General features: G+C 59.3%; 209 protein-coding genes, 1 tRNA gene, 1 other RNA gene and 4 pseudogenes (1 of these 215 cut by a window edge). 124 read left to right on the forward strand and 91 right to left on the reverse strand.

Annotation, left to right across the window (positions count from 1 at the left end; genetic code table 11):
- Positions 1-333: 333 nt before the first annotated feature.
- Both rlmKL and QOM08_RS08885 read left to right on the forward strand, forming a co-directional pair.
- Positions 334-2,604: a bifunctional 23S rRNA (guanine(2069)-N(7))-methyltransferase RlmK/23S rRNA (guanine(2445)-N(2))-methyltransferase RlmL gene (gene rlmKL / locus QOM08_RS08880; RefSeq protein ID WP_316912832.1), complete on the forward strand. Its 2,271-nt coding sequence runs from the start codon at positions 334-336 to the stop codon at positions 2,602-2,604.
- 143 nt (positions 2,605-2,747) lie between these two features.
- A complete protein-coding gene (locus tag QOM08_RS08885) occupies positions 2,748-5,132 on the forward strand; it encodes a diguanylate cyclase (RefSeq protein WP_316912833.1) in 2,385 nt (794 codons plus the stop codon).
- A 125-nt stretch (positions 5,133-5,257) separates the two neighbouring features.
- Here QOM08_RS08885 and dacB read toward each other — a convergent pair whose 3' ends face one another.
- Positions 5,258-6,724 carry a D-alanyl-D-alanine carboxypeptidase/D-alanyl-D-alanine-endopeptidase gene (gene dacB / locus QOM08_RS08890; protein WP_076385650.1) on the reverse strand — a complete coding sequence of 489 codons (1,467 nt, stop codon included), beginning with the start codon at positions 6,722-6,724 and terminating at the stop codon, positions 5,258-5,260.
- Positions 6,725-6,955: 231 nt separating this feature from the next.
- On the opposite strand from dacB, the gene QOM08_RS08895 reads away from it, so the two are divergent.
- Positions 6,956-7,300, forward strand: coding sequence for a YggL family protein (locus tag QOM08_RS08895; protein WP_047227158.1), 345 nt, complete (start codon positions 6,956-6,958; stop codon positions 7,298-7,300).
- 158 nt (positions 7,301-7,458) lie between these two features.
- On the opposite strand, the gene QOM08_RS08900 is transcribed toward QOM08_RS08895, so the two are convergent.
- Entirely contained in the window at positions 7,459-8,649 is a 1,191-nt protein-coding gene (locus QOM08_RS08900) for a benzoate/H(+) symporter BenE family transporter (protein WP_316912834.1), read from the reverse strand.
- Positions 8,650-8,889: 240 nt separating this feature from the next.
- Between QOM08_RS08900 and QOM08_RS08905 the strand changes: the two genes are divergently transcribed.
- Entirely contained in the window at positions 8,890-9,654 is a 765-nt protein-coding gene (locus QOM08_RS08905; RefSeq protein ID WP_003183531.1) for a GntR family transcriptional regulator, read from the forward strand.
- A gap of 131 nt (positions 9,655-9,785) precedes the next feature.
- On the opposite strand, the gene guaD is transcribed toward QOM08_RS08905, so the two are convergent.
- The 4 genes from guaD to xdhA all read right to left on the reverse strand — a co-directional run bounded on the left by guaD (position 9,786) and on the right by xdhA (position 15,923).
- Complete coding sequence (gene guaD, locus QOM08_RS08910) at positions 9,786-11,090, reverse strand: guanine deaminase (protein WP_316912835.1); 1,305 nt, start codon at positions 11,088-11,090, stop codon at positions 9,786-9,788.
- A gap of 19 nt (positions 11,091-11,109) precedes the next feature.
- Positions 11,110-11,952: a xanthine dehydrogenase accessory protein XdhC gene (gene xdhC / locus QOM08_RS08915; protein WP_316912836.1), complete on the reverse strand. Its 843-nt coding sequence runs from the start codon at positions 11,950-11,952 to the stop codon at positions 11,110-11,112.
- Positions 11,953-12,076: 124 nt separating this feature from the next.
- Positions 12,077-14,476, reverse strand: coding sequence for a xanthine dehydrogenase molybdopterin binding subunit (gene xdhB, locus QOM08_RS08920; protein WP_316912837.1), 2,400 nt, complete (start codon positions 14,474-14,476; stop codon positions 12,077-12,079).
- Entirely contained in the window at positions 14,469-15,923 is a 1,455-nt protein-coding gene (gene xdhA, locus QOM08_RS08925; RefSeq protein WP_316912838.1) for a xanthine dehydrogenase small subunit, read from the reverse strand. The genes xdhB and xdhA overlap by 8 nt, the downstream gene beginning before the upstream one ends.
- 382 nt (positions 15,924-16,305) lie before the next feature.
- Here xdhA and QOM08_RS08930 point away from each other — a divergent pair, with 382 nt between their 5' ends.
- The 6 genes and pseudogenes from QOM08_RS08930 to QOM08_RS29055 all read left to right on the forward strand — a co-directional run.
- Positions 16,306-16,965 (forward strand): GntR family transcriptional regulator, encoded by a 660-nt coding sequence (locus QOM08_RS08930; RefSeq protein WP_047227164.1) that lies wholly within the window; start codon positions 16,306-16,308, stop codon positions 16,963-16,965.
- A 2-nt stretch (positions 16,966-16,967) separates the two neighbouring features.
- Positions 16,968-20,456, forward strand: coding sequence for a chromosome segregation protein SMC (gene smc, locus QOM08_RS08935; protein WP_316912839.1), 3,489 nt, complete (start codon positions 16,968-16,970; stop codon positions 20,454-20,456).
- A 258-nt stretch (positions 20,457-20,714) separates the two neighbouring features.
- Positions 20,715-21,560, forward strand: coding sequence for a cell division protein ZipA (zipA, locus tag QOM08_RS08940; RefSeq protein WP_047227166.1), 846 nt, complete (start codon positions 20,715-20,717; stop codon positions 21,558-21,560).
- 172 nt (positions 21,561-21,732) lie between these two features.
- Positions 21,733-24,090, forward strand: coding sequence for an NAD-dependent DNA ligase LigA (gene ligA, locus QOM08_RS08945; protein WP_316912840.1), 2,358 nt, complete (start codon positions 21,733-21,735; stop codon positions 24,088-24,090).
- Between the two features lie 874 nt (positions 24,091-24,964).
- Positions 24,965-25,228 carry a hypothetical protein gene (locus QOM08_RS08950; protein WP_316912841.1) on the forward strand — a complete coding sequence of 88 codons (264 nt, stop codon included), beginning with the start codon at positions 24,965-24,967 and terminating at the stop codon, positions 25,226-25,228.
- A 288-nt stretch (positions 25,229-25,516) separates the two neighbouring features.
- Positions 25,517-25,657: pseudogene (locus QOM08_RS29055) on the forward strand (hypothetical protein); the annotation flags it as partial.
- A gap of 452 nt (positions 25,658-26,109) precedes the next feature.
- Here QOM08_RS29055 and QOM08_RS08955 read toward each other — a convergent pair.
- Together QOM08_RS08955 and QOM08_RS08960 are read right to left on the reverse strand one after the other, a co-directional pair.
- On the reverse strand, positions 26,110-26,361 hold the full coding sequence (locus QOM08_RS08955) for a hypothetical protein (RefSeq protein ID WP_316912842.1): 252 nt from the start codon (positions 26,359-26,361) through the stop codon (positions 26,110-26,112).
- A gap of 486 nt (positions 26,362-26,847) precedes the next feature.
- Positions 26,848-30,891 carry a YncE family protein gene (locus QOM08_RS08960; RefSeq protein ID WP_316912843.1) on the reverse strand — a complete coding sequence of 1,348 codons (4,044 nt, stop codon included), beginning with the start codon at positions 30,889-30,891 and terminating at the stop codon, positions 26,848-26,850.
- A gap of 277 nt (positions 30,892-31,168) precedes the next feature.
- Between QOM08_RS08960 and QOM08_RS08965 the strand changes: the two genes are divergently transcribed.
- From QOM08_RS08965 to QOM08_RS08980, 4 genes are all read left to right on the forward strand, one after another.
- Positions 31,169-32,329 carry a putative zinc-binding metallopeptidase gene (locus QOM08_RS08965; protein WP_047227169.1) on the forward strand — a complete coding sequence of 387 codons (1,161 nt, stop codon included), beginning with the start codon at positions 31,169-31,171 and terminating at the stop codon, positions 32,327-32,329.
- Positions 32,330-32,476: 147 nt separating this feature from the next.
- Positions 32,477-32,573, forward strand: an RNA gene (ffs, locus tag QOM08_RS08970) — signal recognition particle sRNA small type.
- Between the two features lie 258 nt (positions 32,574-32,831).
- Positions 32,832-33,077, forward strand: a complete 246-nt coding sequence (locus QOM08_RS08975) for a type II toxin-antitoxin system ParD family antitoxin (protein WP_047227170.1) — start codon at positions 32,832-32,834, stop codon at positions 33,075-33,077.
- The gene (locus QOM08_RS08980) at positions 33,070-33,360 is read left to right on the forward strand and encodes a type II toxin-antitoxin system RelE/ParE family toxin (protein ID WP_316912844.1); all 291 of its coding nucleotides are present in this window, start codon (positions 33,070-33,072) and stop codon (positions 33,358-33,360) included. Before QOM08_RS08975 ends, QOM08_RS08980 begins: the two co-directional genes overlap by 8 nt.
- A 105-nt stretch (positions 33,361-33,465) precedes the next feature.
- On the opposite strand, the gene QOM08_RS08985 is transcribed toward QOM08_RS08980, so the two are convergent.
- A complete protein-coding gene (locus tag QOM08_RS08985) occupies positions 33,466-33,780 on the reverse strand; it encodes a helix-turn-helix domain-containing protein (protein WP_047227171.1) in 315 nt (104 codons plus the stop codon).
- Positions 33,781-34,118: 338 nt separating this feature from the next.
- On the opposite strand from QOM08_RS08985, the gene QOM08_RS08990 reads away from it, so the two are divergent.
- On the forward strand, positions 34,119-35,861 hold the full coding sequence (locus QOM08_RS08990; protein ID WP_160891995.1) for a putative bifunctional diguanylate cyclase/phosphodiesterase: 1,743 nt from the start codon (positions 34,119-34,121) through the stop codon (positions 35,859-35,861).
- Here QOM08_RS08990 and QOM08_RS08995 read toward each other — a convergent pair.
- Complete coding sequence (locus QOM08_RS08995; RefSeq protein ID WP_316912845.1) at positions 35,813-36,580, reverse strand: substrate-binding periplasmic protein; 768 nt, start codon at positions 36,578-36,580, stop codon at positions 35,813-35,815. The two genes, QOM08_RS08990 and QOM08_RS08995, sit on opposite strands and share 49 nt — an antisense overlap.
- A gap of 143 nt (positions 36,581-36,723) precedes the next feature.
- Between QOM08_RS08995 and dnaX the strand changes: the two genes are divergently transcribed.
- The 4 genes from dnaX to recR all read left to right on the forward strand — a co-directional run bounded on the left by dnaX (position 36,724) and on the right by recR (position 41,085).
- Complete coding sequence (dnaX, locus tag QOM08_RS09000; protein ID WP_274090250.1) at positions 36,724-38,784, forward strand: DNA polymerase III subunit gamma/tau; 2,061 nt, start codon at positions 36,724-36,726, stop codon at positions 38,782-38,784.
- Positions 38,785-38,848: 64 nt separating this feature from the next.
- Positions 38,849-39,187, forward strand: coding sequence for a YbaB/EbfC family nucleoid-associated protein (locus tag QOM08_RS09005; protein ID WP_003183512.1), 339 nt, complete (start codon positions 38,849-38,851; stop codon positions 39,185-39,187).
- Between the two features lie 194 nt (positions 39,188-39,381).
- Positions 39,382-40,416 (forward strand): NADP-dependent oxidoreductase, encoded by a 1,035-nt coding sequence (locus QOM08_RS09010; RefSeq protein WP_316912846.1) that lies wholly within the window; start codon positions 39,382-39,384, stop codon positions 40,414-40,416.
- A 66-nt stretch (positions 40,417-40,482) separates the two neighbouring features.
- Positions 40,483-41,085, forward strand: a complete 603-nt coding sequence (recR, locus tag QOM08_RS09015) for a recombination mediator RecR (protein ID WP_047227281.1) — start codon at positions 40,483-40,485, stop codon at positions 41,083-41,085.
- Between the two features lie 130 nt (positions 41,086-41,215).
- Here the strand turns inward: recR and QOM08_RS09020 are convergent, their stop codons facing one another.
- From QOM08_RS09020 to ccoN (QOM08_RS09115), 20 genes are all read right to left on the reverse strand, one after another.
- Positions 41,216-41,764, reverse strand: a complete 549-nt coding sequence (locus QOM08_RS09020) for an adenine phosphoribosyltransferase (RefSeq protein WP_041020481.1) — start codon at positions 41,762-41,764, stop codon at positions 41,216-41,218.
- A gap of 75 nt (positions 41,765-41,839) precedes the next feature.
- A complete protein-coding gene (gene fnr / locus QOM08_RS09025) occupies positions 41,840-42,574 on the reverse strand; it encodes a fumarate/nitrate reduction transcriptional regulator Fnr (RefSeq protein WP_047227176.1) in 735 nt (244 codons plus the stop codon).
- A gap of 93 nt (positions 42,575-42,667) precedes the next feature.
- Complete coding sequence (gene hemN / locus QOM08_RS09030) at positions 42,668-44,050, reverse strand: oxygen-independent coproporphyrinogen III oxidase (RefSeq protein WP_316912847.1); 1,383 nt, start codon at positions 44,048-44,050, stop codon at positions 42,668-42,670.
- A gap of 207 nt (positions 44,051-44,257) precedes the next feature.
- A complete protein-coding gene (locus tag QOM08_RS09035; RefSeq protein WP_316912848.1) occupies positions 44,258-44,941 on the reverse strand; it encodes a sulfite exporter TauE/SafE family protein in 684 nt (227 codons plus the stop codon).
- Entirely contained in the window at positions 44,934-45,152 is a 219-nt protein-coding gene (ccoS, locus tag QOM08_RS09040) for a cbb3-type cytochrome oxidase assembly protein CcoS (protein ID WP_047227179.1), read from the reverse strand. The genes QOM08_RS09035 and ccoS overlap by 8 nt, the downstream gene beginning before the upstream one ends.
- A 24-nt stretch (positions 45,153-45,176) precedes the next feature.
- Positions 45,177-47,627 (reverse strand): heavy metal translocating P-type ATPase, encoded by a 2,451-nt coding sequence (locus QOM08_RS09045; protein WP_188251214.1) that lies wholly within the window; start codon positions 47,625-47,627, stop codon positions 45,177-45,179.
- A 163-nt stretch (positions 47,628-47,790) separates the two neighbouring features.
- A complete protein-coding gene (locus QOM08_RS09050) occupies positions 47,791-48,330 on the reverse strand; it encodes a FixH family protein (protein ID WP_047227181.1) in 540 nt (179 codons plus the stop codon).
- A gap of 11 nt (positions 48,331-48,341) precedes the next feature.
- Entirely contained in the window at positions 48,342-49,757 is a 1,416-nt protein-coding gene (gene ccoG / locus QOM08_RS09055) for a cytochrome c oxidase accessory protein CcoG (RefSeq protein WP_047227182.1), read from the reverse strand.
- 488 nt (positions 49,758-50,245) lie between these two features.
- Positions 50,246-51,256: a hypothetical protein gene (locus tag QOM08_RS09060; RefSeq protein WP_316912849.1), complete on the reverse strand. Its 1,011-nt coding sequence runs from the start codon at positions 51,254-51,256 to the stop codon at positions 50,246-50,248.
- 6 nt (positions 51,257-51,262) lie between these two features.
- Entirely contained in the window at positions 51,263-55,666 is a 4,404-nt protein-coding gene (locus tag QOM08_RS09065; RefSeq protein WP_223194612.1) for an RHS repeat-associated core domain-containing protein, read from the reverse strand.
- Positions 55,667-55,756: 90 nt separating this feature from the next.
- Positions 55,757-56,167: a type II toxin-antitoxin system VapC family toxin gene (locus QOM08_RS09070; protein ID WP_188252457.1), complete on the reverse strand. Its 411-nt coding sequence runs from the start codon at positions 56,165-56,167 to the stop codon at positions 55,757-55,759.
- Positions 56,167-56,421, reverse strand: coding sequence for a type II toxin-antitoxin system Phd/YefM family antitoxin (locus QOM08_RS09075; protein ID WP_188252456.1), 255 nt, complete (start codon positions 56,419-56,421; stop codon positions 56,167-56,169). The genes QOM08_RS09070 and QOM08_RS09075 overlap by 1 nt, the downstream gene beginning before the upstream one ends.
- Before the next feature lie 147 nt (positions 56,422-56,568).
- Positions 56,569-57,552, reverse strand: coding sequence for a cytochrome-c oxidase, cbb3-type subunit III (ccoP, locus tag QOM08_RS09080; RefSeq protein WP_047227186.1), 984 nt, complete (start codon positions 57,550-57,552; stop codon positions 56,569-56,571).
- Positions 57,549-57,734, reverse strand: coding sequence for a CcoQ/FixQ family Cbb3-type cytochrome c oxidase assembly chaperone (locus QOM08_RS09085; RefSeq protein ID WP_003183474.1), 186 nt, complete (start codon positions 57,732-57,734; stop codon positions 57,549-57,551). Before QOM08_RS09085 ends, ccoP (QOM08_RS09080) begins: the two co-directional genes overlap by 4 nt.
- A 5-nt stretch (positions 57,735-57,739) precedes the next feature.
- Positions 57,740-58,348, reverse strand: a complete 609-nt coding sequence (ccoO, locus tag QOM08_RS09090; protein ID WP_014339380.1) for a cytochrome-c oxidase, cbb3-type subunit II — start codon at positions 58,346-58,348, stop codon at positions 57,740-57,742.
- On the reverse strand, positions 58,348-59,790 hold the full coding sequence (gene ccoN / locus QOM08_RS09095; protein WP_047227187.1) for a cytochrome-c oxidase, cbb3-type subunit I: 1,443 nt from the start codon (positions 59,788-59,790) through the stop codon (positions 58,348-58,350). The genes ccoO (QOM08_RS09090) and ccoN (QOM08_RS09095) overlap by 1 nt, the downstream gene beginning before the upstream one ends.
- A 481-nt stretch (positions 59,791-60,271) precedes the next feature.
- Positions 60,272-61,225, reverse strand: coding sequence for a cytochrome-c oxidase, cbb3-type subunit III (ccoP, locus tag QOM08_RS09100; protein WP_188252455.1), 954 nt, complete (start codon positions 61,223-61,225; stop codon positions 60,272-60,274).
- Positions 61,222-61,425: a cbb3-type cytochrome oxidase subunit 3 gene (locus QOM08_RS09105; protein WP_047227189.1), complete on the reverse strand. Its 204-nt coding sequence runs from the start codon at positions 61,423-61,425 to the stop codon at positions 61,222-61,224. The genes ccoP (QOM08_RS09100) and QOM08_RS09105 overlap by 4 nt, the downstream gene beginning before the upstream one ends.
- 4 nt (positions 61,426-61,429) lie before the next feature.
- Entirely contained in the window at positions 61,430-62,038 is a 609-nt protein-coding gene (ccoO, locus tag QOM08_RS09110) for a cytochrome-c oxidase, cbb3-type subunit II (protein ID WP_047227190.1), read from the reverse strand.
- Positions 62,039-62,048: 10 nt separating this feature from the next.
- Positions 62,049-63,473 (reverse strand): cytochrome-c oxidase, cbb3-type subunit I, encoded by a 1,425-nt coding sequence (gene ccoN / locus QOM08_RS09115; RefSeq protein ID WP_014339375.1) that lies wholly within the window; start codon positions 63,471-63,473, stop codon positions 62,049-62,051.
- A gap of 96 nt (positions 63,474-63,569) precedes the next feature.
- Between ccoN (QOM08_RS09115) and QOM08_RS09120 the strand changes: the two genes are divergently transcribed.
- Positions 63,570-64,256 carry an alpha/beta family hydrolase gene (locus tag QOM08_RS09120; RefSeq protein WP_316912850.1) on the forward strand — a complete coding sequence of 229 codons (687 nt, stop codon included), beginning with the start codon at positions 63,570-63,572 and terminating at the stop codon, positions 64,254-64,256.
- A 296-nt stretch (positions 64,257-64,552) separates the two neighbouring features.
- On the opposite strand, the gene QOM08_RS09125 is transcribed toward QOM08_RS09120, so the two are convergent.
- From QOM08_RS09125 to acnA, 3 genes are all read right to left on the reverse strand, one after another.
- Positions 64,553-66,118, reverse strand: a complete 1,566-nt coding sequence (locus tag QOM08_RS09125; protein WP_076385612.1) for a methyl-accepting chemotaxis protein — start codon at positions 66,116-66,118, stop codon at positions 64,553-64,555.
- Positions 66,119-66,194: 76 nt separating this feature from the next.
- Positions 66,195-66,983 carry a CPBP family intramembrane glutamic endopeptidase gene (locus QOM08_RS09130; RefSeq protein ID WP_288916380.1) on the reverse strand — a complete coding sequence of 263 codons (789 nt, stop codon included), beginning with the start codon at positions 66,981-66,983 and terminating at the stop codon, positions 66,195-66,197.
- Positions 66,984-67,108: 125 nt separating this feature from the next.
- Positions 67,109-69,850 carry an aconitate hydratase AcnA gene (gene acnA / locus QOM08_RS09135; RefSeq protein ID WP_316912851.1) on the reverse strand — a complete coding sequence of 914 codons (2,742 nt, stop codon included), beginning with the start codon at positions 69,848-69,850 and terminating at the stop codon, positions 67,109-67,111.
- 172 nt (positions 69,851-70,022) lie between these two features.
- Between acnA and rlmM the strand changes: the two genes are divergently transcribed.
- Positions 70,023-71,096: a 23S rRNA (cytidine(2498)-2'-O)-methyltransferase RlmM gene (rlmM, locus tag QOM08_RS09140; RefSeq protein ID WP_316912852.1), complete on the forward strand. Its 1,074-nt coding sequence runs from the start codon at positions 70,023-70,025 to the stop codon at positions 71,094-71,096.
- Between the two features lie 187 nt (positions 71,097-71,283).
- Complete coding sequence (tusA, locus tag QOM08_RS09145; RefSeq protein ID WP_047227197.1) at positions 71,284-71,535, forward strand: sulfurtransferase TusA; 252 nt, start codon at positions 71,284-71,286, stop codon at positions 71,533-71,535.
- On the opposite strand, the gene QOM08_RS09150 is transcribed toward tusA, so the two are convergent.
- Entirely contained in the window at positions 71,532-72,935 is a 1,404-nt protein-coding gene (locus tag QOM08_RS09150; protein WP_076386715.1) for an MATE family efflux transporter, read from the reverse strand. The genes tusA and QOM08_RS09150 overlap by 4 nt on opposite strands.
- A 293-nt stretch (positions 72,936-73,228) precedes the next feature.
- Here QOM08_RS09150 and pdxB point away from each other — a divergent pair, with 293 nt between their 5' ends.
- Positions 73,229-74,371 carry a 4-phosphoerythronate dehydrogenase PdxB gene (pdxB, locus tag QOM08_RS09155; protein ID WP_188252450.1) on the forward strand — a complete coding sequence of 381 codons (1,143 nt, stop codon included), beginning with the start codon at positions 73,229-73,231 and terminating at the stop codon, positions 74,369-74,371.
- Positions 74,372-74,511: 140 nt separating this feature from the next.
- On the opposite strand, the gene QOM08_RS09160 is transcribed toward pdxB, so the two are convergent.
- Positions 74,512-74,691 (reverse strand): PA1571 family protein, encoded by a 180-nt coding sequence (locus QOM08_RS09160; RefSeq protein ID WP_003199629.1) that lies wholly within the window; start codon positions 74,689-74,691, stop codon positions 74,512-74,514.
- A gap of 249 nt (positions 74,692-74,940) precedes the next feature.
- On the opposite strand from QOM08_RS09160, the gene QOM08_RS09165 reads away from it, so the two are divergent.
- Positions 74,941-76,719: an ABC transporter transmembrane domain-containing protein gene (locus tag QOM08_RS09165; protein WP_160892048.1), complete on the forward strand. Its 1,779-nt coding sequence runs from the start codon at positions 74,941-74,943 to the stop codon at positions 76,717-76,719.
- A 207-nt stretch (positions 76,720-76,926) separates the two neighbouring features.
- On the opposite strand, the gene QOM08_RS09170 is transcribed toward QOM08_RS09165, so the two are convergent.
- Positions 76,927-78,855 (reverse strand): transglycosylase SLT domain-containing protein, encoded by a 1,929-nt coding sequence (locus tag QOM08_RS09170; RefSeq protein WP_076385604.1) that lies wholly within the window; start codon positions 78,853-78,855, stop codon positions 76,927-76,929.
- Positions 78,856-79,069: 214 nt separating this feature from the next.
- Here QOM08_RS09170 and QOM08_RS09175 point away from each other — a divergent pair, with 214 nt between their 5' ends.
- The gene (locus QOM08_RS09175; RefSeq protein ID WP_316912853.1) at positions 79,070-80,989 is read left to right on the forward strand and encodes an ATP-binding cassette domain-containing protein; all 1,920 of its coding nucleotides are present in this window, start codon (positions 79,070-79,072) and stop codon (positions 80,987-80,989) included.
- A 169-nt stretch (positions 80,990-81,158) separates the two neighbouring features.
- Here the strand turns inward: QOM08_RS09175 and QOM08_RS09180 are convergent, their stop codons facing one another.
- Positions 81,159-81,599, reverse strand: a complete 441-nt coding sequence (locus QOM08_RS09180; RefSeq protein ID WP_047227202.1) for a universal stress protein — start codon at positions 81,597-81,599, stop codon at positions 81,159-81,161.
- A 108-nt stretch (positions 81,600-81,707) separates the two neighbouring features.
- Here QOM08_RS09180 and QOM08_RS09185 point away from each other — a divergent pair, with 108 nt between their 5' ends.
- The 7 genes from QOM08_RS09185 (at position 81,708) to QOM08_RS09215 (ending at position 90,174) form a co-directional block, all read left to right on the forward strand.
- The gene (locus tag QOM08_RS09185; protein ID WP_047227203.1) at positions 81,708-82,145 is read left to right on the forward strand and encodes a hypothetical protein; all 438 of its coding nucleotides are present in this window, start codon (positions 81,708-81,710) and stop codon (positions 82,143-82,145) included.
- 490 nt (positions 82,146-82,635) lie between these two features.
- Positions 82,636-84,783, forward strand: a complete 2,148-nt coding sequence (gene fadB, locus QOM08_RS09190; protein ID WP_047227204.1) for a fatty acid oxidation complex subunit alpha FadB — start codon at positions 82,636-82,638, stop codon at positions 84,781-84,783.
- Between the two features lie 30 nt (positions 84,784-84,813).
- The gene (gene fadA / locus QOM08_RS09195) at positions 84,814-85,989 is read left to right on the forward strand and encodes an acetyl-CoA C-acyltransferase FadA (RefSeq protein ID WP_025212747.1); all 1,176 of its coding nucleotides are present in this window, start codon (positions 84,814-84,816) and stop codon (positions 85,987-85,989) included.
- 108 nt (positions 85,990-86,097) lie between these two features.
- The gene (locus QOM08_RS09200) at positions 86,098-86,334 is read left to right on the forward strand and encodes a DUF1653 domain-containing protein (protein ID WP_047227205.1); all 237 of its coding nucleotides are present in this window, start codon (positions 86,098-86,100) and stop codon (positions 86,332-86,334) included.
- Between the two features lie 115 nt (positions 86,335-86,449).
- The gene (gene topA, locus QOM08_RS09205; protein WP_047227206.1) at positions 86,450-89,062 is read left to right on the forward strand and encodes a type I DNA topoisomerase; all 2,613 of its coding nucleotides are present in this window, start codon (positions 86,450-86,452) and stop codon (positions 89,060-89,062) included.
- Positions 89,063-89,309: 247 nt separating this feature from the next.
- Positions 89,310-89,834, forward strand: a complete 525-nt coding sequence (locus tag QOM08_RS09210) for a DUF6586 family protein (RefSeq protein WP_107322906.1) — start codon at positions 89,310-89,312, stop codon at positions 89,832-89,834.
- A 106-nt stretch (positions 89,835-89,940) separates the two neighbouring features.
- Positions 89,941-90,174 (forward strand): hypothetical protein, encoded by a 234-nt coding sequence (locus tag QOM08_RS09215; RefSeq protein ID WP_047227208.1) that lies wholly within the window; start codon positions 89,941-89,943, stop codon positions 90,172-90,174.
- Positions 90,175-90,245: 71 nt separating this feature from the next.
- Here the strand turns inward: QOM08_RS09215 and sulA are convergent, their stop codons facing one another.
- Positions 90,246-90,719, reverse strand: a complete 474-nt coding sequence (gene sulA, locus QOM08_RS09220; RefSeq protein WP_047227209.1) for an SOS-induced cell division inhibitor SulA — start codon at positions 90,717-90,719, stop codon at positions 90,246-90,248.
- A 10-nt stretch (positions 90,720-90,729) separates the two neighbouring features.
- On the reverse strand, positions 90,730-91,338 hold the full coding sequence (lexA, locus tag QOM08_RS09225) for a transcriptional repressor LexA (protein ID WP_047227210.1): 609 nt from the start codon (positions 91,336-91,338) through the stop codon (positions 90,730-90,732).
- A 240-nt stretch (positions 91,339-91,578) separates the two neighbouring features.
- Here lexA and QOM08_RS09230 point away from each other — a divergent pair, with 240 nt between their 5' ends.
- From QOM08_RS09230 to QOM08_RS09245, 4 genes are all read left to right on the forward strand, one after another.
- Positions 91,579-92,286: a TetR/AcrR family transcriptional regulator gene (locus tag QOM08_RS09230; protein WP_092403122.1), complete on the forward strand. Its 708-nt coding sequence runs from the start codon at positions 91,579-91,581 to the stop codon at positions 92,284-92,286.
- A gap of 183 nt (positions 92,287-92,469) precedes the next feature.
- Positions 92,470-93,468, forward strand: coding sequence for a beta-N-acetylhexosaminidase (gene nagZ, locus QOM08_RS09235; RefSeq protein ID WP_178129666.1), 999 nt, complete (start codon positions 92,470-92,472; stop codon positions 93,466-93,468).
- An 11-nt stretch (positions 93,469-93,479) separates the two neighbouring features.
- Entirely contained in the window at positions 93,480-94,220 is a 741-nt protein-coding gene (locus QOM08_RS09240; protein WP_047227213.1) for an S-methyl-5'-thioinosine phosphorylase, read from the forward strand.
- A gap of 119 nt (positions 94,221-94,339) precedes the next feature.
- Positions 94,340-97,633 carry a DEAD/DEAH box helicase gene (locus QOM08_RS09245; protein WP_316912854.1) on the forward strand — a complete coding sequence of 1,098 codons (3,294 nt, stop codon included), beginning with the start codon at positions 94,340-94,342 and terminating at the stop codon, positions 97,631-97,633.
- Between the two features lie 753 nt (positions 97,634-98,386).
- Here QOM08_RS09245 and QOM08_RS09250 read toward each other — a convergent pair.
- Genes QOM08_RS09250 through mfd form a run of 3 tightly spaced genes read right to left on the reverse strand, consistent with a single transcriptional unit; the run spans position 98,387 to position 105,118 of the window.
- Positions 98,387-101,080 (reverse strand): DEAD/DEAH box helicase, encoded by a 2,694-nt coding sequence (locus tag QOM08_RS09250; protein WP_316912855.1) that lies wholly within the window; start codon positions 101,078-101,080, stop codon positions 98,387-98,389.
- 11 nt (positions 101,081-101,091) lie between these two features.
- Positions 101,092-101,658: a CsiV family protein gene (locus QOM08_RS09255; protein ID WP_139050706.1), complete on the reverse strand. Its 567-nt coding sequence runs from the start codon at positions 101,656-101,658 to the stop codon at positions 101,092-101,094.
- A gap of 10 nt (positions 101,659-101,668) precedes the next feature.
- A complete protein-coding gene (gene mfd / locus QOM08_RS09260; RefSeq protein WP_316912856.1) occupies positions 101,669-105,118 on the reverse strand; it encodes a transcription-repair coupling factor in 3,450 nt (1,149 codons plus the stop codon).
- 168 nt (positions 105,119-105,286) lie between these two features.
- Here mfd and QOM08_RS09265 point away from each other — a divergent pair, with 168 nt between their 5' ends.
- On the forward strand, positions 105,287-106,750 hold the full coding sequence (locus QOM08_RS09265) for a glyceraldehyde-3-phosphate dehydrogenase (protein ID WP_047227217.1): 1,464 nt from the start codon (positions 105,287-105,289) through the stop codon (positions 106,748-106,750).
- A 154-nt stretch (positions 106,751-106,904) separates the two neighbouring features.
- On the opposite strand, the gene QOM08_RS09270 is transcribed toward QOM08_RS09265, so the two are convergent.
- Entirely contained in the window at positions 106,905-108,203 is a 1,299-nt protein-coding gene (locus QOM08_RS09270) for an MFS transporter (protein ID WP_047227218.1), read from the reverse strand.
- Between the two features lie 225 nt (positions 108,204-108,428).
- Here QOM08_RS09270 and QOM08_RS09275 point away from each other — a divergent pair, with 225 nt between their 5' ends.
- Both QOM08_RS09275 and sthA read left to right on the forward strand, forming a co-directional pair.
- Positions 108,429-109,427 carry an FAD:protein FMN transferase gene (locus QOM08_RS09275; RefSeq protein ID WP_316912857.1) on the forward strand — a complete coding sequence of 333 codons (999 nt, stop codon included), beginning with the start codon at positions 108,429-108,431 and terminating at the stop codon, positions 109,425-109,427.
- A gap of 210 nt (positions 109,428-109,637) precedes the next feature.
- Complete coding sequence (gene sthA, locus QOM08_RS09280) at positions 109,638-111,032, forward strand: Si-specific NAD(P)(+) transhydrogenase (protein WP_047227219.1); 1,395 nt, start codon at positions 109,638-109,640, stop codon at positions 111,030-111,032.
- A 42-nt stretch (positions 111,033-111,074) separates the two neighbouring features.
- On the opposite strand, the gene QOM08_RS09285 is transcribed toward sthA, so the two are convergent.
- Together QOM08_RS09285 and QOM08_RS09290 are read right to left on the reverse strand one after the other, a co-directional pair.
- Positions 111,075-111,797 (reverse strand): glycerophosphodiester phosphodiesterase, encoded by a 723-nt coding sequence (locus QOM08_RS09285; protein ID WP_047227220.1) that lies wholly within the window; start codon positions 111,795-111,797, stop codon positions 111,075-111,077.
- Positions 111,794-112,390 (reverse strand): PilZ domain-containing protein, encoded by a 597-nt coding sequence (locus QOM08_RS09290; protein ID WP_316912858.1) that lies wholly within the window; start codon positions 112,388-112,390, stop codon positions 111,794-111,796. The genes QOM08_RS09285 and QOM08_RS09290 overlap by 4 nt, the downstream gene beginning before the upstream one ends.
- 94 nt (positions 112,391-112,484) lie before the next feature.
- On the opposite strand from QOM08_RS09290, the gene QOM08_RS09295 reads away from it, so the two are divergent.
- The 3 genes from QOM08_RS09295 to QOM08_RS09305 all read left to right on the forward strand — a co-directional run bounded on the left by QOM08_RS09295 (position 112,485) and on the right by QOM08_RS09305 (position 115,734).
- Positions 112,485-113,735 (forward strand): lipoprotein-releasing ABC transporter permease subunit, encoded by a 1,251-nt coding sequence (locus QOM08_RS09295; RefSeq protein WP_047227222.1) that lies wholly within the window; start codon positions 112,485-112,487, stop codon positions 113,733-113,735.
- A 7-nt stretch (positions 113,736-113,742) separates the two neighbouring features.
- Positions 113,743-114,426: a lipoprotein-releasing ABC transporter ATP-binding protein LolD gene (gene lolD / locus QOM08_RS09300; RefSeq protein ID WP_162843734.1), complete on the forward strand. Its 684-nt coding sequence runs from the start codon at positions 113,743-113,745 to the stop codon at positions 114,424-114,426.
- 63 nt (positions 114,427-114,489) lie between these two features.
- Complete coding sequence (locus QOM08_RS09305) at positions 114,490-115,734, forward strand: lipoprotein-releasing ABC transporter permease subunit (protein WP_047227223.1); 1,245 nt, start codon at positions 114,490-114,492, stop codon at positions 115,732-115,734.
- Positions 115,735-115,918: 184 nt separating this feature from the next.
- Here QOM08_RS09305 and QOM08_RS09310 read toward each other — a convergent pair whose 3' ends face one another.
- Both QOM08_RS09310 and QOM08_RS09315 read right to left on the reverse strand, forming a co-directional pair.
- A complete protein-coding gene (locus QOM08_RS09310; RefSeq protein WP_316912859.1) occupies positions 115,919-117,271 on the reverse strand; it encodes a heavy metal sensor histidine kinase in 1,353 nt (450 codons plus the stop codon).
- Entirely contained in the window at positions 117,268-117,948 is a 681-nt protein-coding gene (locus QOM08_RS09315; RefSeq protein ID WP_047227225.1) for a heavy metal response regulator transcription factor, read from the reverse strand. Before QOM08_RS09315 ends, QOM08_RS09310 begins: the two co-directional genes overlap by 4 nt.
- A gap of 151 nt (positions 117,949-118,099) precedes the next feature.
- Between QOM08_RS09315 and QOM08_RS09320 the strand changes: the two genes are divergently transcribed.
- Positions 118,100-118,621, forward strand: a complete 522-nt coding sequence (locus tag QOM08_RS09320; RefSeq protein WP_288916199.1) for a cupredoxin family protein — start codon at positions 118,100-118,102, stop codon at positions 118,619-118,621.
- 61 nt (positions 118,622-118,682) lie between these two features.
- Positions 118,683-119,513, forward strand: a complete 831-nt coding sequence (gene queF / locus QOM08_RS09325; protein ID WP_139050702.1) for an NADPH-dependent 7-cyano-7-deazaguanine reductase QueF — start codon at positions 118,683-118,685, stop codon at positions 119,511-119,513.
- Positions 119,514-119,681: 168 nt separating this feature from the next.
- On the opposite strand, the gene QOM08_RS09330 is transcribed toward queF, so the two are convergent.
- Positions 119,682-119,945, reverse strand: coding sequence for a DUF4404 family protein (locus tag QOM08_RS09330; RefSeq protein WP_047227228.1), 264 nt, complete (start codon positions 119,943-119,945; stop codon positions 119,682-119,684).
- A 109-nt stretch (positions 119,946-120,054) separates the two neighbouring features.
- Complete coding sequence (locus tag QOM08_RS09335) at positions 120,055-120,675, reverse strand: hypothetical protein (RefSeq protein WP_047227229.1); 621 nt, start codon at positions 120,673-120,675, stop codon at positions 120,055-120,057.
- Positions 120,676-120,874: 199 nt separating this feature from the next.
- Between QOM08_RS09335 and QOM08_RS09340 the strand changes: the two genes are divergently transcribed.
- The 3 genes from QOM08_RS09340 to rssC all read left to right on the forward strand — a co-directional run bounded on the left by QOM08_RS09340 (position 120,875) and on the right by rssC (position 123,573).
- Positions 120,875-121,564: a VacJ family lipoprotein gene (locus tag QOM08_RS09340; RefSeq protein WP_310663052.1), complete on the forward strand. Its 690-nt coding sequence runs from the start codon at positions 120,875-120,877 to the stop codon at positions 121,562-121,564.
- A 345-nt stretch (positions 121,565-121,909) separates the two neighbouring features.
- Positions 121,910-123,091 (forward strand): two-component system response regulator RssB, encoded by a 1,182-nt coding sequence (gene rssB / locus QOM08_RS09345; RefSeq protein ID WP_316912860.1) that lies wholly within the window; start codon positions 121,910-121,912, stop codon positions 123,089-123,091.
- Entirely contained in the window at positions 123,091-123,573 is a 483-nt protein-coding gene (rssC, locus tag QOM08_RS09350; RefSeq protein ID WP_047227232.1) for an anti-sigma factor antagonist RssC, read from the forward strand. Before rssB ends, rssC begins: the two co-directional genes overlap by 1 nt.
- Before the next feature lie 211 nt (positions 123,574-123,784).
- Here the strand turns inward: rssC and tal are convergent, their stop codons facing one another.
- Both tal and dusA read right to left on the reverse strand, forming a co-directional pair.
- On the reverse strand, positions 123,785-124,711 hold the full coding sequence (gene tal, locus QOM08_RS09355) for a transaldolase (RefSeq protein WP_316912861.1): 927 nt from the start codon (positions 124,709-124,711) through the stop codon (positions 123,785-123,787).
- A 178-nt stretch (positions 124,712-124,889) separates the two neighbouring features.
- A complete protein-coding gene (dusA, locus tag QOM08_RS09360; RefSeq protein WP_316912862.1) occupies positions 124,890-125,909 on the reverse strand; it encodes a tRNA dihydrouridine(20/20a) synthase DusA in 1,020 nt (339 codons plus the stop codon).
- A gap of 102 nt (positions 125,910-126,011) precedes the next feature.
- On the opposite strand from dusA, the gene QOM08_RS09365 reads away from it, so the two are divergent.
- From QOM08_RS09365 to QOM08_RS29060, 3 genes are all read left to right on the forward strand, one after another.
- A complete protein-coding gene (locus QOM08_RS09365) occupies positions 126,012-127,118 on the forward strand; it encodes a site-specific integrase (RefSeq protein ID WP_316912863.1) in 1,107 nt (368 codons plus the stop codon).
- Between the two features lie 88 nt (positions 127,119-127,206).
- Entirely contained in the window at positions 127,207-128,364 is a 1,158-nt protein-coding gene (locus QOM08_RS09370) for a DUF262 domain-containing protein (RefSeq protein WP_316912864.1), read from the forward strand.
- Between the two features lies 1 nt (position 128,365).
- Positions 128,366-129,037 carry an MAE_28990/MAE_18760 family HEPN-like nuclease gene (locus QOM08_RS29060; RefSeq protein ID WP_410479128.1) on the forward strand — a complete coding sequence of 224 codons (672 nt, stop codon included), beginning with the start codon at positions 128,366-128,368 and terminating at the stop codon, positions 129,035-129,037.
- On the opposite strand, the gene QOM08_RS09375 is transcribed toward QOM08_RS29060, so the two are convergent.
- The 11 genes from QOM08_RS09375 to QOM08_RS09425 form a co-directional block, all read right to left on the reverse strand.
- Positions 128,973-130,046 carry a DNA cytosine methyltransferase gene (locus QOM08_RS09375; protein ID WP_316912865.1) on the reverse strand — a complete coding sequence of 358 codons (1,074 nt, stop codon included), beginning with the start codon at positions 130,044-130,046 and terminating at the stop codon, positions 128,973-128,975. The genes QOM08_RS29060 and QOM08_RS09375 overlap by 65 nt on opposite strands.
- Positions 130,047-130,213: 167 nt before the next feature.
- Positions 130,214-130,492, reverse strand: coding sequence for a pyocin activator PrtN family protein (locus tag QOM08_RS09380; RefSeq protein ID WP_316912866.1), 279 nt, complete (start codon positions 130,490-130,492; stop codon positions 130,214-130,216).
- Complete coding sequence (locus QOM08_RS09385; protein WP_316912867.1) at positions 130,489-131,031, reverse strand: phosphohydrolase; 543 nt, start codon at positions 131,029-131,031, stop codon at positions 130,489-130,491. The genes QOM08_RS09380 and QOM08_RS09385 overlap by 4 nt, the downstream gene beginning before the upstream one ends.
- On the reverse strand, positions 131,028-131,249 hold the full coding sequence (locus tag QOM08_RS09390) for a hypothetical protein (protein ID WP_316912868.1): 222 nt from the start codon (positions 131,247-131,249) through the stop codon (positions 131,028-131,030). Before QOM08_RS09390 ends, QOM08_RS09385 begins: the two co-directional genes overlap by 4 nt.
- Positions 131,246-131,674, reverse strand: a complete 429-nt coding sequence (locus tag QOM08_RS09395) for a hypothetical protein (protein WP_316912869.1) — start codon at positions 131,672-131,674, stop codon at positions 131,246-131,248. Before QOM08_RS09395 ends, QOM08_RS09390 begins: the two co-directional genes overlap by 4 nt.
- A gap of 44 nt (positions 131,675-131,718) precedes the next feature.
- Positions 131,719-132,048: a pyocin activator PrtN family protein gene (locus tag QOM08_RS09400; RefSeq protein ID WP_316912870.1), complete on the reverse strand. Its 330-nt coding sequence runs from the start codon at positions 132,046-132,048 to the stop codon at positions 131,719-131,721.
- Positions 132,041-132,220 carry a hypothetical protein gene (locus QOM08_RS09405; protein ID WP_135846618.1) on the reverse strand — a complete coding sequence of 60 codons (180 nt, stop codon included), beginning with the start codon at positions 132,218-132,220 and terminating at the stop codon, positions 132,041-132,043. The genes QOM08_RS09400 and QOM08_RS09405 overlap by 8 nt, the downstream gene beginning before the upstream one ends.
- Positions 132,207-132,491 carry a phage antirepressor KilAC domain-containing protein gene (locus QOM08_RS09410; RefSeq protein ID WP_316912871.1) on the reverse strand — a complete coding sequence of 95 codons (285 nt, stop codon included), beginning with the start codon at positions 132,489-132,491 and terminating at the stop codon, positions 132,207-132,209. Before QOM08_RS09410 ends, QOM08_RS09405 begins: the two co-directional genes overlap by 14 nt.
- Positions 132,492-132,501: 10 nt before the next feature.
- Positions 132,502-133,086, reverse strand: a complete 585-nt coding sequence (locus QOM08_RS09415) for a hypothetical protein (RefSeq protein ID WP_316912872.1) — start codon at positions 133,084-133,086, stop codon at positions 132,502-132,504.
- Complete coding sequence (locus QOM08_RS09420; protein ID WP_316912873.1) at positions 133,083-133,259, reverse strand: hypothetical protein; 177 nt, start codon at positions 133,257-133,259, stop codon at positions 133,083-133,085. Before QOM08_RS09420 ends, QOM08_RS09415 begins: the two co-directional genes overlap by 4 nt.
- A 76-nt stretch (positions 133,260-133,335) precedes the next feature.
- Positions 133,336-134,046, reverse strand: coding sequence for an XRE family transcriptional regulator (locus QOM08_RS09425; RefSeq protein WP_316912874.1), 711 nt, complete (start codon positions 134,044-134,046; stop codon positions 133,336-133,338).
- Positions 134,047-134,148: 102 nt separating this feature from the next.
- On the opposite strand from QOM08_RS09425, the gene QOM08_RS09430 reads away from it, so the two are divergent.
- The 35 genes from QOM08_RS09430 to QOM08_RS09600 all read left to right on the forward strand — a co-directional run bounded on the left by QOM08_RS09430 (position 134,149) and on the right by QOM08_RS09600 (position 162,204).
- Positions 134,149-134,373: a helix-turn-helix transcriptional regulator gene (locus QOM08_RS09430; protein WP_135846614.1), complete on the forward strand. Its 225-nt coding sequence runs from the start codon at positions 134,149-134,151 to the stop codon at positions 134,371-134,373.
- A gap of 328 nt (positions 134,374-134,701) precedes the next feature.
- Positions 134,702-135,220, forward strand: coding sequence for a phage regulatory CII family protein (locus QOM08_RS09435; RefSeq protein WP_014339658.1), 519 nt, complete (start codon positions 134,702-134,704; stop codon positions 135,218-135,220).
- Complete coding sequence (locus QOM08_RS09440) at positions 135,213-135,440, forward strand: TraR/DksA family transcriptional regulator (RefSeq protein WP_014339657.1); 228 nt, start codon at positions 135,213-135,215, stop codon at positions 135,438-135,440. The genes QOM08_RS09435 and QOM08_RS09440 overlap by 8 nt, the downstream gene beginning before the upstream one ends.
- Positions 135,430-137,649: a VapE domain-containing protein gene (locus QOM08_RS09445; protein WP_316912875.1), complete on the forward strand. Its 2,220-nt coding sequence runs from the start codon at positions 135,430-135,432 to the stop codon at positions 137,647-137,649. Before QOM08_RS09440 ends, QOM08_RS09445 begins: the two co-directional genes overlap by 11 nt.
- Complete coding sequence (locus QOM08_RS09450) at positions 137,642-138,001, forward strand: hypothetical protein (RefSeq protein WP_188251253.1); 360 nt, start codon at positions 137,642-137,644, stop codon at positions 137,999-138,001. Before QOM08_RS09445 ends, QOM08_RS09450 begins: the two co-directional genes overlap by 8 nt.
- 536 nt (positions 138,002-138,537) lie before the next feature.
- Entirely contained in the window at positions 138,538-138,879 is a 342-nt protein-coding gene (locus tag QOM08_RS09455) for a phage holin family protein (RefSeq protein WP_135846610.1), read from the forward strand.
- A gap of 112 nt (positions 138,880-138,991) precedes the next feature.
- Positions 138,992-139,516: a terminase small subunit gene (locus QOM08_RS09460; RefSeq protein WP_316912876.1), complete on the forward strand. Its 525-nt coding sequence runs from the start codon at positions 138,992-138,994 to the stop codon at positions 139,514-139,516.
- Positions 139,497-141,449: a phage terminase large subunit family protein gene (locus QOM08_RS09465; protein WP_316912877.1), complete on the forward strand. Its 1,953-nt coding sequence runs from the start codon at positions 139,497-139,499 to the stop codon at positions 141,447-141,449. Before QOM08_RS09460 ends, QOM08_RS09465 begins: the two co-directional genes overlap by 20 nt.
- Positions 141,450-141,460: 11 nt before the next feature.
- Positions 141,461-141,676, forward strand: coding sequence for a hypothetical protein (locus QOM08_RS09470; protein ID WP_072393786.1), 216 nt, complete (start codon positions 141,461-141,463; stop codon positions 141,674-141,676).
- Positions 141,677-141,678: 2 nt separating this feature from the next.
- Complete coding sequence (locus tag QOM08_RS09475) at positions 141,679-143,286, forward strand: phage portal protein (RefSeq protein WP_316912878.1); 1,608 nt, start codon at positions 141,679-141,681, stop codon at positions 143,284-143,286.
- A 2-nt stretch (positions 143,287-143,288) separates the two neighbouring features.
- Positions 143,289-144,509, forward strand: a complete 1,221-nt coding sequence (locus tag QOM08_RS09480; RefSeq protein WP_316912879.1) for a S49 family peptidase — start codon at positions 143,289-143,291, stop codon at positions 144,507-144,509.
- Positions 144,510-144,521: 12 nt separating this feature from the next.
- A complete protein-coding gene (locus QOM08_RS09485; protein ID WP_316912880.1) occupies positions 144,522-144,872 on the forward strand; it encodes a head decoration protein in 351 nt (116 codons plus the stop codon).
- A gap of 12 nt (positions 144,873-144,884) precedes the next feature.
- Positions 144,885-145,916 (forward strand): major capsid protein, encoded by a 1,032-nt coding sequence (locus QOM08_RS09490; RefSeq protein WP_305443027.1) that lies wholly within the window; start codon positions 144,885-144,887, stop codon positions 145,914-145,916.
- A 1-nt stretch (position 145,917) separates the two neighbouring features.
- A complete protein-coding gene (locus tag QOM08_RS09495) occupies positions 145,918-146,106 on the forward strand; it encodes a hypothetical protein (protein ID WP_316912881.1) in 189 nt (62 codons plus the stop codon).
- Positions 146,106-146,426: a hypothetical protein gene (locus QOM08_RS09500; RefSeq protein ID WP_316912882.1), complete on the forward strand. Its 321-nt coding sequence runs from the start codon at positions 146,106-146,108 to the stop codon at positions 146,424-146,426. Before QOM08_RS09495 ends, QOM08_RS09500 begins: the two co-directional genes overlap by 1 nt.
- A complete protein-coding gene (locus tag QOM08_RS09505; protein WP_188251247.1) occupies positions 146,423-147,085 on the forward strand; it encodes a hypothetical protein in 663 nt (220 codons plus the stop codon). Before QOM08_RS09500 ends, QOM08_RS09505 begins: the two co-directional genes overlap by 4 nt.
- Positions 147,078-147,608 carry a hypothetical protein gene (locus QOM08_RS09510; protein WP_316912883.1) on the forward strand — a complete coding sequence of 177 codons (531 nt, stop codon included), beginning with the start codon at positions 147,078-147,080 and terminating at the stop codon, positions 147,606-147,608. The genes QOM08_RS09505 and QOM08_RS09510 overlap by 8 nt, the downstream gene beginning before the upstream one ends.
- A complete protein-coding gene (locus QOM08_RS09515; protein WP_316912884.1) occupies positions 147,605-148,168 on the forward strand; it encodes a phage baseplate assembly protein V in 564 nt (187 codons plus the stop codon). The genes QOM08_RS09510 and QOM08_RS09515 overlap by 4 nt, the downstream gene beginning before the upstream one ends.
- A gap of 59 nt (positions 148,169-148,227) precedes the next feature.
- Positions 148,228-148,476, forward strand: a complete 249-nt coding sequence (locus QOM08_RS09520) for a hypothetical protein (RefSeq protein WP_316912885.1) — start codon at positions 148,228-148,230, stop codon at positions 148,474-148,476.
- A 4-nt stretch (positions 148,477-148,480) separates the two neighbouring features.
- Positions 148,481-148,807: a GPW/gp25 family protein gene (locus tag QOM08_RS09525; RefSeq protein WP_316912886.1), complete on the forward strand. Its 327-nt coding sequence runs from the start codon at positions 148,481-148,483 to the stop codon at positions 148,805-148,807.
- Positions 148,804-149,685, forward strand: a complete 882-nt coding sequence (locus QOM08_RS09530) for a baseplate J/gp47 family protein (protein ID WP_316912887.1) — start codon at positions 148,804-148,806, stop codon at positions 149,683-149,685. Before QOM08_RS09525 ends, QOM08_RS09530 begins: the two co-directional genes overlap by 4 nt.
- Positions 149,685-150,293: a phage tail protein I gene (locus QOM08_RS09535; RefSeq protein WP_316912888.1), complete on the forward strand. Its 609-nt coding sequence runs from the start codon at positions 149,685-149,687 to the stop codon at positions 150,291-150,293. Before QOM08_RS09530 ends, QOM08_RS09535 begins: the two co-directional genes overlap by 1 nt.
- Positions 150,286-151,947, forward strand: coding sequence for a phage tail protein (locus tag QOM08_RS09540; protein ID WP_316912889.1), 1,662 nt, complete (start codon positions 150,286-150,288; stop codon positions 151,945-151,947). Before QOM08_RS09535 ends, QOM08_RS09540 begins: the two co-directional genes overlap by 8 nt.
- A gap of 9 nt (positions 151,948-151,956) precedes the next feature.
- Positions 151,957-152,403: a phage tail assembly chaperone gene (locus tag QOM08_RS09545; protein WP_047227265.1), complete on the forward strand. Its 447-nt coding sequence runs from the start codon at positions 151,957-151,959 to the stop codon at positions 152,401-152,403.
- 86 nt (positions 152,404-152,489) lie between these two features.
- Positions 152,490-153,653 carry a phage tail sheath family protein gene (locus tag QOM08_RS09550; protein ID WP_316912890.1) on the forward strand — a complete coding sequence of 388 codons (1,164 nt, stop codon included), beginning with the start codon at positions 152,490-152,492 and terminating at the stop codon, positions 153,651-153,653.
- Between the two features lie 12 nt (positions 153,654-153,665).
- Complete coding sequence (locus tag QOM08_RS09555; RefSeq protein WP_047227267.1) at positions 153,666-154,175, forward strand: phage major tail tube protein; 510 nt, start codon at positions 153,666-153,668, stop codon at positions 154,173-154,175.
- Between the two features lie 65 nt (positions 154,176-154,240).
- Positions 154,241-154,567: a phage tail assembly protein gene (locus QOM08_RS09560; RefSeq protein WP_047227268.1), complete on the forward strand. Its 327-nt coding sequence runs from the start codon at positions 154,241-154,243 to the stop codon at positions 154,565-154,567.
- A gap of 100 nt (positions 154,568-154,667) precedes the next feature.
- Positions 154,668-157,247 (forward strand): phage tail tape measure protein, encoded by a 2,580-nt coding sequence (locus QOM08_RS09565; protein ID WP_316912891.1) that lies wholly within the window; start codon positions 154,668-154,670, stop codon positions 157,245-157,247.
- Positions 157,248-157,256: 9 nt separating this feature from the next.
- Positions 157,257-158,102 carry a phage tail protein gene (locus QOM08_RS09570; protein WP_316912892.1) on the forward strand — a complete coding sequence of 282 codons (846 nt, stop codon included), beginning with the start codon at positions 157,257-157,259 and terminating at the stop codon, positions 158,100-158,102.
- Positions 158,077-158,283 (forward strand): tail protein X, encoded by a 207-nt coding sequence (locus QOM08_RS09575; RefSeq protein WP_053124044.1) that lies wholly within the window; start codon positions 158,077-158,079, stop codon positions 158,281-158,283. The genes QOM08_RS09570 and QOM08_RS09575 overlap by 26 nt, the downstream gene beginning before the upstream one ends.
- A 63-nt stretch (positions 158,284-158,346) precedes the next feature.
- Positions 158,347-159,393, forward strand: a complete 1,047-nt coding sequence (locus QOM08_RS09580; protein ID WP_316912893.1) for a phage late control D family protein — start codon at positions 158,347-158,349, stop codon at positions 159,391-159,393.
- A 68-nt stretch (positions 159,394-159,461) separates the two neighbouring features.
- Positions 159,462-160,025: a glycoside hydrolase family 19 protein gene (locus tag QOM08_RS09585; protein ID WP_316912894.1), complete on the forward strand. Its 564-nt coding sequence runs from the start codon at positions 159,462-159,464 to the stop codon at positions 160,023-160,025.
- The gene (locus tag QOM08_RS09590; RefSeq protein ID WP_316912895.1) at positions 160,007-160,543 is read left to right on the forward strand and encodes a lysis system i-spanin subunit Rz; all 537 of its coding nucleotides are present in this window, start codon (positions 160,007-160,009) and stop codon (positions 160,541-160,543) included. Before QOM08_RS09585 ends, QOM08_RS09590 begins: the two co-directional genes overlap by 19 nt.
- Positions 160,544-161,134: 591 nt before the next feature.
- On the forward strand, positions 161,135-161,929 hold the full coding sequence (locus tag QOM08_RS09595) for a DNA adenine methylase (RefSeq protein ID WP_316912896.1): 795 nt from the start codon (positions 161,135-161,137) through the stop codon (positions 161,927-161,929).
- A gap of 83 nt (positions 161,930-162,012) precedes the next feature.
- Complete coding sequence (locus QOM08_RS09600) at positions 162,013-162,204, forward strand: hypothetical protein (RefSeq protein WP_316912897.1); 192 nt, start codon at positions 162,013-162,015, stop codon at positions 162,202-162,204.
- Here the strand turns inward: QOM08_RS09600 and QOM08_RS09605 are convergent.
- Positions 162,201-162,902 carry an SOS response-associated peptidase family protein gene (locus QOM08_RS09605; protein WP_316912898.1) on the reverse strand — a complete coding sequence of 234 codons (702 nt, stop codon included), beginning with the start codon at positions 162,900-162,902 and terminating at the stop codon, positions 162,201-162,203. The genes QOM08_RS09600 and QOM08_RS09605 overlap by 4 nt on opposite strands.
- A gap of 95 nt (positions 162,903-162,997) precedes the next feature.
- Between QOM08_RS09605 and QOM08_RS09610 the strand changes: the two genes are divergently transcribed.
- Entirely contained in the window at positions 162,998-163,423 is a 426-nt protein-coding gene (locus QOM08_RS09610; protein WP_041476085.1) for a LexA family protein, read from the forward strand.
- Positions 163,416-164,693, forward strand: coding sequence for a translesion error-prone DNA polymerase V subunit UmuC (gene umuC / locus QOM08_RS09615; RefSeq protein WP_316912899.1), 1,278 nt, complete (start codon positions 163,416-163,418; stop codon positions 164,691-164,693). The genes QOM08_RS09610 and umuC (QOM08_RS09615) overlap by 8 nt, the downstream gene beginning before the upstream one ends.
- A gap of 118 nt (positions 164,694-164,811) precedes the next feature.
- Here umuC (QOM08_RS09615) and QOM08_RS09620 read toward each other — a convergent pair whose 3' ends face one another.
- From QOM08_RS09620 to QOM08_RS09635, 4 genes are all read right to left on the reverse strand, one after another.
- Positions 164,812-166,569, reverse strand: a complete 1,758-nt coding sequence (locus tag QOM08_RS09620) for an NACHT domain-containing protein (RefSeq protein WP_316912900.1) — start codon at positions 166,567-166,569, stop codon at positions 164,812-164,814.
- 138 nt (positions 166,570-166,707) lie between these two features.
- A complete protein-coding gene (locus QOM08_RS09625; RefSeq protein WP_316912901.1) occupies positions 166,708-166,923 on the reverse strand; it encodes a hypothetical protein in 216 nt (71 codons plus the stop codon).
- 382 nt (positions 166,924-167,305) lie between these two features.
- Positions 167,306-168,388 carry a type I restriction endonuclease gene (locus QOM08_RS09630; RefSeq protein WP_188251491.1) on the reverse strand — a complete coding sequence of 361 codons (1,083 nt, stop codon included), beginning with the start codon at positions 168,386-168,388 and terminating at the stop codon, positions 167,306-167,308.
- Positions 168,389-169,217: 829 nt separating this feature from the next.
- Positions 169,218-170,477 (reverse strand): IS256 family transposase, encoded by a 1,260-nt coding sequence (locus QOM08_RS09635; protein WP_316912902.1) that lies wholly within the window; start codon positions 170,475-170,477, stop codon positions 169,218-169,220.
- Between the two features lie 35 nt (positions 170,478-170,512).
- Between QOM08_RS09635 and QOM08_RS09640 the strand changes: the two are divergent.
- Both QOM08_RS09640 and QOM08_RS09645 read left to right on the forward strand, forming a co-directional pair.
- Positions 170,513-170,971: pseudogene (locus QOM08_RS09640) on the forward strand (terminase); the annotation flags it as partial.
- Positions 170,968-171,972, forward strand: coding sequence for a phage portal protein (locus QOM08_RS09645; RefSeq protein ID WP_316912903.1), 1,005 nt, complete (start codon positions 170,968-170,970; stop codon positions 171,970-171,972). The pseudogene QOM08_RS09640 and the gene QOM08_RS09645, both read left to right, overlap by 4 nt.
- A gap of 68 nt (positions 171,973-172,040) precedes the next feature.
- Here the strand turns inward: QOM08_RS09645 and QOM08_RS09650 are convergent, their stop codons facing one another.
- Together QOM08_RS09650 and QOM08_RS09655 are read right to left on the reverse strand one after the other, a co-directional pair.
- A complete protein-coding gene (locus tag QOM08_RS09650) occupies positions 172,041-172,667 on the reverse strand; it encodes a HEPN domain-containing protein (protein ID WP_316912904.1) in 627 nt (208 codons plus the stop codon).
- 4 nt (positions 172,668-172,671) lie between these two features.
- Entirely contained in the window at positions 172,672-173,712 is a 1,041-nt protein-coding gene (locus tag QOM08_RS09655; RefSeq protein WP_316912905.1) for a ParA family protein, read from the reverse strand.
- 268 nt (positions 173,713-173,980) lie between these two features.
- On the opposite strand from QOM08_RS09655, the gene QOM08_RS09660 reads away from it, so the two are divergent.
- Entirely contained in the window at positions 173,981-174,406 is a 426-nt protein-coding gene (locus tag QOM08_RS09660) for a LexA family protein (RefSeq protein ID WP_003199779.1), read from the forward strand.
- A complete protein-coding gene (umuC, locus tag QOM08_RS09665; protein ID WP_316912906.1) occupies positions 174,399-175,676 on the forward strand; it encodes a translesion error-prone DNA polymerase V subunit UmuC in 1,278 nt (425 codons plus the stop codon). Before QOM08_RS09660 ends, umuC (QOM08_RS09665) begins: the two co-directional genes overlap by 8 nt.
- 50 nt (positions 175,677-175,726) lie before the next feature.
- Here umuC (QOM08_RS09665) and QOM08_RS09670 read toward each other — a convergent pair whose 3' ends face one another.
- The 7 genes from QOM08_RS09670 to xthA all read right to left on the reverse strand — a co-directional run bounded on the left by QOM08_RS09670 (position 175,727) and on the right by xthA (position 185,840).
- The gene (locus QOM08_RS09670) at positions 175,727-178,453 is read right to left on the reverse strand and encodes a hypothetical protein (RefSeq protein WP_316912907.1); all 2,727 of its coding nucleotides are present in this window, start codon (positions 178,451-178,453) and stop codon (positions 175,727-175,729) included.
- The gene (locus tag QOM08_RS09675; RefSeq protein ID WP_316912908.1) at positions 178,450-179,670 is read right to left on the reverse strand and encodes an SIR2 family protein; all 1,221 of its coding nucleotides are present in this window, start codon (positions 179,668-179,670) and stop codon (positions 178,450-178,452) included. Before QOM08_RS09675 ends, QOM08_RS09670 begins: the two co-directional genes overlap by 4 nt.
- An 897-nt stretch (positions 179,671-180,567) precedes the next feature.
- Positions 180,568-181,080: a hypothetical protein gene (locus QOM08_RS09680; protein WP_316912909.1), complete on the reverse strand. Its 513-nt coding sequence runs from the start codon at positions 181,078-181,080 to the stop codon at positions 180,568-180,570.
- 535 nt (positions 181,081-181,615) lie between these two features.
- Positions 181,616-182,497 (reverse strand): hypothetical protein, encoded by an 882-nt coding sequence (locus QOM08_RS09685; protein WP_316912910.1) that lies wholly within the window; start codon positions 182,495-182,497, stop codon positions 181,616-181,618.
- Positions 182,498-182,781: 284 nt separating this feature from the next.
- A complete protein-coding gene (locus tag QOM08_RS09690; protein ID WP_160892985.1) occupies positions 182,782-183,123 on the reverse strand; it encodes a DUF6124 family protein in 342 nt (113 codons plus the stop codon).
- Between the two features lie 354 nt (positions 183,124-183,477).
- A complete protein-coding gene (locus QOM08_RS09695; RefSeq protein ID WP_076385556.1) occupies positions 183,478-184,812 on the reverse strand; it encodes a substrate-binding domain-containing protein in 1,335 nt (444 codons plus the stop codon).
- Between the two features lie 215 nt (positions 184,813-185,027).
- The gene (xthA, locus tag QOM08_RS09700; protein WP_047229304.1) at positions 185,028-185,840 is read right to left on the reverse strand and encodes an exodeoxyribonuclease III; all 813 of its coding nucleotides are present in this window, start codon (positions 185,838-185,840) and stop codon (positions 185,028-185,030) included.
- A 176-nt stretch (positions 185,841-186,016) separates the two neighbouring features.
- Here xthA and QOM08_RS09705 point away from each other — a divergent pair, with 176 nt between their 5' ends.
- The 7 genes from QOM08_RS09705 to QOM08_RS09735 all read left to right on the forward strand — a co-directional run bounded on the left by QOM08_RS09705 (position 186,017) and on the right by QOM08_RS09735 (position 197,218).
- Complete coding sequence (locus tag QOM08_RS09705) at positions 186,017-186,667, forward strand: GNAT family N-acetyltransferase (RefSeq protein ID WP_047229305.1); 651 nt, start codon at positions 186,017-186,019, stop codon at positions 186,665-186,667.
- A gap of 66 nt (positions 186,668-186,733) precedes the next feature.
- Entirely contained in the window at positions 186,734-188,461 is a 1,728-nt protein-coding gene (locus QOM08_RS09710; RefSeq protein ID WP_047229306.1) for an autotransporter assembly complex protein TamA, read from the forward strand.
- Positions 188,458-192,144: a translocation/assembly module TamB domain-containing protein gene (locus QOM08_RS09715; RefSeq protein WP_316912911.1), complete on the forward strand. Its 3,687-nt coding sequence runs from the start codon at positions 188,458-188,460 to the stop codon at positions 192,142-192,144. Before QOM08_RS09710 ends, QOM08_RS09715 begins: the two co-directional genes overlap by 4 nt.
- A gap of 222 nt (positions 192,145-192,366) precedes the next feature.
- Entirely contained in the window at positions 192,367-192,840 is a 474-nt protein-coding gene (locus tag QOM08_RS09720) for a MarR family winged helix-turn-helix transcriptional regulator (RefSeq protein ID WP_139050687.1), read from the forward strand.
- Positions 192,837-194,306, forward strand: coding sequence for an efflux transporter outer membrane subunit (locus tag QOM08_RS09725; RefSeq protein WP_173407132.1), 1,470 nt, complete (start codon positions 192,837-192,839; stop codon positions 194,304-194,306). The genes QOM08_RS09720 and QOM08_RS09725 overlap by 4 nt, the downstream gene beginning before the upstream one ends.
- A gap of 15 nt (positions 194,307-194,321) precedes the next feature.
- Positions 194,322-195,524 carry an efflux RND transporter periplasmic adaptor subunit gene (locus QOM08_RS09730; RefSeq protein WP_316912912.1) on the forward strand — a complete coding sequence of 401 codons (1,203 nt, stop codon included), beginning with the start codon at positions 194,322-194,324 and terminating at the stop codon, positions 195,522-195,524.
- Positions 195,525-195,688: 164 nt separating this feature from the next.
- Positions 195,689-197,218, forward strand: coding sequence for a DHA2 family efflux MFS transporter permease subunit (locus QOM08_RS09735; protein ID WP_188251498.1), 1,530 nt, complete (start codon positions 195,689-195,691; stop codon positions 197,216-197,218).
- A 129-nt stretch (positions 197,219-197,347) separates the two neighbouring features.
- On the opposite strand, the gene QOM08_RS09740 is transcribed toward QOM08_RS09735, so the two are convergent.
- Together QOM08_RS09740 and QOM08_RS09745 are read right to left on the reverse strand one after the other, a co-directional pair.
- A complete protein-coding gene (locus QOM08_RS09740; RefSeq protein ID WP_188251499.1) occupies positions 197,348-198,097 on the reverse strand; it encodes a UDP-2,3-diacylglucosamine diphosphatase in 750 nt (249 codons plus the stop codon).
- Positions 198,094-198,597, reverse strand: a complete 504-nt coding sequence (locus tag QOM08_RS09745) for a peptidylprolyl isomerase (protein ID WP_047229369.1) — start codon at positions 198,595-198,597, stop codon at positions 198,094-198,096. Before QOM08_RS09745 ends, QOM08_RS09740 begins: the two co-directional genes overlap by 4 nt.
- A 249-nt stretch (positions 198,598-198,846) precedes the next feature.
- Between QOM08_RS09745 and QOM08_RS09750 the strand changes: the two genes are divergently transcribed.
- The 3 genes from QOM08_RS09750 (at position 198,847) to QOM08_RS09760 (ending at position 202,597) form a co-directional block, all read left to right on the forward strand.
- Entirely contained in the window at positions 198,847-200,544 is a 1,698-nt protein-coding gene (locus QOM08_RS09750; RefSeq protein ID WP_139050685.1) for a glutamine--tRNA ligase/YqeY domain fusion protein, read from the forward strand.
- Between the two features lie 21 nt (positions 200,545-200,565).
- The gene (cysS, locus tag QOM08_RS09755) at positions 200,566-201,948 is read left to right on the forward strand and encodes a cysteine--tRNA ligase (RefSeq protein WP_316912913.1); all 1,383 of its coding nucleotides are present in this window, start codon (positions 200,566-200,568) and stop codon (positions 201,946-201,948) included.
- A 193-nt stretch (positions 201,949-202,141) separates the two neighbouring features.
- Positions 202,142-202,597, forward strand: coding sequence for a DUF2214 family protein (locus tag QOM08_RS09760; RefSeq protein ID WP_305468038.1), 456 nt, complete (start codon positions 202,142-202,144; stop codon positions 202,595-202,597).
- A 202-nt stretch (positions 202,598-202,799) separates the two neighbouring features.
- Here the strand turns inward: QOM08_RS09760 and csrA are convergent, their stop codons facing one another.
- The gene (gene csrA, locus QOM08_RS09765; protein ID WP_003179932.1) at positions 202,800-202,994 is read right to left on the reverse strand and encodes a carbon storage regulator CsrA; all 195 of its coding nucleotides are present in this window, start codon (positions 202,992-202,994) and stop codon (positions 202,800-202,802) included.
- Between the two features lie 248 nt (positions 202,995-203,242).
- Here csrA and QOM08_RS09770 point away from each other — a divergent pair, with 248 nt between their 5' ends.
- Entirely contained in the window at positions 203,243-203,608 is a 366-nt protein-coding gene (locus tag QOM08_RS09770) for an SPOR domain-containing protein (protein ID WP_047229316.1), read from the forward strand.
- A 157-nt stretch (positions 203,609-203,765) separates the two neighbouring features.
- Here QOM08_RS09770 and QOM08_RS09775 read toward each other — a convergent pair whose 3' ends face one another.
- Together QOM08_RS09775 and QOM08_RS09780 are read right to left on the reverse strand one after the other, a co-directional pair.
- Positions 203,766-204,455 carry an endonuclease gene (locus QOM08_RS09775; protein WP_047229317.1) on the reverse strand — a complete coding sequence of 230 codons (690 nt, stop codon included), beginning with the start codon at positions 204,453-204,455 and terminating at the stop codon, positions 203,766-203,768.
- Between the two features lie 5 nt (positions 204,456-204,460).
- The gene (locus tag QOM08_RS09780; protein WP_076385536.1) at positions 204,461-204,760 is read right to left on the reverse strand and encodes a DUF1654 domain-containing protein; all 300 of its coding nucleotides are present in this window, start codon (positions 204,758-204,760) and stop codon (positions 204,461-204,463) included.
- A 133-nt stretch (positions 204,761-204,893) separates the two neighbouring features.
- On the opposite strand from QOM08_RS09780, the gene QOM08_RS09785 reads away from it, so the two are divergent.
- From QOM08_RS09785 to QOM08_RS09820, 8 genes are all read left to right on the forward strand, one after another.
- A complete protein-coding gene (locus tag QOM08_RS09785; protein WP_047229319.1) occupies positions 204,894-205,340 on the forward strand; it encodes a hypothetical protein in 447 nt (148 codons plus the stop codon).
- 168 nt (positions 205,341-205,508) lie between these two features.
- Positions 205,509-206,465, forward strand: coding sequence for a sugar ABC transporter substrate-binding protein (locus QOM08_RS09790; protein ID WP_160892971.1), 957 nt, complete (start codon positions 205,509-205,511; stop codon positions 206,463-206,465).
- A gap of 58 nt (positions 206,466-206,523) precedes the next feature.
- Positions 206,524-208,077: a sugar ABC transporter ATP-binding protein gene (locus QOM08_RS09795; RefSeq protein ID WP_047229321.1), complete on the forward strand. Its 1,554-nt coding sequence runs from the start codon at positions 206,524-206,526 to the stop codon at positions 208,075-208,077.
- Entirely contained in the window at positions 208,074-209,051 is a 978-nt protein-coding gene (locus QOM08_RS09800; protein WP_076385532.1) for an ABC transporter permease, read from the forward strand. Before QOM08_RS09795 ends, QOM08_RS09800 begins: the two co-directional genes overlap by 4 nt.
- A 3-nt stretch (positions 209,052-209,054) precedes the next feature.
- The gene (locus tag QOM08_RS09805) at positions 209,055-210,074 is read left to right on the forward strand and encodes a LacI family DNA-binding transcriptional regulator (protein ID WP_047229323.1); all 1,020 of its coding nucleotides are present in this window, start codon (positions 209,055-209,057) and stop codon (positions 210,072-210,074) included.
- Between the two features lie 23 nt (positions 210,075-210,097).
- Positions 210,098-211,012 carry a ribokinase gene (gene rbsK, locus QOM08_RS09810; protein WP_316912914.1) on the forward strand — a complete coding sequence of 305 codons (915 nt, stop codon included), beginning with the start codon at positions 210,098-210,100 and terminating at the stop codon, positions 211,010-211,012.
- Positions 211,009-211,413, forward strand: a complete 405-nt coding sequence (gene rbsD, locus QOM08_RS09815; protein WP_092399306.1) for a D-ribose pyranase — start codon at positions 211,009-211,011, stop codon at positions 211,411-211,413. Before rbsK ends, rbsD begins: the two co-directional genes overlap by 4 nt.
- 29 nt (positions 211,414-211,442) lie before the next feature.
- Entirely contained in the window at positions 211,443-212,471 is a 1,029-nt protein-coding gene (locus QOM08_RS09820) for a nucleoside hydrolase (protein WP_047229326.1), read from the forward strand.
- A 44-nt stretch (positions 212,472-212,515) separates the two neighbouring features.
- Here the strand turns inward: QOM08_RS09820 and QOM08_RS09825 are convergent, their stop codons facing one another.
- Entirely contained in the window at positions 212,516-212,713 is a 198-nt protein-coding gene (locus tag QOM08_RS09825) for a hypothetical protein (RefSeq protein ID WP_047229327.1), read from the reverse strand.
- Positions 212,714-212,844: 131 nt separating this feature from the next.
- On the opposite strand from QOM08_RS09825, the gene QOM08_RS09830 reads away from it, so the two are divergent.
- Together QOM08_RS09830 and QOM08_RS09835 are read left to right on the forward strand one after the other, a co-directional pair.
- Entirely contained in the window at positions 212,845-213,150 is a 306-nt protein-coding gene (locus tag QOM08_RS09830) for a hypothetical protein (RefSeq protein WP_139050680.1), read from the forward strand.
- 163 nt (positions 213,151-213,313) lie between these two features.
- Complete coding sequence (locus QOM08_RS09835) at positions 213,314-213,628, forward strand: I78 family peptidase inhibitor (protein WP_047229329.1); 315 nt, start codon at positions 213,314-213,316, stop codon at positions 213,626-213,628.
- A gap of 66 nt (positions 213,629-213,694) precedes the next feature.
- On the opposite strand, the gene QOM08_RS09840 is transcribed toward QOM08_RS09835, so the two are convergent.
- Positions 213,695-213,907 (reverse strand): cold-shock protein, encoded by a 213-nt coding sequence (locus QOM08_RS09840; RefSeq protein ID WP_047229330.1) that lies wholly within the window; start codon positions 213,905-213,907, stop codon positions 213,695-213,697.
- A gap of 289 nt (positions 213,908-214,196) precedes the next feature.
- Positions 214,197-214,499, reverse strand: coding sequence for a hypothetical protein (locus tag QOM08_RS09845; RefSeq protein ID WP_047229331.1), 303 nt, complete (start codon positions 214,497-214,499; stop codon positions 214,197-214,199).
- A 373-nt stretch (positions 214,500-214,872) separates the two neighbouring features.
- On the opposite strand from QOM08_RS09845, the gene thrS reads away from it, so the two are divergent.
- The 9 genes from thrS to QOM08_RS09890 all read left to right on the forward strand — a co-directional run bounded on the left by thrS (position 214,873) and on the right by QOM08_RS09890 (position 222,338).
- Positions 214,873-216,795, forward strand: coding sequence for a threonine--tRNA ligase (thrS, locus tag QOM08_RS09850; protein ID WP_003203626.1), 1,923 nt, complete (start codon positions 214,873-214,875; stop codon positions 216,793-216,795).
- Positions 216,795-217,346, forward strand: coding sequence for a translation initiation factor IF-3 (infC, locus tag QOM08_RS09855; RefSeq protein WP_169432615.1), 552 nt, complete (start codon positions 216,795-216,797; stop codon positions 217,344-217,346). The genes thrS and infC overlap by 1 nt, the downstream gene beginning before the upstream one ends.
- A gap of 60 nt (positions 217,347-217,406) precedes the next feature.
- Positions 217,407-217,601: a 50S ribosomal protein L35 gene (gene rpmI / locus QOM08_RS09860; protein ID WP_002553160.1), complete on the forward strand. Its 195-nt coding sequence runs from the start codon at positions 217,407-217,409 to the stop codon at positions 217,599-217,601.
- A gap of 30 nt (positions 217,602-217,631) precedes the next feature.
- Complete coding sequence (gene rplT / locus QOM08_RS09865; protein WP_002553161.1) at positions 217,632-217,988, forward strand: 50S ribosomal protein L20; 357 nt, start codon at positions 217,632-217,634, stop codon at positions 217,986-217,988.
- A gap of 109 nt (positions 217,989-218,097) precedes the next feature.
- The gene (pheS, locus tag QOM08_RS09870; protein ID WP_047229332.1) at positions 218,098-219,114 is read left to right on the forward strand and encodes a phenylalanine--tRNA ligase subunit alpha; all 1,017 of its coding nucleotides are present in this window, start codon (positions 218,098-218,100) and stop codon (positions 219,112-219,114) included.
- Between the two features lie 36 nt (positions 219,115-219,150).
- On the forward strand, positions 219,151-221,529 hold the full coding sequence (gene pheT, locus QOM08_RS09875; RefSeq protein ID WP_139050678.1) for a phenylalanine--tRNA ligase subunit beta: 2,379 nt from the start codon (positions 219,151-219,153) through the stop codon (positions 221,527-221,529).
- A 3-nt stretch (positions 221,530-221,532) separates the two neighbouring features.
- On the forward strand, positions 221,533-221,835 hold the full coding sequence (gene ihfA / locus QOM08_RS09880; RefSeq protein ID WP_002553164.1) for an integration host factor subunit alpha: 303 nt from the start codon (positions 221,533-221,535) through the stop codon (positions 221,833-221,835).
- Positions 221,816-222,172, forward strand: coding sequence for a MerR family transcriptional regulator (locus tag QOM08_RS09885; protein ID WP_003179985.1), 357 nt, complete (start codon positions 221,816-221,818; stop codon positions 222,170-222,172). Before ihfA ends, QOM08_RS09885 begins: the two co-directional genes overlap by 20 nt.
- An 89-nt stretch (positions 222,173-222,261) precedes the next feature.
- Positions 222,262-222,338, forward strand: a tRNA-Pro gene (locus tag QOM08_RS09890).
- Between the two features lie 78 nt (positions 222,339-222,416).
- Here the strand turns inward: QOM08_RS09890 and QOM08_RS09895 are convergent.
- Together QOM08_RS09895 and QOM08_RS09900 are read right to left on the reverse strand one after the other, a co-directional pair.
- Positions 222,417-222,655 (reverse strand): annotated as a pseudogene (locus QOM08_RS09895) (integrase); the annotation flags it as partial.
- A 424-nt stretch (positions 222,656-223,079) separates the two neighbouring features.
- Positions 223,080-223,358, reverse strand: coding sequence for a hypothetical protein (locus QOM08_RS09900; RefSeq protein ID WP_274091149.1), 279 nt, complete (start codon positions 223,356-223,358; stop codon positions 223,080-223,082).
- A gap of 334 nt (positions 223,359-223,692) precedes the next feature.
- Between QOM08_RS09900 and QOM08_RS09905 the strand changes: the two genes are divergently transcribed.
- Positions 223,693-223,971 carry a hypothetical protein gene (locus QOM08_RS09905; protein ID WP_139050676.1) on the forward strand — a complete coding sequence of 93 codons (279 nt, stop codon included), beginning with the start codon at positions 223,693-223,695 and terminating at the stop codon, positions 223,969-223,971.
- Positions 223,972-223,989: 18 nt separating this feature from the next.
- On the opposite strand, the gene QOM08_RS09910 is transcribed toward QOM08_RS09905, so the two are convergent.
- Together QOM08_RS09910 and QOM08_RS09915 are read right to left on the reverse strand one after the other, a co-directional pair.
- Positions 223,990-224,169, reverse strand: a complete 180-nt coding sequence (locus tag QOM08_RS09910; protein WP_139050675.1) for a hypothetical protein — start codon at positions 224,167-224,169, stop codon at positions 223,990-223,992.
- Positions 224,166-224,387, reverse strand: coding sequence for a hypothetical protein (locus QOM08_RS09915; protein WP_139050674.1), 222 nt, complete (start codon positions 224,385-224,387; stop codon positions 224,166-224,168). Before QOM08_RS09915 ends, QOM08_RS09910 begins: the two co-directional genes overlap by 4 nt.
- 169 nt (positions 224,388-224,556) lie before the next feature.
- Here QOM08_RS09915 and QOM08_RS09920 point away from each other — a divergent pair, with 169 nt between their 5' ends.
- Complete coding sequence (locus QOM08_RS09920; RefSeq protein ID WP_139050673.1) at positions 224,557-224,988, forward strand: hypothetical protein; 432 nt, start codon at positions 224,557-224,559, stop codon at positions 224,986-224,988.
- 139 nt (positions 224,989-225,127) lie between these two features.
- Positions 225,128-225,469 (forward strand): hypothetical protein, encoded by a 342-nt coding sequence (locus QOM08_RS09925; protein ID WP_139050672.1) that lies wholly within the window; start codon positions 225,128-225,130, stop codon positions 225,467-225,469.
- On the opposite strand, the pseudogene QOM08_RS09930 reads toward QOM08_RS09925, so the two are convergent.
- The 3 genes and pseudogenes from QOM08_RS09930 to QOM08_RS09940 all read right to left on the reverse strand — a co-directional run.
- Positions 225,468-225,726 (reverse strand): annotated as a pseudogene (locus tag QOM08_RS09930) (recombinase RecT); the annotation flags it as partial. The gene QOM08_RS09925 and the pseudogene QOM08_RS09930 overlap by 2 nt on opposite strands.
- 165 nt (positions 225,727-225,891) lie before the next feature.
- The gene (locus QOM08_RS09935) at positions 225,892-226,584 is read right to left on the reverse strand and encodes a response regulator (protein WP_316912915.1); all 693 of its coding nucleotides are present in this window, start codon (positions 226,582-226,584) and stop codon (positions 225,892-225,894) included.
- On the reverse strand, positions 226,559-228,893 hold the 3' portion of the coding sequence (locus QOM08_RS09940; RefSeq protein WP_316912916.1) for an ATP-binding protein. It continues 1,058 nt past the right edge of the window; 2,335 of the gene's 3,393 nt are visible here — the last part of the coding sequence; its start codon lies off the right edge, out of view — the gene reads right to left on this strand; the stop codon is at positions 226,559-226,561. Before QOM08_RS09940 ends, QOM08_RS09935 begins: the two co-directional genes overlap by 26 nt.

Here is a 228,893-nt window from a genome sequence, read left to right on the forward strand (position 1 = left end):
AAAGATGTTAGGGCGATAAGTAACATGATGTTCGTCACCCGCTTTCAGGCAAGACCCCTGTATGATCGGCCCTGCATCGAAGGGTGCAGCCCTCAGGCGAATGAGAATGTCCCCCCGTTGCACTCGGGTACTATTCGACGAAAGGGTCGAGTTTTCACAATTTGTTGCACAGAATTTTTTATCTGCCCTCGCCTCTAAGCTCTTTTAACCTGAGCGGCGAGGGCGGCACGGCACACTTTCGTGCCACACGGGTGCTCTTGAGAAAAGCACCTGATTGAACCCGGCCCGGCAATGCGTTGCCCGGTCCACTTAGCCAAAGGCTCTGGAAATCCCATGTCCGATCGTTTCGAACTCTTCCTCACTTGCCCCAAAGGTCTTGAAGGCCTGCTGATCGAGGAAGCCGTCGGGCTTGGCCTTGAAGAGGCGCGTGAGCACACCTCGGCCGTGCGCGGCATAGCCGACATGGAAACGGCTTATCGCCTGTGCCTGTGGTCGCGCCTGGCCAACCGCGTATTGCTGGTGCTTAAGCGCTTCCCGATGAAGGACGCCGAAGACTTGTATCACGGCGTGCTGGATGTGGATTGGCAAGACCACATGCTCGCCGATGGCACCCTGGCGGTGGAGTTCAGCGGCCATGGCTCGGGTATCGACAACACCCACTTCGGCGCCTTGAAGGTCAAGGACGCCATCGTCGACAAGCTGCGTACCCCGACAGGCGAGCGGCCATCCATCGACAAGCTCAACCCGGACCTGCGCATCCACCTGCGCCTGGACCGTGGCGAAGCGATCCTCTCCCTGGACCTTTCCGGCCACAGCCTGCACCAGCGCGGCTACCGCCTGCAGCAAGGTGCCGCGCCGTTGAAAGAAAACCTTGCCGCAGCCATCCTGATCCGCGCCGGCTGGCCGCGTATCGCCGCTGAAGGCGGGGCGCTGGCCGACCCGATGTGCGGCGTCGGCACGTTCCTGGTGGAAGCCGGGATGATCGCTGCCGACATGGCGCCGAACCTGCGCCGCCAGCAGTGGGGCTTCACCGCCTGGCTTGGTCATGTGCCGGCGCTGTGGAAGAAGCTCCACGAAGAAGCCACCGAGCGTGCCGCTGCCGGCCTGGCCAAGCCACCATTGTGGATTCGCGGCTACGAAGCCGACCCACGGCTGATCCAGCCGGGCCGCAACAACGTCGAGCGGGCGGGCCTGAGCGAGTGGATCAAGATTTATCAGGGGGAAGTCGCCACCTTCGAACCCCGCCCGGACCAGAACCAGAAAGGCCTGGTGATCTGCAACCCGCCGTACGGCGAGCGTCTGGGCGACGAAGCCAGCTTGCTCTATCTCTATCAGAACCTCGGCGAGCGCCTGCGCCAGGCCTGCCTGAACTGGGAGGCCGCAGTGTTCACCGGCGCGCCGGACCTGGGCAAGCGCATGGGCATTCGCAGTCACAAGCAGTATTCGTTCTGGAACGGCGCCTTGCCGTGCAAATTGCTGCTGATCAAGGTCCTGCCCGATCAGTTCGTCACCGGCGAGCGTCGTACCCCGGAACAGCGCCAGGCCGAGCGTGAGCTGGCTGAGTACGATCAGGCGCCGGAAGTACCGCAAGAGCGCCAGTACAACAAGAACGGTAACCCGATCAAGCCGGCTCCGGCTCCGGCTCCTGTGGTCGAGCAGGCCCGTTTGAGCGAAGGCGGGCAGATGTTCGCCAATCGCCTGCAAAAAAACCTCAAGCTGCTGAGTAAATGGGCCAAGCGTGAAGGCGTGGACTGCTACCGGGTCTACGATGCCGACATGCCGGAATACTCCATGGCCATCGACCTGTACCACGATTGGGTTCACGTCCAGGAATACGTCGCGCCAAAATCCATCGACCCGGAAAAGGCCTCGGCTCGGCTGTTCGACGCCCTGGCCGCCATCCCCCAGGCACTGAATATCGACAAGAGCCGCGTGGTGATCAAGCGTCGCGAACGTCAGAGCGGCACCAAGCAGTACGAGCGCCAGAGCACCCAGGGCAAGTTCACCGAGGTCAACGAAGGCGGCGTGAAGCTGCTGGTCAACCTCACCGACTACTTGGACACCGGGCTGTTTCTCGACCACCGGCCGATGCGCCTGCGGATCCAGAAAGAGGCGGCCGGCAAGCGCTTCCTCAATCTGTTCTGCTACACCGCGACCGCCAGTGTCCACGCCGCCAAGGGCGGTGCGCGCAGCACCACCAGTGTCGACCTGTCGAAAACCTACCTGGACTGGGCGCGGCGCAACCTGTCGCTCAATGGTTTTTCGGATAAGAATCGCCTGGAGCAGGGCGACGTGATGGCTTGGCTTGAAGCCAGTCGTGACGAATACGACCTGATCTTCATCGATCCGCCGACATTCTCCAATTCCAAGCGCATGGAAGGGGTGTTTGACGTGCAGCGCGACCACGTCCAACTGCTGGACCTGGCCATGGCCCGCCTGGCGCCGGGTGGTGTGCTGTACTTCTCCAACAACTTCCGCAAGTTCCAGCTCGAGGACAATCTGGCCGAGCGTTACGCGGTGGAGGAAATCACCGCCAAGACCATCGATCCGGATTTTGCCCGTAATGGCAAGATTCACCGTGCCTGGAAAATCATGGCCCGCTGACCTGTAGCCGATTGGATCCATGGAAGCCTTGAAACTCAAGGCTTTCAGGCGTTTTTGTGCTGGTCAAAATGATGGCTAATAGCTATAACTTAAGCCTGTGGACAGGGCAGTACCTACTGCCTGCCCCTTTCTGAGTTGTATTTATGGCATTGCATCAGGTACGCCCCAGAATCCTGGGTTTTATCAGCGAAGATGTGTCGGCCTGGCTGGTGGCTTCGCTGGTGCTGCTGGCCGGTGCGTTCCTGACCGGTTTGTTGACCTGGGCGATGGCCAATCTGTTTGACCAGCAATTGCGCCAGCGCTTTGAACTGCAAGCCGATGAACGCTTTAGCCGCATCGAGGAACGTTTTCAGGACCAGGAGCAACGTCTCGACAGCCTGAGGCGTTTCTTTGCCAACTCGGCCGGGGTTTCCGAGAGGGAATTCCATGGCTATGCCGAAGCGTTGCTGCGGCGCACCCAGGCGTTCGCCTGGGCGCCTCGGGTGCTGCGCGACGAACGATCATCGTTCGAACAACAAGCCCGCACCGAGGGGGGCGATACGTTTTCCATCCGTGAGCCTGACGACTCCGGTGGCTTGCGTCTGGCCGCCGAACGGGACGAATACGTGCCGGTGTTGTACCTCCAGAATCAACCTTCCTTCAAGGCTCCACGGGGCTTGGACCTGCTCGCCCATCCCTTGCGCCGTGCCACCCTTGAGCGCGCTCGCCACCGGGAGACCATAGTGGTATCGCAACCTTTGGACCTAGCGGGAGAGGCCGCCACCGCCACCCGCGGGGTGTTGCTGGTCGCGCCGGTCTCCAAGGCGTGGTCCAAGGAACCTTTCGGTTACGTCGTGGCTGCCGTCAGCATGCGCCAGTTAGTGGGTGATGGCCTGCCGGCGCCCGGTCAGGACAACCTTTCGATGCGGGTCATGGACCTGTCCACGGACGATCGGGAGGAAGTGCTGTTCGAGTCACTCGATCCACCGGGCGAAAGTGACTTGTCGGCGACCCGCCTGTTGCGCCTGGCCGATCGTGACTATCGGATAGAGTTGCGGCCCAGTCACATGTTCCTGTCCACCAACCCTTCCTCGGTGGCCAGCCTGGTGGTATTGGGGGTCTTGCTCAGCCTGCTCCTCAGTGCGCTGCTGTATGTGCTAGTCAGCCAGCGACAGCGGGCCCTGCAGTTGGTCGAGCTGCGGACCCGAGAGCTGCGCGAGCGTGAGCAGGAACTGCGGGGCACCCATGGCCAGTTGCGTGGTGTGCTGAATGCCGCGACCCAGGTTGCGATCATCGCCACGGATCTTCGCGGGGTGATCACCACGTTCAATGCGGGCGCCGAGCAGATGCTTGGCTACGACAGCGGCGAGGTTCTGCACTGCATGACCCTCGAAAGCCTTCACTTGCCGCGCGAGCTCCAGGCCCGGGCCGTACAACTTGCTGCGCGTTATGGCAAACCGATTCCCACGTGCCACGCAATGTTGGTCGAGGGCGGCGAACAGGGTGGCCAGCAGGCCCGGGAATGGACCCTGGTGCGCCGCGATGGCAGCCATCTGACCGTGAACATGCTGGCGACACCGATGCTCGATGATCAGGGGCTGTGGGTCGGGCATCTGGCGATCTGCATCGACATCACCGAACGCAAGCGCGTTCATGAGGCCTTGGCCGCCCGGGACCTGTTGCTGAAAAAACTCAGTGCCCACGTCCCTGGGGGCATCTACCAGTTCAAGATGGATTTCAATGGGCGTTTCAGCGTGATTTATGCCAGTGATGGCATTCGCGATATCTATGAGCTGGAGCCCGAGACACTGGTGCGCAACGCCGAATCGATTTTCTCGCGCATCCATCCGCTGGACAGTGCGCGCGTGCGCAGATCGATCCGCACTTCGGCCGACACCCTGAGCCCATGGCGCGAGGAGTATCGCCTGCAACTGCCGCAGCGTGGGTTGCGTTGGGTGCGCGGCGAGGCCACGCCTGAGGAGCTGCCAGGCGGTGGGGTGTTGTGGCACGGTTATATTTCCGACATTTCCGATCTCAAGCGGGTGGAGGAGGAACTGCGAGCCTTGTCAGTGACCGACGCCCTGACAGGTATTCGCAACCGGCGCTATTTCCAGGAGCGCCTGACCACGGAGATGGCGCGGGTGGAGCGGGGCACCGGCGAGTTGGCGGTCATCATGCTCGACATCGATCACTTCAAGCGCATCAACGATCAGCATGGCCATGCTGTGGGCGATCGGGTGTTGCAGGCGGTTTGCCAGCGCATCACCCAGCGGCTGCGACGGACCGACGTGTTCTGTCGGCTGGGCGGTGAAGAGTTCGTGGTGTTATGCCCGGACACCGACGGCGAAAGTGCCCACGCCTTGGCCACGGGGTTGTGGGAAGGGCTGCGCAGCGCGCCGATCGAGGACGTGGGCGTCATCACGGCCAGCTTCGGTATCGCCACCTGGCGGGTCGGGGAGGGGGCGGATGCGCTGCTGCTGCGGGCCGACTCGGGGGTGTACGCGGCCAAGCAGGCCGGACGGGATCGGGTTGAGGTGCAGTTGGGGTAGGCGTTCGCGCCGGTGATCGATGTGGGAGCGAGCCTGCTCGCGATAACGGTGTGCCATTCAACATCGCTGTTCACTGGCTGACGCATCGAGAGCAGGCTCGCTCCCACATTCAATTTGGTACGGGTTTAGAGCACCGAAGCCGTCTGCGGCAGTTTCGGCTGGCGGTACAGGTCCAGCAGCACCTGGTCCAGCACCGACGAAGCGCCCCATGGCCGCGGATCGTTGAGAATCGCCACGACGGCCCAGGTGTTGCCGTTGATGTCACGGCTGTAGCCCGCGATGGCGCGAACGGTGTTCAGGGTGCCGGTCTTGACGTGCGCTTCGCCGGCCATGGCGGTGGTCTTGAGACGTTTGCGCATGGTGCCGTCGGTGCCGGCGATGGGCATCGAACTGATGAATTCGGCGGAGTACGGGCTGCGCCACGCGGCTTGCAGCATTGCCGCCATTTCCCGGGCACTCACCCTTTCGGCGCGGGACAGGCCGGAGCCGTTTTCCATGACCAGGTGCGGCGCGGTGATGCCTTTCCTGGCCAGCCACTGGCGTACCACCCGCTGTGCCGCTTTGGCGTCGTCACCGTCGGCTTCGTTGCGGAACTCTGCGCCCAGGCTCAGGAATAATTGCTGGGCCATGGTGTTGTTACTGTATTTGTTGATGTCGCGAATGATCTCCGCCAGGTCCGGCGAGAACGCCCGGGCCAGCACCTTGGCGCTGCTCGGGGTCGCCGCCAGGCGATCCTTGCCCTGAATGCTGCCGCCCAGTTCCTTCCAGATCGCCCGCACCGCTCCGGCGGTGTAGGTGGGGTGGTCCAGCAGCGCCAGGTAAGTCTGGGAGCTGCAACCGTCACCGAGCTGGCCGCCGACGGTCACGGTCACGCTGCCGTCTGCCTGGGGCACCGGGTTGTAGCGCACGCCACCGGTGCATTGCTTGGAGTTGAGTGCCTTGACCTGGTTTTCGATGCGAATGCTGGCAATCGGCGGCTCCACCGACACCAGCACCCGGCCGGCGTCATTGCGGGCGACAAAACGCAGGGCCTTGAGGTTGACCAGCAAGGAGTCGGGCTTGACCAGGAACGGTTTGTTCTTGTCGTTGCCGTCGTCGTTGAATTCAGGCAACTGCGGTTTGATGAAGAAACCACGGTCCAGCACCAGGTCCCCGGTCACCTGTTGCACGCCGTTGGCCCGCAGGTCGCGCATCAGCAGCCAGAGTTTTTCCATGTTCAGCTTGGGGTCGCCGCCACCCTTGAGGTACAGGTTGCCGTTGAGAATCCCGCCGCTGAGGGTGCCGTCGGTGTAGAACTCGGTTTTCCACTGGTGATTGGGCCCCAGCATCTCCAGGGCGGCATAGGTGGTCACCAGCTTCATGGTGGAGGCCGGGTTCACCGAGACGTCGGCGTTGTACAGGGTCGGGGTGCCAGGGCCGTTGAGCGGGATCATCACCAGGGACAAGGCGTTGTTTTGCAGCTTGCTGTTCTTGAGGGCCTTTTGCACATTGGGCGTCAGGGCCGTGTTGATGGTGGCGGCGCTGGTGGATGCGGGCAGGGCCAGGGGAAGAAGAAGGCTGGCCAAAAGCAGTGGACGCAAAGATCTGATCATCTGAAATAAAACCCTACGGGCGAGGGGGAAAAAACGAGGGCATGAAAATGAACGCCCTCAACGTCATGAAAGTGTCGGCATTATGCCCCAAGGTGCAACGGCTTGTGCCGTGCCTGAGCCCTTCAGGGCGCTATTTTTTACCGACGGTAGGCCCACACACCCGATCAGGCGGGCAAACAGTGCACCAAACTGGTAGAGTGCCGGCCGTTATTACTTATGAGGATTGTTCCAATGGCGACTAACCGTTCCCAGCGTCTGCGCAAAAAACTGTGCGTGGATGAATTTCAAGAGCTGGGTTTCGAACTGAACCTGGATTTCAAAGAAGATCTGGCCGATGAGGCCGTTGACGCTTTCCTCGACGCTTTCCTGAAAGAAGCCATGGAAGCCAATGGCCTGGGCTATGTTGGCGGCGACGACTACGGTCTGGTTTGCCTGCAGAAGCGTGGCTCGGTGTCCGAAGAGCAGCGTGCGGCCGTTGAAGCCTGGCTCAAGGCGCGTCCTGAGCTGACCAGCGTTGAAGTCAGCCCGCTGATGGACGTCTGGTACCCGGAAAAGCCGATCAATCCGGTCGCTTGATGGTCTGAAACCGGCAGCCCGTTTGGGTGCCGGTTTTTTTGTGCCTGTCGGTTGGGGTTATCGTTCCCACGCTCCGCGTGGGAATGCCTCTAGGGACGCTCCGCGTCCAGTGACGCGGAGCGTCACGGGTGGCATGCCCACGCAGAGCGTGGGCACGATCAATCGTTACGCCAGTTCAGGATCACTAAGGTCAACACCCCCGCCACAATCCCCCAGAACGCCGAGCCGATGGAAAACAGCGTCAACCCCGATGCCGTGACCATGAAGGTGATCAGCGCCGCTTCCCGTTCCCGGGCTTCGCTCATGGCGATGCTCAAGCCATTGATGATTGAGCCGAACAGCGCCAGCGCCGCGATGGACAGTACCAACTCCTTGGGCAGCGCCGCGAACAACGCCGCCAGTGTCGCGCCGAACACCCCGGCAAGCCCATAGAAAACCCCGCACCAGACTGCTGCCGTATAGCGTTTGTTACGATCCTCATGGGCGTGGGGCCCAGTGCAGATGGCCGCACTGATGGCCGCCAGGTTAATGCCGTGGGAGCCGAACGGCGCCAGCAGCAGCGAGGCGATGCCGGTGCTGGTGATCAGCGGCGAGGCCGGTACGTTGTAACCGTCGGCCCGCAGCACCGCGATGCCAGGCATGTTTTGCGAAGTCATCGCCACCACGAACAATGGAATGCCGATGCTGATGGTGGCCGCCAGGGAGAAGTGCGGCGTGGTCCATACCGGTGTGGCCACTTCCAGGGTAAAGCTGCTGAAGTCCAGCAGCCCCATCAAGCCTGACAGAGCTGTACCGATCAGTAACGCCGCCAGCACCGCGTAGCGCGGCGACAGGCGCTTGACGATCAGGTAGGTGAAAAACATCCCCAGCACCAGACCGGTTCGATGCTGGGCGGCGACGAAAATCTCGCTGCCGATCTTGAACAGGATCCCCGCCAGCAACGCCGCCGCCAGTGAGGCCGGAATGCGCTTGACCAGGCGCTCGAAGCTGCCGGTCAGGCCACAGATCGTCACCAGCACCGCGCAGGTGATGTAGGCGCCGATGGCCTCGCCATAACTGACCCCGCCCAGGCTGGTGATCAGCAGCGCCGCGCCGGGTGTCGACCAGGCGATGGTGATCGGTGTGCGATACCGCAACGACAGGCCAATGGAGCACACGGCCATGCCGATGGAAATCGCCCAGATCCACGAAGAAATCTGCCCGCTGGTCAGCCCTGCCGCCTGTCCGGCCTGGAACATCAACACCAGCGAGCTGGTGTAGCCGGTCATCATGGCGATGAAACCGGCGACGATCGCCGATGGCGATGTATCGGCCAACGGACGAAGTGGCGTGGTCGTGACTTCGGTCATGGTGGGCGGTGGTCCTTGTTATAAATTGCAGGAGGGCGGGGGCCACAGGTTCGGGGTTTAAGCCTAAACTCAACCCCGTTGCCGATTGCAATACAGCCACGTCCGTAAACAGCCGTACAGTCGTGTTGCCATCAGAGGTTGTGTACAATCGACGTATTATTTACGTGATACTTGTCAGCGACCCGCTGAGGCGTATTACAGTCACGGTCAATTCGCCGCAGTTCTCCGACTCGAGTGCCCATGAACGAACAGTTGCAGCCCCTCAAGAAACAACCGCGAGCAGGCAAAGCCGGCCGCAGCGGAACCCAGGACGATATTGTCTATGCGCATATTTTCGAGGCCATCCTCGAACAGCGTCTGGCGCCCGGTACAAAGTTGAGCGAAGAGGCGTTGGGGGAGATTTTCGGGGTCAGTCGCACCATCATTCGCCGCGCGTTGTCGCGCTTGGCCCATGAAGGTGTGGTGCTGTTGCGACCCAATCGCGGCGCCGTGGTGGCCAGCCCGAGTGTTGAAGAGGCCCGCCAGGTATTCATGGCCCGGCGTCTGGTGGAGCGGGCAATCACCGAACTGGCCGTGCAGCACGCCACCGCCGAGCAGCTTGCCGAGCTGCGGCAGATGGTCAGCGACGAGCGCGACAGTTTTTCCCGTGGTGACCGTGGCGCTGGCATCCGCCTGTCAGGCGAGTTCCACCTCAAGCTGGCCGAGGCGGCGAAGAACGCCCCGCTGATCAGCTTCCAGCGCAGCCTGGTGTCGCAGACCTCGCTGATCATCGCCCAGTATGAAAGCGGCAACCGCTCCCACTGTTCCTACGACGAACACACCCAATTGATCGACGCCATCGAGGCCCGCGATGCCACCCTGGCCGTGGACCTGATGATGCACCACATGGACCACATCGACAGCAAGCTCAACCTCGACGAAGAAAGCGCGTCGGATGATTTGCATGCGGTGTTTTCGCATTTGTTGCAGAGCAAGAAGCCAGGGCGGTCGACGGCCAAGCTTTGATGGGTTGAATCAGACGTACCGAGTTGCCTTCATCGCGAGCAGGCTCGCTCCCACAAGGGTTATGTGACTGAGACAAATCCACTGTGGGAGCGAGCCTGCTCGCGATTGGCGGTCTGACAGGCGCTAGAAATCTAGCGCTGATGCACCAACCGGCCCGCCGCAAAGGTCTGCGCCACTGTCCGGTCATCCCCTAATGTCATCAACACAAACAACTTCTCGGCAATGTCCCGGGCCTGCTTGAGGCGATAGCTCAACAGCGGCGTGGCGTTGTAGTCCAACACCAGAAAGTCTGCATCGCTGCCTGGCTGTAAAGTCCCGATCCGGTCTTCCAGGCGCAAGGCCCGGGCGCCGCCAAGCGTGGCCAGGTACAGCGACTTGAACGGGCTCAGGCGGGCGCCCTGCAACTGCATCACCTTGTAGGCTTCGTTCAGGGTTTGCAGCAACGAAAAACTGGTGCCGCCCCCCACATCCGTACCCAACCCCACGTTCACTTTGTGCTTCTCGGCCATTGGCAGGTTGAACAGGCCGCTGCCGAGGAAAAAGTTCGAGGTCGGGCAGAACGCGATGGCCGAACCGGTCTCGGCCAGGCGCGCGCATTCGTCGTCACACAGGTGCACGCCGTGGGCGAACACCGAGCGTTCGCCGAGCAGTTGGTAGTGGTCGTAGACGTCCAGATAACCTTTGCGCTCGGGGAACAGTTCCTTGACCCATTGCACTTCCTGCAGGTTCTCACTGATGTGAGTCTGCATGTACAGGTCGGGATATTCCCCCAGCAACTGACCCGCCAGGGCCAGTTGTTCCGGCGTGCTGGTCGGCGCAAAACGCGGGGTCACGGCGTAATGCAGGCGGCCCTTGCCATGCCAGCGCTCGATCAGCGCTTTGCTTTGGGTGTAGCTGGATTCGGCGGTGTCGGTCAGGTAGTCCGGGGCGTTGCGATCCATCATCACTTTGCCGGCGATCATCCGCAGGTCGAGTTTCTCGGCCACCTCGAAAAACGCGTTCACCGATTGCGGGTGCACACTGCCGAACACCAGCGCGGTGGTGGTGCCGTTGCGCAGCAGTTCCTTGACGAAAATATCGGCGACGGCGTCGGCATGGGCCTTGTCGGCGAACTGACTTTCGCAAGGGAAGGTGTAGGTGTTGAGCCAGTCCAGCAATTGCTCGCCGTAAGCCCCGACCATGCCGGTCTGTGGCAGGTGGATGTGGGTGTCGATGAAGCCGGGAGTGATCAGCGCGTCCTGGTAATGAGTGATCTCGATGTCGGCCGCCAGGGTGGGCAGCAATTCGCTGGCGTGGCCGATGGCGCTGATCTGGCCGTTTTCCACCACCAGCAGGCCGTCTTCAAAATATTCATAGGACGCTTCAACGCCGACTTCGGCGGGGTCGGCAAGGCTGTGGAGCAGGGCGGCGCGGTAGGCTTTACGTGTCAGGGGCATGGGAATTCTCAACGATTGTTCAACGGTTCGCCTGGCTGCGGCGCGAGGCCGGCAGCAGCTTGGCAATCGGTTCGGCGCGCGTGGTGTGCTGGCCGAAATCCGCGTTATAGGTGGCGATGATTTCACCGGCGATGGAGATGGCGATTTCCACAGGCAACTTGCCTTTGACGTCGCCAATGCCCATCGGGCAGCGCATGCGCTGCAAGGCGCTGCTGTCGAAGCCGCGATCGCGCAGGCGATGTTCGAACTTGACCCGTTTGGTTTTCGAACCGATCAGGCCGAAGTAAGCGAAGTCGTTGCGCTTGAGGATCGCGGCGCTCAGTTCCAGGTCGAGCTGATGGTTGTGGGTCATGACGATGCAGTAGCTGCCGGCGGGCAGCTCGTCGATTTCATCCAGCGGCTCCTCGCTGACGATCTTGCGCACGCCGTGGGGCAAATGTTCAGGAAACTCCGCTTCCCGGGAGTCGATCCAGCGCACCTTGCAGGGTAGGCTCGCCAGCAGCGGCACCAGGGCGCGGCCGACGTGGCCGGCGCCGAATACGGCGATCTGCGCCTGGACCTGGCCCATGGGTTCGAACAAAAGCACGGTCACGCCGCCGCAGCACTGGCCCAGGCTGGCACCGAGGCTGAAGCGCTCCAGATGGGTGCTTTGCTGGCCGCTGGCGAGCATCTGCCGGGCGAGCGCCATGGCTTTGTATTCCAGGTGGCCGCCACCGATGGTGTCGAACGTCTGGCTGGCGCTGATCACCATCTTCGAACCGGCATTGCGCGGGGTCGAGCCGAGTTCTTCGATGATCGTCACCAGCACGCAGGGTTCACCGCGATCTTGCAGGTCGGCGAGGGCGCTGATCCAGTTGTACATATTCACCTCGACATCTCTGTTGTCTGTTCCGGCCTCATCGCGAGCAAGCTCGCTCCCACATTGGGTCGGTGTTCACAAATCCCCTGTGGGAGCGAGCTTGCTCGCGATTGGCCGCGCCGCGGTCTTAGAGCGAAGCCAACTCGGTTTCAGCTTCCCCAACCTTCGCCACCCTCAACCCACGCATCTGCTCACACCCCCACAACACCCGCTCCGGGGTCGCCGGTGCATCGATTTTCGGCTGGTGCTGGTAATTCCCCAGGCTCGCCACGGCATCCTTGATGGCGCACCACGCGGCGATGCCGAGCATGAACGGCGGTTCGCCCACGGCTTTGGAATGGAACACCGTGTCTTCCGGGTTCTTGCGGTTTTCCACCAGCTTGACCCGCAGATCCAGCGGCATGTCGGCCACCGCCGGAATCTTGTAGCTGGCCGGGCCGCAGGTCTGTAGCTTGCCTTTGTCGTTCCATACCAGCTCTTCCATGGTCAGCCAGCCCATGCCCTGGATGAAACCGCCCTCGACCTGGCCGATGTCGATGGCCGGGTTCAGCGAGGCGCCGACGTCGTGGAGGATGTCGGTGCGCAGCATCTTGTATTCGCCGGTCAGGGTGTCGACGATCACCTCGGCGCACGCCGCGCCATAGGCGTAGTAGTAGAACGGCCGGCCCCGGGCCTGGCTGCGGTCGTAATAGATTTTCGGGGTCTTGTAGAAACCGGTGCTCGACAGCGAGACCTGGGCGAAATACGCCTGCTGCACCAGCGCCTCGAACGTCAGGATGTGATCGCGCACCCGCACATGGCCGTTGTGGAACGCCACGTCTTCTTCGCTGACCTTGTACTGCCGCGCGGCGAACTCCACCAGGCGCTGCTTGATGGTTTCGGCGGCATTCTGCGCAGCCTTGCCATTGAGGTCGGCACCGCTGGAGGCAGCGGTGGGCGAGGTGTTCGGCACCTTGTCGGTGTTGGTCGCGGTGATCTGCACCCGGTCCATTTCCACCTGGAACACTTCGGCCACCACTTGCGCGACTTTGGTGTTCAAGCCCTGGCCCATTTCCGTGCCGCCATGGTTCAGGTGGATGCTGCCGTCGGTATAGACATGAATCAGCGCCCCGGCCTGGTTGAGGAAGCTGGCGGTGAAGGAAATACCAAATTTCACCGGGGTCAGCGCCAGGCCTTTTTTCAGGATCGGGCTATTGGCGTTGTAGCGGCGGATCGCTTCGCGGCGCTCGGCATACTGGCTGCTTTGCTCGAGTTCGGCGGTCATCTCCTCGAGCATGTTGTGCTCGACGGTCTGGTAGTAGTGGGTGACGTTACGCTCGGTCTTGCCGTAGTAGTTGGCCTTGCGCACCGCCAGCGGATCCAGCCCCAGATGCCGGGCGATGGCGTCCATCACCTCTTCGATGGCGACCATGCCTTGCGGCCCGCCGAAGCCACGGTAAGCGGTGTTCGACGCGGTATTGGTCTTGCAACGATGGCCGTTGATGGTTGCATCGCCCAGGTAGTAGGCGTTGTCGGCATGGAACATCGCCCGGTCGACAATCGAGGCCGACAGGTCTGGCGAGCAACCGCAGTTGCCGGCCAGCTCCAGGGCAATACCGTGCAGACGCCCGGTGCTGTCGAAGCCGACGTCGTATTCGATGTAGAAAGGGTGGCGCTTGCCGGTCATCAGCATGTCTTCGACCCGGGGCAGGCGCATCTTGGTTGGTTGGCCGGTGAGGTGGGCGATGACCGCGCACAGGCACGCCGGGCTGGCGGCCTGGGTTTCCTTGCCACCAAAGCCACCGCCCATGCGGCGCATGTCCACCACGACTTTGTTCATCGAAACGTCCAGCACTTCGGCCACCAGTTTCTGCACTTCGGTGGGGTTCTGTGTGGAGCAGTAGACGATCATGCCGCCGTCTTCGGTGGGCATCACCGAGGAAATCTGGGTTTCCAGGTAAAAGTGTTCCTGGCCGCCAATGTGCAGCGAGCCCTGGATACGGTGCTCGGCGCTGGCCAGTGCCGCCGCCGAATCTCCGCGCTGGTGGGTGTGGCTATCCAGCACGAAATGCCGCTTGCGCAGGGCCTCGACCACGTCCAGCACCGGTTCCAGATCTTCGTATTCGATGATGGCCGCCATCGCTGCCTTGCGCGCGGTTCCCAGGTCCCTGGCGGCAACCGCCAGCACCGGTTGGCCGACGAACTGCACGTCATCGATGGCCAATAGCGGGTCACCGGGCAGCAGCGGGCCGATGTCCTTGAGACCCGGCACGTCTGCATGGGTGATGGCGATGCGCACGCCTTCGAAGGCGTAGCAAGGCGCGGTATCGATGCGCAATATCCGGGCGTGGGCGCGGTCCGACAGGCGGGCGTAAACGTGCAACTGGTTCGGAAATTCCAGGCGATCATCGATGTACTGGGCTTCGCCGGACACATGCTTGGCGGCGCTGTCATGCTTGACGCTGCGGCCCACGCCAGTGGTCAGGTCGCGGGCGAACAGTTCGGCCAGCTCGGCTTGAGTCTTCTCTACGGCGTGATGGTTAGACATAAGCGGTCACCCGAGTCTCGATGTGCGGCGTTTGCAGTTCGATGAAGTATTTGCGCAGCAGGTTGCGGGCGCTGAGCAGGCGGTATTCCTTGCTGGCGCGGAAGTCCGACAGCGGTGTGAAGTCCTCGGCCAGGGCGGCGCAGGCACGTTCGACGGTGCTGTCGTTCCACGCGGCACCGATCAACGCGGCTTCACAATGCTTGGCGCGCTTGGGCGTCGCGGCCATGCCGCCGAAGGCCACCCGGGCGTCCTGGACCACGCCATGCTCGATACGCAGGTTGAACGCCGCGCACACGGCGGAAATGTCATCGTCCAGGCGCTTGGAGACCTTATAAGCGCGGAACGCCTGCTCAGCGCTGGCCCGGGGCACGATGATCTTCTCGATGAATTCGCTTTCCTGGCGGGCGGTGACCCGGTAATCGATGAAATAGTCTTCCAGCGCCAGGGTGCGACGGGTCTGGCCCTTGCACAAGACGATCTGCGCGCCGAGGGCGATCAGCAAGGGCGGCGAGTCGCCAATCGGCGAGGCGTTGCCGATGTTGCCGCCCAAGGTGCCCTGGTTGCGGATCTGCAACGAAGCGAAGCGCTGTAGCAGTTCGCCGAAGTCCGGGTATTCAGCCTGCAAGGCTTCGTAGCAGTCGGAGAGTGCGGTGGCGGCGCCAATCTCCAGGCGATCGTCGAAACGCTCGATACGCTTGAGCTCAGCGACGTTGCCCACGTAGATCATCACCGGCAGGGTGCGATGGAACTGGGTGACCTCCAGGGCTAGGTCCGTGCCACCGGCCAGCAGGCGCGCCTGGGGATACGCGTCGTAGAGGTCGGCCAGATCGGCCACGGTCAACGGCACCAGACAGCGTTTGTCGCCGCTGTTGAGTTCACCCGTGTCAGTCGGTGCGATGGCCTTGAGGCGAGCGATGGTCTCGGCTTCGCGGTCGTCGAACTGGTCCGTTTGCCTGGCGCAGCAGACCTGCTCGGCGGCCGCCAGAATCGGCCGGTAGCCGGTGCAGCGACATAGATTGCCGGCCAAGGCTTCGTGGGCTTTATGGGCGTCGGGCTGTTCGCTGTTCTTTTGCAGGGCGAACAGGGACATCACGAAGCCCGGTGTGCAGAAGCCGCATTGCGAACCGTGGCAATCGACCATCGCCTGTTGGACGCTGTGCAACTGGCCCTGGTGCTTGAGGTCTTCGACGCTGATCAGTTGCTTGCCATGCAGGGACGAGACGAAGGTCAGACACGAATTGAGGCTGCGATAACGAATGCGTTCACGGCCGTCCTCGTCGGTCTGCAACTCGCCCACCACCACGGTGCACGCACCACAGTCGCCGCTGGCGCAGCCTTCTTTGGTGCCGGATTTGCCGAGGTGTTCGCGCAAATAGTTGAGCACGGTCAGGTTCGGGTCCAGGGCGTGCTCGCTACGGAGTTCCTGGTTGAGTAAAAACTGGATCACGGAAGGCCTCGCAGACTCATTATTGTTGTATCGACTTGGGCTGAATTTAGCAGGTCTGACTTTGCGGTCAACGATTTTCTGACTTAAAGGTCAAGAAAATCCGCTTGGTCGATGAACAACGGTCTATAGACACTGTAGAACCCTGTGGGAGCCGAGCTTGCTCGCGATGACGGCGGTACATTCAGTATGGATGCATGCTGACAGACCGCTATCGCGAGCAAGCTCGGCTCCCACAGGTTCTTCCACAGATTCTGTTTCAGGATGAGGGCTCAAACTTTTTTGCTTGGATCGTGCCAAAAACCCGCTGCAGGCCCTGCGCCATGACGTATTGAGTGCGCTACACTGCGCCGCTTGTGCAAATCGAAGAGTTTGAAGGACAACCATGACGTTCAAGGCCCCGGACAGCCTCGCCGAGCAAATCGCCCATCACCTGGCCGAGCGCATCATTCGTGGTGAAATGAAGCCGGGCGAGCGCATCCAGGAGCAGAAGGTCACGCTGGCGCTCAACGTGAGTCGCGGTTCGGTCCGTGAGGCTTTGCTGATACTGGAGCGCCGGCATCTGATCGCGATCCTGCCGCGCCGTGGTGCACACGTCACCGAATTGAGCGAACACAAGGTGCGCAGCCTCTGTGCGCTGATGAGCGAGCTGTACATCCTGCTGGGCAATGCCGTGGCTCATGGCTGGCAGGAACAGGCCGACATGGCGCCGTTCATCGAGATCCAGCAGCGTCTTCAGGACGCCTTCGCGCGCCAGGACATCCGCACCTTCGTCGATGAAAGTTTCAGCGTGATGCGCGCCGCGTATCCCTTCGCCAACAACCCGTACTTGCAGGAAACCGTCGAGAACCTGCAACCGGCCATGAGCCGCGCCTACTTCCTGGCCCTGGAACAACGCAAGGCCGAGATGAGCGAATTCCTCGACCTGTTCCAGCGCCTGCTGACCGCCGTGCTGGCCCGTGATTTGCCGCAGATCCGCATCGTGCTGACGGCCTATGCCCAGCGCAGTTGCGATCTGGTGGTTTCTGCCCTGACGGCGGCCTGAACGTGCGGCTCAAGTGCATCAAACTGGCGGGGTTCAAATCCTTCGTCGACCCGACCACGGTGAACTTCCCCAGCAACATGGCGGCGGTGGTCGGGCCCAACGGTTGCGGCAAGTCGAACATCATCGACGCCGTACGCTGGGTGATGGGCGAGAGCTCGGCCAAGAACCTGCGCGGCGAGTCGATGACCGACGTCATCTTCAACGGCTCCACCAGTCGCAAACCGGTGAGCCAGGCGAGCATCGAGCTGGTGTTCGACAATTCCGACGGCACCCTGATTGGCGAGTACGCGGCCTACGCGGAAATCTCCATCCGCCGCAAAGTGACCCGCGACAGCCAGAACAGTTATTTCCTCAACGGCGCCAAGTGCCGACGTCGCGATATCACCGATATTTTCCTCGGCACCGGCCTCGGCCCGCGCAGCTATTCGATCATCGAGCAGGGCATGATCTCCAAGCTGATCGAGGCCAAGCCCGAAGACCTGCGCAACTTCATCGAAGAAGCCGCCGGCATCTCCAAGTACAAGGAGCGGCGCCGCGAGACCGAAAACCGCATCCGTCGCACCCACGAAAACCTGGCCCGCCTGACCGACCTGCGCGAAGAACTCGAACGCCAGCTCGAGCGCTTGCACCGCCAGGCCGAAGCCGCCAAGAAATATCAGGAATACAAAGGCGAAGAACGTCAGCTCAAGGCCCAGCTTTCAGCCCTGCGCTGGCAGGCGCTGAACGAGCAGGTCGGCCAGCGCGAGGCGATCATTGGCAATCAGGAAGTCAGCTTTGAAGCCCTGGTGGCCGAGCAGCGCAATGCCGACGCCGCCATTGAGCGCCTGCGTGACGGCCACCACGACCTGTCCGAACGCTTCAACCTGGTGCAAGGGCGCTTCTATTCGGTGGGTGGCGACATCGCCCGGGTCGAACAGAGCATCCAGCACGGTCAGCAACGGCTGCGCCAGCTGCAGGATGATTTGAAAGAGGCCGAGCGCGCGCGCCTGGAAACCGAATCCCACCTGGGCCACGACCGCACGTTGCTGCTGACCCTGGGCGAAGAACTGGACCGGCTCACGCCCGAGCAGGAACTCACCAGCGCCGCCGCCGAAGAGGCTGCCGCCGCCCTGGAAGAAGCCGAGCTGAGCATGCATGGCTGGCAAGAGCAGTGGGACAGTTTCAACCTGAGCTCTGCCGAGCCGCGGCGTCAGGCCGAAGTCCAGCAGTCGCGCATCCAGCAACTGGAAGCCAGCATGGAACGCCTAGCCGAGCGTCAGCGCCGTTTGGCCGAAGAGCGCGCCTTGCTCGCGGCGGACCCTGAAGACGCGGCGATTGTCGATCTGAGCGAACAACTGGCTGCCAGCGAAGCCACCCTTGAAGACTTGCAAGCCAGCGAAGATGCCCAGGTTGAACGGCTCGAGCAACTGCGCCAGGCCTTGCAACTGGCTCTGCAGAATCAGCAGCAGGCCCAGGGCGAATTGCAGCGCCTCAATGGCCGTCTGGCTTCGCTGGAGGCCTTGCAGCAAGCGGCGCTGGACCCCGGCACCGGCGCTGCCGAATGGCTGCGCGACCAGCATCTGGCCGAGCGTCCGCGACTGGCCGAAGGCCTGAAGGTCGATGCCGGTTGGGAACTGGCGGTGGAAACCGTGCTGGGCGCCGATCTGCAAGCGGTGCTGGTGGATGACTTCGCAGGCTTCAATCTGTCGGGCTTCACCCAGGGCGATCTGCGCCTGCTCAGCCCGGCTGGCGATGGCGTGCGGATGCCGGGCAGCTTGCTGGATAAAGTCGAGGCCCAGGTCGACCTGTCTCCCTGGTTGGGGCAGGTGAAACCGGTGGACAGCCTTGAACAGGCCTTGGCCCTGCGCGGACAACTGGCGGCCGGGGAAAGCCTGATCAGCCGGGATGGCTATTGGGTCGGTCGGCATTTCCTGCGGGTGTGCCGGGCCAGCGAAGCCGAGAGCGGCATGCTTGCCCGGGGCCAGGAAATCCAGCGCCTGAGCGCTAAGCGTGAAGAGCGCGAAGCGAGCGTCGAAGCCCTGGAAACCGAATTACAGAATCTGCGGGCGCAACAGCGCCAGCAGGAGAATGGTCGCGAACACTTGCGTCGGCTGTTGCAGGACGAAGCACGCCAGCAGGGCGAACTCAAAGCGCAGTTGTCCGCCGGCAAGGCCAAGGTTGAACAACTGGCCTTGCGCCGCACGCGCCTTGAGGAAGAAATCGCCGAGCTGGGCGAGCAACGGGCGCTGGAGCATGAGCAGATCGGTGAAGCGCGCCTGCAACTGCAGGAAGCCCTCGATGCCATGGCCGTGGACACCGAGCAGCGCGAGTTGCTGCTGGCTCAGCGCGACAGTCTGCGCGAACGCCTCGACCGGGTGCGCCAGGATGCCCGCCAGCATAAGGATCACGCCCATCAGTTGGCGGTGCGCCTGGGCTCGCTCAAGGCCCAGTACGATTCCACGCGCCAGGCGTTGGAGCGGCTGGAAATGCAGTCCGAACGCCTGACCGAAAAACGCGAGCAATTGAGCCTGAACCTGGAAGAGGGCGAAGCGCCGCTGGAAGAGTTGCGCCTCAAACTCGAAGAGTTGCTCGACAAGCGCATGAGCGTTGATGAAGAACTCAAGACTGCGCAAATTGCCCTGGAAGACGCCGACCGCGAACTGCGCGACGCCGAAAAGCGTCGTAGCCAGGCCGAACAGCAATCCCAGCTGATCCGCAGCCAGATGGAACAGCAACGCATGGAATGGCAGGCCCTGACGGTGCGCCGCAAAGCCTTGCAGGACCAATTGCTGGAAGACGGCTACGACCTCGACGGCGTGCTCGCCACGTTGCTGGCCGGGGCCAACGAGAAAGACGCCGAAGAAGAGCTGGAACGCATCGCCGCGCGCATTCAGCGTCTGGGCGCTATCAACCTGGCGGCCATCGACGAGTACCAGCAGCAGTCCGAGCGCAAGCGCTATCTGGATGCCCAGAACGACGATCTGGTGGAAGCGTTGCAGACCCTGGAAAACGTCATCCGCAAGATCGACAAGGAAACCCGTAATCGCTTCAAGGATACCTTTGATCAGATCAACGGCGGTTTGCAGGCACTTTTCCCGAAAGTTTTCGGTGGCGGCAGCGCTTACTTGGAACTGACGGGCGAAGATTTACTCGATACAGGGGTGACCATCATGGCGCGTCCCCCGGGCAAGAAGAACAGCACCATCCATTTGCTCTCCGGGGGTGAAAAAGCGCTGACGGCATTGGCCCTGGTTTTTGCCATTTTCAAATTGAACCCGGCGCCGTTCTGCATGCTCGATGAGGTGGACGCGCCGCTGGACGACGCCAACGTGGGGCGTTACGCGCGGCTGGTAAAAGAGATGTCTGAGACTGTGCAGTTCATCTACATCACCCACAACAAGATCGCCATGGAAATGGCCGACCAGTTGATGGGCGTGACCATGCATGAGCCGGGTTGCTCGCGTCTGGTGGCGGTGGATGTGGAGGAGGCGATGGCGATGGTGGACGCGTGAAACACTGCTTGTAGGGCATCTATTTAGGATGCTGTAGGATTTTTTTGAGGCTTGGGCTTGTCGTTCAATTCACAGAATGGCGCAAGCCTATGCGACAGACGGTGTAAAGTTATCTTTGGTCGTGCTAGTTTAATGTCAATTTTTCGTATGCGTGGGCAAAACGCCATTCAGAACATAGAGTTGGCGCCACGTTTTAAAGCGGTTTGCACATAGCTAAGCCCCTTATTTTTCAGCATTTTTATAGAGGCACGGGATTACATGGAAATCGGTCTGCGCGAGTGGCTGATCGTCATCGGCATTATTGTCATTGCCGGTATTCTTTTCGACGGCTGGCGCCGCATGCGCGGCGGCAAGGGGAAACTCAAGTTTCGCCTCGACCGCAGCCTGTCGAACCTGCCGGATGACGATGGCAATGCCGAGCTGTTGGGCCCGCCCCGGGTGCTGGATACCCATAAGGAGCCGCAACTGGATGAGCATGACCTGCCGTCGATGAGCGCACCAGTGCGCGAGCCACGGGAAACGGGTTCCAAGCGCGGCAAGCGCAACAGCGAACCGTCCCAGGGCGACCTGAACCTCAATCTCGACCTGGACGGCGGCCCGAGCTTCAGCAGCCGCGACGACGACTTCCCGGACGAGAACAAACCCGTGCGCGGCGACAAGGACCAGGCCCAGGCCGAGGAAGTGCTGGTGATCAGCGTGATCTGCCGCGACCCGGCCGGCTTCAAGGGCCCGGCGCTGTTGCAGAACATCCTGGAGAGCGGCCTGCGTTTTGGCGAGATGGACATTTTCCACCGCCATGAAAGCATGGCCGGCAACGGCGAGGTGCTGTTCTCCATGGCCAACGCGGTCAAGCCAGGCGTGTTCGACCTGGACGACATCGACCATTTCAGCACCCCGGCGGTGAGCTTCTTCCTCGGCCTGCCCGGCCCGCGTCATCCCAAGCAGGCCTTTGACGTGATGGTGGCCGCGGCGCGCAAGCTGTCCCAGGAACTCAACGGCGAGCTGAAGGACGACCAGCGCAGCGTGCTGACCGCCCAGACCATCGAACACTACCGCCAGCGCATCGTCGAATTCGAACGCCGGGCGCTGACCCAGAAGCGCTGAGCGATGACACAGGCTCTCCCTGGCCAGAGAGCTTCTTGCGGCAGGAGAGCTTTTGTGGCGAGGGAGCTTGCTGTGGCGAGGGAGCTTGCTCCCGCTGGGGTGCGAAGCACCCCCCATGTTTTGAGAAAATTGAGCAGCCTAGGCTGCTCTTTTGCTTTATGAGAGAACATCCATGACTGCCGTCCAAACCCGCATCCAACAGTTGCGTACCGAGCTGGATCAGCACAACTACCGCTACCACGTCCTCGACGAACCGAGCATCCCGGACGCCGAGTACGACCGCCTGTTCCATGAGCTCAAGGCCCTGGAAGAGCAGCATCCGGAGCTGGTGACCAGCGACTCCCCGACCCAGCGTGTCGGCAGTGTTGCACTGTCGGCCTTCAGCCAGGTCCGCCACGAAATCCCGATGCTCAGCCTGGGCAATGCCTTCGACGAAACCACCATGCGTGAATTCGACCGCCGGGTGACCGAAGGCCTCGACCTGCCCATGGGCGACTTGCTGGGCGGTGGCGCGGCGGTGGAGTACAGCTGTGAGCCGAAGCTCGACGGCCTGGCGGTCAGCCTGCTGTACCAGGACGGCCTGCTGGTGCGCGGCGCCACGCGCGGCGACGGCACCACCGGCGAAGACATCAGCGTTAACGTGCGCACGGTGCGCAACATCCCCCTCAAGTTGCAGGGCAGTGGCTGGCCGCCGGTGCTGGAAGTGCGCGGCGAGGTATACATGTCCAAGGCCGGCTTCGAGCGTCTCAACGCCACGCAACTGGAGGCGGGCGGCAAGACCTTCGCCAACCCGCGCAACGCGGCCGCGGGCAGCCTGCGCCAGCTGGATTCGAAGATCACCGCCAATCGTCCGCTGGAATTCTGCTGTTACGGCATCGGCCAGGTGACGGCGGACATTGCCGACACCCACATCGGCAATCTCAAGCAGCTCAGGGCCTGGGGTCTGCCCATCAGCCGCGAACTGAAACTGGCCCACGGCATCGACGAGTGCCTGGATTACTACCGTGACATCGGCGAGCGGCGTAACGCGCTGCCATACGAAATCGATGGCGTGGTGTTCAAGGTCAACAGCATCGCCTCCCAGCGCGAACTGGGTTTCCGCGCCCGGGAACCGCGCTGGGCCATCGCCCATAAATTCCCGGCCAGCGAAGAACTCACCGAACTGTTGGACGTCGAGTTCCAGGTCGGCCGCACCGGCGCCGTGACACCCGTGGCGCGGCTCAAGCCGGTCAAGGTAGCCGGTGTGACCGTGGCCAACGCCACGCTGCACAACATGGACGAAGTGGCGCGCCTGGGCCTGATGATCGGCGACACGGTGATTATCCGCCGCGCCGGTGATGTGATCCCGCAAGTGGTGCAAGTGGTCACCGAGCGTCGCCCGGAAAACGCCCGTCCCGTTGAAATCCCGCAACAGTGCCCGGTGTGTGGCTCCCATGTGGAGCGTACGCAGCTGGTCAAGCGCAGCAAGGGTCGTGAAACCATCAGCGAAGGCGCGGTGTACCGCTGCGTTGGTCGTCTGGCCTGTGGTGCGCAGCTCAAGCAGGCAATCATTCATTTCGTGTCGCGCCGGGCCATGGACATCGAAGGCCTGGGCGAGAAGAGCGTCGAACAGTTGGTGGACGAGGGGCTGGTGGGCTCGCCTGCGGATCTGTATGCCCTGACCTTCGAGCAAGTGGTCGACCTGGAAGGCTTCGCCGAACTGTCGAGCAAGAACCTGTTGGCGGCCATCGTCGACAGCAAGAAGCCGAGCCTGGCGCGCTTCATCTACGCCCTCGGCATCCCGGACGTGGGCGAGGAAACCGCCAAGGTCCTGGCCCGCTCCCTCGGCTCACTGGAGCGTGTGCAAGCGGCCTTGCCGCAAGTGCTCACGTACTTGCCGGACGTCGGCCTGGAAGTGGCCCACGAGATCCACAGCTTCTTCGAAGACTCGCACAACCGCCAGGTGATCGAGGGCTTGCTGCGCCATGGCCTGGATATCCAGGACCAGGGTGAACTGGGCGCCGAGTTCTCCGCCAGCACCACCCTGGGCGGTTTCCTGGACAAGCTGAACATTCCCTCGGTCGGGCCGGGCGGGGCGCAGAAGCTGGCGGACAAGTTCGGTTCGCTCGAAGCGGTGATGAACGCCGACTGGCTGGACATGCGCCAGGCCCTGCCGGAAAAACAGGCCAACGCCGTGCGCGAGTTCTTCGCCATCGCCGCCAACCGCCAACAAGCCGAAGCCGCCGAGAAGCAACTGCAGGCCTTCGGCATGCACTGGCAGAGCGAGAAAAAAGTCGTCGAAGGTTTGCCCGAAGCCGGGCACACCTGGGTGCTGACCGGATCGCTGGAGTTGATGAGCCGCGATGTCGCCAAGGACAAACTGGAAAGCCTGGGGGCCAAGGTGGCCGGTTCCGTGTCGGCGAAAACCCATTGCGTCGTCGCCGGGCCTGGGGCGGGGTCGAAGCTGACCAAGGCCAATGAGCTGGGGCTGAAAGTGCTGGATGAAGAAGCGTTTGTCGCGTTTCTCGGCCAGCATGGCATCACGGTCTAGTCAGGTCGCCAGGAAACTCGGATTCATTGTGGCGAGGGGATTTATCCCCGCTCGCAACAGTCGCAAACCGGCTGGCACAGCCTACCTATTGCATCCTGTGCCTGGTTTGAGAGCCGCTTCGCAGCCCAGCGGGGATAAATCCCCTCGCCACAGGGTTTTGTTGAGGTTGGCGAGCAGGCATTTGGTGTCGATGCTGTTAACGACGGTGAAGAGTTGACCGGGTGCAGGATCAGCCTCGAGTCGGGCGGTGCTTTGAACATGGTGATGCTGCTATGTGATGGAGCCACCAAGACCTGTCGCTAAACAGAAATGGCGGCGGCTACATACGTTTAGCGAGCTGGTCATAGGCACCCGGCAGAGCCGAAGGTTTCCCACATACAGCCGCCACAGCATCCTTGCAGTTAGACCTGCAACGAAGCATGGACCTCTTATACAACTACAATGATCCGGGTCGCTAAACCCGATCTCTGATTTGTCAGCGACCTGGAAACGATAAGGCCCGGGCCATAGGCTTATAAGCCGGCGATTCTGGCGCAGCTGTAGGCAGTGGCGTAAGGCGGCGTAGCCCGAGGGTGAAGGATGTGGTGGGGTGCAGTTTCGGCAAAATCGGGGCTATGAAAGCGAGTTTCCTCGCTCTCATAGGATGTATCTCTGGTAAATAAATGTGCCCCCTTATTTTCGAATGCATAAAAGCCATGACAAATCTACTGTTAAGTCTGACAGTAGATTCGGCACATTTTAAAAAATACAATTGGTACGACCTTGAGTTGATGAGGCAGACGGCGATCGCTCAGAAGTATCGATCAAGGCTAAAAAATCTTTCTCAAACAGAGAAAGCCTTCTTAAATAATTGACATCAAGAAGAGGTGTTAATATGCCAGCTCCACTGGAAATTGATATTAATATTGTAGGTGGGCCACACGCTTGGATCCCTCATGATTCTCCACACCGCGAGATTCTTATAGCTGCGCAGAACGGCGAAAATATTCTTGTTACAGTCAATGGAGAGATATATTTCGGAACCGTAACCGGTAAATATTACATAGATACCGCTGATCAGTCGTGGGTGCTATCTCTCTCTATGGTGCAAAGCGGAGTTCCGGCTGATATTGAAAGGATACAAAAGAAACTTGCTTAAATGCCATGGGCTCCAAGTTGTCGGCATGCGGCTTATTTATAGAATCATTCTCCAGCGTCGTAAAGGAGCGCGAGTCCGGAGATCTTGCGCTCCTGCTCCACCACCCGTACTCTCCTGCTGGGCGCTCACCATTCTGCGCCACTCCATTTTTCGCGTGCTTTCAAGCTCATAAAATTGGAGGTCGTTTCACTGAGCTATATGACAAAACTCGCCTTCTACGATCGGGAGATGAGCCAAGTTTGCATATTGCAGATGCCCTAGCGTTTTTCCGTTGCGAGATGATTTATCGATGTCGCCAAGGACAAGCTGGAGAGTCTGGGGACCAAGGTGGCCGGGCTGGGGGCGGGGTCGAAGCTGAGCAAGCCCAATGAGCTGGGGCTCAAGGTGTTGGATGAAGAAGCGTTTGTCGCGTTTCTCGGCCAGCACGGCACACGGTCTAGTCAAGTCGCCAGGAAACTCGGATCCATTGTGGCGAGGGGATTTATCCCCGCTCGACTGCGCAGCAGTCGCAAACCGGTTGGCACGGCCTACCCGTTGCATCGTGGCGCCTGGTTTGAGGGCCGCTTCGCAGCCCAGCGGGGATGGTCGAGGGCGCACTCGGCGGCTTCGTCGATTTTTTTAGTGGCGGCGGTTTTGTGTGGGGGGGGCGGATCGGTGTTCAGTGGGTTGGGGGTTGCTTTGAATATGGTGATGCTCCTATGGGGTGGAGCCACCAAGGCCTGTCGCTAGACAGAAAATGGTGGCGACTGCACGCAGGTTAGTGGTCATCCTTGCTCCATGAAAAATGACCTTGTAGTCGTGGGTTGTTGCTTCCTTCGTTTGCAGGTAGGCCGTGTTAATAGTTTGCCTGCGAAGTTAACGGGCAAAAATTTTCCTCGGATTTAGAAGCGGCTTAGGACGATTTGGAACATCCAGTCTGAATCATCCGGATCTTCATATGATCTAGAAGCAAAACCTCGTGCCGCTACCTTTCCAGAAAGTCTCTTGTCTCCCTGCATAAAGTCAATCACGTCACCAACTTGGGCGCCGAGCAGTAGTTCACGGTAATTTTCATCGGGCGGGATATAGATCTGCGCTTGGTCAGGATAATCAGAAACGTTAAAGTCAACTACAGTGCGAAATGGCTTGGCCATGAAAAGCTACCTCTTGCGATCGCTTTTAGTAGAGTTTCCCTGGCCTTAATCGGTGCTACCGAGTGCGAACAGCCTTTCTCAACCATCAAGGAGATACTGATTTTAAGGGGAAGATTCGGGGCTGCCTGCTGTCAGGTTTGACAGTAGACGAGTTCTTGTTTCTATGATTGTTAGTAGCGTCCCCAGTGCATGGAGCAAACAATAAAAACTCATCACCGCCCGGTCTATCAGTCGCTAAAGACCGTGCCTGGGCTTCTTCGATATCCCAGGTCGCTCCCAAAGGCCTGCGGCATGGGCACTTGTGGGAGCTTTCAAGATCATGAGGTTGGGCGGGTAGAGTGAGGGGAGCACAACCAGACTGTGTGAAAACCAATACTCACAAGCGAGAGAAAGCTGGTGCAGTCGTAGGTAATGGCGCAAGGCAGTGTAGCCGCGAAAATGAGTGCGCACCCTTCCCAGCTCGCGGCGACGTCTGATATCCGTATATTAGCCGGCCGCGAGCACCAAAAGCTTATTGCTACTGAAAAGGCTGACATAAACCCGTGTGCCGTTTGGGCTGACCGCAATTCCGGTGGGTTCCGCCTCTAACAAAGTGCTCGTCAATACCTCGTTCGTGGCGGTATCGATTACCCAAATCGTGCCGCTGGCATTCCCCACACCGCACACATAAGCGCGGGTATTGTCAGGGCTGACGGCCACTTCATTTGGGCTGTTGCCAACAGGGATGTTGACCAGCACTCTATGTGTCGCAGTTTCAATTACTGAGACTGTGTGGCTCTCAGTGTTGCAGATATAGGCGCGCCTACCGTCCGGGCTAATGGCAACCCCTTTTGGGTTATTCCCTACTTGAATATTTGTCAATATGCTATTGGTTGTCGTGTCAATCACCACGACAGTACTGTTTTGCTGGCTACAGACATATCCAAAGTTGCCCACTTGGCTGATGGCAATTCTACGGGGTAATGCTGGCATCGGAATGACCGCCGCTATTGTTGTCGTCGCCGCGTCAATCACCACGACAGCATTAACATGAGAACCCGACCCTCTGCAGGCATAAACGCGGGAGCTGTTCGAGTTGACCGCAATTCCGTATGACTCAGATACAACCACGGTGTCAATCATCCGATTCGCTATCATGTCAAACACAACAACGAGGTGATGTGTGGTAGCGCTGAAGTAACCGCGACTGCCGTCCGGACTGACAGCAATTTGCACTGGACGGAGTCCTGACCAAATAGGTACTTCCATCCTACCGGTTGCCGCATCAATCACCGAGACCGTTTGCTTTAGATCATAATTGCATACATATAGGTAGGCGCCGTCAGGGCGAACAGCTACTCCCATTGGGCTACTGACCGCAATACTGTCTATGAGCTCCAGTGCCGCAATAGTCACCGATGCCGTGGCGGACTGAGAGCCACTGGTGGCAATCAAGCTGTATACGTTTGGAATGGTATGGCCTTTCACGCCGCTGACTGTGGCGGTGCCGTCCGTGCCGGTTGTGAATTCACGCGGACCACTGGCGCCGTCGGCATAAGTGAAGCCGCTCGGAAGGGTCAGAGTGACTTTGCCGTTTGGGACGGGAGCGCCACCTTCGCGGCTGAGCAGCAGAATGATGTCCTTGAGTTGTCCCCCAGGTACAGTGCGATAGGGCTCATTGGTGAAGGAGGGGAACGCCAGGGGCACAGGGATGCCTACGCTCATATTGAATGCTTGAGACGGCCCGGTGATATTTCCATTGCGATCACGCAGGTAGGTCACGCGGACATCCGTACCCACGAATCGTTGGACGTCAGCCGAAGGAATCGGGAAGCGTAAGTAGTTATTGGAAATATCTCCCGTTGTATAGGGTTTGGCTGGAGAGCGGTATTCGGCAACGACACCGTTTTTATCTGTCCAGATCACCACGACTAGGTCGCCGACCAGCAGCGCATCGCCGGGAACACGAGTCCAGATTTGCGCTTGGGAGGGGTCGAGCACACCGCCCTCGGGTACACCCTCTACGCCGGGTGGAGGCAGTGTCTCGGGGAGGGCCTTGACGACATAGGTCCGCAATGGAAAGGCAACAGCCTCGCTCTGGTTGCTGCTGCGATCGAAAGTAACCTCCAGCACCACCTTGAGCTCAGAGCCATCGCGCAGCTTTTCTAGCTCGCTGCGCAACAGCGCTTTAGAGAGGCCGGCCGTTACTTCGCTCGAAATAACCGCTGAGCTGGTGTAAAGCGTAATCGTATAGTCCGAACCATTCTGCGCAGTACCTTCAACACGCAACCACACACGCTGTCCCGCCGCGATTAACGGCCACGGCGCGACAGTGACGCGGGCATCGCCGGTAAAGCTACCCAGATCGAGCACACTGCCAATGCCGCTTTGTGCCGCCTGCGGAATCAGCGGCATGCCAAGACTGGCCTCGGGTATGGCCTGCACCGCCAGATTAAGCGAAGCCGACGGCGGCGATTCACCGTCGCGAGTCACGGTATAGGTCACCGTCACCGGCTTGCCCAGGTTGAAGGCAATCACCGAAACCGGCATCGCAATTTCCCGATCAGGCGGCAGCACCTGCGCCGGAGTAGTGTAGGACCCACCTCCAGCAGTCCCCGCCCAGGTCACGCTGACTTGATCGCCCGGCTGCACCCCGTAATCCGGTATCACCACGGTCAGCTTGTCCTTGCCCGCCACCGGGTTTAATTGCTGAGTCGGTGCAGTACCGGTGGCTTCCTTGACGCTTGGCGCCGACAGGTTCATGGCTGCGCCAATGGTCAGCGAACGCACTCGCGAGTAGCGCGGCACTTCTGCGCCGCGCTTGAGGTAGTAGTCGACGTCCACCGTGCCGTTCAAGTTGTCGAGCACATAACGGTAAGCCACGGTGAACGGCACCGGGGCTCCCGCTGAGTTGGCATTGAGCGGCCGCTCGTCAACCGGCGCACTGATGCGCGAGCCTCTCCAGCGCAGCCCGATAATGTCATCGGGCACGGTGTCGGTGAAAGGAACAATGACATTGGCCCCCACATTGGGATTCACCTTCTCGGGGTCCAGCACATCGTTGCTGTCGGCCTCGATAACGTTGGGCTTTACCATTTCCGCTTGCCCGCTGCCCACGGACAGTTGCAGCTCCAAGGATTTACGTTGGCGATTGATCCAGTAATAAACCGTGAGCGAGCCGCCATCGAGTTTCTTGATTTCAACCTTGTTCACATTGCGCAGAACCGGTTGGCCATCCGCCTCCGAGCCGACGTAGGCGTTATCGTCGAAACTCGTTGGACTGTTGCTGGCGTCGAGGCCTTCAAACAGGATGTAGAGATGGTCGCCGGGCTGGCGACCTGGGTAATAGGGGATTGAGACGGTGTAGAAATTCAGGTCCGGGTCCAGGGCGCTGCCCGTTGCCTCGATAATGTCGGGTCTGGCCGGCTGCTGGATGTCGCCGACAACCGTCACGGAAGCATTGTTCGATGGACGATCTGTCTCGCCATTTCTGATCCGAACGTAGGACACCGACGCTCGGCCTTTGGCGATGGCGGCCACGTCTTCATTGGGGATCGAAAAGTCGTACTGGAACGGCACGTATTCGACGGTTTGATCAAGCGGCCCGACGATAACTTGCGAATCACCCTGTGCGGGGGTGCCGACCCAGGTCAGGCGCAGGGTATCGCCTTGAGCGTGATTGGCTGGATTGACGTACACCCGGCAAACGACGTCGGCGCCCGCCAGTTGTTCGAGGTCGATCACCCGAGTGGGGATGCCGTTGACCAGCACCAAGGGTGCATCAAGGCGGTTACCGTTCAGATCGACCACCACAGGGGTAGTGGCAGACCAGGGTGCACGTTCGTCGGGATAGTTGTTGCAGACATCCACCACCTGATAGGCAACGATGACCTCGCCGTCCTCTCCCTCCTCGATCTTCGTTCTGTCGACATGAATCGGGATATCGGTGTCCACCTCACCCGGCAGGACGGTGTGCTCCACCGTCGCCTTGCCCCAGGCCAGGTAAATGCGGTCGTTCTTGCGCATGTTTTCGTAGTGATGGATGGTGACCACCACCCCGGCGTCGGCTTCGATGGGGCCGACCCCGTTGTCGATAATCTCCTGGGGAAGGGTGTAGCGCAGGCCCGAATGCCCGGGTGTGGTCGGGTCAGCGTCATAGCCGCCGGGGCGATTAAGCTTGACCAGATACTTCTTCGGTGGCGAGTCCACGGGGGTTTGCGAGGGGCGTGTCACGCTGTAGAACACCGGGTTGGCATCGCCCTCGATGAGAAGGCCCGCGCTGAGAGGAATCCGCAACCGATCGGGGGGATTGTCATCAATGGTGGCGGTCCAGACCGGGTTTTGTGCGTTGTTCCAGTAGAAGGCAATCGCGTCCCCGTCGCCGTTGGGGAACCAGATATCGACGTAGCATTTCAACCCACCCTCGACCAGCCCGACCCCGATACCGCCGTCGTAGTCTTCGAAGGGAAGCGCTATGTTGGGGATGTACGGATCATCAAGGTTCAGTGGTTGGTTGTTGTCTGGCTCGGCAGGGTCGGATGACTTTTTCATGAAAATGCCCTTGCATCGGGTGTTCCGCCGCAGAGGGGGCGTGGCCTACAACCGGTGGGGTTATTAACGGGCGGATGGGGTGTTGCGTCTACTGTCAGGAATGACAGTTTGAAGGGGGGGAGCGGGACCGTTTATCGGTTAGTTAACAGAGCTGGCAAACTCAATGGGACGGCTGCAAGCTCCCTCGCCACGTTTTTATCGAGCGCCAGTGGCGCAGCATCCGGGAACGATCACGCACAGAGGGGGATCTAGTCTTGCAGGCCCCTGGGAGATCACCATGTACCGCTTCTTCGAGCAACTGAGTTCACGCATCGCCGCGCCCTTTACGGGCGATCGCTCGCGTAACAGCAAGATCTGGCCGTGTCGCTGCGGCCAGTCGCTGTTTTTTCGCAACAGCCAGTGCCTGGCCTGCCAGGCGGTGTTGGGCTATCAGCCCGAGCAAAGCCGCTTGTCGTCCCTGCAACCCGGCGAGCAGCCTGGCACCTGGACCCTGGATGCCGACCCACAAGCCGGGTTGTTTCGCCGTTGCGCCAACCTCGACACGCCGGCGGCCTGCAATTGGCTGCTGCCGGCCAATGGGCACGACACCTTGTGCATCGCCTGCAGCTTGAATCGCACCATTCCCGACCTGTCGATTCCGGAAAACCCCGAACGCTGGTGCAAGGTCGAAACCGCCAAGCGCCGGCTGGTGGCGCAATTGATCACCCTCGGTTTGCCTGTCATCCCAAAAACCGTCAGTGAAAGTGAGGGGCTGGCCTTCGATTTCATCGGCGTCGACCTCGATGGCACGCCTCCGACCACCGGCCACGCCAGCGGGCTGGTCACGCTCGACATCAAAGAGGCCGACGATGCCCACCGCGAGCATGTGCGCCAGCAGATGCGCGAGCCGTATCGCACTTTGCTCGGGCACTTTCGTCATGAGGTGGGGCACTACTACTGGGACCGGTTGATCGCCAACAGCCATTGGCTCGATGCATTTCGCGAGCAGTTTGGTGACGAGCGGGCCAGCTATTGCGATGCCCTGGAGCGTCACTATCAGCAAGGCGCGCCGCTGGACTGGCAAACCCACTACGTCAGCGCCTACGCCACCATGCATCCCTGGGAAGACTGGGCGGAAACCTGGGCGCATTACCTGCATATGATGGACGCGGTGGACACGGCCCTGGGTTTTGGTATGAGCGCCGGGGAAATGGATTTCGACTACCAGCCGTTCCCGCCCGAGACCTTGTTCGACCCCGAACATACGGGGGGCGTGGCCTTTCTTTCGTTCGTCAACGCCTGGATCGAACTGGCCGGCATGCTCAACGAACTGTCGCGCAGCATGGGCCAACCGGATTTCTACCCGTTCGTCGTACCCGCCGCGGTGATCACCAAGCTGCATTTCATCCATCTGGTGATTCAGGAGGAGGGCGGCCGGGCTGACGAGGTGCTGCTGTAACCGCCGACTTGTGGGAGCAAGCTTTGTTCTCACAGGCAAGTGCTTGAACATCTTCAGTTTTTTAATCCGGCGCGAACGGTTGTAACTTCTCGTCAGATAGGTACAATGGCGCGGCTCGCCGTCAGGCGGGCGTCGTTATGGTGACCCCATCGGTCCCCCCGCAACGATTACCCGTGAACCTGGTCAGATCCGGAAGGAAGCAGCCACAGCGGGAACATTGTGTGCCGGGGTGTGGCTGGTGGGGTTGCCTCCATAACGCCCAGGCCTTCGTTCGCAAGGTTTGTCGAATTTTCTTATCTACTTTGTTTGTTGATCGATTACCGGTCGATATTTTCTGCTGCCTGATGGAAAGCAAAGAGCTCCAGTGCGTTGCTGCGCAGTGGGGCTTTTTGACTGGAGGGGGCAAAGGATTTGCGTACGGGCCTTTGCAGTGCTCATTCTCGATATCGCACCAATAGTATGATAATTTTGCGTGAGTCGATCATTTTCCCGGAGGCTCATCATGGGTACCGTTCGAAAAACCATCACCGTCACCGACCAACAAGACGGCTGGATCAAGGCTCAGATCGAAGCGGGTCACTACACCAATGATAGCGAATACATTCGCGATCTGATTCGGCGCGAGCAGGAGCGTAGCGCTGAACTTGAGGCTATCCGGTCCGCCCTGAAAGAGGGTGAATCCAGTGGAAAACCTCAACCATTCGATCCCGATGCGTTCAAGAAGAGAATGCTGACAGCGCATGGCTGAATACCGCCTTACACCTGCCGCCGAGCGTGATCTTGAAATTGTCTGGACCTATACCGCCCAACGATGGGGCGTGGCGCAGGCCAATCGATACGTTGATACCATCATTGCGGCGTTTTCTGAACTGGCGCAGCAGCCTAAGATAGCTCCAGCCTGTGACCATGTTCGAACTGGTTATCGCCGACGTAGTGTCGAACGACACATGATTCACTTTCGGATCACGGCTTATGGGATTGCGGTGATTCGTGTCTTGCATGATCGGATGGATACACTTCGGAATTTGTGACAGTAGCCTTTCAATAGAGCCGGACAGCGAACAAGCAAAAAAGCCAAAGAGGAACCCGATCCGTCGCACACCGACAGCCCGGACTCCTCTTTTTTCATGCCTGCTTCAAGGCTTCGACAGTGCCTGGTCTACCGCCGCAATCAGCTTCCCCAGATCCTTCGCGGTGGCTCTGTGTATGACACCAAACAGGTACGCTCGCTGTTCGTCCTCATCGTCCATGTCGGCAAAAAATGCTTTGAGCTGCACATCCAGTTTGTCGGCAAGCAAGACCAAGGCTTCCATGCTCGGGGTGTAGGTGCCGGTTTCGAAGCGGCTGATGGTTTTGGGGTCAAAACCGGTTTTTTCGCCAAGTTCAGCCTGAGTAAGCCCCGCTACTTTGCGATAGCGTCTGATGGCCGGACCCAAACTTGAAATTTGCATCGCTTAATTCCCATTTAGAATCAAGAACTTAACGATAGATTTTTGCATTAGGCAACCGCATGATCCATCACCTTGCTTTGCAAAATGTGATGTGTTTCGTAGAATCGGCCTTTGGCACGGGCATTTGGTGACCTGCTTCAGAAGCCTGGATGTGCGAAAAAGGCGAGCCTTGCGTTTTCTTGTTGTACACAAGGCGACGCTTGGCGCCTTCAGGTAGCACCGCCACGGCCCGCGCTCCAGCGTATCTCAAGGTGTTTGAGCCTAGTTGATTTTTCGCCTGTCCTGGGGCGGTGCAACCGCGCGCGACAAATGAGCCTGACTCATGGATGACTGCTTCGATGGATAAGAAGTACCGCAGAGCCGTTGACGCCGCCGCGATTTTTTCTGAAACCGATCTGAGCGGGCGCATTACCTACGTCAACGACCAGTTCTGTAAGCTTTTTGGCTACCCGCGCGATGAGCTGTTGGGGGCTAACCATCGCCTGATCAACTCCGGCCAGCACCCGGACGAGTTCTTCAGCGCCATGTGGCGCACCATCGCCCTGGGGCAGGTCTGGAAGGGTGAGATCTGCAACCGGGCCAAGGACGGTACGCTGCATTGGGTCGATACCACTCTGGTGCCGGTGATCGACGATGCGACCGGTCAGATCGAGCGCTATCTGGCGATTCGTTTTGATGTCAGCGAGAAGCGTCAGTTGTTGCATTCGCTGCAATGGCGGGTCGGTCACGACGTGTTGACCGGGTTGCCCAACCGCACCTACCTGTCCGACCTGCTGGATCAGGCCCTGGAATTTTCCAGGGCGCAGAGCTTGCCCCTGGCGGTGTGCATGCTTGACCTGGATGGCTTCAAGGCTGTGAACGACGGCCACGGCCATGCCAGTGGTGACCAGTTGCTGGTGGAGGTCGCCCGGCGTCTGCGCAGCATCGTGCGGGGGGAGGATGTGGTGGCGCGGTTGGCCGGCGATGAGTTTGTGCTGGTACTGCGCCATGTATGCGGGCTTGAGGAATTGCATGCCGCGTTGAACCGGGTGCTGATTGCCGTCTCCATGCCGTATGCCATTGATGGCAAGGCCATCAAGGTTTTCGCCAGCATTGGCGTCACCCTGTTTCCCGGTGACAACGAAGACGCCGATACCTTGTTGCGCCACGCCGACCAGGCGATGTACGTGGCCAAGCAGAGCGGCCGCAATCGCTTTCATTTGTTCGACGTGTCCCGGGACCAGGAAGTGCGGGCCACTTACCAGACCGTCGAGCGGGTGCGGCAGGCCATGGCCGGCAACGAATTGCGCCTGCATTTTCAGCCCAAGGTCAACATGCGCCATGGCACGGTGGTGGGGCTCGAGGCGCTGCTGCGCTGGAAACACCCCCAACGGGGCCTGGTACCGCCCCGGGAGTTCCTGCCGCTGGTGGAGGAAACCGACCTGATCGTCGAGATCGGTGAGTGGGTCATGGAGCAGGTGCTGATTCAGTTGCAGCAATGGCAGCACGCGGGGCAAGTCTGGCCGGTGAGCATCAATATCTCGGCGCGGCATTTCCAGCGGGCAGATTTCGTCGAGCGGTTGCGGCAGGTGCTGCAACGGCACCCGGCGGTGTCGCCGCGCATGCTGGATCTGCAGATCGTTGAATCCTTGGCGGTGGAAAACCTTGCCCACGTCAGCGCCTGTCTCCAGGCGTGCCAGGCCTTGGGCGTGGGGTTTTCCCTGGGCGGTTTCGGCACGGGATACTGTTCGCTCAATGACCTCAAACACCTGCGCACGCAGACCATCAAGATCGACAAGACCTTTGTCCGCGACATACTCAATGACCGCGATGATCTGGCGCTGACCGAAGCGGTCATCGGTTTGGCCAGGGCGTTTGGGCGCCAGGTGGTGGCGGAGGGGCTGGACAGCCTGGAGCATGGTCAATTGCTGCTGCGCCTGGGCTGCGAAGTGGCCCAAGGCTATTTCATCGCCCGGCCCATGCCACCCGATCAGGTGCCTGGCTGGGTGAAAGGATTTGTTTCGCCGCCGCAATGGCAGCATCAGTCGGACGTTCAGGGCGAATCGGATCCGGCTTGCGGCGACTCTTTATGTCCGGTGTAGGACTGGATGATCGCGTCGATTTCCCCCGACGTTTTCATCTTCAATAAGGTGCGCAGAATGCGTTGGGCCGGAATGTTTTGATCATCGCGCACATAACAGCCCAGCCCGCGCTCCTGGAGAACCGCCACGGCACGCAGTTGCCGGTCTGGGGGATGTCGTTGATTGAACCAGTCCAGCGCCCATTGATTGCTCACCGCGTAGCGATAGCGCCCGGCCAGAAGCTTGGCCAGGACTTGTTCCTGGCTGCGTGCATCGTCACGTCGCAGATGCCCGCCGTCGAATAACGGCTGCAAGGTCGGGTAGGTATAGCTGAGGACGGTCCCGACCGGCTGGTGGGGCAGGGTGGCGGGCGTCACCACCTTGGGGGCGCTGGCCGTGCCCACCAGCACGTCGCGCTGGAAAAACAGCGGGACGCTCCACAGGTAATTGCCCCCCGTATCCTTTACCCACTCGGGGGTGACATAACACCGTACGTCGACTTCGCCGTGGTTCATGGCATTGTCCAGCCGGGCGCGGGCCAGCACATGAAACTGCGCCGGCATCCCCACCTGGGCCGCCAGGCGGGTCATTACGTCGGGGATGATACCCTGGATCGGGCGACCTTCTTCAGTCTGCACCATGGGCATGGCCCAGCTATCGGTAATGGCGAAACGCAACGGGATTTCGCCAGCAAAACACCCTGAACCCAATAACAGCAAAGCCCCCATGGCCGAACGCATAAACTCTCCTGATGGTGCAAAATCCTGTCGGCAACCAGGCCCCTGACCCAAGCTTAGACAGATTAGACGAGCACACCGGATGCAATTTCGCCCCTGCTCCGCTAGCATTAGCCGCTTCTGCTTTCCAGTGGCGATGGTTTTCGATGAGTTATCAGGTTCTTGCACGTAAATGGCGTCCGCGCTCGTTCCGCGAAATGGTCGGCCAGACCCATGTGCTCAAGGCCCTGATCAATGCCTTGGACAGCCAGCGGCTGCATCACGCCTACCTGTTCACCGGCACGCGCGGCGTCGGCAAGACGACCATCGCGCGGATCATCGCCAAGTGCCTGAACTGTGAGACCGGTATTACCTCGACGCCGTGTGGCGAGTGCTCGGTATGCCGGGAAATCGACGAAGGCCGTTTCGTCGACCTGATCGAGATCGACGCTGCCAGCCGCACCAAGGTCGAAGACACCCGTGAACTGCTCGACAACGTGCAGTACGCGCCAAGCCGTGGGCGCTTCAAGGTCTACCTGATCGACGAAGTGCACATGCTTTCCAGCCATTCCTTCAATGCGCTGCTCAAGACCCTTGAGGAGCCGCCGCCCTACGTCAAGTTCATCCTGGCGACCACCGACCCGCAGAAGCTTCCTGCAACGATTTTGTCCCGCTGCCTGCAGTTCTCCCTCAAGAACATGACCCCGGAGCGGGTGGTCGAGCATCTGACCCACGTGTTGGGTGTCGAGAATGTACCGTTCGAAGACGATGCGCTGTGGCTGCTGGGTCGCGCCGCCGATGGTTCGATGCGTGACGCCATGAGTCTGACCGACCAGGCCATTGCCTTTGGTGAAGGCAAGGTCATGGCCGCCGATGTGCGGGCCATGCTTGGCACCCTCGACCACGGCCAGGTCTACGACGTGTTGCATGCGCTGATCGACGGCGACGCCAAGGCGTTGCTCGAAGCGGTGCGTCACCTGGCCGAGCAGGGGCCGGACTGGAATGGCGTGCTATCGGAAATTCTCAACGTGTTGCACCGTGTCGCCATCGCCCAGGCTTTGCCCGAGGGTGTCGACAACGGTCATGGCGACCGCGATCGGGTGCTGGCACTGGCTCAGGCGCTGCCGGCCGAAGACGTGCAGTTCTACTACCAGATGGGGCTGATCGGTCGGCGCGACCTACCCCTGGCGCCGGATCCGCGCGGTGGTTTCGAAATGGTGCTGCTGCGGATGCTCGCGTTCCGGCCAGCCGACACGGACAACGCCCCGAGGCAACCGCTAAAGCCAGTGGGGATCAGCCAGGCCACAGCTGATTCCGCCAAGCCAGTGGCTGCCGCGCCCGTCGTTGCGCCGGCAGTGGCCTCTGCCCCGGCAGCGGTTGAGCAACCGGCCCCGGTGCCTGTCGTCGCGGCGCCTGAGCCCGAGCCTGTCGTCGAGGCGTTGCCGCAGCCGGTCGCTGAAGAAGTGGTCGACCTGCCCTGGAACGACCCGGTCGAGGCTCAGGTCGTCCAGCAGCCTGCCGTGGAACCGGTGCTGGAAACCGTCGCCGAGCAACCCGAGTTGCCACCGATGCCTATGCCCACGCCCGACAGCGTGGTACCCGACGCGCCCGAGTGGGTGGCTGCACCGGTGCCTGAGCCCACGGTGGCGGACGTTGATGTCGCCACGCCAGGCATGGACCTGGATGATGAGCCGCCACTGGACGAGGATTACATCGAGCCGGACATGGATTCGGCCTACAGCTATTTGGATGAACTGGCCAGCGAGCACGCCGCCGAGCCGGCCCCGGAGCCCGAGCCTGAACCGGCGGCGATGCCGGCTACCGGGCTGGCCCTGCAATGGCTGGAGCTGTTCCCGAAACTGCCGATTACCGGCATGACCGGCAGCATTGCCGCCAACTGCACGCTGATCTCCGTGGAGGGCGACCACTGGCTGCTGCACCTGGACCCGGCCCACAGCGCGCTGTTCAACGCCACGCAGCAGCGCCGTCTCAACGATGCACTGAACCAGTATCACCAGCGCACGCTGACGCTGAGCATCGAGCTGATCAAGCCTGAGCAGGAGACGCCGGCCCAGGCCGCGTCCCGCCGCCGTGCCGACCGTCAGCGCGAAGCCGAGGAGTCGATCCACGGTGATCCGTTCATCCAGCAAATGATGCAACAGTTCGGTGCCGTGGTCCGTCACGATACTATCGAACCTGTCGAGGCCCCGGTGACCCAGGGCTCATAACTGAAAGCGTCAGGCCGAACGGGCCGGGCGCGGTGTTTATCCAAGTACTTTCGAGGTGATTCCCATGATGAAAGGTGGCATGGCCGGCCTGATGAAGCAGGCGCAGCAGATGCAGGAAAAAATGGCCAAGATGCAGGAAGAACTGGCCAACGCCGAAGTCACCGGCAAGTCCGGCGGCGACATGGTGACCGTGGTCATGACCGGTCGCCATGACATCAAGCGCGTGAGCATCGACCCGAGCGTGGTCGAAGGCCTGAGCGAAGACGACAAGGAAATGCTCGAAGCCCTGTTCGCCGCCGCCGTCAATGACGCAGTGCGCAAGATCGAAGCCAACAGCCAGGACAAAATGTCCGGCATGACCGCTGGCATGCAACTGCCGCCGGGCATGAAACTGCCGTTCTGACTCGCCATCCCGATCGGGATGGGCTACATACAATGCCAGGCATCGCGCCTGGCATTTTTGTTTGTGTCACAAGGCGAGTGCGCTAGAAACTTCACTTGCTCACACCAGTACCCACTGAACAAACATCGAACGCCGCCCCGTCGGCAATGGTCTGCTTCCTATAGGTCCCACTCAACGATCAAGGAGACGCTTCCATGTCACAAGCATCGACCACCCACCAGCGCATCGTCCTCGCCTCCCGCCCCACAGGTGCTCCCACCCCGGACAACTTCCGTCTGGAGCAGGTGACGTTGCCGGAGCTGCAGGAGGGGCAGATCCTGCTCAAGACGCTGTTTCTCTCATTGGACCCTTACATGCGTGGGCGTATGAGTGATGCACCTTCCTATGCCGCGCCGGTGGAAATCGATGAGGTGATGACCGGTGGTGCTGTCAGCCGGGTCGAGCGTTCTACGCATCCGAAGTTTCAGGAGGGGGATCTGGTGGTGGGCGCTACGGGGTGGCAGAGCCACACTGTCAGCGATGGCCGCAATGTCATTCCGATCCCGTCCGGGCTGCCCAGCCCGTCGATGGCGCTGGGTGTGCTGGGCATGCCGGGCATGACCGCGTACATGGGCTTGATGGAGATCGGTCAGCCCAAGGCCGGGGAAACCCTGGTGGTCGCGGCAGCCTCGGGCGCAGTCGGCTCGGTGGTCGGCCAGGTGGCGAAGATCAAGGGCCTGCGGGTGGTCGGTGTGGCCGGCGGCCCCGAGAAATGCAAGTACGTGGTCGACGAGTTGGGGTTCGACGCCTGTGTCGATCACAAGCGCGATGACTTTGCCGAGGCACTGGCCCGGGCTTGCGACAAGGGCATCGACATCTATTACGAAAACGTCGGTGGCAAGGTGTTCGACGCCGTGGTGCCGCTGCTCAACGCCAAGGCGCGGATTCCCCTCTGTGGCCTGATCGCGTCCTACAACGAGCATGAAGCTCCCACTGGCCCGGATCGCTTGCCGCAATTGCAGCGCACCTTGCTGACCAAGCGCGTGCGGATCCAGGGGTTTATCGTGTTCGACGATTTCAGTGGTCGTCAGCCGGAGTTCATCAGCGCCATGGCGCCTTGGGTGCGTGACGGCAAGGTCAAGTTCCGCGAAGACGTGGTCGATGGCCTTGAGAATGCCCCACAGGCCTTTATCGGCCTGCTGGAAGGGCGCAACTTCGGCAAGCTGGTGGTGCGGGTGGCGCAGGATTGAGTATTTGACGCTAATCGGAGGCGCGGGTATAAACCGCGTCTCGTTGTTATGTCGGACATTTCCTCCATGAGCTTCAGCCCTTTGATTCGCCAACTGATCGACGCCCTGCGAACTTTGCCGGGTGTGGGTCAGAAAACTGCTCAGCGCATGGCGTTGCAATTGCTTGAGCGTGATCGCAGCGGCGGTTCGCGTCTGGCTCTGGCCCTGAGCCAGGCCATGGAAGGGGTAGGACATTGCCGCTTATGCCGCACCCTCACTGAAGACGACCTCTGCCCGCAATGCGCCGACCCGCGTCGGGACGACAGCCTGCTATGCGTCGTGGAAGGACCCATGGATGTGTACGCCGTGGAGCAGACCGGTTTTCGCGGCCGTTATTTCGTGCTCAAGGGGCATTTGTCTCCGCTCGACGGCCTGGGACCGGAAGCCATCGGCATTCCGCAACTGATGGCGCGGATCGAAGAGGCCGGGACTTTCACCGAAGTCATCCTCGCCACCAACCCGACGGTCGAAGGCGAAGCCACCGCCCACTACATCGCGCAATTGCTCAACAACAAGGGCCTGATCGCCTCACGCATCGCTCATGGCGTGCCGCTGGGCGGCGAGCTGGAACTGGTGGACGGCGGGACGCTGGCGCATTCGTTTGCCGGGCGCAAACCGATCGCTTTATAACTGCCACGAAGAACCCTGTGGGAGCGAGCCTGCTCGCGATAGCGGTGTGTCAGTCACCATCGATGTCGGCTGACACGCCGCTATCGCGAGCAGGCTCGCTCCCACAGGGTGTGTGTGCTATTGACGGGCGTTACCTTTCGCTCAACGAAAACTGCGTCAGGCAGAACGTCGGTATCCCCATGTCTTCCAGGCGCTGCGAGCCAAGCAACTCCGGCAGGTCGATGATCGCCGCGGCCTCGTGGACCTTGGCGCCCATGCGGCGGATCAGGTTGGCGGCGGCGATCAGCGTGCCGCCGGTGGCGATCAGGTCATCGAACATCACCACCGAATCACCCTCGCACAGGCTGTCGGCGTGAACTTCAAGGAAGGCTTCGCCGTATTCGGTCTGGTAACCCTCGGCCAGCACATCCGCCGGCAGCTTGCCTTGCTTGCGAAACAGCACCAGGGGCTTGTTCAACTGATAGGCCAGGATTGAGCCGATCAGGAAGCCTCGCGCATCCATCGCGCCGATGTGAGTGAACTCAGCCTCGACATAACGGTGGGCGAAGCTGTCCATCACCAGCCGCAGCGCGGTGGGGGACTGGAACAGTGGGGTAATGTCGCGAAAGATCACGCCCGGTTTGGGGAAATCGATTACGGGGCGGATCAGGGATTTGATATCGAAGGAGTCGAAGACCATCGTCTAGGTGTCCTGGCAGGCTGCAAACGCCGGAGTATAGCGCGGCAAGGCGAACCTGGGCCGCGCGCATGCTCATCAGCCGTCGATCGAGCCACCCGCCAGGGCGCAGAGCTGGATCGGGTCGAGAATATGGATCTCCTTGCCTTCGGCGGCGATCAACTCGTTCTGTTGGAAACGGGTGAATACCCGGGACACGGTTTCCACCGCCAGGCCCAGGTAGTTGCCGATTTCGTTACGCGACATGCTCAGGCGGAACTGGTTGGCCGAAAACCCGCGAGCGCGGAAACGTGCCGAGAGGTTGACCAGGAACGTGGCGATGCGTTCGTCGGCGGTTTTCTTCGAGAGCAGCAGCATCATTTGCTGATCGTCGCGGATTTCCCGGCTCATGACCCGCATCAACTGACGACGCAGTTGCGGCAGTTGCAAGGCCAGTTCGTCCAGGCGATCGAAGGGTATCTCGCACACCGAGGTGGTTTCCAGCGCCTGGGCCGAGACCGGATGGGTTTCGGTGTCCATGCCCGACAGACCCACCAGCTCGCTGGGCAGGTGGAAGCCGGTGAGCTGTTCTTCGCCGCCATCGCTCAGATTGAAGGTTTTCAAGGCGCCCGAGCGCACGGCATAGACGGAATCGAAGGTGTCGCCCTGGCGAAACAGGAATTCACCTTTTTTCAACGGTCGGCCCCGTTTAACGATGTCGTCCAGCGCGTCCATATCCTCCAGATTCAATGAAAGTGGCAGGCAGAGCGGAGCCAGGCTGCAATCCTTGCAATGGGCCTGGTTGTGGGCGCGCAGTTTGACTGGCTCGGACATTTCTTAAATCCTTGTGGGAAACACACATAAGCCGTAAGGGTAACTCAGCGCAGGTACTCCGGCCAGTGGGCTTTCATCGTCAAATTGTCGCGCTCAGATGACTCGGGAGAAGCGCTGTCGATTGTGTCCTTCCAGATAGGCATCAAAGACCATGCACACCGAGCGCACCAGCAGGCGCCCGGCGGGCAGTACCTTGATGTGGCTGCTGTCCAATTCGATCAGGCCGTCTTCGGCCATCCCCTGCAATTGCGGCCACAACGGTGCAAAGTAACCGCGAAAATCGATGTTGAACGTTTGTTCGATGTCGGTGAATAGCAGATTGAAATGGCAGATCAACTGCTGGATCACCGCGCGCCGCAGCCGATCGTCGGCATTGCACAGCAGCCCGCGACTGGTCGCCAGTTGACCGTCGGCCAGGGTGTTCTGGTAATGGCTCAGGTCACTGCTGTTCTGGCAGTACAAATCGCCGATCTGGCTGATGGCTGACACGCCAAGGCCGATCAGGTCGCAGTGACCATGGGTGGTATAGCCCTGGAAGTTGCGTTGCAGGGTGGCGTCTTCCTGGGCAATCGCCAGTTCGTCGTCGGGCAGGGCGAAGTGGTCCATGCCGATATAGCGATAACCCGCCGCGGTCAGTTGTTCGATGGTGCCTTGCAGCATCGCCAGTTTCTGCGCCGGGTTGGGCAGGTCCTGGCTGTTGATGCGGCGTTGGGGCATGAAGCGTTCCGGCAAGTGGGCGTAGTTGAACACCGAAAGCCGGTCCGGCTGCAGCTGGATGACTTCCTGGACCGTGCGGGCGAAATTCTCCGGGGTCTGTTTGGGCAGCCCGTAGATCAGGTCGATGTTGATCGAACGGAACTGCAAGGTCCGGGCGGCTTCGATCACCGCGCGGGTTTCTTCCAGGCTTTGCAGGCGGTTGACGGCGCGCTGCACGGCCGGGTCAAGGTCCTGCAGGCCGATGCTGACGCGGTTAAAACCCAGTTCCCGCAACAGGCCCATGGTGGACCAGTCGGCTTCCCGGGGATCGATTTCGATCCCGTAGTCGCCGGAATCGTCCTCCAGCAGGTTGAAGTGTTGGCGCAACCTGGCCATCAACTGGCGCAGTTCGTCATGGTTGAGGAACGTCGGGGTGCCGCCGCCCAGGTGCAACTGTTCTACGCGCTGGGCCGGGTCGAGGTGGCAGCCGATCAGCTGGATTTCCTGTTCCAGGCGTTGCAGATAGGCATGGGCGCGGCTGCGGTCCTTGGTGATGACTTTGTTGCAGGCGCAGTAGTAGCAAATGTTCGCGCAGAACGGCACATGCACATACAACGACAGTGGCCTCAAGGCTTTGCGGCTGTCGCGCAGGGCGTGGAGCAGGTCGAAGGTCCCCACCTGGCTGCCAAATTGCGCCGCGGTCGGATACGAGGTGTAGCGGGGCCCCGCCAGGTCGTAACGGTGGATCAGGTTTGAGTCCCAACGAATGGCGTCGAGCATGCGGGCGTTTCCCGGATAGGCTGGCATGGGCGAGAGTTTAAGAGGGAGGGCGCGGGGCGGTTTTGATTTGCGTCAACGGGGGGTGGAGTCTGGGCGAGGGCCAATCGCGAGCAAGCTCGCTCCCACAGGGATTTGCGGTGTTCATGAGGTTTGGGTCAGCCGCGATCCAGTGTGGGAGCGAGCCTGCTCGCGATGGCGGCGACTCGGTCAATGCCCCATGAGCCAATGCTGATGCGGCCCTGGCAGGGTCCAGATACCAAAGACAATCACCAACAGCCCGCCGGCCATGCGCACGCTGCGTTTGCGCAACAGGGCGGTGATGCGTTCGGCGGCCATGCCCGTGGCGAGCAACACCGGCCAGGTGCCGAGACCGAAGGCGAGCATCAGCAACGCGCTGTCCAGCGCATCGCCCTGGCTGGCCGACCAGAGCAGGGTGCTGTAGACCAACCCGCACGGCAGCCAGCCCCAGAGCGCGCCGAGCAGCAAGGCCCTGGGCAGGCTCGACACCGGCAGCAAGCGGTTGGCGACGGGCTGGATATGCCGCCACAGGCCACGACCGACGCCTTCGATGCGGGTCAGGCCGCTCCACCAGCCCGCCAGGTACAGGCCCATGGCGATCAACAGCAGGCCGGCCAACACGCGCATGACCATCGCCGCCGGACTATTGGCCACGGCCCAACCAGCCAGGCCGATCAGTAGCCCTGCGCTGGCGTAGCTCAGAATCCGCCCCAGGTTGTAGGCCAGCAGCAACCGAAAGCGCCGGCTGCGCTGTTCCTTGGGGATTGCCAGGGTCAGGGCGCCCATCAGGCCGCCGCACATCCCCAGGCAATGGCCGCCGCCCAATAAACCCAGGATGAGCGCCGAGACCAACAGTGGCGCCAGATCAAGCATGGGGCGGGGCCTTGTCGTCCGGTTTGCGGGGCTCGCCGCTGGCTTCGTCCACCGCTGCCTTGTGGTTCGGATCCTGATCGTCGAACAGAATGCTGTGGGCCGGACCGTCGAGGTCGTCGTACTGCCCGCTGTCCACGGCCCAGAAGAAGATGTAGACGGCAATGGCCACGATCAGCAGTGCGGCCGGGATCATCACGTAAAGAGCTGGCATGTCGGAACTCCATGCCCGCGCGGCTCAGGCCGGCAGCGGGCGGGTATCGGGCGAGGCATCGAAAACCTGCATCTTGGGCTGGCGAGTCAGCCTCAGCGCATTCAACACCACGGTCAGCGAACTGATGGACATGCCGATCGCGGCCCACACCGGCGTAATCCAGCCGAGGGCGGCGAACGGCAACATGAGGCCATTGTACAGTGCCGCCCACACCAGGTTCTCGATGATCACCCGCCGTGTGCGCCGGGCCAGGCTGAAGGCGTGGATCAGGGCGTCGAGACGGTTGGACAGCAGCACCGCATCGGCGCTGGTCTTGGCAAGATCGGTGGCCGAGCCCATGGCGACACTGATGTCCGCCGCCGCCAGCACCGGCACGTCGTTCACCCCGTCGCCGAGCATCAGCACCTTGCGGCCCTGCTGGTGCAACTGTTGCAACACGGCCAGTTTGTCGTCCGGGCGCAAACCGCCGCGGGCCTCATCGATGCCCAGTTCGGCGGCGACACTGGCAACCATGGGCGAACTGTCGCCCGACAGCAACAGTGTGCGCCAGCCCCGCGCTTTGCAGGCGGCCAGCAATGCCGGGGCGTCGGTACGCAAGCGGTCGTCGAGGACGAACCAGGCCAACGGACCGATGTCATCACCCAGCAGCAACCATTGTCCGGGCTCATCCGGCATCACCGGCACCGCCGCGCCACTGAGTTCGCAGACAAAACCGGGTTGGCCGATGCGCAGGCGCTGGTCACCCACCAGCCCTTCCAGGCCCAGCCCCGGGGTGCTTTGCACATGCTCGGCGGCCAGTGGCGCGCGGCCAAAGGCACGGGCGATGGGGTGTTCGGAGCGATTTTCCAGGGCCGCGGCCAGGCCCAGGCATTGATCACTGTCCAGGGCCGTCAGCGTTCGAATGGCGCGCAACGCCAGACGCCCTTCGGTGAGGGTGCCGGTCTTGTCGAAAATCACCGTGTCGATCTGGTTCAGGCCCTCCAGCACATGGCCGCGAGTCAGCAGCAGGCCAAGCTTGTGCAGCGTGCCGGTGGCGGCGGTAAGAGCGGTTGGCGTGGCCAGGGACAGTGCGCAAGGGCAGGTGGCGACCAGCATCGCCAGCACAATCCAGAAGGCGCGAGAGGCATCCAGTTGCCACCACAGCACACCGATGGCCGCCGCAGCGACCAGGGAGAACAGCAGGAACCATTGCGCGGCGCGGTCGGCGATTTCCGCCAGCCGTGGCTTTTCGGCCTGGGCTCGTTCCAGCAACCGGACGATGGCCGACAGCCGGGTGTCTTGCCCCAGTGCCAACACCTGGACCGTCAATGCGCCTTCTACGTTAAGGGTGCCGGCCGTCACCGTGTCGCCCACTTGGCGAGGTTGTGGCAGGTATTCGCCGGTCAGCAGCGATTCGTCGACACTGGACTGGCCGTCGAGGATTCTGCCGTCGGCCGGCAGAACCGCTCCGGGATGCACCAGGACCCGGTCACCGGTGCGCAATTCGCTGAGCAGGATGCGTTCACTCTGGCCGTTATCCTCCAGGCGCAGGCACGAGGCCGGCAGCAGATTGACCAGCTGAGCGGTGGCGGCAGCGGTGCGCTCCCGGGCACGGCGTTCCAGGTAGCGACCGGCCAGAAGGAACAACGCGAACATGCCCACGGCATCGAAATACAGCTCGCCCACCCCGGTGACGGACGTCCAGATCCCGGCCACGTAGGCACCGCCAATGGCCAGGGACACCGAAACGTCCATGGTCAGGTGTCGGGTGCGCAGGTCGCGCATCGCGCCCTTGAAGAACGGCGCGCAGCTATAAAACACGATAGGTGTGGTGAGGAACAGCGCGACCCAGCGCAGGATGGTGTGCATCTCCGGGCTCAGGTCGATGTTGAATTCCGGCCAGGTGGCCATGGTCGCCATCATCGCCTGGAACCAGAGCAAACCGGCTACGCCCAATTGGCGCAGGGCCAGGCGATTTTGCGCGGCCAGTTGTTCGCTGGCTTGGTCAGCCTGGTAGGGATGGGCGACGTAGCCGATCTGGCGCAGTTCGGCCAGCAAGGTGCTCAGCGGTAATTGAGCGTCGGCCCAGCTCACGTGCAGGCGGTGATTGGACAGGTTCAGCCGCGCCTCGGCCACGGCGGGCAGGCTGCGCAGTTGTTTTTCGATCAGCCAGCCGCAGGCGGCGCAACTGATGCCCTCGATCAGCAGCGTGGTTTCGGCCAGCTCGCCTTCATGGCGCACGAACGACTGCTGCACGTCCGGGCGGTCGTACAGCGCCAGCTCATCGGTCAACTGGACCGGCAGGGTTTCGGGGTTGGCCGACGCTTCGCTGCGATGCTGGTAATAACTTTCCAAACCACCGGCGACAATGGCCTCGGCCACCGCCTGGCAGCCCGGGCAGCACAGCTCACGGGTTTCACCCAGGACAACGGCGGTGAAGCGACTGCCTGGGGGGACGGGCAGGGCGCAGTGGTAGCAAGGCAGTGGGGTGGTCATGGTTGTCGCTATGAAGGCCTTTGTGGCGAGGGAGCTTGCTCCCGCTCGGCTGCGAAGCAGTCGTAATCCTGGAACTCAATATGCCTGAAAGGAGCGTCAGGCCAAAAGACAGGGCCGCTTCGCAGCCCAGCGGGAGCAAGCTCCCTCGCCACAGGAAAGCAGCTTATTTCTTCAGGTCTTCAGCGCCTTGCAGCGGTTCATCGCCGAGCAGGATGGCCTGGTCATGGTTGATCTGCTCTTCTTCGAACAGGCGCCAGGTCTTGTCGTTCTCCACACCCAGCAATTCGACAAAACGCCGGCCTTCGATCTTGTCCGTCAACTGACCGACATACCGTCCCGGCTCGCTGTCGTTGCGCGTCAGGACGATCTTGCGATCCTTCTCCGGCTGGGTGGGCGAGATCAGGCTCAGTTCCAGGGTCTGGGGCCGGCTGTCGCCGCTCAGGCGCAGGTTCACTTCGCCGGTGACGTCATCCAGTTGCACGTTGGCATGCAGTTGCAGGGTCTGGCCCAGCAGTTCGCGCTCCAGGGAGCGGTTGATGCCCTTGCCGGCTTCGTAGTAGTTGTCGTTGACCAGGTTGTCCGGGTTGTTCACGGCGATGGTCACCATGGTCAGACTCAGCGTCACCGAGCAGGCCAGGATCGCAATGATGATCCACGGCCAGAGATGCTTGTACCAGGGGCTGGTGGCGGTTGCTGCAGGCATGTTCAGTTCTCTCAACGAATTTGTGGGCCGATGAACCGGCTCTTGGCTTCAACATGAACGCTGTCGTCATCGGCATCCTTGAGGATGAACGTCACCTCGTTGGTGCTCGACGGCAGTTGGTCCGGTGCACTGGACAGTTCTACCGGCTGGGTGAAGATCTCACCGGCCGCGACCTTGATTTCCCGGCGTCCCTGGAGCTTGAGATCCGGCAGGCCGGAGGCCTCCAGCACGTACGTATGGTCGTGCTGGTCCTTGTTCATGATCTTGAGGCTGTAGACGTTCTCGATCCGGCCTTCGGCGTTCTCGCGGTACAGCACGCGGTCCTTGCTGACATCAAAACCGACCAGCGAACGCATGAAGAACGCGGTCACCAGCAGGCTGATCATTGCCAGCAGCACCAGGGCATAACCGATCAGGCGTGGGCGCAGTTTATGGGTTTTCTGCCCCGAGAGGTTATGTTCGGTGGTGTAACTGATCAGCCCGCGCGGATAATCCATCTTGTCCATGATGTTGTCGCAGGCGTCGATGCACGCCGCGCAGCCGATGCATTCAATCTGCAGGCCATCGCGAATGTCGATACCGGTGGGGCAGACCTGGACGCACATGGTGCAGTCGATGCAGTCCCCCAGGCCCAGGGCCTTGTAGTCAACGCCCTTCTTGCGCGGGCCACGGCTTTCGCCCCGACGCGGGTCGTAGGAAACGATCAGGGTGTCCTTGTCGAACATCACGCTCTGGAAACGGGCGTAAGGGCACATGTAGATGCACACCTGCTCGCGCAGCCAGCCGGCGTTGCCGTAGGTGGCGAGGGTGAAGAAGCCGACCCAGAAATACGACCAGCCATCGGCCTGGCCGGTAAAGAATTCGAACACCAGTTCGCGAATCGGCGTGAAATAACCGACGAAGGTCATGCCGGTCACAAAACCGATCAGCAGCCACAGGCTGTGCTTGGCCAACTTGCGCAGGAACTTGTTCCCGCTCATGGGCGCCTTGTCGAGCTTGATGCGTTGGTTGCGGTCGCCTTCGGTGACCTTCTCGCACCACATGAAAATCCAGGTCCACACGCTTTGCGGACAGGTGTAGCCGCACCAGACCCGACCGGCATAGACCGTAATGAAAAACAGGCCGAACGCGGCAATGATCAGCAGTCCGGACAGGAGGATGAAGTCCTGGGGCCAGAAGGTCGCACCGAAAATGAAGAATTTGCGTTCGGGCAGGTTCCACCAGACGGCCTGATGCCCGCCCCAGTTCAGCCAGACCGTACCGAAATACAGCAGGAACAACACGCCACCGCCGACCATCCGCAGGTTGCGGAACAGGCCGGTGAAGGCACGGGTGTAGATTTTTTCCCGAGAGGCATACAGGTCGACGCTTTGGTTCGCGTCCTTGGCAGGCGGGGTGACGTCATGTACCGGAATCTGGTTACTCATCAAAATGCATCCCACGGCAGTGGAAAAGTGCCGGGATCAGTACGTGCCGACCACGGTCAGAAAGGGTATTGCAGTGGTGCAATGATACGCCTGTAGGTCTAGCTCAAGGGTGCGACCTTTGGTCGCGTTGGGACTCTGCATAGAATGGTGTAGCGGATGTAACAAGTCATGACCCAGATCAATTGACTATAGACATTCCATGGCGTTGGCGAAAAAACCAAGGGCCTGCCGACTCGTTCGACAGCCCCTCCTGATTGTTTTGTGCCACTATTTTTGGCGGCTCCGCCGCCCAGCGGGAGTAAGTTCCCTCGCCACGGGGATTTGCGCTTAACCTGCGCCTGGTCATTTGTTCGCAAGCGCCAGATCGAACTGCTTGTTTCCCAATTTGATCTAGCCGCCAGGGTTTTCTTGAGCACAGCCGAATCCCGGCTCTGATTATTTTTGTGCGCTGCAAAGAGAAGCGTCAGGCGCACAAATGCATCAAGTTTCTACCGGCGGTACAAAATGTTGTAGAACGCGGTTTGCTCATCCTTGATCAAGGACAGATCGTGCCCCGTGAGAATTTTTTCGAACAGCGCTTTGTTGACTGCCATCCGACGCATGATGATCACTTCCAGCAATTGGCCGAACAGCGCTTCATCACGGACGTGTTTTTTCAGTTTTAGAATTTCGTGAGGCTTGTCTTTCAGGACGTGAAAGGCGTAATTCATCACAACCATATTGGAGACGAACAGGTTTGCCGTTGACTGAAGCGGATTGACCGCGTCGATCAAAGCATCAAATATTTTTTGCCTGTCCTGAGCATAGGTGGGCAAAAAAACGTCGGGGTACATAAGCTCGCTGTGACGATCATTGATCGCGCAGCGGTAATGGGTATCGTCGGGCTCGCTGAGTAATCTGACTGTGCTTGTTTGAAACGTTTTCAACGTACTCAGCAATTGATGCTCTTTCCTGCTGTCGGCCTTGATCGCTTTGTAAACCAGATCAATCACATCCAGAAAAGCCACGGACCCCAGCCCATCGGTCGCCATCATCAACTGATTGCCCTCGATGCTGAACCGACGATACGCCTCGTCATCGATGCTCAATTCGAAGAGGAGGAACCTAAGCATGTAGTTCCTGAGGCGCGCATCCGCATCCAGGGTGCTGTTCTTCAAGCTGATCAGTTGGATCAGGTAGAAGAAAATAAAATATTCCTTGTTGGTTCGTTGACGGTTGTCGATTTCAAGCAGGTAGCCAAAGCGCGACAGGACCAGGAGGAGGGCGTAGCAGTCGGGTTCCGTGAAGCCGTTCTTCAGCATGGCTTTTTCGAAAGCGCTGGTGGAAAACAAGTCCCGCCAGCGGCTAACGCTGAAGGGAGCGCCATTGTGTTTTTTCGCGACGACGTTCAGTAGCGAAGGCTCGTCTTCTTTGTAAAAAACAGCACCCAACGCCTTCGGATACGGCCGGACGTTCAGGAAGTTTTCAAGCTTGTATGAGAGAAGATCGAATATGTCCATCTGGCTTTATCCGCAGGTCTTCCATTTTCCGTTCGGGCCTTTCTTCTCGACACGAAATGACGTAATGGTTTTATTGAATTTATCCAATAATCGGAAACCGATGCCTCTGGCCTTGGGCTCATTCGTCTTGGACAGCACGCCATCTTTCAGGCCCGTCTCTTTATAGTCAACGGTAGAGATGTCCTTGTGGTTATTGAGCATGCTGACCCCTTCGTTATTGACGGTGGCCACTACCCGATACTTCTCATTACCTGGGTTGAATCCAGGGTTACTGTCCTGGTTGACCCAGACCGCTTTCTCTCCTCGGATATTCGGAACCAAGCCGCCTTTGCCTCCGTTGGCGGCCTTGGACGAGACGGTTTCGCTCTCGCCCATGTACCGGATAATCTCATTCTCTTTAAGCCCCAGCGGGTCGATCCAGGTAAATGGATTCGGTGCGTAGCGATAAAGATTCAGGCTTGCGGCCAGGCCCAAGGGGTCGGGCGTGGTAAAGCGGCCTATGTCGGGATCATAGAAGCGGAAGGTGTTGTAGTGCAGGCCTGTTTCCCGGTCCAGGTATTGCCCCTGAAAACGCAGGTTCTGTTCTTCGATGTAGTACGGCTCACGGACTTCATCAGTGGTATTGCCCCATACCTGGTAGTGAGCGTGCCATAGCGGATGGCCGTCACTTTCCGTCAAGGCCTGTGGCTGACCATTGGGGTCGTTGTGGTAATAGCGGATGCGTTGATGTTCACCGATGCCGTCGACCCGGGCCAAGGGCTCGTGACTGTCGCCAATATAGAGGTACAGGCTGGTCAGGCTATTTTTATGTTCCTTGAGTAATTGCAGGCCATCCCAGTCGAAACGCGTGCGGGCGATGAGACGCCCGTTGTCGTCATGTTCGGTTTTCTCAATCCTTCGGCCCAACGGGTCGTAGCGCATCCTGACGACGTTTCCACCGTCGGATTTCTGGGTTCGAACTTCAACCAGCCGGTGATCCGAGTCGTAACTGAAGCGCTGCAGGCCATGTCGCCCACTGCGCTTTTCAATCATTCGGCCAAAATCATCGTAGCGATAGTGCTTATCCTGATAGCGCTTGAGTTGGTTGTGCGTAACCCGCCCACCTGTACCAGGTGAACTGTCGAGGAGATTGGCGGCGGCATCGAAGGAAAATGTTTCATTCTGGCCTTGTCGAGTGCCCTGGCTTGCCAGGATGCGGCCGGTCACATCGTAGTGCAGCAATTGGCGTTGTTGACCTTTTGGCTGCCGTTCAAGGCGCGCCACCAGGTGGTCGCCAGGATCAAACTCAAAATGGGTTTGATCTGCGGCAGGCATCAACGACGGCTGGCTGGTATGCCGGCGTTGGCGGCTGCGTAAGCGCCCGCTACGGTCATATTCACTCCGTGTGCTGATTTGGCCTTGGGTGCGCAGCACCTCTCGATGCAGCCGGTCGCGTTCGAAGTCGCTGATGACGTGGCCGTCGAGGTTGATTTGGTGCAGATGACCACTGCCATAGTACAGGCGGCTGACCCAACGGCCGTCGGGTAGGTGGGTCTGGATCAGGTTGCCGAGTTCGTCGTAGTGATGCTTCAGAACGCCCGCTGAACTCTGCTCCTCAATCAGATAACCCAGCGCGTCATAAGCAAAGCCCAGTCGTTGTTCGTTGCCGTCGTTAGCGATGACGGTGGCTTCGATTAACTGATTCAACGGGCTATAGCTGTACCGGGACTGTCCATCAGGTGTGATTCGGGTGGTCAGCCGGCCAATGGCATCACGTTCGAGATGATGAACAATGGTCCTTTCACTGGGCTGATGATCACCTCGCGGCGCTGCGATGGTTTCGACTCGTTTTACGTTGTTGAGGACGTCGTACGTGTAGCCTTTGGCGCTGCCATCAAGGTTGCGCTGTTCGGCCAACCGATCCCCCGCATCCCAGGCAAACCGGTAGCTCTCGCCATTCTCATTGGTCAGCGCCTGCAGCCGCCCGTAGCTGTCGTACGCGAATTGCACCTGCCGGCCGTGGGCGTCGGTGCGTTGGCGGACCTGACCGCGACGGTTGTGCTGGTAGAGCGTGGTGTGCCCGGCCGGGTCGGTGTAGCCGGTCAACTGCCCGGCGAGGTCGCGCTGGTACTGTTCGGTGCGGCCATCCGGCAATTGGCTGCTGAGCAAACGGCCTTGGGCGTCGTAGCTGAACTGGGTGCGCTCGCCGAGGGCGTCGGTGATGGTCTGCAGGTAGCCGCGCTGGTCGTAGCTGAACCGTGTCGGGTAACCCGAGCAATCGATGTGCTCCACCAACTGCCCGAACGGATTCCAGCGCAGCTTTTTAAGCTTGCCGGTGGCGTCGATGATTTCGATGACCTGACCGTGGGCGTCATAGCGGTAGCGGGTGACGTGGCCCAGGGGATCGGTTTCGGCGGTGCAGTTGCCGCGTTGATCGTAGCGGTATTTCCAGCTGTGGCCGGCGGCGTCGGTGTCCACCAGCGGCAGCGCCCAGTGCTCGAGCCATAACGTCGAATCACTGCGGCCCAACGGATCGGTTTCGCCGATCAGGTTACCGGCCTCGTCATAGCTGTATTCATAGCGCCCGCCCTGTGGGTCGGTGGCGCTGAGCAGTTGGCGTTCGTCGTTCCACTCGAACAGCCAGGTCTGGCCGAGGTTGTCGCTGTATCGGGTGATCTGGTGTTGGCTGTTCCAGTGGCGCGTGCTGACGCGCTGCAAACCGTCGGTAATGCGGGTTACACCGGCCTTGAGGTCATAGTCGAACTGGTAGGTGTCGCCCTCGTCGGTCCAGTGGCGGACCACGCGCCATTCCTGGTCTTCGACCAAGGCCCATTCGTAGAAGCAACGCAGCCCGGTGGGCAGTTGGTGTTCCAGCATTCGCTGGCCGGCGTCGTAGCTGAAACGCCGTTGCACCTGGCCGGTGGCGTCGCGTACTTCGCTCAGGTTGTTCGCTGTGTCGTAGGCGTAGCTGACCAGCACTTCGCGCTGTTGGTCGGGGTAGAGGCGTTCTATCTGGGTGACGCGTTCGCGCTCGCGGATCAGCTCGACTTGCACCAGATCGAAGGTGTCGCGCAGGCGTATCAGCCGTCCGGCGGCGTCGTAGTCGAGGAAGATGCGATTGTCGTTGCGGTCACCGAGTTGGCTCAGGCGCAGCAGGGATGTGTGGCCCGGCGTGGGTTCGAACAGGCGATACACACCGTCGTCGCTTTCGATCAGCAACTGCCCGTTGAGATGACGTCGCACGGCCAGGCCTTCGCCAGCACTGAACACCGCGCCGCCCAACGGGATCGAACCCATGTCGATGGGCCGGGCCTGTTCGTCGGTGTAGAGCAGGGTCTCGCCGCCCTCGGGATGGGCCAGGATCTCCACCTGCACCTCGTAGACCACGCTCCAGCCCGCACCGAACATACCTTCGCGGCGCTCGTCGCGGCTGTTGTAGAAGCGTTGCCAGTCGATTGGCAGAACACCGGGCAAAACGAAGTCCAGCTCTTCATCGCGGCCCAGCACCTTGGCGCCGGTGGCGGCATGCACCGGGTTCGACGAACCCATGGCGGCGTTGGCCGCGGCGCCCATGGCGCTGCTGACCGCCATCGACGCCGCGCCACCGGCCAGCATGCACGGCAGTTTGCTGAAGAACTTGCCCTTGCCCCCCTTGAGCATCAGCAACGCGGTGACCGCCAGCCCCACGCCCGGGGTCTTGCCGCTGCGAATCTCACGCACCACCACTGAGCCGCCGCCGATGGTCACGTCCGGGGAAATCAACCCGGCCGAGACCACCGTCGCATCGCAGGTGCTGCGGTCGCCGCTGCGCACGGCGGGCTGGCCATTGATGGTGACTTTGTCCGAGCCTTCAGCCATGAACTGCGGCGGCATCGGTGGGTGCTTGGTGCAGATCACCAGGTCTTCCGGCCGAGTCTCTGTGCCGGGGGCGGGCGAGGCGACGGTGGGGCGCCACATCTGCGAGAAGAAGTTGCCGGCCATGTCCAGGTAACTGGGCTCGGCTTCTTCTTCCGGCTCGGGCATGTCCAGTTCGGTGCCGGCCGGCGCGACATGGGAAACAACCGCTCCGGCGGCGCGGGCCGAGGGGATGTTGTTGGTAAAGGTGTCCTTGGAGCCGGTGAGGATGTTGGCCTGCACCGTGGGCGGGAAGAGCGCGTTGCCGATGCCTTCGCAGATATTGCTCAGGCCTTCGTCGGCCCCGGTCTTGCTCATGGCAATGCCCACGACCGCCCCCACCACCGCACCGAGCAGGAAACAACCCAAGCCACCCGTGGCGACGGTGATGCCGGTGGCGGCCACCACCGCTGCCGTCGCCAGGGCGGTGATGGCGATGTTGGCCGCCACTTCCAGCACGCCGCCGAGAATGTCGGCCATCATGGAGGTGTGGTTCAGTGCATCGCCCAGGCGAGCGGCCCAGAGCGCGTCAGACATGCTGGGGGCTCATCGTTGCGCGCTGAAGTGTTTCGATGCCCATTGCGCCTATCTCCTTGGCGGTAATTGATGGTCCGTCGCGACGTTATATTAGCTTGACCATGGATTGAGCAAGGCCACGCCGCTGCTTTGAAAATCACTCACATTGCGGGTGACCACGGTCAGGCCATGGACCAGCGCCGTGGCGGCAATCAGTGCATCGCATTCATTGTTGCGATCCGGTACATGCAGGCGAGCGCAGCGCAGCGCGACGGTGCGGTCGACCGCCAGGATCCTGCCGGAAAATGCGGGCAGGACGTGGTTATCCAGCCACGCGCGCAGGCGGCTGCCTTGCACCGGATCCTTGCGTTCGAAGCGCATTACACCAGTTTCCAGCTCCAATACGGTGATTGCCGAGACGTACAGGTTGGGGGCGGACACGCTCCGTGCCCAGGCCTGTACGTTTTTATCTGCATGCGGCTTGCGCAGTTCCGAAATGACATTGGTGTCGAGTAGAAACATCAGGACAGGTCCAAAGGCCGGGGAGTGATGACGGCACGTTCGGTATCGAAATCGATATCCGGCGCGTCGGGCATGACCAGCAACTCGACAATGCTGGTGCCAATGCCGGTCAGTTTCTGGTACTGCTCAATGCTTAGCAGTACGTGGGCCGGCTTGCCACGGTCAGTGATGATGACTGGCCCCTGGCGGGCGGCTTTTTTGGCACCACTTGTGTCGTGGTTGAATTCGCGGCTGGAAATGGTCGTGATGGACATGGCAGTGCCCTCATAAACTACAATGTAGGCACGTTACTACTGGCGTGGGAGGCGAGCAAGTGAAACAGCTTCGCTCCTGGATACCCACCAATAAAAAGGCCCCGCCAACATGGGTTGGCGGGGCCTTTGGTACATCAGGCGTGTGCCTTACTGGGCATCGGCAGATGGCGCCGGTTCCCCATGAGACAGGCTGTAGACGTACGCAGCCAGCAGGTGGACCTTGTCGTTACCCTGCAGATCGGCCTGGGCAGGCATCTGGCCCTGGCGACCGTAACGGATGGTCTGCTGCAGCTGAGCGAAGCTCGAACCGTAGATGAAACCGGCCGGGTGCGTCAGGTCAGGTGCGCCCATGGCAGGCGTGCCCTTGCCGGCTGGACCGTGGCAGGCCACGCAGTTGGCTGCGAACAGCTTCTGGCCGTTGGCCGGGTCGGCTTTGGCGCCTTCCGGCAGTTTACGGCCGTGCAGACTGGTCACCACGTAGGCGGAGACGTCGGCAACACCTTGCTCGCCAACCACGGCAGCCCAGCCCGGCATCACGGCATGACGACCGCCCATGATGGTGGTCTTGATGGTTTCCGGCTCACCACCCCAGCGCCAGTCGGCGTCGGTCAGGTTCGGGAAGCCGTAGGCACCCTTGGCGTCGGAACCGTGGCAGACCGAGCAGTTGGAGGCGAACAGGCGGCCACCCATCTTCAGGGCTTGCGGGTCTTTGGCGACTTCTTCAATCGGCATGGAGGCGAACTTGGCGAAGATCGGGCCGAACTTGGCGTCCGAACGCGCCATTTCCTTTTCCCACTCGTGAACGCCGGTCCAGCCGGTCTGGCCATTGGCGAAAGGGGTCTGCTTTTCGGTGTCCAGATAGTTATACCCTGGCAGCAGGCCTTTCCAGTTGCCCAGGCCCGGGTAGAGCACCAGATAACCCAAGGCGAAGACAATGGTGCCCACGAACAACATGAACCACCATTTAGGCAGTGGGTTGTCGTACTCTTCGATGCCATCGAACGAGTGACCAACAGTCTCGTCCGTTTGTTCGGCGCGCTGGCCCTTACGGGTCGACAGCAGCAGCCAGGTCAGGGCGAAGATCGTACCCAGACTGAGGACTGTGACGTACAGACTCCAGAACGTAGTCATTCTTTGTTACTCCTAGAAGCTTGCTCGACGTGCTTGATGGCTTCGGGATCATCCGCGAACGGCAGCAAGGTCGCGTCGTCAAACTCCGACTTGCGCTTGGGGCTGAACACCCACAACGCCAGACCGATAAAGGCCACCATCACGACGACGGTGCCCAGGCCACGAATCATCCCGATATCCATCTAAATCACCGTTTGCTTTTGATGATGGTGCCCAGGCCTTGCAGATAGGCCACCAGCGCGTCCATTTCAGTCTTGCCCTTCACGGCATCCTTGGCACCGGCGATGTCTTCATCGGTGTAAGGCACGCCCAGGGTACGCAAGACTTCCATTTTCTTGGCGGTGTCTTTGCCGTCGAGCTTGTTTTCTACGAGGAACGGGTAAGCCGGCATTTTCGACTCAGGCACTACGTTGCGCGGGTTGTACAGGTGCGCACGCTGCCAGTCGTCGGAGTAGCGACCGCCCACACGGGCCAGGTCCGGGCCGGTACGCTTGGAACCCCACAGGAACGGGTGGTCCCAGACGCTTTCACCGGCAACCGAGTAGTGGCCATAGCGTTCGGTTTCGGCGCGAAACGGACGGATCATCTGCGAGTGGCAGCCGACACAGCCGTTGGCGATGTAGACGTCGCGACCTTCCAGTTCAAGGGCGGTGCGTGGCTTCATGCCTTCGACCGGCTTGTTGGTCACGTCCTGGAAAAACAGCGGAACGATCTGGGTCAGGCCGCCGATGCTGACGGCGATGACCATGAAGAAGGCCAGCAGGCCAATATTCTTCTCTACTGTTTCGTGCTTCATCAGTGAGCTCCAACTACGGCGATCTTGGCGGCGGCTTCAGCTTCAGCCGGGTCAGAGGCACGAACGGTGCGATACACGTTGTAGGCCATGAACAGCATGCCGCTGGCGAAGAACGCGCCGCCCAGGGCACGGACGATGAAACCAGGGTGGCTGGCTTGCAGCGCTTCAACGAACGAGTAGGTCAGGGTGCCGTCGTCGTTGATTGCACGCCACATCAGGCCCTGGGTGATGCCGTTGACCCACATCGAGGCGATGTAGAGCACGGTGCCGATGGTGGCGAGCCAGAAGTGAGTGTTGATCAGGCCGGTGCTGTGCATCTGCGCACGACCGAACAGTTTCGGGATCATGTGGTAGATCGCGCCGATGGAAATCATCGCAACCCAGCCCAAGGCCCCGGCGTGTACGTGACCGATGGTCCAGTCGGTGTAGTGGCTCAGGGAGTTGACGGTCTTGATGGCCATCATCGGGCCTTCGAAGGTCGACATGCCGTAGAACGCCAGGGAAACCACCAGGAACCGCAGGATCGGGTCGGTGCGCAGCTTATGCCAGGCGCCCGAGAGGGTCATCATGCCGTTGATCATGCCGCCCCAGCTTGGAGCCAGCAGGATGATCGACATCGCCATGCCCAGGGACTGTGCCCAGTCCGGCAGCGCGGTGTAGTGCAGGTGGTGCGGGCCGGCCCAGATGTACAGGGTGATCAGCGCCCAGAAGTGGACGATGGACAGGCGATAGGAATAGATCGGACGCTCGGCCTGTTTCGGCACGAAGTAATACATCATCCCCAGGAAGCCGGTGGTCAGGAAGAAGCCCACGGCGTTGTGGCCGTACCACCACTGGATCATCGCGTCGGTGGCGCCCGAGTAGGCCGAGTAGGACTTGAAGAAGCTGACCGGCAGGGACGCGTGGTTGACGATGTGCAGCATGGCGGTCACGACGATGAAGGCACCGTAGAACCAGTTACCGACATAGATGTGCTTGGTCTTGCGCTTGACGATAGTGCCGAAGAACACCAGACCGTAGGTCACCCAGACGATGGCCAGCAGAATAGCCAGGGGCCATTCCAGCTCTGCGTATTCCTTGGTGGTGGTGAAACCCATCGGCAAGGTCACGATCGCACCGACGATGACCGCTTGCCAACCCCAGAAGGTGAAGGCGGCGAGGCTGTCGGAAATCAGTCGCGTTTGGCAGGTTCGCTGCACGACGTAATAGGAAGTGGCAAACAACGCACAACCACCGAAGGCGAAGATCACCAGGTTGGTGTGCAGCGGGCGCAGGCGTCCAAACGTCGTCCATGGCAGATCGAAGTTCAACTCCGGCCAGACCAGTTGCGAGGCGATGAATACACCGAGCCCCATGCCAAGGATCCCCCAGACCACCGTCATGATGGCGAACTGGCGGACTACCTTATAGTTATAAGCAGTCGGACTGATTGCTGTGCTCATTCTAAGGTTCCACGGTTTGGGTGTTTTATTAGGATAAAAATCGGTCGCAAGTATGGAGAAAGCGGGGGGTCATTGCAACGCGCCATGACCTGGGTCAATGCTTTCCAAAGCAGATTCTGCGGCCTTTCCATGTGCTGAGTAGGGACAAAATTGGCCCTCGGTAAAATGTCGCAACGAAGGAAAGAGGCGAGGGGGGCAGGTCGGTTGTAACGGGGTGTGTTCGAGCACGGCGTTCGGGTGATGCCAGGTAACTGTCGCAACAGCCGGTATTCACCTGCCTTTGCGGCCTTTTTGTCGAACGATTGTCGAACGCATCGGGTCGGGTCGACCTGAAACCGGCAGTCGCCAGCGCACGCAGAGGCAAGCTTAGACTTGATTCCGGGGAACCGAAAGGAAGACGAAGGGAGGGTGCGACAATGCGTCGCGCAGGGGCACGAAACAGCCGCATCCAGATGGATGCGGCTGTTCGCGTGGTCAGGATTTATTCGCTTTTGCGTTCAGCTTGCAGACGCTCGGCGTCCGCCGCGTGGGACAGGCTGTAGACGTAAGCCGCGAGCAGTTGCACCTTGTCATTGCCGAGCAGCTCATTCTGCGCCGGCATATGGCCCTGGCGGCCATGACGGATGGTCTGTTGCAGTTGCGCCAGGCTGGTGCCGTAGATGAAGCCGGCCGGCAAGGTCAGGTCTGGCGCGCCCATGGCTTCGGTGCCTTTACCGTTGGCACCGTGGCAGGCAACGCAAGTGGTGTTGAACGCTTGCTGGCCTGCTTGCAGATCGGCGCCGCTGTCTGCCGGCAGCGGCAGGCCCGCCAGATCATGGCGCACATACGCGGCCACGTTCTTGACGCCGGCTTCGCCCAGCACTTCGCCCCAGGCCGGCATCGCGGCCATGCGACCGCCCATGATGGTGGCCTTGATGGTTTCGGCACTGCCGCCCCAGCGCCAGTGGCTGTCGGCCAGGTTCGGGAAGCCGAAGGCACCTTTGGCGTCCGAGCCGTGGCAGACCGAGCAGTTGGAGGCGAACAAGCGGCCACCCATCTTCAAGGCCTGTGGGTCCTTGGCGACTTCTTCCACCGGCATGGCGGCGAATTTGGCGAAGATCGGCCCGAACTTGGCGTCGGCCCTGGCCATTTCCTTTTCCCATTCATGGGCGCCGGTCCAGCCATTTTCGTAGCCGGGCAGGATGCCTTTCCAGTTGCCCAGGCCCGGGTAGAGAACCAGGTAGCCGACGGAAAACACCAAAGTGCCGGCGAACAACAGGAACCACCACTGCGGCAGCGGGTTGTCGTACTCCTCGATGCCGTCGAAGCTGTGGCCCATGGTCTGGTCGACGCTGCCCTTGGTCTCGCCCTTGCGGGTGCCGATCAGCAGCCAGGTCAGACCGATCAGGCTGCCGATGGTCAGTACGCTGATCCACGTACTCCAGAAGGTGGTCATGGCCGGGTGCTCCTTGTTGCAGGGTCTTGGGGGTTGGCGATGTCGGCGGATGGCTCGTCGGCGAACGGCAGCAGGCGCGCCTGAGCGAACTCCGAGTTGCGCTTGCTGCTGAATACCCACAGGGTCAGGCCGATGAAGGCCACGAACACCACGACCGTGCCCAGGCCGCGGATCATTCCAGTGCTCATTTCAAGAAACATAGGCTCACCTCTTGCTCTTGATGGCAGTGCCGAGCACTTGCAGGTAGGCCACCAGCGCGTCCATCTCGGTCTTGTCCTTGAGCGAGGCCACGCTGCCGGCGATGTCGTCGTCGGTGTACGGCACGCCCAGGGTGCGCATGGCGCGCAGCTTGCCTTCGGTGTGGCTGCTGTCCACCGTTTGGGTTACCAGCCACGGATAGGCCGGCATCTTCGACTCAGGCACGACGTTGCGCGGGTTGTACAGGTGGGCGCGATGCCAGTCATCGGAGTAGCGCGCGCCGACCCGGGCCAGGTCCGGCCCGGTGCGCTTGGAGCCCCACAGGAACGGGTGGTCCCAGACGCTTTCACCGGCCACCGAGTAGTGGCCGTAGCGCTCGGTCTCGGCGCGGAACGGACGGATCATCTGCGAATGGCAGCCGACGCAGCCTTCGCGGATATAGATGTCGCGACCTTCCAGTTGCAGCGCGGTGTAGGGCTTCATGCCGTCCACCGGTTTGTTGGTCACGTCCTGGAAGAACAGCGGCACGATCTGGGTCAGGCCGCCAATGCTCACGGCCAGAACCATCAGCAGCATCAGCAGGCCGACGTTTTTTTCGATTGTTTCGTGTTTCATGGCGGACTCCTCAAGCCATCTGCGCGGCAGCGGCGGCTTCGGCAGGCTGGTAGGCCCGCACGGTGCGCCAGGTGTTGTAGGCCATCAGCAGCATGCCGAGGAGGAAGATCGCCCCGCCCGCCAGCCGTACGACGAAGCCTGGGTGGCTGGCCACCAGGGTTTCAACGAAGGAGTAGGTCAGGGTGCCGTCCTCGTTCACCGCACGCCACATCAGGCCCTGGGCGATGCCGTTGACCCACATGGAGGCGATGTACAGCACGGTGCCGATGGTCGCGAGCCAGAAGTGCGCGTTGATCAGGCCGATGCTGTGCATCTGGGGGCGGCCGAAGACTTTCGGGATCATGTGATACAGCGCGCCGATGGAAATCATCGCCACCCAACCCAAGGCACCAGCGTGTACGTGGCCGATGGTCCAGTCGGTGTAGTGGGAGAGGGCGTTGACGGTCTTGATGGCCATCATCGGGCCTTCGAAGGTCGACATGCCGTAGAACGCCAGGGACACCACCAGGAACCGCAGGATCGGGTCGCTGCGCAATTTATGCCAGGCACCCGACAGGGTCATCATGCCGTTGATCATACCGCCCCAGCTCGGTGCCAGCAGGATCAGCGACATCACCATGCCCAGGGACTGTGCCCAGTCCGGCAGCGCGGTGTAGTGCAGGTGGTGCGGGCCGGCCCAGATGTACAGGGTGATCAGCGCCCAGAAGTGCACGATGGACAACCGATAGGAATACACCGGACGCTCGGCCTGCTTCGGCACGAAGTAATACATCATCCCCAAAAAGCCGGCGGTGAGGAAAAAGCCCACGGCGTTGTGGCCGTACCACCATTGCACCATCGCATCGGTGGCCCCGGCATACACCGAGTAGGATTTGGTGAAGCTCACCGGCAATTCCAGGTTGTTGACGATGTGCAGGATCGCCACGGTCAGGATGAACCCGCCGAAGAACCAGTTACCGACGTAGATGTGTTTGGTGTTGCGCTTGGCCACGGTGCCGAAGAACACGATGGCGTAGGCGACCCAGACGATGGTGATCAGAATGTCGATCGGCCATTCCAGTTCGGCGTATTCCTTGGAGCTGGTGTAGCCCAGCGGCAGGCTGATGGCCGCCAGCAGGATTACCAATTGCCAGCCCCAGAAGCAGAACGCGGCGATTTTCGGCGCGAACAGCTGTGTCTGACAGGTGCGTTGCACCGAGTAGAACGAACTGGCGAACAGGGCGCAGCCGCCGAAGGCGAAGATCACCGCGTTGGTATGCAACGGGCGCAGGCGGCCGAAGCTGGTCCACGGCAAATCGAAGTTGAGCTGTGGCCAGACCAATTGGGCCGCGAGAAAAACCCCGAGCCCCATGCCGACGATGCCCCACACCACCGTCATAATGGCGAATTGGCGGACCACCTTGTAGTTGTAGGCGGTACTGATAGATGTGTTCATGGTTCCCCATCCACGGTTCAGCCGAAGTGAGCGCTTGCGCAAGGCAGCGCGGCATTCTTCGCCTGGAGTTATAGGCAGACTAAAAGCGAGGCAAGCATGGACAAACAGCACAAGGCCAGTATTGACGGGGATCAATGGGCGCGATGTGTGGCCGAACACGGTTGGCTATGGACGGCGGCGCAAACGGGTGTCAGCGCCGAGCCACCGACCCTGATCCTGGCCCATGGCGCCGGCGCGCCGATGGACAGCGGGTTCATGAACGAAATGGCCGTGCGCCTTGCCGGGCATGGCATCAACGTGTTGCGCTTTGAGTTTCCTTACATGGCTCAACGACGCCTGGACGGCGGTAAACGTCCGCCGAACCCGGCTCCCAAGTTGCTGGAATGCTGGCGTGAGGTGTACGCCACGGTGCGGCCTTATGTCGCTGGGCGGTTGGCCATTGGCGGCAAGTCCATGGGCGGGCGCATGGCGAGTTTGCTGGCCGATGAGCTGAAAGCTGATGCCCTGGTGTGCCTGGGGTATCCCTTCTACGCGGTGGGCAAACCGGAGAAACCGCGGGTCGAGCACTTGGCAGCATTGAAGACCCGGACCTTGATCGTCCAGGGCGAGCGCGATGCCTTGGGTAACCGCGAGGCGGTGCAGGGTTACGTGCTGTCACCGAGTATCGAGGTGATGTGGCTGGAGGCGGGGGATCATGATCTGAAACCGCTGAAGGCCTCGGGGTTTAGTCATGAGCAGCATCTGGAGGCGGCGGCGGGCAGGGTGGCCGGGTTTCTTCAGTAGGTTCCTTGCCGACTATCAAGGCCTCATCGCGAGCAGGCTCGCTCCCACAATTGGAATGCCTTTGAATGAGCAACCTTGACCCCCCTGAGGGAGTAAGGCTGCTCCCACAATTGGAATGCCTTTGAATGAGCAACCTTGACCCTCTGTGGGAGTAAGGCTGCTCCCACAATTGGAATGCCTTTGAATGAGCAACCTTGACCCTCTGTGGGAGCGAGCCTGCTCGCGATAGCGGCCTGTCAGGCAACAAAAAACCCGGAAGCTTGCGCTGTCCGGGTTTTTCATGAGGCAGGCTTCTATCAGCGGTTGAACCGCTCCACCAGCGAATACTGCGTATTGGCGGTGCGGGTCAGTTCTTCGCTCAGTAGCGCCGAGCTGTGGGCCTGGCCCGAGGTCTGGTCGGCCAGTTCCGAGATGTTGCTGATATTGCGGCTGATCTCTTCGGCCACCGAACTCTGCTCTTCGGTAGCGGCAGCGATCTGGGTGGTCATGTCGGTGATGTTGGCCACCGCTTCACTGATGCCCACCAGCGCTGCGTCCGCCTCCATGACCCGAGCCACGCCTTCTTCAGCCTGGCGGTGGCCGGCATCCATGGTCTGCACGGCATTGGTGGCGGTTTGCTGGAGCTTGGCGATCAGGGCGTGGATCTGCCCGGTGGATTCACTGGTACGTTGCGCCAGTTGGCGCACTTCGTCCGCCACCACGGCAAAGCCGCGACCCATCTCTCCGGCGCGGGCCGCTTCGATGGCGGCGTTGAGGGCCAGCAGGTTGGTCTGGTCGGCAATGCCTTTGATCACGTCCACCACGCCACCAATCTCGTCGCTGTCCTTGGCCAGCTGGGTCACGGTCTGCCCGGTCTCGCCCACCACCACCGACAAACGCTCGATGGCTTCACGGGTTTCCCCGGCGATGTCGCGTCCACGACTGGTCAGGCGATTGGCTTCCTGGGTGGCGTCGGCGGTGCGTTGCACGTGGCTGGCGACTTCCTGGGTCGTCGCGGCCATCTCGTTGACGGCGGTGGCCACCTGTTCGGTCTCCACTCGCTGGCGTTCCAGCCCACTGGAGCTGTTATGGGCCAGCGAATTCGACTGCCGCGCCTGCTCGTTGAGGTGTTCGGCAGTGTCCTGCAACCGGGTCAGGCAGGTTTTCAGGCGAGCTTCCTGGCTGAGGATCGACATCTCCAGGCGCGCCTGGACGCCTCGACTGTCGGTGTACATCCGGGCGATCAACGGATCGGAGGTGGTTTGCTCGGCCAGACGCAGCAGGCGCTTGATCCCGCGCTGTTGCCATTGCAGGCCCATCAGGCCCAGGGGCACCGAGAGCACGGCAGCCAGGGCAAAGCCCCAGGAGGAATTGAGAAATGCGCCAACCACGAAGCTCAATTGGCTGACCAGGATAAACGGCAGCCAGTCCTGCAGGATCGGCAACCATTTGTCGCTGCGCGGGATCGCCGGCTTGCCCTGATTGATGCGTTGATAGAGCGCTTCGGCCCGGCTGATCTGCTCGGCGCTGGGCTTGACCCGCACCGACTCGTAGCCGATCACCTGGTTACCTTCGAACACGGGGGTGACATAGGCGTTGACCCAGTAATGGTCACCGCTCTTGCAGCGATTCTTGACGATGCCCATCCATGGCAAGCCTTGTTTGAGCGTGTTCCACATATGGGCGAACACGGCCGACGGCACATCGGGATGGCGTACCAGGTTGTGGGGCGAGCGGATCAGTTCCTCCTTGGAAAACCCGCTGATTTCAACGAACGCGTCGTTGCAATAGGTGATCACACCTTTGGCATCGGTAGTGGAAATCAGACGTTGTTGGGCCGGGAAGGTCCTTTCGCGTTGTGTGACGGGCTGGTTGTTACGCATGGTGTGTAGATCCGCAAGGCTTTGAAAGGTTGTCGGCGCCGTCAGGTTTTTATTGAAGTTATTTTTCCGGTCGGTATCACGCCAGCATCGGGTAGGTAAATAGGGCGAAATGAAGCAGATTGAGGCCAAAGTGGGCGGCAATCGCCGCGCCCAGCCCACCAAAGCGATAAGCCAGGCCATAACCGACCCCCGCCATGCCCGACAGCAACACCCATTGCCATCCCGCCCCGGCATGCACCAGGCCGAACAGCAGCGAGGCCAGGACCAATGCCAGATTGTCGCCATAGTTCAGATGTTTGAAGCGTCGGCTCAGGCCACCCTGAATGTAGCCACGAAACAGCGCTTCCTCCACCAACGTCACCAATAAAAGATTATTGAGTACCCATATCCAGGCCGACTCCGGCCACTTCGGTGCCCAATGGATCATTCCCAGCAGCATCGCCCCGCCCAGCGCCAGCACGGCGCTCAGGGTCAGCCCCAGGGCAGTGGCCTGTAGCGACAGGCGAAACGAGCGCCTGCCGACGATCCAGGGACACGCCAGCAGTAACCAGAAGCCGATCAGTGGCTTGTCCTGGTTCAGGTACATGGCAAACGGCACGGCATCGTCGGTAAAACGTTGCGGCGCGATTGCCCGGCCATTGAAAAAACCCGGCATCCAGTGCAAGGCCAACGCCAGGGCCATCACCACAAACAGGGCGTGGCCGAGAAACTGCCCGACCGGTGTCTGCTGCTGGCGCACCGCATACCCGGCGAACAGCAGCAGCGCGACCGAGATCGCAGCAGTCCAGGCCAGATGGCCGAAGGCCAGGGCCAAGGCATAGCCGATGGAAAGGAAGGCCAGGTATGGCCAGGGCAGGGCAGGCATATCACATCCTTTGAGACTGAAGAACCGTTTGTGGCGATGGTGATGGCAGGACCGGCAGGATTATAGGCAGACCCATACGAAAACACCGCCTATTAACAGGCGGTGTTTTCGTAAGACGCTTCTTTTTATTCTGAAATCAATTGCCGTAGGACGTAGTGCAAAATCCCCCCAGCCTTGAAATATTCCACTTCATTCAAGGTGTCGATCCGGCACAACACTTCAATCCGCTCCTGGCGGCCGTCCTCGCGGGTGATGATCAGTGGCAGGTTCATGCGTGGCGTCAGTTCGACGTCGCTCAGGCCCAGGATGTCCAGGGTTTCCTTGCCGGTGAGGTTCAGGCTCTTGCGATTCTGATCGAGCTTGAACTGCAACGGCAGCACGCCCATGCCCACCAGGTTGGAGCGATGGATGCGCTCGAAGCTCTCGGCGATCACCGCTTTGACCCCCAACAGATTGGTGCCCTTGGCGGCCCAGTCCCGACTCGAGCCGGTGCCATATTCCTGTCCGGCGATCACCACCAGAGGTGTGCCCATGGCCTGATACAACATGGCGGCGTCGTAGATCGGCATTTTCTCGCCACTGGGGATGTAGATCGTATTGCCGCCTTCTTCGCCGCCGAGCATTTCGTTGCGGATCCGGATATTGGCGAAGGTGCCGCGCATCATGACCTGATGGTTACCGCGCCTTGAACCGTAGGAGTTGAAGTCCCGGGGCTCCACGCCCTGTTCGCGCAGATAACGGCCGGCCGGGCTGTCGGTCTTGATATTGCCGGCCGGGGAGATGTGGTCGGTGGTCACCGAGTCGCCGAGCAAAGCCAGGATTCGTGCACCTTCGACATTGTTGATGGCCGGTGGCGGCCCACTGATGTTCTCGAAGAACGGCGGGTGCTGGATGTAGGTTGAGTCCGATTGCCAGACGTAAGTCGCGGCTTGCGGCACCTCGATAGCCTGCCATTGCTCATCACCGGCAAACACGGCGGCGTATTCCTTGTGGAACATGCTGGTGTCGACCTGGGTCACCGCGTTGGCGACTTCCTGGCTGCTGGGCCAGATATCGCGCAGGTACACCGGGTTGCCGTCGCGGTCGTTGCCCAGCGGTTCACTGCTGATGTCGATGCGCACCGTGCCGGCCAGGGCATAGGCGACCACCAGGGGCGGCGACGCCAGCCAGTTGGTTTTTACCAACGGGTGCACGCGGCCTTCGAAGTTACGATTACCCGACAGCACCGAGGCCACCGTCAGGTCGGCGCTCTGGATGGCTTTTTCGATCGGCTCGGGCAACGGCCCCGAGTTGCCGATACAGGTCGTGCAACCGTAACCCACCAGATCGAAACCCAGTTTGTCCAGGTACTCGGTCAGCCCGGCGGCCTTGTAGTAATCGGTGACCACCTTCGAACCTGGTGCCAGGGAACTCTTGACCCACGGCTTACGGGTCAGGCCTTTCTCCACGGCTTTTTTCGCCAGCAGCCCGGCGGCCATCATCACGCTGGGGTTGGAGGTGTTGGTGCAAGAGGTAATGGCCGCAATCACCACTGCGCCGTTTTTCAGGCGATGGGTCCGGCCCTCGAACTCGTATTCGCTTTCCCCCACCTGATCGGCGTTGCCTACCGCGACCCCACCGCCACCCTCGCTTTCCAGGCGGCCTTCTTCCTTGCTGGTGGGTTTGACGTTCAGGCCCAGGAAGTCGCTGAAAGCCTGGCCGACATTCGGCAGTGAGACCCGGTCTTGAGGACGCTTGGGCCCGGCGAGACTGGCCTCGACACTCCCCATGTCCAGTTCCAGCGTGTCGGTGAATACCGGTTCCTGGCCGGGCAGCCGCCACAGGCCCTGAGCCTTGCAGTAGGCTTCCACCAGCTTCACGGTTTCGGTCGGACGTCCGGACAGGCGCAGGTAGTCCAGGGTCACGTCGTCCACCGGGAAGAAACCGCAGGTGGCGCCGTATTCCGGGGCCATGTTGGCGATGGTGGCGCGGTCGGCCAACGGCAGGTCGGCAAGGCCGTCGCCATAGAACTCGACGAATTTGCCCACCACACCTTTCTTGCGCAGCATCTGGGTGACCGTCAGCACCAGGTCGGTGGCGGTGATGCCTTCGCGCAGCTTGCCGATGAGTTTGAAACCGATGACTTCTGGAATCAGCATCGACACCGGCTGGCCGAGCATGGCCGCTTCGGCCTCAATCCCGCCGACGCCCCAGCCCAGTACACCGAGGCCGTTGATCATGGTGGTGTGGGAATCGGTGCCCACCAGGGTGTCCGGGAACGCATAGGTCCGTCCATCTTCCTCTTTGGTCCACACGGTGCGGCCCAGGTATTCGAGGTTGACCTGGTGGCAAATGCCGGTGCCCGGCGGCACCACGCTAAAGTTGTCGAAGGCGCTCTGGCCCCAACGCAGGAAGGCGTAGCGCTCTCCGTTGCGCTGCATTTCGATGTCGACGTTCTGTTCGAACGCCTGGCTGCTGGCGAAATTGTCCACCATCACCGAGTGGTCGATCACCAGGTCCACGGGTGACAGCGGGTTGATCCGCTGCGGATCGCCACCGGCCTTTTCCATGGCGGCGCGCATGGCGGCCAGATCGACCACGGCCGGAACGCCGGTGAAGTCTTGCATCAGTACCCGAGCAGGACGGTATTGAATTTCCCGGTCGGAACGACGCTCCTTCAGCCAGCCGGCGAGGGCCTTGAGATCGGTGCCGGTGACCGTTTTTTCATCTTCCCAGCGCAGCAGGTTCTCCAGCAGCACTTTGAGGGACATGGGCAACCGGTCCAGGTCTCCCAGGCTTCGGGCGGCGTCGGGCAGGCTGAAATAGTGGTAAATCCTGGCGTCGACTTGCAGCGTTTTAAGGGTTTTCAGGCTATCGAGGGACGGCATTGAAATGACTCCTTTGAGTCCGCACGGCTACGGACTGACGGGACGGACAGAGCCTTTAACCTAGCCCTGTTTTGAGCGTATGACTAATCACTGGACTCTACGAGCGGGTTTGGGGTTCCGAACTCCGCTATCATGCGCCGGTTTTCGTGACAGGCTTTGCTACGGAGTTTCAATGAACACGCTTTTCATGCACTGCCGACCAGGCTTCGAAGGCGAGGTCTGTTCCGAGATCGCCGAACACGCCGCACGGCTGAACGTGGCCGGCTACGCCAAGGCCAAGCCGGCCAGCGCCTGCGCCGAATTTGTCTGTACCGAAGACGACGGCGCCGAGCGACTGATGCGCGGCCAGCGTTTCGCCGAGCTGATTTTTCCGCGCCAGTGGGCGCGCGGCAGCTTCATCGATCTGCCGGAAACCGACCGCATCAGTGTCATCCTGGCCCACATGAGCGCCTTCCCGACCTGCGGCAGCTTGTGGTTGGAGGTGGTGGACACCAATGACGGTAAGGAACTGTCGAACTTCTGCAAGAAATTCGAAGGGCCGCTGCGCAAGGCGCTGACCGGCGCCGGCAAACTGGTGGATGACCCGTACAAGCCACGCCTGCTGTTGACCTTCAAGAGCGGTCGCGAAGTCTTCCTGGGCCTGGCGCAGACCGATAATTCGGCCATGTGGCCGATGGGCATTCCACGCCTGAAATTTCCTCGGGAGGCGCCGAGCCGGTCCACCCTCAAGCTTGAAGAGGCCTGGCACCACTTTATTCCTCGGGATCAGTGGGACGAGCGCCTGCACAGCGACATGACCGGTGTGGACCTAGGCGCCGCGCCGGGCGGCTGGACCTGGCAACTGGTCAACCGCGGCATGCTGGTGACGGCCATCGACAACGGGCCGATGGCCGAAAGCCTGATGGACACGGGGCTGGTGCAGCACCTGATGGCGGACGGCTTTACGTTCAAACCCAAGCAGCCGGTGGACTGGATGGTCTGCGACATCGTCGAGAAGCCGGCGCGTAATGCGGCGATGCTGGAAGAGTGGATCGGCGAAGGGCACTGCCGCGAGGCGGTGGTCAACCTCAAGCTGCCGATGAAGCAGCGTTACGCCGAAGTGAAGCGCCTGCTCGAACGTATCGCCGACGGCTTCAAGGCCCGGGGCATCAAGGTCGAGATCGGCTGCAAGCAGCTGTACCACGACCGTGAGGAAGTGACGTGCCATCTGCGGCGGCTGGACGCCAAAAAGCCCAAGTCCCGCTAGCGCTTGAAAGGCAATGAAATCCCTGTGGGAGCGAGCCTGCTCGCGATATCGGTGCATCAGTGGACATCGATGTTGGGTGGCCCGACGCTATCGCGAGCAGGCTCGCTCCCACAGGGGGCGGTGTTAAGCCAGAGGTGACCTTACACCGACATTGCGCGACAATGCCCGCCAGTTTCAGGAGTAGAACATGAGTGAAATGAACGATACGCCGGTCGACGGCACGCTGGATGCCACCGGCCTCAATTGCCCGGAGCCGGTGATGATGCTGCACCAGCACATCCGCGACCTGATGCCCGGCGGGCTGTTGAAGGTGATTGCCACCGACCCCTCGACCCGTCGCGACATTCCCAAGTTCTGTGTGTTCCTCGACCACGAACTGGTGGCTCAGGACGAGGTCGATGGCACCTACCGCTACTGGATCCGCAAAAAGCTCGCTTAGTCCGCCGAACGGCTGATGCGGATCTGCTTGCGTGCGCTGCGTGCCAGGCGGATCGACAGCATCAGCGCCGCGCAGCTCAAGCCCACGATCAGGCCCTGCCACAACCCGCTCGGACCGCTGGCAGTGCCGAGCCAGTCGGTCAGGCCCAGGATGTAACCCACGGGCAGGCCAATGCCCCAGTAGGCGAACAGCGTCAGGATCATCGTCACCCGGGTGTCCTGGTAGCCGCGCAACGCGCCCGCCGCCGTGACCTGGATCGCGTCGGAAAACTGAAACAACGCCGCATAGACGATCAACATCGACGCCACTTCGATCACCACCGGATCGCCGGTATAGATCGCCGCGATGGGCCCGCGCAGCCAGAACATCAGGCTCGCCGACAGGCAGGCATACGCCAGCGCCGTACCCATGCCGACTCCGGCGGCGAAGCGCGCTTCGCGAGGCTGGCGCCGGCCCAGGGCCTGGCCGACCCGCACCGTCACAGCCATGCCTAACGAATAGGGAATCATGAACACCAGGGAGCTGAAGTTCAGGGCAATCTGGTGCCCGGCCACCACGGTGGCGCCGAGGCTGCCGATCAGCAGGGCAATCACCGCAAAAATGCTCGATTCGGCAAATACCGCGATGCCAATCGGCAGGCCGATACCCAGCAGGCGCTTGATGACGGTCCATTGTGGCCAGTCGAAGCGGTTGAATAACCGGCTCGACTGGTAGGCCGGCGCCCAGCGCGCCCAACCGGCCATGCCCAGGGCCATGAACCACATCACCAGGGCCGTGGCCCAGCCGCAACCGACGCCACCCATGGCGGGCAGACCCAGATGCCCGTAAATGAAGATGTAATTGAGCGGAATGTTCAGCGCTAGCCCGCACAAACCCAGGACCATCGCCGGGCGCGTTCGGCCCAGGCCGTCGCTGAAGCAGCGAAGTACGTGATACAGCGCCACCGCCGGCAGGCCGGTGGCGATGCCTTGCAGGTACTCCATGCAAGGACCGATCAGTTCGGGGTCCACGTTCATGATGTGCAGGATCGGTTCGGCGCCGAGCAGCGCCAGCGTGGCAATCAACCCCACCACCAGCGCCAGCCACAACGCCTGGCGCACCAGCGGACCAATCTCGTCGAACGTGCCGGCGCCGAAGCGCTGGGCGACTTTCGGCGTGGTGGCCAACAGTGTGCCGGTCATCAACAGGAACACCGGCACCCAGATCGAATTGCCCAGTGCCACCGCCGCCAGGTCCCGTGGTCCGACCCGGCCGGCCATCACCGCGTCGACAAAGCCCATGGCCGTGGTCGCCAGCTGCGCCACCATGATCGGCAATGCCAGGGCCAGCAGCGTCTTGAGCTCCAGGCGAACCCGGGCCGGGCGGGAGAGGGTGGTGGCGTGGTCGATCACAGGATTCACAGGCGAAACGTCCGAAAAAATAAGCGCGAGGCGGCGCATTCTACGCCTTGACACAGTGGTCAGGAAAAAACCTGTGTTGTGGATTTGTAATCGCTCGCTTAGCCATGCGAATGCTGTTGTGGCGAGGGAGCTTGCTCCCGCTGGACTGCGAAGCAGGCCTCGGCATTCTGACGACTGCTGCGCAGCCGAGCGGGAGCAAGCTCCCTCGCCACAACATCAATCACTGAAGTAATGGGCTGGCCCATCGACTCGAGGAACGCCTACACTGCCCATCCCGCCAAAGGAGCTCTGCCATGCTGATCGTCGCCGACGAAAATATTCCCCTGCTCGATGCGTTTTTCCAAGGGTTTGGCGAGATCCGCCGGGTTCCGGGCCGGGGGATTGACCGGTCAATGGTCGAGCAGGCCGATGTGTTGCTGGTGCGCTCCGTCACCCAGGTCAACCGCACGCTGCTGGAAGGCAGCAAGGTGAAGTTCGTCGGCACCTGCACCATCGGCACCGATCACCTGGATCTGGATTATTTCGCCGAGGCCGGTATTCGTTGGGCCAGCGCACCGGGTTGCAACGCCCGTGGCGTGGTGGACTACGTGCTGGGCAGCCTGATGACCCTGGCTGAAATCGAAGGCGCGGACCTCAAGCAACGCACCTTTGGCGTGGTCGGTGCCGGGCAGGTGGGCGGGCGGTTGGTTGAGGTGCTCAAGGGCCTGGGTTGGACGGTGAAAGTCTGCGATCCACCCCGTCAGGCTGCCGAAGGCGGCGACTACGTGAGTCTGGAACAGATCATCGAGCAGTGCGATGTGATCAGCCTGCACACACCGTTGACTCGCGACGGCGCGCAACCGACCTGGCACCTGTTCGATGAGCAGCGCCTGCGCCGGCTCCAGCCCGGTACCTGGCTGATCAACGCAGCCCGTGGACCGGTGATCGACAACACGGCGCTGCGCGAGGTGTTGCTGGAACGCGAAGACCTGCAAGCGGTGCTGGATGTCTGGGAGCATGAGCCGAGCGTGGATGCGGATCTGGCCGACCTGTGCGTGATCGCCACCCCGCACATTGCCGGCTACAGCCTCGATGGTCGCCAGCGTGGTACGGCGCAGATCTACGAATCCTTGTGCGCATTCCTCGAGCAACCGGTTGCGGTCCGGTTGAGCGATCTGCTGCCCCGGCCATGGCTGGGCGGCATCACGCTGGACGCTGACACTGATCCGGCCTGGGCGCTGGCGATGTTGTGCCGTGGCGTGTATGACCCACGTCGTGACGACGCGGATTTTCGTCGCAGCCTGGTGGGAACGGTCAGCGACCAACGCAGCGCTTTCGATGCCCTGCGCAAGCATTATCCGCCGCGTCGGGAGATCGACAGCTTGAAGGTTCGCATCGAGGGGCAGTCGCCGGCGTTGCAACAGATCGTGAGCGCTCTGGGCGCCACCAGTCTTTAATCGTGGATCGCTTTTGTGGCGAGGGAGCAAGCTCCCTCGCCACAAGAGCCAACCCACAAGCGCCAGGTCACAGGAGCCCGCAAAGGCTGCGGGCATAAAAAACCCGACATCATGGTCGGGTTCAATGAAGACGGGCTGTATCACTTTTGTTCGGCAGGCTTGACCAGTCGTTTTTCCAGCTCGCTGCAGGCTTTCTGGATCATGTCTTCGGTGATCGGTACTTCGCGCCCTTGGGCGTCGATGAACGAGCAGCCCAGAGACTGGTCCGGTTGCGTGCGGATCACTTGAATCTTGTCGTCGCTGCTGTGTTGCAAGGACATGGCCTGTCTCCTCATCAGGTTGTGTGCCTATTTTAGTGTCGCCAGGTGACCGAGCCATGACACTCCTTGTAGGTTCATGGCGACAGCTCCACTCAATCAGAAACACGGTCGCGTTTCCAGCCAGACTTTAGACCGATAACATCTAGCCTCTAGTCGCTACGGTCATATTTAACCTGACTCATTCTGATTCAACCAAGTTCCGCTGCGCTTCGGTGTCGCCGGGCGGTCCATTTCCTGCTGCATTATCGGATGCTTCTGATGCTCTCTTCCCAACAACGCCGTGCCATACGTCTGGCCAGTGGCTTCATTGCTCCTTATCGCAAGCAGGTTGCTGGCGCCTTATTGGCCCTTATCGTCACCGCCGCAATCACTTTGTCCATGGGGCAAGGCATCCGGTTGCTGGTGGACCAGGGCTTCATGACGCGCTCCCCGCACCTGCTCAACCAGTCCATTGGCCTGTTCATGGTGCTCGTGGTGGGATTGGCGATCGGCACTTTTTCCCGTTTCTACCTGGTGTCCTGGATTGGCGAACGAGTGGTGGCCGATATCCGCCGGCAGGTCTTCAACCATCTGGTGTACCTGCACCCGGGCTTTTACGAAAACAACCGCAGCTCGGAAATCCAGTCGCGCCTGACCGCCGATACGACCTTGTTGCAGTCAGTGATCGGCTCGTCGTTGTCGCTATTCTTGCGTAACGCCTTGATGGTGGTCGGCGGCATTGTGTTGTTGTTCATCACCAACCCCAAACTCACCAGTATCGTGGTGATCGCACTGCCGTTGGTCTTGGCGCCGATCCTGATATTCGGGCGGCGGGTGCGCAGCCTGTCGCGCCAGAGCCAGGACCGCATTGCCGATGTCGGTAGCTACGTCTCCGAGACCCTCGGCCAGATCAAAACCGTGCAGGCCTACAACCATCAGGTCCAGGATGAACGGCGCTTTGCCGTGACCGTGGAGCAGGCCTTCGACACCGCCCGCAAGCGCATCGCCCAGCGGGCCTGGCTGATCACACTGGTGATCGTGCTGGTGCTGGGGGCGGTGGGGGTGATGCTCTGGGTCGGGGGAATGGATGTGATCGCCGGACGGATTTCCGGGGGTGAGCTGGCGGCGTTTGTGTTCTACAGCCTGATCGTCGGCAGCGCTTTCGGCACCCTGAGCGAAGTCATCGGCGAGTTGCAGCGGGCGGCTGGTGCGGCTGAGCGCATTGCCGAATTGCTGCGCTCGGAAAACATCATCCAGCCGCCGGTTTCTGGCCTGGTGACTCTGCCTGAGCGGGTACGGGGTGATTTACGTCTTGAAGGCGTGCGCTTCTCTTATCCGTCCCGGCCGGACAGCTATGCGGTCGACGGCCTGGACCTGAGCGTCCAGGCTGGCGAGACCCTGGCCCTGGTCGGGCCGTCCGGTGCCGGGAAATCCACGGTGTATGACTTGCTCCTGCGCTTCTACGACCCGGCGCAAGGGCGGATTCTCATCGATGATGTGCCGCTGACCCAGCTCGATCCACTGGACCTGCGTCGCCATTTCGCCCTGGTTTCGCAGAATCCGGCGCTGTTTTTCGGCACGGTTGAAGAGAACATCCGCTACGGCAACCCCGAGGCGACGTCCGAGCAGGTGCGCGAAGCCGCGCAGATCGCCCATGCCCACGATTTCATCGAAAAAATGCCGGAGGGTTACCAGACCCACCTGGGTGACGGCGGTCTGGGGTTATCCGGCGGTCAACGCCAGCGTCTGGCCATCGCCCGAGCGCTGTTGGTGGATGCACCGATCCTGCTATTGGACGAAGCCACCAGCGCCCTCGACGCGCAAAGCGAACACTTGATCCAGCAAGCGCTGCCCAGCCTGATGAAAAATCGCACCACCCTGGTCATCGCCCACCGCCTGGCCACGGTGAAAAATGCCGACCGGATCGCGGTGATGGATCAGGGCAAAGTAGTCGCCGTGGGCACCCATCAGGAACTGGTGGCCAGTAACGCGTTGTATGCGCGATTGGCAGCGTTGCAGTTCAATCAGCAGGGTGATTCTGTTCCGTGAGCCTGCCGAGCCGAAACCAATGTGGGAGCGAGCCTGCTCGGGATAGGGGCAGATAGGCAACCATGAGGTCGACTGTCACACCGCTATCGCGAGCAGGCTCGCTCCCACAGGGTCTGCAACCGAGCAAAAAAATGCCCGCATCGAAAGATGCGGGCATTTTTTCAGCAACAACTTGCCGCTTGAAGCCTATGGCTTGCTCCTGCCCACTCACTGATCATCAAAATAGCGCTCATGCCAGTCCACCAGCGGTTGCGGCGAGTTGAGTTTCTGGCCGTAGATCACCGAGTACGACAACACGTTCTGTACGTATTGCCGGGTTTCGTCGAAGGGGATGCTTTCGACCCAGACATCGAAGCTCAGGTGGTCGGCACCGCGCAGCCACTGGCGCACCCGACCAGGGCCGGCGTTGTAGGCGGCGGAGGCCAGGACGCGGTTGCCGTTGAACTGGCTGTGAACCTGGCTCAGGTACGCCGCGCCCAGCTGGATGTTCTTGTCCGGGTTCAGCACTTGCTTGGGCGAGGCCAGCGGGATGTTGAACTTGCGTGCGGTTTCCTTGGCGGTGGCCGGCATCAACTGCATCAGGCCGCTGGCGCCGACACCGGAGCGCGCATCTTCCATGAAGGCACTTTCCTGTCGAGTGATGGCGAACACCCAGCTTGAATGCAGGCCGCGAACCTTGGCTTCACGCACCAGGGTGTCGCGGTAGGCCATTGGGAAGCGAATATCCAGGTCGTCCCAATACTTGGCCTGGCTGATGGTGCGGATCGCCGGGAAGTACCATTTCAGGTCGTAGGCCAGTTTCGCCTGGGCGACCATCTCGTCCCGGTTGAAGTGGCGAGTGACGTGATACCACTCGCGGCGACCGTCGACGATCTGACCCCGGGCATGAAACTCCAGGGCCCGACGAATACCCGGTGTGTTGCGCACTTTATTGATCAGCGCCTGGCTCATCACCAGCGGCTTGTTGTTGAGCGAATAGGGCGATTGAGAACGATCGGCGGCCAGGAAACCGTAGAAGTCCCGCTCACGGGCCAGATGCTTGTAAAGCGTCAGCGCCTCGGGATTCTGAGGCTGCGCCAGCTCCAGGCTGCGGGCCTGCCAGTAACGCCAGCGACTGGTGCTGGCCAGCGTCTCGGGCAGGCGGCGGGTCAACTCATAGGCGTCGTCCCAGCGGGCCAGGCGCAACAGCAGGCGCAAGCGCCATTCCGAGACGGTATCGTCGCGCAGTTCCGGGTCATATTTTGTCATCACGCCCAAGGCGCGACTGTCGAAACGCTTGGCCAGGGTCAGGCCAATTTCCCGGGCGATGGCGACTTTCTCAGGCTTGGAAAAATGCATGGTGCTGGCGTAGCCGTCCAACAGCGCCATGGCTTTCTCTGGATCCTGACGGGCCAGGCGCCGCAAGCCGAGGCTGACGATATCGGCCATCGGCTCATCGGCCGGGCGGAAACGCGATGGCTGATTGAGCAGTTCCGGTTTTTGCGCCACGTCTATCAGCAGTTGGCCGCGAGGGGCGAGGGTGCTCAGGCCGCTGATCAGGCTTTTAGCCAGTGGATAATTGCGGGCCTGGGCGGCCAGTTTGGCGCGCTCCCAGCGCTTCTGTTCAGTCAGTTGACCCTGGGTCGCCCACAGGCCGAACAGCGCATCACACGCGGCCGGTTGGGATTTGCCGGTGAGCCAAAGCTTTTCGGTGTTGGCGTAGCCTTCGGCCTTTAGGCCATGACTGAGCTGATACTGGGCGTTGAGGCAGTCCAGTTCGGTGAAGTTGAGCTTGGGGTCGTAGTACTTGACGAAGGTCGCCCAATCGCCACGGTCGGCCAGCCAGCGCAACCAGCGCAGCTTCATCCAGTTGGCCTGGGGCAGGTCGCCATGTTCGGCGAGAAATTTCTCGATTTCGGCATTACTGGCGCTCTTGAGGCGAGCGGTCAGTTCGTCGTAGGCCAGGTAGGGTTCCAGCGGATAGTCACGCAGGGCCTGGCTGTAGCGAAAATAGGGGCCGGAATCACCTTTGGCCAAGGCACGCTTGGCTTCATCGTAATACTGACGCTGGGTGGAGATATCCACCGCCTGGGCGGTTTGAACGGCAGTGGCACATACAAACAAGCAAGATAAAACACTGAAAAGGCGACTGCGCATGATACGTCCGGGCAGAAAAAAACATGACAAGCCCAAGGTTTGACCCAGGGTAACTGTCTGTAGCTTAGCCTTTTGCCAGCAATGGGCGAAAGCTTTGCGGGGTCATCCGCGCAAGTTCGCAACATTTGTTATGCAGAGTGCTTCGAGGGCGAAATTGGCGGACTTCTGAGGCCTCATCTCAGGTAGAATGCGCGCCCGGTTTTTGGAGAAGCTCATGACCCTGCTCAAATTCAGCGATGTGTCCCTTGCTTTCGGCGCTATGCCGTTGTTGGACAAGGTGTCCTGGCAGATCGCCCGTGGTGAGCGGGTGTGCATCATCGGCCGCAACGGCACTGGCAAGTCCAGCATGATGAAGCTGGTCAAGGGCGATCAGAAGCCCGATGACGGCTCGGTCTGGCGCGCACCAGGCCTGAAAATCGGCGAATTGCCCCAGGAACTGCCGGTGGCCGACGAGCGGACGGTGTTCGACGTGGTCGCCGAAGGCCTGGACGGTGTCGGCGCGCTGCTGGCCGAGTATCACCACCTGAGCCAGAACATCGTCACCGATGCCGACCTGGACAAGTTGATGCATGTGCAGCACGACCTCGAAGCCCGCGATGGCTGGCGCCTGCAGCAGTTGGTGGACAGCACCCTGAGCCGTCTGCAACTGCCGGCCGACAAGACCTTGGCCGAGCTGTCCGGTGGCTGGCGTCGCCGGGTGCTGCTGGCCCAGGCCCTGGTGTCCGAGCCGGACCTGCTGCTGCTCGACGAGCCCACCAACCACCTGGACATCGGCGCCATCGCCTGGCTTGAAGAAGCCCTGAAGGATTTCCAGGGCGCGGTGCTGTTCATCACGCACGACCGTTCTTTCCTGCAAAACCTGGCGACCCGTATCCTCGAACTGGATCGCGGCGGCCTGATCGACTGGAACGGCGACTACGCCAGCTTCCTGGTGCACAAGGAAGCGGCGCTGGCGGCGGAAGAAACCGCGAACGCGCTGTTCGACAAGAAGCTGGCCCAGGAAGAAGTCTGGATTCGCCAGGGTATCAAGGCCCGTCGCACCCGCAACGAAGGCCGTGTACGAGCGCTCAAGGCACTGCGCATGGAACGCAGTGAGCGTCGCGAGCGCACCGGCAAGGCCAATATTCAGCTGGATACCGCTGACAAGTCCGGCAAGCAGGTGATGGTTCTTGAGAACGTGAGTTTTGCGCACCCTGGCGGCCCGTTCCTGATCAAGGACTTTTCCATGGTGCTGCAGCGTGGTGACCGCATTGGTCTGCTGGGCGCCAACGGTACCGGCAAGACCACCTTGCTCAAGCTGATGCTCGGCGGTCTGGTACCGACCAATGGCAAGGTGGAGGAGGGCACGAAGATCAACGTCGCCTACTTCGACCAGTTGCGCCATCAGTTGGACCTTGAAAAAACCGTCATCGACAACGTTGCCGAAGGCCGCGATTTCATCGACATCGATGGCCAGAGCCGCCATGTGTTGAGCTATCTGGGCGACTTCCTGTTCAGCCCTCAACGTGCCCGTACTCCGGTCAAGGCGTTGTCCGGCGGTGAGCGTGCCCGTCTGCTGCTGGCCAAACTGTTCAGCAAGCCGGCGAACCTGCTGGTGCTCGACGAACCGACCAACGACCTGGACGTGGAAACCCTCGAGTTGCTGGAAGAGGTGCTGCTGACCTTCAACGGCACTGTGCTGATGGTCAGCCACGACCGGGCATTCCTCGACAACGTGGTGACCAGCACCCTGGTGTTCGAAGGCGAAGGCCTGGTGCGTGAATACGTCGGTGGTTATCAGGACTGGCTGCGCCAGGGCGGCTCGCCGCGCTTGCTGGGCGTGACTGAGAGCAAGTCCGGCAAGGCCGACCTGAATTCGGCGGTGGTCAAGGCCGAGCCTGCTCCGGTGGCTGCGGCACCGGCGGCGGCACCGGCAAAGAAGAAGCTCAGCTACAAGTTGCAGCGCGAGCTGGAAGCATTGCCGGGTGATATCGACGCGAAGGAACAGCAGATCGCAGCGGTGCAAGCCGAAATGGCTGACATCGGCTTCTACCAGCGTCCTGCGGCTGAAACCGCCAAGGTGATCGCGCATCTGGAGCAGCTGCAGGCCGAGCTGGATGCGCTGGTCGAGCGCTGGGCTGAACTGGACGCTTGATCCACTGTTGTAAAGAATCCCGGTGCTCAGAGATGAACGCCGGGATTTCTATTTGAAACGCTATTCCCCTGTGGGAGCGAGCTTGCTCGCGATAGCGGTGTATCAGTCGACTTCAATGTTGACTGTCAGGACGCTATCGCGAGCAAGCTCGCTCCCACAGGTTTAGGTTTTATGTGCGCTTGACCAGATGCACCGCGAGCACATCGCAAGGCGCGCCATGCAGCACGTCGTTGGCTGTAGAGCCCAACAGCAGTGCCAGGCCATGACGGCCATGGCTGCCCACGACGATCAGGTCGCAACCCTGTTCCTTGGCCAGGTGATGGATCTCCTGACGCGGCTGGCCGTAGGTCAGGTGGCTGTATTCCTTTTTCAGGGCGGGGTATTTCACGATCAGCCGGTCAAGGCGTTCCTTGGCTTGATCGAATTGTTGTTGTTGCAACTGGGAAAGGTCCATCGGCACATCACCACCGAAGGCCATGGCCATGGGTTCGACGATGTGAACCAGCGACAGTTTGGTGTCTCGACCTTCGCAAAGGGCCAGAGCACGCTTGACGACGGGATCACATTCTTCAGTGAGGTCGACGGCGACCAGGACGTGTTCGTAGTACATGGAAGGCACTCCAGAGAATTGCGATACGGTAAGTATGGCTGGTTTCAAGCGCATCGACGGCGACGTGGGTCAATCGTCATGGCTCATCAGAATTCGGGGAGTACGAATATGACGGTCTGGATAGTGGTGTCAATCCTGTTGGTGGTATTAAGCCCCCTGGCATGGTTGCGCCCGTCCCGTGTTCAGAGCGGTCGCATGGCGTTGCGCATGGAGGCACGGCGCCTTGGCCTGGCCATGCAACTGGCTCCGCAGGAGTGGCCTCATTGGCTCGGGCAGCAGGCGCCAAACCCCTGCGCCCAGTACCATCGGCCCCGACGGGGCAAGCAGCCGGCTATCTGGACCTACTGGCAAACAGCGCCGGGCGTATGGGTCAATCAGTGGCGCGAAGTCTGCCAGGATGAGTCGTTGCTCAATCATTTCGAAAAATTGCCCGCCAACGTCTACAAAATCGAGGCCGACGGGCAAATGATCGCCTTGTATTGGGGCGAGAAGGGCGAAGCCACTGTGTTGCAGGATATTTGCGCGGTGCTCAAGGCGCTGGCCTGAGGCATAAAAAAGCCCGACAGTCTCATCGGGCGGGTTGGCCAGGCAGGCCGGTAATCAAAACGCCTATCCGGACGTTCGTTCGTAACGTCCTTTGCTCAAAATCTTCAATCGCGCTCCCGACAGAGTAGTCGGTTGAATCCAGCGCGCTTGGAATTAGGGCGACTTTTCTAATTATTGATTCTATGAATGGCCATGTATGCAGCGCCGTGTTGCGGATCCGTGCGGTACGCAAATGACCGGGAAGTCGCGTTCAAGCCCCTGTTTAGGGCGATTGACAATTGTCGGAAATTCCGTGAAGGTGGCGTACCCAAATCAAACGGGCGTATGAATTGAGCGTTTGTATTTTCCGAACGTTCCTACAGAACCCCGACTATCGCGTTGACGGGTGTGCCTGGCGGATTGGCGTAGCATCGGCGGTAAACGTCAATGCCGAACCAGCAGTCAGCGTTCAACGTGTACTGTTCAGCTTCCATATCGTGGAGATCAGTTGATGATTTACGAAGGTAAAGCCATCACGGTTAAGGCTCTTGAAAGTGGCATCGTCGAACTGAAGTTCGATCTCAAGGGTGAGTCCGTCAACAAGTTCAACCGTCTAACCCTGAATGAACTGCGTCAGGCCGTGGACACTATCAAGGCAGATGCTTCGATCAAGGGTGTGATCGTCAGCAGCGGCAAGGACGTCTTCATCGTCGGCGCCGACATCACCGAATTCGTCGATAACTTCAAGCTGCCCGATGCCGAACTGATCGCTGGCAACCTCGAAGCGAACCGTATTTTCAGCGACTTCGAAGACCTCAACGTACCGACCGTCGCGGCCATCAACGGCATCGCCCTGGGTGGCGGCCTTGAGATGTGCCTGGCAGCGGATTACCGCGTCATGTCCAGCACGGCCAAGATCGGCCTGCCGGAAGTCAAGCTGGGCATCTACCCAGGCTTTGGCGGTACCGTGCGTCTGCCGCGCCTCATCGGTGCCGACAACGCTATCGAGTGGATTGCCGCCGGCAAGGAAAACCGTGCTGAAGACGCACTGAAAGTCGGCGCCGTGGATGCCGTGGTCGAGCCAGGCAAACTCCAGGAAGCGGCCCTCGAAACGATCAAGCGCGCCATCAGTGGCGAGTTCGACTACAAGGCCAAGCGCCAGCCGAAGCTGGAAAAGCTCAAGCTCAATGCCATCGAACAAATGATGGCTTTCGAAACCGCCAAGGGTTTCGTCGCAGGTCAAGCAGGCCCGAACTACCCGGCGCCGGTCGAAGCGATCAAGACCATCCAGAAAGCCGCGAACTTCGGTCGCGACAAGGCTCTGGAAGTCGAAGCCGCCGGCTTCGTCAAACTGGCCAAGACCTCGGCCGCACAAAGCCTGATCGGTCTGTTCCTCAATGACCAGGAACTGAAGAAAAAGGCCAAGGCCTACGACGAAATCGCCCGTGACGTGAAGCAGGCCGCCGTGCTCGGCGCCGGTATCATGGGTGGCGGTATCGCCTATCAGTCGGCGTCCAAAGGCACGCCGATCCTGATGAAAGACATCAACGAGCACGGTATCGAGCAAGGCCTGGCCGAGGCGGCCAAGCTGCTGGTTGGCCGCGTCGATAAAGGTCGCATGACCGCGGCGAAGATGGCCGAAGTGCTCAACGGCATTCGTCCGACCCTGTCCTACGGCGATTTCGGCCATGTCGACCTGGTGGTCGAAGCCGTTGTCGAGAACCCGAAGGTCAAGCAGGCGGTACTGGCTGAAGTCGAAGACAAGGTCAAAGAGGACACCATCCTCGCTTCGAACACCTCGACCATTTCCATCTCGCTGCTGGCCAAGGCCCTCAAGCGTCCGGAAAACTTCGTCGGCATGCACTTCTTCAACCCGGTGCACATGATGCCGCTGGTGGAAGTGATCCGTGGCGAGAAGTCCAGCGAACTAGCGATCGCCACCACCGTGGCCTACGCCAAGAAAATGGGCAAGAACCCGATCGTCGTCAACGACTGCCCGGGCTTTTTGGTCAACCGCGTTCTGTTCCCGTACTTCGGCGGTTTCGCCAAGCTGGTCAGCGCCGGTGTGGACTTTGTGCGCATCGACAAGATCATGGAAAAATTCGGCTGGCCAATGGGCCCTGCGTACCTGATGGACGTGGTCGGCATCGACACCGGCCACCATGGTCGTGACGTCATGGCTGAAGGCTTCCCGGACCGCATGAAAGACGACCGCCGGTCGGCCGTCGACGTGCTCTACGAAGCCAAGCGCCTGGGCCAGAAGAACGGCAAGGGCTTCTACGCCTACGAGACTGACAAGCGCGGCAAGCAGAAGAAAGTGGCCGATTCGTCGGTGCTGGAAGTGCTCAAGCCGATCGTCTACGAGCAGCGCGAAGTCACCGACGAGGACATCATCAACTGGATGATGATCCCGCTGTGCCTTGAAACCGTGCGTTGCCTGGAAGACGGCATTGTTGAAACCGCCGCCGAAGCCGACATGGGTCTGGTCTACGGTATCGGTTTCCCTCCATTCCGTGGCGGTGCGCTGCGCTACATCGATTCGATCGGTGTGGCCGAGTTCGTTGCCCTGGCAGACCAGTACGCTGATTTGGGCGCGCTGTACCACCCGACCGCGAAGCTGCGTGAAATGGCCAAGAACGGCCAGAGCTTCTTCGGTTAAGCGCCCAACGACTAGAGCGAGAGAACATTTATGAGCTTGAATCCTAGAGACGTCGTGATTGTCGACTTCGGTCGTACGCCGATGGGCCGCTCCAAGGGCGGCATGCACCGCAACACCCGCGCCGAAGACATGTCGGCGCACCTGATCAGCAAGCTGCTGGAACGTAACGTCAAGGTCGACCCCAACGAAGTCGAAGACGTAATCTGGGGCTGTGTGAACCAGACCCTGGAGCAGGGCTGGAACATCGCCCGCATGGCATCGCTGATGACCCAGATCCCTCACACCGCGGCCGGCCAGACCGTCAGCCGTCTGTGCGGTTCGTCCATGAGCGCGCTGCACACCGCTGCTCAGGCGATCATGACCGGCAACGGTGATGTGTTCGTCGTCGGCGGTGTCGAGCACATGGGCCACGTGAGCATGATGCACGGCGTCGATCCGAACCCGCACATGTCGCTGTACGCGGCAAAAGCCTCGGGCATGATGGGCCTGACCGCGGAAATGCTCGGCAAAATGCACGGCATCACCCGCGAACAGCAGGACGCCTTTGGCGTGCGCTCCCACCAGCTCGCCCACAAGGCGACCGTGGAAGGCAAGTTCAAGGACGAAATCATCCCGATGCAGGGCTATGACGAGAACGGTTTCCTGAAATTGTTCGACTACGACGAAACCATTCGTCCGGAAACCACCCTGGAAAGCCTGGCGGCCCTCAAGCCGGCCTTCAATCCAAAGGGCGGCACCGTGACAGCCGGTACTTCTTCGCAGATCACCGACGGTGCTTCGTGCATGATCGTGATGTCGGCCCAGCGTGCCCAGGACCTGGGCATCCAGCCGATGGCGGTGATTCGTTCGATGGCCGTGGCCGGTGTTGATCCGGCAATCATGGGCTATGGCCCAGTACCGGCGACGCAGAAAGCCTTGAAGCGTGCGGGTCTGAGTATTTCCGATATCGACTTCTTCGAGCTCAACGAAGCTTTCGCCGCACAGGCCCTGCCAGTGCTGAAAGATCTGAAAGTGCTCGACAAGATGAACGAGAAGGTTAACCTGCACGGCGGCGCGATCGCCCTGGGTCACCCGTTCGGTTGCTCCGGTGCGCGTATCTCCGGCACGCTGCTCAACGTCATGAAGCAGAACGGCGGCACCTTTGGGGTGTCCACTATGTGCATTGGCCTCGGCCAGGGCATCGCCACTGTCTTCGAACGCGTCTAAGCGTTACGTCGATGGAAGCCGGGGCCAAGTGCCCCGGTTTTTGTTTTTCCGGGTTTAGAAAAAAAGATTTTGTTTTTATTTAAAAAATATTTGAGCGAGGGCCGAAGCATGCCGATACAACCTGGGCTCTACCAACATTACAAAGGTCCGCAGTACCGCGTATTCAGCATCGCGCGGCATTCCGAGACCGAGGAAGAAGTGGTCTTCTATCAAGCCCTGTATGGCGATTACGGCTTTTGGGTGCGACCGTTGAGCATGTTCCAGGAGTCTGTCGAAGTTGACGGCGAGCAGGTGCCACGCTTTGCTTTGGTGCAGGCCGAAGAGAGCCTTTTTTCCAAGCCTTGAGGCCGATACCGGGGCAACCCTGCGCTTGACCTCACCTTGCAGCCACTATATATAGCGGTGCCGCGTCAGGCGCCAACCGCCTTTCACTTTTTAGAATTCAGGAATTTTCTGATCCATGGGCAAATCGCTGGTCATTGTGGAATCCCCGGCTAAGGCCAAGACCATCAACAAGTATCTGGGCAACCAATACGTGGTGAAGTCGAGTATCGGCCATATCCGAGACCTGCCCACCAGCGGTTCGGCTAGCGCCAGCAAGGAGCCAGCCGCCAAGCGCGGCAAGGCTGCTGCCGGTGAAGCGCCGGCGCTGTCGCCCAAGGACAAGGCGCGCAAGCAGCTGGTCTCGCGCATGGGGGTTGATCCGGAACACGGCTGGAAAGCCAAGTACGAGATCCTCCCGGGCAAGGAAAAGGTCATCGAAGAACTGCGTCGGCTCGCCAAGGATGCCGACACCATCTATCTGGCGACGGACTTGGACCGCGAAGGGGAAGCCATTGCCTGGCACCTGCGCGAAGCCATCGGTGGGGATGACAGCCGCTACAAGCGCGTGGTGTTCAACGAAATCACCAAGAAGGCCATCCAGGAGGCCTTCTCCCAGCCAGGCGAGCTGGACATCGATCGGGTCAACGCCCAACAGGCGCGGCGCTTCCTTGATCGCGTGGTGGGCTACATGGTCTCGCCTCTGCTGTGGGCCAAGATCGCCCGTGGCCTGTCGGCCGGGCGTGTGCAGTCGGTCGCCGTGAAGCTGGTGGTGGAGCGCGAGCGGGAGATCCGTGCGTTCATCCCTGAAGAATACTGGGAAGTCCACGCTGACCTCGGCACCGCCAAGGGCGCCACCGTGCGCTTCGACGTGGCCCGTGAGAAGGGTGAAGCCTTCAAGCCGCTCAACGAAGCCCAGGCCATGGCTGCGCTGGAGAAGCTCAAGGCTTCCAGCTACAGCATCGTCAAGCGTGAAGACAAGCCGACCAGCAGCAAGCCGTCGGCACCGTTCATCACCTCCACGTTGCAACAGGCAGCGAGCAACCGCCTGGGTTTCGGCGTGAAGAAAACCATGATGATGGCCCAGCGTTTGTACGAAGCGGGCTACATCACGTATATGCGTACCGACTCGACCAACCTCTCGGCCGATGCCGTGACAATGGCGCGCACTTATATAGAAAGCGAGTTCGGCAAGAAATACCTGCCGGAGACGCCGAACGTCTACAGCAGCAAGGAAGGCGCACAAGAGGCTCACGAAGCGATTCGTCCCTCCGATGCCAACACCGAGCCAAGCAAGCTGTCGGGCATGGAGCGCGATGCCGAGCGCCTCTACGAGCTGATCTGGCGCCAGTTCCTGGCCTGCCAGATGCTGCCGGCGCAATACCTGTCGACCACGGTCACCGTCGGTGCTGGCGACTTCGAGCTGCGCGCCAAGGGCCGCATCCTGAAGTTCGACGGCTACACCCGCGTCATGCCGCAAATCACCAAGCCGGGTGACGACGACGTCCTGCCTGACATGGCCCAGGGCGATGTGATGAAGTTGATCAAGCTTGATCCGACCCAGCACTTCACCAAACCGCCGGCCCGGTATTCGGAAGCCAGCCTGGTCAAGGAAATGGAAAAGCGTGGCATCGGTCGTCCTTCGACCTACGCAGCGATCATTTCCACTATCCAGGACCGCGGCTACGTGGCGCTGCACAACCGTCGGTTCTATTCGGAAAAGATGGGCGACATCGTTACCGAACGTTTGTCCGAGAGCTTCTCCAACCTGATGGACTACGGCTTCACCGCCGGCATGGAAGAGAACCTCGACGATGTGGCCCAGGGTGAGCGGGACTGGAAAAATGTCCTCGACGAGTTTTATGGCGACTTCAAGAAAAAACTCGAAGTAGCCGAAAGTGCCGAGAACGGCATGCGGGCCAACCAGCCCGTCATGACCGACATCCCATGCCTGACGTGTGGTCGTCCGATGCAGATCCGTACCGCCTCGACTGGCGTGTTCCTGGGTTGCTCGGGCTACAGTCTGCCTCCCAAGGAGCGCTGCAAGGCGACGGTCAACCTGGTGCCGGGCGACGAAATCGCCGCGGACGACGAGGGTGAATCGGAATCCCTGGTGCTGCGCGGCAAGCACCGCTGCCCGATCTGCAGCACAGCGATGGATGCCTACCTGTTGGATGAAAAGCGCAAGCTGCACATCTGCGGTAACAATCCCGATTGCGCCGGTTACGAGATCGAAGAGGGCACCTATCGCATCAAGGGCTATGAAGGTCCGAGCCTTGAGTGCGACAAGTGTGGCAGTGAGATGCAGCTCAAGACCGGCCGTTTCGGCAAGTTCTTCGGCTGCACCAATCCGACCTGCAAGAACACCCGCAAACTGCTCAAGAGCGGCGATGCGGCGCCGCCGAAGATGGACCCGGTGAAGATGCCTGAACTCAAGTGCGAGAAGGTCAACGACACCTACATCCTGCGCGACGGCGCGTCAGGCCTGTTCCTGGCGGCGAGCCAGTTCCCGAAAAACCGCGAGACCCGTGCGCCGCTGGTGCTGGAGATCGTGCCGCACAAGGACGAAATCGATCCGAAGTACCATTTCCTCTGCGAAGCTCCGCAGAAGGATCCGGAGGGTCGGCCGGCGGTGATTCGTTACAGCCGCAAGACCAAGGAGCAGTACGTGCAGACCGAAGTCGACGGCAAGCCAACCGGCTGGAAGGCGTACTACGACGGCGGCAAATGGAAGGTTGAAGACAAGCGCTGATCACCAAGGCTTGTCTGAAGAGGGGGGGCTTGCTTTAGGGCTCCCTGTGGCGAGGGAGCTTGCTCCCGCTGGACCAGTCCGATATTTCGGGCGCAGCCGTCCCAATAGCCTCAAGTAAACAAAAGGCCGCATGACAACCCGTAGGTTTTCATGCGGCCTCTTTGTTTTTGCCTTGCAGTGGCCTCGGTTGTTCCACGACACTGTCGCCCTTGCGTGAAGCTTTTACTTCGTTGGGGAGAATGCCGCCATGGCCCACGAACTCTACACCCGCACCAATCAGAAAATTTATTTTGCCGGCCTGTCGCTCGAAGCGCTCGCCAGGGCAGAGGATGGGCGTGCGATGAATTCCCCCGCGCTGACCCAGGCTGGGCGCGAATCAGCGCTGTTTCATCTGTACGGCGCGTTGTTGGGGCTTTGCCACGAAATTGCCGGTTTCTACCGTCTGCCGCAGGCAAATGCGCCCCGGGCCGAACTGTTGTTGACACAAGAAGTGTTGGAAACCGTCGCCATTCCGGAACTGGCCGAAATGGTCGAGCTGGCGCACAACCCGCAAACCTGGCTGGCGCAACTGTTGGCGGCACACGCGGCACTGTTTGAGCCGCCCCGCGCTCCTCGCAAGCCTAAGGGCGACGTGACCCAGCCTTTGATCATGGCGGTCAATCTGGACGAAGAAGAGCCCGAGCAGGCGTTGAGCCGAGAGGAGCTGGAAAGCTGGCGTCAGAACCTCAAGAGCTTGGCAATCCGCTTTCGCGAAGGGCTGAACGAGTGCTGAGTTTTCCCCCGATCCGTAATATTCGCCCATAACGCTTGGTCAAGATCCCGAGCGAAGCCTGGCCGATGACTATATAATCCTCGCCTTTCGTGGAGAACAGACTTTTATGCCAACGTCCTTTCTAGAAATTGTCGAACTTCCTGATGGCCGCATCGAGCTGCGCAGGGCCGAGGACGAGGGTTCTCTGGTTACCTTGAACTTCTCTGAGGACGCCAAAGCCTTCCTACAAGGCCAGCACGTCGAAGTCGCCAAGGCGATGTTGAGTGTGGGCGTGCAGATGGCAGGTCGTCTGGTTGAAGGCGAATTCAACAAGGAAGAGGGGCCGCGGGTTCTTCATTGATCCCGCCTGTCGGCTTTTTGGACGATAGTGTTCCTGGCCGGCTTCTCTGTCCTGGAGAAGCCCTGAGTTTTTTAGCCCAATCGAATATTCAGGCTTTGCGCGTCCCCGGTGCGCGCGGCGCTGATCAACTGTTGCCGTGCGGTCGTGGTCAACGGATTGAGCCAACTGACCACCGTATGGCTGCGGCCCAGGCGCAACGCTTCGCAGGTCAGTTGCTGGGCGCTTTGAGTGCCTCGCGGCTGTAGCAGCAGGATGCGCTCACGGTTCAGGCCCGCATCTCGCAGCCAGGCCTGGGTGACACTGGCCGGTGGTGCGATCAGCGTCAGCCAGCGAGCGTCCTGGTCCTGGCTCAGCTCGCGCAGGATCGGCGCCAGCAGGTTCAGGCAGTTCCCGGCGGCACCACGTAACGACAGTTCGCTGAAGGCCTCGGGCTCGGCGCCCCAAGGTGACTCGATCACCTCTTTGAGGGCGGGAACCAGCGGTTGGGCCATGAACGCCTCGAACAGCGGAAGTTGAGTGTGTTGTGGTGTGTGTGGGAACTGCATAAAGCCTCCTTTAGCGGCGAATAACGCCGACACTCAAGCCTTCGATGACCAGATCCTGATCTTTAAGATTGACTTCGATGGGGGCGAACTCGGGGTTCTCGGCAATCAGCCAGACCTTGCTGCCGTCGCGCTTGAAACGCTTGACGGTTACTTCATCACCGATTCGCGCCACCACGATCTGGCCGTTGCGGGCTTCGCGAGTGGTGTGGACCGCAAGAAGGTCGCCGTCGAAGATGCCGATGTCCTTCATGCTCATGCCGTGCACGCGAAGAAGGTAGTCAGCTCGTGGATGGAAGAACGATGGGTTGATGTTGCAGGATTCCTCGACATGCTGCTCGGCGAGGATCGGAGCACCTGCTGCTACCCGGCCGATGATCGGCAGGGTGGTTTCGTCGGCCTTGGCCTCGAAGCCGGGGATGCGAATGCCACGGGACGCGCCCGGGGTCATTTCGATAGCGCCCTTGCGAGCCAGCGCCTTGAGGTGCTCTTCAGCCGCGTTGGGCGACTTGAAGCCCAGTTCCTGGGCGATTTCCGCGCGGGTCGGCGGGTAGCCGTTGTCTTCGAGGCAGCGTTTGATGAAGGCTAGAATCTCTGCTTGGCGTGGCGTCAGCTTTAGCATATTGATCGCTCTGTCTTTTTATACAGTGACTGGGATTATATACAGTGGGCGCGGCTTGGCAATCCTCCTTTTCGCGCAGGCCGCCGGACGGTCGGTCGGGCCGCAAAAACGTCATGGGCTACAGCGGGCCGCAGGTGTGGTTAAATATCTGACCGAGCGTTCGCAAAACGTCCCGGCAGGCTTGACAACCCCAAGGCTGAAACGTATGTTTCAAACAAGTGTTTGTCAGGCGGAGTAGCCATGGCCCAGTCGGAAACCGTAGAACGCATTCTCGATGCTGCCGAGCAATTGTTCGCGGAAAAAGGTTTCGCTGAAACCTCATTGCGTCTGATCACCAGCAAGGCCGGGGTGAACCTGGCGGCGGTGAATTATCACTTCGGTTCGAAGAAAGCGCTGATCCAGGCCGTGTTCTCGCGTTTCCTCGGGCCTTTCTGTGTCAGCCTGGATCGTGAGCTGGAGCGGCGTCAGGCCAAGCCTGACGTCAAGCCAACCCTGGAAGAGCTGCTGGAGATCCTGGTCGAGCAAGCCCTTGTCGTGCAGCCACGCAGCGGTAACGACCTTTCCATTTTCATGCGCTTGCTGGGCCTGGCATTCAGCCAGAGCCAAGGCCACCTGCGGCGTTATCTGGAAGACATGTACGGCAAGGTTTTCCGCCGCTATATGCTTCTGGTCAATGAGGCCGCGCCGCGCATTCCGCCGATCGAGTTGTTCTGGCGCGTGCATTTCATGCTCGGCGCCGCTGCCTTCAGCATGTCCGGCATCAAGGCGCTGCGGGCCATCGCTGAAACCGATTTCGGTGTGAATACCTCGATTGAGCAAGTGATGCGTCTGATGGTGCCATTCCTGGCTGCAGGCATGCGCGCCGAAAGTGGCGTCACCGATGAGGCCATGGCTGCCGCGCAGTTGCGCCCGCGCAGCAAATCAGCCCCGGCGCTCGCCAAGGCCTGAGTGCACGGGTGGGCGCGGCTGCCTACATCCGCTAAGCTAGCGGCCCATGCCGACTCTCGTTTCGAACCCGCTTTATATTTCATTGCATAACCGTGACCTGCCGGGCCTGGAGCCCGGCGGCGCGGTCGTGCGTGCGCCGCTGTGCGGGTTCATTGTTATCAAGGAAATATTATGACTGCTGGCCTGCAAGGCTCGTTGATGGTGGACGTCGCCGGTACCTGGTTGACGGCTGAAGATCGCCACCTGTTGCGCCAGCCCGAAGTGGGTGGCCTGATCATTTTTGCTCGCAATATCGAGCATCCACGCCAGGTGCGCGAGCTGAGCGCCTCGATTCGCGCCATCCGTCCCGACCTGCTGCTGGCGGTCGATCAGGAAGGCGGGCGTGTGCAGCGTCTGCGTCAGGGGTTTGTGCGTTTGCCGGCAATGCGGGCGATTGCCGACAACCCGAATGCCGAATACCTGGCCGAGCAGTGCGGCTGGATCATGGCCACTGAAGTGCTGGCGGTCGGCCTCGATTTGAGTTTTGCCCCGGTGCTGGACCTCGATCATCAACGTAGCGCGGTGGTCGGCAGTCGTGCCTTCGAAGGCGACCCCGAGCGCGCAGCGCTGCTGGCAGGTGCCTTCATTCGGGGCATGAACGCTGCCGGTATGGCCGCCACTGGCAAGCATTTCCCCGGCCACGGCTGGGCCGAAGCCGATTCCCATGTGGCCATTCCCAACGATGAGCGCAGCCTTGAACAGATCCGCGCCCACGATCTCGTTCCGTTCGCCAAACTGAGCAAGCAACTGGCGGCCGTCATGCCGGCCCATGTCATTTATCCGCAGGTCGATGCCAATCCAGCCGGTTTTTCCCGGCGCTGGCTGCAGGACATTCTGCGTGGCGAATTGCAGTTCGATGGTGTGATCTTCAGCGATGATCTGTCGATGGCGGGTGCTCATGTGGTGGGTGATGCCGCCAGTCGTATCGAGGCGGCGTTGTCGGCCGGTTGCGACATGGGGCTGGTGTGCAACGACCGCGCCGCCGCCGAACTGGCCTTGAGCGCCGCCCAGCGGTTGAAGGTCAAACCATCGGCGCGCATCGCACGCATGCGCGGGCAGGCCTTCGCCTCCACCGAGTACCGCCAGGACCCACGCTGGCTGACGGCAATCGGCGCGCTGAAAGCCGCCCAACTGATCGATTAAGGACATTTGTCATGACCGTTTACGCAATTATCGGCGGCACTGGCCTGACCCAACTCGAAGGTCTGACCATTCGCCAGTCCCTGGCAGTAGAAACGCCCTATGGTGCGCCATCGGCCGAGGTGCAGATCGGTGACTACGCCGGGCGCGAAGTGCTGTTTCTGGCCCGTCACGGCCATCCTCATCGCTTTCCACCTCACCAAGTGAACTATCGCGCCAATCTCTGGGCCCTGAAGCAGGCCGGCGCCGAGGCGATCCTGGCGGTCAACGCCGTGGGCGGGATTCACGCTGCGATGGGGACCGGGCATTTCTGCGTGCCTCACCAATTGATCGATTACACCAGCGGCCGTCAGCACACCTATTTTGCCGATGACCTGGAGGCGGTTACCCACATTGATTTCAGCTACCCCTACAGCGAGGCGCTGCGCCAGCAACTGATCGCCGCCCTGGCCGCCGAAGGCTGTGGCTACAGCAGCCATGGCGTCTACGCCTGCACCCAGGGCCCGCGCCTGGAAACCGTGGCCGAAATCGCCCGCCTGGAGCGCGACGGTTGCGACATCGTCGGCATGACCGGCATGCCGGAAGCGGCGCTGGCCCGTGAGCTGGAGCTCGATTACGCCTGCCTGGCGCTGGTGGTGAATCCGGCGGCGGGCAAGTCCACGGCTGTGATCACCATGGCGGAAATCGAGCAGGCGCTGCATGACGGGATGGGGAAGGTGAAGTCGACGTTGGCGCGGGTATTGATGGCTGGCTAGCGGAACAGGCAGTGAAAACGGGCGCAAAGGTTTCCTGCTGTCAGCAAGGGCTATTCGTACAAAGCTCTCGGAAGGCTCCGATTTTCGGTTTTGTTATCCATCATTAAAGTCCTGCGCCCATGATTAGATCGATTGCAGAGCTTCTTGAGACAGAGTGGGCGGAGTCGTTCGATCAACGTACGCTCGCTCGTGGGTTCGACTACGCCGCGGGAGCGCGCGTCCGGCTAGTGCAAGTAGATGAGCGATTGGTTCACGCTGAATGCGAGGGGGCTAAGGCTAATGTCTACCAGCAGGTGATCAAACTCATTCGTTATCAGGGTTACGACGAGGTTCGTTACGAATGCTCGTGCCCGGTTGGCAGCGATTGCAAGCACTGTGTCGCGGTCATGTTCCATCTGGCGTGGAATGAGCAAGCCCTGCAAGGCGGCTGCGGCAGCGAACATCTGAGCCGCGATCTTGAAGCCTGGATTGAGCATATTCCTGCGCAAGGTTCCGATTCGACTGCCACCGGCAATAACTCCGATGTCCGGCTCTTTTACAAACTCAAGAGCACGGAAACCGGGAGATGGGCGCTGGAACTCTTCAAGGGCCGTCAGCTCAACGATGGTTCCCTACGGGATCTGAAAGCGTTTTACCAGCTTGCCGACATGCTGATTCGTTTGCCGAACTACATGTCTGACATTGACCAGCAGATCGGTCGGTTGCTGATCAGCAGTCAACACTTTCATGGGCAGATGAACAGCTATCCGCTGCAAGGACGCAATGGCGCCGATGTACTGGCGCTGGCATTGCAGTCTTCGCGCTTGTACTTCGAGCTGGACCCGCCGCAGCCGCTGAGCGCAGGGGTTCGGAAGCCGGCGCAGTTCTCTTGGGCTGAGCAACCCAACGGCAACTACAGGCCTCAGTGGCAAAGTGCCGATCAACCTCCGGGTAAGATTCTGCCGCTCGAGCCGCTTCATTATCTGGATGTGTCGCGCAGGGAGCTTGGCCGGCTGAGCTATGATATGGACGACAAACTGGCCTGCCATTTATGCCTCGCGCCAGAGGTGCCCGCTCGCCAGGCCGTGCTTTTCAGCCATCGGCTCAATGCTGTCGACCGCCCCGTCCCTGCACCAAAAAAACTGAGCGAGCGCATCATCGACGATGTTGAGCCGCGGGCGATGTTGAAGTTGGGAAGCGAACTCAACCTTCGGCACTGGAAATCGGTTCCCGAGCATCGTGCGGCGTTGACCTTCATTTACGACGGTCATGTTGCGGACGATAAAGAACCCGCGCAGGTATCGGTCCTGTCTGGGACCGAGACGTTGCGCATCCTGCGTAAGCCGGATGTCGAACAAGCCTTTCGCAACGTTTTGCGCAAGGCAGGCTTCAAAAAGGCCAGTCGCAAGAGCCTTGCACTGGCGGGTAGCGCGGGTGAGATGTTCCAGATGCCGGATGACGCCGCCTGGTTGGCGTTCATGGATAAAGGCCTGCCGCAATTGCGGGCCGCCCATTGGCAAGTCGATATCGAAGACGGCTTTCATTTCGATCTGCAACCGGTGGAGCAACTGTACGCCGACATCGAGGAATCTCCTGGCCAGGAGTGGTTCGATTTACAGTTGGGCGTTGTCGTCAATGGCAAGCGGCACAGCCTGCTGCCGATTTTGCTTCACCTGCTTCGCTCGAGCCCCGAAATGATGGACCCGGACAAGCTCGACCAGCGCCGTGATGATCAGTTGATGTTGATCGATCTCAACGGCGGAAAATTCATGGTGGGCCCCGGCGTGAAGGTCGCGTTGCCGTATGGGCGGGTCAAGCCGCTGATGGCGACCCTCGGCGAGTTGTACATGAAGGCACATCGGGGCGACTCGATACGTTTGAATGCCTTCGATGCGGCCAGGCTGAATGCGCTCGAAGGTCTCCCCCTGGCCTGGCAGGGTGGCGAGCGGTTGCGCGCTTTCGCAAAGCGATTGCACGAGTCAACTCATGTGCATGTCCCTGCGCCCGAGGGGCTCAAGGCTATGCTGCGACCCTATCAGCTCGAAGGGCTCAATTGGATGCAGACCCTGCGTGAGCTGGAAGTCGGCGGCATCCTGGGCGATGACATGGGCCTGGGTAAAACCTTGCAGACCCTGGCTCATCTGCTGTGCGAGAAGCAAGCCGGACGTCTGGATGTCCCGGCGCTCGCCGTCATGCCCACCAGCCTGATTCCCAACTGGCTCGACGAAGCGGCCCGCTTTGCACCGCAACTCAATGTCGTAGCGCTTCATGGCGCCGCCCGACAAAAAGACTTCGCCAGCCTGGCACAGTACGACCTGATATTGACGACTTATGCCTTGTTGCCACGGGATCTGGAGGTGTTAAAGCCCCAGGCCTGGAGTGTGCTGATTCTCGATGAAGCGCAGAACATCAAGAACCCCACCAGCAAGGCCGCCCATGCTGCCCGCGAACTCAACGCCCGACAGCGGCTGTGCCTGTCCGGCACGCCTCTGGAAAATCACTTGGGCGAACTCTGGTCGCTGTTTCATTTCCTGTTGCCGGGGTGGTTGGGGGACAGCAAAAGCTTTAACCGGGACTACCGGACCCCAATTGAAAAGCACGGCAACAGTGAGCGTATGCGGCATCTGACGGCCCGGATAAAACCCTTCTTGCTGCGGCGCAAAAAAGAGCAGGTCGCCACCGAGCTGCCACCCAAGACTGAAATCGTGCATTGGGTCGACCTCAGTGACGGGCAGCGGGATGTCTATGAAACCGTGCGCGTGGCCATGGACAAGAAGGTGCGCGACGAAATTGCCCGTAGTGGCGTGGGGCGTAGCCAGATCATCATCCTGGACGCGTTGCTCAAGCTGCGCCAGGTCTGCTGCGACCTGCGGTTGCTCAATACCACGCAGACCCCCAAGGCGCTGCGTTCCGGCAGCGGCAAGTTGGTCAGTTTGATGGAGATGCTTGAAGAGCTGCTCAGCGAAGGGCGCAAGATTCTGTTGTTTTCCCAGTTCACCTCAATGCTGGCCTTGATTGAGGAGGAGCTGCAAAAGCGCAGCCTTGACTATTCGTTGTTGACCGGCAGCACCACGGATCGGCGCACGCCGGTGAGGGATTTTCAAAGTGGCAAGGTGTCGCTGTTCCTGATCAGTCTCAAGGCTGGCGGTACGGGGCTCAATCTGACGGCTGCGGACACGGTGATTCACTTCGATCCGTGGTGGAACCCGGCGGTGGAAAATCAGGCGACCGACAGGGCTTATCGGATCGGTCAGAACAAGCCTGTGTTTGTTTACAAGCTGATCGCCCGGGGCACGGTGGAGGAGAAGATGCAGGCTCTTCAGCAGGATAAGGCCGCGTTGGCCGGCAGTGTGCTGGATGGCGGAATGACGGGTGGGTTGGCACTTGAGCAGAGCGATATCGAAGCGCTATTTGCGCCGTTGCCCAAAGCCTGATTTGCCGGCTCATTCAATACCTATGTCACCGGTTAGTCAGCTATCGCGAGCAAGCTCGCTCCCACAGGAGATTCGGGGTGCAGACCTATGCTGCGCTCACCTCAGGGCAATGTGGGAGCGAGCCTGCTCGCGATGACGGCGGCACAGCCAACCTCTTCAACATCTGAATCACCGCTATCGCGAGCAGGCTCGCTCCCACAGGAGGTTTTGTGGTTCAAACCTATCCAGCGCTCACCTCAGGACCATGTGGGAGCGAGCTTGCTCGCGATGGCGGCGGCACAGCCAACCTCTTCAACATCTGAACCACCGCTATCGCGAGCAAGCTCGCTCCCACAGGAGATTCGGGGTGCAGACCTATCCGGCGCTCACCTCAGGGCCATGTGGGAGCGAGCCTGCTCGCGATGACGGCGGCACAGCCAACCTCTTCAACATCTGAATCACCGCTATCGCGAGCAGGCTCGCTCCCACAGGAGGTTTTGTGGTTCAGACCTATCCAGCGCTCACCTCAGGGCCATGTGGGAGCGAGCCTGCTCGCGATGACGGCGGCACAGCCAACCTCTTCAACAACTGAACCACCGCTATCGCGAGCAAGCTCGCTCCCACAGGAGATTCGGGGTGCAGCCCTGTCCGGCGCTTACCTCAGGACCATGTGGGAGCGAGCCTGCTCGCGATGACGGCGGCACAGCCAAGATCTCCAACAACTGAATCACCGCTATCGCGAGCAAGCTCGGCTCCCACAGGGATTGCTGTGAATCAGCGTTTTTCCAGCTTGTCCGGCAACGGCGCGAATAGCGCCTCGATATCGTCGCTTTGCAGTTTCCAGTCTCCGGCCACGCGCCCGTCCAATACGCCGGCTGCGAGGTCGGATTTTTCCTTCTGCAGCAGCTGAATCTTTTCTTCCACCGTGCCTCGGGCAATCATTTTGTAGACGAACACCGGCTTCTCTTGGCCGATGCGATAGGCGCGGTCGGTCGCCTGGTTTTCGGTGGCGGGGTTCCACCATGGATCGTAGTGGATCACCGTGTCGGCCTCGGTGAGGTTCAGGCCTACGCCGCCGGCCTTCAGGCTGATCAGAAAGATCTGACGCTTGCCGCTCTGGAATTCCTTGACCGGCGTACGTCGGTCCCGGGTCTGGCCGGTCAGGATGGCGTAATCGACGCCGCGTTTCTTCAGTTCGTCTTCGATCAGCGCCAGCATTGAGGTGAACTGGGAAAACAGCAGCACCCGGCGACCTTCTTCAAACAGCTCTTCGAGCATCTCCATCAGGCTGTCGAGCTTGCCCGAGGTGCTGCCGCGGGCGGGCAGGGCGGCATCGTTGAGCAGGCGCAGGTCACAACAGACCTGGCGCAGCTTGAGCAGCGCCTCGAGAATGATGATCTGGCTGCGAGCCACGCCTTTGCGGGTGATCTCGTCGCGTACCTTCTTGTCCATGGCCAGGCGCATGGTTTCGTAGACGTCCCGCTGGGCATCGCTGAGCTCGACCCAATGAATGATCTCGGTCTTGGGTGGCAGTTCTGTCGCCACTTGCTCCTTGGTCCGGCGCAGCAGAAAAGGTTTTATCCGACCGTTGAGGTGCTGCAGTCGCACATCGCTGCCGCGCTTTTCAATCGGCACGCGGTAGTCGCGGTTGAAGCTCTTGACGTCCCCGAGCCATCCCGGCAGCAGGAAGTGGAACAACGACCACAATTCGCCCAGGTGGTTTTCCAGCGGCGTACCGGACAGGCACAGCCGCTGTCGGGCGTTGAGTTCGCGGGCGGCCTCGGCGGCTTTGCTGTTCGGGTTCTTGATGTACTGGGCTTCATCGAGGATCAGCACATGCAACGGCTGCTCCGCCAGGCGCTCGACATCTTTGGGCAATAGCGCATAGGTGGTGAGGACCAGGTCGTAATCGTTCAGCCGGTCAAAGTGCTTCTTGCGCCCGGCGCCGTACAAGGCCAGCACCTTGAGTTGCGGGGTGAAGTGGGCGGCCTCGTCGAGCCAGTTGGGGATCAGGCTGGTGGGCATGACCACCATGCAAGGGCGGTCGAGGCGCCCGGCGTTTTTTTCGCTGAGGATGTGCGCCAGGGTTTGCAGGGTTTTGCCCAGGCCCATGTCGTCCGCGAGGATGCCGCCGACTTCCAGTTGCCTGAGCGATTGCATCCAGCTTAAACCTTCGAGCTGATAAGGCCGCAGCGTGGCGTTCAGACCTTCTGGCGCCGTGCTGGTGTAGTCCTTGATGTCCCGCAGGCGCTGGGCCAGGCCACGAATGTGTTCGCCGCCTTCCCAGCGCAAGGGCATGTCTTGCAGCGGGTTCAGGCGCAGGGCATCCGCGCTGTTCAAGCGCAGTTTGGTGGTGCCCGGTTCTTGCAGGTAAAACTCGCCCAGGGTGGCCAGCACCGGTTTCAGCCGGCCATAGGGCAGGGCCACTTGCTGCGGGCCGAACTCGGAGTTCGGACGGTTAGGCAAATTGACCAGAATGAGTTCGTCATCGCGGCGCCTGGCCAGGCGTTCCGGGTTGAACAGCTCGATGTGCGAACGCATCAGGTTCAGCAGAATCGGCAGTAGGCTCAATCGTTCACCGTTGACGATGATCCCCAGTTCCAGATCGAACCAGTCCCGTTCCGGCGTTTCTTCGACCGTGGCGTACCATTCGTCCACCGCCGTCAGGTCGAAACCGAAATCCTCGTCGATCTGCAACTCCCAGCCCTGGCTACGCAGTTTCGGCAGATCGTTGAGGGTGAACGTCAGCCAGGCACTGTCGTTGACCATCTCGTACAGCTCACCGGCGCTTTCGGGCAGGGCCTTGCTTTGGCGGGTCGCGATCTTGAAACCGAGGATTCGAAGCTGTTCGCGGTAGGACTGCTCCACTTCTGTCTGGCGTTTTATCCGCAGCGTCTGTGTGTCCTGGCGAATCAGCACGTCAGTGTTGCGCTGGCCGCTGACGTATTCGTCCAGGTAGCTGAAAGACAGGGCGGCGCGGTGCTGGATGTAGCGCTGCATCTTGCCATTGCGCGGCTCGAAAGCGCTGAACTCGATGCTCGCCAGCCACAGCCGCGGCATGGGTTGGACGTTGTCCACCAGCACTTGCGGCGGGGCCTTGGGGCTGCGGTTTTCCAGCACGGCCTGGAGTTTCTCCAGCAACTGCGCGTCTTTCTCGGCGGCCGGGTAGGCCAGGGTTTCCTGGACTTGCAGCAGCACCGCCGCGCAGTGTTTGCAGTTGATGCGCACCGGGCAGGTACAGGCGGCTTCAAGCAGAATCAACGTGCCTTTGGCTGATTCTTTCAGGCGAATCGTCTGGCGGTAAACGTTACCCCCAGAGCCTTCACAACTGGCGGTGATGGTGCTGTCGCCAGCCTCGACGATCCTGACGCGGTTTTCCAGCGCGTAACGGCGCCCGCGCTCCAGGCTCTGTTCCTTGAATCGATTGACCCAGGAGGGTGCCAGGGGTTTGCTCAGGGGCGAGGGCATAGGCGCGCCGATCAGTCCGGAATGACGTCAGGCGCCTGCCGTGGCGCAGGCGCAGTCAGCGAGGTGATTTTGATCAGCAGGCCGAGGTGGCCGTTGTCGAGGAAATTCAACTGGCCATTTTTGGTATGGCTCTGCTGTTTGAGGCGTTCGCTGGAAGTGACCAGGCCATTGGTGTCGATCTGGTTGATCCAGAAGTCGGCGTCCACGTCGGTAAACCGCCCCAGTTTCAGTTCCAGGGTTCCTTCGATGGGGAACTGGCCGAACCGTTCTGCGCCATCACTGACGGCGATTCGGCTGCCCTGTTCGCCCAGGTTCTGCTGCCAGGCTTTGTGCATCAGCACTGTGTACTGGCCGCTGGCGTTGAGTTTTTCCACGATGTGACCCAATGCAGGCGTGCGCTGGCTGTTCGCGTCCAGGCGTTGCGCGCCCGCGTCCCAGTCCTCCGGTGCGGCGCGGCTGACAATCGCCGGTTCGGCGTTCTGGCGCATCAGGATCATTTCAACCTGATACAGGTCATCGGCAAACGCCAGGGGAGCGACCAGGGTCATCAACAAGGTCAGTGAGCGAAACAGGCGCATGGGGCGTCCTTCAAACAGGGGTCGGAGTGAGGCGCTCGAACAGCGCTTCTACGGTATTGAAACGCTCTTCCGGGCGTTCCATGGGCACCATGAACTTGAACATCGTGGCACCTTCAAACTTGTAGCGTTTGGGCTGGCCCTGGATCAGCTTGATCAGTACCAGCGGATCGACCGGCGTCTGGGCTTCGAACTCGATACGACCACCATTGGGGCCGCCGTCGACTTTCTTGATGCCCAGTTGCTCGGCCTTGAGCTTGAGCCAGGTGGTACGCACCAGGTTCTTGGTTGGCTCCGGCAGCAGGCCGAAGCGGTCGATCATCTCCACTTGCAGGTCCTTGAGGCCTTCTTCGTCAGTGGCCGAGGCGATGCGTTTGTAGAGGATCAGCCGTGCGTGGACATCCGGCAGGTAGTCTTCCGGGATCAGCGCCGGCACCCGCAGATTGATTTCCGGCCCGCCGCCCAACGGTTGGTCGAGGTTCGGTTGCTCACCCTTGCGGATCGACTTGACCGCCCGTTCGAGCATTTCCATGTACAGGGTGAAACCCACGGCCTGGATCTGGCCGCTCTGGCCGTCGCCCAGCAACTCGCCTGCACCGCGGATTTCCAGGTCGTTGGTGGCCAGCACGAAACCGGCACCCAGGTCCTGGGTGTTGGCGATGGCTTCCAGGCGCTTTTCCGCGTCCGGGGTGATCTGCTGGCGCGGTGGCGTCAACAGGTAGGCGTAGGCCTGGTGGTGACTGCGCCCGACCCGACCGCGCAACTGGTGCAACTGGGCCAGGCCGAATTTGTCGGCGCGCTCGATGATGATGGTGTTGGCGCTCGGCACATCGATGCCGGTCTCGATGATGGTCGAGGCGATCAGCACGTTGAAGCGCTTGTGGTAGAAATCGCTCATCACCTGTTCGAGTTCACGTTCGCGCATCTGCCCGTGGCCGATGCCGATGCGGGCTTCCGGCACCAGCTCGGCCAGGTCGGCGGCGCATTTCTCGATGGTCTTGACGTCGTTGTGCAGGTAATAGACCTGGCCGCCCCGCAGCAGCTCGCGCAGCAGGGCTTCCTTGATCGTGCTTTTATTCTGCTCCATGACGAAGGTGCGCACCGACAGGCGACGGGCCGGCGGCGTGGCGATGATCGACAGGTCACGCATGCCCGACACCGCCATGTTCAGCGTGCGCGGGATCGGCGTGGCCGTCAGGGTCAGGATGTCGACCTCGCTGCGCAGGGCCTTGAGCTGTTCTTTCTGGCGCACGCCAAAGCGGTGCTCTTCGTCGATGATCACCAGCCCCAGGTTTTTGATCTTCACATCGTCCTGCAGCAGTTTGTGCGTGCCGATGACGATGTCGATCTTGCCCTCGGCCAGATCGGCCACCGCCGCGTTCACTTCCTTGGTGGACTTGAAGCGGCTCATCACCTCCACGGTCACCGGCCAGTCGGCGAAGCGGTCGCGGAAACTGTTGTAGTGCTGCTGGGCAAGCAGGGTGGTCGGCACCAGGATTGCCACCTGCTTGCCGCCGTGCACGGCAATGAATGCGGCGCGCATCGCCACTTCGGTCTTGCCGAAACCGACATCGCCGCACACCAGCCGATCCATCGGTTTGGGCGCGAGCATGTCAGCGCGCACGGCCTCGATGGTGGTTTGCTGGTCGACGGTTTCCTCGAAGGGGAACCCGGCGCTGAAGGTCTCGTAGTCGGCTTTCGGGTCGGCGAAGGCATACCCCTCGCGGGCGGCGCGCCGGGCATAGATGTCCAGCAACTCGGCGGCCACGTCGCGCACCTGTTCGGCGGCCTTGCGCTTGGCTTTCTGCCAGGTTTCCGAACCCAGCCGATGCAGCGGCGCCAGGGCGTCGTCGCTACCGGTGTAGCGGGCGATCAGGTGCAGGTTAGCCACCGGCACGTAGAGCTTGGCACCCTCGGCGTATTCAAGGGTGAGGAACTCGGCGGCCTGGTTGTCGATTTCCAGGGTCGCCAGACCCAGGTAGCGGCCTACGCCGTGGTCGATGTGCACCACTGGCGCGCCTTCGCGCAGCTCGGTGAGGTTCTTGATGACCGCGTCGTTGGCGGCGTCGGCACGTTTCTCGCGACGCCGACGCTGCATGACGCGCTGGCCGAACAATGGGCTTTCGGCCACCAGCGCCAGGGCCGGGTCTTCCAGGACAAGGCCGTCGTTCAGCGGCGCGATAGTAATCGCCAGGCGGTCTTTGCCGGCGACGAAGTCTGGCCAGCTATCGACGGTTTTCGGCCTAAGTTTCAGGCGTTCAAGCAGTTCAAGCAGCACTTCACGACGACCGGCGGATTCGGCGGTGAACAGCACGCGGCCGGGGAAACCGTCGAGAAAACCGGCCAGGGCCGCCAGTGGCTGCGTGGCCTTGGCTTCGATCGCCAGGTCCGGCAAGGCCTTGGCCGGGAAGCGTTCGCGGCCGACGCCCGTTTCCACGTCCTGCTGGCTTGCCACCACGCGTGGCCAGTTCTTGAGCCGGGCGAAGCAGTCTTCCACCGGCAGGAACAGCTCGGCCGGTGGCAATAAAGGACGGGAAGGATCGACGCGGCGCTCTTCGTAGCGATTGCGCACATCGTTCCAGAAGTTTTCCGCCGCCTGCTCGATGCCGGGCAGGGAAAACACCTGAGTGTCCTGGGGCAGGTAATCGAACAGGGTGGAGGTTTCTTCGAAAAACAGCGGCAGGTAGTACTCGATACCGGCGGGAGTGATCCCGCTGCTCAGGTCCTGGAAGATCGGGCAGCGACGGAAATCCACATCGAAACGTTCGCGAAAGCGCGCCTTGAAGCGGGTCACGGCGTCTTTTTGCAGCGGGAATTCCTTGGCCGGCAGCAGGCGCACCGACTGTACTTTGTCGATGGAACGTTGGTTTTCCGGGTCGAAGGTGCGCAGGGTTTCGATTTCGTCATCGAACAGGTCGATGCGGTAAGGCAACTTGCTGCCCATCGGGAACAGATCGATCAGCGCGCCGCGTACCGCGAACTCGCCGTGCTCGTACACCGTGTCGACGCAACGATAGCCACTGGCTTCAAGACGGCTGCGCATTTGCTCGACGTCGAGCTTCTGGCCGATGTCCAGCACCAGGCTGCTGCCGAGCAAAAACTGGGTCGGTGCCAGACGATGTAGGGCCGTGGTGATCGGCACTACCAAAACGCCATGACTGAGCTCCGGCAATCGATAAAGGCTGGCGATTCGCTGGGAAATGATGTCCTGGTGGGGCGAAAACAGATCGTAGGGCAGGGTTTCCCAGTCCGGGAAATGCAGCACAGGCAAATCCGGGGCGAAGAAACTCAGTTCCTGTTCGAGCCGCTCGGCGCTTTGGCTGTCGGCGGTCAGCAGCAGGGTAAAGCGCTTTGCAGCGCTGGCAGCCTCGGCAATGGCCAGGCTCAGGGCGGCACCGGGCAGGTTGCCCCAGTGCTGTTTACCTGCCGCGGCAGGGAGAAGCGGGAGACGCAGAACGGGCACGGAAGGTTGAGCTCCAGCGTTGCGACAAAGTCGGCAATTGTAGCGGGGGAAGGGGGCAGCTGTCAGTCGCAGACTACCCTGGCGAACAGGAAAACCACGGTGCGACAGGCGCGCATTGCTCCGCCGAAGAGTCGGCGGCATAATGTAGCCCCTTTTTTCAGCCCCTACATGTGGAAGGTTCCCGTGACTCAGAAGCCCGACCAGTGTCTTGGTGAATGGATCGATCGTGAAGCACTCGCAGAAGCGATGATCCCTCTCATCGGTCAGCTCTACCGCAATAACAACGTGGTGAGCTCGATCTATGGCCGCAGCCTGATCAACCAGTCTGTCATCGCGATTCTCAAGGCTCACCGCTTTGCTCGCCACCGTTCTTCCGACGACAGCGAACTCTCCGTCCACGAAACATTCCCTCTGCTCAAGGCCATGAGCGAGCTCAAGCTCGGCGCGGCTTCGGTGGACCTGGGCAAGCTGGCGTTCAAATTCCGTAACGAAGGCAACGGCCGTAGCGCCGAGCAGTTCGTTCGCGAAGAGATGGCTGATGTGGTTGGCCAGCAAAACGTTTCGGCACGCAAAGGCACCGACGTCGTGCTCTACGGCTTCGGTCGTATCGGCCGTCTGCTGGCGCGCATCCTGATCGAGAAAACCGGTGGTGGCGATGGTTTGCGCCTGCGTGCCATCGTGGTGCGCAAAGGCGCGGAGAACGACCTGACCAAGCGCGCCAGCCTGCTGCGTCGCGATTCGGTCCATGGTTCGTTCAACGGCACCATTACCATCGACGAAGAAAACAACACCATCACGGCCAACGGTAACCTGATCCAGGTGATCTACGCGAAGAACCCGACCGAGGTGGATTACACCCAGTACGGCATCAAGGACGCACTGCTGGTGGACAACACCGGTGTATGGCGTGACGCCGATGGCCTGGGCCAGCACCTGGCATGCCCGGGTGTCGACCGCGTTGTTCTGACCGCACCTGGCAAGGGCAAGCTCAAGAACATCGTTCACGGCATCAACCACAACGAAATCACCGCTGACGACAAGATCGTCTCCGCCGCTTCGTGCACCACCAACGCCATCGTGCCGGTGCTCAAGGCTGTGAACGACAAGTTCGGCATCATCAACGGTCACGTTGAAACCGTTCACTCGTACACCAACGACCAGAACCTGATCGACAACTTCCACAAAGGCGACCGTCGTGGCCGCAGCGCCGCGCTGAACATGGTGATCACCGAGACCGGTGCCGCCACCGCTGCTGCCAAGGCTTTGCCTGAGCTGGCCGGCAAGCTGACCGGCAACGCGATCCGTGTACCGACGCCGAACGTGTCGATGGCCATCCTCAACCTGAACCTTGAGAAAGCCGCCACCCGTGAAGAGATGAACGAGTACCTGCGCTATATGGCGCTGCACTCCGACCTGCACAAGCAGATCGATTTCGTCAATTCCCAGGAAGTGGTGTCCACCGACTTCGTTGGCTCGCGCCATGCCGGTGTGGTCGACGCTGAAGCGACCATCGTTCAGGATAACCGCGTTGTGCTGTACGTCTGGTACGACAACGAGTTCGGTTATAGCTGCCAGGTCGTTCGCGTGATGGAAGACATGGCCGGTGTAAACCCGCCAGCATTCCCGCGCTAAGCTTTAGCCGCTTGTGAAAACGCCCCGACTTGTCGGGGCGTTTTTTTGTCTGGAGATTTTGTGTTGGCTGGGCCGGCCTCATCGCGAGCAAGCTCGCTCCCACAGGGTATACGCGGTCAACTGTGGGAGCGAGCTTGCTCGCGATAGCGATGTGTCAGGCGCCGCCGACGACTGAAGCTTGTGCAGTGCGCAGTTCATGCCGATTACCCTTGAACAACACCAAGGTAGCAATCAGCCCCAACACCGCCGCGCCACTGAGCCAGATCCCCGGCGCGGCCTTGTTGCCCAGCACATGAATCAGATAAGTACAGGCCGCTGGCGTAAACCCGCCGAAGGTCGCTGTTGCCAGGCTGTAGGCCAGGGAGAAACCGGTGGTGCGCACTTCCAGCGGCATGATTTCCGTCAAGGCGACTACCATGGCACCGTTGTACGATCCATACAGGAACGACAACCACAACTCCACGATCAGCAAATGGCTGAAGCTGGGGTTCGCCACCAGCCAGGACAGCGCCGGATATGCCGTGAGGATCGCCAGAATAGTCGCTCCCAGCAGCAAGGGCTTGCGTCCGATCTTGTCGGAAAATGCGCCCATCACCGGCAGCCAGAAGAAGTTCGACAGCCCGATGCATACCGTCACCAGCAACGCATCCAGGTCCGACAGGTTCAGTTCGGCTTTACCGAAGGTCGGCGTGTACGCCGTGATCAGGTAAAACGACACCGTGGTCATCACCACCAGCGCCATGCCCGCCAGGACGATGCCGAAGTTCTGACCGATGGAACGGATGATTTGCGACAGGGTAGGGCGATGTTTTCTCGCCTGGAATTCAGGTGTTTCTTCCAAGGAGCGACGGATCACGAATATCACCGGCACGATCATGCAACCCACCAGAAACGGCACGCGCCAGCCCCATTCGCCCATCTCCTGGGGACTCAGCCAGTGATTGAGGCCAACGCCCAGCAGGCCGGCAAACACGACGGCGGCCTGTTGACTGGCGGATTGCCAACTGACAAAGAAGCCCTTGCGCCCCGGCGTGGAAATTTCCGCCAGATACACCGATACGCCGCCCAGCTCAACACCGGCGGAAAAGCCCTGCAGCAATCGCCCCAGCAGCACCAGCAGCGGTGCCGCCACGCCGAGGGTGGTGTAACCCGGCACACAAGCGATCAGCACGGTGCCGGCGGCCATCATCGCCAAGGTGATGATCAAGCCTTTGCGGCGGCCGTGCCGGTCGATGTAGGCCCCGAGAAAAATCGCCCCCAGCGGGCGCATCAAGAATCCGGCGCCAAATGTGGCCAGGGACAGCATCAGCGAGGCGAAAGCACTGTCGGTCGGGAAGAACGTCTTGGCAATGGCCGTGGCGTAGAAGCCATAGACCATGAAGTCGAACATCTCCAGGAAGTTGCCGCTGACAACGCGAAAGATCGCCTTGCCGTTGCTGGTGTTGGAAGGCATGGGTAGGTACTCACTCTGACAATCTTGTATGAAAGCGCTGCACCCAATGTGGGAGCGAGCCCGCTCGCGATAGCGGTGTGTCAGTCACATCAATGTCGTTTGATCCGACGCTATCGCGAGCAGGCTCGCTCCCACAGTTTTTTGCATCTGGACTGAAGGGCGCTGAAGCCCATAATGGCCGGCGCGGTTTCGAGGGGGGATGAAGATTTGTTAACTGGACGGTGGATGGGGCTTGTGGTGCTGCTCGGCGTGTTGTCCGGTTGCGGCAACGGCAACACCCTGGAGCGCTTCGGCGGCCCGACCATGGGCAGCCACTATTCGATTCAATACGTCAGGCATTCCGCCGCACCTGGACCGAAAGCGGTGCGGGCCGAGGTGGAAAGCATCCTCGCCGAAGTGGATCGGCAGTTCTCGACCTATCGCAGCGATTCGGACATTGAACGGTTCAATACGTTGCCGGCCAATAGCTGCCAGATCATGCCTGGCCCTGTCCTGGAGTTGATCCGCGTGGGTGAGCAGTTGTCCTCCCAAAGCGACGGCTCTTTCGATCTGACGGTGGAGCCGCTGCTCAACCTGTGGGGTTTCGGTCCCCAGTCCCGAGCAGAGAAAGTACCGACCGCAGAAGCCCTGGCCCAGGTGCGCCAACGCGTCGGGCATGCTCATCTGCGCATCGACGGCGACCGCTTGTGCAAAGACGCCGCGGTGGAAGTCGATTTCAACAGTATCGCCGCCGGTTATGCCGTCGACCGCATCGCCAGCCGGCTCAAGGCCTTGGGCATCGACAGCTATCTGGCCGAGGTCACGGGCGAACTCAAGGCCGCCGGACGCAAACCCGATGGTGCCGCCTGGCGTATCGCCCTGGAAGAACCCCGGGACGACCGGCGGGTGGCTGAGCGCGTTATCGAGGTCAACGGCTACGGGGTTTCCACCTCGGGCGACTACCGTAAATATTTCGAACAGGGCGGCAGACGTTATTCCCACACCTTTGATGCGCGTACCGGTACGCCGGTCCTACACAACCTGGCGTCAGTCACGGTGATTCATCCTTCGGCGTTGATGGCCGATGGACTATCGACGCTGTTGCTGATTCTCGGTCCTGAACGGGGTTGGGACTATGCCGAAAAATACGGTGTCGGGGTATTTTTCGTATTGCGGGACAATGACCGTTTTATTGTTCGCACCAATGATGAGTTTGAACGGATCAGTCGCGGAAAAACCCAATGATGACAGCGTTGTGAAAGCATACCTGTGGCGAAATAGCGCAGGCAAAACTAGCCTACGACGCGACCAAGGGGTAATGTGCGCGGCGTTGACGCTTCTATAGACTGTGGCCGGGCTCATGAACCGGCCCCAAATTGTTCCTTCATGTCGCTGGCCGGCATGATTTAGCCGTGGAGCCAAATGTGGCGCCGCGGCCTGTTCTGAGGAGTACGCATGGCTGTCTACAACTACGACGTGGTGGTATTGGGTTCCGGCCCGGCGGGAGAGGGCGCGGCAATGAACGCCGCCAAGGCAGGGCGCAAGGTCGCGATGGTCGACAGCCGTCGGCAGGTCGGTGGCAACTGCACCCACTTGGGCACCATCCCGTCCAAGGCCTTGCGTCACTCGGTCCGGCAGATCATGCAGTTCAACACCAACCCGATGTTCCGCGCCATCGGCGAGCCGCGCTGGTTCTCCTTCCCGGACGTGCTCAAGAGCGCCGAGAAGGTGATCTCCAAGCAAGTCGCCTCGCGCACCGGTTACTACGCCCGCAACCGGGTCGACGTGTTCTTTGGCACCGGCAGCTTTGCCGACGAGCAGACCGTTGAAGTGGTCTGCGGCAATGGCGTGGTCGAAAAGCTGGTGGCCAAGCACATCATCATCGCCACCGGCTCGCGCCCGTATCGTCCGGCCGATATCGATTTCAACCACGCACGTATCTACGATAGCGACACGATCCTGAGCCTGGGCCACACCCCGCGTAAGCTGATTGTCTACGGTGCCGGGGTGATCGGTTGCGAATACGCCTCGATCTTCAGCGGCCTCGGTGTGCTGGTGGAGCTGGTGGATAACCGTGGCCAGTTGCTGAGCTTCCTGGACTCGGAAATCTCCCAGGCCCTGAGCTATCACTTCAGCAACAACAACATCACCGTGCGTCACAACGAGGACTACGACCGCGTCGAAGGCGTGGACAACGGCGTGATCCTGCACCTCAAGTCCGGCAAGAAGATCAAGGCCGACGCCTTGCTCTGGTGCAACGGCCGTACCGGCAACACCGACACCCTGGGCCTGGAAAACATCGGCGTGAAGGTCAACAGCCGTGGCCAGATCGAAGTTGACGAGAACTACCGCACCTGTGTGACGAACATCTACGGTGCCGGTGACGTGATCGGTTGGCCGAGCCTGGCCAGCGCCGCCCATGACCAGGGCCGTTCAGCGGCCGGCAGCATTGTCGACAACGGGAGCTGGCGCTTCGTCAACGACGTACCGACCGGCATCTACACCATTCCGGAGATCAGCTCGATCGGCAAGAACGAGCAGGAGCTGACCCAGGCCAAGGTGCCCTATGAAGTGGGCAAGGCCTTCTTCAAGAGCATGGCGCGGGCGCAGATCGCCGGAGAGCCGCAGGGCATGCTGAAGATCCTGTTCCACCGCGAGACGCTGGAAGTGCTGGGCGTGCACTGTTTCGGTTACCAGGCGTCGGAGATCGTTCACATCGGCCAGGCGATCATGAACCAGCCGGGCGAGCTGAACACGCTGAAATACTTCGTCAACACGACCTTCAACTACCCGACCATGGCCGAAGCCTATCGGGTAGCGGCCTATGACGGGCTCAACCGGCTTTTTTGAGCGGCTCCGGCCGGTGGCCTGAGCCGGCCGGGGAGACCGATTTCAGCAATTCTCGAGGGTGGCAGTGGCCAAACCGGGAAAGTCTGTAATCAGGCTGTCAACGCCGAAGTCGGCGAGCCTGCGCATCAGCGCGGGTTCGTTGACGGTCCACACTGATACATGCAACCCCTGCCGCTGGGCCTTGATCAGGCGTTCCGGCGTACACAGCGTCCAGTTGAGCGCCAGAATCTCGCAGCCGTAACTCTGGGCGACCTTCAGCGGGTCGAGCCAGGCGTATTCGGCCACCAGCCCGCGGGAGATGTCCGGGGTCAGGTCCAGGGCAGCCTTGAGCACTTCCCGGGAGCTGGAGGTGATGGTGATTTTGTCCAGCAACCCGAAACGCTGGGCCATTTCGCGGATCCCCAGCACGGTGGCGGCGGCGCGGGTGCGTGAGGCACTCTTGACCTCCAGTTGCCAATGCTCGAAATCACATTTTTCGAACAGCTCCTCCAGGCGCGGGATCGGGCACGGCTTGATCCAGCCCGGGCCACCCTTGCGCGCATCGTAGGTCACCAGCTCGGCGGCCGAATGCTCCACCACCTTGCCCCGGCGATCGGTGGTGCGCTTGAGGGTCGGGTCGTGGATCACCATCAACTCGCCGTCCATTGAAAGGTGCAGGTCCAGCTCGCATCGGCGCACGCCGTGCTTGAGGCACTCCTGGAAACCGGTCAGGGTATTTTCTGGTGCTTCGCCCTTGGCGCCGCGGTGGCCATAAATGAGGGTCACGGTTCTTCCTTATTGGTGCCGGATTCGTTCAGTTCCCGCGCCAGGCGTCGCTCTTGCGCCTGTTTCTGCAGGATGTAGCGGGCCAGCAACTGGCGCTGGGCGTCGGTGGGGCGTTCGAACTCGGTGCCCACGTCATAGCCGTCGCCCTTGGGGTCGCAATGAGTGACCCGGGCCCGGAGCAACAGCCCCAGGGCCTGGGGCATCAGCACCATCTTGATCGACAGGTGCGCGCCGACGGCAATGGGGGTGGGATATTGGAAGTCGATGCCGCCCTCGGAAATGATCACCGGCTGCGGTTCGCCGATTTCGCCGAGTGCCGTCAGGGCTATGACCTGGCTGAGCAGGTCGATGCGTTTGTGCATGACTTTCAGGTACGCGGCGATGCTACGCTCGCGCTCGCTGATCTGGCGCAGCAGGTGTTGCGATTCGAATTCGCTCAGGTGCAATTCGCTGAGCAGATTGAACAGTGGAGAAGCATCCTGCAACACTTCCTGGCCAGCAGCTTCAGGAATGGAGAGGGGCCGAATTTCCAGTGCGATCGTGTCCTCGATACGGTAGTATTCGCGGCGATCTTCTTCATCTAATGTCGACATGGCGAACCCATGGTAGCGGCGGTGGTCTGAGTGTAAAGCTGGTTTGTGACCCCCGCCACAAGGACGTTCCTTTTCCCTCCGAACAAGCCCCGACATGTTCAGACCTCTCTTCGTATTTATCGGCACGCGTTATACCCGTGCAAAACGTCGCAATCATTTCGTATCGTTCATTTCCCTGACTTCAATCATCGGGCTGGCCCTTGGCGTGGTCGTGATGATCGTCGTGCTGTCGGTGATGAACGGGTTCGACCATGAGATGCGCACTCGCGTGCTGGGCATGGTGCCCCACGCCACCCTCGAAACCGGCGAAGCCATCAGCGACTGGCCGAGCCTGGCCGCCAAGGTCAAGCAGAACCCGCAGGTGCTGGCGGTTGCGCCGTTCACCCAGATGCAGGGGCTGCTGACCCACAATGGCAAGGTTTCCAAGGTCTTGCTCAATGGCATTGACCCTGGGCTTGAGCGGCAGGTTTCGATCATCGACAACTTCATGAAGCAGGGCAAACTCGACGACCTGGCGCCAGGCAGCTTTGGCATCGTCATCGGTGACAAGGCCGCTGCCAAGCTCGGCGCCGCCATCGGCGACAAGCTGACCTTCGTGGCACCGGAAGTCACCGTGACCCCGGGCGGCATGTTCCCGCGCATGAAGCGCTTTACCGTGGTCGGCATTTTCCATGTCGGCGCCGGCGAGCTGGACGGTTACCTGGGCGTCACCAACCTTCAGGACCTGGCGCGCCTGCATCGCTGGAAGCCGGATCAGGTCCAGGGCCTGCGGCTGAAGTTCGACGATCTGTTCCAGGCACCACGCGTCGCGTGGACCATCGCCCAGCAGCTCGGCGAAGACCGCTACTACGCTCGCGACTGGACCCGCACCCACGGCAACCTGTACCAGGCGATCCGCATGGAAAAAGCCATGATCGGTCTGCTTTTGTTGCTGATCGTCGCGGTGGCGGCATTCAACATCATCTCCACTCTGGTGATGGTGGTGAACGACAAGAAAGGCGACATCGCCATCCTGCGCACCCTTGGCGCCACACCGGGGCAGATCATGCGGATCTTCATGGTCCAGGGCACGGTCATTGGCGTGATCGGTACGGTGGTCGGCGCCTTGGTCGGGATGTTTGCCGCGCTGAACGTCAGCGCCGCGATTGCCGCTCTCGAAGGCCTGATCGGGCACAAGTTTCTCAACGCCGACGTGTACTTCATCGACTACCTGCCGTCGCAGTTGCAGACAGACGATGTGTTGATGGTCTGCGGCGCCGCGTTGGTCCTGAGTTTCCTCGCCACCCTGTATCCAGCCTGGCGTGCCGCGCGCACCCAGCCTGCGGAGGCGTTACGTTATGAGTGAGTCGGGTATGAGTGAAAAAGCAATCTTGAGCTGCCGTAACCTGGGCAAATCCTACGAGGAGGGGCCGGAATCGGTGGTGGTGTTGTCGGGCTTGCAGCTGGAGCTGCATCCGGGCGAGCGTGTGGCGATTGTCGGTACGTCCGGGTCGGGCAAAAGTACCTTGCTCAATCTGTTGGGCGGCCTCGATACACCGACTGCCGGCAGTGTCTGGCTGGCCGGCGAAGAACTCTCGGCGCTGAACGAGAAGGCCCGTGGCCTGCTGCGTAACCGTTCCCTGGGCTTCGTTTACCAGTTCCACCATTTGCTGCCCGAGTTCACCGCGCTGGAGAACGTCTGCATGCCGCTGCTGATCGGTCGCACCGCGATCCCTGAAGCCCGCCAGCGGGCCACGGCGTTGCTGGAGCGGGTCGGGTTGGGCCATCGTCTTGAGCACAAGCCGGCGGAGTTGTCCGGTGGCGAGCGCCAGCGCGTGGCGATTGCTCGGGCCCTGGTCAACAAGCCGGGGCTGGTGATGCTCGACGAGCCGACCGGCAACCTCGACTCCCACACCGCCCAAGGCATTCAGGACCTGATGCTGGAACTCAGTACCTCGATGCGTACCGCGTTCCTGGTGGTGACCCACGACATGAACCTGGCCCGGCAGATGGACCGAGTCCTGCACTTGCAGGAAGGTTGCCTGACGCCCATTTGACCGACCGAAACCCGGCGCTTGCTGCAAGCGCCGGGTCTTTTATTTTCATACGGTGCCCCGCGAATGTTCAGACCGTTATCGATCTTCATCGGCACGCGCTATACCCGCGCCAAGCGCCGCAATCGCTTTGTTTCGTTCATTTCCATGACCTCGATGATCGGCCTCGCCCTGGGGGTGCTGGCGATGATCGTGGTGCTGTCGGTGATGAATGGCTTCCAGCGCGAAATGAGCTCGCGCATCCTGGGCATGGTGCCCCACGCCACCATCGTCGGCGTCAAGCCGATCGACGACTGGCAGCCGGTGGCTGCCGCGGCGCTGAAAAATCCTGAGGTGATCGCTGCCGTGCCGTTCACTGAAATGGAAGGCATGCTCAGCCATAAAGGCGCGATGCAACCGATCCAGATCAGCGGCATCGACCCGGCCCAGGAAGGCAAGGTATCCATCGTCGCCCAGCATATTGTCCAGGGGCGTCTCGATGCCTTGAAACCGGGCGAGTTTGGCGTAGTGATCGGCGAAATCACTGCTCGGCGCTTCCGTTTGAACGTCGGGGACAAACTGACCCTGATCGTGCCGGAAATCAGCACCGCGCCGGGTGGCATCACCCCGCGGATGCAGCGCTTGAATGTGGTCGGCGTGTTCAAGGTAGGCGCCGAGCTGGACGGCTCCATGGCGCTGATCCACGTGGCCGACGCCGCGCAAATGCAGCATTGGCAGCCCAACCAGGTGCAAAGCGTGCGCCTGGCGGTCAAGGACCTGTACGCAGCACCGCGAGTTTCCGGCGACATCGCCACGGGCCTCGGCGCGGACTACAAGGCCGACGACTGGACCCACACTCAGGGCAGCCTGTTCAGTGCCATGAAGATGGAAAAAACCATGATCGGCCTGCTGTTGTTGATGATCGTCGCGGTGGCGGCCTTCAACATCATCGCGACCCTGATCATGGTGGTGAACGATAAGGGCGCGGATATCGCGATCCTGCGCACCATCGGCGCCACGCCGCGGCAGATCATGGCGATTTTCATGGTTCAGGGTACGGTGATTGGCGTGGTCGGCACGCTGATCGGCGGCGTGCTGGGGGTGATTGCGGCGCTGAACGTCAGTGATTTAGTGGGTTGGGTGGAAAGGGTCACTGGCCAGCATATTTTCAGTTCCGACGTGTATTTCGTCAGCAACCTGCCCTCGGAGCTTCAACGCGGTGATGTGGTGCTGATCTGCTCGGCCGGGTTCATCCTGAGCTTCCTCGCCACGGTTTACCCGGCCTGGCGTGCGGCGAAGGTCGAGCCGGCACAGGCGTTGCGCTATTCCTGAATCAGCGCAAAACCTTGTGCCAAGGGCGACACTCTCTGTGGCGAGGGGATTTATCCCCGCTGGGCTGCGAAGCAGCCCCAATACAGTCAACTCAACCTGCCTGCTACACCCAGGTGCCAGGGTTTAGGGCCGCTTCGCGACCCAGCGGGGATAAATCCCCTCGCCACCAGGGTTTGCGTTGGGCTTAATCCCCCTTGGGCAACTCGATCAAAAACCGCGTCCAGCCATCGGCCGATTCGCAGCGGATCTGCCCGCCATGGGCGCGGACGATGGAGCGGGTGATGGCCAGCCCCAGCCCGGCGTGTTCACTGCTGCCTTCCTGGCGGGCCGGGTCGGCGCGATAGAAACGGTCGAACAAACGCGGCAGCAAGTGCGCTGAAATCCCGTCACCGCTGTTCTCCACGTTCACATGCACCAGCCCAACGCCCTCGACAATATGTACTCGTACTTCGCCACCGTCAGGCGTGAAGCGCAAAGCATTGTCCAGCAAATTGGACAGGGCCCGGCGCAGCATGCTGCGGTCTCCGTCGATGCGGCCGTTGCCTTCACGGCTCAAGCGGACGTGGGCGTCTTCGGCCAGCGGGGCGAAAAACTCCAGCAGCAGATCCACTTCCTGAGCCAGTTCCAGCGGTTCGCGGCTGGGTGCCAGCAAGCCGTGGTCAGCCTTGGCCAGATAAAGCATGTCGTTGACCAACTGCGCCATCCATTGCAGCTCTTCAAGATTGCTGTGCAGTGCTTCGCGATAATCCTCCAGCGAGCGTTCGCGGGTGAGGGTGACCTGGGTGTGGGTCAACAGGTTCGATAAAGGGGTGCGCAGTTCATGGGCGATGTCGGCAGAGAACGCCGAGAGCCGTTGAAACGCATCATCGAGACGTCGGAGCATGTCATTGATGCTGTGGGCCAGTTCCGCCAGTTCGGCGGGCATGTGTTCTTCCGGCAGTCGGGCATTAAGCGAGCGGGCCGAGACGCTGCCGGTGATGGCCCCCATACGCCGCAACGGTCGCAAGCCGCGGCGGGCGGCCCAGGCGCCGAGCAGGGCGGTAGCCAGGGCCGAGAGGCCGACCGTCAGCCAGATCAGGCGCTGCATGCGTTGCAGGAAGTGCTGGTGGTGGGTGATGTCCAGCAGCAGCGTCAGTTGCGGCGAGTCGGGGCGGTCGGGGTACAGCGGTGCATTCAATACCCGGTAGTCAGTGTCGGCATCGCTGAGAGTGGACAGGCCGGGACGCTCCGGCAACTGAGCCGGAATCCGCAGCGAACTGTCGTACCAGCGCACGCCATCGCTATCTTTGATGCGCAAGGCCAGGTCGGCCTGGCGACTGAGTTCATCTGCCAGACGGCTTTGGGTTTGTTCGGCATCCAGCCCCTGCAGGGCGCGACGCAGGCCGATCAGTTTGCCTTCGAGCAGTTGCTGATCCAGCTCGATGAAGTGCGCCTCGCTGCCACGGCTGAACAGCACGCCGGCAAACAGGGAGACCACGGCGGTGCAGGCGGCGAACAGCAGCGCCAGCCGGCTGCTCAGCGACCAACGCCCCCTCACAGGTTGCGCTCTTCAAGGACATACCCCATGCCCCGCACGGTGTGGATCAGCTTGCTGGGGAAATCGTCGTCGATCTTGATTCGCAGGCGCCGTATCGCGACTTCGATGACGTTGGTGTCGCTGTCGAAATTCATATCCCAGACCTGGGAAGCAATCAGGGATTTGGGCAGGACCTCGCCCTGGCGACGCAGGAGCATTTCCAGCAACGCGAACTCCTTGGCCGTGAGGTCGATGCGCTGGCCGCTGCGTTCGACGCGGCGGCGGATCAGGTCCAGGCGCAGGTCCGCCAGTCGCAAGCTGGTTTCCTGGGGCGTCGAACTACCACGGCGCAACAGGCTGCGGACTCGCGCCAGCAGTTCGGAAAAGGCAAAGGGTTTGACCAGGTAATCGTCGGCGCCCAACTCCAGGCCATGCACGCGATCCTGGACCGCATCCCGCGCGGTGAGAAACAGCACCGGCGTATCCAGGCCGGCCCCGCGCACGGCCTGCAAAATCTGCCAGCCATCGCGGCCGGGCAGCATCACATCGAGGATCAGCAAGGCATATTCACCGCTCAAGGCCAATTGCTGGCCGGTAATGCCATCGGCCACCAAGTCGGCGTTGAACCCGGCTTCGGTCAGGCCCTGGCGCAGGTATTGGCCGGTTTTGGTTTGGTCTTCGACGATCAGCAGTTTCATGGGCAGCTCAAGGCGTTGTTGGAACGAGGGCGTTATACCGCGTCGGACGTGGCCGTGGCTCTACCTGACAAAGTTGTAATCGAGCCGTAAGCCGATTGGCAGGTGTGCAGAGATAGAGTTCTCACACGCTGAATCTGACAGGAGTATGGACATGTTAATGGCAAACCGCTTGATCCTGACCGCCTTTGCACTGGTGCTCAGTACGCCCACGTGGGCTTCACCGGGCCATTTTGATTTCGGCCAGCCTGCCTCGGCGGCCAAGGCCAGTCGCAGTATCGATGTGGTGATGGGGGACATGACCTTCGACCCCGCTGCACTTGATATCAAGGCTGGCGAGACCGTTCGGTTCGTGCTGATCAATAAAGGTCAGTTGCTGCATGAGTTCAACCTGGGCAATGCCGCGATGCACGCCCAGCATCAGCAGGAAATGCTCAAGATGCAACAGAGCGGACAACTGACCCCGACCGCAATGAAGCAAGGGATGGCCCATGACTCCATGGGGCACGGGGAGGCCGGCATGCGCCATGAAGACCCCAACAGTGTGCTGGTGGAGCCGGGCAAAACCGCCGAGCTGACCTGGACCTTCAACAAGGCCATGCGGCTGGAGTTCGCCTGTAATGTGCCCGGCCACTACCAGGCCGGGATGAAAGGCAAGCTGACAGTCAGTCAGTAAGCACTCAAAGGCTGGGGCAAAGGCTGATAGAATTGGCTGATTCTTCAGTCAGGTTTCCGTCATGCATCCCGCAGCCGAACATTCGCCGCTGGGCAAATCCAGCGAATACATCGCCACGTACACGCCGTCACTGCTGTTTCCGATCCCGCGCACCGCGAAATGGGCGGAACTGGGCCTGACGGCCGAGACCCTGCCGTACAAGGGCGTGGATTTCTGGAACTGTTTCGAGCTGTCATGGCTGCTGCCGTCTGGCAAACCGGTGGTTGCCATTGGTGAATTCGCAATCGCGGCGGATTCACCAAACATCATCGAATCCAAATCCTTCAAGCTGTACCTCAACTCGCTGAACCAGACGCCCTTCGCTGATACCGCGAGCCTGGAAGCAACCCTGCGTCAGGACCTGTCGGCGGCCGCCGGTAAACCGGTGGGCGTGCGCATCCGCAGCCTGAAGGACGTGGAAAGTGAAGGGGTCGTGGCATTACCCGGCGTGTGCATCGATGACTTGGACATCACCGTCGACTCCTACGAGCATCCGCGCCCGGAGCTGCTGCGCTGCGATGATTCGCGCATCGTGGAGCAAAGCCTGCACAGCCATCTGCTCAAATCCAATTGCCCGGTGACGAGCCAGCCGGACTGGGGCAGCGTGGCGGTGCAATATCGCGGTGCGGCGCTGGACCCTGCCAGCCTGTTGGCCTACATCGTCAGCTTCCGCCAGCATTCGGATTTCCACGAACAGTGCGTGGAGCGGATCTTTCTCGACCTGCAACGCTTGCTCAAACCGGAAAAATTGACGGTGTATGCGCGCTATGTGCGGCGGGGTGGGCTGGACATCAACCCGTATCGCAGTACCGAAGAGGTACAGCTGCCGAACCATCGCCTGGTCCGGCAATAAATAATCCTGTGGGAGCGAGCCTGCTCGCGATGAGTCAGGCACATTCAGCATTGATGTTGGCTGAGCCACCTATCGCGAGCGGGCTCGCTCCCACAGGGGGTTGCATTTCATATCGTGAAAAATGAAAAGCCCCGCTATCAATAGCGGGGCTTTTTTGCATCTGGGGGTTCAGATTCCCATGTTGCCCAAGGCTTGTACGATATTGCGCAACGTCCCGGCAATAGTGGGGTGATCCAGTTCGAAGCGCTCGACGGCCAGGTTCACACCATCGACCAGGTCGGCATTCTGAAGCGAATTATCCAGTTCGATCTCGGCTTCGAGCTGAATCATCAGTTGATGCAGATTCTCGCGCTCCGGTTCGGAAAGCGGCGGGTTCTGTTCCAATTGCTCGCGCAGTTCATCAAGTTGTTTCTGCAATTCGCGGGCAGGCATTGGCGTACTCCCTTTATTGATAGGCACAGCCATGGACCGCGACGGTGCGTCAAAAGTCCGTGGCTTGCTTTAAGAGTAATCCACCCTCGTGCACCCTGCATGATCTCGGTCAGGGCTTTTCACCTTTGAGCCGACGCAGGCTGATATCCGCCAGGCAGGTGTCGAGTTCACCCAAGTGATCGATCACCGAATGCACCCCCAGGCCGAACAACTGCACGGTGGCCTTGGCGCGCTTGGTCTCCCGTTCCTGTTGGCTCAGGAGCTGCCATTCGTTCGGCGCCAGGCCACACAGCGAGCCGCAGGACGCCAGCCCGATGGTCCACAAGCCTGCATTGAGCCCCGACTGCAACAAGCGCGGCTCGCCGCTGACCAGCACGCAACCGTCCAATTGCTGGACGTTCAACGCCATCAAGGCCTGCCAACAGGCATGCGGGGCCGGCCACGGATAATTTGTTGCGGGAAGTTGCGGCGATTTGATCCACGCCGGTAACGAAGCAGCCAGGCTATGACTGATGGCAGGTGGCAGTTCGTCGAGCCAGGCGCAGGGAATCTCCTGAAGCTGCAAAAGGCGCAGGCTTTCGAGGGCGCCGGGGGTTGGCTGCGAATGCTCGGTGGGCACTGCGCCTGCCTGTCGCGCCCTTGCCCCGAAATCCACCAGACAACCGCTCAAGCCAAACAGTACGGCGGTCAGGCTGGGGGCGGGCAGGGGCAGGGTTTCGGCGCGGGGCATGGGAACGTCCTTGAAATATCCCGCAGCCTAACGTGCCTCAATGACAGTCCAATGACAGTGAAATGAAGGCGCCGGGTGCGGAAAAATCCTACGAGCAGCTTCTCTTTCAGTGCTGTCTATCCAAGCGTTCCGCTTTATACTAGCCCCCTTACCGCCTGGGCTCGGCGCCCTTGCCTGAATAATCCAAGGAGTTTTCCCTATGCGCTGGAGCCATTGTCTAGCTCAGCTGTGTTTGTCTGCCTGCGTCCTGCTGGCTCCCTTCGCCGCCCAGGCCGCAACGGAAGACGATCCTTGGGAAAGCATCAACCGCCCGATCTTTACCTTCAACGACACCGTTGATACCTACGCACTCAAGCCGCTGGCCCAGGGTTATCAGTACGTGACGCCGCAATTTCTCGAAGACGGAATCCACAACATGTTCCGCAACATCGGCGACGTGGGCAATCTGGCCAACAATGTCCTGCAGGCCAAACCGGCTGCAGCCGGGGTCGACACGGCCCGGTTGATCTTCAACACCACCTTCGGCCTGTTGGGGTTCTTCGACGTGGGCACCCATATGGGCCTGCAACGCAGCGATGAAGATTTCGGCCAGACCCTGGGTTATTGGGGAGTCGGCAGTGGCCCGTACGTGATGCTGCCGTTGTTGGGACCAAGCACCTTGCGTGACGCGCCGGCCAAGCTTGTCGATGACTACACGGCCCCTTATCGTTACATCGACAACGTCTCGGTGCGTAACTCGATCTTCGGTCTGAACATCGTCGATACCCGCGCCAGCCTGTTGTCCGCCGAAAAACTGGTGAGTGGCGACAAGTATGTGTTTATCCGCAACGCCTTCCTGCAGAACCGTGAATTCAAGGTCAAGGATGGCCAGGTCGAAGATGATTTTTAATTTCGCCCGGTAACCCCAGGAAGGCGGCCTCAGGGCCGCCTTCTTTGTTTTGAGGCACTGTTTAAGCAGGGATCGAACCTTCCATTGAGTTACGCTTCGCTCGGTTCTTATAACTCTCTGTACTTTGACAAACCAAGACGGCAAGCGGCTATCTGCATGAGCTTGAAACGCCCCGCGGATGGGAGTACCGTCTGCGCCTTAGAAGGGCACCTCTGATGTAACTGTGTGTAGGACAAGGGCCTACATCCGGTACGACAGAGAGGCTAGAAAGCGAATCCAGTAGTGAGCGCCAGGCCCAGTTGCCCAGCCCGCTACGCCAACCTAATTCTGGCGCCGTTTGCCCACATGCCAAAAACCAGTGCCACGCTGCTGATAATCGATGATGACGAAGTGGTGCGAGCCAGCCTCGCAGCCTACTTGGAAGACAGTGGTTTCAGCGTCCTGCAGGCCAGCAACGGTCAACAGGGTCTTCAGGTATTCGAGCAAGACAAGCCCGACCTGGTCATCTGCGACCTGCGCATGCCGCAGATGGGCGGACTCGAACTCATTCGCCAGGTCACCGAGATTTCCTCGCAGACCCCGGTCATCGTGGTTTCGGGTGCGGGCGTGATGAACGACGCGGTTGAGGCGTTGCGCCTGGGCGCGGCCGATTACCTGATCAAGCCCCTTGAAGACCTGGCGGTGCTCGAGCACTCGGTGCGTCGGGCCTTGGACCGTTCGCGCCTGTTGGTGGAGAACCAGCGTTATCGCGAGAAGCTGGAAACCGCCAACCGCGAGCTGGAAGCCAGCCTGAACCTGTTGCAGGAAGACCAGAACGCCGGCCGCCAGGTGCAGATGAACATGTTGCCGGTCAGTCCCTGGACCGTCGACGATTTCCGTTTTGCCCACCAGATCATCCCGTCTTTGTATCTGTCGGGGGATTTCGTCGACTATTTCCGGGTCGATGAACGTCGAGTGGCGTTCTATCTGGCGGACGTTTCCGGCCATGGCGCTTCGTCAGCGTTCGTCACGGTACTGTTGAAGTTCATGACCACGCGCCTGCTGTTCGAATCCAAGCGCAACGGCACGTTGCCTGAGTTCAAGCCATCAGAAGTCCTTGGTCATATCAACCGGGGCCTGATCAGTTGTAAGCTGGGCAAACACGTGACAATGGTCGGTGGGGTCATCGACGAGGAGACGGGTTTGTTGACCTATAGCATCGGCGGTCATCTGCCGTTGCCTGTGTTGTATACGCCTGACAGTGTTCGTTACCTGGAAGGGCGTGGTTTGCCGGTGGGCCTGTTCAATGAGGCCACTTACGAAGACCACGTACTGGAACTGCCACCGACCTTCAGTTTGACGCTGATGTCTGATGGCATTCTGGACCTTTTGTCAGAACCTACACTCAAAGAGAAAGAAGCGGCCTTGCCTGAACGGGTAAGCGCAGCGGGCGGCAGCCTGGAAGGCTTGCGTCAAGTGTTTGGATTAGCCACGCTAGGGGAGATGCCGGATGATATCGCCCTGTTAGTGTTGAGCAGGAATCTTTGATGAGTACCGGTAGAATCCAGTTCGCCGAGCAGGACGGCACCTTTGTCCTGAAGTTTGTCGGTGAAGTGCGCCTGACCCTCTGTTCGGCGCTGGATGCGACTATTGAGCGGATCTTCACCGCGTTGAACTTCAACGCCATCGTGATCGACCTGACCGAAACCCGCAGCATCGACAGCACCACCCTGGGCCTGCTGGCCAAGCTGTCGATCCTGTCGCGGCAAAAGGTCGGCCTGCTGCCGACCGTGGTCACCACCCACAACGACATCACCCGGTTGCTGCAATCCATGGGCTTTGACCAGGTATTCAATATCGTCGGCGATCCCGTGCCATGCCCGGAGTGCCTGGACGATCTGCCCGATCAGGATCAATCGGAAGAGGAAGTGCGGATCAAGGTGCTTGAGGCCCATAAGATCCTCATGGGGCTGAACGACTCCAATCGTGAAGCGTTCCATGACCTGGTGAGTGCGCTGGAGCGGCCCTGATTCATAGGTTTTGCGTAGACTGAGCGGGCCTCATCGCGAGCAGGCTCGCTCCCACAAGGTCTCGCATCGACCACGATCTCCGAATCTGCCCAAATCCCCCTGTGGGAGCGAGCCTGCTCGCGATGGCGGCCGGCCAGCCGCCACCTTCCCAAGCCTATAAAAAAGGGCGAACCCACCCAGGTTCGCCCTTCGTTATGACTTCGAAATCACCTCAAAGCTTGGCTTGCAGCAACGCCTCAAGCTTCTCCTGGTCCCGCGCGAACTGACGAATGCCTTCAGCCAGTTTCTCAGTCGCCATGGCGTCCTCGTTGGACAACCAGCGGAACTGCGCTTCATTGAGGCTCAAGCGCGCTTCGCCGGCTTGTCCAGGTGCCAGCTTGCGTTCCAGCTTGCCCTCGTCGACGGCCAGTTTCTCCAGCAGATCCGGGCTGACCGTCAAACGGTCGCAGCCGGCCAGTTGCTCGATCTGGTTGAGGTTGCGGAAGCTTGCGCCCATGACCACGGTCTTGTAGTCATTGGCCTTGTAGTAGTTGTAGATACGCGTCACCGACTGCACGCCCGGATCATCGGCACCGGTGTAGTCGTTGCCGTTGGCCTTCTTGTACCAGTCGTAGATGCGGCCGACAAAAGGCGAAATCAGGAACACGCCGGCATCGGCGCAAGCCGCAGCCTGGGCGAAGGAGAACAGCAGCGTCAGGTTGCACTGGATGCCTTCACGCTCCAGCTGCTCGGCGGCGCGAATACCTTCCCAGGTGGACGCGATCTTGATCAGCACGCGATCGCGGCCAACGCCGGCCTTTTCGTACAGGTCGATCAGGCGATGCGCACGTTTCAACATGGCCTCGGTGTCGAACGACAGACGCGCATCCACCTCAGTGGAAATACGCCCCGGAATCACCTTGAGAATCTCTTGCCCGACCGCCACGCCAAAACGGTCGCTGGCCAGGCCCACATCGCCCTTGCAATCGGCCACACAGGCGTTCAGCAGCTCGGCGTAGCCTTGAATGGCCGAGGCCTTGAGCAGCAGGGAAGGGTTGGTGGTGGCATCCACGGGTTTAACGCGGGCGATGGCTTCGAAGTCGCCGGTATCGGCCACTACGGTAGTGAATTGTTTGAGTTGTTCCAGCTTGGAAGTCATGAGCGTGCTCTGTCCTATGGGTCTGTTGACATTACCCGAGGGCCGGCAGCCACTCAAGGGCGTGAAGGGGGATCGATGGCCCCAGCGGCAACAACCTGAAAACGGATGTTTGAAAGGCCGGGGCGGGTATCGGTAGATACGATGCCAAAACAGGACTCAGGTTCAAAGCAAGTGACAGTTAGCGTCCTTCCAGCATGCCCGCCGCCTGATCCAGCAGCGCCAGCGGGTCTTTGGTTTTGTGGATGTCCACCGACAACAACTGCCGAAAACGGCGCGCCCCAGGAAACCCGGTACCCAACCCCAGTACATGGCGAGTGATGTGATGCATCGCCCCGCCGGCGTCCAGGTGCTTGGCGATATAGGGCCGCAACTGCGCCAACGCCTCGGCCCGACTGATGACAGGCGCGCTGCTGCCAAACAGTTGTTGATCCACCTCGGCCAGCAGATACGGGTTGTGATACGCCTCGCGCCCCAGCATCACACCGTCGAATGTCTGCAAATGCTCGTGGCAGGCTTCCAGCGTCTTGATCCCGCCGTTGAGCACAATCTCCAGCTCCGGGAAATCCTTCCTCAGCTGTGCCGCCACGTCATACCGCAGCGGCGGGATCTCACGGTTCTCCTTGGGCGACAGCCCCTCCAGAATCGCAATCCGCGCATGCACGGTAAAACTCGTACAACCGGCGTCACGCACCGTCCCGACGAACTCACACAACTGCTCGTAACTGTCCCGCCCGTTGATCCCGATCCGATGCTTGACCGTCACCGGAATCGACACAGCATCACGCATCGCCTTCACACAATCGGCCACCAGCTCAGGATGCCCCATCAGGCATGCACCAATCATGTTGTTCTGCACGCGATCGCTTGGGCAGCCGACGTTGAGATTGACCTCATCATAGCCATGCTCCTGAGCCATCCGCGCGCACGCGGCCAAGTCGGCCGGGACACTGCCGCCGAGTTGAAGCGCCAGGGGATGCTCGGCTTCATGGTGACGCAGGAAGCGCTCGTGATCGCCGTTGAGCAACGCGCCAGTGGTAACCATCTCGGTGTAGAGCAGGGCGTGCTTGGAGAGGATGCGTAGGAAGAACCTGCAGTGGGGGTCAGTCCAGTCCATCATCGGCGCAACGCTGAAGCGGCGGGACGGCTCTTTGCGGGATGATCCAGTATTTACGGGGACTTCAGGTTTCTCTACATTCATTGATACTGATCTTTTATACAGTGGTTTTTACCCATTTTTCCTTGTTTTTGGATAGCAGTTGCTACATTGTAGCAACCGGTCTCGGCAATGTAGCAACTGGATATGGGCACGATCACATCACGCAAGCGCAAGGACAATTCGACGGCCTACACGGCGCAGATACGGATTAATCGGGACGGGAAGACAGTTTATCAGGAAAGCCAAACCTTCGACCGGAAGCAGGTGGCTCAGGCGTGGATCAAGCGACGGGAGACGGAGCTGGCCGCGCCAGGTGCTATCGAACGTGCGAACCGGAAGGGGGTGACCATAAAGAAAATGATTGATCAGTACCTGGAGGAATACGAGAAAATCCGGCCGCTGGGGAAGACTAAGCGAGCAACCCTGACGGCGATCAAGGAGACGTGGCTGGGCGAGGTCGATGATTCAGCGCTGAATAGCCAGAAGCTGGTGGAGTTTGCTCATTGGCGGATGAGCAAAGAGGGGGGCGGTGTCCAGGCGCAGACGGTCGGGAATGATCTATCGCACCTTGGAGCGGTCCTTTCGGTCGCTAGGCCGGCCTGGGGGTATGAGATAGATCCGCTTGCCATGACTGATGCTCGAAAGGTGTTGCGTAAGCTCGGAATGGTCACCAAGAGCAAAGAGCGCAATCGCCGGCCTACTCTTGATGAGTTGGACAAGCTGATGAAACATTACTTTGAAATGCAGACTCGGGGTAATAACTTGATCCCCATGGCAAAAATAATCGCTTTTGCTCTCTTTTCGACACGCCGGCAGGAAGAAATCACGCGGATACGCTGGGAGGACATCGACGAATCTAGGCAGGCGGTGCTGGTTCGAGACATGAAGAACCCTGGTCAGAAAATAGGTAACGACGTCTGGTGTCACTTGCCGGACGAGGCATGGGCGATCCTGAATTCAATGCCCAAAGTGGAGAGGGAGATTTTCCCTTTCAACGGTAAATCGGTATCAGCCTCCTTCACCAGGGCTTGTCCGTTGCTGGGGATAGAAGACCTTCATTTTCATGACCTCCGGCATGAAGGGGTGAGTAGGTTGTTTGAGATGGACTGGGACATTCCTAGAGTGTCTAGCGTCTCGGGGCATAGAGATTGGAACTCGCTGCGTCGCTACACACATCTGCGAGGGCGAGGAGATCAGTACAAAAACTGGCGTTGGCTGCTGCGCCTAACGAGCGATCCCAGCCCTCTATGATCACAAAAAATTATTTTACTGCTAGTGTCGGTAGCGTTAGTCTGTGGCAAGATGCTATTAACTTCTCAGAATATCGAATGGAATTTCAATGTCTATCCCAATGGAAGATCTTAGAAAAGAATTGCAGGTTGCTCGCACGGATGAACATCGGCAGCAAGCGCTGGCGAAAATGGAAGATCTTCGTCTTCAGGCCGAGAACTCAATACGAAGTGCGCAAAAAAACATTGCCTATAGCACTCGCGAGTTTCCGATTGAAACAATTTTACAGAAATATCAAGACGGAAAAGAAACTGAGGAAAATGAGCTTTTCATCCCTGATTACCAACGTGACTACAAATGGGATGTAAAAACACTATCTCGCTTTATTGAAAGCATATTATTAGATTTCCCTATTCCATACATATACATAGCTAACGTTTCTGCAGAAGATCCGGAGTTGGATGGTCGCGTAGAAATTATTGACGGGTCGCAACGTATACGTGCCTTGGATTATTTTGTAACTAATCAAGTGTCGTTGCAAGACTTAAAGGAGCTGAAGGCTCTGGAGGGTTTCTATTTTGATGACCTGCCTGCTGGTCGTAAAAGACGATTTCTGCGTGAAACCTTGAGATTTGTAGAATTAAAAGGTGAGGTGAGTGAGTCTCACAGGAGGGATCTCTTCGAGCGTATAAATTCTGGTATGAAGAAGCTGGTAGGTGCTGAGACGAGGCACGGTTCAGAATTTGCCTCTTCTCCATTTTACAAGCAAATTATTGTGCCGTGTTCTGATGATGCACTTTTCTCGAAGCTTGCTCCTCTTTCTAACAAGAAAAAATCAAACGGAGATCACCTTGAGCTGGTGACGAGATACTTTGCGTATCTCAACGATCTAGCATCATATGATGGCAAGGTTCTGCAGTTTCTCGAGGAGTTTCTTGCTAAAAGCGTCGCGAGGGATGATAACGCTATCGCGGCTGACTTCGCCGAGTTCAATAAAACTATGCAGTTCATTGATACTCATTTTGCAATGGGATTTAGAAGAACTCCGACCAGTAAAACAACCCCTAGGGCGAGGTTTGAAGCTATAGCGGTGGGTGTGGCATTGGCTTTGCGAGAGTCGCCACATATAACGGCGCCTGCTACCCCAGTTAGCGAGTGGCTGTTTAGCGAAGAGTTTCAATCAGTGATAAGTGCGGATAGTGCAAACAATAAAAGTCAGCTTTTGGCGCGTATCGACTACGTGAAAAATAGAGTTATGGGGGGGTAGAATGTTAGAAGCTGTCAAGGATGAATTCAATAAGCGGTCGGAAGAAATTGATACGTTATACTCCCATATAATCGAATTGGATGGGGAGACAAATGAAAGGCTGAGAGAGTCGTCTGTTGGGCTTATCTCTATACTCGCATCTTCGTTATGTCTCATGTTGTATAATCAAGTGGAATCGACCGCCTTTTCTTGTGTGGAATCTATTTATGATAGTGTGCACGAAAGGCGCATTAGCTTTAATAGGCTGGTGCCAGGATTCAAGAAGAAAATTCTAAATGATTGTAAGCAATCGTACCATTCGGTAGAGAGCTTAATGTTAAGCTTTCATAACAATGACATATCGGAAGTGATCGCCCGCACTTCACTAAAGCTTGAAAAGGTTTTTAGCGGGAATGTCGATGCCAGGAAATTGCGAGAGGTGCTCGGGTATTATCATCTTGCAGTGTCTGGGCCGTCTCCTTTAAATCAAGGGGCTGAATTGCTAAATCTAAAAATCGCAAGGAATTCTCTTGCTCATGGCTCCGCATCGTTCGAAAAATACGGGCGGAGCTTGACCGTGTCAGATTTAGATGATCTGCGGAATAATATCAGAGAGTATATGTCACATGTTATTTCTCTGACGGAGTGTTACTTGGAGGCGGAAGCATATTTAGATCCCTCAAATGCTGCATAAATGTCTCCCCGATAACCTCACCTAACCGAACTGGCACAGCATTACCAATCATTGTTCCAATGGTGCGGGTAGAAATTTCTGTGCCCGGCTCGAAAAACTCATAGTCGTCAGGAAATGATTGCAATATCGCCATTTCTCGTAGAGATAACGCCCGATCCTGCTCGGGATGACCGAACCTGCCTGTGCCATATCCATAGCTCTGCGTTGTTATGGTGGGACTTGGTTTTTCCCATTGCATCCGACCGTATACGCTCGCGTAAGTAGACCCGGATGCCTTTGCATGACAGGCTGCGCGCAATGACTCGGGCCAATCTCTCCATGTTCCGCCAGGGATAGAGCATTTTATTCGCTGAAGGTTCATGGGGTTCAGTGAGGCAGCGTAATGTAGTGAGTCATCGGTATGTCTTTCTCCGGCTTCAAGCGGGGGGAGGTGGCCGATAGCTGATCTGACTGTATTGAATTGTTCGGGGGTTAATTTCGGCGGAGCGATCTTTATTTGCCCTAATCTGGATGCGACAAGAACCAAACGTTTTCTTAATTGATGTAGACCATATTCCGCGCAAGATACTACTCTGTAGTCTACCTTGTAACCTTCAAGTATTAGTGTTTTTACGAATTTCAGGTAAACGGAGTGGGTCCTAAGTTGCGGTACATTCTCCATGGTAACGAGTTCCGGCTTGCACTCTAGAATCAAGCGCTGGAACTCTCTAAGAAGCATCCACTTGTCATCGTCCGTTTTGCGGGTACTTGAATATTTCGAGAATGGTTGGCATGGAGCGCAGCCGGCAAGAAGTTTAAGATCTCCGTTTCCTAGCCATCCGTTTATCTCCGTGCTAGTAATCTCAGTGACAGATTTTCCAATAAATACAGAGTCAGCATTATTTTTTTCATAGGCGTATCTGCAAGCTTGATCAAAGTCGACGCCATAGGTGACATTAATCCCAGAGTTTTTAAGTCCTCGGGTTAATCCCCCGGCTCCGCAAAATAGATCGACAGCTGTAACGGTCATTCAGGTCACTCAGTGGTCAAAAGCAGGGACGTATGGTACAGATTTTTTCAGATGAAATCGATCTTGCTATCGGCAAAATCAGTGGTTTTACACGAAAGGTGAGCTAATTTGTGGGCGCCTCATCAGCAATTGCTAGGCCTGACGAGGCGCACAGGTGTGGCGCAACGTCACCAGCGTTTCACTGGGCGGCCCATCAGTTGGTCTTGCTCCTTTATAGCTCGTTCCCTTTGCTTGTCGATGTACGCAGCGAGGTCCTGAAGATGGACGCCTAAAGCGGCTTTTTGTGTATCTGCTCCCAGCCGGACTATAGGTATGTCAATCTCTCCCGTCAGCCGTTTATGCTTGAATTTTTCTACAGTGAGGTGCATGTAGTCCGCACAAATCCGATCAATGGGTATAACAGCCTGGCCGTTGTATTGGGCCATCAGAAGAAAAAGTGTGTTCACACCGCTCTCCTCCAGTGCTCAATAGCGAGCTGGTCCATCAGACGCTGGTGGTAGGTGAGCCGGGCTTCGGTGGGGGGCCATGGCCGGATGCGTTCGGCTGCAGGCTCAACGCCGGCAAGGCAATCCCAGGTGGCCGGATCGGGAGGCATCAGGTCGCGGCGTTCGGTGGCTAGGGCGATCAAGTCGGCTTGGCGCACGCTTGCGGGGAGGACGATTTCCAAGCCAAAGCGCTCGCAAACACGCCCCCTTATGACGTCCTCGAAGCCACGGTAATAAGGCATCCACTCCTTGAGTGGCCGGGTCATGTCGCCCAGGTACGCCTCGGTGGCATCATGGAGGAGGGCGGCAAGCTTGTGCTCGGTCGGCACCAGATCCGCAACCAAGCAACTATGCTGGGCCACGCTGTAGAACTCGCGGGTGTGGCCGTTGAAGCGGCACAGGTGAGCCAGCGAGTGAGCAATGTCCCGTGGGTCGATCATGTCGGCGTCCGGCTCGAACAGGTCGAAGCGTTTGCCGGTATGGGTCAGGATCCAGTTCATGCGGCCTCCTTGACCAAATCGGCAAGCAGCAGCGCGTTTTGGGTGTCCATGTGCAACTGGCGCAGGGCGTCGTAGCCGATCAGCTGTGATAGTTGCCGGTCGAACTCTTTGCGGAATCGAGTCACTTCGCGCAGTTCGGCGGTGGCTTTGGCGTGTTGCTGGTGCAGCACGCCGGCATCTTGAGGTGAGAGGCGTAACATCGGGCAATGACGGCTCATGCTGCGTCCTCCACTTTGACCTGATCCAGCAAAGCGGCCATGCCAAGTGCTTTTTCGCGCAGGTCGAGCGCCTGCTGTGCCTGTGCTTTCGAACTCATGGCGCGGAAAGTGTCAGAGGCTAGCCTGAGTTTTTCGGCGATCTGCATAAGCGTTTGGCGCTCTTGAGGGCCGAAGGCTTGGCTTTCACCCAGCTGTTTCGCGTGGGCAGCGAGGTGCTTGTGATCGGCGCGGATGAACTGGAGGGCTGCCTCCAGTTCGCGGATGGTTTTGGCGTTGGCGGCGCGTTCGTCGTTGGTGCCCTCTACGATACCTGCCATGTGACCTTCAACGCGGCCGTCAAGAAGGCCGCCTCGATAGCCCGTCCAGTAGATGAGACCGTAGCCTAGGATCAGGCCGATCAATGCGCAGATTTGAATTGCAGTCATGTGGTGTGCTCCAGGTAGTTTTGGGTGGCTGGTGGTGACAGCCTTTACGGTTGGGTTTCTTCAATTGCGTCGGCGTGGGTCTTCGCGTGGACTTCGTCGGCCTTGTACGCCTGGATGTCGATGAGTGCAGCGACGTGGCGGATGTGTGCGTACCTCAAGGCCTTACGACTACCGTCCAGGGTCGTAACTGGAAGCTGTATGCGTCCGCTGTTGATCTCCGCAGCAAATCGCTCAGCGTTGATGTTGCGGAAGTACTGCACGCGCAGCTTTTCGAGGGGGATAAGCACGTCGCCGAAGGTGCGATACAGCAGCTCGATGGTGGCCGTCTCTGGTGCCGGCATCAGGCGCAGCGGATTTTGAGGCTGGTTACTCATGAGGTTTTTGGCTTTCCATGTGTTTGTGTCGGGCTGGGTGGTTCCAGGCATTCAGGCAGTGGCGTTTGGTCAGCTCGCGCAGATGCTCCGGCACCTCAAGAAGCGCGGCGTTGCGCTCCTCTCGGGTGCGTAGGGCGATGATCTGGCGGGCGTATTCCCTAGGCCACGTCACGGTTGTCTGCCGGGATGGCAGGAAGGTCGAGGCCCAGTTGCTCCGCTAGCCATGGGATGCCGGCCTGCCGAACTCGTGTCGATTGGCTGTACTGCATGCCCAGTGTGTCGTGGTACCAGTTGCTGTCCTTGACCCGGAGGTATTCACGGTCGCGGACGGGGAACGCTGGCAGGTTGCGGTTGGTGAGCAGACCCTTCTCACGCATGAGCTTGATCAGGGCGGGCCGGGTCAGGCCAAAGTGCTTGGCGGTCTTTTCGAGATTGCGCTCCATGTCGGACCTCCTAAGCAGCGTGCGCGGCAGGTGTCGCCAGCGCAGCCAGGTGGTTGATGGATTCGCAAACCTGCTCGTACATCTCGGCGTCGTTGCCGTACAAGGTGAAGCACTTGGTACGCGGGCTTTTGACGCCGATGCTCATGACTACGGTGATGCCCGAGCGTGTACGTGTTCGGTGCACGGCGAGCCGGATCGGCAGTTCAAAGCCCATGTCCAGGTCGATAAACCCACCTGTGGAAACCAGTCTGTAAACCTGTTCCCGCTGCTGGCTACTGAAAGCGCCATACTCGCGTTCAGCATGGCGTTTCGGCTGGGGTTCGCCTGTCAGGTCAGAAGGGCCGTTGATGACCTCCTCAATGAAGTCGGCGAGCTTCAGGTGAGTTTTTTTGGTGTTGGGCACGGTCAGTGTGTGGCGCTCTGAGCCCAGCTCAACGGTGAAGGTGCTGTCGGTCTTGTTGCGTTCAACTTTGAGCCGAAACGCCAACACATCGCGTCGATACAGTCGCCGAAGGGTGTGATTGAAAGTCCCGCTCAGGTTCACCTGGGCGCTGAGCAAGGTCAGTGTGCGGTTGTCGATCAGAAATTTGCTCATGCTGCCCGACCTCCGTCGTTTGGATCGAAGGAAGTCAGTGCGGTACGGGCGTGTTGCTTGGGTTTAGACGGAATGAAGGTGCAGCCGTAGATGCGGGCCAGGCGCCTTACTTCGAAGATGCGGGATAGGTCGGCAACAGCCGGATGGACGTGCAGGGATGCTGTGGTGTGCATGGTTTTGCCTCGCTCTGTGGTGGAAGAGTGAGGCAAATATCACGTGTTGTGTTGATTGTGTCAACACGTACTGTGATTATTTTTGAGGCTCATGCGTGAAGCGTGATGATTTAAGGATGCCACCAACCAGATGGACCTTCATCACTTCGTGCTGGTCCAGGTGCAATGGACTATGGTCCTGATTGACGCTATCGAACCGATACACGCCTTCACGTAGATAGATGAACTCCTTGATCATCGAGCGGCCGTCATAAGTCTGAACCATGACTTCATCGCCGGTAACATAGGCCTTACTCGGTTCTATCAGGACGTATTCTCCGCTTTTGATTCGCGGATGCATGCTGTCGCCGATGACCCTCAAGCCATAAGCATTTGGGTCATCGCTGAAAATATGCAGGTAGCCATCACCGTGACCTACCGGGAAGTCCAAGGCTTCAAAATAGCCGTCCATCCCTAGTTTCGCTGTGCCTACCACTGGCACCACTCCTGTCTTGGCGGGGCCTATCAGCCTTGCCGCCCCATCTGAAGAGTTCGATACAGCTATCGACGCATCTTCATGTCCTGCTAAAGCCGACTGTGTTGAGTTCGTGCCGCTTATGAGTTCTGCCACCGTCACCCCCAATGCAGGGGCTAAAAGGGCAAGGTCCATCAGGTTTGGCTCCCTGAGATCGCTCTCATAGTTACCTATTCGAGATTGAGACGACCAGCCACAGACCTCCGCTAAGGCCTTCTGGCTGATGCGTTTCTGTTTCCTAAGTCGCTTGATGCGTGAGCCTAAAGTATCCATAGGGATTTTTTATCACGTAATGAAATATTTTTTTCTCACTTATCGTGTTGAATAAATCACGTAATGTGTTTATTCTCTGCACTGACTAGAGGAGTCAATTCCATGAATAACATCGCTCGCCTCAGGAAAGAGGCACAAATAAAGCAAAGAGATCTGGGGCAGGTACTGGGTTGGACGCAGGCTCGATTGAGTAACTACGAGTCAGGTAATCGGATGCCTGGGTTGAGTGATTGTCGCGCCATAACGGCTGCACTGAATCGACTCGGGGCTACCTGCACGCTTGATGATGTGTTTCCTCCGGAGCCTGTCCTGGCCCGCGCAGCTTAGAAAAAAGGCGACCCAAAGGTCGCCCAGTTCCTCCCGGCACGCACCACCACAGCGCTGTCGGGTCGCGATAAAGATAGGCGGGCACACCACATGCAAACCACCTCTCTTTATCGCGCTTTCCCAAGGCTCGGAAGCCTTGGTGTTGCTGCCTTTTCCACCACAGATTGGGCAGCTGTTGCGCCAGGGGTGAACAACGGATTGTTCGCCCCGGCACGGTGCCGGTATCGATCCCTAAGATCTAGCCGGCGTTTGGGCCCTTTCAAGCCACGCGGCAAATGTATCACCACTGCATGTCGCGCGGCACTGGCAACTTTTAAGGATTAATGCCATGAGCCGAATCGCTCTGAGTTGTGTTGAACGAGCACAGCGGGAAGTCCTGCCGCTCGATCTGGCGCTTTACCATGCCGCACGGGACTACCCAGGCGGCGCCGCTGCAATCGCCGCCACCACCGGCCGAAACCCCACCACGCTGCAGCACAAACTGTCCCCCACGCATCCCAGCCACTCGGTAAACATTCAAGAGTTTGGCGAGATCCTCGAGCTGACAAAGGACAGGCGCATTCTGGATGCGGTGCATGCCTTGGTCGGCGATACGATCTGGCATGAGCTGTCTGAGGTGTACACCACTGACATGCCCGAAACCCTGACCATCGGTCTTGCCGAGTATTTTCGCCAGGTGGCCGATCTGGCCGACACCTGGGCTAAGAGCATTGGCGATGGGGTGGTCAGCGATCACGAGCTGGCCGCGATCCGCCTGCAGGTGTTTCGAGGTATCCAGGGGCTGCTGGGCTTGTTCAACCGCGCCACGTACGTCAACCAGACAACGCGGGGTGACGGCCGTGGCTGATATTGCTGATTTTGCCAATGACTTGGTGCAGGAGCGCATCGATCAGGCGCTTGCTGCGCGCAGTGCGTTCAAGCCGGCGTTGCCTGGGCATTCGTTGTTGTTCTGTGAAAGCTGTGACGATCCGATCCCCGAGGCACGGCGACTGGCACAGCAGGGCTGCACGCAGTGTGTGAACTGTCAGTCCATCGATGAGATGCGGGAGGCTCGTCATGCTCGATGACGTGCTGAATCAATTTGCGGACTTCGGTCTGGAGCCCGCGCAGCCGCTGATTTACGGCAAGCTGACTCGATGCAAGACCGCTCTGGATAAGGGCAAAGAGAAAAACGGCTGGTACGTTCTGCACGAGCACCACACCGAGAAGGGCGAAACCTTGATCTTCGGTGCGTTCGGCGACTGGCGTACAGGGGAAACGCACAAGATCAAGGTGAAGCCCGGCCGGATGACACCTGAAGAGCGTGAAGTCATGCGCGCTCGTCAGGAGGAGGCCAAGCGCAAGGCCGCCGAGAAGGCTGCCAACGCTGCCCGTCGAGCGGCTAACCGTGCTGCTGGTTTATTCAAGCGGATGCCCGAGAAGGGTCGTAGCGCCTATCTGGATCGAAAGCAGATCGTAGGCCTCGGCGTTCGTTATGCCCCGCGCTCCGGCGCGGTTTTGGTGCCCATGCAAAACGCTCGGGACCAGATCGTCGGACTGCAAGTGATATTCCCCGAGAAGCAAGAAGACACTGGCCGCGACAAGTCTTACTGGCCCTATGGGATGGCGAAGGAGGGAGCCTTCCACCTCATTGGTCCGCACCCTGAACCGGGCGAGCCAGTGTTGGTGTGTGAGGGCTACGCCACCGGTGCAAGCCTGCACATGGCTACCTCGTTGACGGTCGCCATTGCCTTTGATGCGGGCAACCTCATGACGGTCTCCAAGGCAATGCGCGAGCGGTTCCCGGGGCGTCCACTTATCATCTGCCGGGATGATGACTGGAAAACCAAGCGCCCAAATGGCGAGCCCTGGAACCCAGGTGAAGAGAAAGCCAACAACGCTGCAACGGTTGTAGGTGGTCAGGTAGTCGGCCCTATCTTTTCGGGGGAGCGAGAGGACAAGTGGACTGACTTCAACGACCTGCACTGTGCTGAAGGATTGGAGGCGGTGCGCCGCCAGGTTCTGGCGGTGGTCAAGCCACCTGCAGCGGGTGGCTGGAAAGACCAGTTGGCCCGCACGGAAAACGGCATGTTGATCGCGCACATGCAAAACGTAGAGCTGATCCTGGGCAACGACGAACGTTGGGCCGGTGTGATTGGCTTCAGTGCGTTCAGTTCCAAGATCGTCAAGCTGCGTGCTGCCCCGTATGGCGGCGGTGTCGGCGATTGGGCTGACATTGATGACATGCTGGTCATGAAGTGGCTCGCGCAACAGTACAACCTGCGGGTCAAGGCGAGCAGCGTTATCGAGGCTGTAAGTGTTGTTGCACATGACCATGCCTTTCACCCTGTTCGTGATTACCTCAATGGCCTGGAGTGGGATCGGGTACCCCGGCTCGACACCTGGTTGACAGACATCATGGGCGTGGCCCCGACGGATTACAGTTCCAAGGTGGGTAAGCGCTGGATGGTCTCGGCGGTCGGCCGGGTGATGCAGCCGGGCTGCAAGGCTGACTCGGTGATGATCCTCGAAGGCGCGCAGGGTGCCGGTAAGTCCACGGCCATGTCGGTGCTGGGAGGTGCCTGGTTTATGGATACCCCCTTCGCCTTGGGCGACAAGGACGGGTTCCAGGCAATTCGCGGCAAGTGGATCGTTGAGCTGGGTGAGCTGGACAGTTTCAACAAGGCCGAGTCCACCAAGGCGAAGCAGTTCTTCTCGGCTTCGACGGATACCTACCGCGAGAGCTATGGCCGCAGAACGATGGACGTGCCACGCCAGTGTGTTTTCGTGGGTACGACGAACCAGGACGAGTACCTGAAGGATGCCACGGGCAACCGGCGTTATTGGCCGGTGGCATGTACCAAGGTCGACCTGGAGCAACTGCGCGAGATCCGCGACCAGCTGTGGGCCGAGGCGATGTTTTGCTATCAGTCCGGCGATATCTGGTGGGTCAACCGGGAGGAGGCGCCATTGTTCGCTGAGGCCCAGGAAGAGCGCTTTGTGGTGGACGAGTGGGAAGGCCCCATCCTGACTTGGATCGAGGATTATCAGGTTGGAGAGACGGCGACCGGCACCGACATTCTATTGGGCGCTTTGAAGCTGGACTACGGACATTGGGGCAAACCTGAACAGATGCGTGTTGGAGCGATCATGCACCGGTTGGGTTGGCGCAAGGTCCGGCTATCAGCATTGCCTAAGAGTGGCGTGCGGCCCTGGGGTTACAAGAAACCACAAGATTGGGGCAGTGCATCGAACCTGAAAGTGCGGCCGGTCGAGGAGCCTTGTTTCGATGATTAAGGAGATTGATGCACGGCTGCGCAAATGGGCCGAAGAGCTGCACAGCGACCTAAGTGCCGGCGGGCTTGCCGGAGGGAACATGGTTGCCATGATGATGGAGAGCAATGGGCAATTGATTCGAGGTCGACGTGCGTTCCGGGCACCCTTGGAGGGTTCGCTGGATATCGAGCTGATCGTGACCAAGCATCTCGATACGGTGCATGAACAGATCGTGCGGGAGCATTACTGCAACCAGGACTCCGACATGCGCTTGAAGTATGCCCACTGCGGCTGCGGGCGCGACACCTACTACCAGCGCCTGCACGACGCGCACCTGTGCATATATGGGCTGTTGATGGGGATCGCTGCTTGATCCTTTCTGCGTCTGTGGCTGTCCAACCGGCTCGCCTTGTCCCACTGTTGTTTGATGCAGTTGGACAAGCGCGGGCCGCGCTGTTGTTGAGCTGTCCTACTGTCCAACCTTCCCGCATGTCCCGCCCATGTGTGAGCGTAGCGGGAGCGCATACGCGCCCATGGCGCGCACGCGTGCCCTTAGCTTTTTCTCTTTACGGGAGAGAAGAGGAAATAAGGTAGGACAGCGGGGCAGGCCCCGATTCTAGGCGCCTGTAGCTGTCCTACTTCGACAAAGGATAGTGGGACAGGAAGGACGGCGCCAAAGGCGCTGGAAGCCGCCATAACTATGCCCCGCCGCGCATTACCCGTGCATTACCCACACATTGACCTTGCGTTGACCCCTTATTGATGGGGTGGCATTAAAACCGGCTTGCTGCCACCGGAATCGACCTGTAAAAAGTACTCATCTTCGATAGGTGCGACCGCATAAAGCGGCAGGCACTACACACCAAACCCGGCCCTTGCGCCGGGTTTTTGCGTTTAAGGGGCGGGGCAATGACGAACGAACAGCAAGCACTGGCAGAGATGCCGATCTGGTTAGTGATTCTCCTGGCCTTGGTTGGCGGCGTATCGGGGGAGATGTGGCGGGCCGACAAGGACGGGGCGCGGGGCTGGGCATTGCTGCGGCGCCTCGCCCTTCGATCCGGTGCCTGTATCGCCTGCGGGGTGACGGCGATGATGTTGATGATCGCCGCCGGCATGTCGATATGGACGGCGGGCGCCTTGGGATGTTTGACGGCGATGGCCGGCGCCGACGTTGCGATTGGCCTGTACGAACGCTGGGTAGCGAAACGATTGGGTGTCACCGAGGCATCAAGCAACGCGGGGCAGGGGTAGGGGTATTTTCTGGGTCCTCCCCTTGGCCCGCCCCCTACACGGGTTACCGAACTCGCGGATTCCCTGCAGCTGAGTTTTTTGCAGGGATGTCCGTCTTTTCAAGGGGTTAGCGATGGGAAGAACAGTCAGAAAAGCCGAGTTGAGCGAGATTGTCGGCCGCGATGAACGCACGCTGACCCGTTGGCAGAACGACGGCATGCCGGTAATCGAGTTCGGCCTGGGCCGGGGTAACGAAAACCAATACGACACCGAGGCGGTGATCCAGTGGCTGATGCAACAGGCCGCCCTCAACGGCAAAAAAGAATCCTCCCGTGACCGGCTCGACCGGGTCAGAGCCAATCGTGAAGAGCTGGCGCTGGCCAAGGATTTGGGCGAGGTCGTAATCGCGGCGGATCTGATCGGACGCTTCGAGGCAATGATCACGGCAGCCAAAGTCGAGCTGCTCAATTCATTTCCGGATGAGTTGGCGGAACAATTGTCGGCGCGCTACGGCGTTGAAGTTGACGAGCGTTTGATCGCCGACCCCATCGAAACCATCCTGAGGAGGCTGTCAGACTATGACAAGGATGATGCCCAGTCAGATGGAGATTCTGACGAACCGGACGATCCGGAGGGCCTTGAAAAAGACGGCGATTAACGCGCTGCGCGGCGCCTGCCGGAAGTGGGCACCGCCGCCGCGCATGAGCATTATCGAATGGGCGGAAAAATACCGCTGGCTGGCGCCAGAAGAGTCAGCCCGCCCCGGCAAATATCGCTTCAACGTCACGCCTCACCTGACCTGGCCCGGCGGCCCTCTGGAGGCGCTAGATGATCCGGCGGTCACCGAGATCGTAGGCCGCAAGTCGGCGCAGGTTGCCTGGACATCGGGCGTTCTGGGTAATGCCCTGGGCAAGTGGATCGACATCGATCCATCGCCGATCCTGGTGCTGTTTCCCAAGGCCGAAGCCGCCAAGCAGTACGTGGGTGAGAAGCTCGAACCCATGATTGAGGCGACTCCACGGCTTCGCAAGAAGGTCGACTTGCGTAGCCGCAAGTTGCAGCAGCGCCAAGACTTTAAGCGCTTCCCTGGCGGTTTCCTCAAGATGGTGGGCTCCAACAGCCCGGCCAGCGTGAAATCTACACCGGTACCGCGTGTAGCCATTGAAGAGCCCGACGACTGCAACCTCAACCTGCGCGGGCAGGGCGACAGCATCAAACTGGCCAAGGAGCGTCTGAAAACCTTTCGCCGTTCCAAGATCATCATTGGCGGCACCCCAACGATCAAAGGCCTGTCGGCCATTGATGCGGAGCTGGAACTGTCGGACAAGCGCATCGGTTTGGTGACATGCCACGAATGCGGCCAGGAACATGCGCTGAGCTTTGACAACCTTCACTGCGATGAGGACCCGGAGTATCACCACGAGGTCTACGGCAAAAAGCGGCCAGAGAGGGCGTTCTATTCGTGCCCACATTGCGGCGCGATTTGGGACGACAACCAGAAGAACGCCAACCTCAAGCACGGACGGTGGCAGGCCACGGCTGAGTTTCGCGGCATCGCTGGCTACATCCTCAATGAGCTGTACGCCACCTTTTGGGGGTCGCGCTTCCAGGCGTTGATGGAGAAAAAGCTGCAGGCCGAACACGCTGCGGCGCAAGGCAACATCGGTCCGATGATCGCCTTTGTGAACAGCTCCAAGGGCGAAAGCTACGAGTACCAAAGCGACGCGCCGAAGACTGATGAACTGGAGAAACGGGCCGAGCCCTACGCCGAGCTGACAGCGCCAAGGGGCGTGTTGTTGGTCACCGTGGGTGTGGACGTGCAAGGTGATCGTCTGGCGTTGGTCATCACCGGATGGGGGCGCGGCGAAGAGTCCTGGCGGCTCTATTGGGGCGAGTTACACGGCAACCCAATCGACCCCCACGACAGCGTCTGGCAGGAGTTGGATCGGGTCATCGCTCAGCCAATCCCTACCGAGGGGGGCGCGCACCTCGCGGTGTCGGCGGTCAGCATCGACAGCTCGGACGGTAATACCAGCGATGCCGTTTACAGCTATGTCCGTGATCGGCAGCGCTTCAACATCATGGCGATCAAGGGCGCGTCGATTGACAGCCGCGACAAGGAAATCTTTACCAAACCACCGCAGTCTGTGGACACCTCCCAGGACAACACCAAAGCGGCGAAATATGGCCTGCGGGTACACATCGTTGGCACGCACAAGGCCAAGACGCTGATTGATGGTCGTCTCCGCTTGAAGGGTGTCGGACCGGGACGCATGCACTGGTACAGCGAGATCCGTTCGGATTACTACGAACAGCTCACCAACGAAGTGCTGGCGCCGCATGCGCGTAACCCCAGCAAGATGGTCTGGCAGAAAAAAGCCGGGCGCCGCAACGAAGCCCTGGACTGCGAGGTGTATGCCCTGCACGCCGCACGTAGCTTGAAAACTCATCTGCTACGTGACCATGAGTGGGACCAGTTGGAACAGCAACTGATGCAGCCAACGCTGTTCAACACCGAACAACCGGTCGCACCGGTACCGCGCCGAGTAGTCGCTCGTGGGCGGGGCACCCGCAGTAGAGCGGGCTATTAAGGAAATCAACCATGACTGACGCACAACTGCGCCTAGCTGAAGTTAGGGCGGCAATTTCTGACGTCCTGAAAAAAGGTCAGCGCCTGCGCCGGGCTGATCGTGAAGTACAGCTGGCAGAGCTCAACAGCTTGCGCCTGCTGGAGAAGCAATATGCCGAGCAAGTCGCCAACGAACAGGCGGCGCTGCGTGGCCGAGGCCGCAATCGCGTCTCGTACTTGGGGATCTGATCATGTGGCCATTCAGTAAGCGTGAAGGCCCGGCCGATCTGCTGATGCGCGAGGCCATTAAGGTGGCCAGGGCTTCGGTGAACGGCCAGCAGATTGTTGCTCAGGGCGGTGGCGGCGGTGTTGAAACTCGCTGGCGAGGCGCTTCGCGCATGCTGCGCAGCATGGCCAGCTGGATACCTGGCCTCGGGAGTCCGCGACGAGACTTCAATCAGAGCGAGCGGCGAATGCTGGTGGCCCGGTCAAGGGACGCCATGCGTAACCACCTGATAGCCCGCGCTGCCATCACCCGGTTGCGCACCAATGTCGTAGGCACCGGGCTGGTGTGCCGCGCCCAGGTGGACCATGAGGCCCTGGGCCTTACCGAACAGGAGGCAGACGATCTGAATGGCCGGTTGGACCGGCTTTGGTCGTTGTATGCCGATGATCCGAGAGAGTGTGATGCCGAAGCGACCCTCAATCATTACCAGTTGCAAGCCCTGGTCTTGGTGTCGTCGCTGGTCGCTGGTGATGTGTTGGTTGCCAGCCCGGATCAGGAACGTCCGGGCTGTGTCTTCAGCACGCGACTACAGTTGATCGAGTCGGATCGGGTCGGCAATCCGAACGGCGGTATGGACCGGGTCAATCTGGTTGATGGCGTTGAGTTCGATTCGCTGGGCGCGCCCGTGGCCTATCACGTCTGCACTGGCTATCCCGGCGAGCATCTGGCCGGCAAGCCGCTGAGCTGGGAGCGACTTACCGCGTTCGGTGAGGAGACAGGCCGACGGCGTGTGTTGCACGTCCTGGCGGACAAGGAACGTCCAGGTCAGAAGCGCGGGGCTCCTTACCTGGCGCCTGTGCTGGAGCCGCTGCAAAAGCTGGAGCGCTACAGCAGCGCGGAGCTTATGGCCGCCGTGATCTCCGCAATGTTCACGGTGTTCATCAAAAAGAGCTCTGATTTCCCAACCGGCAACCTGCCAATGACTGCGTTGGCGGACGAGCGCCCTGAAGGCGATGACACCACCGATGGCGAGCTGGCCCTAGGCGAGGGGGCCGTGATTGACCTCGGCGTTGGTGAAGAGCCAGTCGTAGCGAACCCAGGTCGACCCAATGCCCAGTTTGATCCCTTCTTCACCGCCGTGGTGAAAGAGATCGGCGCTGCCCTGGAGCTGCCACTTGAAGAACTCTTGCTCCATTACAGCAGCAGCTACAGCGCGGCCCGCGCCGCCATGCTTCAGGCTTGGCGTTTCTACAGTCTGCGTCGTTGGTGGCTTGCCTGTGATTTCTGCCAGCCAAGCCGTGAGCTGATTATCGACGAAGCCGTGGCTAGGGGCCTGATCGACCTACCGGGCTACGGCGACCCAGCCAAGCGCAAGGCCTACTGTCAGGCCATTTGGATCGGTCCGGCCCGTGGGGCTATTGATGAGCTGAAGGAAGCTAACGCGGCCGGTAAGCGCATCGAAATCGGCGTGAGCAACGAAACCCTCGAAACAGCGGCCATGACCGGCGAGCCCTGGCAGCAAGTGTTCCGTCAGCGTGTACGGGAAGTGGAGCAACGCCGCGCTAAAAACCTGCAGGCCCTGCCCAAGGGCGGGCTAGAAAACCCGCCTGACCCCAAATCAGAAGAGGACTGAATATGCCTCGAGCACTTGAGCTGGCTGCGTCGCAGCCCTGGCTAATGCTTCCTGACGCCCTGGATAACTTGTTGACCATCGCCGACCGCATGGGCGATCCGATGGCCCTGGCAACCCGGCGCGGCGAGCGGCTTGAAGATACCCGTAAAGTCACGATGCGAAACGGCGTGGCGGTGATTCCCATCACTGGGCCAATCTTTCGCTACGCAAACATGTTCACTGAAATCAGTGGCGCTACCAGCACCCAGGTCCTGGGCACGGACATCCAGCGAGCGCTGGACGATCCCAAGGTCCGTTCGATTGTGCTCAACGTCGACAGCCCAGGCGGTGTTGCCTCCGGCATCAATGAACTGGCCGAGATGATATTCGCGGGTCGAGAGCGCAAGCGGATCGTCGCGTACATCGGTGGCATCGGGGCGAGCGCTGCGTACTGGATCGCCTCGGCAGCGCACGAGATCGTCATCGATGAAGCCAGTCTGGCCGGGAGCATCGGCGTTGTCGTTGAGGCTGTCGTTGAAAGTGACGCTGCCAACGGCCGTAAACGCTATCAGATCGTTAGCAGCAACGCCCCGAACAAGCGGCCCGATCTCGCAACCGAAGAAGGGCGCGCCAAGATCGGTGAAACCGTGAATGCCCTCGGTGAAGTCTTCGTCGGCAAGGTGGCGCGAAACCTGAGCACCGACGCCGCCAAGGTCCCCGCAATGGGGGACTTCGGCGGATTACGCGTCGGAGCCGCCGCTGTTGAGTCGGGTCTGGCCCATCGGTTGGGCTCGCTTGAATCCCTCATCACCGAACTGGCCAAACCGGCCATCACTGTCCCAAGGAAAACCACTATGACCACCGTCCATACCACGGCGGAGCTGCGTACTGCGCTGGCCGCCGGCACTGATCCGAACTCCATAGAAATCGCCCAGGCCCAGCAGCCTGACCTCGGCGCCATTCGAGCCGAAGGCGCCGCCGCAGAACGTGATCGCATCAAGGGCATTAACGCGCTGGCCAGCAAAGGCTTCGAGAAGGAAATCGAAGCGGCTATCGATGCAGGCACCACGGTCGAGGCTACTGCCCTGCAACTGTTCAAGGCTGCCCAGGATCGCGGGATCTCCCTGCCGGCCATCAAGAGCGATGCCCAGGGTGTGGCGGCTACAACCCCAACCGGTGATGGCAAGCAAGGCGAACGCCAAGCCGCCGTCAGCGCAATCGTTGCTGGCGCTTCGCGCCGCTGACAGGAGACATTCATGAGCAACCCGGAACGTAAAACCTACCAGCCGAGCCACCTTTCTGCCGGTGACTTTCCCATTGCAATGGACACCGGCTTCATCGCCGCTGGCCAGACCCTCCTCCGGGGTTCTGTCTTGGGGCAGGTCGCCAGTTCGAAAGAGTTCGTGCTGTGCAAAGCCGCTGCTGAAGACGGCTCCCAGGTGCCCACGGCCATCCTCGACGAGGACGTAGACACCACAGGAGGGGCCAAGAGCGCGCCCATACGTTTGACAGGCCAAGTGCTGGGCTCCCAGCTCCACCTCGGTGAAGGCTTGACCTTGGCTGCAGCCAAAGCCGCCCTACGACCTCTCTGCATTTTCATCCACTGACCGGAGCACCTGATGACCGACATTTTTGACACCCTTACCATGCTCGAAGCCGTCGAGCAGATGAACACGCCTCGTCGCTTCCTGATGAACACTTTCTTCAACGGCGGCAACCCCGTTACCTTCGGCACCGAGGCTGTAACCATCGACATCATCAAGGGCCAGCGCAAGATGGCGCCTTTCGTACACCCGTCGCTGCCCGGCAGTGTCTCGCTGCGCAACGGCTTCAGTTCTGAAACGTACAAGCCACCCTACATCCAGCCCAAGCGCGAGACGCGGGCAGAACAAATCCTCAAGCGTGCAGCCGGCGATAACCCATTCTCCTCGCGAACTCCGCTGGAGCGAGCGGGCGAGCAGTTGGGACGCGACCTGATCGACCTGGACGACGAGATCACTCGCCGCGAAGAGTGGATGTGCGCTCAGGCGCTGAGCACTGGGCGCGTTCGGGTGCTGGGCGATGGCGTCGATGACACCATCGATTTTCTGATGGAGGACAGCCACAAAATCGTGCTGGGGGCAGGGCGCTGGAACACGGCGGACTCCGACCCTATTGCCAACTTGCGGCAGTGGAAGCGCCAGATTGCCAAGGATTCCGGGCGCACCGGCAACGTCGCTGTGCTCAGTGGTGAAGCCCAGGATGCTTTCCAGCGCAACGAGACAGTGTTGAAGCAGCTCAACTCTCGCCGGGTGGACATGGGCGTGATCAAGCCTGAAGAGCTGCCAGATGGCGTGACCTATCTTGGCTATCTGAACGACCCCGGCATCGACCTGTACGTTTACGACGAGTGGTACCTGGACGATGAGGGTGACGAGCAGCAAATGGTGCCAAGCGGCGGCTTGATGCTGGGCTCGACCTCGACTCGAAACGCGATGCTGTATGGCGCGATCAAGGACATCGAAGCCATTGAAAGTGGCCTCGTCGAAGCGGCCCGTTTCCCTAAAAGCTGGGTGACTCAGGATCCAAGCGCACGGTGGTTGAAGCTGCAAAGCGCAGCCCTGGCCGGGATGCTTGAGCCGAATGCCTTCGTCTTTGCAAAGGTGGTGTGAGATGGCCGCGAAAGTTGAGTACGTAGTGATCGAAGGCTGTGTGCAGGACGGTGCCAAACTGGTGCGAAAAGGTGAAGTGTACGTTCCGCCCAGCACTGAGATCCGGGATCTGTTGCTCGAAGAAGGCGTCATTGCCAAGCGCGGCAAGCTGGAGTCCGGATCCGCCGCATCGGATGACGGAGATAGCTGATGGCTTTCCGTTACCAGGTGGCAGCGATGGATGCGCAGTTGCTGGATGTCCTGGGCGACGAGGCTCTGGTCGACGGTCGCGACTTACCGGTGCCGGGATTCTTCTCGGCGCCCTGGTTGCAACCAAAGCTGGGAAGGATCAATACCGGTATACGCGAGCCAGTGTTCGCCGTCCGTATTGTTGATGCCCACCTCATTTCGGATGGCCAGTTAATCACTGTCCAACTGATGCCAGAAGACGGTGGCGGGCGTTATGTCATCGTCAAACGTGAGCCGGATGGCACCGGTTGGGTCAACTTGATTCTTCGGGAGGTGCGATGAGCGTCGGCAGTCATGTCAAATCCTCGGCCAGTTCCGGTCTGTTCACGCTGCAACTGGCTCAAGCTGATAAGGATGCGTTCTCCGACTTTGCCGCTCTTGTTCCACAAGCCGCCCGTGCAGCTCAACGGCGAGCCCTTAACAAGACGCTGCGTTGGTTGCGTACTCACATTGCACGAGCGGTAGGCCGGCAAGCTCGAATCGCCATCGCCGCTGTGCGTCAGCGACTAAAGGCTTACCCAGTCAACTCAAACGAGCAAGCCAAGTTGTGGTTTGGCGTCAATCCCATTGAGGCCAGTCGCGCAGGCCGGGTACGACAGGGACGCTCTGGCGTCTCTGTCGCGGGTCGCAAGTATCAAGGGGCGTTCTATAAGACCGTTTATGGCGGCGCGCCTGACATATGGATTCGTACCGCCAGTAAACACTTCAGAGCAAGCGACTATCCCGACAGTGACGTGTCAGGCGGCGGTGGGCCAAGTTCGGGCTGGATTGCCGAGAACGGTAGCCGCTATCCACTGGCCAAGGCCAAGATATCGCTCGACGACGTGCGGCCTCACTTTGAGGAATGGTCGCGTCGTGCGCATCAGCGACTGCTTGAGATCCTGGAGCAGGAGATGAATTTCGAGCTGCAAAAATACTTGAGGAAATCAGCCCATGTCTGAGCCCAACATTCCTCTCGACCAGCTTTACTCAGCCATTGAAGAACAGATCGCCCAGGCTATCCCCGGCTTGGCATGCATCTGCACCATGCCCGACATGCTGCAGCACGTACCCATCCCTGCAGTTGTGCTTGAGCTGGTCGAGCTGGAGCCCGGCCGGGACCCCGGCACTGGCGAAGTCGGAGTCGAGGCGCGTTTCGAAGCACGCATTATCGTCGGCAGCGATCACGAGCACTGCCAACAGGTAGCGGCTTTCATCGCGGCTCAACTGATTATTGTGCTGCGCATGCAAACGTGGGGATTGGCGGTCGAGCCTGCAGAGTTCATCCAGGCATCACAGGACTGGACCCGGCCGGAGCTCGACAGCTATGCGGTGTGGGTCGTCGAGTGGGCCCAGGGCATTTACTTAGGCAAGGAAGAGTGGCCATGGCCGAATCAGCCACCGGGAACCTTGCTTTGGGGTTTTAGCCCTGACACGGGGCCTGGCAGCGAAGGAAGCTATCAGTCACCGGAGGAAATGGCATGAGCTACCCCAGCGCACAGCATGACCGCATGCTGGCCGGCCTGGTAAAGGATTGTTATGTGGTCGCGCTGGATCTGACCGCTTCGCCGCCCGTGTGTCGGGTTTCGGATGGGGACTGGGTCAGCGCCTGGGTGCGTTGGCACAGCATCGCCGCCGGCAAAGCCCGTCATTGGCGAGCGCCCAGCATGGGAGAGCAGGGAACTCTGGTAAGTGCCAGCGGCGATGTGGCGCAGGGCACATTTATCCCCGGTCTGTATGGCAATGCCGGGGCACCTCCGGACAACCGCGACCACGTCGAGGTGTGGCGTTTCGATGATGGTGGCTCGCTGGTCTATGACTGGAAGGCCGGCACCTACACCATCACCGTGCCAAGCGGTACCGTGACCATCAAAGTCGGCGGAACCGAAGTGGTCGTAACGGACAGCGAGATCAACGCCACGGCAGGCGATATCACCCTGACCGGCAATGTGCTGATCAACGGCCCATTACAGGTCACGGGCGATATCAACGGCGGCGGGAAAATCATCGATACCGGTGGCAACACGCCGAACCACAAACACTGACTCCGACATTTATCCACAGCCCGCCACGTGCGGGCTTTCGCATTTCTGGAGCAACCCATATGAGCAAAACGCGAACAGAGACCGGGCGGACAACTGTCGACACGGCGTTGCCTGAGCCCGTCCAAACCGAGTCCCCAGCGCCCATCGGACCGGCGAGAGTGTTCCGCGACACCCGGTACACCTCACGCACGCTGATCATGCCAGACGACAGCACCTTGCCGGTCATCGCCGGCCAGGTCACAGCCTGCGGCGATGATCAATACGCCTTTCTCAAGGCGCACCCGGATATGCAACTGCTGACGGAGTAATTCCATGATCGGAGTGGACCGTCGCACGGGGCAGCCGCTGTCCGGCCAGGCGCATTTGCGGCAGTCCATCGAGGACATTCTGAGCACACCGGTTGGCGGCCGCCGCATGCGGCCGGAATACGGTAGCCAATTACGCCGCTATGTCGACCTGCCAGTTAACGAAGGCTGGAAAAGCGCAGTACAGGCCGAGGTGGCTCGCTCTCTGGGACGCTGGGAGCCACGTTTGAAGCTTGAGCGGGTCCGGGTCACTGCCGTTGTGGATGGTCAAATCACCCTGCAACTGACGGGCTCCTACATCGGTGACGGCGTGGTGCTGGAGGTAAGCGCATGAGCACTATTGATCTTTCAGCGTTGCCGGCGCCGCAAGTGCTGGAAAGCCTGGATTTTGAAGAGTTGTACCAGGGCGAGGTGACAACGTTCCGCGAGTACATGGGCGACAACTGGACCGCCCTCCTTGAAAGCGACCCGGTGACCAAGCTGCTGGAGCTGGGAGCCTATCGTCGTATGCAAAACCGGGCGAGGGTCAATGACGGGGCCAAGGCATTGTTGTTGGCTTATGCCACGGGCGCCGATCTGGAACAACTGGCGGCCAACGTGGGCCTTCAACGTCTCGTGATCCAAGCCGAAGACCTGATCGCCGTGCCGCCGGTACCTGCCGTGATGGAGGAATACGACGCGCTACGCGAGCGGATCCAGCTGGTATATGAGGGGCTGACCACGGCCGGCCCGCGAAACAGCTACATCTTGCATGCCCGTAACGCATCGGGCTTGGTGGCTGATGCCACAGCCGAAAGCCCAGCACCGGCTGAGGTGGTGGTGACAGTGTTGTCCCTGGAGGGCGAAGGGACGGCCAGCGCGGAACTGCTGGCCCAGGTAGACGCGTATCTCAGCGATGACGACCGGCGCCCCGTAGCTGATCGGCTGACGGTGCAGAGTGCTGAGATCCTGCCCTATCGGATAGATGCAGTGGTGTACCTGACCGGTACCGGTCCGGAAAACGAGGCGATTCTGGCCGAGTGCAATGCCCGCCTGGAAGCCTGGAAGAATCCCCGTCGCCGCTTGGGTGTCGAGGTGGCTCGCTCGGCCATTGACGCGCAGCTACATCTCAGCGGCGTAGCCCGCGTTGAAATCCCTGGCTGGGAGGATATTCGCCCGACCAAGGCCCAGGCGGCCTGGTGCTCGGGTTTTACCGTAACGCGAGGTGACTGATGAAAAGCTTGCTTCCGCTCAACAGCACCCAGCTCGAAAGGGCTATCGAGGTGGCCACCGACGAAACCACCGAGGTACCGCTCAGAACCTTGTACAACCCGGACACCTGCCCGGCTCATCTGCTGTACCAGTTGGCCTGGGCCTGGTCGGTTGACCGTTGGGATGACACTTGGCCTGAAGAGGTCAAGCGCTCGGTCATTCGCTCGGCGTTCTACGTTCATGCCCACAAAGGCACCATAGGTGCCCTGCGCCGGGTGGTAGAGCCATTCGGTTACCTGATTGAGGTGGTCGAGTGGTTTCAGACCGAGCCCGTAGGCCTGCCAGGAACGTTTGCCTTGAAGATCGGCGTTTCTGATGAGGGCATCAGCGAAGAAACCTATCAGGAACTGACGTGGCTGATCGACGACGCTCGACCGGTGAGCCGCCATCTGACCGGGCTGGCGATCAGCCTAGAAACCCAAGGCGATTTGAATATCGCCGTATCCCTCTACGAGGGCGACGAAATCGACGTTTACCCACCCGTCATGCGTGACATCGAGGTCACCGGCAGCTTTGGCGTGGTCGGTCGCGAACACACCATAGACACCCTGGACGTTTATTATGATTGATGCGAATTCGCAGTTTTTCGCGATCCTCACGAACGTGGGGATGGCCAAGCAGGCGAACGCCGATGCACTCGGCATTCCCTGGCTGATCACACAAATGGGCGTGGGTGATGCCAACCCGAACGGGCTGGCCGATCCGCCCAATCCGGTCCCATCGGCCAGTCAAACCAAGCTGCTCAATGAGTGGCGCCGCAAGCCGCTAAATCAACTGAAGATCGACCCGGTCAACCCGGCGGTGATCATTGCCGAGCAGATCATTCCGGCCGATGAGGGCGGTAAGTGGATCCGCGAAATTGGCCTTTACGATGCGGACGGCGATCTAGTGGCGGTGGCCAACTGCGCGCCAAGCTTCAAACCGCTGCTGTCGCAAGGCTCGGGTCGCACGCAAATCGTGCGCATGAATTTCATCGTCACCAGTACCGGCAACATTCAGCTCAAGATCGATCCGGCGATTGTGCTGGCCTCCCGGGCCTACGTGGATGCAGCCATTCTGGAAGTGCTGCCTGCGAACAAAACAGCCGGCGAATTCACCCGCGTTAAGGTCAATAATCGCGGCGTGGTGGTGTCGGGTGATAACCCGGACACACTGGCAGAGATGGGGATCACGGACACTTACACCAAGGCGCAAGTTGACGCGCTGATCGCGGAGGCTTCGGCCCTGCCGGTCGGCACGATGGTGGGCTTTCCGGTAAACAAAGTGCCGCCCGGTTTTCTGGAGATCGATGGTAGCGTCAAAAGCATTGCGGCCTATCCCGATCTGGCGGCGTTTCTCGGTACAGCCTTTAACAAGGGCGACGAGGGCGTCGGCAATTTCCGCTTGCCGGAATCGCGCGGCGAGTTTTTGCGCGGCTGGGACCATGGGCGCGGCGTGGATGCTGATCGCGCGATTGGCACATTTCAAAAGGGCTCCTATCTCTATATGGAGAAGGCGGCGACAACGTCAGTGGATCGCTTCACGTCTAGCATTTTGTATGGCGTCACAGCGGACAAGGCGGCAAAAGAGCGCCTTGGATGGGATGCCACTACCGCAGGTGATTATGGTGGTGCGCAAAGCCTTGGTGTGAACGAGGTCCTTGTTAACACTGTTGGCCCAAGCGCGACAGCTCCGGCTGAATCATCTGTTGACTCAAGCGCGTTTGTTGTAGGTGCTTCGCGACCGCGCAACTTGGCGGTTATGTGGTGCATCAAGGCCTGGAACGCACCGATCAATCAGGGAAACATTGATATCGCGGCGCTGGCTGTATTAGCTGGTCAAGCAACCGAAATCAATCAAGGAACTGCGCGATTTGGCACGCCCTCCGAGCAAGTAGCTGGCCTTCTGAAAAACGTTATATCTAACCCGGCCGGGGTGTTGGCGCTTCTAGCTGCGTGGTTCCCTAAACGAACATTCGCGGCGAGTGACTACATTCGAATCCCGGATGTGCCGGGCGGGCTGATCATTCAGTGGGGGGAGGCCATGGCAACAAGTTCAGCTCATACAGTCACCTGGCCAACCCTATTCCCCAATGCGGTGCGCCAAGCCATTGGCTTTGACTACACCAATAGTTCGCCGTTTTACACCATTACTACCGATATGACCGCTTTTACCAATTCTTCCGGCCGATTCGTTTCTTCCGGGACATTCGGGCATTTCGGGTTTTTCGCCATCGGGTACTAAGGATCTGCTATGTACTATTCAAGTTCAGCCAACGGCTTCATTCCGGCCGCCTGGAAGACTGACGGGACTTATTCTTCCGAATCCTGGCCAGCGGACGCAGTCCTGCTGACCGAGGAAGAGCAAGCGATTTACTGGAAGCAATCCCCGCCAGAAGGCAAGCAGCTTGGCTCCGAGAGTGGTCGGCCTACGTGGGTTGATTTGCCACCGCTTACCTTCGCTGAGATTGAGGGCGCTGAGCGCTCCTGGCGTGACGGTGAACTGGTGGCGGTCATGTGGCTGCGAGAGCGGCACCGTGACCAGCAAGAGATAGGTGGAGAAACGACCATCACTGCCGAGCAGTTCGGCGAGCTACTGGTGTACATGCAGTCTCTTCGCGACTGGCCGCAATCTCCGGACTTCCCGGTTAGTGCGCATCGGCCAGTTGCGCCGGCCTGGGTCGATGCTCAAACCGAATAAACGCCCCGCATTGACGGGGCGTTTTCTTTTCCGCTTCACCCACTCAAGGCCCTGCATTGCGGGGCTTTTTCGTATCTGGAGAATCTATGAGCTTCTTTCATGGCGTGACCGTCACGAACGTCGACACCGGTGCTCGTGTTATTGCGTTGCCGTCATCCTCGATCATTGGCCTGGTTGACACCTTTGTGCCGGCGCCGGCCTACAGCGCACAGCCGAATGACCTGGTGATGATCACCAACGAACGCGAAGCAGTGGCCGCCTTCGGGCCCGACTCGGCAATGACCAAAGCCTGCAAGGCCATCTACATCCGAGCCAAGGCGGTGATCGTGGCCTGTGGTGTGGCCGTGCTGGAGAATCCAGCCGAACAAATCTCGGCGATCATCGGTGGCGTGCAGGCCAACGGTAAGCGTACCGGTCTGCAAGCGCTGCTGGATGGTAAAAGCCGTTTTAACGCCCAGCCGCGGCTGCTGGTGACCCCCAAGCACAGCTCGACCCTAGCGGTCGGTACGGCTCTGGTTGCACTGGCAGATAAGCTGCGCGGCCTTGCCATCCTCGACGGCCCGAATACGACGGACGAGGCCGTCATGGCTTACGCCGAGAACTTCGGTGCCAAGCGGGCGTATCTGGTCGATCCCGGTGTGCAGTATTGGGACACCACAGCGGACGCTACGGTCGATGCGCCGGGCTCTGCCTGGGTGGCGGGTTTGTTCGCCTGGACCGATAGCGAATACGGCTTCTGGGCTTCGCCTTCGAACAAAGAATTTGTCGGCATCACCGGCACCACGCGGCCCATTGAGTTTCTGGACGGTGACGAAACCTGCCGGGCCAACCTGCTCAATAACGCCAATATCACCACGATCATCCGTGACGATGGTTTCCGTCTGTGGGGCAACCGCACCCTGTCGAGCGATCCGAAGTGGGCGTTCGTGACTCGCGTGCGAACCATGGACATCGTCATGGACGCAATTCTGTACGGCCACAAATGGGCGGTCGACCGTTCCATTACCGCGACGTACATCAAGGACGTGACCGAGGGGCTGCAAGCCTTCATGCGCGACCTGAAAGCCCAAGGCGCAATCATCAACTTCGAGGTGTTTGCCGACCCTGAGCTGAACACGGCCAGCCAGCTGGAGCAGGGCAAGGTGTATTGGAACATCCGCTTCACCGATGTACCTCCGGCCGAAAACCCCAACTTCCGCGTAGAGGTCACCAACCAATGGCTGACCGAAGTCCTCGACACCGCCGCTTAAGGAGCGACCTCAATGGCAATGATTCCCGAAACCCTGGCGAACCTGAACTTGTTTGCCGACGGCGTCAGCTTCCAGGGCGATGTGCCGAGCCTGACGCTCCCCAAGCTCACGCTCAAGATGGAGGAGCATCGCGGCGGTGGCATGGACGCGCCGGTCGAGCTGGACATGGGCATGGAAAAACAGGAAGCGAATTTCACCACCACGGGAGTGCGCCGTGAGTCGTTGAAATTCTTTGGCTTGGCCGACGGCACGGCGTTCAACGGTACGTTCCGGGGGGCCTACAAAGGGCTCAAAGGCAAAGTCACACCGGTCATCGTCACTCTGCGCGGCACCTTAAAAGAGGTCGACATGGGTGACTGGAAAGCAGGCGACAAGGCCGAGATCAAACATGCCGTCGGGCTGACGTACTACAAGCTCGAAGTGGACGGCCGAACCGTCTACGAGATCGACCCCATCGGCATGCGCCGTGTAATCAATGGCGTTGATCAACTGGCCGCTCAGCGTTCCGCATTGGGCCTCTAATCCCCCTTGATACCCCGCCTAGCGAGTCGCCGGGCGGCGGTTCCTCTGTTTAAGGACACACCTCTATGAGCAGTACCGCAATTCCAAGCTGGATGACCCTGGCCGCTGACCGCGTCACCGTGAAACTGACTGTGCCATCTGAAGCCAATGGCGTGCGTGTCGATACGCTGAGCCTCCGAGCACCGACCGTACGTGACCTTCGCATTGCCCGCCAAACAGCGCCTAATGATGAAGAACAACAAGATTTGAATTTGTTTGCCTCCCTGGCCGAAGTCAGTACCAAGGATCTGGATGCCTTGACGCTGAAGGACTTCAACCGCATACAGGCCGGCTATTTTCGCCTGGTGCGAGAGGATGAACTTCAACCCGAAGGTGCAGAAGCAACTGGCTAAGCGTCTAGCTGCCGAGTTGAATTTTTCCGCCGCTGAAATCTTGTCCATGCCGTTCTCCGACATGGTCTGGTGGCTCTCAGACTGAAACAAGGGGTAGACGATGGCAAACAAGCTGGCGTTATCGCTGGTGATTGGCGGCGCTGTCAGTTCGACAATGGCGTCTGCCTTCCGCACGGTCGAAGGCCACATCAAAAAGCTGGAGGACAAAGGCAACAAGGCCAAGGTGCTCAAGAGCACCATTGGCGAAACCATTCGCCTGCGCGATGAATGGAAGCGGGCGCATGACAGCGGTGCAGCCTCGGCCGATGGCCTGTTGCGCAAGCTCAACGGCAACCTTGATGCCCTGCGCAAGCAGGGAGTGGAGGTAGGCAGGCTGGGGCAGGAGTACCAGCGCCTTGGCCGTGCAGCTAAAGCCGCCGATCTGCAGCTCAAAGGTCACCAGCAGCTCGATGCCGGCAAGAAAGGGCTCACGTCGAGCATTGGCCAGGGTGTCGTCGCCACAGGCCTGGCGGCGATTCCGACCAAGGTCAGCGCTGATTATCAGGCGATCATCCGCGACATCGCGATCAAGGCGGATGTGGTCAACAAACCGCAAGAAACACAGCTTAGCCAGACAGTAATCCAGACCTCTCGCGATACCGGCATGGCCCGTAACGACGTGGCGGACCTGGTGAACCAGCTGGTCGGTGCCGGTATGGACCTCAAGCAGGCCATGGCCTACGCGCCGACGGCGGCGAAGTTTGCCATCGGCCAGGGCGCCTCCGGCGTCGACACGGCCAGTATGATCATGGCGCTGCAGCAAAACGCCAAAATCAATGACCCCAAGGTGATGCAGCAAGCCCTGGAAGCCATCGCCTACCAAGGGCAGGCAGGGAGCTTCGAGGCCAGTGATATGGCCCGTTGGTTTCCTCAGTTGCTGGCGAGTATGGAGAAAAACGGCAGCACCGGCATGGAAGCGGTCAGCTCTCTGGGAGCGATGCTTCAAGTCCAGATGAAAACGGCCGGTGGCTCTGATGAAGCGGCCAACAACCTCAAAAACTGGATGGAAAAAATCGGCTCGGGGGATGTGGTCAAGGCGTACAAGGATGCCGGCATTGACTATCAAGGCTCTCTGAGCACTGGGATTCAAAAGGGCATGTCGACCCTGGAGTCCAGCTTCGCCCTGGCGATGAAATACATCCAGGCCACCGACCCGGCGAAGGCCGCGAAGATGGCCGAGGCCCAGGCCAAGATCAGCAAGGAGACGGATCCGGAGAAGGCCAAGGCGGCGCTCGATGCGCTGGAGAAATCCCTGCGTACCGGTGACCTGTTCGCCGACATGCAGGTCAAGGCGGCGCTCACGGCTTACTCGCAAAACAAGTCGCTGTACGAGCAGTTGAAAAAGGATTCGCAGTCCTCTGGCGGGATCCTCGATAAGAACCTGGCCGAGCGGCGCGAAACGTCGAAACAGATGTGGGACGAGCTGGGCCAGGCGGTTAGCGATGGCATGCGCAGCGTGGGGGACGCCATTCGCCCGGCGACCGATGCGGTCGCCCAGGGGCTGACCTCAATTGTGCGTGGGCTGACCAAGCTTTCGGATGGTTCGCAACCGGTGGTGCTTGGCATCGCTGGCATCACCGCCGGCCTGTTGGCACTCAAGACCGCCGCCAGCGCGGTCAAGATCGGTAAGGGGCTGTACAACATCAGTCGCGGCCGGGCGATGGAACGAGGCGCGGGCGCCCTGGGTGACGCTGTCGCCAAGGCTCCTAAAACCGGTATCAAGACGGTGGATAAGGGGCTGGGAGTCCTCGGTAAGTTGATGGGGGCCGGCAACGATCCTGCAGCAGGGAGCAGCAATGAGCCGCAACGTGTGTTTGTCGTCAACGCTGATGCAATAGGCCGGGCTGGTTCTGGTCCAGGTGCAAATCCTGGCGGCGGTTCCGGCAGGCGTCAGCGTGGCCGACGAGGTCGCCGTACCGGTATTGGGACCACCCCGCGTCGGCGATTAACCGCCCGGGTGCCCAGTCCTCCGGCCGTGTCACCCCCTGCCGCTATGTCTGTCATGCCAAAGGTGGGGCTGTTGGCTGCTGCGCCTATGGCTGCTGCGGCGGAGGCAGCGTCCGGTGGCTCGCTCGGCCGTGCGGTTCAGTCGATCAGGGGCGTCACCCGAGCCACCAAACGTATCCCCGGCGGTAACGTACTTGATGCAGGGGTGGGGGTCTTGGATACCGCGCTCAACGCCACGACCCAAGACGAAAAAGCCGAGGGTTATGGCGGTGCCGCTGGTGGTTTGGCGGGCGCACTGGCCGGCGGCGCAGCAGGTGCCGCTATTGGTTCGGTGGTGCCGGTCATCGGTACTGCAATCGGGGGCTTAATTGGTGCCGCTTTGGGTGGCCTGGGTGGCGAAAGTATCGGCGGCTTCTTGGGTAAGTCCTGGTTTGGTAGTGATGGTAAGGCCGAGGAGGCCAAGCCTCCCGAAGTTGCCAAACCAGCTGAGCCAACTCCGTCGGTGCCACCCAAGGTTGAGCAGGCTTTCAGCTTTTCGCCGCAAGTCTCCATCACCGTGCAAGGCGATGTAAAAGACCCGGCGCAGCTGGCCCGGGACCTGGAGCCGCATCTGCGCCAGTTGATGGAGTCCTTCTCCCGGGACGTGGCCGCCCGCCAAGCGTCGAGTCAGTTGTTCGATTCCCCTCACGTTTAAGGAGGTGCCATGGCCTACATGGAGCAACTGCAATCGGTGTTCAAATCACTACTTGCAGCGGGGGAGGCTGGCCGTACCAGCCTCGATGGCATGCTGGGCCCGCTCAATGGTGCAATCAGCGACATGACCGGCGCCGCCTCGGAGCTGGAGGGGGTGCCCTTCATTGGGCCGGCCATCGGCGCCAAGGTGCAACGGACCATGCGGGCCATCAACGCGGCGCAGTCCACCGTGGGCCAGGTGGCGGCGAAGTACAACCAAGCCGTCACCGCAGCCGGCCAAGTCCAAGAGCGGCTGGGTTCGCTCAAGGAACAGGCAGGCAAGGCGGGTGCGGCGATCAATCGCATCGCTGGCCAGGTGAGCCCATCGCTGAGCAACATCATGCCCACGGGTTCATTTGCCCCACAGCTGACACCTGCGGCCGAGGCGGTGAAGCCGTTCCCGCACCTGCTGATCATGCAGCCCCTGGAGCCGAACGCGCAGCCGTACTACTTCAACCTGGATACGGCGGCATTCGAGGAGCTACGTCGGCAGACGTCGTTTCGTTGGGCAGGCCAGGAACGGCTGACACGCAGCATCGCCCAGCAGGCGGTCGGCCAGGGAGAGGACAAGATCAGCCTAAAGGGTGCGATTTTTCCGGGCTTCAAAGGTGGGCTCAAACAGCTGGACACCTTGCGCACCATCGGGCGACGTCTGCAGCCGGTGAACCTAACCACCGGCTACGGCGAAGTGCTCGGCACCTGGTGCCTGCTCAACATCGAGGAAGAGCAAAGTAACCTGCTCGCGGGTGGTATTCCGCGTAAGCAATCCTTTTCACTGGAGTTTGTGAGCTATGGCGACGACCTGCAGAACGTCTGACGGGGATCTGTTGGACACCGTCTGTCATCACTATTACGGCCATCTGAATGGCACGGTGGAGGCTGTGCTTGCCGCCAATCAAGGCCTGGCCGATGAACCTCAACCGTTTCGCGCTGGTGTGATCATCCTGCTGCCGGATCTGCCAGCGCAGACGCTGGAGGATATCCAGCTGTGGGATTGACCAGCATCGTCGCACCTCACGAACCCCGCCCCGTGCGGGGTTTCTCTTTTCTGGAGTATCACCATGAAGCCGACCTATCGCATCGTTGCGGACGGCAAGGACATCACCGCGTTGATCAATGATCGATTATTGAGTCTGCGCACCTCGGACAAGCCGGGCATGGATTCGGATGACTTCGAGTTGCGGATCGATGATCGTGATCAAGCGGTTGCGCTGCCCACGCGGGGGGCGGGTATCGAGGTTTATCTGGGATATACCGGTCAGGCCCTGACCCGTCTGGGGCGCTACACCGTCGACGAGATCGAGTTGTCGGGGCCGCCTGACACGATGGTGATCCGTGGTAAAGCCAGTGACATGCGTGGCAGCGGCAAGACCGTGCGCAGCGGGTCCTGGGAAAACGTGCCCCTGCAGCAGATTGTCCGCGACGTGGCAGCCCGCAATGGATGGCAGCCGGTGTGCCCGGTGCAAACAAAAGTGCCTCGAGTCGACCAACTCAACGAGTCGGATTACAACTTCATCACCCGCCTTGCCAAACAATATGACTGCACGGCCAAGCTGGCCGACGGCAAGCTGTTGGTCATGCCTCGACAGGGCGGCCAGACCGCGAGCGGCAAGAACCTGAGCCCTGTGGTTTTGAGGCGTGCGGATCTGAGCCGCTATCAATTCCGCCTCGGCGACCGCAATACGCAAAAGGCCGTACGCACTAAGCACCAGGATAAAAAATCCGGCGCGCTTAAGGTGGTCGAGCTGGAAAACGACGACCTGCCGAACGGCCTGCCAGCGGTCCATACCGACCGGCATATCTACCCCAACAAGTCAGCCGCCGAGCAGGCCGCCAAGGCGCGCTTGGCTGCGTTCAATCGCAGCAGCGCAGGGGTTCGCCTGGAAATGGCCGGCCGCACGGATGTATTTGCCGAGCGGTCGATCATTGTCCAGGGGATCAAGCCCGGGCTTGATGGTGAATACCTGGCTGAGGCGGTGGAGCAACTGTTCACCTCCAGTGGCTGGACCACCACCGTCGAGTGCAACGGCGGCAAGAAGGGCAAGGCCAATGCCAAAGGTAAGAAAAAGAAGAAGGAAGCCAAGCCGGTCAAGGTCGTCCAGCTTTAAGCGCACTCAGCACCACCCTCAAACACAACCGCAACCCGCCATCGAGCGGGATTTTTTTTGGAGCCCCCATGCCACTCACTGAGCAGCAACTACAGCGCATCATGCCCAACGCCCGCCGCCAAGCGGGCGTTTTCGTATCGGCCCTGAACGCCGCCATGGCACACCGACAGATCGATACGCCAAAGCGGCAGGCGGCATTCCTGGCCCAGGTTGGGCATGAGTCCGGCCAACTGCAGTACGTGCGGGAGCTGGGAGGCGATCAATACCTCAGCAAATACGACACCGGTACGCTGGCTTCGAAACTCGGCAACACCCCCGAGCCCGACGGCGATGGCCAGCGCTATCGCGGTCGCGGCTTAATCCAGGTTACCGGTGCCCACAACTACCTGCGCTGTAGCTTGGCGCTGTTCGGAGACGAGCGCCTGTTGCGCACGCCCGAACTGCTGGAGCTGCCCCAATGGGCGGCCGAGTCGGCTGCATGGTTCTGGTGGATCAGGGAACTGAACGTGCTGGCTGATCGTAATGAGTTCGAAATGATCACCCGGAAAATCAACGGCGGGCTCAACGGCTTGGCAGATCGTCTGCAGCTGTGGGAGCGGGCGAGGGCGGTGCTATGCGTCTCGTCGACCTGATCCCGCTGCAATACCGCGTGCTGGTCGCCGGGCTTCTACTGTGCGCTTTGGTCGCCGTTTCGGCAGCCATCGCCTGGACGGTTCAGGGCTGGCGATACGGTCAGCAGCTCGAAAAACAAGCCCGGCTCCACATCGAAACCCTCAACCAGATCACCCTGGCCTCGGCCGCGCTGCAGCGTACCGAGCAGGACAAGCGCCTGGCCCTGGAACAGCAACTGGCCGCCAATGACCAAACCCACTATCGAGCCCTAACAGATGCCCAACGTGATCAGGATCGCCTGCGTGATCGCCTCGCTACTGCTGATGTCCGGCTGTCAGTCCTACTCGACGCCACCGATACCGCTAACGGCTGTGCAGTGCCAGCCTCCACCAGCGCCGGCGGCGTGGTTCATGGAGCCACACGCGCCCGACTTGACCCGGCGCATGCTCAACGAATTATCGGTATCACCGATGCCGGCGACCGGGGGTTGATAGCCTTGGCAGCTTGTCAGGCGTACGTGCGCAACATCGGTTGGTAATTATAAGTACTGGGGGAGGGAAAAGTTCGAGTGGCCACGCCCGTGTGCGTGACCACCCTAGCTTTAGACTTTCGCTAGCACGAAGGCGGCCAGGAGGCACAGTGCGACAGCGGCTACTGGACCCAAGCCGTGAATGCATAGCACTCCGACCACGCCACCGAACGCCGTGAGGCGTCCCGCTAAAGCTGCTGAACCTTTTTGTTCAGAAATACTCATCGTATCCCTCCCAAAAATTGCCACCCGTCCCTAATTGCGGTTGATTTGGGGAGGCTGGTTCAGACCTGCCGTTTGTGTGAGACCGGCACAGTGGACGGCAACCCAACCGGTTAGTAGGCGGCAGCAGTAAAAATTGCTTCCGTCATAAAACCGTAAATCGGATCCAATAATGCCCGATATTGCTAGGTTCAACAATATGCATTGCCCATAGAAATCCTAAGGTAAAAAGAGCGGCCGCCCCAGATGCGCCAACATCCGGAGCGGTCGCCGTCCCCGCAGATTATCCCTGCAAGTCCAGCCGAGGCTCTTTGCTCCGTGCACAAAGCGCGGCGAGCCTAGCACCTGTTTATTTATACAGTAAAGGTCTTGCTTTCAATGACTTCACCCATTATTCCTTGGATGGGCGGCAAGCGCCGCCTGGCCGACCGCCTTATCCCGCTTTTTCCTCCTCACGAATGCTATGTCGAAGTCTTTGCCGGCGGTGCCGCGCTTTACTTCATGCGACCCCAGGCCGCCCCGGTTGAAGTCCTGAACGACATCAACGGCGACTTGGTGACGCTCTATCGCGTCGTGCAGAACCACCTGGAAGAATTCGTGCGCCAGTTCAAGTGGGCGCTCAGCTCCCGCCAGGTATTCGAGTGGCAGAAAATGACCCGTTCTGAAACCCTCACCGACATCCAGCGCGCCGCCCGGTTTTTCTACCTGCAGCACCATGCCTTTGCCGGCAAGGTCACCGGGCAGACGTTCGGCACCGCGACCACTGGCCCGGCCATCAACCTGCTGCGGATCGAGGAGAACCTCTCGGCCGCATGGCAGCGACTGTCCGGCACCTACGTCGAAAACCTCCCCTGGCTTGATTGCGCTGAGCGCTACGACCGCGCTCATACGTTCCACTACATGGACCCGCCGTACTGGCAGACCGCAGGTTATGGCGTAGACTTCCCGTTCGAGAATTATGAGCGGATGGCTGACTTTATGCGCCGCTGCAAGGGCAAGGTAATGGTCAGCATCAACGACCACCCGGACATCCGTCGTGTGTTCGAAGGCTTTCACTTCGAGACGTTGGACATTCGGTACAGCAACACGAACCAGCGTCAGGGCAAGGCTGAGGTCAGCGGTGAGCTGGTGATCTTGAACTGGGAGCCGGCGGCGTTGGGAGGGCTGTTTTAATGGTTGTCACGCTCGATCTGATCCGCTTGCTATGTGATTACGCTGGAGCGTTACTGTGGTCACGCAAACGAAGGACCAAGACCATGGAAACCGAAACCGCTGACAAATACTTGAACATCTTCCCCTCCGAGCTGCTGGCGGCGGTGGCACGCGGGGAGGTGGATCTGAATCACCGGGCCGGCGTGGTGCTGGCTGGGCGAGGGTTGGACCAGAACGCACGCTGGGTGGGATTCCCAGAGGCGGCCCGCCTCCTGGATCAACGTAGTCAGGCTTAATTTTCTTCCAGACTCCAGGGGAGCAACAGCTGTGCTCCCTGGTTTTTGACGTTCCCCACCTCTTTGCCCACGGCATACCATTCGAAATCGGCTTCCGGCCGGGAACGGTCTCTTGCAATTTCCTCTGCGTGCCCTGGGCTAAGATCCAGGTCAAGCCACTCCCGCGCTTGCTCAGGTGATAACACCAGCGGCCTACGGTCATGGATATCCAACATGCCCTGATCGCATGACGCGGTAATGATTACGAAGCCATCGCCGTCTTGCTCGTCCAAACCTGGACGGGTCTGTGCGAGCGCCCCAAAGAACATTGGCTTCTGATCCTTCAATCGGATGAAATAGGGTTGTTTTTTCTTCGGGTCATTTGGATCTTTAACCCACTCATACCAGCCCTCGCTGGGCACCAGTGCGCGCCCGGCCGGCCAAAGCTGTTTGAAAAACTTTCCCGTCGTAACGGTCTCGATCCTTGCATTGATGGGATCTGGACGTTTCCCCTTCGCCCAAAAGGGCGCCCATCCCCACCTCACTGGCGTGATATGAACACCTGCATATGTGCTGTGCAGGATCTGCACGCGGGTAGTCGGAGCCACGTTGTACCGGCTGATCGGCTCCGCGTCGTACCCGCCGAACAATGGCCGCTGAGGGCCTAGCTCCTCCATAAACACCGCCATCTCCTCGTACTGCACGAATCTCCCGCACATGAGCTGTCCCGCCTGTCAGATTTTTCCTATACAAATTGACCGCGAAACTTGTACAAAGTTAACTGTATGTTCGTACAGTATTTGGATCGTGCGTCATGAGCTTTTCAATTCTAGGCCCTATTGCCGAGGGTGGCTTGAAGCTGCCCTTGTGTTCGTTTCGAGTGCCTGCCGGGTTTCCGTCCCCGGCGGCGGACCACATCGAAGCGCACATCTCATTGGATGAGGTTCTGAACATTCGTGCTCCGCATGTCTACCTGGTTTCTATCGCCGGGGAGAGCATGCAAGGCGCTGGGATCTTTGAAGGGGACCTAGCCGTCGTGGACCGTGCGATGGAACCTGCGCATGGCCACATCGTCGTGGCGCTGCTGAACAACGAACCTGTGTGCAAACGCCTGTGCATTCGTGGGAAGGAGGTGATTCTCCTGTCGGAGAACCCAAAGTATCCACCGAGGTACGTGCTCGAGGGCGACGAGCTGATCATCTGGGGTGTCATTACCTGCAGCGTGCGCAGCCATGTCTAAAGCCCAACCTGTTTTCGCCCTGATCGATTGCAACAGCTTCTACGCCAGTTGCGAAAGAGTGTTCCGCCCGGACTTGGCCCGCGTGCCCATCGTGGTGCTGAGCAACAACGACGGCTGTGTGATTGCCCGCAGCTACGACGCCAAGCCCTACGTGAAGATGGGCGAGCCGTATTTCCAGATTAAGCACAAGCTGCAGAAACACGGCATCGTCCCGTTCTCGTCGAATTACGCGCTCTACGGGGATATGAGCGAACGCGTGATGACCCTCATTGAATCAATGGTGCCTGCCGTCGAGGTTTACAGCATCGACGAAGCCTTCGCGGATCTCACCGGCATCGACGGCCGGGATGCCCTCGGCCGGAAGATCCGCAGCCAGGTGCTGCGCTGCACCGGCATTCCGGTCGGGGTTGGGATCGCTCACACGAAAACCTTGGCAAAGCTGGCGAATCACACGGCCAAGCGCCTGCAGGTGCAAACAGGCGGCGTGGTTGACATTTGCGACTCGTTCAAGCGTGACTGGGTGCTGCGTAACACCGATGTGTCCGAGGTCTGGGGCGTCGGTCGCAAGATGAAACTTCACCTGGATGCCATTGGTATCAAGACGGCGATGGACCTGGCGAAGGCCGACCCATGGACGCTACGCAAGAAGTTCAGCGTGGTGATAGAGAAGACCGCCCGCGAGCTGGCCGGCACGCCGTGTCTGGAGCTGGATGAGCCGGACCCGCCGAAGCAGGAGATTTGCTGTAGTCGGATGTTTGGTAAGCGGCTCACGGAGCTAGCACCGCTAAAGGAAGCGGTAGCCACCTACATGATGCGTGCTTCGGAAAAGCTCAGGGCGCAGAAGTCGCTGTGCAAGAAGATCCGCGTCAGCATCCGCACAGGCATGTTCAACCCGGAGGAGGCGAAGTACGCCAACGGTGTTCTGATTGACATGCCGTACCCCACCGACGATGTGCGGCTGCTGACCAAGGCTGCGGTAGATGCGCTTGACCGGGTCTATCGGGCAGGCTTCAAGTACAGCAAGGCTGAGGTGCTGTTGATGAGCCTCTGTCAGCAAGGCGAGTACACCGACGACCTGTTTGCCACCTCCCAGCCTACCGACGCCACGAAACTGATGGCGGTATTGGACCAGATCAACGGGCGATGGGGTGGGGGGACACTCAGATCAGCCAGCGTACCCGTCAACCCTGACTGGGGTATGCGTCGGGAGATGATGAGCCAGAGCTACACGACCAGGCTGGACCAGCTATGGCGGGTGTCCTGTCGATGATCAATGCCCCCATGAGCCGCCCGCCGAGGCGTTTTTTTGTTCCGCGAAACCCTCCCATCCAAATCAAACTGCCTTAGGGGGGAGATATCCGGAACCCTGCGAAGGTATCCAGAAAAAATCAGCCGAAGATTTCATGTTTTTTCATTTCGTCATCAACAATTGTCTGGTATTTATTTATTTTTTCAATGAGGTCGCTTTCAATCAATGATAATCGCTCCCATAACAGTTGATGGCCGAAGTATTTCACCATTGCTTTAATATTAATACCGATAGCGCCTCGGGTTTTTGGTGTTTCGCGAATGGCATTTTGAATATTTTTTGTTGAGGCGGATTCGAACTCATATTGTACGTTTGCGATCACTGCTCCAAGAATAGCATTGCTAAATGAATGCTGGCGGCTACTGCCGCCTGTAGCGAATAAAGTAGGTGTGTTTCCTTCGAGGTGTATTGTAAAGTCAGGTATTTCAGAATTGAGATATTCAATTAGCGCTTCAGGTGTTCTTTGTTCAAGTGCTGACGTTAGCCTGGCCAAAGCAGGGGGGTATTCATGAAGGATATACGCGTTGCCATATCTGAATTCGTCTATATAGCTAAGGAAGGTCAATGTCTCTGACCAGTTGTGAAGGTTTTCAGGGGCTTTTTGGTAGAATGTTTTTGCAAATCCATCGTTAGAATTTTGTATGAAAGAAGCGGCATGATATTCCATAATGCTCTTATGCAAAAAGCTGGTTTGTTCAAAGCCGTCATTAAGCATTAGGCAGGCAACTGTAATGATATCTTTTTTAAAGCCATCTGGCTCGCAGATAGCTGTAGGTGTGTACTTGATTGCTTTGTTGAAGGCGGCGTTAAATTCTTTATTTGTTAAAGTTCGGCCTACGCCGCTTTGTAAAGCCATAAAGCAGAAAGCGTCGAATAATTTTTGCAGTTTTGTAGGGGGTAACCCACTATAGCGTTCCCTTTCAAAGCCCGGTTTGATTCCGTCGTGTTTGATAAAGACAGCATTGAAAAGCTTGTCATAAAAGTCCGGTAAGCTTGCCGGGATCTCGGTCTCGACATGATAAACCTGTACTAGAAGCGTGAGCATAAGTGGGGTTGTGATTACTCCTTTAATGTTAGGTGGTGCTTCCAGGATTGCAGCTTGAATATTGAAAAGCGTAATAGGGTCCGGAATAAGTTTTCTTAAGAATTTCTCATAATCACTCTCGTCAAGTGGTGCCAGAGTTTGCGTTTCAAATCCCGCTAGATTTTGTATCGCTTGAGCTGGTCGAGATGAAACAATTATTTTAAGGTTGTCATGTACTTTTTGAAGGTGTGAAATGTGATATACGGTGGTGTTGATTGAATTTGTAGGTATTTCATCAAATCCATCAAGAATTAAAACAATTTTACTTTTGTCGGCGAGGTAGTGAAAAATGTGGTTGCCTCCTTGAATGCCGGCTGCGTCCAAGTAATCTATAATAAGACTCATTAGTGTGCGTTCTTGCGATATCATGCGCAGTTCAATGAATACTGGTATTAGGGAGCTTTCCACGGCATAGTTACATAGCTGTCGCATAAAAATAGATTTGCCCTGGCCTACAATTCCTTCTAATACTGTGTTTGTAAAAACTAACTTACTTGGGTCGGAACCAATTTCTGAGTGACCTCTTGAAATGCGGGAAGGGTAGTAGAAATCGCTTATCAATACACCCTTATCTCTTGACCACATTGTTTTTACAGTGTTGATGTTGAGTAGGATCTTCGATAGTTTTTTTATGGAGTTTGTGGCGTCCCACTTGAGATTGTGATCTTTTATAATGCTTGCGCATTCTAGGGTCAGTGTTTTTATAATGGGGGAGACTGTTTTTACCAAGATCGGCAGACTAATTTCTAACATATGATTGCTCTCTTGAATATGATCGGTCAGGGAGACTTGAGGAAGTGGTGGCGATAATATGTTATGTCGTATCCACAGCCTAGGGCGCTAGCGGCTCCGTTGCCGGGGTGGCCGAGTTAGACAGGTTATCATAATAGTTTAATCGGCTTCTTGAGCCCTAAGCCTAGCTAATCCCTGTTTGATAAAGCCCGTATTTTCTCCGATTGCCTCCAAAGCGCCTCTTACATTTCTCCCGGCGACAGTTGCGCCATCTCTTTCGAGATGAAGAGTCAACTCCATCAGCCCTGCCTCCAGTGCGAGCTGGTTGATATATATCCTTTCTATTAAATTCGAAAGCGAATAATCGTCGGCCATAGTACACCTACCCACTTGAAGTCAAACATCTGAGGACGGTTTTTTTGAAGAGTATTGTCTCTGATTCGGAAAGTACCAAATTCTGGTCTTACTGCGCCACGAATACTGAAAAACGCCTAAGCGCCGGATGGATGGGGGAGGTCTGATCCGTCCAAGCCAGCATCGGTCTATCTCGTGCGGATGTGTCCAGAACCTTGGGGGAAACCGCACGGCAAACCACGCCACTCAATGCCCAGTATGCATTTACGCAAGCAGGTGAGTTATGGCCTTACAGCCCGAAAATACGGGCCTTTAATCCCAAGCCGCCGAGGTCATAAACGCGCAAAAAATTAGCGTTATCCCAGCCCTTGGGCTTGCAGAACAAAGACTGGGAAATCCTTGCTTAGATTTCTTGATAAAAAGAGATCGTCTCTTTAAGCGGGGCTGAAAATTCATAGATCTCGTCCAGCGAGTTAATAGGGTGGCGCGTTTCGACTTTGTCTTTGTCGAAAATCCCAAGATATTTTTGACTACGATTGAAGTGAAGTCTTGCGATAGGTTTTCGGTTGTTGTCGTCTAGGAGGATGCCGAAGTAGCTCTGCGTGTCTCTGCTAGCTATGCGCTTTGCGTCTATGACGGTCCGGACAATCGCTTTGATAATATGAAAACCTTCCAGCTCCTCCATCGTAGTCAGAATGCGGTCTTCAGGCTCTTCTTGGGCTTCAGCCTGATTTTCGGCGACGACCGATTCGGCGAGCGTGGGAAAGGTGGCTTTGCTCATCGCTGACTTCAATCTGTCGTTGATCTGGTCACTGAGAAACTGGGAAGCGGCTTTCCTGGTGAGCTGAGTGAACTGATCTCGAATTTTTTGGGTGATAACCCCTTCGTAGACACGCGATGCGAAGAAACGAACGAAATCATCATCAGGCTGGGTGAACTGCTTAGCTATTTCTTTTTTTATGTTTCCCACGTATTTCAGTTCGCCTGCGGCATTGATGATTGAATCAACATCGAAAGCGGATTTCGTAAGCTTTTGAAGCTCAGGGATGACGTGCTCATCAATATTAAGCAGATCGACTTCTAGAAATGGCTTCTCATCCATTTTGTTTGGTGCATCAAGATCAGTGTAAAACCGATAGAACCTGCCATTTGTAAGGATGGAGATTCGCGCAGTGGTGACATGGAAATATCGGAAGAGTTGGCTCGCATGATTGATGTTGAGCGGCTCGCCGACTTTTTTCGTTTCGATCAATATCTGGATTTGGCCGTCTTTCAAGATCGCGTAATCAATCTTTTCCCCTTTTTTCGTGCCGACATCGCACACGTATTCGGGGACGACTTCGGATGGGTCGAACACATCGTAGCCCAGCACGGTATGAATGAACGGCATGACAAAAGCAGTCTTTGTTGCTTCCTCGGTTTGTATCGTCGAAGCTAGCTGATTAACCTTCGCTGACATTGCGTTCAAGCGTTCTACAAAATCCATTTGCCTGCTCCGTTGCACGTTCACCCGATTGGGGGCGTAGAGGCGCAACGCTACTATGTATGGATCCGCTCCTGCTACTGGTATTCCATCCACGCTGGATACCTGGCCAGGTGAATGATATTTGGGGGTATCCGCTATCGCGCTCTGAGTAGCTTCTGATTTCCTAAACACATTCGTACGACTCCTTTTAGCCGTAAGCCGGCGCTAAGCAAGCGAATAGAGGTTATCTCCAGCGAAAAAAGCCCGAGTCTTGCAGGCGACGTGGGGCTCTAGGATGTATGGATTCTCGTACCAATTTCGGTACCAACCGTTGCGTTTCGGCGAGGAAATTCAGGTAGTGCTAAGCACTGAACCCCCGATTTCATTACCTCTGCACATCAAGCTGAACCCACCTTAACTAGCGGTGTGATTCTCGACCAACGGCATGGTGTAGACAAGTTGGTACCGTAGAGATCTGATTGCTAAAAAATTGCTACAAGCGGGTTTTGGATAGTGCCTAATCGTAGTAAAAGCGGGACGCTTCGCGCTTAATCCATCCAATCCATCATGGGGGCCACGCTGAAGCGGCGGGACAGTGATTGGGGGGCGGCTGTGATTAAGGGCATTGGGGAATCTGAATGGGTAGGGCAGAGGCGGGGAGTTTATCAGGAATGGGATAGGGTAAGGCTGGCGGGCTAGATTGGTGAGAGAGTTGAATCTCTCGGCAGGGTCAGAGATTCCGCGCCTCCATTGGTGCCGGGCGGAAAATTCCGCGTGTTCGAGCGTCACCGGGAGTGTCAGATTTTTTGTGTGCGGGCCGGTAACGGCCTGCCGTTAGGCAGACCTTCATTTACCACGTCGGCCTGATGAACCGATCCCCGTACAGGATCGCGAACTGATTCATCGCACTTTTCCAATCATGGGCCGCACTGCCCCAGTTTGCTGTGATATTGCGCAAGCCCAGCCAGATCAGCTTCGTGGCAGCATCATCGGTTGGAAAGTGTCCCCTCGTTTTGATGATCTTTCGCAGTTGAGCGTTGATGCTCTCGATTGCGTTGGTCGTGTAAATCACTTTCCGGATGGCGGGTGGGAAGACAAAAAACGGGATAACTCGATCCCAGGCGCGTCGCCAGGCAGCCACGACGGTCGGGTACTGCTTGCCCCACGGCCCGGTTTCGAATGAGTCCAGAGCCACTTCGGCGGCCTCGGCGTTGATCGCTTGATAGATCGGCTTGAGAGCCTTGGCCAGCTCCCGACGTTTGTCCCAGGCTGCATAGTCGAGGCTGTTGCGGATCAGATGCACGATGCAGGTTTGCAACGTCGTCTCAGGAAACACCGCGCTCAGGGCTTCTGGCATGCCTTTGAGGCCATCGGTCACGGCAATCAACACGTCTTCGACGCCGCGTGTCTTGAGGTCATTGAAGACCTTCATCCAGAACTTGGCGCCTTCCGTTGTCTCGATCCAGATGCCCAAGATATCGCGGGTTCCGTCCGGTAGTACGCCCAAGGCCAAGTAGATTGCCTTATTGCGGACCAGACCTTCTTCCCTGATTTTGACCCGCAGCGCGTCGAAGAAGATGACCGGGTACATCGGCTCAAGCGGTCGTTGCTGCCAAGCGCCGATCTCTTCCATCACCGCGTCGGTGACTGAGCTGATGAAGTCGTGCGAGACATCCGTACCGTACTGTTCCAAGAGAAATGCGCGAATCTCGCGAACCGTCATGCCCCGAGCGTACATGGCGATGATCTTGTCATCGAAACCGGTAAAGCGCCGCTCATGCTTGGGAATCAGAATCGGCGCAAAGCTGCCATCGCGATCTCGGGGAATCTCCAGACGAAGCGGACCGTCGTCTGTCAAAACGGTCTTGCCACTTTTACCGTTGCGCTGGTTATTAGACTCCTCAGGGCGCTCCGCGCCCTGAGGATAGCCAAGATGGTGGCCCAGCTCTGCGCGCAGGGCTCGCTCGATAAGCGCCTTCTTGAAGGCCATCGACGCATCCTGAATCGCCTCGGCAGTCATTGGGCCTTTGACGAACTGATCAATCAGCTCCTTCGGGATCGAAGGAAGCTCGGTTTTGGCCTCCAAGGCCGTCTTCTTTTTGGTTGGCATACATGCACCTCTTCAGCATGTTATGCCCGAACACAAAATTTCTGACAGTCCCCCGTCACCAGTTTCGCGGCATGGACTTCGCCGCCCAGGCCGCCGCCATCAAGGGCGTGTGCGACCGCTATTGGGTCACCTACATCGGCATCGACGTTACTGGCCTGGGCAGCGGCGTGGCTCAGCTGGTGCGCCAGTTCTTCCCGGCTGTGACCACCTTCAGCTACTCGCCCGAGGTGAAAACCCGCCTCGTGTTGAAGGCCTACGACGTGATCCACAAGGGCCGGCTGGAGTTCGACGCCGGCTGGACCGACATGGCCCAGTCGCTCATGGCTATTCGCAAAACCATCACCGCAGGCGGTCGCCAGTTCACCTACACCGCCGGCCGCAACGACAACACCGGTCATGCCGATCTGGCCTGGGCGCTCTTTCACGCATTGCACAACGAACCGCTCGAAGGGCAGACCGCTGCCAATACCGGGCGGATGGAGATTTTCACATGACTGAACAACGTGCCAGCCAAGAGCTACTGCCGACCACCCTCGACGCTGCTAGTGCGGGTACTCAGGTGTTCAGTTTCGGGGAGCCTACGCCAGTGCTGGGTGGAAGGGAGGTGTTTGATTACTTGGAATGCTGGTTTAACGGGCGGTGGTATGAGCCTCCGTTGTCGCTTAACGGGTTGGCTCGGTCGGTGGGGGCTAGCGTGCATCTGCACTCGGGGTTGATGTTCAAGCGGAACCTGCTGAGCAAGACGTTTATCCCGCATCCGATGCTGTCCCGGGCGGCTTTTGAACAGTTCGCGCTGGATTTTCTGTGCCTGGGCAATGGCTATCTGGAAAAGCGCCGTTCGGTGCTGGGCAGCACCAGGCAACTGGTGCCGTCGTTGGCGAAGTACATGCGGGTTGGGCCGGAGGGGCAGTTCTACCAGGTGCAGGGCTGGAAGAATGAACGCGCGTTTGAGCCGGGGAGTATTTTTCATCTGCGCGAGGCGGATTTGCACCAGGAGATTTATGGGCTGCTGGAATGGATCTGTGCGTTGCAGTCGGCACTGTTGAATGAGTCGGCGACGTTGTTTCGGCGTAAGTATTACGAGAATGGGAGTCATGCGGGGTTCATTCTGTACATGACCGATGCGGCGCAGACCGAGGCGGATATCGACGCTTTGCGTAAAGCGTTGAAAGAGTCTAAGGGGCCAGGGAATTTTAGAAATTTGTTTGTTTACTCGCCGACAGGGAAGAAGGACGGGATTCAGCTGATCCCTGTCAGTGAGGTGGCCGCTAAGGATGAGTTCAATTCAATTAAGAATCAGCCCCGGAATGATGTGTTAGCAAGTTTGCGGATTCCGCCCCAGTTAATGGGTATTGTTCCAAAAAATGCCGGAGGGTTCGGATCCATTAAGGAGGCTACCGAGATATGGGTTGATAATGAACTGCAACCAATTCAGTCGCGTATGTTACAGCTCAACCATTGGCTAGGAGACGAGATTATGCGGTTTCAAGATTAGCGCTTTATGCAAGTAAGATGGGAAGCTTTTACGTGCGCAGCACCGGGTGCTGCGCGCGTGGTTGCCAATTAAAGAACTGCTTCTATGGATGTTACCAAGTTTCTTATAACGTTTTTTACTTGAAGTAAGTCTTCTGTGTCAATCGGCCACGGTGTTCTTGGAAGGTTGGGTTGCAGATCCCCTTCGTGTGCAATTTTATTTCGTCGCTCAACTATAATTGATAATGCGCGCTTTAAAGACTTCGCATGGCTTTGTTTATTCGCAGCCGTTGCCCCTTGGTGCAGCGCGATTTCATTCCAAAGCTCAATATCAGAAACAAGACGGATCCCATCGGCAATTTTTTCCGGATCTTGGTAAGTACAAAATCCGAGGCGCCCCCTGACATCTAGGTCGAAAGCTTGACTGGCATCTGTGGCTGTTGGCGCTGCTCGGATTCGGATCAACGTGTCATTAGCAATCTGAAATCGCAGAAATCCTGGCGAAGGAGGGCGCTGCCCGTCGAAAATTTCTAACATTCTCTGAGCAACAATTTCATGAACATATAGGTCCAAAGCGCTTACGCGAGAGACCCATTCGGCTCTAAGGATTTCATCAGGTTTTAACGCTGAAGTTAACTTGCCAGCTAAAAATGCGTGCAGCGTAGCAAGCTCTTCGCATCTCTCCCAGATAGATTCGAAGTGAGATATCGGAGTCATTATCTTATCCTACTAGAGCAATGACCCGTTCTGCGCATATTTTGAACTGTTCTTCAAATTTCCTCATGCTCTCTTCGGTCTGATCCCAAACTGCGCCTTGTTGTTCAACCATTTTTGCGGTTAACGCATAAACTGGTACTAAATGCTCTTGTGATTGAGCAATGAGGCTGTTGAAATCTGCAACGTTCAAGATTGGCTCCCACGGTTCAAATCCCACTCTCGATAAGAACTCGCCTCGATCAAGTAAGCCTGCGTTTTCCAAGCTGGGGATTAGTTCCTGTTGCAGTCCGTTAACAATTTGGTCAACCCAACGTTGGAAAGCCGCGCTTGGTTGTCCATTCCGTGGTCGGTATTTTTGAACTACAGCTCCAATAAACGTAGCTTTTGGTTCAGGGAAAGGGTAATCGGCATCTTTTAGCGCAGGAATGCCATGAGCAGTTCTCGCCCACGCGGCCCATCGTGGCAGAGATTTTGCCAACGAACTTAATGCCATCGCTGAAAAGTAATCTGGGTGGAGAGGTACGATAAAATGGTCACAAGTCATCAACAGATTTTGGTTCATAGGTCCCAAACTGGGACTCATGTCGACAATAACATAATCAATACCGTGCTTGTCAGCAGTGGCATCCAACAGAAAACGAAGTGATCCTGGTAGGTTTCGAAGCGCTAAAAGAGAGCCGCTGAGTTCTTGAGCTACACCAAGAGTAGTCTCGTACTCCGCCAATCCGATATGACCGGGCAACAAAAAGAGGTTGCTGTTCCCCGTTACTTGGACGCAATCGGCCCCTATAATTTGTCGGGGCTTTGACTCGAATGCCGGCGAAAGTCCGTCTTTGATATTGTTAGGCGGTTCTGCCTTATAAGTGTTTTCAAGATCCTCGATGCCTTGGTATCCCAATACCATACCGGTAAGGTTGCATTGTGGATCGAAATCGGCGAGTAGAATTTTTTTCCCCATCGTGGCAAGCATCCAGCCAAGGTTGAAGGCTGTGGTGGTCTTACTCACTCCACCCTTATGGTTGAAAAGGCAAATGATTTTGGCCATGTGACGATCCTTGTAGATGGAGGCAATAGACCTATCCATAGTAATGTCATTTTGACTTTAGTACACCTTTAATGACCCAACCCTAAGACAGCCTTGCAGCTGGCGTCCCGATGCCGAGGGCCGGCCTGCCGCCTTTATCTAGGATGTTTTGGTGCTTGTGCGCCTAGGTCCCAGCGCTGTTCCGCCTGTCAGATTTTCCTGTACAAAATTGACCGCCAAACTTGTACAACGTTAACTGTATGTTCGTACAGTGTTTGGAGCGTACATCATGAGCTTTTCGATTCTAGGCCCAATAGCCAGGGGCGGCCTGAAGCTGCCCTTGTGTTCGTTTCGAGTGCCCGCCGGGTTCCCATCTCCGGCGGCGGACCACATCGAAGCGCACATCTCATTGGATGAGGTTCTGAACATTCGCGCCCCGCATGTCTACCTAGTCTCAATCGCTGGGGAGAGCATGCAAGGCGCTGGTATTTTTGAAGGCGATCTGGCGGTGGTAGACCGCGCTCTGGAGCCTGCGCACGGTCACATCGTCGTAGCGCTGCTGAACAATGAGCCCGTATGCAAGCGGCTCTGCATTCGCGGCAGGGAGGTGATTCTCCTTTCGGAGAACCCAAAGTACCCACCGAGGTACGTGCTTGAGGGCGATGAGCTGGTGATCTGGGGTGTCATTACATGCAGCGTGCGCAGCCATGTCTAAACCCCAACCAGTTTTCGCCCTGATCGACTGCAACAGCTTCTACGCCAGTTGCGAGCGGGTGTTTCGCCCCGACCTGGCCCGCGTACCCATCGTGGTGCTGAGCAACAACGACGGCTGTGTGATCGCCCGCAGCTATGACGCCAAGCCCTACGTGAAAATGGGCGAGCCGTATTTTCAGATTAAGCACAAGCTGCAGAAGCGCGGCATCGTCCCATTCTCTTCGAATTACGCGCTCTATGGAGACATGAGCGAGCGCGTGATGACTCTCATTGAATCAATGGTGCCTGCCGTCGAGGTCTACAGCATCGACGAAGCCTTTGCTGACATGACCGGCATTGATGGCCGGGATGCGCTCGGGAGGAAGATCCGGAGCCAGGTGCTGCGCTGCACTGGCATCCCGGTCGGTGTAGGGATCGCCCACACCAAAACCCTGGCAAAGCTGGCAAACCACACCGCCAAACGGCTCCAGGTGGAGACCGGCGGCGTGGTCGATATCTGCGACCCGTTCAAGCGTGACTGGGTTTTGCGCAACACGGACGCGTCCGAGGTCTGGGGCGTCGGTCGCAAGATGAAACTTCACCTGGACGCCATGGGCATCAAGACCGCAATGGACCTGGCGAAGGCTGACCCGTGGACGCTACGCAAGAAGTTCAGCGTGGTGATCGAAAGGACCGCCCGGGAGCTGGCCGGCACGCCGTGCCTGGAGCTGGATGAGCCAGACCCGCCGAAGCAGGAGATCTGTTGTAGCCGGATGTTTGGTAAGCGGCTCACGGAGTTGGCACCAATCAAGGAGGCAGTAGCGACCTACATGATGCGCGCCTCGGAAAAACTTAGGGCGCAGAAGTCGCTGTGCAAGAAGATCCGCGTCAGCATCCGCACAGGCATGTTCAACCCGGAGGAGGCGAAGTACGCCAACGGTGTGCTGATCGACATGCCGTACCCCACTGATGATGTGCGACTGCTCACCAGGGCAGCTGTGGACGCGCTCGACCGCGTGTTTCGGCCGGGCTTCAAGTACAGCAAGGCTGAGGTGCTATTGATGAACCTCTGTCAGCAGGGGGAGTACACCGACGACATGTTTGCCAGCTCTCAGCCAGCCGACGCCACGAAACTGATGGCGGTGTTGGACCAGATCAACGGGCGATGGGGTAAGGGGACACTCCGATCAGCCAGCATGCCCGTCAATCCAGACTGGGGCATGCGTCGAGAGATGATGAGCCGCAGTTTTACTACTAGACTGGATCAGCTATGGATTGTTGATTGTAACTAGCAAGCATATACCTAGCGCCTTGACTATCGAAGACGCTTGGTATAATGGTGCTAACGTCGTCTAGCTAAGGTGGCAAGTCGCCGAAAAGATGGGGAGCTTGATAAGTCTGGTGCTGTATGACGTATTTGTTCTAACGCTTCGGAGAGTTCTGTGGGGAAAACAGTACTCTCTGTGTTACCTATCGTCGCATCAAGAAGTGTGAGCACAGCTGACGCTTTGTCGCGGTTTTTTCCTAAATTAAGCTGAGGATTTCCATCTGGTCTATCTCTAAAGCCATAATCTAGGAGGGACCAGCAGTTGAAAGGTACCAAGAATCGTTCGATAACGCTTACTGCTTCTGGGAATGCCGCACCGGATGCGGATGGCAACTGCGCAAATGCTGCGCTTATACCTGGAGTGGTTAGGGTCCGTTCGAGAGGCCAGACATTATTTAGGAACGGAAGAACTGCGTTGTAAAAAATGGTTTCTGCATCTAACGATTTTGTCCCAGTAGAGTGTTTAACCATCTCTAATAAAAAGCGACGTACCATTTGCGCGGAGCTTGCGCGTACTTCATCCTCCACAGAGCGTACTGCTTGTTGAATCATCGAGTAGGGAACGGCCGGCTCGTGCGATCCCAGAAGGGAGTGTAAGGCTTCAAGCGTAAGGCTCGATAATAGTGATTTTCTGGTTTTGCGACCTAGACGCTGATCAGTCACTCTTCCTACTACTTGTTTGCCTATTATATTTAACACAGCATGGGATTGCGTGCGGCGGGCTATTGCTCTCCACAACGCTATAGCGCTGGAATCATTCTTTTCAAGAGCCGCTAGCAAGTAGGTACACGTCCATCTCTCATCAGCCTTAAGAAAATAGCTAAGATGTTCGATTAGCCTGTGTTTTGCAATTAGTCCAGATCGTCCGGGCGCTGTAACAAGATCGTTTCGTATTTCGTCAAGAAGTTTCATGTTTTTGGGCTGGACAGCATTTTCATCTAAGCTGGGGCAGGACTGTAAGAAGAGTCCAACAAGCCTCCCAGCTGTCGTGTTTAAAGTGTCCAAGTCCATTGGCTCTTCTTGATCTGATTGGGCGATTAAATTAAGTTGGATGTCCTCAGTGCTATCTTTTGTATCTGTAGAGTTTGTTGTGATGACCGCGATTGGCCAAAATTTGCGCCAGATAGATCTTAACTTGGGTGATGAGGATACACGCTTTTTCCATGTGGAAAGCCAATGGGATATGTTTTCGATGAATTGCTTGGCTAAGTGCTCTTGCAAATTTAATAGAATTTTTATAACTAGATCAGTTTCTTTTTTTGGAATAATCTCATTGCCTTTCTCGTGGAGTCTAGCTTCTGGGTTGTGCGCAAAAAGGAATTGATTCAAAACTAATGGGAATCTAACTATGGTTTCTTTTGCGAGAGCGTGGAGTATTTTAGTGGCGTTTTTCTGATGGTTAATCCAATTTACTGCACGAACTGCGGGCTCATTTCCCCAATTTCCCCGCGTAGTGGATAATGCTTTTTCGAGCTCTCGTAGGAGTTCATCGCCATCAATGAGGTTGAACTCATCACCCGAAGATGGCTCAATCCACTGTGATGAAACTGAGCCCAAAAAGCCTTCGTCAATATTTTTCATGGCTTTAAGATCTTCGAATTCTTCGAGATTTCCGTTGAGCCAGTCTTTTGCAATTGATGGCAAAGTACCGTTAACCAACTCAATTCGGCAAAGCTCTCGCACTGCCCAATATTTTCGAGCTGATTTTATCTCTGAAGGCGAAGCGCGTCGTCCCCAAAAGCTAGGCGGAGGACCTTTTTTTATTTTTCGGAAAATACTCAACTGTGCTTCTGTTGAAAGTTCGTGGAATCGAGTTGCTCGCAGTAAAGATATCTCAGGATATTGATGTAAATTCCAAAAAAATTGTTCTTTAGAGGAACTTAAAAAATCTTCAACAATCGTTATGGGGACGACGCTGCTAGCGCGGGCCATAGAAGCCCAAAGTCTAAGGTGTACAGGGTCTGTCATTAGTCGCCATTGCTGAACAAAACGGGCTGCTATTGAAGGCTCAAGCTTAGAGAGTCGCTGCACGGTGGCGTGGAGAAGTTTAGCTGAGGGAGCAATTCCCTCATGAAATTCATCTTCGTCGGCGTCTAGTTCGTCGTTGGAGTTATAAGAATATTCTATTCGGTGTAATATTCCTAGCTTCCAAATATTTTTCTCACCATCCCACCCTATGCGTCTGGCGACATCTAATCCTTTCTGAACAGCTGCATTCAGGGCGTTGATAAGTCTTTCTAAGAAATCTGCCTCTAGTATGCTATCGATTTTTAACTCGTCTAGTCGCACAAGCGGAGGGCTCGTTAGCCTTGCAAACAAAAAATCCTCAAGTTTTGGCTGCTTTGGTGAGGTGCCAACAAGCTTAGTGGCATTTTCACGCTTCTCAATTTTTAGCGAGGGTTCAACGAGGCCGACTATTAAGTTTATTATATTCGCCGAGCGATCGCCAAATTTTAGTCTTTCTTGTATCCGGTAGACATCTACCGAAAGATCTGTTTTGAAGGGGGTGGCCCAACTTTCCTCAATCAATCTCCATGTCGATAGCCAAGGTTCCTTTAGAGAGTTTCCCTCACGTAGGGCGAGCAGCTCAAGTAATGCTGCGCGCTTGACGCGCTCGTGCGTAGATATAGTTAGTGCCCATTCTACGGTGTCGCGCCTACTTAATCGTCCATCTAGAAACGCTACAATAGTACGTATTGTGGCTCGCTCGTTATCATTGAGTGTAGATAGTAGGTTGATCATGATGCGCCACCGCGATTTTTTTCAGCACACACTGCAATTATCGCGTCAAGCCATCCGTTGTCTGCTCTGCATTTAGCCGCGAAAGAGGCGAGTCGTGTTCGCTCGCTATTATTGCTGCGTCGAAAAAAATGATCGAATATGTCGCGATCAGAGTCGGTCGCAGAATTTCTAGTTTTTTTTACGATTCGTCTTATTTCACTGTCTATTTTATTTTTGTTGCCGTTGATCGCTGATAGTGAGGCCCATCGATCGAGCGTTTTTAAAAGAACAATGTGGTATTTTTCGCTATTGTAACTGATAGGTGTAATGCCGCGCCCTTTCCAGTCTTCGTCCGCAATCGGATCGGACTCTTCCAAGCCCACAAAAGTAAAACGCTCCTTCAAATCATCAAATCTAACTCCATCGGCAGCAACTGCATTCAAGAGATAACGCATCGGCGGATCGTTAGCGCTGTAACCGATCAATACGAGGTGATACAGCCGAGCTGCGTCATAGATAAAGTCAGGTACTGTACGTCGTCTTAAATAGAATTCGCCAAAGTCATGATCTGTAACAATTAAGTCTGAAAGTTTATTAAAGTCTTTTTCTAAAGCGCCATGAATATGAAGAACACCAGAAAAATCTTTGCTTCGTCCTGGGCGAGGGATGGCGCCCAGAGCATATGTTGGAGGCCTTATTTTTGTTTTTGACGATACGGCCGCTTGCAGCAGAAGGTCGAAATTAGTTGTTGCGATCGTAATCACACCTCCACGATCAGCTAAGCGCATAAGGGCTCGATGTATTTTAGCTGGTTTGTTCCCACCTTCCCTCAATATCTCAACGATGGTCTTCCTAACTTGGCTGGAACTACCGGGTAGACGATCCATGCGACGTTCAAGCATACCCAATACAATGTCATAGTCACGTGCGATAAATCTCTTTACTTCTGCCGCTTGTTGGTAACTTAAGGTATGGAGGTCGTCTGGTGCTGAGTCATTATTGTGATTGGCAATGATAGTGTGAACTGCTCCATCTAACCTCTCGTAGACATTGATGACCAATCTTCGAAAGTCAGGAAGATTTGCAGGCATCGACACTCCCGCCCCAGCTATGAAAAGCACCTCGCCGCGGGCATGAGCCAATAACAGGCGTTCGGGAATACTTGGAAGATCATCGCCTAATGAGATGACGCGATCTACTGGGTCGTCGGAGCCCTGAGAGGGGCTAGGAAGGGGCATGGTCATCCTTATACTGGCAAGATCCTTGGTGTCGGGATTAAGAATGAAAGCATCTCATCTCGTCAATCATTGTCTTCCCATCCAGCGCTATGTCCTTCATGTCTCAAGAAGGGAGTCGGCGTTGTTAAAGACTTTTTATCAAGCGCGCGCCGCCTTCCCCCCGCCACGCCTGCGGGCTAAATGGGTCTTTTTTCTGCATACCTGCCTCAGCATCAAACCGCGACACATTGGGAGCTATGGGCATGCCAAATATCGACAAGAAACCTGCGGAACCCTGCGAAGGGAGGAATGGAATGGGTCTGTTGGGTACGGTGGCAGCCTTGAACCAAACAGTAAGGACGGATTTTCAGGATGGCTTACGGAAAGAGGTAATTCGGTAAGGCGACTGGAGAGGACGTACTCAAAGCCTTGAAGAGGTTGGGCTAAGAGGGTCACTTCTATAGGTGATTTTAAGCAATTTAGTAGGTAATATTTGTGTAAGTGACTGATTTAAAAGGGGGGAGTAGTAGAGTGAATTACCTAAGCAATAAGTGATTATCTTTCTTCTTTATTACTTATAAATTACTTCTTTGATTGACTAGAAAGTCGAGCGAAATAAAGGGTTTATCAGTGGCAGCGGGTAGAGGTTACTAACCTTACCTATTTCCGAGGACTTTCCTGAACATCGCACTTAAGCCTATGCATCGTCGTGCTTTGGAAGCTTGGTTGCGTTTTCGATAACTGCCACCAAAACTGTCACCAGTCTGATGCAGCCGGGCTCCAGCACCGCTGGAAGCCTTTAAAACAGTGGCGCGGGTGAAGGGAATCGAACCCTCGTTATCAGCTTGGAAAGCGGAGGGGGCGAGAGGAGTTACGCAGAGGTATTCGGAAAACTCGTTGAGGGCCAAAGAGAAGCGTTTAAGGCCAAAGGTGGGTTTCTGCGTAATCTTTCATTCGGAAGAGCACGTCGGGACCGCCGATGTCCTGGTACTCGAATCGCTTCGTACCGACGTCTGTTAGGTCTATACGTATTCCTCCAAATTCATAGCGCCGAGCAAACCGTGGCTTGGTGATGTTCCATCGTGGTTCGGCTATGTCGTGGTCGAAAGCGTTTCGAATCTGGTATGTCGCCCCGATGAACTGATCGGCTTCGGTCTCTATCTCAGCTGAAAGCTTTAGCCCAGCTTCCTCTCGGCAACGGTTAAGCGTAATCGCGGCAGCACCAAACGTAATCACGAGATTGTTCTCTAGCGCCAGAATCAAATCATTTGGGGTATCGAGAACCTTGTCCGGCAGTACGAGCACCATATCTCCACCTTGGAAGGTCAGTGGCCGATCGAGTTCCGCTAGGTTGATTTTTCCATCAAGGGCATAGTCATAGAGCTTCCACGCGAACGCGAGCTGACTGAACGCAGTGCCGACGTAATTCATGATCTTCTTCTGTCCTCGATGAGCGCGCGAAGCTGTCAGTGATGCTCGAGAGCATAGTAGCGTCAAGGGCAGTTGGTTTCATTGTAGAGCCAGGCCTGAAGTCATCGCTGGTACGTAACTGGTACGGATGAGAGGTCGCTGCCTTGGGGGCCTTGATTTACAAGGGGGCAACTTTCAGGGCGCCCAATCCATCATCGGCGCAACGCTGAACCGACGGGAGAGGGCTTGGGGTGATGCTGTGTGTGAGGGCATGAGGATCTGAGGTGACAAATGCGATGGGAGCGCAGTTTCACAGGAATGGGATGGCGAGGATGGGGATGCGCCAGTCGGTTGGGCCAGAGTTAAATCAATTTTTTCCCATTTGTTGTTGCCGATTAATTTTCGCTTCTACGACTGCCAGTACCGCGTCAACCGTCAACCCAGCAACGTGCCGCAGGTGCGTTTCACGCTGGAGGTAGCGCGGCTGACATCGGTTCCTATCGGCGCAACGGCATCTTCGCTCGGTCGATTACACCCGCGTGGTGGAGTGATTTTCTTAAAATTGAGTGAGGTCCAGGCACCCCCGCTTATGCATAAGGGCGAGGGTGATGAATATTAAGGTGCAATAGTTGTCCGCGTTGTCGATTTCGTGTGGTTTGAGGTTGGCAGTGGAGTAGAGGTTGATGTCTTCTGTTTCCTCGGTGGGCGTATTATAGGAGTCGTCATTCGATCCAATCAGTAAATGCGTCAGCTCATGCAGTAGGGTGTATAGATAAAACTCGTTCTGGAATCCAGCAATCTTAGGCGTATGCCGTGCGTTCAACTCAAGGCAGGGCTGATTAATCAGTATGCATAATTCAACTCCCATGAGATCCAGGAAGGCCAGGCCGTAGGTTTCTTCAGACTCTGTTGCGTCAGGGGATGTAATGGGTTGGTAAACATGACGGAAAGTGTTCAGGTCTGTGTAGATGATTTCTGATTGGAGCATTGGTTGCTGGATCAGTGACAATATCAAGCGGAGCTTTTCTCGCAGATGCTCCCGGTCATTGAACAGATCGTCTGTGTGCGTGCTGATGTGCTGGGAGATGCAGGCTGGTGAGGGTGTGTTTTCGTCAAGGGTGGCGAGAATCAACTCTATTGCCGGGGGCACGGCAGTGTTGATAAAACTGTTGCTCAAGCTAAGAAGTCGAGTGTCAAGGGGCAGATCGATAAGGGGGGTGTCTTTAACGGCCTCGTATTGTTGAATAAAAGCCTGCATGTTGTGTTCATTGGATGTTAATGCGCTGAGAATATCTTCGTCAGACATTTTCAAGGCGGAATGATATCCAAGCTGCTGAAAGCGTTTTTTTGCGTAAGTCAGTTTTTCCGTAGGGCAGGCAATAATGAAGTTCTTCATTTTTTGCATGGCGGCTGCGGTGGTAATAGTGGTGAACTTCATGGCGAACTGCTCGTACTTGGTTTTGTGTGAGGCGCCGGACTATGGATTTTGGAATAAAAGTTGGCAAGAAGTGATGTGTAAACAAGTGCGATAAGTGTTGTCGTGGAGCGGGGGCTGCCTGAAGAACTCTTGCTGGACTTAATAGTTGCTTATGTTGGAAATGAATTCGCGATGCAATTGGAGCGGGTTTGCTCACGAAGGCGATCTGCCTGCCAATCAAGTGCTGACTGACACACCGCCTTCGCGAGCAAGCCCGCTCCCACAGTGGGAGTGTGTGGTAGCGGCTAGCGTGGGTCGACGTTATCCAGCGCTCGGTTCGCCAGCAAGCCGCCCAGTTCGATCAGTTGCTGAATGCCCAGGGCGACGTGGCGCCGGGAACCTTCCAGATCGAAGGCCAGGTCGCTGACCATGGCATTGGCCGAGGCCAGGGTTTCGCTGAGGTTGGCGAGCAGGGCTTCGGTGTCGATGCCGTTGACGACGGTGAAGACTTGGCTTGGAGCAGGCTCGGGCTTGGTGGGTTTGGGCTTGAGGTAGAAGTCGAGGGCGCGGTCGGCGGCTTTGCCGAATTCTTTGGCGTTAAGCGTGGTTGGATCGGTGTCTGGCGGATTAGGTGTTGGTTTGAACATAGATGAAACTCCAGGTAAGAAATTGGAGCCATCCCTTTCGCTACCAAACGAAGGGAGGTGGCCATACGAAGGTTGGTAGACCGGTTACCTGGCAACCCGGCGCGTCCGAGGACGCCCTGCGCATGACCACCATAAAACAGAGGGCATAGAAATCCCCTGCGTCAGGTTGCACGTGCACCAGGAAAACCGGGCTACCAAACCCGATCGCTGATTCGTCAGCGACCGGAAAACGATAAAGCCCCACCCCAAGGCGCACAAGCCGGCGGATTCTGGCGTAGTTGTAGGCAACGGCGCAAGGCGAGGCGGTCAGGTCCTACGCTTAGGCTGGCGGGATAAACATTTGGTCTTTCGGTGTCAGTAAACCCAGACCTCCACCCGCCGATTCCTCACCCGGCCTTCATCCTCGCTGTTGGCCGCCACCGGCATCAGGGCGCCGAAGCCGCGTACTTCGCGCAGCGCCACACCGTGTTTGACCAATTCGCGCCGCACCGCCATGGCCCGCAATCGGGACAGAAGGTCGGCGCGTGCCGGGTCGTCCTTGGCGTCGCCAAACCCAACCAGCGTCACTCGGCGGTCGAGCTTGTCGTGCTGCTTTATATAGGCGAGCACACGCCCCAGGTCCTGCTGGGCCTTGTTGTCGAGGCTGGCGCTGCCTTCTTCGAAGCGGAAGTTGACCGACAGCCGTTGGGCATGGCGGCTCAGGGCCTGATAACCCTCAGGCATCAGCGCATTGGGGGTGACGGCCATGGCCTGGACGGTTTGCGCGATGAACCCGTTGGCCGCGACGATGGCCTGGCCCTTTTCGCTTTGGGTGAACTCAACCAGTGCCTCGGCCCACGGGTTGGTTTCTTGCGGTGGCAGGTAAAAGAACAGCCTGCGCGACAAAGGGTAGTCTTCGGTGGCGATCAGGTGGGTCAGCGGCATCATGGGCTGGGAGTCGCCGTCGACAATCGCCAGCGCCTTGGCCTGGCGCACGTAGGGCAAACCGATGAAACCGATGCCTTGCGGATCCTGGCTGACGGCGTCGGAAAGCTGTTCGCTGGATTCGAAGCGCCGGGCAGAAGGGGCCAGGCGTTTTCCCTGTCGGTTGAGCACCAGTTCCTTGAAGGTGTCGTAGGTGCCGGATTGCTCATCCCGGGCGTAGAGATGAATCGGGCCGCCGGCGCCGCCCACCGATTCCCAGGTGTTCACCTCGCCGCTGAATATCTTCGCCAGTTGCCGGGTGTCGAGCTGGCGCAGCGGGTTTTGTGGATGAAGAATGATCGCCAGGCCATCGATGGCGATGACCTGTTCGGCGCTGGGATTTTTCAGGTCCCCCAGATGTGCCAGCTCCTTGACCTCGCTGTCCTTGATTGGTCGCGAAGAGGCCGCCAGTTCGGCGCTGGCGTGCTTGAGGGCGGAAAACCCGGTGCTGGAACCATGGGCGGCAATGTCGATTTCCACCCGCCGACCATCGGCGGCCTGGCCGACGATACGCTGCTCGTTCTCGCGGTCGGTGATTTCGGTACGGACCTTGAGCAGCCCCTGATCCACCATCAGCGCCTTGACCAGCGCCGGCCCCAGCGTAGCGCCGATGGTGTTCGAGCCTTGCAGGCGCAGCGCGGGGCCGTGTTCGGGAATCGGCAGGCCGCTGGCCCATGCCGTGAGCGGCAGCCAGAGGCCCATGAAAAAAACAACGCGCAGCCGCATGCCGACACCTTCTGAACCTAAGAACGTGCCGGAAGATTAAGTCAGTCAGGTTACTGAAAAGTGACAGGCGTGCGACTTGTCAGCCGCAGTTCGCCGAAGATCCCTTGTGGGAGCGAGCCTGCTCGCGATAGCGGTGCAACTGCCACATTGATTTTGAATGTGCCGCCGTCATCGCGAGCAGGCTCGCTCCCACAAGGTTTGTGTATGCCCTGGATTTAGCTCAACTGCAGCCAGATCGGCGCATGGTCCGAAGGTTTCTCCATGCCGCGCAGTTCATAATCCACCCCGGCATCCTTGACCCGTGGCAGCAGCCCATGGGAGGTGAGGATCAGGTCGATGCGCAGGCCACGCTTGGGCTCGTCTTCGAAACCGCGGCTGCGGTAGTCGAACCAGCTGAAGCGGTCGGTGACGTCCGGGTTCAGGTGCCGGAAGCTGTCCACCAGGCCCCAGTTCTTCAGGCGGGCCATCCACTCGCGCTCTTCCGGCAGGAAGCTGCATTTGCCGGTTTTCAGCCAGCGCTTCATGTTGTCCGGGCCGATGCCGATGTCGCTGTCTTCCGGGGAAATGTTCACGTCGCCCATTACCACCACGGGCTGGTCGTTGCTGAAACGGCTTTCCAGAAGTTGTTGCAGGTCGTTGTAGAAACGCTCCTTGGCCGGGAACTTGGTCGGGTGATCGCGGCTTTCGCCTTGGGGGAAGTAACCGTTCATGATGGTCACCGGCACGCCGTTGGCATCGGCGAAGGTGCCCCAGATGAACCGCCGCTGGGCGTCTTCCTCGTCGCTCTCGAAGCCTTTGTGCAACGTCAGTGGAGCCTGGCGGGAGAGCAGGGCGACGCCGTAGTGACCCTTCTGCCCATGGTAATGCACGTGATAACCCAGGGCCTGCACCTCGGCCAGGGGGAATTGCTCGTCGTGGACCTTGGTTTCCTGCAGGCCGATCACGTCCGGCTGATGCTTCTCGATCAGCGCCGCCAGCTGATGGGGGCGGGCGCGCAGCCCGTTGATGTTGAAGGAGACGATCTTCATGGTCGGCTGTCCTGGCAAAACTGCGATGCTAGCTGACATGTAGGAGCACGGCCAGCGTGGCAGTAGGACAAATGCGCTGCTAATGTCCTGTGCATGTAGGAACGATCAGAGCCCAATCGGGTTCGTACTCAATAAGAGCGGGGCCTCACCGAGCCTCGCCCAGGAGATTGACCGTCATGCCAGAAACCGCCACCGCCATCGCCGACATCCATATGCTCGACAGCGGTTATTCCCGCGAGGCACGTTCATTGCTCTACCAGGCCTATCGTCATGAACCGACCTTCAGCTTCCTGTTCGAATCCGAGCGGCCCGGTTATGAACATCGGGTACGGGCCACGGTGCGTGAGTTGGTCAAACAGCATTTTCTCCAGGATCTGCCGGCCATCGGCTTGCTGGTCAACGACCGCCTGATCGGCATTGCCTTGATTGCTCCACCGCAGCGCCGCCTGGGTATCACTGAAAGCTGGGCCTGGCGCCTGCGCATGGTGTTGAGCACCGGCTTTCGCTGCACCCGGCGTTACCTGGACTACCATGCCGCAGTGACGGCCTGCCTGCCGTCGGATTCTGTCCATGTATTGCCACTGCTGGGGGTGCATCCGCAGTTTCAAGGCCAACACTTCGGCGAACAGTTACTGGCGGCGGTGCATAACTGGTGTGCGGTGGACGAGAACTCCCAGGGCGTGGTGCTAGACACCGGCAACCCACGTTACCTGGAGTTCTATAAACGTCAGGGTTATGAGGAAATCGGCGAGATTGCGGTAGGACCCGTCCGCGAACATGTCTTCTTTCACGCCAACCCGCAGGTATTGCAGAGCGCGACGGCGTAATCCGGGGAAACTTTTGAGACATGTCCGGCTCTATCAGGCTTCCAAGCTCGTGATAGCATCCGCGCCATGAATTTCCCAGGACGAATGACCAGTGGTGCGCTCTTGCTGTCCCTCAGCTGCGCGGCACTGGCACAAAGTGAATTAGATGTACGGGTCAAGCCGTCCAACGACCAGCTCAAGGCTAACGTAGAAGGCTATATCGGCGGCGTGGGCGATCGTGACGAAGAGGCCTTGCTGCGTTTCAGTCGGGGTGCCGAGGAGCAGGCGCGCAAAGCCGCCCAGGCGTTGGGTTACTACCAGCCGCAGATCGACAGCGAGGTCGAGGGCGGCAAGACCCCGCGCCTGATCCTGACCATCGACCCTGGCGAGCCCGTGCACCTGCGCAATGTCACCGTGCGCATCGATGGCCCGGCCGCTTCCCTCAAGGCTTTTCGTGTACCTGACAACGCCGCGCTCAAACCTGGCGCGGTGCTTAATCATGGGCGCTATGAAGACGCCAAACGGATCATCCAGAACCAGGCCTCGCGCTACGGGTTTTTCAGCGGGCGATTTGTCAGCCAGAAGCTGTTGGTGGACCCCCAGGCCGGCGTGGCCGACATCGAGCTGGTCTACGACAGCGGCCCGCGCTACGCCCTGGGCCCGGTGAGTTTCGAGGGTGACACGCCCTTTGATGAAGAGTTGTTGCAGCGCATGGTGCCGTTCAAGGCGGGCGAGGCGTACGACTCGGAACTCATCGCAGAACTCAACCAGGCCCTGCAATCGAGCGGATATTTCGAAGGCGTTCGAGTGGACGCGGCACCCACCGCCGCCACCGATAACGTGATCCCGGTGGCGGTCAAGCTTGAGACCCGCAAGCCGCGCACCATGGGTCTGGGCCTGGGGTTCTCTACCGACGTCGGCCCGCGGGCCAAGGCCAATTGGACGCGCCACTGGGTCAATCCCCAGGGCCACAGTTATGGCTGGGAAGCGGAAGTGTCGGCGCCCCGGCAGAACGTTGGCCTTTGGTACGACGTACCCCTGGACCCGCCCTTGACCGACAAGATGCGCTACGCCGGTGGCTATCAATATGAAGAGCTGTCCGGCACCGATAGCCTCAGCAAGCTGCTGACCGTGGGCCCCGAATGGCACAGCAAGTTGCCCAGTGGCTGGCAACGGGTGGTGTCGCTCAAGTGGCAGCGTGAGGAATATCGGCTCGGCGACGATTCGGGTCTGAGCACCTTGCTGATGCCGGGCGTGAGCTATTCCTACCTGCGCAGTGACAACCGCATCGATCCGCGCAACGGCTATCGCATTCAATTCGACACCAAGGTCGCCAAGGAAGGGCTTGGCTCGGACAACAATCTTTTATATGGCACGGCCATGGTCAAGGGCCTGACTACTGTGTTCGACAAGCATCGTCTGCTGGCCCGTGCCCAGGTCGGTGGCAGTGCCACCAATGGCTACAAATCCATCCCGCCATCCCTGCGCTTCTTCGCCGGTGGCGACCAGAGCGTGCGCGGTTACGATTATCAGAGCCTGTCACCGGAAAACTCCGAAGGTGATCGCATCGGTGGTCGCTACATGGTCGCCGGCAGCCTCGAGTATCAGTATTCGATTGCGCAAAAATGGCGGGTGGCGACCTTCGTCGACCAAGGCAACTCCTTTAACAGCCTTGAGCTGCCGAGCCTCAAGACGGGTGTCGGCGTCGGTGTGCGCTGGGTGTCGCCGGTGGGGCCGATCCGCCTCGACCTCGCCCATGCGCTGGATGACGATGGCGGCATTCGCTTGCACTTTTCCATGGGGCCCGAGTTGTGAATCGTGGTTTGAAAATAGCGCTGCTGGCGCTCGGCACGTTGCTGCTGGTGGTCTTGCTGACCCTGAGCATCGTGCTCGGCACGCAATGGGGTAGTCGTTGGGCGCTTGGTGTTGTGCCGGGTTTGAGTACGGATAATTTTCAGGGACGGTTGGGCGGTCAGTGGAGTGCCGACTACCTGTTGTGGGAGCAGGACAGCAGCCGGGTGGAACTCGATCAGGTGATCTTCGCCTGGTCGCCGCTATGCCTGGCGCGCATGACCCTGTGCATCGATCAGCTCAAGGCCGACAAGGTCAGCCTGCAATTTCCTCCGTCCGCTGACGAGCCGAGCAGCGGTCCGATCACCTTGCCGGACCTGAACTTGCCGCTTGCCCTGGAACTGGGCGACGTGCAAGTCGGCAGCCTGTTGTTCAATGGCAGCGAACAGCTCAAGGGCTTGCAACTGGCCGCGCATTGGACCGCCCAGGGTCTGCAGATCGACTCGGTGCAGCTGCAGCGCGACGAACTGAGCCTGAAGCTGTCCGGTTTGTTGCAACCCGGCGGCGACTGGCCGCTGAAGGCCCAGGGCCGGTTGACCTTGCCGGCGCCAGGCGCCACGCCTTGGACGCTGGACCTGAACATCGATGGCAATCTGCTCAAAACCCTCAACCTCAACGCCGACAGCAGCGGTTATCTGCAAGGCCGGTTGGTCGGTGAGCTGCAACCGCTGGTGGACAACCTGCCGGCCAAGGTACGCATCACCGCCGATGGCTTCAGGGCCGGCGCCGATCTGCCGGATACCCTGATGCTCAATCAGTTGGAACTGACGGGCGAAGGCGATCTGAACAGCGGCTACCAGTTGCTTGGCAAGGCAACGTTGCCCGCCGAAAAAGGCCCGGTGGCCTTGCTGCTGCAAGGCAAAGTGGACGCCAACGGTGCGCAGATCGCCGGCCTGGACCTCAACGCCAGTGATCAGCAATACCTCAAGCTCACCGGCCAGCTGGACTGGCGCGAAGGCCTGAGCGCCGAGGCGAAAATCGCCTGGCTGGACTTCCCTTGGCATCGCCTCTATCCGCTGATCGACGAGCCACAAGTGACGCTGCGCAGTTTCAACGGTGAAGTGTCGTACACCGATGGCAAATACCTGGGCAATTTCCAGGCGGCGCTGGACGGTCCCGCCGGAGCGTTCAGCCTGGACAGCCCGTTCAGCGGCGACCTGACGACGATCCATTTGCCGGAACTCAAACTCGCCGCCGGGCAGGGCAAGGCCGAAGGCCATCTGAACCTGGAGTTTGCCGACGGCATCGCCTGGGACACGGCGCTGGAACTGTCGGCCATCAACCCGGCGTACTGGCTGGGGGAGCTGCCCGGCACCCTGGCCGGGCCGTTGCGCAGCAAGGGTTCGATGAAAAATGACCGTCTGGAGCTTGATGCGGACCTGGACCTCAAGGGCAAGTTGCGCGGCCAATCGGCGCTGTTCCAGGCCAAGGCCAACGGTGTTGGCGAGCAGTGGAACCTCAGCGCGCTGGACATTCGCCTGGGTGACAACCGCATCAACGGTACGGGCAGCCTGCAAGAAACACTCAGTGGTCAGATCGATATCAAACTCTCGCGCCTGGCCCAGCTCTGGCCGCAATTGCGCGGCCAACTGGTCGGTCGCCTCAACGTGGCCGGGACACTCAAGGCCCCCCAAGGCAAGCTCGACCTGCAAGGCACGCAACTGGCGTTGCAGGACAACCGCCTGCAAAGCCTGAACCTGGATGCGACCCTCGACAGCGCGCAGCGCGGCAGGGTTGACCTCAAGGCCAGCGGCATTCGGGCGGGTGACACGTCGCTCGGTGTCCTGACGGTGAGCGGGCAGGGTGATATCAGGCAGCAAAAGCTGACCCTCGACCTGCAAGGGCCACAGCTGGAAACGGCCCTGGCGCTCGATGGCGTGCTCGACCAAGGCAACTGGCGCGGGCGCCTCAGCAGTGGCAATGTGCAGGCTGGCGGCCAGGCCTGGCGGCTGCAAGCCCCGGCCAAGCTGGAGCGCCTGGCCAATGGCACGCTTAACCTGGGCGCCCACTGTTGGCGTTCCGGCGAGGCCAGCCTGTGTGGTGAGGATCAACGCCTGATGCCGGAGCCGAAGCTGCGCTATCACCTCAAGCAATTCCCCATCGAAAGCCTGGCCCAGTGGATGCCCAAGGATTTTGCCTGGCAGGGCCGACTCAACGCCGACCTGCAACTGGACCTGCCGGCCAGCGGCCCGAACGGACGCATTCTGGTGGACGCCAGCGGCGGCACTTTGCGGATCCGGGACAAGGACCGCGACACTGAGCAATGGCTGGACTTCCCCTACCAGACCTTGACCCTCGACAGTCGCCTGACGCCCAAGCGGATCGACACCAGCCTGAATTTCGTTGGGGCCAAGCTGGGCGAACTGATGCTCCAGGCGCAGATCAACCCGTTGCCGGCCAGCAAACCGCTGAGCGGCTCATTCCGCCTGAGCGGCCTGGACTTGTCCGTGGCGCGGCCATTCCTGCCAATGGTGGAAACCCTCACCGGTCACCTGAATGGCAGCGGTACGCTGTCGGGTGGATTGTTGGCGCCCCAGGTCAACGGCAACCTGTTGATCAGCGATGGCGAAGTGTCCGGCCCGGAACTGCCCGTCAGCCTCGAAGACTTGCAGATGCGCGCAACGATTGCCGGTGAAACGGTGCGCCTCAACGGTGACTGGAAAAGTGGCAAGGTCGGCCGAGGCAGCCTGACCGGGGACATCGGCTGGGGCGAAGCCCTGAGCATGGACCTGGCGCTCAAGGGGTCGCAATTGCCGGTCACCGTCGAGCCTTACGCGGTGCTGGAGGTGGCGCCGGACCTGACCATCACGTTGCAGGGCGAGCGGCTTTCCATCGCCGGCAAGGTCCTAGTGCCCAAAGGCGAAATCACCGTGCGCGAACTGCCGCCGTCTACCGTCAAGGTGTCGGATGATACGGTGATCGTTGGCCACCAGACCGAGGAGGGCAAGACACCGATGGCCATGGCGATGGACATCGATGTGATCGTGGGCCAGGAAAAGCTCGCGTTTTCGGGCTTCGGCCTGACGGCCAACGTAAAAGGCCAGGTGCACATCGGCGACAACATGGACACTCGCGGTGAACTCTGGCTCAACGACGGTCGCTACCGGGCCTATGGGCAACGGCTGACGGTGCGTCGGGCGCGGCTGTTGTTCGCCGGACCCATCGACCAGCCTTACCTGGATATCGAAGCGATTCGCCAGACCGACGACGTGATCGCCGGCATTCGTTTGAGCGGCAGTGCCGAACAGCCGACCACGCAAATCTTCTCTGAACCGGCCATGAGCCAGGAGCAGGCGTTGTCTTATCTGGTACTCGGCCGGCCGCTGAGCACCACGGGCGAGGACAACAACATGCTCGCCCAGGCAGCACTTGGCCTGGGGCTGATGGGCAGTGCGGGGGTGACCACCAGCCTCGCCAACAATCTGGGCATCGAGGATTTCCAGCTCGACACCCAGGGCAGCGGCGATACCACCAGCGTCGTGGCCAGCGGCAATCTGACGGAAAAACTCAGCCTGCGTTACGGCGTCGGCGTGTTCGAACCGGCCAACACCATCGCCCTGCGCTACAAACTCAGCAAGCGGGTGTACCTGGAAGCCGCCAGCGGCGTCGCCAGCTCTCTGGATATCTTCTACAAGCGCGATTTCTAAGCCTTCGCGCCACCCCTGTGGGAGCGAGCCTGCTCGCGATAGCGATGTATCAGCCGACTCAATTTTGACTGTCACGACGCTATCGCGAGCAGGCTCGCTCCCACATTTTTTATCTGCGTTTGTCGGGTTGTGCATAGCAAGCTAACTATTTGTTTGACATTTGCTGCCTAGGCAGTAACATCTCGACATACATTCACTGCCTAGGCAGTAAAAGGTGGTCAGATGAAACATTTCACCCCGGACGATTTCCACAATTGCCACCTCGGCATGCTGCTCGGTCGTGCCGCGCTGCTCAAAGACCGAATCATCGACACCCACATGGAACCCGTCGGCATCACTGCCGCGCAGTTCAAGGTGTTGATCATCATGGCCCAGCACGGCATCGACACGCCGGTCGAGCTGTGTCGGTACCTGTCCCTGGACAGCGGCTCGATGACGCGAATGGTCGATCGTCTGGAGCAGAAAGGTTTTCTGATCCGCCAGCGCTCGGCGGATGACCGGCGGCAGGTGCGACTGGTGCTGACCGACGCCGGCCAGGCCCTGGCCGATCGTCTGCCTGTTATCGGCGCCGATGCCATGAACCAGTTGGCGGGCGCCATCAGCCGCGAGGAGTTGCAAATCCTCGAACAAATCCTCAAGAAAATTCTGCTTGCCGCCGGTGATCCCATCACCGTGTTGCGGTTGGGGGACAAATGAGTCGTAAAACCTTGCGTACCCGCATCAGCCTGGTGTTGCTGGCCATGAGCCTGGCCGGTTGTGCCAGTTACAGCGGCCTGAACACCGAAGGCGTCCGCCTTGAGGCTCAAAACCTCAAGGCCGGGCAATCTCTCAACGGCGTCACGCTGTCGCCCGCTTCCTGGCCGAAAAGCGATTGGTGGAAAAGCCTCGGCGACCCACAACTCGACGGTCTGATCCACGAAGCGTTGCGCGACAGCCCGGACATGCAGATCGCCAGCGCCCGGGTGCATCAGGCCAGTGCCGCTGCCTACGCCGCCAATGCGGCGCGCATGCCGACCCTGGACGCCAGCGCCAGTGTCAGCCGTTCGCGCCTGGCCCGTGACCAGGACCCGCAAGGGCAGGGCGGGGCGTACAGCACCCTGCGTTCGCTGGGCGTGGATTTCAATTACAACTTCGACCTCTGGGGCGGCCAGCGTGCGGCCTGGGAAGCGGCCCTGGGCGAGGCCCGTGCCGCCGAGATCGACCGGCAGGCCGCCCGCCTGACGCTCGCCGCTGACGTGGCGAGGGCCTACAGCGATCTGGGGCAGGCCCATATCATTTATGACCTGGCGTCCGAGGACCTCAAGCGCACCCGGCAAATGCTCGATCTGGGCAAGCGCCGCCTCAGCGCCGGGATCGACAGTGAATATCAGTTCCAGCAAACCGAAAGCCTGGAAGCCAGCGCCGATGCGAGCCGGATCGACGCAGAAAAACGCCTGCAAAGCGCAAAAATCGCCTTGGCGGTGCTGTTGGGCAAGGGGCCGGACCGCGGCAATGAAATTGCTCGCCCTCACGTGCTGCAAGCCAGCGCCGTTGCCCTGCCGTCAAACCTGCCGGCTGAATTGCTGGGCCGTCGTCCGGATCTGGTCGCCGGTCGTTGGCGAGTTGAGGCGGCGGGCAAGGACATTGAAGCCGGCAAGACTCAGTTCTACCCCAACCTCAACCTGAGCGCGGCGGCGGGGGTGCAGTCATTGTTGGGAGACGCGATGTTCGGTTCGGCCAGCCGCTTCTTCAACGTAGCGCCGACGGTGTCGCTGCCGATCTTCGACGGTGGGCGACTGCGGGCGGACCTGGATGCCCGGGATGCCGATTACGACATGGCGGTGGCGCAGTACAACAAGAGTCTGGTCAAGGCCCTTGGGGATGTCAGCGACACCATCAACCAGTTGCGCGACATCGCTCGGCAGATCGCCGCGCAGCAACACGCTACCGATATCGCGCAGAACTCTTACGACACCGTGGTCCAGCGCTATGGCTCCGGCATCGGAAATTACCTGGACGTGCTGAGCATCGAGCAGCAATTGCTCCAGGCCCAGCGCCAACTGGCGAACCTGAATGCCGAGCAGATCGACCTGTCGATCCAACTGATGCAGGCCCTGGGCGGTGGCTTCGAGGCCGACACCCTGGCTTCGGCCGCGCCGGCCTCCACCACGTCGCACAACTGATTCGAGGTACTTGTCATGGCTACTGCCGAAACTACCCAACCCTCTGAAACTGCCCAGGACAGCAGCAACCCGCGCAAGCGCAAGCTGATGCTGCTGGGACTGGCACTGATTGTCGTCCTGGGTGGCCTGGGCGTCTGGGCCTGGCACGAACTGTATGGCCGCTGGAGTGAGAGCACCGACGATGCCTATGTGAACGGCAACGTGGTGGAAATCACGCCGCAGGTCACCGGCACCGTGGTGAGCATCGGTGCCGACGACGGTGACCTGGTGCGTGAAGGCCAGGTGCTGGTGCAGTTCGACCCGAACGACGCCGAGGTCGGGCTGCAAAGTGCCCAGGCCAATCTGGCCCGTACCGTGCGCCAGGTGCGTGGCTTGTACAGCAACGTCGATGGCATGCGCGCCCAGGTCAAAGCCCAGGAGGCCGAAGTACAGAAGGCCCAGGAGAACTACAACCGACGCAAGAACCTGGCGGCCGGCGGGGCGATTTCCCGGGAGGAACTGTCCCACGCCCGTGACGATTTGACCTCGGCGCAGAATGCGTTGGCCAACGCCAGACAGCAACTCAAGACGTCCAGTGCCTTGGTGGATGACACCGTGGTGGCGTCCCATCCAGACGTGCAATCGGCCGCCGCGCAATTGCGTCAGGCCTACCTGACCAACGCCCGCAGCACCTTGATCGCGCCTGTCACCGGATACGTCGCCAAGCGCACGGTGCAGTTGGGCCAGCGGGTGCAGCCGGGCACGGCGCTGATGGCGGTGATTCCGCTCGATCAGTTATGGATTGACGCCAACTTCAAGGAAACCCAGCTGCGGGACATGCGCATCGGCCAGCCGGTGGACATCGAAACCGACCTCTATGGCAGCGACGTGAAGTACAGCGGCACCGTCGACAGTCTCGGTGCGGGCACCGGCAGCGCGTTTGCCTTGTTGCCAGCGCAGAACGCCACCGGCAACTGGATCAAGATCGTGCAGCGGGTGCCGGTGCGTATTCATATCAATGCCCAGGAACTGGCCAAGCATCCGCTGCGGGTCGGCCTGTCGACCCAGGTCGACGTCAACCTGCGCGACCAGAGTGGTCCGGTGCTGGCCCAGCAGCCACCGAAACAAGCCTCTTTCAGCACCCAGGTCTATGACCGGCAACTGGTCGACGCCGACACGATGATCACCCGGTTGATCCATGAAAACAGTGCCGCTGCCAGCAAGACCGCGCAGCGCTAGTCAGTTATGGGCATGAACCTGTGGGAGCGAGCTTGCTCGCGATGGCATTGGCCCAGCCAGCATCGGTGGTGACTGATACACCGCTATCGCGAGCAAGCTCGCTCCCACAGGGTTTGTGTCTGGCCCTAAGGGTTTTCGCCACCTCTGCTTCATAGGATTTCGCAATGAGCAATAACGCGTCCTTCACGCCGCCCAGCCTGTTGCTCAGCACCATCGGGCTGTCGTTGGCGACGTTCATGCAAGTGCTCGACACCACCATTGCCAACGTCGCTTTGCCGACCATTTCCGGCAACCTGGGTGTCAGTTCGGAGCAGGGCACTTGGGTCATCACCTCGTTCGCGGTGAGCAACGCCATCGCGCTGCCGCTGACCGGCTGGCTCAGCCGTCGGTTTGGTGAGGTGAAGCTGTTCTTGTGGGCAACCCTGCTGTTCGTGCTCGCCTCGTTTCTGTGCGGTATCTCGACTTCGATGCCGGAGCTGATTGGCTTTCGTGTTCTTCAGGGGCTGGTGGCCGGGCCTTTGTACCCCATGACCCAGACCTTGCTGATTGCCGTGTATCCGCCGGCCAGGCGCGGCATGGCCCTGGCGTTGCTGGCGATGGTCACGGTGGTGGCGCCGATTGCCGGGCCGATCCTCGGCGGCTGGATCACCGACAGCTACAGCTGGCCGTGGATCTTCTTCATCAACGTGCCCATCGGGATCTTCGCCGTGATGGTGGTGCGCCAGCAACTGAAGGCGCGGCCGGTGGTCACCAGCCACCAGCCGATGGATTACGTGGGCTTGATCACGCTGATCATCGGTGTCGGTGCGCTGCAGGTGATCCTCGACAAAGGCAACGACCTGGATTGGTTCGAGTCGAACTTCATCATTATCGGAGCGCTGATCTCGGTCATTGCCCTGGCGGTGTTTGTGATCTGGGAAATGACCGACCGCCATCCGGTGGTCAATCTGCGGCTGTTCGCCTACCGTAACTTTCGCATCGGCACCATTGTGCTGGTGGGGGGCTACGCCGGGTTCTTCGGCATCAACCTGATCCTGCCGCAGTGGTTGCAGACCCAGATGGGCTACACCGCCACCTGGGCCGGGCTGGCGGTGGCGCCCATTGGCATCCTGCCGGTATTGATGTCGCCCTTCGTTGGCAAATACGCCCACAAGTTCGACCTGCGCCTGCTGGCCGGGCTGGCGTTTCTGGCCATCGGCCTGAGCTGCTTCATGCGCGCCGGGTTCACCAACGAAGTGGATTTCCAGCACATCGCCCTAGTGCAGTTGTTCATGGGGATCGGCGTGGCGCTGTTCTTCATGCCGACCTTGAGCATCCTGATGTCGGACCTGCCGCCACAACAGATCGCGGATGGTGCGGGACTGGCGACGTTCCTGCGCACCCTGGGCGGCAGCTTTGCCGCATCGCTGACCACCTGGATCTGGATACGCCGGGCCGACCAGCACCATGCCTATCTGAGTGAAAGCATCAGCACCTATGAGCCGGCCACCCGCGAGGCGCTTAACCATCTCGGTGGCGCGAACACACCGGCTTATGCCCAGCTCGACCAGATCCTCAACAGCCAGGCGTACATGCTCTCCACCGTGGATTACTTCACGCTGCTGGGTTGGGCGTTCATGGGCTTGATTGTGCTGGTGTGGCTGGCGAAGCCGCCGTTTGCGGCGAAGGCGGGGCCTGCGTCGGCGGGGCATTGATTCAGAGGTGAAATGCAATCCACTGTGGGAGCGAGCTTGCTCGCGATAGCGGCATGACAGTCAACGTTGATGTCGACGACACATCGCTATCGCGAGCAAGCTCGCTCCCACAGGGATCTCATGGGTTCTTTAATGGCTTGGCAACGCCAACTGCGCATTGCCAAAACCAAACGGCGCCAAGGCAAATCCCTGTTCATCCACCTGCAACGCCCAGCCTTGCTTGTCCCAATCCCCCAGCACAATGCGCCGGGCGGCGTGTTCGCCCAGTTGCAGCTTATGGATAGCGGGGCGGTGGGTGTGGCCGTGGATCAGGGTCTTCACGCCGTATTCCTGCATAATCCGCGGGATCTCTTCGGGCGTGACGTCGACGATGTCATTGGCTTTCATTCGCGTCTGCGTGCGGCTTTCGCTGCGCAGTTTGCGCGCCAGTTTCTGGCGACTGCCCAGCGGCAGGTGACGCAGGATGAACAGCGTGACCGGGTTGCGCAGCCAGCGCCGCAACTTCATGTAGCCTTCGTCGCGGGTGCAGAGGCTGTCGCCGTGCATCAGCAGCACCGGCTCGCCGTTGAACTGCACGACACTGGGGTCCTTGAGCAGGGTGCAGCCGGCCGCTTTGCAGAAGGCTTGCCCGAGCATGAAGTCACGATTGCCGTGCATCAGGAAAATGGCCGTGCCGCTGTCGCTCAATTCGCGCAGGGCCTGGCAGATGGAACGCTGGAACGGCGTCATGGCATCGTCGCCGATCCAGGCTTCAAAAAAGTCGCCCAGGATGTACAACGCTTGCGCCGAGCGGGCGCGTGTGGCGATCAAATCCAGAAACGCCCGGGTAATGTCCGGGCGCTCCTCTTCCAGATGCAAATCTGAAATCAGCAGTATCACTCAATGATCTCGGCTTTCTCGATGATCACGTCTTCTGCTGGCACGTCCTGATGGCCGGCCTTGGAAGTGGTGGAAACGCCTTTGATCTTGTCGACCACGTCGGTGCCTTCAACCACTTTGCCGAACACCGCGTAACCCCAGCCCTGGGTGGTCTTGCTGCTGTGGTTCAGGAAGCTGTTGTCGGCCACGTTGATGAAGAACTGCGCGGAAGCCGAATGCGGTTCCATGGTGCGGGCCATGGCGACGCTGTACTTCTCGTTCGCCAGACCGTTGTCGGCTTCGTTCTGGATGCTTGGGCGCTTGTCTTTCTTTTCTTTCATGCCTGGCTCGAAACCGCCGCCCTGGATCATGAAGTTGCCGATGACACGGTGGAAAACGGTGTTTTCGTAGTGGCCGGCCTTGACGTATTCAACGAAGTTGGCAACGGTGATCGGTGCCTTCTCGGCGTTCAGTTCCAGGACGATGTCGCCGTGGTTGGTGGTCAGTTTGACTTGAGTCATGATCGCTACTCTTTCAAGGAATTCGTGGGTTTCGGGGCTTTGCTGCCCGCAACCGGTCTGGCTGTAATCGGCCAGGCTGGGCAGTTTAGCGCGCCGAGCGGGTTTTTCGAGGCTGTTTTTCATCGGGTCGTCGATTAAATTCAATCGTTTACCGACCTGGCCTGTCAGGTGCTTGACAGCATCGGCTATGATACGGGCTTTGATTTATCAGGCCGCACCCGGCCGCGCACTTGTACGTTCAAGGATCCTATGAGCAAGCCCACTGTCGACCCTACCTCGAATTCCAAGACCGGCCCGGCCGTGCCGGTCAATTTCCTGCGCCCGATCATCCAGGCGGACCTGGATTCGGGTAAGCACACGCAGATCGTCACCCGTTTTCCGCCGGAGCCCAATGGCTACCTGCACATCGGTCACGCCAAGTCGATTTGCGTGAACTTCGGCCTGGCCCAGGAGTTTGGCGGCGTCACGCACTTGCGTTTCGACGACACCAACCCGGCCAAGGAAGACCAGGAGTACATCGACGCGATCGAAAGCGACGTTAAATGGCTGGGTTTTGAATGGGCCGGTGAGGTGCGTTATGCCTCGCAGTATTTCGACCAGTTGCACGACTGGGCGGTGGAGCTGATCAAGGCCGGCAAGGCCTACGTGTGCGACCTGACCCCCGAGCAGGCCAAGGAATACCGTGGCAGCCTGACCGAGCCGGGCAAGAACAGCCCGTTCCGTGATCGCAGCGTCGAGGAGAACCTGGACCTGTTCGCCCGCATGCGCGGCGGCGAGTTCCCGGACGGCGCACGGGTGCTGCGCGCCAAGATCGACATGGCCTCGCCGAACATGAACCTGCGCGACCCGATCATGTACCGCATCCGTCACGCCCATCACCACCAGACCGGCGACAAATGGTGCATCTACCCCAACTATGACTTCACCCACGGTCAGTCGGACGCCATCGAAGGCATCACCCACTCGATCTGCACCCTGGAATTCGAAAGCCATCGTCCTTTGTACGAGTGGTTCCTGGAGCACCTGCCGGTGCCGGCTCAGCCGCGCCAGTACGAATTCAGCCGCCTGAACCTGAACTACACCATCACCAGCAAGCGCAAGCTCAAGCAACTGGTGGACGAAAAGCACGTCAACGGCTGGGATGACCCGCGCATGTCGACGCTGTCGGGCTTCCGTCGTCGTGGCTACACGCCAAAATCGATCCGTAACTTCTGCGAGATGGTCGGCACCAACCGTTCCGACGGCGTGGTGGACTTCGGCATGCTGGAATTCAGTATCCGCGACGACCTGGACCACAGCGCCCCACGCGCCATGTGCGTGCTGCGTCCGTTGAAAGTGGTGATCACCAACTACCCGCAAGACAAAGTCGAGAACCTCGAGCTGCCTTGCCACCCGAAAGAAGACATGGGCGTGCGCGTCCTGCCGTTCGCCCGGGAAATCTACATCGACCGTGAAGACTTCATGGAAGAGCCGCCAAAAGGCTACAAGCGCCTGGAGCCTGCCGGTGAAGTGCGCCTGCGCGGCAGCTACGTGATCCGCGCCGACGAAGCGATCAAGGACACCGACGGCAACATCGTCGAACTGCATTGCTCGTACGATCCCGAGACCCTGGGCAAAAACCCGGAGGGTCGCAAGGTCAAGGGCGTGATCCACTGGGTGCCGGCCGCTGCCAGCGTCGAGTGCGAAGTGCGCTTGTACGATCGCCTGTTCCGTTCGCCGAACCCTGAAAAGGCCGAGGACAGCGCCAGCTTCCTGGACAACATCAACCCTGACTCCCTGCAAGTACTCACTGGTTGTCGTGCCGAGCCTTCGCTGGGCAACGCACAGCCGGAAGACCGTTTCCAGTTCGAGCGCGAAGGTTACTTCTGCGCGGATATCAAGGACTCGAAACCCGGTGCTCCGGTGTTCAACCGTACCGTGACCTTGCGCGATTCCTGGGGTCAGTGATCAAGTCTTAAGGGAAACCCTGTGCTTACGATCTACAACACGCTCACCAAGAGCAAAGAAGTCTTCAAGCCGCTGGACGGTAACAAGGTCCGCATGTACGTCTGCGGGATGACCGTGTACGACTATTGCCACATCGGCCATGGTCGCAGCATGGTCGCGTTCGACCTGGTGACCCGCTGGTTGCGTTTCAGCGGTTATGACCTGACCTACGTGCGCAACATTACCGACATCGAAGACAAGATCATCAACCGTGCCCGGGAAAACGGCGAGCCTTACGATGCGCTGACCGAGCGCATGATCAAGGCCATGCACGAGGATGAGGCGCGCCTCAATATCCTCAAGCCCGACCTGGAGCCCCGTGCCACGGACCACATCCCAGGCATGCTGGCGATGATCCAGACCTTGATCGACAAGGGTTACGCCTACGCACCGGGCAATGGCGACGTGTACTACCGCGTCGCCAAGTTCATGGGCTACGGCAAGCTGTCGCGCAAGAAAATCGAAGACCTGCGCATCGGCGCGCGCATCGAAGTCGACGAGTCGAAACAGGACCCGCTGGACTTCGTGCTGTGGAAAGCCGCCAAGCCGGGTGAGCCGAGCTGGGAGTCGCCGTGGGGCGCCGGGCGTCCGGGCTGGCACATCGAATGCTCGGTGATGTCGACCTGCTGCCTGGGCGAGACCTTCGACATTCATGGCGGCGGCAGCGACCTGGAATTCCCGCACCACGAAAACGAAATCGCCCAGAGCGAAGCGGCCACCGGCAAGACCTACGCCAATGCGTGGATGCATTGCGGCATGATCCGGATCAACGGCGAGAAGATGTCCAAGTCCTTGAACAACTTCTTCACCATCCGCGACGTGCTCGACAAGTACCACCCCGAAGTCGTGCGTTACCTGCTGGTGTCCAGTCACTATCGCAGCGCCATCAACTATTCGGAAGACAACCTCAAGGACGCCAAGGGCGCCCTGGAGCGGTTCTACCATGCGTTGAAGGGCCTGCCGAAGGTCCCTGCCGCCGGTGGAGAAGCCTTTGTCGCGCGTTTCACTGAAGTGATGAACGACGACTTCGGCACGCCGGAAGCCTGCGCGGTGCTGTTCGAGATGGTGCGCGAGATCAATCGTCTGCGGGAGAGTGATCTCAACGCGGCGGCGGGCCTGGCGGCGCGTCTGAAAGAACTGGCCGGCGTACTGGGTGTGTTGCAGCTCGAGGCGGATGATTTCCTTCAGGCCGGTGCCGAAGGTCGCGTGGACGCCGCCGAGGTCGAAGCGTTGATCCTGGCGCGCCTGACTGCGCGGGCCAACAAGGACTGGGCAGAATCCGACCGCATCCGCGACCAGCTCACCGCGATGGGCGTGGTGCTGGAAGACGGCAAGGGCGGGACGACCTGGCGTTTGGCTGACTGAGTCCTTACGCAATACCCCTGTGGGAGCGAGCCTGCTCGCGATGACGGAGTGTCAGACAACATTGTTGTCGACTGATACACCGCCATCGCGAGCAGGCTCGCTCCCACAGTTTTTTGTATGCCTATCCTGGCAATCATTGTTTTATGAGCTAGTACTGTCAGGTCGATTCGACATCCTCTGACAGGAATCTTCCATGTTGGCTCATTGGTCTCTTGCGGCAATTCATCTTCTGGCTTTCGCCCTGGCATTCTGGGCGGTACTTACCCGGGGCACGGCGTTGCGACGCCTGGCGGGCGGGACGGACGCGGTTCGAAATGTCTTGATGGCGGACAACCTGTGGGGGCTATCGGCGGTGGTCCTGCTGGTGACCGGCGGGATGCGTGCTTTTGGTGGGTTTGAAAAAGGCACGGACTATTACCTGCACCAACCGCTGTTTCACCTGAAGATGACGTTGTTCGTGCTGATCCTGTTGCTTGAAATCGCGCCGATGATCGCGCTGATCAAATGGCGGATGGCACTGGGCAAAGGGCGTGCGATCGATCCTTCGAAAGCTGGCCGGTTTGCGCGGATCAGTCACATTGAAGCTTTGTTGCTGGTGCTGATGGTGGTCGCTGCCACAGGAATGGCCCGCGGCGTGGGGCTGGGTTGAGCCGTCACGAATACCTGCTTCATCGCCATTAAAACGAAACGTCTGACAGCCATGCTATGAGCCATGTCATTAGTATCGGTTTGACGGGATGAACGAAAAAATCAAAGGCGAGATGGAGCGGGGATGATGAGGGACAGTCGGCATGAATCTTTAGCCAGCCTTGCGACGATGCAGAAGGGCTGGCTACGGACTGCTACAGGGCTCAGGGCGTTTGCGGCTTGTCAGGGGCGGTAAGGCCCGCCTGAATGCGCTGATAAATCTCTTCGCGATGCACCGCAACGTTTTTCGGAGCGTTGATGCCGATACGGACTTGTTGGCCGCTAACGCCCAGAATGGTGATCGTGATGTCGTCACCAATGTTTATGCTTTCACCGACTTTGCGGGTGAGTATCAGCATGGTGTTCTCCTTGATTGCTTTATAGGGCACCTGATTCAGGCAGTGCAGATGTCGGTACTGCTTATAGATTAGTGCCAAGTGTCACAATGTGGGTGCCTCTTTCTGACGCGCAGACGCAGCATTAATTCCCAGGGTGCGACTATACAGAGACGCCGTGCAGGTTTCTCGTGTTTTGAGCGCTGTTTACGGCGTTATTGACGGGCTTGAGTGTTAAAATCCCCGCTCCATGTCTTCCGGGGTAAAACGTTGTGCGCAAATTGGCTTGGGTAATCGCGGTATTGGCGCTGGCAGGATGCGGTGAAGGGCGTGACGTCGACACACCGAAGCCAAAGGTGGCGGCAACCACTGCACCGAGCGCCGCCGCTGCGCCGCAATGGGGCGTCGAGGTCCGGGGCGAAATCCCGCAAGCGGTCAGCGACCTGACCGCCTGGCTCATCGAGCACAGTTTTGTATCGAGTGTGGTGAAAGACAATGGCAAGGACCGGGTTCTGGTCGGGCCTTTCAATTCAAAGGCTGAAGCCGAGGCGAAGCAGGAGCAATTGAACGCCGCCCTGGTTCGAGCGAAAAAGCGCAACATCGAGTCGCTGGTGGTGGATTACCCAAGCGCTCAATAAACCCCGCAGAATAGAACAGTCAGATAAGCCACAACACCTGTGGGAGCGAGCCTGCTCGCGATAGCAGTGGCTCAGCCAACGTTGACGTTGACGGCGCTGCCGCTATCGTGAGCAAACAAGCTCCCACAGTTGATTGGCGCTGTTTACCCATGCGAGATCAACCGCAGGCCTTTAAATTCACCGGGCCCACGAACTCGTTGCCACGCCCCATCACGCACGCCACGCTCTGGTTGCGCTGGCGCTCCCAGCTCTGTACCGGGTAGGTCTTGTCCCAGGCTTCGTACAGGCGCCGGTCCTGTTTCGAAAGGCGCAGGCCGTATTGTTTGCTCATGTAGAAATACGTCCGGGCGATCATTCCACGGATGGAAGGGCGGGGCATGACTTTCTTGGCCTTGAAATCCACCTGGGTCAGGCATGAGCCGTACTGGCCCGTCTGCGCCGGCAGCCAGCCAAAGCTGAAGTTGCTGCGGTCGCCGTTCACTTCCCCGATGCTGGGCACCAGATTATGAAGATCGGCCTCGGCCCGTTGATAGACCGGGTCGTGGCGGGTGCAATTCTTCCGCCCGCCTTGTTGCCAGCATTGACGCTGATGACCGATCTGCCACGCCGGGACGATATGCTCCCACTCGATACGCGCGGCGCGATTGGCGTTTTTGCGCGGCACATAACCGCAGGCTGCCAGGTTCACGCGATTGCCTGAGTATTTGCAGCCACAGTAGAACTCGGTGGATTGGGGGGCATAGAGTTTCCAGGCGACTTTCTTGGCCTCGCTGAACGTACGGGGCGCATCGGCCTGCGCGCCCATGGCGACAATCGCAAGCAATAAAGCAAAACAACGAACACTCATCAGGCTCAATCTTCCTTCGGCACAACCCAGAACACCTGCACACCGCCATCGTCGCGATAGGCGAGGGTCACATTGTCGTTCTCGTCGATTTCTTCCAGCAGGCGCTCCCACTCATCCACCGGCTCCTCGGGAAGCCGGAAGATCAGGGCCGCCTTGGCTTTTTGTGCGGTGGGGGAGTTGATGATTTTCGAGACCCGCAGGCCTAGGCGGGTATAGGAATCTAAGGGGGTAGTTGCAGCGGACGGCGTTGCCACAGGATTATCCTTATTGAGCTGTACGTGCGTACAGTATTTAACCGTAGGCATTTACGCAACTGCTTAAAATTCAAGAAAATCCTCTGACAACGCTTTTTCCGTTTTGGTGTAGGAAAAATTAAGCTAAAGAAGCCGCTCAAGCAGTCGATGGCCTTCGTAGGAATCTTATCCATGGAGTTTTGTTATGTCGTTTTCCGTCGGCTTTCCAAATGCAGCTGCCGTCACCATCGGCGGCCAGTCCGCGGCCACGCTCAAGGCCTTGAGCCAAGCGAGCGCTGAGGCAGCCGATGAGACCCTTGGTCAAACGCAGGCGCCAGGCCAGGTTCGTACGAGCATGAGCCCTGCGTCCGAAGGCAAGACCGAAAAGAGCGGGAGCACCCAGAGCATTGCCGTGCAGGTGTTGCTCAAACGCATGCAAGAGCTGCAACAGCAGCTCAGAGAACAGCAACAGCAGTTGTCTGCTGCGCAGAAGCAGGTCTATCCGACACCCGAAGCCAAAACCACTGCGGTCATGGCGATACAAGGCCAGATTGCCGACACCAGCGGTGCGTTGCTGGAAGTCACTGGCCATCTGATCACAGAGCTGGCCAAGGGCTCCGGCTCGGGTGCCCTGGTCAACACGACCGTCTGATCCCCAGCCTTGCGGTGAAATCCGCACGTTGACAAAACCCGGAAGCTTTACCATAGTTCCCTTCACGCAAACGTTTGCGCAGCCTTCGTTGATGCTTGGCGACGGCCTGTGGAACGACTTCCCGTGCAACGATTTTGCTCAAAATAATCATAAAATCGGAGTGAACCCATGAAGTTGCCATTCGCTGGACGCCTTCTCGCCGTCGCCATGCTCGCGGCCGCATCCGCTGCGCTGCCTTTCTCTTCGGCATTTGCCCAGACCCCGGAAAAACCCAAGGTTGCCCTGGTCATGAAATCCCTGGCCAACGAGTTCTTCCTGACCATGGAAGATGGCGCCAAGGCCTATCAGAAGGAACACTCCGCCGATTTCGACCTGATCTCCAACGGGATCAAGGATGAAACCGACACCGCCAACCAGATCCGCATTGTCGAGCAGATGATCGTGTCCAAGGTCGATGCCCTCATCATCGCACCAGCCGACTCCAAGGCCATGGTGCCGGTGATCAAGAAAGCCGTCGACGCCGGCATCACCGTGATCAACATCGATAACCAGCTTGATCCGGCGGTGGTCAAAAGCAAAAACATCACTGTGCCGTTCGTAGGCCCGGACAACCGCAAGGGTGCGCGCCTGGTGGGTGAGTACCTGGCCAAGCAGCTCAAGGCTGGTGATGAGGTCGGTATCATTGAAGGCGTGTCCACCACCACCAATGCCCAGGCACGTACCGCCGGCTTCAAGGATGCAATGGAGGCGGCGCAGATCAAGGTCGTTTCCCTGCAATCGGGCGACTGGGAAATCAACAAGGGCAATCAGGTTGCCGCCTCGATGCTCAGCGAATACCCGAACATCAAGGCACTGCTGGCCGGTAACGACAGCATGGCGGTCGGCGCGGTATCGGCCATCCGCGCTGCGGGCAAGGCGGGCAAGGTAAAAGTGGTCGGTTATGACAACATCAACGCCATCAAGCCCATGCTCAAGGACGGTCGCGTCCTGGCGACTGCCGATCAGTTCGCCGCCAAACAGGCTGTTTTCGGCATCGAGACGGCCCTGAAGATCCTCAAGGGCGAAGCCGTCGACAGCGGCACTAACGGCGTTATCGAAACTCCGGTCGAGCTGGTGACCCAGTAGTTATCCTGGCGACACAACGACGCTCGCCCTTGCTGGCGAGCGTATTGGAGAGTTTTTTATGTCCGTTCGCGACCCGAACGCTGTCCTTTCGGTCAGCGGCATCGGCAAGACCTATGCCCAACCGGTACTGAGCGACATCGACCTGACGTTGATGCGCGGCGAAGTGCTGGCGCTGACCGGCGAAAATGGCGCCGGCAAGAGCACCCTGTCCAAGATCATCGGCGGGCTGGTGACGCCGACCACCGGGCAGATGCAATTCCAGGGGCAGGATTATCGTCCCGGCAGTCGTACCCAGGCTGAAGAGCTGGGCGTGCGCATGGTCATGCAGGAGCTCAACCTGCTGCCGACACTTTCCGTGGCCGAAAACCTGTTCCTCCACAACCTGCCCAGTCGTGGCGGCTGGATCAGTCGCAAGCAACTGCGCAAAGCGGCGGTCGAGGCCATGGCCCAGGTGGGGCTCGATGCAATCGACCCTGACACACTGGTCAGTGAGTTGGGCATCGGTCACCAACAGATGGTCGAAATCGCCCGCAACCTGATCGGCGATTGCCATGTGCTGATTCTCGACGAGCCGACTGCGATGCTGACCGCTCGTGAGGTGGAGATGCTCTTCGAGCAGATCACTCGTCTGCAGGCGCGGGGCGTGTCGATCATTTATATTTCCCATCGCCTCGAAGAACTGGCTCGGGTGGCCCAGCGCATTGCGGTACTGCGCGACGGCAACCTGGTCTGCGTCGAGCCGATGGCCAACTACAACAGCGAGCAGTTGGTGACGCTGATGGTCGGACGGGAGCTGGGCGAGCACATCGACCTGGGCCCGCGCCAGATCGGCGCGCCGGCGTTGACCGTCAACGGCTTGAGCCGTTCGGACAAGGTCCGTGATGTGTCCTTCGAGGTGCGCAGCGGCGAGATATTCGGTATTTCCGGGTTGATCGGGGCAGGGCGCACCGAGCTGCTGCGGTTGATCTTCGGCGCCGATGCGGCCGACAGCGGCACGGTGGCGCTGGGTTCGCCGGCCAATGTCGTCAGCATTCGCTCGCCGTCCGATGCGGTGGCCCACGGCATCGCGCTGATCACCGAGGACCGCAAGGGCGAAGGCCTGCTACTGACTCAATCCATCGCCGCCAACATTGCCCTGGGCAACATGCCGGAAATCTCCAGCGCCGGCTTCGTCAATGGCAGCGAAGAGTTCGCGTTGGCGCAGCGACAGATCGACGCCATGCGAATCCGCAGCTCCAGTCCGACACAGTTGGTGTCCGAACTGTCGGGCGGCAATCAACAGAAGGTGGTGATTGGCCGCTGGCTGGAACGCGATTGCTCGGTATTGCTGTTCGACGAGCCGACCCGAGGCATCGACGTCGGCGCCAAATTCGACATCTATGCGCTGCTCGGTGAGCTGACGCGCCAGGGCAAGGCGTTGGTTGTGGTGTCCAGCGACCTGCGGGAATTGATGCTGATCTGTGACCGGATCGGTGTGCTGTCCGCCGGCCGCCTGATTGACACCTTCGAGCGCGACAGCTGGACCCAGGATGACTTGCTTGCCGCCGCATTCGCCGGCTATCAGAAACGTGATGCGTTGCTCAACGAAGCAGCGCCTAGGGACTTCTCATGAAAACCGTATCGGCCGTCGGCAAACCGAGTGGCAACTTCTATGGCCTGGGCACCTACCTGGGACTGGCCGGGGCCTTGTTGGCGATGATCGCGTTGTTCTCGGTCCTGAGCAGCCATTTTCTTTCGTATGACACCTTCAGCACCCTGGCCAACCAGATTCCAGACCTCATGGTGCTGGCGGTCGGCATGACCTTCATCCTGATCATCGGCGGTATCGATCTATCGGTGGGGTCGGTGCTGGCCCTGGCCGCATCGACGGTGAGCGTGGCGGTGCTGGGCTGGGGCTGGAGCGTCGGGCCGGCGGCGTTGTTGGGCATGGCCGTGGCGGCCCTGGCCGGCACCGTTACCGGTTCGATTACCGTGGCGTGGCGGATCCCATCGTTCATCGTTTCCCTCGGCGTGCTGGAAATGGCCCGAGGCCTGGCGTACCAGATGACCGGCTCGCGGACGGCCTACATCGGGGATTCCTTCGCTTGGCTATCCAATCCGATCGCCTTCGGTATTTCACCGTCCTTCATCATTGCCTTGCTGGTGATCTTCATCGCCCAGGCTGTGCTGACCCGCACCGTGTTTGGCCGTTATCTGATCGGTATCGGCACCAATGAAGAAGCCGTGCGATTGGCGGGTATCAATCCAAAACCTTACAAGATCCTGGTGTTCAGCCTGATGGGGTTGCTGGCCGGTCTGGCCGCGCTGTTCCAGATTTCCCGTCTGGAAGCGGCCGACCCGAACGCCGGTTCGGGGCTCGAGCTGCAGGTCATCGCTGCTGTGGTCATCGGCGGCACGAGCCTGATGGGCGGGCGCGGTTCGGTCATCAGCACCTTCTTTGGTGTGCTGATCATCTCCGTGCTGGCCGCGGGCCTGGCGCAGATTGGCGCCACCGAACCGACCAAGCGCATCATTACCGGCGCGGTGATTGTGGTTGCGGTGGTGCTCGATACTTACCGCAGTCAGCGCGCCAGTCGGCGGGCCTGAACCATGGCGACGATCAAGGATGTGGCGGCGCTCGCGGGAATTTCCTACACGACCGTCTCCCACGTAGTGAACAAGACGCGACCGGTCAGCGAAGAGGTGCGGCGCAAGGTCGAGGCCGCCATCGAGCAGCTCGACTACGTGCCCAGCGCGGTGGCCCGCTCGCTCAAGGCCAAGACCACTGCAACCATTGGCTTGCTGGTGCCCAACAGCCTCAACCCCTACTTTGCCGAACTGGCCCGGGGGATCGAGGATTACTGTGAGCGCAACGGCTACTGCGTGATCCTGTGCAACTCCGACGACAACCCGGACAAGCAGCGCAGTTATCTGCGGGTGCTGCTGGAAAAACGCATCGACGGTCTGATCGTCGCTTCCGCCGGCGGCGATGCCGGTCTCGCCCAGGGGCTGACCAGCGTGCGTACGCCCATGGTCATCGTCGACCGTGGGCTCGACGGTGTCGACGCGGACCTGGTGCGCATCGACCATGAGCACGGCGCCTACCTCGCCACCCAGCACCTGCTGGAGCTTGGCCACCGTGATATCGCCTTTATCGGTGGCCCGGCGGACACCAGCGTGGCGCAGATGCGTCTGGCCGGTTACTGCCGCGCCCTGAAAGAAGCCGGGGTCGAGCTGCCCGTCGAACGCATGCTCGAAAGCGATTTCACCAGCACCGGTGGTTATCAGGCGGCGGCCAGGCTGCTCGAACAACGGCCGCCCAGTGCGATTTTTGCGGCCAACGACATGATCGGAATCGGTGTGCTGCGCGCCGCCGCCGAGCGCAACGTGCGCGTGCCCAGTGAACTGTCGGTCATTGGTTTCGATGACATTCAGATGAGCCGTTATGTCTATCCGGCGCTGACCACGGTGGGGCAGTCGATCCTGCAGCTCGGTGAGATGGCCGCTGAAGTGCTGTTGCGGCGGATCGCAACGCCGGGGCTGGCCACCGATCAGCGCATCGTGACACCCAGCATTGTCTTGCGAGAGTCGACTGCACCGCTGTCAGGTACATTCGCCCAATACCGCTGAACCGAATTGATGAGTGAAGACGTATGCCAGCAAAAGTAGTGGTAGTAGGCAGCCTGAACATGGATCTGGTGACCCGTGCACCGCGTCTGCCCAGGGGCGGTGAAACGCTGATTGGTGAATCGTTCTGCACCATCCCGGGCGGGAAGGGCGCCAATCAGGCTGTGGCCGCGGCGCGCCTGGGAGCGAAGGTGTCCATGGTCGGTTGCGTGGGCAGTGATGCCTATGGCCAGCAATTGCGCGGGGCGCTGCTGGCCGAGGGCATCGATTGCCAGTCGGTCAGTGTCGTGGCCGGCTCCAGTGGAGTTGCGCTGATCGTTGTCGACGACAACAGCCAGAATGCGATCGTGATCGTCGCCGGGGCCAACGGCGTGCTTACCCCTGATGTCCTGGACCGGTTCGATGAGGTGCTGCGCGGCGCCGACGTCATTATCTGCCAGCTCGAGGTGCCGGACGCGACCGTCGGGCATGCACTCAAGCGCGGCCGGGAACTGGGCAAGACCGTCATCTTGAACCCGGCGCCGGCCTCCCGACCCTTGCCGGCCGACTGGTACGCCTGTATCGACTATCTGATTCCCAATGAGAGCGAAGCTGCCGTGCTGAGCGGGCTGGCGGTGGACTCTCTGGAAACCGCCGAAGCGGCCGCGACGCAATTGCTCGCCGCCGGTGCCGGCAAGGTGATCGTGACCCTGGGCGCCCAGGGTCTGATGTTCGCCAACGGCGCGAGTTTCCAGCACTTCCCGGCGCCGTTGGTCAAGGCGGTGGACACCACGGCGGCCGGAGACACTTTTGTCGGCGGCTTCGCCGCAGCCTTGGCTGACGGCAAAGGCGAGGTCGAGGCGATTCGTTTTGGTCAGGTCGCCGCCGCGTTGTCGGTCACCCGCGCGGGGGCGCAGCCCTCCATTCCCACCTTGCTGGAAGTACAGGCTTTCAAATCATGAAAAAGACGCCGTTGTTGAATATCGCGCTGTCGCGACTGATCGCTTCCCTTGGCCATGGCGACAAGGTGGTCATCGGTGATGCGGGTTTGCCGGTGCCCCCACAGGTCGAGTTGATCGACCTGGCCCTGACCCACGGCATTCCGGATTTTGTCAGCACCCTGAAAGTGCTGCTCAGCGAAATGCAGGTGGAAAGCCACGTACTCGCTGAAGAGATTTTCGATAAACAACCTGCGGCCCTGGCGACACTGGAGGCACTGCATGCCGATGGCGCGCTGGGGGCGCGGGAGCTGGTCAGCCATGAACAATTCAAGGCGGTCAGCAGGCAAGCTCGGGCGATTATTCGCACGGGAGAATGCTCCCCGTATTGCAACATCGTGTTGATTGCCGGAGTAACGTTCTAACCTTCTCAACCCTGCACAAGGAATGCGCCATGCACCGCTATGCTCAGAAAATGCGTCAACTGTTCCGGAGTCTGCTGCTTTTGTCACTGATCACTGCTACGAGCGCCCAGGCGGCGGAAAAAATCGACCTGATCATCGACACTGATCCGGGGGCCGACGATGTGGTTGCCCTGTTGTTTGCCCTGGCTTCCCCCGAAGAACTGAATATCCGCGCGTTGACCACCGTCGCTGGCAACGTGCGTCTGGACAAGACATCGCGCAACGCTCGCCTGGCCCGGGAATGGGCGGGGCGCGAAGACGTGCCGGTGTATGCCGGTGCGCCGAAGCCGATGATGCGCACGCCCATCTACGCGGAAAACATCCATGGCAAGGAAGGCCTGTCGGGTGTCGAGGTGTATGAGCCGAAGAAGGGGCTGGCCAAGGGCAACGCCGTCAACTACCTGATCGATACCCTCAAGGCTGCCAAGCCCCATAGCATCACCATTGCCATGCTTGGCCCGCAGACCAACCTGGCCCTGGCATTGATACAGGAGCCCGAAATTGTCCAGGGCATCAAGGAAGTGGTGATCATGGGCGGTGCGCACTTCAATGGCGGCAACATCACTCCGGTGGCCGAGTTCAACCTGTACGCTGATCCACAGGCCGCAGAAGTGGTGCTCAAGAGCGGTGTGAAGCTCACTTACCTGCCGCTGGATGTGACCCACAAGATCCTCACCAGCGAAGCACGCCTGAAGCAGATCGCTGCCGTGAACAACAAGGCCAGCAAGATCGTTGGCGACATTCTCAACGAATACGTCAAAGGTGATATGGAGCACTACGGCATGACGGGTGGGCCGGTGCACGACGCCACGGTGGTTGCCTACCTGCTCAAGCCAGAGTTGTTTACCGGGCGTTCGGTCAACGTCGTGGTGGACAGCCGGGAAGGCCCGACCTTTGGCCAGACCATCGTTGACTGGTACGACGGCCTGAAGGCACCCAAAAATGCCTACTGGGTGCAGGATGGCGACGCTCAGGGCTTTTTTGACCTGCTGACCGAGCGCCTGGCGCGTCTGAAGTAATCGGTCTTGTCGAACACCCGCAGGTCAGGGCTTGCGGGTGTGTTTCAATCCACCGCTTCAATGCTGCTGGGGTATCGTTCGAACGCTTGCTGGATAAAGTTCAGGGCCGCCTTCGTTCCCAGCTCCTTGACCAACAGTTCTATACCGATGATTGCCAGTTCTTCGGGGCTGCCAGGGCTATAGGAGCTGTGGCCCTCCGACCATTTGGCATTGATGGTGGCTTCGATGCTGACGGTGCTCATGGTCGGGCTCGCGAGTTGGGAGGTCTGTAGGGTGAGTTAACCATTTTTGCCTGGGGTTTTGCACTGCGACTTAGGCATCAGGGAAGGGCTGTGCGACACTTGCTTTTTGACTTTCTGAAGAGGCCCCCGCCGTGCAGATCGATTTGAACGCTCCTGACGGGTTGACCCTCGACGCGGTTCGTCAGTTGCTGGCTTCGGCCAGTGATGACGAGCACACCCAACTGCGCGTGACCAAGGCGGGTATCGCCTATTTGTCTTCGGGCGTGGTGGGCGGTGTGGACATCGACGGGCTATCGTTTCGGCTGGAAACGTGGGCAAAAGGTTCAGGCTACGTCGGGCTGGTCGCCGCCAGTGACGAGGTCTGGGTCATGCAGATCTACAATGCGTTGAAGGACAACTGGCCCAATCCGCCCTTTGACTACATCGACGTTTACTGAGCACGATTCATATTCAGTCACGATTCACCCCTGAAGCGGGATGTCGGCTCAGGCAAACTGCCTGTTTTCCTGATGAGGGCATCATGATAGCCCTTGGGTTGAAACCAAGCTTTGTTTGGGCTGTCGCACGCTCTCTGTTTAATCATCAACAAAAGGAGGCTTCATGCCTTGGAAGCTCGCGTCATTGGGTACTTTGCTGGCCGTCGCGCTCTTGAGCGGTTGCAGCAGCACCTCTGAATCGACCCCTGATCCGGTAGCAACAGAAACAGGCTACAGCCGCTGCGAAGCAACAGCTGCCGAGTTCGCCATCGGCAAGAAGGCCTCGCCGCAACTGCTGGAACAAGCCCGCACCCGCGCCGGTGCGCAGTATGCGCGGATCCTCAAGCCCAACGACATGGTGACACTTGAGTACCGCTCGGATCGCCTGAATCTCAACACTGACGCCAATCTGATCATCAATCGGGTGAACTGCGGCTGATTGATTTTTCAATCGCCCATAAAAAACCCCGTCACATGGACGGGGTTTTTTGTGCTCGCCGAGTAATTACTCTGGGCGAACCTGTGCAGCTTGCATACCCTTTTGGCCTTTCTCAGCCACGAAGGAAACGGTCTGGCCTTCTTTCAGGCTTTTGAAACCGTCGCTTTCGATAGCTTTGAAGTGTACGAACAGGTCGTCACCGCCACCTGTAGGAGTGATGAAGCCGAAGCCTTTTTCATCGTTGAACCATTTAACGGTGCCGGTTTGGCGATTAGACATGGTGTATCTCCAAGAAACATATATTTTCAGTGTACTGTGCTGCTCAGGCCAACTGGGCACACCGGGGTATCATAGTCGAAATGTTCGATTTGGGAGCCCCCCGCACGCGCTGTTTGCCAATCAGTCGTGTTTTCTTTACTGCCTGATCCGGCTGAAAGGCCCGGTTTTAAAGGCTTTCAGCCGAACGTAAAGACGATAAAAAAAGCTGTAAAACCTGAATAAATCGGTCAAAAAGGCCCGAAATCAGCGGTTTTTATCGATGCATGGCTCTGTGCAAAGACCTGTTTTCTTACTTTTTGGCCTTGTTATCGGCCTTGCATTTTGCAATCTGCCCCAGTGCTTTTTGCTGCAGCTGCGGGGTCGCCTTATTGTCCATCAAGGCTTGAATGTCGGCTGCCGGGTAGGACTTGATCGCATCGGCGCCACAGGCGCAATGGGATTTGGCCGCTGCCGCGCCGATCTGTGGCGTGGCCGCCTCGGTGCACTGGGCCATGTATTTCTCACGTTCCCCCTTGGGCCATTCGGCGTGGGCGGTCAGCGGGAGCAGCAGGGCGAGGGGGGCGACTACTGCAAATAATGTGTTCAGACGCATGCGAAGATGCTCCTTTCGGGTCGATGTCTTGTTATCTGAGGCGTAGCGGGCGGTACAGTTCAGCACTCTGGCATAAAAACCGTGGATTTACGTCCGCTTCAATCCGGGCGCGGCGATGACCGTTCATCTGTGCTAGCATGCCGGGCTCGGGTATTTTCAGGCTCCGGAGGACAACAGGTCCCGGCTGCGGCAAATGTTCGATTAACCCTGATTTGAATCCCAGTCACTCTGGTTCGGTTTTCCCGGTTGGCCGTAAGGCTCCTGCCGCTGTAAGGCAGGCGTTCGTCATTGAATGGCCTGGACTGGATCTTGTACTGGCTCATCCCAACCCACGTGACCTTTGGTAGGGGTCACCACTAGGAGAGGAGGCGCCATGCCAACTATTACTCTTCCCGACGGCAGTCAACGTTCATTCGATCACCCGGTTTCCGTAGCCGAGGTTGCAGCATCCATCGGCGCAGGCCTGGCCAAGGCCACCCTGGCTGGCAAGGTCAACGGCAAACTGGTCGATGCCAGCGATGTCATCGACAGCGACGCCACGCTGCAAATCATCACGCCAAAGGATGAAGAGGGGCTGGAGATCATTCGCCACTCTTGCGCGCACCTGGTGGGCCATGCGGTCAAGCAGTTGTACCCGAGCGCGAAGATGGTCATCGGGCCGGTCATCGACGAAGGCTTCTATTACGACATCGCTTTTGAGCGTCCTTTCACGCCGGAAGACATGGCGGCCATCGAACAGCGCATGCAGCAGCTGATCGAGAAAGATTACGACGTCATCAAGAAAGTGACCCCGCGTGCCGAAGTCATCGAAGTGTTCAAGGCGCGTGGCGAGGATTACAAGCTGCGTCTGGTGGAAGACATGCCGGACGAGCAGGCCATGGGCCTGTACTACCACGAAGAATACGTCGACATGTGCCGTGGCCCGCATGTGCCGAACACCCGCTTCCTGAAGTCTTTCAAGCTAACTAAGCTGTCCGGCGCCTATTGGCGTGGCGATGCGAAGAACGAGCAGTTGCAGCGCGTCTACGGCACTGCCTGGGCCGACAAGAAGCAACTGGCGGCTTACATCCAGCGTATCGAGGAAGCCGAGAAGCGTGACCATCGCAAGATCGGCAAGCGCCTGGGCCTGTTCCACACCCAGGAAGAATCCCCGGGCATGGTGTTCTGGCATCCGAACGGTTGGACCCTGTACCAGGTGCTTGAGCAGTACATGCGCCAGGTCCAGCGTGAAAACGGCTACCTGGAGATCAAGACGCCACAAGTGGTTGACCGTAGCCTGTGGGAGAAATCCGGGCACTGGGCCAACTACGCCGACAACATGTTCACTACCCAGTCGGAAAACCGCGACTACGCCATCAAGCCGATGAACTGCCCTTGCCACGTGCAGGTGTTCAACCAGGGCCTGAAAAGCTACCGCGAGCTGCCGATGCGCCTGGCTGAGTTCGGTGCCTGCCACCGTAACGAGCCATCGGGTGCGCTGCACGGCATCATGCGCGTGCGTGCCTTCACCCAGGACGATGCGCATATCTTCTGCACCGAAGAGCAGATGCAGGCCGAATCCGCTGCCTTCATCAAGCTGACCATGGACGTCTACCGGGATTTCGGCTTTACCGAAGTCGAGATGAAGCTGTCCACTCGTCCGGAAAAACGCGTTGGTTCCGATGAGTTGTGGGATCGCGCCGAAGCAGCGCTGGCCGCCGCACTCGATAGCGCGGGCCTTGCGTACGATCTGCAACCGGGCGAAGGGGCTTTCTACGGGCCGAAGATCGAGTTCTCGCTCAAAGATTGCCTTGGTCGCGTGTGGCAGTGTGGTACCCTGCAGCTCGATTTTAACCTGCCGATCCGTCTGGGCGCCGAATACGTGTCCGAAGACAACAGCCGCAAGCACCCGGTCATGCTTCACCGCGCGATCCTCGGTTCGTTCGAGCGCTTCGTCGGGATTCTGATCGAACACTACGAGGGCGCGTTCCCCGCGTGGTTGGCGCCGACCCAGGCAGTGATCATGAATATCACTGATAAACAGGCAGATTTTGCCGCCGAGGTCGAAAAAACTCTCAACCAAAGCGGATTTCGTGCCAAGTCCGACTTGAGAAATGAAAAGATCGGCTTTAAAATCCGCGAGCATACTTTGCTCAAGGTTCCCTTTCTCTTGGTTATTGGAGATCGGGAGGTCGAGATGCAGACTGTCGCTGTGCGTACTCGTGAAGGTGCTGACCTGGGCTCGATGCCCGTCGCCGAATTCGCTGAGTTCCTCGCGCAAGCGGTTTCCCGGCGTGGTCGCCCAGATTTGGAGTAATTATTATTAAGCGTGAAATGAGACAAGATAAACGAGCTGCACCGAAAGCCCCGATCAACGAGAATATCTCGGCACGCGAGGTTCGGTTAATTGGCGCTGACGGCGAGCAGATTGGCATCGTCTCGATTGATGAAGCGCTTCGTATTGCTGAAGAAGCCAAGCTTGATCTGGTAGAAATTTCCGCAGACGCAGTCCCGCCGGTTTGCCGGGTGATGGACTACGGCAAGTCGATCTTCGAAAAGAAGAAGCAGATTGCCGCGGCGAAGAAAAACCAGAAGCAGATTCAGGTAAAAGAAATCAAGTTTCGTCCAGGGACGGAGGAAGGGGATTACCAGGTAAAACTGCGCAACCTGGTACGTTTCCTGAGTGACGGGGACAGGGCCAAGGTATCCTTGCGATTCCGCGGCCGTGAGATGGCCCACCAGGAGCTGGGGATGGAACTCCTCAAGCGGGTTGAACAAGACCTGCTCGAGTACGGTTCGGTCGAACAGCATCCTAAGATGGAAGGACGCCAGCTGATCATGGTCATCGCCCCGAAAAAGAAGAAGTAATCAACAGGGCACGGCAGGCCTTGCGATTATGTTTATCAACTGAATGCGGAGTATCCGAACATGCCAAAGATGAAAACTAAAAGTGGTGCTGCTAAGCGGTTTCTGAAAACTGCTAACGGTATCAAGCACAAGCACGCTTTCAAGAGCCACATCCTGACCAAAATGTCGACCAAGCGTAAGCGTCAACTGCGCGGTAGCAGCTTGCTGCATCCGTCTGACGTGGCAAAAGTCGAGCGCATGCTGCGCCTTCGTTAATTTTTGGATCAAGAATAGAGGAAGTAACTCATGGCTCGTGTAAAGCGTGGCGTCATTGCCCGTAAGCGTCACAAAAAAATTCTGAAACTTGCTAAAGGCTACTACGGCGCGCGTTCCCGCGTATTCCGTGTTGCCAAGCAAGCGGTAATCAAGGCAGGCCAATACGCCTACCGTGACCGTCGTCAGAAAAAACGTCAGTTCCGCGCTCTGTGGATCGCTCGTATCAACGCTGGTGCTCGTGTTAACGGTCTGTCCTACAGCCGTTTCATTGCCGGCCTGAAAAAAGCGTCCATCGAGATCGACCGTAAGGTTCTGGCTGATCTGGCAGTGAACGAAAAAGCGGCGTTTGCTGCGATTGTCGAGAAAGCTAAAGCCACCTTGGCTTAAGTACCCCCGACAGTCACCCGGCCTCACCTCTGTGGGGCCAGGTGTTAAACGTCATAAATAGGGGAAGAGCCTTCAAGCTCTTCCCCTATTTTGTATCTGGAGTCTGTACATGGAAAACCTGGACGCGCTGGTCTCTCAAGCACTAGAGGCTGTGCAAAGCGCTGAAGATATCAATGCCCTGGAGCAAATCCGGGTTCACTACCTTGGCAAGAAGGGCGAGTTGACTCAGGTGATGAAGACCCTGGGGAACCTGCCGGCCGAAGAGCGTCCGCAGGTCGGTGCGCTGATCAACGTTGCCAAGGAGCGTGTTACAGAAGTCCTTAATGCGCGCAAGGCCTTGTTCGAGGAAGCGGATCTGGCTGCCAAGCTCGCCGCCGAATCCATCGACGTGACCCTGCCTGGCCGCGGCCAGACTTCCGGTGGTCTGCATCCGGTTACCCGGACCCTGGAACGTATCGAGCAGTTCTTCACCCACATCGGCTACGGCATTGCCGAAGGCCCTGAGGTCGAAGACGACTATCACAACTTCGAGGCGCTCAACATCCCAGGCCATCACCCGGCCCGGTCGATGCATGACACCTTCTATTTCAACGCGAACATGCTGTTGCGCACCCATACCTCGCCGGTACAGGTCCGCACCATGGAATCGCAGCAGCCGCCGATCCGCATCGTCTGCCCAGGCCGTGTGTACCGTAGCGACTCCGATATCACCCACTCGCCGATGTTCCATCAGGTCGAAGGCCTGCTGGTGGATCGCGACATCAATTTCGCCGACCTGAAAGGGACTATCGAAGAGTTCCTGCGGGTGTTCTTCGAGAAAGAACTGGCGGTGCGTTTCCGTCCTTCGTACTTCCCGTTCACCGAACCATCCGCTGAAGTCGATATGGAATGCGTGATGTGCAGCGGTAAAGGCTGCCGCGTCTGCAAGCAGACCGGCTGGCTGGAGGTCATGGGCTGCGGCATGGTTCACCCGAACGTGCTGCGTATGTCCGGGATCGACCCGGAAGAGTTCTCGGGTTTTGCTTTCGGCATGGGCGTCGAGCGTCTGGCCATGCTGCGTTACGGTGTAAATGACTTGCGCCTGTTCTTCGACAACGACTTGCGGTTCCTTGCGCAATTTCGCTAAGCCGCAGACCCGTAACGAATCTAATAGGAGAGCAGGATGAAATTCAGTGAACAATGGCTGCGCGGCTGGGTAAGCCCGCAGGTAAGCCGGGACGAGCTGGTTGCTCGTCTGTCGATGGCCGGTCTTGAGGTCGATAGCGTGACGCCGGCCGCCGGTGAATTCAGTGGTGTGGTGGTGGGCGAGGTGCTGAGCACCGAGCAGCACCCGGACGCCGACAAGCTGCGGGTGTGCCAGGTCAGCAATGGCGCGGAAACCTTCCAGGTGGTCTGCGGCGCGCCAAATGTGCGCCCGGGCCTGAAGATCCCGTTCGCCATGATCGGTGCCGAACTGCCGGGCGACTTCAAGATCAAGAAAGCCAAGCTGCGTGGCGTCGAGTCCAACGGCATGTTGTGCTCCCAGGCTGAACTGCAGATTGGCGAAGGCAACGACGGCCTGATGGAGCTTCCGGCTGACGCGCCGGTCGGCCAGGACATCCGTGAGTACCTGAGCCTGGACGATGCGAGCATCGAGGTCGACCTGACCCCGAACCGTGGCGACTGCCTGTCCCTGGCCGGTCTGGCTCGTGAAGTGGGTGCGTTGTATGCCGCCCCAGTGGCACGTCCAGCGGTCGCGACCGTTGCCGCGGTGCATGATGAAGTGCGCTCGGTTGAAGTGCTGGCGCCGGCGGCATGCCCACGTTACCTGGGGCGCGTTATCCGGAATGTCGACCTGTCCAAGCCGACCCCGCTGTGGATGGTCGAGCGCCTGCGTCGCGCCGACGTGCGCAGCATCGACGCTGCCGTCGACATCACCAACTACGTGATGCTGGAGCTGGGTCAGCCGCTGCACGCGTTCGACCTTGCCGAAATCAACGGCGGCATCCGCGTGCGCATGGCTGAGGAAGGCGAGAAGCTGGTTCTGCTCGATGGCCAGGAAGTGACCCTGCGCAGCGATACGCTGGTCATCGCCGACCACTCCCGTGCCCTGGCGATTGCCGGCGTGATGGGTGGCGAGCACAGCGGCGTCTCCGCGACGACCCGTGATGTGTTCCTTGAAAGTGCGTTCTTCGACCAGATTGCGGTGGCTGGCAAGGCCCGTTCCTATGGCCTGCACACCGATGCCTCGCACCGTTACGAGCGCGGCGTGGACTGGCAACTGGCCCGTGAAGCCATGGAGCGCGCCACTGGCCTGCTGCTGGAAATCACTGGCGGCGAAGCTGGCCCGATCATCGAAACCGTCAGCGAACAGCACCTGCCCAAAATCGCACCGGTCACCCTGCGTGCCCAGCGCATTACGCAGATGCTCGGCATGGAAATGGACCCGGCTGAAGTCGAACGCCTGCTCAGCGCCTTGGGCCTGAACATCAGCGCCGACGGGGCAGGGCAGTGGCGTGTCGAAGTGCCAAGCCATCGCTTCGATATCAGCCTGGAAGTCGACCTGATCGAAGAGCTGGCCCGTCTGTACGGCTACAACCGTTTGCCGGTTCGCTACCCGCAGGCGCGCCTGGCCCCACAGGCCAAGGCCGAAGCCCGTAGCGACCTGCCGGAACTGCGCCGTCTGCTGGTGGCTCGTGGATATCAGGAAGCGATCACCTACAGCTTCATCGATCCACGCCAGTTCGAGCTGTTCAATCCGGGTGTCGAGCCGCTGTTGCTGGCCAACCCGATTTCCAACGACATGGCCGCCATGCGCTCGTCCCTGTGGCCGGGCCTGGTCAAGTCGCTCCAGCACAACCTGAACCGCCAACAGGACCGCGTACGTCTGTTCGAAAGCGGTCTGCGTTTCGTTGGTCAGCTGGAAGGCTTGAAGCAAGAGCCAATGCTGGCCGGTGTCGTTTGCGGCAGTCGTTTGCCGGAAGGCTGGGCGCAAGGTCGCGATGTCGTCGACTTCTTCGACGTCAAGGCTGACGTGGAAGCGGTGCTGGGCTTCGCCGGCGCGCTCGATGCGTTCACCTTCGTGCCGGGCAAGCATCCAGCGCTGCATCCGGGGCAGACAGCACGCATTGAGCGTGACGGGCGTGAAGTCGGCTATGTCGGGGCGATTCACCCTGAACTGTCCAAGACCCTGGGTCTTGATCGTCCTGTGTTTGTTTTCGAGCTGGTTCTGGGCGAAGTGGCACTGGGGAAAATGCCGAAATTCCAGGAGTTATCGCGCTTTCCTGAAGTGCGGCGTGACCTTGCGCTGCTGGCCGATCGCGACGTTGCATCCAGCGCCGTACTGGATGTAATCCGTGAAAATGCAGGCGAATGGCTCACGGACCTCAGGCTATTTGACGTGTATCAGGGTAAAGGCATTGATCCGCATAGAAAAAGCCTTGCAGTCGGCTTGACCTGGCAGCATCCATCGCGCACTCTTAATGACGATGAGGTGAATACCGCAACGCAGAATATCCTCACCTCGCTCGAAAACAGGTTGAACGCCACGTTAAGGAAGTGACGTATGGGGGCTCTGACGAAAGCTGAGATGGCGGAACGTCTGTATGAGGAGCTGGGCCTGAATAAACGGGAGGCCAAAGAATTGGTCGAACTGTTTTTCGAAGAAATCAGGCACGCTCTGGAAGACAACGAACAGGTCAAATTGTCCGGTTTCGGCAATTTCGACCTGCGGGACAAACGCCAGCGGCCTGGCCGCAATCCGAAAACGGGTGAAGAAATCCCGATCACGGCTCGCCGTGTGGTCACCTTTCGTCCAGGGCAGAAGTTGAAGGCCCGAGTTGAGGCTTATGCTGGAACCAAGTCATAACGACGAGCTACCCGTCATCCCAGGCAAACGCTACTTCACCATTGGTGAAGTCAGCGAGCTGTGTGCGGTAAAACCGCATGTGCTGCGCTATTGGGAGCAGGAGTTTCCTCAACTCAACCCGGTCAAGCGCCGCGGTAACCGCCGGTATTATCAGCGACAAGACGTGCTGATGATTCGGCAGATCCGCGCGCTGCTGTACGACCAGGGGTTCACCATCGGCGGAGCGCGCTTGCGCCTCTCCGGTGATGAGGCCAAAGACGATACAACCCAGTACAAACAGATGATCCGCCAGATGATCGCTGAGCTTGAAGATGTGCTGGTGGTGCTCAAGAAATAAATTTCTGCTTTTAAATCTTCCAGTTTTCAAAAGCTTGCGATATATTCCTGAGCGTTCCGTTGAGAGACGGAACAAGATTCACGCCTAGTCGGGGCGTAGCGCAGTCCGGTAGCGCACTAGCATGGGGTGCTAGGGGTCGAGTGTTCGAATCACTCCGTCCCGACCATTATTCCTGAGTAAAATCAGACAGTTAAGCCGATCAGATGGATCGGCTTTTTTGTGCTCGCGCAAAACATGCGCAAAACTAACCGGTGATTTCGCTGATATTCAGGTCGGGGATTGCCTCCGACCACACGATATCCGCGTGATCCTTCTGGTAGTTTCTGATCATGCTCTCGCTGGCATGGCCGGCGATCTTCTGCCCATCCTTTCCGGCTTTCTGATACAGGTGCAGCGACAGCGCACGCACTTCGTGGAAGCCCGGCATTTCCTCTTCTATCGACCCCTTGAACAACCCGCCGCTTCCCGACCCCATCGAATCGCTGGCGCCGTAGACGATCACCAGGCCAGAGCCCTTGGCGACCTGGAAGAGGTCTTTATGGATGCGGCAAGGGTAGGCGATTGCGCATATACGATCCGCGAGGTCTTCTTTGTTCATGGCATAGCTCCGCCCGCCGTTTACCGGCAGGCTGTGAGTTGTAAGGGTTTGGTTTGTAGTCAGATGGCTTTGGTGGGGGCTTGTATCAGGGAATAGCTGATATACGAGGAAGCCTCACTCGAATAAGGTTCTGTAGTTCGCCCTGCCAGGTGTTTCAGAGAAATGCTGAGTGGCCGCAGCTGGTCAGGGTGGGCTTTTTTTTGCCATGGCTCCTCTAGATGGGACAGGCCCTGTAAAGCAGGGGGAGGATCATGGCGTCACCTCTTTGATATGGCTGCCTATCCATTTGCGCATTCGTTGCCAGCGCTGCTACGAGGTTTCGTTCCAGCCGCACTCGTCATTCTCAAATACGACCTCGGCGGCCATGGCTGGCGCTATTCTGAAAGCGCCCGAAACTGTTTCTCGGCAATGCGCATCGATGGCGCTCATTTCGATGCCGCGCTTCGCACCGAGAACACCGAGGGTGCAGAACTGCCCGTCAGCTTCAAGCGTGTCCGCCACCAGGCGCTTGTTAGGCATCGCGTCCATTGCGTCGTGAGGTTTGATCAGAAAGGCCTGGTCGCGCTTGACCTTCAACGCCGATGACACGGCGCCACGCCAGCAGATCAGATCCCACCCACCGCAATCGTCGCTGTAGTGCCCACCAGCACACAGGCCCGGAATGGTCAGGCAGAACCAGCCTTCGCCTTCAGGCCGGTCAGGCTCCCAGTAGATGGATGGGCAGGTAACAGGACCAAATACTTTGTCCGGAACCTACACGCAAACTAAAGCGTCCGGTACTTGTACCTGGGATGCTACAAAGCTTTGATAGAGCCTAATTATTCCTTTGCCGCTATAGCGGCTAACTTTGAAGGGGGAGGGGTTAGAGGTTTTTGGAGCTACGGCTACTATCGTTATAAAATCGGTTATTGCGGTGGCTCAGATGCTCAATGAAACGGATACGGTCGGACAGACGTTTAAGCGGGCGTTCTTCCGAGTAGATGGCGTGACGATGTATTTCTTTTGGGCGATATGGGCCGGAATCATGACAAAGGTTCTATTTGATCCCAGCCAGCCAAAAATCGCTGTACTGGTCCTTTTCATGGTTGGCATGATGAACCCCATCCTATTCATCATGATGGGATTGATGCGGCTCCCTGGATTATTGACGGCGCTGGTTCTCGCCGGACTGAATGTTAAAGGCCTCTGGGTTTTCGTGTAGCTTCGACGCTGAACTGGCCTACCGGTATTGGGTGCTGATTCGCTGGGCGATGGCTTCGAGTTTTTCAGCCATTGCCCACATGTCGTTGTTGTCGCGGCGGGACGTCACGGGCGCGCGGTGGACGTTGCGGCCGATCAGGATCCAGGCGGCGAGCAGGATTAGCCAAGCCTCAGCCTTTCGGCGAACGAAGCGCCTCATGGCAGCGCTGCTGGGTGTGTTTCGTTCCAGCGCTCGAAGGCTTCTTGGGTGGTCGCCGCCTCGATACACCCGTCGCACTGGTTGCATGCCGCCACGCCACCCGAGGCGCCGACGTCGCGATGTCCTTTCTTATATGGGTTCACGTGCCAGTCGTCATCAAGTTCCGGTCCATCCACCTCAAACACCAGGTGCTTACCGCAGGAGTGGCAGAAGTTCATGCCGTTTTCCTCTGGCCCGTCATCATAGAATGACGAAGTAGAGCCGCAGGCGCTGTTCCAGATCCCGCTTTCGCCGTCTTGGCTTCATTCCGACTTGCCGGTTGGCGTGATTCGAGTTTGTAGGCTATTGGTTGATGGCCCGGCATGGGGCCGGATTGAGGAAAAGTCGATGCTTTATCGGGGCGAGTGCAGGGCCGTACATGATTCAAACAATGGGAAGATTTTCCCCAAGAACTTGAATGGTGAAAAAGAGGTTGTTGAACGGATGGATGGGCAATTCAGTCTTGATGGGCGCTTCACATTGGGGCCGACCGAAGCCAACCGAGTTGCAGCGCACCAGATTGAAACGGGACTGTATGGTGGCTGCTCCGTTTCCACTACTCGTTCACACGATGAGGCCAAACGTTTCGCTTTGTATGCTGATAACCAAGGCGTTATTTACTGGATTGACGATAGTGAATTTGAGTCGCATGGCGTTCTAGCGATAGAGCCCGAGAATCCAGATATCGCGAAAGAGCAGGAAGTAACAATTCGCGCTGCCGACGGCGGAGAAATTCCGGCTGCACTGGTCGTTCATGTTGAATTTGTGGAGAGAAGCTGACCCTCCTGCTAACCCTTGGATGACTTAGAGGCAGGGGCAAGCGCCACCCTGCATGACTGGATGCGACAGTGGTTGTGGTATTTGAGGTATGGCAGAGTGATGGCCCAACACTTCACCAACAGGCAAGGAACGGTTTTCGATGCGGTATTTGCTGGTTACAACGATTGCCCTTCTGATTGCTGGATGTTCAGGCCCGGGCGTCGTACCGATGGGGCGTGACACATACATGATTGCGAAGGACGGCAGCTTCACCACCTTTGGCGGCGGAGCGGTCAAGGCCGAGCTGTACCAGGAAGCCAGTGCGTTCTGCGAGGGGAAAGGCAAACATCTGATGCCAATTAAGGAGGCATCCCGGGATTCCGGATACGGTCGTTATGCCAATGCGGAGTTGCAGTTCCGTTGTCTCAGTGAAAACGATCCAGAGCTGCATAGGCCAACTCTGGAGTCAGAACCGAACGTAAAGATCAGAATCGAGCAATAGCGCTGGCCTCCAGCTCGTCGCGTGTATACACGCTCAAGATCACGTCAGGGCAATACAGGCGAGCCCATTTTTTAAGGGCCAGGTACGCGATCTGCTGCTTTGGATCGTCCGCCCATAGCGTCGAGTTCCGTGTTCGCGCCTGAGTCATCAAGATGGTCGGTTCGCGGGGGAGAGTCTTCGCCCACGAACGTAGCCCAAACGCGGACCCCAAGCCCTTTCTCGTCGTTTATGTTCCAGTTTGGGATGCGGTACTTCTTCGGCTGCGGATACCGTATTCGCAGCCTCGATCAGATGCCCGAGCTCGGCGCTGTCGCTGTTTTTTTTGCAGGCAAGGGCTTCGATGCTGAAGTCCTGCGGCGCTACTGTGACCATTGCCGGATGCAGCCGGGAATAGATCCAACAATACGTCTGGTTATCGCGGCTTACCTTGAAACACTGTTGCGAGAATCGGTCATGGCCGACAAGGCCACGGAGGTCGCTGCTGTGCGCGTTTCTACACCTAACTTCACATACACATGCTCCAGATGTTTGTTCACGGTGCGTGGGCTCAGATCAAGAATGGTGCCGATGTCGCGGTTGGTCTTGCCGCAGGCCACCCAGCGCAGAGCCTCGACTTCCCGACCGGTGAGCTGAAAGCGTGCCGACAGCACCCTCTGCGCCGGCTCGTCGTCCAGGCTCGGCGCGGCTGGCTGTGACGCCGCTCGGGCCGAGAGCAGGATGCGCGAGGTGCGCAGGTGTGCGGCGACCCGGGCCAGCACTTCGTCGGTCTGGATCGGCTTGGTCACGTAGTCGCTGCCACCGACTTCAAAGCCCTGGACCACATGCCTGCTTTCCGTCAGTGCGGTCATGAACAGCACCGGAATATCGGCGTTGGCCGGTTGCTCCTTGATCCGCCGGCAGGTCTCGAAACCGTCCAGGCCCGGCATCATCGCATCCAGCAGGATCAGGTCCGGACGCCGGCGTTCGATGCGGTTCAGGGCGCTGAGCCCGTCGAGGGCCACCAGCACCATGTAGCCGGCATCGTTGAGGGCTTCGGAGAGCATGGCGAGGTTGTCCGGGGTGTCGTCCACAATCAGCACGACACCGGGTTCAGCGACTGTGGTCAATACATTCATCTTCTGCCTCCTTGAGGGCGCGGTTGATTTCGTCCAGGCGAAAGTTTTTCAGCAGCTTGCGTAGGGAACTGATGAAAGGGGCGGTGGCTGGCGTCTCGGCCTGGATGGCGTCAAGTTTTTCGTGCAGACCGCGTACGTAGCCAATGGCGCTGAGTTCGCCGAGGGCGATGAGGTCAGGCTGGGAGGGCAATACCCCCGGTTCGGGGAATGTCGCAGGGGCTGGTTTTTCGCGGCGCAGCCAGTGCAGGTCGAGTTGCTGCTGGATCCGTTCGAGCAGCTCCGGGGTGTTTACCGGCTTGGCAAGGTAGTCGTTGCAGGCACTGGCCAGGCTGCGCTCGCGCTCGTCGTTAAAGGCATTGGCCGATATCACGATGATCGGTGCTGTGGACAACGCATTGCGGCGGATCAGTCGGCTGGTTTCCCAGCCATCCATCGTCGGCATCGACAGGTCCATGAGGATCAGGTCCGGCCCCCGCAGGGCGACCTGGCGAATCGCTTCCTGGCCGTTGCTGGCCTGGATCACTTCAAAGCCCAGGGGCGTAAGCATGCCGCTGAGGACCTTGCGATGGTCCACATGGTCGTCCACTACCAGCACCAGACGCCGCGGCCCCTGGTAGCCGATGATGTCGTGTTCGACATGGATTACCGCTTGCGGCACCCGTACTTGCGAGAGAAACAGGCGCACCTGGAAACAGGTGCCCTTGTCCTGCTGACTCTTGACCTGCAACTCGCCGCCCATCAGCGAGGTGAGCATGCGGGTAATGGTCAGGCCCAGGCCAACGCCCTTGTCCTGGCGCATCAGATCACCGCGCTCGAAAGGCTGGAAGATTCGCTCGATGTGCTCGGGGTCGATGCCGATACCCGTGTCGATGATGTCGAAGGTTGCCGTCTCGCGCATGTAACTGACCCGCAGGCAGACCTCGCCGCTGTCGGTGAAGTTGACCGCATTGCCCAACAGGTTAATGAGGATCTGCCGGACGCGCTTTTCGTCACCCCGCACTACCGCCGGTATCTTGCCGATCAGCTCCAGGCGAAAGCGCAACCCTTTGTCCCGGGCTTGTGGGGTGAACATCAGCTCCAGATCGTGGATCAGTTCCGGGAAGGGGATTTCCGTCGGTTCCAGGCGCAATTTGCCGGCCTCGATCTTGGCCACATCGAGCAGGCCGTCGATCAGCGACAGCAGGTGCGAGCCGCTGCGCAGGATGGTCGCCAAGGCATCCTGATGCTGCTCCGGCATGGCCGCATCGCGCTGCAGGATCTGGGTAAAACCGAGGATGCTGTTCAACGGCGTACGCAGTTCGTGGGACAGTCCGGTGACGTAGCGACTCTTGGCCGCGTTGGCCGCCTCGGAAGCCTCCTTGGCATCTTGCAGGGCCTGGTCGGTCAAGCGGTGGGCTTCGATTTCCTGCATCAGCAGCAGGGTCTGGCGGTCCGATTCTTCCTGGGCCACGCGGCGGCTTTCCCGCGTCAGAACCACCCACCAGGCGAGGATGGCCGCCAGTACCGAGAGCGTCAGGAAGGCCTGGAAAAATGCCTGGTACAGCGTCGCCTGGGCTTGCGGCGAGTGGGGCAGCCCCTGGGAGGCCTGGCCATAGATCAGCGCCAGAGCGCCGCTGAGCATCAGAATCAGCGCGAGCAGCAGGCCCAGGTAATGGACTAGCCGGGTGTGCAGGCGTGGCACCGTGGCATTGGGCAACAACCAATGCAACAGCGCTTCGAATTGCGCCGACAGACGCCCGTGGGGTTTGCAGCGATCGCCGCAACGCGCGTCCAGCGAACAGCAAAGCGAGCAGATGGGCGTGCTGTAGGCCGGACAGAAAGCCATGTCGGCGGTTTCGAATGGGTTGCTGCACAGGCCGCAGGTGATCTGCGTGCTCGCAGCTACCGGTTGCAGCAGTAACGGATCGCTGGTGCGGGCGATGTAATAGCGGCTACGGGTGGCCCAGGCCAGCAGCGGGGTCATGACCAGCGAGGTGCCGAGGGCGACGAAGGGCGGAGCGGCCTGGGCCAGTGCACCAAATAGACCGAAGTGGGCGAGGACCGACAGCAGCGAGGCGATCAGCATGGAGCCGACGCCCACCGGGTTGATGTCGTAGAGGTGAGCGCGCTTGAACTCGATGTATTTCGGTGACAACCCCAAGGGTTTGTTGATCACCAGGTCGGCGACCACCGAGCCGATCCAGGCGATGGCGATGTTGGCGTAGAGACCGAGCACCTGGTCGATGACGTCGAATACCCCCAACTCCATCAGCATCAGGGCAATGGCCACATTGAACACCAGCCAAACTACGCGGCCGGGGTGACTGTGG

The sequence above is a fragment of the Pseudomonas sp. P105 genome (genome assembly GCF_032614175.1).
GTDB lineage: Bacteria > Pseudomonadota > Gammaproteobacteria > Pseudomonadales > Pseudomonadaceae > Aquipseudomonas > Aquipseudomonas rhizophila.

Bases quoted from the DNA above. Each gene is read 5' to 3' on its own strand.
- rlmKL (WP_316912832.1), top strand. From the start codon at position 334: ATGTCCGATCGTTTCGAACTCTTCCTCACTTGCCCCAAAGGTCTTGAA.
- QOM08_RS08885 (WP_316912833.1), top strand. From the start codon at position 2,748: ATGGCATTGCATCAGGTACGCCCCAGAATCCTGGGTTTTATCAGCGAA.
- dacB (WP_076385650.1), bottom strand. From the start codon at position 6,724: ATGATCAGATCTTTGCGTCCACTGCTTTTGGCCAGCCTTCTTCTTCCC.
- QOM08_RS08895 (WP_047227158.1), top strand. From the start codon at position 6,956: ATGGCGACTAACCGTTCCCAGCGTCTGCGCAAAAAACTGTGCGTGGAT.
- QOM08_RS08900 (WP_316912834.1), bottom strand. From the start codon at position 8,649: ATGACCGAAGTCACGACCACGCCACTTCGTCCGTTGGCCGATACATCG.
- QOM08_RS08905 (WP_003183531.1), top strand. From the start codon at position 8,890: ATGAACGAACAGTTGCAGCCCCTCAAGAAACAACCGCGAGCAGGCAAA.
- guaD (WP_316912835.1), bottom strand. From the start codon at position 11,090: ATGCCCCTGACACGTAAAGCCTACCGCGCCGCCCTGCTCCACAGCCTT.
- xdhC (WP_316912836.1), bottom strand. From the start codon at position 11,952: ATGTACAACTGGATCAGCGCCCTCGCCGACCTGCAAGATCGCGGTGAA.
- xdhB (WP_316912837.1), bottom strand. From the start codon at position 14,476: ATGTCTAACCATCACGCCGTAGAGAAGACTCAAGCCGAGCTGGCCGAA.
- QOM08_RS08930 (WP_047227164.1), top strand. From the start codon at position 16,306: ATGACGTTCAAGGCCCCGGACAGCCTCGCCGAGCAAATCGCCCATCAC.
- zipA (WP_047227166.1), top strand. From the start codon at position 20,715: ATGGAAATCGGTCTGCGCGAGTGGCTGATCGTCATCGGCATTATTGTC.
- ligA (WP_316912840.1), top strand. From the start codon at position 21,733: ATGACTGCCGTCCAAACCCGCATCCAACAGTTGCGTACCGAGCTGGAT.
- QOM08_RS08950 (WP_316912841.1), top strand. From the start codon at position 24,965: ATGCCAGCTCCACTGGAAATTGATATTAATATTGTAGGTGGGCCACAC.
- QOM08_RS08955 (WP_316912842.1), bottom strand. From the start codon at position 26,361: ATGGCCAAGCCATTTCGCACTGTAGTTGACTTTAACGTTTCTGATTAT.
- QOM08_RS08960 (WP_316912843.1), bottom strand. From the start codon at position 30,891: ATGAAAAAGTCATCCGACCCTGCCGAGCCAGACAACAACCAACCACTG.
- QOM08_RS08965 (WP_047227169.1), top strand. From the start codon at position 31,169: ATGTACCGCTTCTTCGAGCAACTGAGTTCACGCATCGCCGCGCCCTTT.
- QOM08_RS08975 (WP_047227170.1), top strand. From the start codon at position 32,832: ATGGGTACCGTTCGAAAAACCATCACCGTCACCGACCAACAAGACGGC.
- QOM08_RS08980 (WP_316912844.1), top strand. From the start codon at position 33,070: ATGGCTGAATACCGCCTTACACCTGCCGCCGAGCGTGATCTTGAAATT.
- QOM08_RS08985 (WP_047227171.1), bottom strand. From the start codon at position 33,780: ATGCAAATTTCAAGTTTGGGTCCGGCCATCAGACGCTATCGCAAAGTA.
- QOM08_RS08990 (WP_160891995.1), top strand. From the start codon at position 34,119: ATGGATAAGAAGTACCGCAGAGCCGTTGACGCCGCCGCGATTTTTTCT.
- QOM08_RS08995 (WP_316912845.1), bottom strand. From the start codon at position 36,580: ATGCGTTCGGCCATGGGGGCTTTGCTGTTATTGGGTTCAGGGTGTTTT.
- dnaX (WP_274090250.1), top strand. From the start codon at position 36,724: ATGAGTTATCAGGTTCTTGCACGTAAATGGCGTCCGCGCTCGTTCCGC.
- QOM08_RS09005 (WP_003183512.1), top strand. From the start codon at position 38,849: ATGATGAAAGGTGGCATGGCCGGCCTGATGAAGCAGGCGCAGCAGATG.
- QOM08_RS09010 (WP_316912846.1), top strand. From the start codon at position 39,382: ATGTCACAAGCATCGACCACCCACCAGCGCATCGTCCTCGCCTCCCGC.
- recR (WP_047227281.1), top strand. From the start codon at position 40,483: ATGAGCTTCAGCCCTTTGATTCGCCAACTGATCGACGCCCTGCGAACT.
- QOM08_RS09020 (WP_041020481.1), bottom strand. From the start codon at position 41,764: ATGGTCTTCGACTCCTTCGATATCAAATCCCTGATCCGCCCCGTAATC.
- fnr (WP_047227176.1), bottom strand. From the start codon at position 42,574: ATGTCCGAGCCAGTCAAACTGCGCGCCCACAACCAGGCCCATTGCAAG.
- hemN (WP_316912847.1), bottom strand. From the start codon at position 44,050: ATGCTCGACGCCATTCGTTGGGACTCAAACCTGATCCACCGTTACGAC.
- QOM08_RS09035 (WP_316912848.1), bottom strand. From the start codon at position 44,941: ATGCTTGATCTGGCGCCACTGTTGGTCTCGGCGCTCATCCTGGGTTTA.
- ccoS (WP_047227179.1), bottom strand. From the start codon at position 45,152: ATGCCAGCTCTTTACGTGATGATCCCGGCCGCACTGCTGATCGTGGCC.
- QOM08_RS09045 (WP_188251214.1), bottom strand. From the start codon at position 47,627: ATGACCACCCCACTGCCTTGCTACCACTGCGCCCTGCCCGTCCCCCCA.
- QOM08_RS09050 (WP_047227181.1), bottom strand. From the start codon at position 48,330: ATGCCTGCAGCAACCGCCACCAGCCCCTGGTACAAGCATCTCTGGCCG.
- ccoG (WP_047227182.1), bottom strand. From the start codon at position 49,757: ATGAGTAACCAGATTCCGGTACATGACGTCACCCCGCCTGCCAAGGAC.
- QOM08_RS09060 (WP_316912849.1), bottom strand. From the start codon at position 51,256: ATGGACATATTCGATCTTCTCTCATACAAGCTTGAAAACTTCCTGAAC.
- QOM08_RS09065 (WP_223194612.1), bottom strand. From the start codon at position 55,666: ATGTCTGACGCGCTCTGGGCCGCTCGCCTGGGCGATGCACTGAACCAC.
- QOM08_RS09070 (WP_188252457.1), bottom strand. From the start codon at position 56,167: ATGTTTCTACTCGACACCAATGTCATTTCGGAACTGCGCAAGCCGCAT.
- QOM08_RS09075 (WP_188252456.1), bottom strand. From the start codon at position 56,421: ATGTCCATCACGACCATTTCCAGCCGCGAATTCAACCACGACACAAGT.
- ccoP (WP_047227186.1), bottom strand. From the start codon at position 57,552: ATGACTACGTTCTGGAGTCTGTACGTCACAGTCCTCAGTCTGGGTACG.
- QOM08_RS09085 (WP_003183474.1), bottom strand. From the start codon at position 57,734: ATGGATATCGGGATGATTCGTGGCCTGGGCACCGTCGTCGTGATGGTG.
- ccoO (WP_014339380.1), bottom strand. From the start codon at position 58,348: ATGAAGCACGAAACAGTAGAGAAGAATATTGGCCTGCTGGCCTTCTTC.
- ccoN (WP_047227187.1), bottom strand. From the start codon at position 59,790: ATGAGCACAGCAATCAGTCCGACTGCTTATAACTATAAGGTAGTCCGC.
- ccoP (WP_188252455.1), bottom strand. From the start codon at position 61,225: ATGACCACCTTCTGGAGTACGTGGATCAGCGTACTGACCATCGGCAGC.
- QOM08_RS09105 (WP_047227189.1), bottom strand. From the start codon at position 61,425: ATGTTTCTTGAAATGAGCACTGGAATGATCCGCGGCCTGGGCACGGTC.
- ccoO (WP_047227190.1), bottom strand. From the start codon at position 62,038: ATGAAACACGAAACAATCGAAAAAAACGTCGGCCTGCTGATGCTGCTG.
- ccoN (WP_014339375.1), bottom strand. From the start codon at position 63,473: ATGAACACATCTATCAGTACCGCCTACAACTACAAGGTGGTCCGCCAA.
- QOM08_RS09120 (WP_316912850.1), top strand. From the start codon at position 63,570: ATGGACAAACAGCACAAGGCCAGTATTGACGGGGATCAATGGGCGCGA.
- QOM08_RS09125 (WP_076385612.1), bottom strand. From the start codon at position 66,118: ATGCGTAACAACCAGCCCGTCACACAACGCGAAAGGACCTTCCCGGCC.
- QOM08_RS09130 (WP_288916380.1), bottom strand. From the start codon at position 66,983: ATGCCTGCCCTGCCCTGGCCATACCTGGCCTTCCTTTCCATCGGCTAT.
- acnA (WP_316912851.1), bottom strand. From the start codon at position 69,850: ATGCCGTCCCTCGATAGCCTGAAAACCCTTAAAACGCTGCAAGTCGAC.
- rlmM (WP_316912852.1), top strand. From the start codon at position 70,023: ATGAACACGCTTTTCATGCACTGCCGACCAGGCTTCGAAGGCGAGGTC.
- tusA (WP_047227197.1), top strand. From the start codon at position 71,284: ATGAGTGAAATGAACGATACGCCGGTCGACGGCACGCTGGATGCCACC.
- pdxB (WP_188252450.1), top strand. From the start codon at position 73,229: ATGCTGATCGTCGCCGACGAAAATATTCCCCTGCTCGATGCGTTTTTC.
- QOM08_RS09160 (WP_003199629.1), bottom strand. From the start codon at position 74,691: ATGTCCTTGCAACACAGCAGCGACGACAAGATTCAAGTGATCCGCACG.
- QOM08_RS09165 (WP_160892048.1), top strand. From the start codon at position 74,941: ATGCTTCTGATGCTCTCTTCCCAACAACGCCGTGCCATACGTCTGGCC.
- QOM08_RS09170 (WP_076385604.1), bottom strand. From the start codon at position 78,855: ATGCGCAGTCGCCTTTTCAGTGTTTTATCTTGCTTGTTTGTATGTGCC.
- QOM08_RS09175 (WP_316912853.1), top strand. From the start codon at position 79,070: ATGACCCTGCTCAAATTCAGCGATGTGTCCCTTGCTTTCGGCGCTATG.
- QOM08_RS09180 (WP_047227202.1), bottom strand. From the start codon at position 81,599: ATGTACTACGAACACGTCCTGGTCGCCGTCGACCTCACTGAAGAATGT.
- QOM08_RS09185 (WP_047227203.1), top strand. From the start codon at position 81,708: ATGACGGTCTGGATAGTGGTGTCAATCCTGTTGGTGGTATTAAGCCCC.
- fadB (WP_047227204.1), top strand. From the start codon at position 82,636: ATGATTTACGAAGGTAAAGCCATCACGGTTAAGGCTCTTGAAAGTGGC.
- fadA (WP_025212747.1), top strand. From the start codon at position 84,814: ATGAGCTTGAATCCTAGAGACGTCGTGATTGTCGACTTCGGTCGTACG.
- QOM08_RS09200 (WP_047227205.1), top strand. From the start codon at position 86,098: ATGCCGATACAACCTGGGCTCTACCAACATTACAAAGGTCCGCAGTAC.
- topA (WP_047227206.1), top strand. From the start codon at position 86,450: ATGGGCAAATCGCTGGTCATTGTGGAATCCCCGGCTAAGGCCAAGACC.
- QOM08_RS09210 (WP_107322906.1), top strand. From the start codon at position 89,310: ATGGCCCACGAACTCTACACCCGCACCAATCAGAAAATTTATTTTGCC.
- QOM08_RS09215 (WP_047227208.1), top strand. From the start codon at position 89,941: ATGCCAACGTCCTTTCTAGAAATTGTCGAACTTCCTGATGGCCGCATC.
- sulA (WP_047227209.1), bottom strand. From the start codon at position 90,719: ATGCAGTTCCCACACACACCACAACACACTCAACTTCCGCTGTTCGAG.
- lexA (WP_047227210.1), bottom strand. From the start codon at position 91,338: ATGCTAAAGCTGACGCCACGCCAAGCAGAGATTCTAGCCTTCATCAAA.
- QOM08_RS09230 (WP_092403122.1), top strand. From the start codon at position 91,579: ATGGCCCAGTCGGAAACCGTAGAACGCATTCTCGATGCTGCCGAGCAA.
- QOM08_RS09240 (WP_047227213.1), top strand. From the start codon at position 93,480: ATGACCGTTTACGCAATTATCGGCGGCACTGGCCTGACCCAACTCGAA.
- QOM08_RS09245 (WP_316912854.1), top strand. From the start codon at position 94,340: ATGATTAGATCGATTGCAGAGCTTCTTGAGACAGAGTGGGCGGAGTCG.
- QOM08_RS09250 (WP_316912855.1), bottom strand. From the start codon at position 101,080: ATGCCCTCGCCCCTGAGCAAACCCCTGGCACCCTCCTGGGTCAATCGA.
- QOM08_RS09255 (WP_139050706.1), bottom strand. From the start codon at position 101,658: ATGCGCCTGTTTCGCTCACTGACCTTGTTGATGACCCTGGTCGCTCCC.
- QOM08_RS09265 (WP_047227217.1), top strand. From the start codon at position 105,287: ATGTGGAAGGTTCCCGTGACTCAGAAGCCCGACCAGTGTCTTGGTGAA.
- QOM08_RS09270 (WP_047227218.1), bottom strand. From the start codon at position 108,203: ATGCCTTCCAACACCAGCAACGGCAAGGCGATCTTTCGCGTTGTCAGC.
- QOM08_RS09275 (WP_316912857.1), top strand. From the start codon at position 108,429: ATGGGGCTTGTGGTGCTGCTCGGCGTGTTGTCCGGTTGCGGCAACGGC.
- sthA (WP_047227219.1), top strand. From the start codon at position 109,638: ATGGCTGTCTACAACTACGACGTGGTGGTATTGGGTTCCGGCCCGGCG.
- QOM08_RS09290 (WP_316912858.1), bottom strand. From the start codon at position 112,390: ATGTCGACATTAGATGAAGAAGATCGCCGCGAATACTACCGTATCGAG.
- QOM08_RS09295 (WP_047227222.1), top strand. From the start codon at position 112,485: ATGTTCAGACCTCTCTTCGTATTTATCGGCACGCGTTATACCCGTGCA.
- lolD (WP_162843734.1), top strand. From the start codon at position 113,743: ATGAGTGAAAAAGCAATCTTGAGCTGCCGTAACCTGGGCAAATCCTAC.
- QOM08_RS09305 (WP_047227223.1), top strand. From the start codon at position 114,490: ATGTTCAGACCGTTATCGATCTTCATCGGCACGCGCTATACCCGCGCC.
- QOM08_RS09315 (WP_047227225.1), bottom strand. From the start codon at position 117,948: ATGAAACTGCTGATCGTCGAAGACCAAACCAAAACCGGCCAATACCTG.
- QOM08_RS09320 (WP_288916199.1), top strand. From the start codon at position 118,100: ATGTTAATGGCAAACCGCTTGATCCTGACCGCCTTTGCACTGGTGCTC.
- queF (WP_139050702.1), top strand. From the start codon at position 118,683: ATGCATCCCGCAGCCGAACATTCGCCGCTGGGCAAATCCAGCGAATAC.
- QOM08_RS09330 (WP_047227228.1), bottom strand. From the start codon at position 119,945: ATGCCTGCCCGCGAATTGCAGAAACAACTTGATGAACTGCGCGAGCAA.
- QOM08_RS09335 (WP_047227229.1), bottom strand. From the start codon at position 120,675: ATGCCCCGCGCCGAAACCCTGCCCCTGCCCGCCCCCAGCCTGACCGCC.
- QOM08_RS09340 (WP_310663052.1), top strand. From the start codon at position 120,875: ATGCGCTGGAGCCATTGTCTAGCTCAGCTGTGTTTGTCTGCCTGCGTC.
- rssB (WP_316912860.1), top strand. From the start codon at position 121,910: ATGCCAAAAACCAGTGCCACGCTGCTGATAATCGATGATGACGAAGTG.
- rssC (WP_047227232.1), top strand. From the start codon at position 123,091: ATGAGTACCGGTAGAATCCAGTTCGCCGAGCAGGACGGCACCTTTGTC.
- tal (WP_316912861.1), bottom strand. From the start codon at position 124,711: ATGACTTCCAAGCTGGAACAACTCAAACAATTCACTACCGTAGTGGCC.
- dusA (WP_316912862.1), bottom strand. From the start codon at position 125,909: ATGAATGTAGAGAAACCTGAAGTCCCCGTAAATACTGGATCATCCCGC.
- QOM08_RS09365 (WP_316912863.1), top strand. From the start codon at position 126,012: ATGGGCACGATCACATCACGCAAGCGCAAGGACAATTCGACGGCCTAC.
- QOM08_RS09370 (WP_316912864.1), top strand. From the start codon at position 127,207: ATGTCTATCCCAATGGAAGATCTTAGAAAAGAATTGCAGGTTGCTCGC.
- QOM08_RS29060 (WP_410479128.1), top strand. From the start codon at position 128,366: ATGTTAGAAGCTGTCAAGGATGAATTCAATAAGCGGTCGGAAGAAATT.
- QOM08_RS09375 (WP_316912865.1), bottom strand. From the start codon at position 130,046: ATGACCGTTACAGCTGTCGATCTATTTTGCGGAGCCGGGGGATTAACC.
- QOM08_RS09385 (WP_316912867.1), bottom strand. From the start codon at position 131,031: ATGAACTGGATCCTGACCCATACCGGCAAACGCTTCGACCTGTTCGAG.
- QOM08_RS09390 (WP_316912868.1), bottom strand. From the start codon at position 131,249: ATGAGCCGTCATTGCCCGATGTTACGCCTCTCACCTCAAGATGCCGGC.
- QOM08_RS09395 (WP_316912869.1), bottom strand. From the start codon at position 131,674: ATGACTGCAATTCAAATCTGCGCATTGATCGGCCTGATCCTAGGCTAC.
- QOM08_RS09400 (WP_316912870.1), bottom strand. From the start codon at position 132,048: ATGAGTAACCAGCCTCAAAATCCGCTGCGCCTGATGCCGGCACCAGAG.
- QOM08_RS09410 (WP_316912871.1), bottom strand. From the start codon at position 132,491: ATGGAGCGCAATCTCGAAAAGACCGCCAAGCACTTTGGCCTGACCCGG.
- QOM08_RS09415 (WP_316912872.1), bottom strand. From the start codon at position 133,086: ATGAGCAAATTTCTGATCGACAACCGCACACTGACCTTGCTCAGCGCC.
- QOM08_RS09420 (WP_316912873.1), bottom strand. From the start codon at position 133,259: ATGCACACCACAGCATCCCTGCACGTCCATCCGGCTGTTGCCGACCTA.
- QOM08_RS09425 (WP_316912874.1), bottom strand. From the start codon at position 134,046: ATGGATACTTTAGGCTCACGCATCAAGCGACTTAGGAAACAGAAACGC.
- QOM08_RS09430 (WP_135846614.1), top strand. From the start codon at position 134,149: ATGAATAACATCGCTCGCCTCAGGAAAGAGGCACAAATAAAGCAAAGA.
- QOM08_RS09435 (WP_014339658.1), top strand. From the start codon at position 134,702: ATGAGCCGAATCGCTCTGAGTTGTGTTGAACGAGCACAGCGGGAAGTC.
- QOM08_RS09445 (WP_316912875.1), top strand. From the start codon at position 135,430: ATGCTCGATGACGTGCTGAATCAATTTGCGGACTTCGGTCTGGAGCCC.
- QOM08_RS09450 (WP_188251253.1), top strand. From the start codon at position 137,642: ATGATTAAGGAGATTGATGCACGGCTGCGCAAATGGGCCGAAGAGCTG.
- QOM08_RS09455 (WP_135846610.1), top strand. From the start codon at position 138,538: ATGACGAACGAACAGCAAGCACTGGCAGAGATGCCGATCTGGTTAGTG.
- QOM08_RS09460 (WP_316912876.1), top strand. From the start codon at position 138,992: ATGGGAAGAACAGTCAGAAAAGCCGAGTTGAGCGAGATTGTCGGCCGC.
- QOM08_RS09470 (WP_072393786.1), top strand. From the start codon at position 141,461: ATGACTGACGCACAACTGCGCCTAGCTGAAGTTAGGGCGGCAATTTCT.
- QOM08_RS09475 (WP_316912878.1), top strand. From the start codon at position 141,679: ATGTGGCCATTCAGTAAGCGTGAAGGCCCGGCCGATCTGCTGATGCGC.
- QOM08_RS09480 (WP_316912879.1), top strand. From the start codon at position 143,289: ATGCCTCGAGCACTTGAGCTGGCTGCGTCGCAGCCCTGGCTAATGCTT.
- QOM08_RS09485 (WP_316912880.1), top strand. From the start codon at position 144,522: ATGAGCAACCCGGAACGTAAAACCTACCAGCCGAGCCACCTTTCTGCC.
- QOM08_RS09490 (WP_305443027.1), top strand. From the start codon at position 144,885: ATGACCGACATTTTTGACACCCTTACCATGCTCGAAGCCGTCGAGCAG.
- QOM08_RS09495 (WP_316912881.1), top strand. From the start codon at position 145,918: ATGGCCGCGAAAGTTGAGTACGTAGTGATCGAAGGCTGTGTGCAGGAC.
- QOM08_RS09500 (WP_316912882.1), top strand. From the start codon at position 146,106: ATGGCTTTCCGTTACCAGGTGGCAGCGATGGATGCGCAGTTGCTGGAT.
- QOM08_RS09505 (WP_188251247.1), top strand. From the start codon at position 146,423: ATGAGCGTCGGCAGTCATGTCAAATCCTCGGCCAGTTCCGGTCTGTTC.
- QOM08_RS09510 (WP_316912883.1), top strand. From the start codon at position 147,078: ATGTCTGAGCCCAACATTCCTCTCGACCAGCTTTACTCAGCCATTGAA.
- QOM08_RS09515 (WP_316912884.1), top strand. From the start codon at position 147,605: ATGAGCTACCCCAGCGCACAGCATGACCGCATGCTGGCCGGCCTGGTA.
- QOM08_RS09520 (WP_316912885.1), top strand. From the start codon at position 148,228: ATGAGCAAAACGCGAACAGAGACCGGGCGGACAACTGTCGACACGGCG.
- QOM08_RS09525 (WP_316912886.1), top strand. From the start codon at position 148,481: ATGATCGGAGTGGACCGTCGCACGGGGCAGCCGCTGTCCGGCCAGGCG.
- QOM08_RS09530 (WP_316912887.1), top strand. From the start codon at position 148,804: ATGAGCACTATTGATCTTTCAGCGTTGCCGGCGCCGCAAGTGCTGGAA.
- QOM08_RS09535 (WP_316912888.1), top strand. From the start codon at position 149,685: ATGAAAAGCTTGCTTCCGCTCAACAGCACCCAGCTCGAAAGGGCTATC.
- QOM08_RS09540 (WP_316912889.1), top strand. From the start codon at position 150,286: ATGATTGATGCGAATTCGCAGTTTTTCGCGATCCTCACGAACGTGGGG.
- QOM08_RS09545 (WP_047227265.1), top strand. From the start codon at position 151,957: ATGTACTATTCAAGTTCAGCCAACGGCTTCATTCCGGCCGCCTGGAAG.
- QOM08_RS09550 (WP_316912890.1), top strand. From the start codon at position 152,490: ATGAGCTTCTTTCATGGCGTGACCGTCACGAACGTCGACACCGGTGCT.
- QOM08_RS09555 (WP_047227267.1), top strand. From the start codon at position 153,666: ATGGCAATGATTCCCGAAACCCTGGCGAACCTGAACTTGTTTGCCGAC.
- QOM08_RS09560 (WP_047227268.1), top strand. From the start codon at position 154,241: ATGAGCAGTACCGCAATTCCAAGCTGGATGACCCTGGCCGCTGACCGC.
- QOM08_RS09565 (WP_316912891.1), top strand. From the start codon at position 154,668: ATGGCAAACAAGCTGGCGTTATCGCTGGTGATTGGCGGCGCTGTCAGT.
- QOM08_RS09570 (WP_316912892.1), top strand. From the start codon at position 157,257: ATGGCCTACATGGAGCAACTGCAATCGGTGTTCAAATCACTACTTGCA.
- QOM08_RS09575 (WP_053124044.1), top strand. From the start codon at position 158,077: ATGGCGACGACCTGCAGAACGTCTGACGGGGATCTGTTGGACACCGTC.
- QOM08_RS09580 (WP_316912893.1), top strand. From the start codon at position 158,347: ATGAAGCCGACCTATCGCATCGTTGCGGACGGCAAGGACATCACCGCG.
- QOM08_RS09585 (WP_316912894.1), top strand. From the start codon at position 159,462: ATGCCACTCACTGAGCAGCAACTACAGCGCATCATGCCCAACGCCCGC.
- QOM08_RS09590 (WP_316912895.1), top strand. From the start codon at position 160,007: ATGCGTCTCGTCGACCTGATCCCGCTGCAATACCGCGTGCTGGTCGCC.
- QOM08_RS09595 (WP_316912896.1), top strand. From the start codon at position 161,135: ATGACTTCACCCATTATTCCTTGGATGGGCGGCAAGCGCCGCCTGGCC.
- QOM08_RS09600 (WP_316912897.1), top strand. From the start codon at position 162,013: ATGGAAACCGAAACCGCTGACAAATACTTGAACATCTTCCCCTCCGAG.
- QOM08_RS09605 (WP_316912898.1), bottom strand. From the start codon at position 162,902: ATGTGCGGGAGATTCGTGCAGTACGAGGAGATGGCGGTGTTTATGGAG.
- QOM08_RS09610 (WP_041476085.1), top strand. From the start codon at position 162,998: ATGAGCTTTTCAATTCTAGGCCCTATTGCCGAGGGTGGCTTGAAGCTG.
- umuC (WP_316912899.1), top strand. From the start codon at position 163,416: ATGTCTAAAGCCCAACCTGTTTTCGCCCTGATCGATTGCAACAGCTTC.
- QOM08_RS09620 (WP_316912900.1), bottom strand. From the start codon at position 166,569: ATGTTAGAAATTAGTCTGCCGATCTTGGTAAAAACAGTCTCCCCCATT.
- QOM08_RS09625 (WP_316912901.1), bottom strand. From the start codon at position 166,923: ATGGCCGACGATTATTCGCTTTCGAATTTAATAGAAAGGATATATATC.
- QOM08_RS09630 (WP_188251491.1), bottom strand. From the start codon at position 168,388: ATGGATTTTGTAGAACGCTTGAACGCAATGTCAGCGAAGGTTAATCAG.
- QOM08_RS09635 (WP_316912902.1), bottom strand. From the start codon at position 170,477: ATGCCAACCAAAAAGAAGACGGCCTTGGAGGCCAAAACCGAGCTTCCT.
- QOM08_RS09645 (WP_316912903.1), top strand. From the start codon at position 170,968: ATGACTGAACAACGTGCCAGCCAAGAGCTACTGCCGACCACCCTCGAC.
- QOM08_RS09650 (WP_316912904.1), bottom strand. From the start codon at position 172,667: ATGACTCCGATATCTCACTTCGAATCTATCTGGGAGAGATGCGAAGAG.
- QOM08_RS09655 (WP_316912905.1), bottom strand. From the start codon at position 173,712: ATGGCCAAAATCATTTGCCTTTTCAACCATAAGGGTGGAGTGAGTAAG.
- QOM08_RS09660 (WP_003199779.1), top strand. From the start codon at position 173,981: ATGAGCTTTTCGATTCTAGGCCCAATAGCCAGGGGCGGCCTGAAGCTG.
- umuC (WP_316912906.1), top strand. From the start codon at position 174,399: ATGTCTAAACCCCAACCAGTTTTCGCCCTGATCGACTGCAACAGCTTC.
- QOM08_RS09670 (WP_316912907.1), bottom strand. From the start codon at position 178,453: ATGATCAACCTACTATCTACACTCAATGATAACGAGCGAGCCACAATA.
- QOM08_RS09675 (WP_316912908.1), bottom strand. From the start codon at position 179,670: ATGCCCCTTCCTAGCCCCTCTCAGGGCTCCGACGACCCAGTAGATCGC.
- QOM08_RS09680 (WP_316912909.1), bottom strand. From the start codon at position 181,080: ATGAATTACGTCGGCACTGCGTTCAGTCAGCTCGCGTTCGCGTGGAAG.
- QOM08_RS09685 (WP_316912910.1), bottom strand. From the start codon at position 182,497: ATGAAGTTCACCACTATTACCACCGCAGCCGCCATGCAAAAAATGAAG.
- QOM08_RS09690 (WP_160892985.1), bottom strand. From the start codon at position 183,123: ATGTTCAAACCAACACCTAATCCGCCAGACACCGATCCAACCACGCTT.
- QOM08_RS09695 (WP_076385556.1), bottom strand. From the start codon at position 184,812: ATGCGGCTGCGCGTTGTTTTTTTCATGGGCCTCTGGCTGCCGCTCACG.
- xthA (WP_047229304.1), bottom strand. From the start codon at position 185,840: ATGAAGATCGTCTCCTTCAACATCAACGGGCTGCGCGCCCGCCCCCAT.
- QOM08_RS09705 (WP_047229305.1), top strand. From the start codon at position 186,017: ATGCCAGAAACCGCCACCGCCATCGCCGACATCCATATGCTCGACAGC.
- QOM08_RS09710 (WP_047229306.1), top strand. From the start codon at position 186,734: ATGAATTTCCCAGGACGAATGACCAGTGGTGCGCTCTTGCTGTCCCTC.
- QOM08_RS09720 (WP_139050687.1), top strand. From the start codon at position 192,367: ATGAAACATTTCACCCCGGACGATTTCCACAATTGCCACCTCGGCATG.
- QOM08_RS09725 (WP_173407132.1), top strand. From the start codon at position 192,837: ATGAGTCGTAAAACCTTGCGTACCCGCATCAGCCTGGTGTTGCTGGCC.
- QOM08_RS09730 (WP_316912912.1), top strand. From the start codon at position 194,322: ATGGCTACTGCCGAAACTACCCAACCCTCTGAAACTGCCCAGGACAGC.
- QOM08_RS09735 (WP_188251498.1), top strand. From the start codon at position 195,689: ATGAGCAATAACGCGTCCTTCACGCCGCCCAGCCTGTTGCTCAGCACC.
- QOM08_RS09745 (WP_047229369.1), bottom strand. From the start codon at position 198,597: ATGACTCAAGTCAAACTGACCACCAACCACGGCGACATCGTCCTGGAA.
- QOM08_RS09750 (WP_139050685.1), top strand. From the start codon at position 198,847: ATGAGCAAGCCCACTGTCGACCCTACCTCGAATTCCAAGACCGGCCCG.
- QOM08_RS09760 (WP_305468038.1), top strand. From the start codon at position 202,142: ATGTTGGCTCATTGGTCTCTTGCGGCAATTCATCTTCTGGCTTTCGCC.
- csrA (WP_003179932.1), bottom strand. From the start codon at position 202,994: ATGCTGATACTCACCCGCAAAGTCGGTGAAAGCATAAACATTGGTGAC.
- QOM08_RS09775 (WP_047229317.1), bottom strand. From the start codon at position 204,455: ATGAGTGTTCGTTGTTTTGCTTTATTGCTTGCGATTGTCGCCATGGGC.
- QOM08_RS09780 (WP_076385536.1), bottom strand. From the start codon at position 204,760: ATGCCTACGGTTAAATACTGTACGCACGTACAGCTCAATAAGGATAAT.
- QOM08_RS09785 (WP_047229319.1), top strand. From the start codon at position 204,894: ATGTCGTTTTCCGTCGGCTTTCCAAATGCAGCTGCCGTCACCATCGGC.
- QOM08_RS09790 (WP_160892971.1), top strand. From the start codon at position 205,509: ATGAAGTTGCCATTCGCTGGACGCCTTCTCGCCGTCGCCATGCTCGCG.
- QOM08_RS09795 (WP_047229321.1), top strand. From the start codon at position 206,524: ATGTCCGTTCGCGACCCGAACGCTGTCCTTTCGGTCAGCGGCATCGGC.
- QOM08_RS09800 (WP_076385532.1), top strand. From the start codon at position 208,074: ATGAAAACCGTATCGGCCGTCGGCAAACCGAGTGGCAACTTCTATGGC.
- QOM08_RS09805 (WP_047229323.1), top strand. From the start codon at position 209,055: ATGGCGACGATCAAGGATGTGGCGGCGCTCGCGGGAATTTCCTACACG.
- rbsK (WP_316912914.1), top strand. From the start codon at position 210,098: ATGCCAGCAAAAGTAGTGGTAGTAGGCAGCCTGAACATGGATCTGGTG.
- rbsD (WP_092399306.1), top strand. From the start codon at position 211,009: ATGAAAAAGACGCCGTTGTTGAATATCGCGCTGTCGCGACTGATCGCT.
- QOM08_RS09820 (WP_047229326.1), top strand. From the start codon at position 211,443: ATGCACCGCTATGCTCAGAAAATGCGTCAACTGTTCCGGAGTCTGCTG.
- QOM08_RS09825 (WP_047229327.1), bottom strand. From the start codon at position 212,713: ATGAGCACCGTCAGCATCGAAGCCACCATCAATGCCAAATGGTCGGAG.
- QOM08_RS09835 (WP_047229329.1), top strand. From the start codon at position 213,314: ATGCCTTGGAAGCTCGCGTCATTGGGTACTTTGCTGGCCGTCGCGCTC.
- QOM08_RS09840 (WP_047229330.1), bottom strand. From the start codon at position 213,907: ATGTCTAATCGCCAAACCGGCACCGTTAAATGGTTCAACGATGAAAAA.
- QOM08_RS09845 (WP_047229331.1), bottom strand. From the start codon at position 214,499: ATGCGTCTGAACACATTATTTGCAGTAGTCGCCCCCCTCGCCCTGCTG.
- thrS (WP_003203626.1), top strand. From the start codon at position 214,873: ATGCCAACTATTACTCTTCCCGACGGCAGTCAACGTTCATTCGATCAC.
- rpmI (WP_002553160.1), top strand. From the start codon at position 217,407: ATGCCAAAGATGAAAACTAAAAGTGGTGCTGCTAAGCGGTTTCTGAAA.
- rplT (WP_002553161.1), top strand. From the start codon at position 217,632: ATGGCTCGTGTAAAGCGTGGCGTCATTGCCCGTAAGCGTCACAAAAAA.
- pheS (WP_047229332.1), top strand. From the start codon at position 218,098: ATGGAAAACCTGGACGCGCTGGTCTCTCAAGCACTAGAGGCTGTGCAA.
- pheT (WP_139050678.1), top strand. From the start codon at position 219,151: ATGAAATTCAGTGAACAATGGCTGCGCGGCTGGGTAAGCCCGCAGGTA.
- ihfA (WP_002553164.1), top strand. From the start codon at position 221,533: ATGGGGGCTCTGACGAAAGCTGAGATGGCGGAACGTCTGTATGAGGAG.
- QOM08_RS09885 (WP_003179985.1), top strand. From the start codon at position 221,816: ATGCTGGAACCAAGTCATAACGACGAGCTACCCGTCATCCCAGGCAAA.
- QOM08_RS09905 (WP_139050676.1), top strand. From the start codon at position 223,693: ATGCTCAATGAAACGGATACGGTCGGACAGACGTTTAAGCGGGCGTTC.
- QOM08_RS09910 (WP_139050675.1), bottom strand. From the start codon at position 224,169: ATGAGGCGCTTCGTTCGCCGAAAGGCTGAGGCTTGGCTAATCCTGCTC.
- QOM08_RS09915 (WP_139050674.1), bottom strand. From the start codon at position 224,387: ATGAACTTCTGCCACTCCTGCGGTAAGCACCTGGTGTTTGAGGTGGAT.
- QOM08_RS09920 (WP_139050673.1), top strand. From the start codon at position 224,557: ATGCTTTATCGGGGCGAGTGCAGGGCCGTACATGATTCAAACAATGGG.
- QOM08_RS09925 (WP_139050672.1), top strand. From the start codon at position 225,128: ATGCGGTATTTGCTGGTTACAACGATTGCCCTTCTGATTGCTGGATGT.
- QOM08_RS09935 (WP_316912915.1), bottom strand. From the start codon at position 226,584: ATGAATGTATTGACCACAGTCGCTGAACCCGGTGTCGTGCTGATTGTG.